Origin of the sequence: Fibrella rubiginis (genome assembly GCF_017353185.1) — a bacterium.
GTDB lineage: Bacteria > Bacteroidota > Bacteroidia > Cytophagales > Spirosomataceae > Fibrella > Fibrella rubiginis.
Genome location: NZ_JAFMYV010000006.1, coordinates 1 through 230,686, shown reverse-complemented (window position 1 = coordinate 230,686; position 230,686 = coordinate 1). Strand labels below are relative to the sequence as shown.

At 54.1% G+C, this 230,686-nt stretch carries 179 protein-coding genes; 100 read left to right on the top strand and 79 right to left on the bottom strand.

Going from position 1 to position 230,686, the window contains the following annotated elements; translation table 11 throughout:
• Positions 1 to 127 precede the first annotated feature (127 nt).
• Positions 128 to 559: a hypothetical protein gene (locus tag J2I47_RS13550; protein ID WP_207365123.1), complete on the bottom strand. Its 432-nt coding sequence runs from the start codon at positions 557 to 559 to the stop codon at positions 128 to 130.
• A 33-nt stretch (positions 560 to 592) separates the two neighbouring features.
• On the opposite strand from J2I47_RS13550, the gene J2I47_RS13545 reads away from it, so the two are divergent.
• From J2I47_RS13545 to dnaN, 33 genes are all read left to right on the top strand, one after another.
• Positions 593 to 1,564, top strand: a complete 972-nt coding sequence (locus J2I47_RS13545; RefSeq protein WP_207365122.1) for a YheT family hydrolase — start codon at positions 593 to 595, stop codon at positions 1,562 to 1,564.
• Between the two features lie 322 nt (positions 1,565 to 1,886).
• Positions 1,887 to 2,507, top strand: coding sequence for a 50S ribosomal protein L3 (rplC, locus tag J2I47_RS13540; RefSeq protein ID WP_207365121.1), 621 nt, complete (start codon positions 1,887 to 1,889; stop codon positions 2,505 to 2,507).
• Positions 2,508 to 2,513: 6 nt separating this feature from the next.
• Complete coding sequence (gene rplD, locus J2I47_RS13535) at positions 2,514 to 3,143, top strand: 50S ribosomal protein L4 (protein WP_207365120.1); 630 nt, start codon at positions 2,514 to 2,516, stop codon at positions 3,141 to 3,143.
• Positions 3,144 to 3,146: 3 nt separating this feature from the next.
• Entirely contained in the window at positions 3,147 to 3,434 is a 288-nt protein-coding gene (rplW, locus tag J2I47_RS13530; RefSeq protein WP_207365119.1) for a 50S ribosomal protein L23, read from the top strand.
• A 36-nt stretch (positions 3,435 to 3,470) separates the two neighbouring features.
• Positions 3,471 to 4,295 (top strand): 50S ribosomal protein L2, encoded by an 825-nt coding sequence (gene rplB / locus J2I47_RS13525; RefSeq protein WP_207365118.1) that lies wholly within the window; start codon positions 3,471 to 3,473, stop codon positions 4,293 to 4,295.
• A 7-nt stretch (positions 4,296 to 4,302) separates the two neighbouring features.
• A complete protein-coding gene (gene rpsS / locus J2I47_RS13520) occupies positions 4,303 to 4,581 on the top strand; it encodes a 30S ribosomal protein S19 (protein WP_207336204.1) in 279 nt (92 codons plus the stop codon).
• 75 nt (positions 4,582 to 4,656) lie between these two features.
• Entirely contained in the window at positions 4,657 to 5,049 is a 393-nt protein-coding gene (rplV, locus tag J2I47_RS13515) for a 50S ribosomal protein L22 (protein ID WP_207365117.1), read from the top strand.
• Positions 5,050 to 5,054: 5 nt separating this feature from the next.
• Positions 5,055 to 5,936, top strand: coding sequence for a 30S ribosomal protein S3 (gene rpsC / locus J2I47_RS13510; RefSeq protein ID WP_207365116.1), 882 nt, complete (start codon positions 5,055 to 5,057; stop codon positions 5,934 to 5,936).
• A gap of 92 nt (positions 5,937 to 6,028) precedes the next feature.
• Positions 6,029 to 6,457 (top strand): 50S ribosomal protein L16, encoded by a 429-nt coding sequence (gene rplP, locus J2I47_RS13505; RefSeq protein ID WP_207336207.1) that lies wholly within the window; start codon positions 6,029 to 6,031, stop codon positions 6,455 to 6,457.
• A 21-nt stretch (positions 6,458 to 6,478) separates the two neighbouring features.
• Positions 6,479 to 6,673 carry a 50S ribosomal protein L29 gene (gene rpmC / locus J2I47_RS13500; protein ID WP_207365115.1) on the top strand — a complete coding sequence of 65 codons (195 nt, stop codon included), beginning with the start codon at positions 6,479 to 6,481 and terminating at the stop codon, positions 6,671 to 6,673.
• Between the two features lie 98 nt (positions 6,674 to 6,771).
• Positions 6,772 to 7,026: a 30S ribosomal protein S17 gene (gene rpsQ / locus J2I47_RS26575; protein WP_310587670.1), complete on the top strand. Its 255-nt coding sequence runs from the start codon at positions 6,772 to 6,774 to the stop codon at positions 7,024 to 7,026.
• Between the two features lie 6 nt (positions 7,027 to 7,032).
• Positions 7,033 to 7,401 (top strand): 50S ribosomal protein L14, encoded by a 369-nt coding sequence (gene rplN / locus J2I47_RS13490; RefSeq protein WP_015334425.1) that lies wholly within the window; start codon positions 7,033 to 7,035, stop codon positions 7,399 to 7,401.
• A gap of 16 nt (positions 7,402 to 7,417) precedes the next feature.
• Positions 7,418 to 7,759: a 50S ribosomal protein L24 gene (gene rplX / locus J2I47_RS13485; protein ID WP_207365113.1), complete on the top strand. Its 342-nt coding sequence runs from the start codon at positions 7,418 to 7,420 to the stop codon at positions 7,757 to 7,759.
• Positions 7,760 to 7,799: 40 nt separating this feature from the next.
• Positions 7,800 to 8,360, top strand: a complete 561-nt coding sequence (rplE, locus tag J2I47_RS13480) for a 50S ribosomal protein L5 (protein ID WP_310587667.1) — start codon at positions 7,800 to 7,802, stop codon at positions 8,358 to 8,360.
• Positions 8,361 to 8,374: 14 nt separating this feature from the next.
• Positions 8,375 to 8,644 carry a 30S ribosomal protein S14 gene (gene rpsN, locus J2I47_RS13475; protein ID WP_207336211.1) on the top strand — a complete coding sequence of 90 codons (270 nt, stop codon included), beginning with the start codon at positions 8,375 to 8,377 and terminating at the stop codon, positions 8,642 to 8,644.
• A gap of 77 nt (positions 8,645 to 8,721) precedes the next feature.
• Positions 8,722 to 9,120 carry a 30S ribosomal protein S8 gene (rpsH, locus tag J2I47_RS13470; protein WP_207365112.1) on the top strand — a complete coding sequence of 133 codons (399 nt, stop codon included), beginning with the start codon at positions 8,722 to 8,724 and terminating at the stop codon, positions 9,118 to 9,120.
• 15 nt (positions 9,121 to 9,135) lie between these two features.
• A complete protein-coding gene (gene rplF, locus J2I47_RS13465; protein WP_207365111.1) occupies positions 9,136 to 9,693 on the top strand; it encodes a 50S ribosomal protein L6 in 558 nt (185 codons plus the stop codon).
• Positions 9,694 to 9,723: 30 nt separating this feature from the next.
• Entirely contained in the window at positions 9,724 to 10,074 is a 351-nt protein-coding gene (rplR, locus tag J2I47_RS13460; protein WP_207365110.1) for a 50S ribosomal protein L18, read from the top strand.
• A gap of 4 nt (positions 10,075 to 10,078) precedes the next feature.
• Complete coding sequence (gene rpsE, locus J2I47_RS13455; RefSeq protein ID WP_207336215.1) at positions 10,079 to 10,594, top strand: 30S ribosomal protein S5; 516 nt, start codon at positions 10,079 to 10,081, stop codon at positions 10,592 to 10,594.
• A gap of 12 nt (positions 10,595 to 10,606) precedes the next feature.
• A complete protein-coding gene (gene rpmD, locus J2I47_RS13450) occupies positions 10,607 to 10,786 on the top strand; it encodes a 50S ribosomal protein L30 (protein WP_207365109.1) in 180 nt (59 codons plus the stop codon).
• 12 nt (positions 10,787 to 10,798) lie between these two features.
• Complete coding sequence (gene rplO, locus J2I47_RS13445) at positions 10,799 to 11,281, top strand: 50S ribosomal protein L15 (RefSeq protein ID WP_207365108.1); 483 nt, start codon at positions 10,799 to 10,801, stop codon at positions 11,279 to 11,281.
• Positions 11,282 to 11,324: 43 nt separating this feature from the next.
• On the top strand, positions 11,325 to 12,641 hold the full coding sequence (gene secY, locus J2I47_RS13440; RefSeq protein ID WP_207365107.1) for a preprotein translocase subunit SecY: 1,317 nt from the start codon (positions 11,325 to 11,327) through the stop codon (positions 12,639 to 12,641).
• 14 nt (positions 12,642 to 12,655) lie between these two features.
• Complete coding sequence (map, locus tag J2I47_RS13435) at positions 12,656 to 13,483, top strand: type I methionyl aminopeptidase (protein ID WP_207365106.1); 828 nt, start codon at positions 12,656 to 12,658, stop codon at positions 13,481 to 13,483.
• Positions 13,484 to 13,490: 7 nt separating this feature from the next.
• Positions 13,491 to 13,709 (top strand): translation initiation factor IF-1, encoded by a 219-nt coding sequence (infA, locus tag J2I47_RS13430; protein ID WP_009284801.1) that lies wholly within the window; start codon positions 13,491 to 13,493, stop codon positions 13,707 to 13,709.
• Positions 13,710 to 13,805: 96 nt separating this feature from the next.
• Complete coding sequence (gene ykgO / locus J2I47_RS13425; RefSeq protein WP_009284800.1) at positions 13,806 to 13,922, top strand: type B 50S ribosomal protein L36; 117 nt, start codon at positions 13,806 to 13,808, stop codon at positions 13,920 to 13,922.
• Positions 13,923 to 13,928: 6 nt separating this feature from the next.
• Positions 13,929 to 14,306 carry a 30S ribosomal protein S13 gene (rpsM, locus tag J2I47_RS13420; RefSeq protein WP_207365105.1) on the top strand — a complete coding sequence of 126 codons (378 nt, stop codon included), beginning with the start codon at positions 13,929 to 13,931 and terminating at the stop codon, positions 14,304 to 14,306.
• A 108-nt stretch (positions 14,307 to 14,414) separates the two neighbouring features.
• Positions 14,415 to 14,810 carry a 30S ribosomal protein S11 gene (gene rpsK, locus J2I47_RS13415; RefSeq protein WP_207336221.1) on the top strand — a complete coding sequence of 132 codons (396 nt, stop codon included), beginning with the start codon at positions 14,415 to 14,417 and terminating at the stop codon, positions 14,808 to 14,810.
• Between the two features lie 129 nt (positions 14,811 to 14,939).
• Positions 14,940 to 15,545 carry a 30S ribosomal protein S4 gene (rpsD, locus tag J2I47_RS13410; RefSeq protein ID WP_207365104.1) on the top strand — a complete coding sequence of 202 codons (606 nt, stop codon included), beginning with the start codon at positions 14,940 to 14,942 and terminating at the stop codon, positions 15,543 to 15,545.
• Positions 15,546 to 15,658: 113 nt separating this feature from the next.
• Complete coding sequence (locus J2I47_RS13405; RefSeq protein WP_207336223.1) at positions 15,659 to 16,648, top strand: DNA-directed RNA polymerase subunit alpha; 990 nt, start codon at positions 15,659 to 15,661, stop codon at positions 16,646 to 16,648.
• An 89-nt stretch (positions 16,649 to 16,737) separates the two neighbouring features.
• The gene (gene rplQ, locus J2I47_RS13400; protein WP_207365103.1) at positions 16,738 to 17,556 is read left to right on the top strand and encodes a 50S ribosomal protein L17; all 819 of its coding nucleotides are present in this window, start codon (positions 16,738 to 16,740) and stop codon (positions 17,554 to 17,556) included.
• 94 nt (positions 17,557 to 17,650) lie between these two features.
• Positions 17,651 to 18,760, top strand: coding sequence for a glutamine-hydrolyzing carbamoyl-phosphate synthase small subunit (gene carA, locus J2I47_RS13395; protein ID WP_207365102.1), 1,110 nt, complete (start codon positions 17,651 to 17,653; stop codon positions 18,758 to 18,760).
• Between the two features lie 21 nt (positions 18,761 to 18,781).
• On the top strand, positions 18,782 to 20,443 hold the full coding sequence (gene gldG / locus J2I47_RS13390; protein WP_207365101.1) for a gliding motility-associated ABC transporter substrate-binding protein GldG: 1,662 nt from the start codon (positions 18,782 to 18,784) through the stop codon (positions 20,441 to 20,443).
• Positions 20,444 to 20,542: 99 nt separating this feature from the next.
• Positions 20,543 to 21,751 carry a DNA polymerase III subunit beta gene (gene dnaN, locus J2I47_RS13385; protein WP_207365100.1) on the top strand — a complete coding sequence of 403 codons (1,209 nt, stop codon included), beginning with the start codon at positions 20,543 to 20,545 and terminating at the stop codon, positions 21,749 to 21,751.
• A 71-nt stretch (positions 21,752 to 21,822) separates the two neighbouring features.
• Here dnaN and J2I47_RS13380 read toward each other — a convergent pair whose 3' ends face one another.
• Complete coding sequence (locus J2I47_RS13380) at positions 21,823 to 22,605, bottom strand: YdcF family protein (RefSeq protein WP_207365099.1); 783 nt, start codon at positions 22,603 to 22,605, stop codon at positions 21,823 to 21,825.
• Between the two features lie 69 nt (positions 22,606 to 22,674).
• Here J2I47_RS13380 and J2I47_RS13375 point away from each other — a divergent pair, with 69 nt between their 5' ends.
• The 3 genes from J2I47_RS13375 (at position 22,675) to J2I47_RS13365 (ending at position 26,360) form a co-directional block, all read left to right on the top strand.
• Entirely contained in the window at positions 22,675 to 24,150 is a 1,476-nt protein-coding gene (locus tag J2I47_RS13375) for a DUF4369 domain-containing protein (protein WP_207365098.1), read from the top strand.
• Between the two features lie 95 nt (positions 24,151 to 24,245).
• Positions 24,246 to 25,685, top strand: a complete 1,440-nt coding sequence (locus tag J2I47_RS13370; protein ID WP_207365097.1) for a redoxin domain-containing protein — start codon at positions 24,246 to 24,248, stop codon at positions 25,683 to 25,685.
• Between the two features lie 54 nt (positions 25,686 to 25,739).
• Entirely contained in the window at positions 25,740 to 26,360 is a 621-nt protein-coding gene (locus J2I47_RS13365; protein ID WP_207365096.1) for a response regulator, read from the top strand.
• A gap of 47 nt (positions 26,361 to 26,407) precedes the next feature.
• Here J2I47_RS13365 and J2I47_RS13360 read toward each other — a convergent pair whose 3' ends face one another.
• The 3 genes from J2I47_RS13360 to J2I47_RS13350 are packed head-to-tail and all read right to left on the bottom strand — an operon-like array spanning position 26,408 to position 28,401.
• Positions 26,408 to 27,685, bottom strand: coding sequence for an AGE family epimerase/isomerase (locus tag J2I47_RS13360; RefSeq protein ID WP_207365095.1), 1,278 nt, complete (start codon positions 27,683 to 27,685; stop codon positions 26,408 to 26,410).
• Positions 27,686 to 27,730: 45 nt separating this feature from the next.
• Complete coding sequence (locus J2I47_RS13355; protein WP_207365094.1) at positions 27,731 to 28,096, bottom strand: helix-turn-helix domain-containing protein; 366 nt, start codon at positions 28,094 to 28,096, stop codon at positions 27,731 to 27,733.
• Between the two features lie 2 nt (positions 28,097 to 28,098).
• The gene (locus tag J2I47_RS13350) at positions 28,099 to 28,401 is read right to left on the bottom strand and encodes a type II toxin-antitoxin system HigB family toxin (protein ID WP_207365250.1); all 303 of its coding nucleotides are present in this window, start codon (positions 28,399 to 28,401) and stop codon (positions 28,099 to 28,101) included.
• A gap of 187 nt (positions 28,402 to 28,588) precedes the next feature.
• On the opposite strand from J2I47_RS13350, the gene J2I47_RS13345 reads away from it, so the two are divergent.
• Positions 28,589 to 32,302 carry a CRTAC1 family protein gene (locus J2I47_RS13345; protein WP_229374590.1) on the top strand — a complete coding sequence of 1,238 codons (3,714 nt, stop codon included), beginning with the start codon at positions 28,589 to 28,591 and terminating at the stop codon, positions 32,300 to 32,302.
• On the opposite strand, the gene J2I47_RS13340 is transcribed toward J2I47_RS13345, so the two are convergent.
• The 3 genes from J2I47_RS13340 to J2I47_RS13330 all read right to left on the bottom strand — a co-directional run bounded on the left by J2I47_RS13340 (position 32,299) and on the right by J2I47_RS13330 (position 34,338).
• Positions 32,299 to 32,682 (bottom strand): hypothetical protein, encoded by a 384-nt coding sequence (locus J2I47_RS13340; protein ID WP_207365093.1) that lies wholly within the window; start codon positions 32,680 to 32,682, stop codon positions 32,299 to 32,301. The two genes, J2I47_RS13345 and J2I47_RS13340, sit on opposite strands and share 4 nt — an antisense overlap.
• Positions 32,683 to 32,733: 51 nt before the next feature.
• Positions 32,734 to 33,558 carry a PD-(D/E)XK nuclease-like domain-containing protein gene (locus J2I47_RS13335; protein WP_207365092.1) on the bottom strand — a complete coding sequence of 275 codons (825 nt, stop codon included), beginning with the start codon at positions 33,556 to 33,558 and terminating at the stop codon, positions 32,734 to 32,736.
• Positions 33,559 to 33,690: 132 nt separating this feature from the next.
• The gene (locus J2I47_RS13330) at positions 33,691 to 34,338 is read right to left on the bottom strand and encodes a hypothetical protein (protein ID WP_207365091.1); all 648 of its coding nucleotides are present in this window, start codon (positions 34,336 to 34,338) and stop codon (positions 33,691 to 33,693) included.
• A gap of 595 nt (positions 34,339 to 34,933) precedes the next feature.
• Here J2I47_RS13330 and J2I47_RS13325 point away from each other — a divergent pair.
• The 7 genes from J2I47_RS13325 to J2I47_RS13295 all read left to right on the top strand — a co-directional run bounded on the left by J2I47_RS13325 (position 34,934) and on the right by J2I47_RS13295 (position 47,790).
• Positions 34,934 to 38,122, top strand: coding sequence for a SusC/RagA family TonB-linked outer membrane protein (locus tag J2I47_RS13325; RefSeq protein WP_207365090.1), 3,189 nt, complete (start codon positions 34,934 to 34,936; stop codon positions 38,120 to 38,122).
• A 27-nt stretch (positions 38,123 to 38,149) separates the two neighbouring features.
• Positions 38,150 to 39,928, top strand: coding sequence for a RagB/SusD family nutrient uptake outer membrane protein (locus J2I47_RS13320; protein WP_207365089.1), 1,779 nt, complete (start codon positions 38,150 to 38,152; stop codon positions 39,926 to 39,928).
• A 158-nt stretch (positions 39,929 to 40,086) separates the two neighbouring features.
• Positions 40,087 to 40,557: a hypothetical protein gene (locus J2I47_RS13315; RefSeq protein ID WP_207365088.1), complete on the top strand. Its 471-nt coding sequence runs from the start codon at positions 40,087 to 40,089 to the stop codon at positions 40,555 to 40,557.
• A gap of 160 nt (positions 40,558 to 40,717) precedes the next feature.
• Positions 40,718 to 41,437 (top strand): 3-keto-disaccharide hydrolase, encoded by a 720-nt coding sequence (locus tag J2I47_RS13310; protein ID WP_207365087.1) that lies wholly within the window; start codon positions 40,718 to 40,720, stop codon positions 41,435 to 41,437.
• Positions 41,438 to 41,550: 113 nt separating this feature from the next.
• Complete coding sequence (locus tag J2I47_RS13305) at positions 41,551 to 42,441, top strand: hydroxypyruvate isomerase family protein (protein WP_207365086.1); 891 nt, start codon at positions 41,551 to 41,553, stop codon at positions 42,439 to 42,441.
• Positions 42,442 to 42,764: 323 nt separating this feature from the next.
• Positions 42,765 to 46,028 (top strand): SusC/RagA family TonB-linked outer membrane protein, encoded by a 3,264-nt coding sequence (locus J2I47_RS13300; protein ID WP_207365085.1) that lies wholly within the window; start codon positions 42,765 to 42,767, stop codon positions 46,026 to 46,028.
• A 16-nt stretch (positions 46,029 to 46,044) separates the two neighbouring features.
• The gene (locus tag J2I47_RS13295; protein ID WP_207365084.1) at positions 46,045 to 47,790 is read left to right on the top strand and encodes a RagB/SusD family nutrient uptake outer membrane protein; all 1,746 of its coding nucleotides are present in this window, start codon (positions 46,045 to 46,047) and stop codon (positions 47,788 to 47,790) included.
• 156 nt (positions 47,791 to 47,946) lie between these two features.
• Here the strand turns inward: J2I47_RS13295 and J2I47_RS13290 are convergent, their stop codons facing one another.
• On the bottom strand, positions 47,947 to 49,425 hold the full coding sequence (locus J2I47_RS13290) for an amidase (protein ID WP_229374588.1): 1,479 nt from the start codon (positions 49,423 to 49,425) through the stop codon (positions 47,947 to 47,949).
• 50 nt (positions 49,426 to 49,475) lie between these two features.
• Positions 49,476 to 52,742: a beta-galactosidase, LacZ type gene (gene lacZ, locus J2I47_RS13285; RefSeq protein WP_207365082.1), complete on the bottom strand. Its 3,267-nt coding sequence runs from the start codon at positions 52,740 to 52,742 to the stop codon at positions 49,476 to 49,478.
• Between the two features lie 285 nt (positions 52,743 to 53,027).
• Between lacZ and dnaG the strand changes: the two genes are divergently transcribed.
• Entirely contained in the window at positions 53,028 to 55,145 is a 2,118-nt protein-coding gene (gene dnaG, locus J2I47_RS13280; RefSeq protein WP_207365081.1) for a DNA primase, read from the top strand.
• A gap of 140 nt (positions 55,146 to 55,285) precedes the next feature.
• Here the strand turns inward: dnaG and J2I47_RS13275 are convergent, their stop codons facing one another.
• Entirely contained in the window at positions 55,286 to 56,470 is a 1,185-nt protein-coding gene (locus J2I47_RS13275; RefSeq protein ID WP_207365080.1) for a lipase family protein, read from the bottom strand.
• A gap of 243 nt (positions 56,471 to 56,713) precedes the next feature.
• Here J2I47_RS13275 and J2I47_RS13270 point away from each other — a divergent pair, with 243 nt between their 5' ends.
• Positions 56,714 to 57,877 (top strand): SMP-30/gluconolactonase/LRE family protein, encoded by a 1,164-nt coding sequence (locus J2I47_RS13270; protein WP_207365079.1) that lies wholly within the window; start codon positions 56,714 to 56,716, stop codon positions 57,875 to 57,877.
• Between the two features lie 92 nt (positions 57,878 to 57,969).
• On the opposite strand, the gene J2I47_RS13265 is transcribed toward J2I47_RS13270, so the two are convergent.
• Together J2I47_RS13265 and J2I47_RS13260 are read right to left on the bottom strand one after the other, a co-directional pair.
• Positions 57,970 to 58,566: a 3-keto-disaccharide hydrolase gene (locus J2I47_RS13265; protein WP_207365078.1), complete on the bottom strand. Its 597-nt coding sequence runs from the start codon at positions 58,564 to 58,566 to the stop codon at positions 57,970 to 57,972.
• Between the two features lie 146 nt (positions 58,567 to 58,712).
• Positions 58,713 to 59,852 (bottom strand): lactonase family protein, encoded by a 1,140-nt coding sequence (locus tag J2I47_RS13260; protein ID WP_207365077.1) that lies wholly within the window; start codon positions 59,850 to 59,852, stop codon positions 58,713 to 58,715.
• A gap of 94 nt (positions 59,853 to 59,946) precedes the next feature.
• On the opposite strand from J2I47_RS13260, the gene J2I47_RS13255 reads away from it, so the two are divergent.
• Entirely contained in the window at positions 59,947 to 60,702 is a 756-nt protein-coding gene (locus J2I47_RS13255; protein WP_207365076.1) for a hypothetical protein, read from the top strand.
• A gap of 114 nt (positions 60,703 to 60,816) precedes the next feature.
• Here the strand turns inward: J2I47_RS13255 and J2I47_RS13250 are convergent, their stop codons facing one another.
• On the bottom strand, positions 60,817 to 61,533 hold the full coding sequence (locus J2I47_RS13250) for a LexA family transcriptional regulator (RefSeq protein WP_207365075.1): 717 nt from the start codon (positions 61,531 to 61,533) through the stop codon (positions 60,817 to 60,819).
• Positions 61,534 to 61,709: 176 nt separating this feature from the next.
• Between J2I47_RS13250 and J2I47_RS13245 the strand changes: the two genes are divergently transcribed.
• Together J2I47_RS13245 and J2I47_RS13240 are read left to right on the top strand one after the other, a co-directional pair.
• The gene (locus J2I47_RS13245; protein WP_229374586.1) at positions 61,710 to 62,945 is read left to right on the top strand and encodes a DNA polymerase Y family protein; all 1,236 of its coding nucleotides are present in this window, start codon (positions 61,710 to 61,712) and stop codon (positions 62,943 to 62,945) included.
• A 218-nt stretch (positions 62,946 to 63,163) separates the two neighbouring features.
• Positions 63,164 to 63,757, top strand: a complete 594-nt coding sequence (locus J2I47_RS13240) for a cysteine hydrolase family protein (RefSeq protein WP_207365073.1) — start codon at positions 63,164 to 63,166, stop codon at positions 63,755 to 63,757.
• A 274-nt stretch (positions 63,758 to 64,031) separates the two neighbouring features.
• Here J2I47_RS13240 and J2I47_RS13235 read toward each other — a convergent pair whose 3' ends face one another.
• A complete protein-coding gene (locus tag J2I47_RS13235) occupies positions 64,032 to 65,363 on the bottom strand; it encodes an alpha-L-fucosidase (RefSeq protein ID WP_207365072.1) in 1,332 nt (443 codons plus the stop codon).
• Between the two features lie 109 nt (positions 65,364 to 65,472).
• Here J2I47_RS13235 and J2I47_RS13230 point away from each other — a divergent pair, with 109 nt between their 5' ends.
• The 5 genes from J2I47_RS13230 to J2I47_RS13210 all read left to right on the top strand — a co-directional run bounded on the left by J2I47_RS13230 (position 65,473) and on the right by J2I47_RS13210 (position 72,487).
• Complete coding sequence (locus J2I47_RS13230) at positions 65,473 to 66,084, top strand: HupE/UreJ family protein (RefSeq protein ID WP_207365071.1); 612 nt, start codon at positions 65,473 to 65,475, stop codon at positions 66,082 to 66,084.
• Positions 66,085 to 66,200: 116 nt separating this feature from the next.
• Complete coding sequence (locus J2I47_RS13225) at positions 66,201 to 67,553, top strand: M20/M25/M40 family metallo-hydrolase (RefSeq protein WP_207365070.1); 1,353 nt, start codon at positions 66,201 to 66,203, stop codon at positions 67,551 to 67,553.
• A gap of 312 nt (positions 67,554 to 67,865) precedes the next feature.
• Positions 67,866 to 70,316, top strand: a complete 2,451-nt coding sequence (locus J2I47_RS13220) for an ABC transporter permease (protein WP_207365069.1) — start codon at positions 67,866 to 67,868, stop codon at positions 70,314 to 70,316.
• Positions 70,317 to 70,497: 181 nt separating this feature from the next.
• Positions 70,498 to 70,860 carry a DUF2237 family protein gene (locus J2I47_RS13215; RefSeq protein WP_207365068.1) on the top strand — a complete coding sequence of 121 codons (363 nt, stop codon included), beginning with the start codon at positions 70,498 to 70,500 and terminating at the stop codon, positions 70,858 to 70,860.
• A gap of 79 nt (positions 70,861 to 70,939) precedes the next feature.
• On the top strand, positions 70,940 to 72,487 hold the full coding sequence (locus tag J2I47_RS13210; RefSeq protein WP_207365067.1) for a sensor histidine kinase: 1,548 nt from the start codon (positions 70,940 to 70,942) through the stop codon (positions 72,485 to 72,487).
• A gap of 98 nt (positions 72,488 to 72,585) precedes the next feature.
• On the opposite strand, the gene J2I47_RS13205 is transcribed toward J2I47_RS13210, so the two are convergent.
• From J2I47_RS13205 to J2I47_RS13195, 3 genes are all read right to left on the bottom strand, one after another.
• Entirely contained in the window at positions 72,586 to 73,179 is a 594-nt protein-coding gene (locus J2I47_RS13205) for a TetR/AcrR family transcriptional regulator (RefSeq protein ID WP_207365066.1), read from the bottom strand.
• Between the two features lie 165 nt (positions 73,180 to 73,344).
• The gene (locus J2I47_RS13200; protein WP_207365065.1) at positions 73,345 to 74,115 is read right to left on the bottom strand and encodes a class I SAM-dependent methyltransferase; all 771 of its coding nucleotides are present in this window, start codon (positions 74,113 to 74,115) and stop codon (positions 73,345 to 73,347) included.
• Between the two features lie 99 nt (positions 74,116 to 74,214).
• A complete protein-coding gene (locus tag J2I47_RS13195) occupies positions 74,215 to 74,685 on the bottom strand; it encodes a redoxin domain-containing protein (protein ID WP_207365064.1) in 471 nt (156 codons plus the stop codon).
• 103 nt (positions 74,686 to 74,788) lie between these two features.
• Here J2I47_RS13195 and J2I47_RS13190 point away from each other — a divergent pair, with 103 nt between their 5' ends.
• Complete coding sequence (locus J2I47_RS13190) at positions 74,789 to 75,709, top strand: ROK family protein (RefSeq protein WP_207365063.1); 921 nt, start codon at positions 74,789 to 74,791, stop codon at positions 75,707 to 75,709.
• Positions 75,710 to 75,721: 12 nt separating this feature from the next.
• The gene (locus J2I47_RS13185) at positions 75,722 to 76,210 is read left to right on the top strand and encodes a hypothetical protein (protein WP_207365062.1); all 489 of its coding nucleotides are present in this window, start codon (positions 75,722 to 75,724) and stop codon (positions 76,208 to 76,210) included.
• 165 nt (positions 76,211 to 76,375) lie between these two features.
• Here the strand turns inward: J2I47_RS13185 and uvrB are convergent, their stop codons facing one another.
• From uvrB to J2I47_RS13165, 4 genes are all read right to left on the bottom strand, one after another.
• Entirely contained in the window at positions 76,376 to 78,397 is a 2,022-nt protein-coding gene (gene uvrB / locus J2I47_RS13180) for an excinuclease ABC subunit UvrB (RefSeq protein WP_207365061.1), read from the bottom strand.
• Positions 78,398 to 78,790: 393 nt separating this feature from the next.
• Positions 78,791 to 79,789 (bottom strand): Hint domain-containing protein, encoded by a 999-nt coding sequence (locus J2I47_RS13175; RefSeq protein ID WP_207365060.1) that lies wholly within the window; start codon positions 79,787 to 79,789, stop codon positions 78,791 to 78,793.
• Between the two features lie 30 nt (positions 79,790 to 79,819).
• A complete protein-coding gene (locus tag J2I47_RS13170; protein WP_207365059.1) occupies positions 79,820 to 81,421 on the bottom strand; it encodes a flavin monoamine oxidase family protein in 1,602 nt (533 codons plus the stop codon).
• A gap of 125 nt (positions 81,422 to 81,546) precedes the next feature.
• Positions 81,547 to 82,737, bottom strand: coding sequence for a pyridoxal phosphate-dependent aminotransferase (locus J2I47_RS13165; RefSeq protein ID WP_207365058.1), 1,191 nt, complete (start codon positions 82,735 to 82,737; stop codon positions 81,547 to 81,549).
• Positions 82,738 to 82,996: 259 nt separating this feature from the next.
• Here J2I47_RS13165 and J2I47_RS13160 point away from each other — a divergent pair, with 259 nt between their 5' ends.
• Positions 82,997 to 84,475 (top strand): FG-GAP repeat domain-containing protein, encoded by a 1,479-nt coding sequence (locus tag J2I47_RS13160; RefSeq protein ID WP_229374584.1) that lies wholly within the window; start codon positions 82,997 to 82,999, stop codon positions 84,473 to 84,475.
• 191 nt (positions 84,476 to 84,666) lie between these two features.
• Here the strand turns inward: J2I47_RS13160 and J2I47_RS13155 are convergent, their stop codons facing one another.
• Complete coding sequence (locus tag J2I47_RS13155; RefSeq protein WP_207365056.1) at positions 84,667 to 85,935, bottom strand: aminotransferase class V-fold PLP-dependent enzyme; 1,269 nt, start codon at positions 85,933 to 85,935, stop codon at positions 84,667 to 84,669.
• Between the two features lie 74 nt (positions 85,936 to 86,009).
• Positions 86,010 to 88,403: an ABC transporter permease gene (locus J2I47_RS13150; protein ID WP_207365055.1), complete on the bottom strand. Its 2,394-nt coding sequence runs from the start codon at positions 88,401 to 88,403 to the stop codon at positions 86,010 to 86,012.
• A 445-nt stretch (positions 88,404 to 88,848) separates the two neighbouring features.
• On the opposite strand from J2I47_RS13150, the gene J2I47_RS13145 reads away from it, so the two are divergent.
• The 10 genes from J2I47_RS13145 (at position 88,849) to J2I47_RS13100 (ending at position 101,688) form a co-directional block, all read left to right on the top strand.
• The gene (locus tag J2I47_RS13145) at positions 88,849 to 89,178 is read left to right on the top strand and encodes a hypothetical protein (RefSeq protein WP_207365054.1); all 330 of its coding nucleotides are present in this window, start codon (positions 88,849 to 88,851) and stop codon (positions 89,176 to 89,178) included.
• 47 nt (positions 89,179 to 89,225) lie between these two features.
• A complete protein-coding gene (locus J2I47_RS13140; protein WP_207365053.1) occupies positions 89,226 to 91,250 on the top strand; it encodes a beta strand repeat-containing protein in 2,025 nt (674 codons plus the stop codon).
• 73 nt (positions 91,251 to 91,323) lie between these two features.
• The gene (locus J2I47_RS13135) at positions 91,324 to 93,657 is read left to right on the top strand and encodes a beta strand repeat-containing protein (protein ID WP_207365052.1); all 2,334 of its coding nucleotides are present in this window, start codon (positions 91,324 to 91,326) and stop codon (positions 93,655 to 93,657) included.
• An 88-nt stretch (positions 93,658 to 93,745) separates the two neighbouring features.
• Positions 93,746 to 96,220 carry a beta strand repeat-containing protein gene (locus tag J2I47_RS13130; protein WP_207365051.1) on the top strand — a complete coding sequence of 825 codons (2,475 nt, stop codon included), beginning with the start codon at positions 93,746 to 93,748 and terminating at the stop codon, positions 96,218 to 96,220.
• Positions 96,221 to 96,458: 238 nt separating this feature from the next.
• Positions 96,459 to 96,962, top strand: a complete 504-nt coding sequence (locus tag J2I47_RS13125) for a hypothetical protein (RefSeq protein WP_207365050.1) — start codon at positions 96,459 to 96,461, stop codon at positions 96,960 to 96,962.
• Positions 96,963 to 96,970: 8 nt separating this feature from the next.
• Entirely contained in the window at positions 96,971 to 97,546 is a 576-nt protein-coding gene (locus J2I47_RS13120; RefSeq protein WP_207365049.1) for a CsgE family curli-type amyloid fiber assembly protein, read from the top strand.
• Between the two features lie 32 nt (positions 97,547 to 97,578).
• On the top strand, positions 97,579 to 98,007 hold the full coding sequence (locus J2I47_RS13115; protein WP_207365048.1) for a curli production assembly/transport component CsgF: 429 nt from the start codon (positions 97,579 to 97,581) through the stop codon (positions 98,005 to 98,007).
• Between the two features lie 19 nt (positions 98,008 to 98,026).
• Entirely contained in the window at positions 98,027 to 99,502 is a 1,476-nt protein-coding gene (locus J2I47_RS13110; RefSeq protein WP_207365047.1) for a CsgG/HfaB family protein, read from the top strand.
• A 17-nt stretch (positions 99,503 to 99,519) separates the two neighbouring features.
• A complete protein-coding gene (locus tag J2I47_RS13105) occupies positions 99,520 to 101,025 on the top strand; it encodes a carboxypeptidase-like regulatory domain-containing protein (protein WP_207365046.1) in 1,506 nt (501 codons plus the stop codon).
• A 192-nt stretch (positions 101,026 to 101,217) separates the two neighbouring features.
• Complete coding sequence (locus J2I47_RS13100) at positions 101,218 to 101,688, top strand: VOC family protein (protein ID WP_207365045.1); 471 nt, start codon at positions 101,218 to 101,220, stop codon at positions 101,686 to 101,688.
• A 45-nt stretch (positions 101,689 to 101,733) separates the two neighbouring features.
• Here the strand turns inward: J2I47_RS13100 and J2I47_RS13095 are convergent, their stop codons facing one another.
• Positions 101,734 to 102,807: a PA14 domain-containing protein gene (locus J2I47_RS13095; protein WP_207365044.1), complete on the bottom strand. Its 1,074-nt coding sequence runs from the start codon at positions 102,805 to 102,807 to the stop codon at positions 101,734 to 101,736.
• A gap of 235 nt (positions 102,808 to 103,042) precedes the next feature.
• Between J2I47_RS13095 and J2I47_RS13090 the strand changes: the two genes are divergently transcribed.
• Positions 103,043 to 103,492, top strand: coding sequence for a hypothetical protein (locus J2I47_RS13090; protein WP_207365043.1), 450 nt, complete (start codon positions 103,043 to 103,045; stop codon positions 103,490 to 103,492).
• A 29-nt stretch (positions 103,493 to 103,521) separates the two neighbouring features.
• Here J2I47_RS13090 and J2I47_RS13085 read toward each other — a convergent pair whose 3' ends face one another.
• The 14 genes from J2I47_RS13085 to J2I47_RS13020 form a co-directional block, all read right to left on the bottom strand.
• Entirely contained in the window at positions 103,522 to 105,927 is a 2,406-nt protein-coding gene (locus J2I47_RS13085) for an ABC transporter permease (protein ID WP_207365042.1), read from the bottom strand.
• A gap of 21 nt (positions 105,928 to 105,948) precedes the next feature.
• On the bottom strand, positions 105,949 to 106,242 hold the full coding sequence (locus tag J2I47_RS13080) for a hypothetical protein (protein ID WP_207365041.1): 294 nt from the start codon (positions 106,240 to 106,242) through the stop codon (positions 105,949 to 105,951).
• Positions 106,243 to 106,255: 13 nt separating this feature from the next.
• On the bottom strand, positions 106,256 to 108,655 hold the full coding sequence (locus J2I47_RS13075; protein ID WP_207365040.1) for an ABC transporter permease: 2,400 nt from the start codon (positions 108,653 to 108,655) through the stop codon (positions 106,256 to 106,258).
• 351 nt (positions 108,656 to 109,006) lie between these two features.
• A complete protein-coding gene (locus tag J2I47_RS13070; RefSeq protein ID WP_207365039.1) occupies positions 109,007 to 111,631 on the bottom strand; it encodes an ABC transporter permease in 2,625 nt (874 codons plus the stop codon).
• Positions 111,628 to 111,963: a PadR family transcriptional regulator gene (locus tag J2I47_RS13065; RefSeq protein ID WP_207365038.1), complete on the bottom strand. Its 336-nt coding sequence runs from the start codon at positions 111,961 to 111,963 to the stop codon at positions 111,628 to 111,630. Before J2I47_RS13065 ends, J2I47_RS13070 begins: the two co-directional genes overlap by 4 nt.
• 138 nt (positions 111,964 to 112,101) lie before the next feature.
• A complete protein-coding gene (locus tag J2I47_RS13060; RefSeq protein WP_207365037.1) occupies positions 112,102 to 114,696 on the bottom strand; it encodes an ABC transporter permease in 2,595 nt (864 codons plus the stop codon).
• 12 nt (positions 114,697 to 114,708) lie between these two features.
• The gene (locus J2I47_RS13055; protein ID WP_207365036.1) at positions 114,709 to 115,047 is read right to left on the bottom strand and encodes a PadR family transcriptional regulator; all 339 of its coding nucleotides are present in this window, start codon (positions 115,045 to 115,047) and stop codon (positions 114,709 to 114,711) included.
• A 187-nt stretch (positions 115,048 to 115,234) separates the two neighbouring features.
• Complete coding sequence (locus tag J2I47_RS13050; protein WP_207365035.1) at positions 115,235 to 117,643, bottom strand: ABC transporter permease; 2,409 nt, start codon at positions 117,641 to 117,643, stop codon at positions 115,235 to 115,237.
• A gap of 80 nt (positions 117,644 to 117,723) precedes the next feature.
• Positions 117,724 to 120,990, bottom strand: coding sequence for an RICIN domain-containing protein (locus tag J2I47_RS13045; RefSeq protein ID WP_207365034.1), 3,267 nt, complete (start codon positions 120,988 to 120,990; stop codon positions 117,724 to 117,726).
• 874 nt (positions 120,991 to 121,864) lie between these two features.
• Positions 121,865 to 122,500, bottom strand: a complete 636-nt coding sequence (locus J2I47_RS13040) for a GIN domain-containing protein (RefSeq protein WP_207365033.1) — start codon at positions 122,498 to 122,500, stop codon at positions 121,865 to 121,867.
• 13 nt (positions 122,501 to 122,513) lie between these two features.
• Positions 122,514 to 124,898, bottom strand: coding sequence for an ABC transporter permease (locus tag J2I47_RS13035; RefSeq protein ID WP_207365032.1), 2,385 nt, complete (start codon positions 124,896 to 124,898; stop codon positions 122,514 to 122,516).
• Positions 124,899 to 125,173: 275 nt separating this feature from the next.
• Positions 125,174 to 126,082: a winged helix-turn-helix domain-containing protein gene (locus tag J2I47_RS13030; protein WP_207365031.1), complete on the bottom strand. Its 909-nt coding sequence runs from the start codon at positions 126,080 to 126,082 to the stop codon at positions 125,174 to 125,176.
• A 15-nt stretch (positions 126,083 to 126,097) separates the two neighbouring features.
• A complete protein-coding gene (locus J2I47_RS13025; RefSeq protein ID WP_207365030.1) occupies positions 126,098 to 126,526 on the bottom strand; it encodes a hypothetical protein in 429 nt (142 codons plus the stop codon).
• Positions 126,527 to 126,545: 19 nt separating this feature from the next.
• Entirely contained in the window at positions 126,546 to 126,956 is a 411-nt protein-coding gene (locus J2I47_RS13020; protein ID WP_207365029.1) for a hypothetical protein, read from the bottom strand.
• Positions 126,957 to 127,233: 277 nt separating this feature from the next.
• Here J2I47_RS13020 and J2I47_RS13015 point away from each other — a divergent pair, with 277 nt between their 5' ends.
• Positions 127,234 to 127,572, top strand: coding sequence for a PadR family transcriptional regulator (locus tag J2I47_RS13015; protein ID WP_207365028.1), 339 nt, complete (start codon positions 127,234 to 127,236; stop codon positions 127,570 to 127,572).
• A gap of 26 nt (positions 127,573 to 127,598) precedes the next feature.
• Positions 127,599 to 130,262: an ABC transporter permease gene (locus J2I47_RS13010; RefSeq protein WP_207365027.1), complete on the top strand. Its 2,664-nt coding sequence runs from the start codon at positions 127,599 to 127,601 to the stop codon at positions 130,260 to 130,262.
• Positions 130,263 to 130,318: 56 nt separating this feature from the next.
• On the opposite strand, the gene J2I47_RS13005 is transcribed toward J2I47_RS13010, so the two are convergent.
• Both J2I47_RS13005 and J2I47_RS13000 read right to left on the bottom strand, forming a co-directional pair.
• Positions 130,319 to 130,900 (bottom strand): ABC transporter permease, encoded by a 582-nt coding sequence (locus J2I47_RS13005; RefSeq protein WP_207365026.1) that lies wholly within the window; start codon positions 130,898 to 130,900, stop codon positions 130,319 to 130,321.
• 117 nt (positions 130,901 to 131,017) lie between these two features.
• A complete protein-coding gene (locus J2I47_RS13000) occupies positions 131,018 to 132,388 on the bottom strand; it encodes a hypothetical protein (RefSeq protein WP_207365025.1) in 1,371 nt (456 codons plus the stop codon).
• Between the two features lie 283 nt (positions 132,389 to 132,671).
• On the opposite strand from J2I47_RS13000, the gene J2I47_RS12995 reads away from it, so the two are divergent.
• A complete protein-coding gene (locus J2I47_RS12995; protein WP_229374581.1) occupies positions 132,672 to 134,252 on the top strand; it encodes a DUF4350 domain-containing protein in 1,581 nt (526 codons plus the stop codon).
• 69 nt (positions 134,253 to 134,321) lie between these two features.
• Here J2I47_RS12995 and J2I47_RS12990 read toward each other — a convergent pair whose 3' ends face one another.
• The 5 genes from J2I47_RS12990 to J2I47_RS12970 form a co-directional block, all read right to left on the bottom strand.
• Complete coding sequence (locus J2I47_RS12990) at positions 134,322 to 136,715, bottom strand: ABC transporter permease (protein WP_207365023.1); 2,394 nt, start codon at positions 136,713 to 136,715, stop codon at positions 134,322 to 134,324.
• 216 nt (positions 136,716 to 136,931) lie between these two features.
• Entirely contained in the window at positions 136,932 to 139,361 is a 2,430-nt protein-coding gene (locus J2I47_RS12985; RefSeq protein WP_207365022.1) for an ABC transporter permease, read from the bottom strand.
• A gap of 12 nt (positions 139,362 to 139,373) precedes the next feature.
• A complete protein-coding gene (locus tag J2I47_RS12980) occupies positions 139,374 to 139,778 on the bottom strand; it encodes a hypothetical protein (RefSeq protein ID WP_207365021.1) in 405 nt (134 codons plus the stop codon).
• 17 nt (positions 139,779 to 139,795) lie between these two features.
• Entirely contained in the window at positions 139,796 to 142,219 is a 2,424-nt protein-coding gene (locus J2I47_RS12975) for an ABC transporter permease (RefSeq protein ID WP_207365020.1), read from the bottom strand.
• Between the two features lie 186 nt (positions 142,220 to 142,405).
• Complete coding sequence (locus J2I47_RS12970) at positions 142,406 to 144,862, bottom strand: ABC transporter permease (protein WP_207365019.1); 2,457 nt, start codon at positions 144,860 to 144,862, stop codon at positions 142,406 to 142,408.
• Between the two features lie 51 nt (positions 144,863 to 144,913).
• Here J2I47_RS12970 and J2I47_RS12965 point away from each other — a divergent pair, with 51 nt between their 5' ends.
• Genes J2I47_RS12965 through J2I47_RS12955 form a run of 3 tightly spaced genes read left to right on the top strand, consistent with a single transcriptional unit; the run spans position 144,914 to position 146,010 of the window.
• On the top strand, positions 144,914 to 145,177 hold the full coding sequence (locus tag J2I47_RS12965) for a hypothetical protein (RefSeq protein ID WP_207365018.1): 264 nt from the start codon (positions 144,914 to 144,916) through the stop codon (positions 145,175 to 145,177).
• Between the two features lie 12 nt (positions 145,178 to 145,189).
• Entirely contained in the window at positions 145,190 to 145,510 is a 321-nt protein-coding gene (locus J2I47_RS12960; protein ID WP_207365017.1) for an ArsR/SmtB family transcription factor, read from the top strand.
• Positions 145,507 to 146,010, top strand: a complete 504-nt coding sequence (locus J2I47_RS12955) for an SRPBCC family protein (protein ID WP_207365016.1) — start codon at positions 145,507 to 145,509, stop codon at positions 146,008 to 146,010. The genes J2I47_RS12960 and J2I47_RS12955 overlap by 4 nt, the downstream gene beginning before the upstream one ends.
• A gap of 93 nt (positions 146,011 to 146,103) precedes the next feature.
• On the opposite strand, the gene J2I47_RS12950 is transcribed toward J2I47_RS12955, so the two are convergent.
• Positions 146,104 to 148,491, bottom strand: coding sequence for an ABC transporter permease (locus J2I47_RS12950; RefSeq protein ID WP_207365015.1), 2,388 nt, complete (start codon positions 148,489 to 148,491; stop codon positions 146,104 to 146,106).
• Positions 148,492 to 148,656: 165 nt separating this feature from the next.
• Positions 148,657 to 149,613 (bottom strand): sterol desaturase family protein, encoded by a 957-nt coding sequence (locus J2I47_RS12945; RefSeq protein WP_207365014.1) that lies wholly within the window; start codon positions 149,611 to 149,613, stop codon positions 148,657 to 148,659.
• Positions 149,614 to 149,685: 72 nt separating this feature from the next.
• Here J2I47_RS12945 and J2I47_RS12940 point away from each other — a divergent pair, with 72 nt between their 5' ends.
• The gene (locus J2I47_RS12940; RefSeq protein ID WP_207365013.1) at positions 149,686 to 150,255 is read left to right on the top strand and encodes a Crp/Fnr family transcriptional regulator; all 570 of its coding nucleotides are present in this window, start codon (positions 149,686 to 149,688) and stop codon (positions 150,253 to 150,255) included.
• 18 nt (positions 150,256 to 150,273) lie between these two features.
• On the opposite strand, the gene J2I47_RS12935 is transcribed toward J2I47_RS12940, so the two are convergent.
• The 9 genes from J2I47_RS12935 to J2I47_RS12895 form a co-directional block, all read right to left on the bottom strand.
• A complete protein-coding gene (locus tag J2I47_RS12935) occupies positions 150,274 to 152,700 on the bottom strand; it encodes an ABC transporter permease (RefSeq protein ID WP_207365012.1) in 2,427 nt (808 codons plus the stop codon).
• A 229-nt stretch (positions 152,701 to 152,929) separates the two neighbouring features.
• Positions 152,930 to 155,332 (bottom strand): ABC transporter permease, encoded by a 2,403-nt coding sequence (locus J2I47_RS12930; protein WP_207365011.1) that lies wholly within the window; start codon positions 155,330 to 155,332, stop codon positions 152,930 to 152,932.
• Positions 155,333 to 155,341: 9 nt separating this feature from the next.
• Complete coding sequence (locus J2I47_RS12925) at positions 155,342 to 155,980, bottom strand: GIN domain-containing protein (protein ID WP_207365010.1); 639 nt, start codon at positions 155,978 to 155,980, stop codon at positions 155,342 to 155,344.
• An 18-nt stretch (positions 155,981 to 155,998) separates the two neighbouring features.
• Complete coding sequence (locus J2I47_RS12920) at positions 155,999 to 158,410, bottom strand: ABC transporter permease (RefSeq protein ID WP_207365009.1); 2,412 nt, start codon at positions 158,408 to 158,410, stop codon at positions 155,999 to 156,001.
• 12 nt (positions 158,411 to 158,422) lie between these two features.
• Positions 158,423 to 160,894 carry an ABC transporter permease gene (locus tag J2I47_RS12915; RefSeq protein WP_207365008.1) on the bottom strand — a complete coding sequence of 824 codons (2,472 nt, stop codon included), beginning with the start codon at positions 160,892 to 160,894 and terminating at the stop codon, positions 158,423 to 158,425.
• 12 nt (positions 160,895 to 160,906) lie between these two features.
• A complete protein-coding gene (locus tag J2I47_RS12910; RefSeq protein WP_207365007.1) occupies positions 160,907 to 163,312 on the bottom strand; it encodes an ABC transporter permease in 2,406 nt (801 codons plus the stop codon).
• A gap of 11 nt (positions 163,313 to 163,323) precedes the next feature.
• A complete protein-coding gene (locus J2I47_RS12905) occupies positions 163,324 to 165,738 on the bottom strand; it encodes an ABC transporter permease (protein WP_207365006.1) in 2,415 nt (804 codons plus the stop codon).
• Positions 165,739 to 165,750: 12 nt separating this feature from the next.
• On the bottom strand, positions 165,751 to 168,177 hold the full coding sequence (locus tag J2I47_RS12900) for an ABC transporter permease (protein WP_207365005.1): 2,427 nt from the start codon (positions 168,175 to 168,177) through the stop codon (positions 165,751 to 165,753).
• Between the two features lie 57 nt (positions 168,178 to 168,234).
• Positions 168,235 to 168,546: a hypothetical protein gene (locus J2I47_RS12895; RefSeq protein ID WP_207365004.1), complete on the bottom strand. Its 312-nt coding sequence runs from the start codon at positions 168,544 to 168,546 to the stop codon at positions 168,235 to 168,237.
• Positions 168,547 to 169,079: 533 nt separating this feature from the next.
• Here J2I47_RS12895 and J2I47_RS12890 point away from each other — a divergent pair.
• Genes J2I47_RS12890 through J2I47_RS12880 form a run of 3 tightly spaced genes read left to right on the top strand, consistent with a single transcriptional unit; the run spans position 169,080 to position 170,946 of the window.
• Positions 169,080 to 169,448: a photoactive yellow protein gene (locus J2I47_RS12890; RefSeq protein ID WP_229374579.1), complete on the top strand. Its 369-nt coding sequence runs from the start codon at positions 169,080 to 169,082 to the stop codon at positions 169,446 to 169,448.
• Positions 169,445 to 169,861 (top strand): hypothetical protein, encoded by a 417-nt coding sequence (locus J2I47_RS12885; protein ID WP_207365003.1) that lies wholly within the window; start codon positions 169,445 to 169,447, stop codon positions 169,859 to 169,861. The genes J2I47_RS12890 and J2I47_RS12885 overlap by 4 nt, the downstream gene beginning before the upstream one ends.
• Positions 169,858 to 170,946 (top strand): phosphopantetheine-binding protein, encoded by a 1,089-nt coding sequence (locus J2I47_RS12880; RefSeq protein WP_207365002.1) that lies wholly within the window; start codon positions 169,858 to 169,860, stop codon positions 170,944 to 170,946. Before J2I47_RS12885 ends, J2I47_RS12880 begins: the two co-directional genes overlap by 4 nt.
• Positions 170,947 to 171,075: 129 nt before the next feature.
• On the opposite strand, the gene J2I47_RS12875 is transcribed toward J2I47_RS12880, so the two are convergent.
• The 4 genes from J2I47_RS12875 to J2I47_RS12860 form a co-directional block, all read right to left on the bottom strand.
• Positions 171,076 to 173,415, bottom strand: a complete 2,340-nt coding sequence (locus tag J2I47_RS12875; protein WP_207365001.1) for a PAS domain-containing sensor histidine kinase — start codon at positions 173,413 to 173,415, stop codon at positions 171,076 to 171,078.
• A 129-nt stretch (positions 173,416 to 173,544) separates the two neighbouring features.
• Positions 173,545 to 175,932, bottom strand: coding sequence for an ABC transporter permease (locus J2I47_RS12870; RefSeq protein ID WP_207365000.1), 2,388 nt, complete (start codon positions 175,930 to 175,932; stop codon positions 173,545 to 173,547).
• Between the two features lie 112 nt (positions 175,933 to 176,044).
• Positions 176,045 to 178,420: an ABC transporter permease gene (locus tag J2I47_RS12865; RefSeq protein ID WP_207364999.1), complete on the bottom strand. Its 2,376-nt coding sequence runs from the start codon at positions 178,418 to 178,420 to the stop codon at positions 176,045 to 176,047.
• Positions 178,421 to 178,538: 118 nt separating this feature from the next.
• Positions 178,539 to 179,216: an ABC transporter ATP-binding protein gene (locus tag J2I47_RS12860; protein WP_207364998.1), complete on the bottom strand. Its 678-nt coding sequence runs from the start codon at positions 179,214 to 179,216 to the stop codon at positions 178,539 to 178,541.
• 77 nt (positions 179,217 to 179,293) lie between these two features.
• Between J2I47_RS12860 and J2I47_RS12855 the strand changes: the two genes are divergently transcribed.
• Positions 179,294 to 179,695: a four helix bundle protein gene (locus J2I47_RS12855; protein ID WP_207364997.1), complete on the top strand. Its 402-nt coding sequence runs from the start codon at positions 179,294 to 179,296 to the stop codon at positions 179,693 to 179,695.
• A gap of 62 nt (positions 179,696 to 179,757) precedes the next feature.
• Here J2I47_RS12855 and J2I47_RS12850 read toward each other — a convergent pair whose 3' ends face one another.
• A complete protein-coding gene (locus tag J2I47_RS12850) occupies positions 179,758 to 181,005 on the bottom strand; it encodes an efflux RND transporter periplasmic adaptor subunit (protein WP_207364996.1) in 1,248 nt (415 codons plus the stop codon).
• Between the two features lie 257 nt (positions 181,006 to 181,262).
• Between J2I47_RS12850 and J2I47_RS12845 the strand changes: the two genes are divergently transcribed.
• Positions 181,263 to 182,636, top strand: coding sequence for a glycoside hydrolase family 140 protein (locus J2I47_RS12845; RefSeq protein WP_207364995.1), 1,374 nt, complete (start codon positions 181,263 to 181,265; stop codon positions 182,634 to 182,636).
• Between the two features lie 21 nt (positions 182,637 to 182,657).
• Here J2I47_RS12845 and J2I47_RS12840 read toward each other — a convergent pair whose 3' ends face one another.
• Together J2I47_RS12840 and J2I47_RS12835 are read right to left on the bottom strand one after the other, a co-directional pair.
• Positions 182,658 to 182,840: a hypothetical protein gene (locus J2I47_RS12840; RefSeq protein WP_207364994.1), complete on the bottom strand. Its 183-nt coding sequence runs from the start codon at positions 182,838 to 182,840 to the stop codon at positions 182,658 to 182,660.
• 225 nt (positions 182,841 to 183,065) lie between these two features.
• Entirely contained in the window at positions 183,066 to 186,134 is a 3,069-nt protein-coding gene (locus J2I47_RS12835) for a TonB-dependent receptor (protein WP_207364993.1), read from the bottom strand.
• A 302-nt stretch (positions 186,135 to 186,436) separates the two neighbouring features.
• Between J2I47_RS12835 and J2I47_RS12830 the strand changes: the two genes are divergently transcribed.
• Together J2I47_RS12830 and J2I47_RS12825 are read left to right on the top strand one after the other, a co-directional pair.
• Positions 186,437 to 187,078, top strand: a complete 642-nt coding sequence (locus tag J2I47_RS12830) for a response regulator (protein WP_207364992.1) — start codon at positions 186,437 to 186,439, stop codon at positions 187,076 to 187,078.
• Positions 187,079 to 187,110: 32 nt separating this feature from the next.
• Entirely contained in the window at positions 187,111 to 187,548 is a 438-nt protein-coding gene (locus J2I47_RS12825; protein ID WP_207364991.1) for a hypothetical protein, read from the top strand.
• A gap of 2 nt (positions 187,549 to 187,550) precedes the next feature.
• Here the strand turns inward: J2I47_RS12825 and J2I47_RS12820 are convergent, their stop codons facing one another.
• Positions 187,551 to 189,374 (bottom strand): tetratricopeptide repeat-containing sensor histidine kinase, encoded by a 1,824-nt coding sequence (locus tag J2I47_RS12820; RefSeq protein ID WP_229374577.1) that lies wholly within the window; start codon positions 189,372 to 189,374, stop codon positions 187,551 to 187,553.
• Positions 189,375 to 189,810: 436 nt separating this feature from the next.
• Here J2I47_RS12820 and J2I47_RS12815 point away from each other — a divergent pair, with 436 nt between their 5' ends.
• From J2I47_RS12815 to J2I47_RS12790, 6 genes are all read left to right on the top strand, one after another.
• The gene (locus tag J2I47_RS12815; protein ID WP_207364989.1) at positions 189,811 to 191,250 is read left to right on the top strand and encodes a Dyp-type peroxidase; all 1,440 of its coding nucleotides are present in this window, start codon (positions 189,811 to 189,813) and stop codon (positions 191,248 to 191,250) included.
• Between the two features lie 41 nt (positions 191,251 to 191,291).
• On the top strand, positions 191,292 to 192,671 hold the full coding sequence (locus tag J2I47_RS12810; protein ID WP_207364988.1) for a hypothetical protein: 1,380 nt from the start codon (positions 191,292 to 191,294) through the stop codon (positions 192,669 to 192,671).
• A gap of 295 nt (positions 192,672 to 192,966) precedes the next feature.
• The gene (locus tag J2I47_RS12805) at positions 192,967 to 195,993 is read left to right on the top strand and encodes a DEAD/DEAH box helicase (RefSeq protein ID WP_207364987.1); all 3,027 of its coding nucleotides are present in this window, start codon (positions 192,967 to 192,969) and stop codon (positions 195,991 to 195,993) included.
• A gap of 179 nt (positions 195,994 to 196,172) precedes the next feature.
• Positions 196,173 to 197,345 (top strand): acyltransferase family protein, encoded by a 1,173-nt coding sequence (locus J2I47_RS12800; protein WP_207364986.1) that lies wholly within the window; start codon positions 196,173 to 196,175, stop codon positions 197,343 to 197,345.
• A 139-nt stretch (positions 197,346 to 197,484) separates the two neighbouring features.
• Positions 197,485 to 197,655 (top strand): Sec-independent protein translocase subunit TatA/TatB, encoded by a 171-nt coding sequence (locus J2I47_RS12795; protein ID WP_207364985.1) that lies wholly within the window; start codon positions 197,485 to 197,487, stop codon positions 197,653 to 197,655.
• Between the two features lie 201 nt (positions 197,656 to 197,856).
• Complete coding sequence (locus J2I47_RS12790) at positions 197,857 to 200,148, top strand: S9 family peptidase (protein WP_207364984.1); 2,292 nt, start codon at positions 197,857 to 197,859, stop codon at positions 200,146 to 200,148.
• A 66-nt stretch (positions 200,149 to 200,214) separates the two neighbouring features.
• Here the strand turns inward: J2I47_RS12790 and J2I47_RS12785 are convergent, their stop codons facing one another.
• From J2I47_RS12785 to J2I47_RS12770, 4 genes are all read right to left on the bottom strand, one after another.
• Positions 200,215 to 200,460: a phosphopantetheine-binding protein gene (locus tag J2I47_RS12785; protein WP_207364983.1), complete on the bottom strand. Its 246-nt coding sequence runs from the start codon at positions 200,458 to 200,460 to the stop codon at positions 200,215 to 200,217.
• A 138-nt stretch (positions 200,461 to 200,598) separates the two neighbouring features.
• Positions 200,599 to 201,906, bottom strand: coding sequence for a TolC family protein (locus tag J2I47_RS12780; RefSeq protein ID WP_207364982.1), 1,308 nt, complete (start codon positions 201,904 to 201,906; stop codon positions 200,599 to 200,601).
• A gap of 114 nt (positions 201,907 to 202,020) precedes the next feature.
• Positions 202,021 to 203,628 (bottom strand): DHA2 family efflux MFS transporter permease subunit, encoded by a 1,608-nt coding sequence (locus J2I47_RS12775; RefSeq protein ID WP_207364981.1) that lies wholly within the window; start codon positions 203,626 to 203,628, stop codon positions 202,021 to 202,023.
• 3 nt (positions 203,629 to 203,631) lie between these two features.
• Complete coding sequence (locus J2I47_RS12770; protein WP_207364980.1) at positions 203,632 to 204,720, bottom strand: HlyD family secretion protein; 1,089 nt, start codon at positions 204,718 to 204,720, stop codon at positions 203,632 to 203,634.
• Between the two features lie 174 nt (positions 204,721 to 204,894).
• Between J2I47_RS12770 and J2I47_RS12765 the strand changes: the two genes are divergently transcribed.
• Entirely contained in the window at positions 204,895 to 205,374 is a 480-nt protein-coding gene (locus J2I47_RS12765; protein WP_207364979.1) for a MarR family winged helix-turn-helix transcriptional regulator, read from the top strand.
• Positions 205,375 to 205,376: 2 nt separating this feature from the next.
• Here the strand turns inward: J2I47_RS12765 and J2I47_RS12760 are convergent, their stop codons facing one another.
• The 3 genes from J2I47_RS12760 to hemA form a co-directional block, all read right to left on the bottom strand.
• The gene (locus J2I47_RS12760) at positions 205,377 to 206,246 is read right to left on the bottom strand and encodes a geranylgeranylglycerol-phosphate geranylgeranyltransferase (protein ID WP_207364978.1); all 870 of its coding nucleotides are present in this window, start codon (positions 206,244 to 206,246) and stop codon (positions 205,377 to 205,379) included.
• Positions 206,243 to 207,061 (bottom strand): hypothetical protein, encoded by an 819-nt coding sequence (locus J2I47_RS12755; protein WP_207364977.1) that lies wholly within the window; start codon positions 207,059 to 207,061, stop codon positions 206,243 to 206,245. Before J2I47_RS12755 ends, J2I47_RS12760 begins: the two co-directional genes overlap by 4 nt.
• A 68-nt stretch (positions 207,062 to 207,129) precedes the next feature.
• Positions 207,130 to 208,413 (bottom strand): glutamyl-tRNA reductase, encoded by a 1,284-nt coding sequence (gene hemA / locus J2I47_RS12750; RefSeq protein WP_207364976.1) that lies wholly within the window; start codon positions 208,411 to 208,413, stop codon positions 207,130 to 207,132.
• A gap of 264 nt (positions 208,414 to 208,677) precedes the next feature.
• Between hemA and J2I47_RS12745 the strand changes: the two genes are divergently transcribed.
• Positions 208,678 to 209,976, top strand: coding sequence for a sensor histidine kinase (locus J2I47_RS12745; RefSeq protein ID WP_207364975.1), 1,299 nt, complete (start codon positions 208,678 to 208,680; stop codon positions 209,974 to 209,976).
• Positions 209,977 to 210,082: 106 nt separating this feature from the next.
• On the opposite strand, the gene J2I47_RS12740 is transcribed toward J2I47_RS12745, so the two are convergent.
• Entirely contained in the window at positions 210,083 to 210,628 is a 546-nt protein-coding gene (locus J2I47_RS12740) for a hypothetical protein (protein ID WP_207364974.1), read from the bottom strand.
• A 43-nt stretch (positions 210,629 to 210,671) separates the two neighbouring features.
• On the opposite strand from J2I47_RS12740, the gene J2I47_RS12735 reads away from it, so the two are divergent.
• Entirely contained in the window at positions 210,672 to 211,724 is a 1,053-nt protein-coding gene (locus tag J2I47_RS12735; RefSeq protein WP_207364973.1) for a long-chain-fatty-acid--protein ligase, read from the top strand.
• Between the two features lie 138 nt (positions 211,725 to 211,862).
• Entirely contained in the window at positions 211,863 to 212,483 is a 621-nt protein-coding gene (locus J2I47_RS12730; RefSeq protein WP_229374573.1) for a DUF4142 domain-containing protein, read from the top strand.
• Between the two features lie 178 nt (positions 212,484 to 212,661).
• Here J2I47_RS12730 and J2I47_RS12725 read toward each other — a convergent pair whose 3' ends face one another.
• A complete protein-coding gene (locus J2I47_RS12725) occupies positions 212,662 to 213,603 on the bottom strand; it encodes a helix-turn-helix transcriptional regulator (protein ID WP_207364972.1) in 942 nt (313 codons plus the stop codon).
• Positions 213,604 to 213,747: 144 nt separating this feature from the next.
• Between J2I47_RS12725 and J2I47_RS12720 the strand changes: the two genes are divergently transcribed.
• The 4 genes from J2I47_RS12720 to J2I47_RS12705 all read left to right on the top strand — a co-directional run bounded on the left by J2I47_RS12720 (position 213,748) and on the right by J2I47_RS12705 (position 219,510).
• Entirely contained in the window at positions 213,748 to 214,899 is a 1,152-nt protein-coding gene (locus tag J2I47_RS12720) for a sigma-54-dependent transcriptional regulator (RefSeq protein ID WP_207364971.1), read from the top strand.
• Between the two features lie 107 nt (positions 214,900 to 215,006).
• Positions 215,007 to 215,981, top strand: a complete 975-nt coding sequence (locus tag J2I47_RS12715) for an NADPH:quinone oxidoreductase family protein (protein WP_207364970.1) — start codon at positions 215,007 to 215,009, stop codon at positions 215,979 to 215,981.
• A 93-nt stretch (positions 215,982 to 216,074) separates the two neighbouring features.
• The gene (locus J2I47_RS12710) at positions 216,075 to 219,287 is read left to right on the top strand and encodes a PQQ-dependent sugar dehydrogenase (RefSeq protein WP_207364969.1); all 3,213 of its coding nucleotides are present in this window, start codon (positions 216,075 to 216,077) and stop codon (positions 219,285 to 219,287) included.
• Between the two features lie 34 nt (positions 219,288 to 219,321).
• A complete protein-coding gene (locus J2I47_RS12705) occupies positions 219,322 to 219,510 on the top strand; it encodes a hypothetical protein (RefSeq protein ID WP_207364968.1) in 189 nt (62 codons plus the stop codon).
• Between the two features lies 1 nt (position 219,511).
• Here J2I47_RS12705 and prfB read toward each other — a convergent pair whose 3' ends face one another.
• Positions 219,512 to 220,585, bottom strand: coding sequence for a peptide chain release factor 2 (gene prfB / locus J2I47_RS12700; RefSeq protein WP_207364967.1), 1,074 nt, complete (start codon positions 220,583 to 220,585; stop codon positions 219,512 to 219,514).
• 261 nt (positions 220,586 to 220,846) lie between these two features.
• On the opposite strand from prfB, the gene lpdA reads away from it, so the two are divergent.
• From lpdA to J2I47_RS12685, 3 genes are all read left to right on the top strand, one after another.
• Entirely contained in the window at positions 220,847 to 222,244 is a 1,398-nt protein-coding gene (gene lpdA, locus J2I47_RS12695) for a dihydrolipoyl dehydrogenase (RefSeq protein ID WP_207364966.1), read from the top strand.
• A 245-nt stretch (positions 222,245 to 222,489) separates the two neighbouring features.
• On the top strand, positions 222,490 to 223,101 hold the full coding sequence (locus J2I47_RS12690; RefSeq protein ID WP_207364965.1) for a hypothetical protein: 612 nt from the start codon (positions 222,490 to 222,492) through the stop codon (positions 223,099 to 223,101).
• A gap of 45 nt (positions 223,102 to 223,146) precedes the next feature.
• The gene (locus tag J2I47_RS12685) at positions 223,147 to 224,313 is read left to right on the top strand and encodes a hypothetical protein (protein WP_207364964.1); all 1,167 of its coding nucleotides are present in this window, start codon (positions 223,147 to 223,149) and stop codon (positions 224,311 to 224,313) included.
• Positions 224,314 to 224,442: 129 nt separating this feature from the next.
• Here J2I47_RS12685 and J2I47_RS12680 read toward each other — a convergent pair whose 3' ends face one another.
• From J2I47_RS12680 to J2I47_RS12665, 4 genes are all read right to left on the bottom strand, one after another.
• The gene (locus J2I47_RS12680; RefSeq protein ID WP_207364963.1) at positions 224,443 to 226,236 is read right to left on the bottom strand and encodes a MutS-related protein; all 1,794 of its coding nucleotides are present in this window, start codon (positions 226,234 to 226,236) and stop codon (positions 224,443 to 224,445) included.
• A gap of 10 nt (positions 226,237 to 226,246) precedes the next feature.
• Positions 226,247 to 226,657: a Fur family transcriptional regulator gene (locus J2I47_RS12675; RefSeq protein WP_207364962.1), complete on the bottom strand. Its 411-nt coding sequence runs from the start codon at positions 226,655 to 226,657 to the stop codon at positions 226,247 to 226,249.
• An 86-nt stretch (positions 226,658 to 226,743) separates the two neighbouring features.
• The gene (locus tag J2I47_RS12670; protein WP_207364961.1) at positions 226,744 to 228,561 is read right to left on the bottom strand and encodes an ABC transporter ATP-binding protein; all 1,818 of its coding nucleotides are present in this window, start codon (positions 228,559 to 228,561) and stop codon (positions 226,744 to 226,746) included.
• 125 nt (positions 228,562 to 228,686) lie between these two features.
• A complete protein-coding gene (locus J2I47_RS12665; RefSeq protein WP_207364960.1) occupies positions 228,687 to 229,691 on the bottom strand; it encodes a gliding motility protein GldB-related protein in 1,005 nt (334 codons plus the stop codon).
• 39 nt (positions 229,692 to 229,730) lie between these two features.
• Between J2I47_RS12665 and J2I47_RS12660 the strand changes: the two genes are divergently transcribed.
• A complete protein-coding gene (locus tag J2I47_RS12660) occupies positions 229,731 to 230,588 on the top strand; it encodes a porin family protein (protein ID WP_207364959.1) in 858 nt (285 codons plus the stop codon).
• Positions 230,589 to 230,686: the final 98 nt, after the last annotated feature.

The window sequence follows — 230,686 nt, the reverse complement described above, 5'->3', positions numbered from 1 at the left end:
GTCATACATTTGTTGTTTGGCGACCACTAAGTTGACCTGACTACCAGTTCATTTCAATTCCACAACACGTTCTTAGGAATGTAGCGAAACTAATACTTGTCTTTTCATCTTACATTACAAATGTATCTTATAGCAACGCCGGAAGCTGGTAAACCAGCACTGTAAAAACCAGACCCCAAAACGCGCCACTAATCAGCATAGCCAAAATAATGCGGATAGGCGATACACGAAATGATACGGCAAGAGCGGTACCACCAAGGGGTGTGAGCAGCAGAGGGGTGAGTAAGGCAATGCCCGTAATGCCCGACCTGCGCCATACTTTCACGGCAAATCGGGTACGTTTTGAGAATAGCTTGGGTGGCGTTTTGCGGTAACGCTGCCGTAATCTGTCAAGAGCCGAGTGGGCGAAAACGACCAACAGCACGCTCACCATCATGCCCCCCAGGGTACAGATAGCTGTTTCAATCCAGGTTAATTGTAGGGCAAGGCCCGCCAACGGTCCGCCAATGAACTTGAGCATACTGGCTAGCATGACCGATATATATTTGGCGTATTCCATAGCGTTGTAACTCTCAAGTAATCGCATTAGTTGATGCCCACCGTTCAATCAGCGTATACCCGTCCACCCCGATACCAATATAATGGTCATATACAGACCATTGTACCAAGCCTTACCCGTCAGGTTCCGGGGGTTGTGTATGGTCGCGAACGCCTGACACTTTCCGATGGCGATTTTGTGGACCTTGATTGGCTCTGTCAACCACAACACGAGAAGCTCGTTGTACTCACCCATGGGTTAGAGGGCGATAGCCACCGCCAATATATAAAAGGAACGGCTAGTCTCTTTCATGCTAATGGGTTCGACGTCCTGGCTTGGAACTGCCGCTCGTGCAGTGGTGAAATGAACCGGGCTTTTCGTTTATATAACCATGGCGAGATTGGCGATATTGGTGAGGTAGTCGTTCATGCTCTTAATCAGAAAGCATATGCCGAGATTATGCTGGTAGGCTATAGCATGGGAGGAAACATCACGCTTAAATATGCCGGCGTTTATGGAAGAAACCTGCCGCAGGCCGTCAAAGGGGCCATTGCTATTTCGGCACCAGTTAATCTGGAAACCAGTGCCGGGCTACTCGACCGTCCCTCGAATCGCTTTTATCGTAACTGGTTCATGAAAAAACTGGCCGGGAAAATGATACGGAAAGCGGCTCAGTATCCCGGACGGATTGAGCTAAACAAGCTGAAGCAGATTCGGTGGTGGAAAGATTTCGACGATTATTTCTCGGCTCCCGTCAATGGCTATCGTGATGCTGATGATTTTTATCAACAAGCGTCGGCTATTCATTTTATGCCCGGCCTGACTATCCCTACATTGCTGCTTAACGCCCAAAACGACCCATTACTATCACCCGAATGCTTTCCGCACGAGTTAGCCAGGCAGTTGCCAAGCTTGTTTGTTGAAACACCTCTTCAGGGTGGCCACGTAGGTTTTATGGTCTCACGTGATGTACACACCTATGCCGAGCGCCGGGCGTTAGCCTTCGCTAAGGGGCAGTATGGCTAAAACTATTTTTAGGCGTACCAACCAATTATCTAGATAATTCCCTACTTTTGCAGTCCCAAATGCGTAGGCCAAAGGGACAACATAACAGCGGGTGAAGGTCTGAAAAGAAACCACATCTGATTTTTTTACGGTAGCCAGCCCTGTGTGGGGCGTGAGTTGCTTTGAGGAGGTCAGGTGCCATGCGCCCGGCCTTTTTTGTTGCCTGAAAAACAAGCCGTTGGATAAGCGGTCCGTTTTTTCTACTTTTGCGCTCCCATTTTGGGCGGTACGGCGTTCCGTACGAGTTTAATCAATCGTTCACCTGCTTTTTAACAAACAGAAAATGTCTGGTTTAATTGGTAAAAAGATCGGGATGACCAGTGTGTACAATGCGGACGGGCAGGCTCTGGCATGTACAGTTATCGAAACTGGTCCCTGTGTCGTTACCCAAGTCCGCACTAAGGACAAGGATGGCTACGAAGCTGTTCAATTGGGTTACGGCGAAAAGAAAGAAAAGCACGCGAACAAGCCGATGCTGGGCCACTTCAAAGCGGCCAACACTACTCCTAAACGCAAACTGGTTGAATTCAAAGAATTCGAGCAGAGCTTTAACCTCGGCGACACCTTGCAGGTAGCTGACGTTTTCGGCGAAGGTGACTTCGTTGATGTGGTTGGTACAGCCAAAGGTCGTGGTTTTCAAGGTGTTGTGAAACGCCACGGTTTTGGTGGTGTGGGTGGTCAAACCCACGGTCAGCACAACCGCGGTCGGCACCCTGGTTCTATTGGTGCATGTTCATTCCCTTCACGGGTGTTCAAAGGGCTTCGCATGGCGGGCCGGATGGGTGGCAACCGGGTAACGGTGCAGAACCTGCGTGTGCTGCGTGTATTGCCCGAGCAAAATCTGCTGGTGATCAGCGGGTCAATTCCCGGTGCTAAAAATTCATTCGTCATTATCGAAAAATAAGCCGCCATGGAAGCTATCGTTTATAACAGCAAAGGCGAAGACACCGGCAAGAAAGTCGATTTGTCGGAAGCCATTTTCGGTATTGAGCCGAACACCCACGCGATCTACCTGGACGTTAAACAGCACCTGGCCAACAAACGGCAGGGTACGCATAAGACGAAAGAGCGGGCCGAAAGCGCACACTCAACGCGTAAGTTGAAAAAGCAGAAAGGAACGGGCGGTGCTCGTGCCGGTAGCTTGAAATCGCCGGTTTTTGTTGGTGGTGGTACCATCTTCGGTCCTCGTCCCCGCGACTACTCGTTCAAACTGAACAAGAAAGTAAAAGCACTGGCCCGCCGGTCGGCCCTGTCTGCTAAAGCACAGGCCAATAACGTATCAGTACTGGAAAACTTCACGTTCGACGCTCCCCGCACGAAAGATTACGTTGCTTTCCTGAACGCTCTGCAGCTGAGTGACAAAAAGACGCTCCTGATTCTGCCTGACGTTGATACCAACGTGGTAAAGTCGAGCCGCAACATTCAAAAAACGCGTGTTATGACGGCCGCACAGGTAAACACCTATGACCTGGTTCACGCCGATCAGTTGCTTATCAGCGCCGATGCTCTCGACGTATTACAAACCATTTTAGCCAACTAAGTCATGGACGTGCTGAAAAGACCAATCGTGACCGAGAAGATGTCTGCCCAAAACAAATTGGGTAAGTATGCCTTCGCGGTAGATCCGAAAGCCAACAAGATCGAGATTGCCAAAGCCGTTGAGCAACTGTATGGTGTAAACGTGGTAAGCGTAAACACGATGAGGAAGCTGGGCCGGAAACGCTCGAAAAACATTAATGGACGGGTAGTAACGGGCCGTACCCCACTCGTCAAGAAAGCCATCGTGACCGTCGCTGAAGGCGAGGTGATCGACATTTACGGAGAACTATAGCCTCATCCCATAGGCTGACAAACCGAACCAGTAATCATGGGCGTAAGAAAACTAAGACCAGTAACTCCCAGCACGCGCTTCCGTGTGGCTCCCGATTTTAAGGAGCTTACTACGAACAAGCCCGAAAAAAGCCTGTTAGAGCCTCTGAAGAAATCAGGGGGTCGTAATAATACAGGTCGCCGGACGATGCGCTACATTGGCGGAGGCCACAAGCGCATGTATCGTATTATCGACTTTAAGCGCGATAAATTCGATATGCCAGCTACCGTTGTTTCGGTAGAATATGATCCCAACCGTTCGTCGCGCATCTCGCTGGTGCAATACGAAGACGGAGAGAAGCGCTACATCATTGCGCCGCAGGGCATTGCCGTAGGCCAGACTATCCAGTCGGGCGAAGGCGTAACACCCGATGTGGGTAATGCGCTGCCGCTGGCAAAAATGCCTATCGGTACTATTGTTCACTGCATTGAACTGCAGCCTGGTAAAGGAGCCTCTATGGCCCGTTCGGCAGGTACGTATGCGCAGTTGGTAGCTCGTGAAGAGCGTTATGCAGTATTGCGTTTGCCTTCAGGTGAGACCCGTCGTGTGTTGAATACCTGCTACGCAACGGTAGGAACGGTGGGTAACGCCGATCACATGAACGTAACGATTGGTAAAGCTGGTCGTAATCGTTGGCTGGGTCGTCGGCCCCGCACTCGTGCCGTAGCGATGAACCCCGTCGATCACCCGATGGGTGGTGGTGAAGGTCGGGCTTCGGGTGGTCACCCGCGCTCACGCAACGGTCAGTTTGCCAAAGGTCAGAAGACCCGCAAGCCCAAGAATGCGTCCAATAAGTTGATCATTAGCCGTCGTAAAAAGTAATCAGTAAATGGCACGTTCACTCAAAAAAGGCCCCTATATCGACTATCGCCTCGACAAGAAAGTTGAGGCGCTGAACGATTCGGGCAAAAAGTCGGTGGTTAAGACCTGGTCTCGCCGGTCTATGATCTCGCCTGATTTTGTTGGCCACACCTTTGCTGTGCACAACGGCAATAAGTTCATCCCGGTCTATGTGACGGAGAACATGGTTGGTCACAAACTGGGCGAATTTTCACCCACACGCAATTTCCGTGGTCACACGGCTAAGAAAGACAAAGGCAAACGGTAAAACAGCAGAGAGATTAGCGCTTAGCGCCAAGAGTTTTCTCTTCGTTCTAAGCGCTTCGCTCTAAGCCTATCAAACATGGAAGCAATAGCTAAGCTTAAAAATGTACCCTCGTCGCCGCGTAAGATGCGGTTGATCGCCGATCTGATCCGCGGTCAGCGCGTAAGCAAGGCGTTGGGTGTGCTGCGGTTCCAACCGCAGGCCGGTGCTGCCGTACTGCAAAAAGTCCTTCTTTCAGCAGTGGCCAACTGGCAACAGAAATATGAAGGGGAGCGGATTGAAGATGCCGACCTGTTCATTAAAACAATCTTCGTTGATGGTGGTACGATGCTGAAGCGTCTGCGTCCTGCTCCTCAAGGCCGTGGCCACCGGATTCGCAAACGGTCGAACCACATCACCATCGTGATTGACAGCATGGCCCCCGCACTGCCGGTAGTCGAGTCTGCTATCGAATCATCTGAAAACGCATAACTCGAATGGGACAGAAGATTAATCCAGTAGGTTTCCGGCTCGGCATCGTCAAAGGATGGGATTCGAGTTGGTACGGTGGCAAGGAGTTTTCGGACAAACTTGTTGAAGATCAGAAAATCCGTAAATACATCTCGGCGCGTATTCCTAAGGGAGCCATTGCACGGGTTGTGATTGAACGCACATTGAAGCGGATCACCCTTACGATTCACACGGCTCGTCCGGGTATTGTGATTGGTAAAGGCGGCGGCGAAGTAGACAAGATCAAAGAAGAATTAAAGAAGATCACGGGCAAAGACGTCCAGATCAACATCTTCGAGATCAAACGTCCTGAAATTGATGCCAAGCTCGTTGGCGAAGCCATTGCTCAGCAACTGGAAGCGCGGATTTCGTTCCGTCGCGCCATGAAGCAGGCTATCCAGTCGGCAATTCGGGTTGGTGCTCAGGGTATCAAAGTAAAAGTGTCTGGTCGGTTAGGTGGTGCAGAAATTGCCCGTTCAGAGCAGTATAAGGAAGGACGTGTGCCTCTCCACACCCTGCGTGCTGACATTGATTATGCACTTTCTGAAGCCCAAACGGTATACGGCAAGATCGGTATCAAAGTATGGGTGTTCAAAGGTGAACTCTACGGCAAGCGTGATCTCTCACCAGCAGCTTTGATGACACAGGCCTCGGCCGGTGACCGGGCCGGTGGCAGCAACGACCGTGGTGATCGTCGTGGTCGTGATCGTGGCGATGAGCGCGGTGGCGATCGGGGTGGTCGTGGTCGTAACGACCGGGGCGGCAACGATCGTGGCGGTGCAGCCGGTGGCAACAACCGCGGTGGCGGTGGTGCCGGTGGTAATCGTGGCGGTGGACCAAATCGCGGCGGTGGCGGCGGAAGACGATAAAAATGAGTTTTCAGTTTAGCGTTTACAGTTTGTCCGCTCATGGATGACCAACTGAAGACTGAAAACTGAAGACTGTAAACTTCTTACATAAGATGTTACAGCCAAGAAGAACCAAGTTTCGCAAAATGCACAAAGGTCGGATCCGGGGTCTAGCAACGCGCGGACACGAAATCGCCTTTGGCACATTCGGTATTAAATCGCTCGAGCCTGGCCGGATTACAGCCCGTCAGATCGAAGCGGCCCGTATTTCAGTAACGCGGGCAATGAAACGGGAAGGTCAGGTCTGGATTCGTATTTTCCCTGACAAACCGATCACCAAAAAGCCCGCCGAAGTACGGATGGGTAAAGGTAAAGGTGCCCCTGAGTATTGGGTGGCCGTTGTAAAGCCCGGCACGATCATGTTCGAGGCCACTGGCGTTCCGCTCGAAACCGCTCAGGAAGCGCTGCGCTTAGCCGCTCAGAAACTTCCCGTTCGCACGAAGTTTATCGTCCGTCGGGATTATCAGGAACAAGAGGCATAAGCCACAGGCTATCTAGTAGCGATGAAAAATCAGGAAATCAGAGCCTTGTCGGTTGAGCAGCTCCAGGAGCAGCTTAAAGCCGAAAAACAACAACTGCAGAAATTGACGTTTGCCCACGCCGTTTCACCCATCGAAAATCCGATGCGTATCCGGGAGAGTCGCAAACTCATTGCCCGGTTGAACACAGCGATTACGGCAAAGTCTAATCAGGCATAAGCCCTATTAACGCAATGGAATCACAACAAGAGCAAACTCAGCCACAGGTTTCAGAAACCCCGGCGGCTGTTGTGCCGAGTACGACTCAACCGAGTGGTATTCAGCGGAGTGCCCGGAAAGAGCGGGTTGGTAAGGTCACCAGCAATAAAATGATGAAGACCATTACCGTAGCTGTTGACCGGAAAGAGAAGCACACAAAGTATGGTAAGTTCATGACCAGCACTACTAAGTTCACGGCACACGACGAGAATAACGAGTGCGGTATCGGCGACACGGTTCGGATCATGGAGACCCGTCCGTTGAGCAAGAACAAGCGTTGGCGTTTAGTTGAAATCATCGAGAAAGCGAAGTAAGCAGCCATGGTACAGCAAGAATCAAGATTAGGTGTTGCGGACAACAGCGGTGCTAAAGAAGTACTGGTAATCCGTGTGCTGGGCGGTACGGGCAAGCGGTATGCTTCTCTCGGTGACAAGATTGTGGTAACGGTGAAAGCTGCTATCCCATCCAGCAACATGAAGAAAGGCACGGTGTCTAAAGCCGTTGTCGTTCGCACAAAGAAAGAAGTTCGTCGGAAAGACGGTTCATACATTCGCTTTGAAGACAATGCGGCTGTGTTATTGAACAATAACGACGAGCCACGTGGCACGCGCATCTTCGGGCCGGTAGCCCGCGAATTGCGCGAGAAGCAGTTCATGAAGATCGTTTCGTTAGCTCCCGAGGTTATCTAAACCCCAGGTTATTGACATGGAAAAGAAAAAGACAGTCGTTCCGCACAAATTTCACATCAAGACAGGTGATACTGTTGTTGTGATTGGGGGTAACCACAAGGGCCAGCGGGGCGTCATCAAGGAAGTTATTCGGGAAAAAGACCGGGCAAAGGTTGAAGGCGTGAACATGATCACGAAGCATATCAAGCCAACGGCTCAGAACCCCCAGGGTGAACTGAAGAAAGAAGAGGGTACCATCCACATTAGCAATCTAATGTTGGTTGATCCTGCTACCGGTGAGCCAACGCGCACCGGACGTCGGTTGAACGACAAAGGCAAGTTGCAACGCTTCTCAAAAAAGACGGGCAACCTGATTTAATCAGTTTTTGTGTCTCCAACACATTAAACACACGAAGACAATGGCCAGTATGCCACGATTGAAAGAGAAGTATGTAAACGAAGTTGCTGAGCAATTAAAGGAGAAGTTCGCCTATAAATCGGCGATGCAGGTTCCGCGGCTTAGCAAAATCGTGATCAATAAAGGTATCGGTGCAGCTGTTGCCGATAAAAAGTTGGTCGACGTTGGCGTTGAGGAATTGACAACAATTGCCGGTCAGCGGGCTGTAGCTACGATTGCCAAAAAAGCGGTATCAAACTTTAAACTGCGCGAGGGCATGCCCATCGGCGCTAAAGTGACCCTGCGTGGCGACCGGATGTATGAGTTTCTTGATCGCCTGACCTCAGTTGCACTGCCCCGGGTACGTGACTTCAAAGGCATCAGCGATAAGGGATTCGACGGACGTGGTAACTACACGTTCGGTGTAAAAGAGCAGATCATCTTCCCTGAGATCAGCATTGACAAGGTATCTCGCATTTCGGGGATGGACATCACATTTGTGACCACGGCCGAATCGGATGCTGAAAGCATTGAATTGCTGCGCGGTTTGGGTATGCCCTTTGCCGGTGCTAGCAAAAAATAAGCGAAACCAATCAAATGGCTAAAGAATCACTCAAAGCAAGACAGCGCAAGCGGGAGGCCATGGTGGCTAAATACGCAGCCAAGCGCACGGCACTCAAAGAAGCTGGTGACTACGCTGGCTTAGATAAACTGCCGAAAAATGCCTCACCAGTTCGGTTGCACAACCGTTGCAAGCTAACCGGTCGCCCTCGTGGATACATGCGCAAATTTGGTATTTCTCGGGTAACATTCCGTGAGATGGCCAGTGCAGGTAAGATTCCGGGTGTAACCAAGGCAAGCTGGTAAGGTTTTATTTCTCAAACAGTTTCCGTACTTTTGCAAGCCTTTTTCTAAAACAGGCCGGCAAGTAACTCCTTGCAGAAATGAATACAGATCCGATAGCAGACTTTTTGACCCGCGTCAGAAATGCCATCCGTGCTAAGCACCGGGTGGTGGAGATCCCTGCATCAAATATCAAAAAAGAGATTACCAAAGTGTTGTTCGACAAGGGCTTCATCCAGAACTACAAGTTCGACGAAACCGGTCCACAGGGAACAATCAAAATTGCACTGAAGTATAACCCCACTACAAAGCAGCCAGCTATCGTTGACCTGCAACGGGTGAGTCGTCCTGGCCTTCGTCAGTATAGCGGGGCTACTACGTTGCCGCGCATCCTGAATGGGTTAGGTGTGGCAATCGTGTCGACGTCGAAAGGCGTAATGACGGATAAGGAAGCACGGACACTTAATGTGGGTGGCGAAGTGCTGTGTTACGTCTACTAATTCAGAATCAACACTATGTCACGCGTAGGGAATAAGATAATTGAACTGCCTTCAGCGGTAACACTCTCTGTTGATGCAGAGAACGTAGTAACCGTCAAAGGCCCCAAAGGCAGCCTGTCTCAGGCAGTTGATCGGGACATCACTGTATCGCTCGACGGTACACAGGTGAAGGTGACCCGCCCAACAGAGCAAAAGCGGCACAAAGCCATGCACGGTCTATATCGGGCACTCATTAACAACATGGTTGTTGGCGTGAGCACAGGCTTCAAGCTTGATCTGGAGATCATCGGTGTGGGTTACAAAGCAACTGTAACCAATAACATTCTTGAGTTAAACCTGGGCTATTCGCACAACATCTTTCTGGCTATTCCGGCCGAAGTGAAAGCGACAGCTGTCACGGAGAAAGGACAAAACCCGAAGGTTTACCTGGAGAGTTCAGATAAGCAACTAGTTGGCGATGTGGCGGCTAAAATTCGTTCGCTTCGCAAAGTTGAGCCGTACAAAGGCAAAGGTATTCGTTTTGTGGGCGAGGTTGTACGTCGTAAGGCGGGCAAGTCAGCCAGTAAGAAGTAATTACTGCCCATTTGGTTGGTATCAAATAACATGGCAAAGAAGCAAGAAAGACGGCAGCGGATTAAGTTTGGGATTCGTGCAAAAGTATCCGGCACGACAACCCGTCCCCGCTTGTCAGTGTATCGCTCAAACAAAGCGATCTACGCTCAACTAATTGATGATGAAGCAGGCAAGACGCTGGCTTCGGCATCATCAGTAGAGTTGAAAAGTGAAGTGGAAGGCTTTACGGTTGAAACCGCAAAGAAAGTAGGTCAGCGTTTGGCCGAAAAAGCAGCTACTCAAAGTATTCAGTCGGTGGTTTTTGACCGCAACGGCTATTTGTATCACGGCAAGGTGAAAGCCCTAGCCGACGGTGCCCGCGAGGGTGGCCTCAATTTCTAAACGAATGGTATCGAACGTAAGACCTTCAAAAGTGAACGAGGCTGACCTGAAAGAGCGCGTTGTAGCTATCAACCGGGTTGCCAAGGTAGTAAAAGGTGGTCGTCGCTTCAGCTTTGCGGCCATCGTAGTAGTTGGCGACGGTAACGGAGTAGTTGGCTATGGCTTAGGCAAAGCCAACGAGGTTACTGACGCAATCACTAAGGGCGTAGAAGACGCCAAGAAGAACCTGTTTCAGATTCCGTTGCTGAAGCGCACAGTTCCCCATGAGATGGAAGGCCGTTTTGGCGGTGGTTTCGTGTTGGTGAAGCCTGCTGCTCCAGGTACGGGTGTTATTGCAGGTGGTGCTATGCGTGCTGTACTGGAAAGTGCTGGTATCCATGACGTATTGGCCAAATCAAAAGGCTCATCGAACCCGCACAACGTAGTGAAAGCTACGATTGATGCGCTGATTAAGATGCGTTTGCCTCATCAGGTAGCATTCCAGCGCCAGGTGTCGTTGAAGAAAGTGTTTAACGGTTAACCAAAAGCAGGCATGGCACAGGTACGAATCACACAGGTGCGTAGCACCATCAAACGCCCTAAAACACAGAAACTGGCTATTCAGTCATTGGGTTTGGGTAAGATCAACCGGAGCATTGTGTTGGAATATAATCCATCCATTGCAGGGGTAATCAACAAGGTGCAACACCTTGTCACAATCGAACATATTTAATTTCTAACTGACATGAATCTTAATAACATTAAGCCGGCAAAAGGGTCAGTTCAGCAGCGCAAGCGAGTCGGTCGCGGTCAGGGTTCCGGAATGGGTGGAACATCAACCCGTGGCCACAAAGGTGCTCAGTCACGCTCTGGCTACAGCCGCAAGCTGAATTTCGAAGGTGGTCAAATGCCTCTTCAGCGTCGCCTGCCGAAGTTCGGTTTCAAGAATCCTACGCGCGTTGAATACAAGCCAATCAATCTGGACACGCTTCAATTGTTGGCTACCAATGCAAACACTGCCGTTGTTGATCTCGCATTTCTGCAAGAGCATGGTTTCGCTGGCAAAAGAGACCTGATCAAGGTGTTGAGCCGTGGTGAAATCACATCAGCGATTGAGGTGTCGGCACATGCCTTCTCTGCTTCAGCCAAAGAAGCAATTGAACAAGCAGGTGGTAAAGTGACTATTATTAGTCAAATTGCTAAAGCTGCAACACCGGAAGCTGCCTAAATTTCTCATCGAATAAACCCACCGGTAGCAACTTACCCGTTGTATGAACCGATTCATCGAGACCATTAAGAATATTTTTTCAATAGAGGAGTTGAGGACTCGTATCCTCAACACTTTGTTGTTTATAACGGTCTTCCGTTTAGGAACACATATTGTGCTTCCTGGCGTAAATCCGGATCGTCTAAACCTACGCCCGCAAGGGTTATTAGGGTTGCTCGACGCGTTCGTGGGTGGAGCCTTCAGCAAGGCATCTATTTTCGCGCTAGGCATTATGCCTTATATCTCTGCGTCTATTGCTATTCAACTGCTCACACTGGCACTTCCTTATTTCCAGAAGATGCAGAAAGAAGGCGAATCAGGGCGTAAGAAATTGAATCAAATCACACGGGTGCTGACTATTCTCGTAACCGCCGTTCAGGCCGTGACGTATATTCAGACAACCATCCCGGTTGAAGCGATGATGATTGATCGCACGTTGTTTACCATAGCTTCTGTGTTCTTGTTAACAGCCGGTACAATCTTTTGTATGTGGTTGGGAGAGCGCATCACAGATAAGGGCATTGGAAATGGTATATCAATGATTATCATGATCGGTATCGTTTCGCGTTTTCCTGGTGCAATCATAGGGGAAGCGCAAACACGTGGTACATCGCAGATCTTCATTTTCTTTATCGAAATGGTGGCGTTGTACTTTGTTATCATGGGTGCTGTATTGCTGACGCAGGCTGTTCGCCGTATCCCAATTCAGTATGCTAAACAGGTAGTGGGCAACAAAGTAGTGGGCGGTCAGCGTCAATATTTGCCGCTCAAGTTAAACGCTGCTGGTGTTATGCCCATCATCTTCGCGCAAGCGTTGATGTTCATTCCCGGTTTCATGTTTGGTTTGGGTGCAGAGAAAAGTGAAACGGTCGCTAACATCGCTAACGTATTTGGTGATTATACATCGTGGCAGTATAACCTATTGTTTGCTTTCCTAATCATCGTGTTCACATTCTTCTACACGGCTATTTCGGTCAATCCGACCCAAATATCTGATGATATGAAGCGTAGTGGTGGCTTTATTCCGGGTGTTAAGCCTGGTATTGCTACTTCAGAATACATTGGGACGGTACTTGACCACATTACATTACCTGGTGCTGTTATGCTGGCTATGGTAGCTATCCTGCCTTCGTTTGCCAGCAAGCTTGGTATGACAACAGCCTTTGCTGCCTTCTTTGGTGGCACGTCGTTGTTGATTATGGTGGGTGTTGTGCTGGATACACTGCAACAAATCGAAAGCTATCTGTTGATGCGTCGTTACGAAGGACTGATGAAATCAGGTCGGGTAAAGGGTCGCACAACCGATGCAGTGACGGTTTAATCTGTTTTAGTAGGATGATCTATTTGCGGAGCGACGAGGAGGTTGAGATCATTCGGCAGAATGGACAGGTGCTTGGCAAAGCTCATGCTGAAGTAGCCAAGCTGATTCGACCAGGTATCACTACGAAGGAACTTGACGCTGTTGCTCAGATGTTCATAAAGGATAATGGTGGCATTCCCTCGTTTTTAGACTTCAATAATGGTACAGCCACTCGGTTTCCGGGTGCACTATGTATCTCTGTCAACGAAGTGGTGGTACATGGCTTCCCCAGCCATTATGAACTGAAAGACGGCGACATTATCTCGGTTGACTGTGGTGTTTATAAGAATGGCTACCATGCCGACAGTGCTTATACGTACCCGGTTGGCGAAGTAAGTTTGAGTGTTCGCAAGCTGTTGATGCGTACAAAAGAGTCACTGTATGTAGGTATTGCGAAGGCTATTGACGGCAATCGAATTGGTGATATTGGCTACGCAATTCAGTCGTATGCTGAGCATCATGGATACACGATAGTACGTGAGTTGGTAGGGCACGGTGTAGGAGCAAGTTTGCACGAAGAACCTCAGGTGCCAAACTATGGAAAGCGTGGTCAGGGCGTGAAGCTGAAAGATGGCATGGTACTAGCCATTGAGCCAATGATAAATTTTGGCAAGAAGGGTGTTGTACAGGAACGTGATGGTTGGACAATACGCACTGCCGACCGTAAACCGTCAGCCCACTTTGAGCATACTGTGGCAGTACATAAAGGGAAAGCTGATGTACTTACCACGTTTGATTACATTGAAGCGGTTACGGCCAACACGAATTTAGCTATCGAGTTGAACGCGACTGCTGCGGTTTAAGGCAACTATGGCAAAGCAGAATTCGATTGAACAGGATGGCGTTATTCTCGAAGCATTGTCAAACGCAATGTTTCGGGTCGAACTAGCCAACAAGCATGAGGTGATTGCACACATATCAGGTAAGATGCGGATGAACTACATCAAAATTTTGCCTGGTGACCGTGTAAAGTTGGAAATGTCGCCTTATGATTTGAGTAAGGCGCGGATTGTGTACCGGTACAAGTGATTTACGAATTGCGATTTACGAATTTCGATTTGCTCAATAAAGCCTGTCTGTGTTCGATAAATCGTATTTCGTAAATCGTAATTCGCAAATCAGACCATGAAAGTCAAAGCGTCGATTAAAAAGCGCAGTGAAGACTGCATCGTGATCCGTCGGAAGGGAAAGCTCTACGTGATCAACAAAAAGAATCCCCGTTACAAACAAAGACAAGGTTAAGCACACATGGCACGTATTGCAGGTGTTGACATCCCCGATAAGAAGCGCGGCGCTATTTCGCTGACGTACATCTATGGTATCGGTCGGAGCGCAGCGAAAACGATCCTGGCTAAGGCTGGCATCGACGAAAACAAGAAAGTGAGCGAGTGGAACGACGAGGAATCGACGGCCGTTCGTAACGCAATCAGCAACGAATTTAAGGTGGAAGGGGCGCTGAAATCTGAAGTGCAGCTCAACATTAAACGTCTGATGGACATTGGCTGCTATCGTGGTTTACGTCACCGTAAAGGGTTACCTGTTCGTGGTCAGAAAACCAAGAACAACTCACGTACCCGTAAAGGCAAGCGTAAGACGGTTGCAAACAAGAAGAAAGCAACGAAATAAGTCAATGGTCATTGGTTGTCATTAGATGGTTATTAATGGGGATTCGTTGATACAACGAAAAACCAGACATACTAACAGATGACGACCGAATGACGATTATCTAAGCAAATGGCACAAGCAAAACGTAAGGATAAAGCGAAAAAACGCATTGTCGTAGTTGAATCAGTTGGTCAGGTACACATTCGGGCTACGTTCAACAATATCATCATTTCGGTAACGAACATGAACGGTCAGGTGATCTCATGGGCGTCGGCTGGTAAGATGGGTTTCCGGGGGTCGAAAAAGAACACCCCTTATGCGGCACAAACCGCGGCGCAAAATTGCGCACAGGTAGCTCACGAACTGGGCATGCGTAAGGCAGAAGTCTTTGTAAAAGGACCAGGCGCCGGTCGTGAATCAGCTATCCGCACGATTCAAAACACCGGCATTGAGGTAACTACAATTCGGGACATTACCCCCCTGCCACACAATGGTTGCCGCCCACCAAAGCGTCGGCGCGTTTAAGTACAGTTGATTTGCAGGTATTTGGTTGTCGTAGTATCTATAACAGTCAGGTAGTTGCCGCAGCGATGAATACGAGCGGGCGACATTGGGTTGTGTCCGTTCCTTGTTTCACATTATTCATTTCACATAATGGCACGTTACACTGGCCCCAAGGCCAAAATTGCCCGTAAGTTTGGTGAGCCGATTCTCGGACCCAGCAAAGCCTTACAGAAAAAAAATTATGCGCCCGGTATGCACGGTCGTGGCCGGAAGCGCAAAACGTCGGAGTATGCCGAGCAACTTCAGGCGAAACAAAAAGTAAAATATATCTACGGTATTCTGGAGCGCCAGTTCCGGGGTCTGTTCCATCGCGCTGCTGTCAAGGAAGGTATCACGGGTGAAAACCTGTTGAAACTGTGTGAAGCCCGTTTGGACAACACAGTATACCGGTTAGGGATTGCTCCAACACGCCGGGCTGCCCGTCAGTTAGTTTCGCACAAACACGTCACAGTCGACGGTGAAGTGGTTAACATTGCCTCTTACTCATTGAAGCCTGGTCAGATCATCGCTGTACGTGAAAAGTCGAAGTCGCTGGAAGCGGTAACGACCAGTTTGTCAGCCCGTAACGCCAAGCGTTATAACTGGTTGGAGTGGGATCAGCAGCAATTGGCTGGTACGTTTATCAGCTATCCCGAGCGTGACCAGATTCCTGAGAACGTCAACGAACAGTTGATCGTTGAATTGTACTCGAAGTAATAGTCAGCAGTAAGCTGTTATAGTTAGCAGTACGCTGCTGGAGGGTGTTCCGTTCTGCTAACTATTAACGCCCACTGTACACTTATTTTTTAGGTTGTTAACCACGAAAACGTATGTCAATATTAGCTTTCCAAATGCCCGATAAAGTCGTCATGGAAAAATCCGACGATTTTCACGGTGTGTTTGAGTTTAAGCCTCTCGAAAAGGGATACGGCGTCACGATTGGCAATGCGTTACGGCGCATTTTGTTATCATCACTGGAAGGCTACGCCATCACCAGTGTTAAGTTTCCCGGCGTGTTGCACGAATTCTCTTCGATAGAAGGCGTGGTTGAAGATGTCACAGAGATTATTCTGAACCTGAAGATGGTTCGTTTCAAGAAGGTCTCTGATATGGTCGATAACAAGATTACGGTCAATATCAAAGGACAGTCGGTGCTGAAAGCAGGTGACATCACGAAAGCTACGGCTTCGTTTGATGTGCTGAATCCGGAACTGGTTATCTGTCATATTGACAATACGCGTGATCTGGAGATGGAGATTTTCGTGGAAAAAGGCCGGGGCTATGTTCCGTCTGATGAGCCACGGGCCAACGAGTTACCGTTTGGTCACATCCCCATGGATGCCGTTTACACACCCGTTAAGAACGTCAAGTTTGGCGTTGAGAATACACGGGTAGAACAGAAGACCGACTATGAGAAGTTGGTTCTAGACATTGAGACGGATGGGTCTATTCACCCGGAGGAAGCGCTGAAGGGTGCTGCTCATATCCTGATTCAACACTTCATGCTGTTCTCTGACCAAACCATGACCTTCGATACGGTGAAGCCGGAGGAAGACAACGTGGTAGACGAAGAGATGCTGCATATGCGCAAGCTGTTGAAGACGTCGTTGTCTGATCTGGACCTATCTGTGCGGGCGTACAACTGCCTGAAGTCAGCTGAGGTACGTACACTGGGTGATCTGGTTCGGCTAGAGATCTCGGATATGATGAAGTTCCGCAACTTCGGCAAAAAGTCGTTGACGGAACTTGAGCAATTAGTGGCTGACAAAGGCTTGACGTTCGGTATGGACGTAGCCAAATATCGTTTAGACGAAGACTAAAAGGTAGTTTAAGGTTTAATGTCTACAGTTTAGCGTTTGGCAACGAATCGCATCACACTTTAGACGCTATACCTTGAACTCATTTCACAATGAGACACGGTAAAAAAGATAATCACCTCGGCCGGACCCATTCGCACCGCGAAGCCATGCTATCAAACATGGCCGTCTCGCTGATTATGCACAAGCGGATTGAGACGACGGTAGCAAAAGCGAAAGAGCTGCGCAAATTCGTTGAGCCAATTCTGACGCGTGCCAAAGAAGACAACAACCAAAATCGGAAGATTGTCTTCAAAACCCTTAATCACAAAGAGGGTATGAAAGAACTGTTCGGTGAGGTGTCTGACAAAATTGCGACGCGTCCCGGTGGTTACACACGTATCATTAAACTGGGTACCCGCAAAGGTGACGGTGCTGATACTTGCCTGATCGAGCTAGTTGACTTCAACGAAGCGCTGTTAACGGCTGCTACTGAGCAGGCTACTGCTAAAACGCGCCGTAGCCGTCGGGGTGGTTCAGGCCGCAAGGCTGACGGTACCGCCGTTGCTCCTGCTGCTGAAGACGTACCGTCGGCGGAGGTAGTGACAGATGAGACGCCTGCCGTTGACGCGGCTCCTGTTGCTCAGACACCTGCAGCCGGTGGCGATGATCTGACTATTGTGGAAGGTATTGGCCCCAAGATTGCTGAGTTGATGAACAACGCTGGTATCACTACGTTTGCTCAACTAGCCGACGCGAGTGACGAAGTTGTACAGGCTGTTTTGACGGAAGCTGGTCCACGGTACAACGTTCATGACGTGTCGACCTGGAACGAACAGGCAGCGTTGTTGCGTGATGGTAAAATGGACGAATTCAAGGCGTTGACAGACCGGCTCAAAGGCGGTAAGGAACAATCGGAATCGGCTGAGTAGTGAACGAACCAATCGTTATACAGAAACTGGGTTAGCCGTTTATCGGTTAACCCTTTTTTTTAGTCCTTTCAACAACCCACAAACATACTTGCCCATGACACGGCCACAGCATTCTGACGCATTGCTGGTTTTGCAGGATGGTACCGTATTGCACGGTTACGCGCTCGGAAAAATTGGCACCGCCGGCGGTGAAATTTGCTTTAATACCGGTATGACCGGCTACCAGGAGATCTATACCGACCCGTCTTATTTTGGTCAGGTGATCATCAACACTACGTCTCATATCGGTAACTACGGTATTCAACTTGGGTTGGAGGAAGAGTCGGCAGGGGTGAAAATTCGGGGTATGGTGTGCAACTTCTTTTCGCAGACTTATTCGCGACACCTGGCCGACGAGTCGTTGCAGCAGTATTTTGAGCAGGCCAATATTGTGGGCATTCATGGTATCGACACCCGGCAGCTAGTACGGCACATCCGCGATAAGGGTGTGATGAATTGTATTATTTCATCAGCTATTCTGGACCCTGCTGTGCTGTTGGCCGAGCTGGCAAAAGTACCCGACATGAATGGCCTGGAGCTGTCATCGGAAGTTTGTACGCAGGAGACTTATGAATTAGGCAGTGTTGATGTGCCTGAGCGATTCAAGGTGGCGGTACTGGATTTAGGTGTGAAGAAAAGCATTGTGCAAAATCTAGCTAACCGGGGTGCGTATTGCAAAGTATTTCCGGCGAAAACATCATTTGCTGAACTACAAGCCTGGAATCCAGACGGCTACTTTATTTCCAACGGCCCCGGCGACCCAGCAGCTATGCCCTACGCTGTAGAGACCGTGAAGCAGGTGCTGGACACCAATAAACCTCTTTTTGGAATTTGCCTGGGTCATCAGATTTTGTCGCTGGCCAGCGGTATTTCGACTTACAAAATGCACAATGGCCATCGAGGCTTAAACCATCCGGTCAAGAACCTGATCACTGGTCTATGTGAGGTAACGTCGCAAAATCATGGTTTTGCCGTGAAAGCCGATGAGGTGCAGGACCATGCGAATGTAGCTGTGACGCACGTTAACCTGAATGACAAGACCATCGAAGGCATTCGCCGAACCGACAAGCCTGCTTTCTCGGTACAATATCATCCCGAAGCCTCGCCCGGACCGCACGACTCGCGTTATCTGTTCGATGATTTTGTGCAGTTAATGGCCGACTAACTAGCTGATTGATCACCTATTATGCGATTGCACGCGAACCGTATCTGGCCTGTTTTGATTGGCCTGATTTTACTGAATGTACTGTCGGCGTTTGTCTACACGCGCATCGACCTCACGGCCGACCGCCGGTATACCCTCTCTGACGGAACGCGGGCATTGCTGACTAGCTTACCTCAACAAGTACACATTGACGTGTTTTTGACAGGTGATCTGCCGCCTGGTTTTAAACGACTGGAGACGGCCATTCAGGAGAATCTGGAAGAAAGTGAGGCCATTGCGGGTGCCAGGTTAAGCTACCGGTTTGTGAACCCGTTATCGGGTTCAAAGACCGAGCAAGAACAAAGGCTCACTAAACTGGCTGAACTCGGGCTTCAACCCACTAATTTATTTGCCAATGAAGGCGGCACCCGTACCGAGCAATTGATTGTGCCGGGGGCGGTGGTCAGTTATGCGGGAAAGCAGGTAGGCGTCTTATTGCTGAAAGGTAATAAGGCTGCCACACCTGCCGAGCAATTGAATCAGTCGTATGAAGGGGTTGAATATCAGTTGTCATCTGCCATTAGGCGAATTACGCAGCCGGTGGGTAGTCGGCGGCGGGTGGGGCTGTTGTTCGGCCATACGCAGGTGCCGCCCGAACGCTTCTCGGACCTGCTGGCCACCATACAGGAAACGTACGATCTCTTCCTGGCCGATCTGAGCAAACCCGGCCCCCTCACCGACCTCGACGCCCTGTTGGTGCTTAAGCCTGACCGCCCCTTTTCGGAGCAAGAGGTGTACAAGATTGACCAGTATGTTGTGAATGGTGGCCACGCGTTGTTTTTTGTCGATGGGCAGCGAGTAGACAGCGTAAGCCGCGATGGCACGTTCGCACAGCCACTTGATCTGGGATTAAACGACCTGTTTTTTCGGTGGGGTGCTCGTGTGAATCAGAACGTAGTAAAAGATTTATCGTGTGCCGTTATCCCACTGAACGTGGGCAATATTGGCGACAAGCCTAACGTACAGTTAGTGCCGTGGCGGTTTTACCCGGTGCTGAATTCGTTTGGCAGTAGTCCCATTACCCGCAACATTGACGCGCTGTATAGCCGGTTCATCAGCACACTCGACACCGTGCAGGCGCTGGGTATTCGTAAAACGGTGCTGGTGCAAACGTCGCCATACACGAGTGTACTCAAGGTGCCCGCCCTGATTGCGTATAACGAGGCCCGGCAGCAACCCGATCCCAAGACTTATACAAGTGGCACACGATTGGTGAGCGCGCTGTTTGAAGGGGCCTTTTCGTCCGTTTTTGCCAACCAGATTCTGCCCGATTCGCTGGCGAAAACATTTCGGGCTACGGGCAAACCGGGGGGCATCTTAATCTGCGCTGATGGTGACCTGGTTGTTAATGATGTGGACTACAAGCGAAAAACGCCCCTACCGCTTGGCTATGACCGCTTCACTCGCAATCAGTTTGCTAACAAAGACTTCGTGCTTAATGCGCTCGACTACCTTACCGACCCAAATGGCGTGATTGCAGCGCGGGCACGGGTGGTGCCGTTGCGGCCGCTGGATGCCATTCGGGTGAAGGCAGAACGGGTCTATTGGCAGGGGCTTAATGTGCTGGGGCCACTAGTTTTGGTAGCGCTTGTTGGTCTCTGCTGGACGTTTGTTCGGCGCCGTACCTACGGACGAAATGCGTAGAAAATACATGCCGACAAATGATAGAAATGGCTTCGGAAAGGGCGCGTTTTTTTGCTACTTTTGTTTTATACTCTTTTTACTGGCTAAAGCCCTAATCGCATGAAATTCCTCGTTTCTTCGTCCGTGCTGCTCAAAAACCTGCTGACTATCAACGGGGTAGTAGCAGCTAACCCGATTGTTCCAATTCTGGAAAATTTCCTATTGCGTATCGACACCGGGGATGACAACACGGGTATGCTAACCGTAACGGCTTCGGACCTGCAAACGACCATGACCACCCAGATTCCAGTGGATGCGTCGGAGGGAGGAGCCATCGCCATTCCGGCAAAACTGCTGCTCGACACATTGCGGAGCTTGCCTGATCAACCTATTACGATCAATATTAATACGGAGACGTTCGGCACGGAGATTCTGACCGACAATGGTCGGTACAAGATTTCGGGCGAAAACCCAATTGACTTCCCCAAGATACCGTCGGTGAACAAAAACCTGTCTGTTGAACTGTCGTCAGATGGATTGCTGAGTGCAATCAACAACACTGTTTTCGCCACCAGCACCGACGATCTGCGCCCGGCCATGACGGGAGTTTACCTGCAGCTGAGTGCTGATACGGCGGGTGCAGGCACAGCAACATTCGTGGCCACGGATGGCCACCGCCTGATTCGGTATCGCCGCAACAATATCTCGACGGCAAACGCTCCCGCTGCTGAGCGGTCACTGATTATCCCGCGCAAAGCCCTGTCACTACTGAAAGCGGCCTTGCCCGAGGGCGTTCCCGTGCAGGTAGACCTGAGCCAGGCTAATGCCTCGTTCACGTTCGGGGCGGGTGGTGCTCCTTCAACGCAACTGATTTGCCGCCTGATCGACGAGCGGTTCCCGGATTACGAAAACGCGATTCCGGCCAATAATACCAACGTGATGACCATTGGCCGTGCTGATCTGCTGAATTCACTGAAGCGGATTATGATCTACGCCAATCGTACCACACACCAAATTCGGTTGTCGTTGAAAGCCAACCGCACCGGCGGACCGGATGGCTCTTCACCCACGCTGACTATATCAGCCGAAGATCTTGACTACGCCAATGAAGCTAACGAGAAGCTCATGTGCGACTATGACGGCGACGACATGGAGATCGGTTTCAACGCCAAACTGATGGCCGAAATGCTGAGCAACCTGAGTGCTAAAATGATCTCGCTCGAAATGTCGGCCCCCAACCGCGCTGGCCTGATTATCCCCGCCGATAAGGAGGAAGACGAAGAAATTCTAATGCTGGTAATGCCGGTAATGCTGAATACGTATGCGTAATTAGCTGCTAGCAAGTAAAGTGATAAAACGAGGCACCAGCGAAAGCTAGTGCCTCGTTTCGTTATGGCACCTCACACATACCCCGCTACTGTGTAAGCTAAATAGCCAAAAAGCTCGCGGATCAGGAGTAGCGATTCGGCGAGGGTTTGTTCGTGGGGAACAAACAGGTCAGAAAAGCCTGCGCTGCTGCGGGGTTGCTGGATAAAGGCTGCTGGAAAGGGGAGGGGGTGTAAGCCTGCTTTGCGAAAACAAGCCTCAGCCCGGCGCATATGAAACGCTGACGTAACCAATATACAGTTGTCTGTGTGAAACCGATTACGAAGTACCATAGCTGAAAATAGGGCGTTTTCGCGGGTGTTGCGCGACCGGGTTTCCCAAAGCAGGTCGGCCACGGGCACGCCCGCCAGGTGCAGAAAGGCCATTGCCTGCTGCCCTTCATGCATGGTTTCACTACCCAAAAAGAACAACGACGTGCTGCCTCCACTAATTAGAATCTTGCTCACCTGTCGAGTTTTGTAGAGATATAGCACCTGGCCAAGTCGGTCGGCCTGCCCGGCCAGCATAGGTCGGGCGGGGCTTACGGGCAAGCTGGCGTTGACCATGCCGCCCGTGAGTACCACGGCCACGCGGTTGGTTGCGTTGGGCGGAGGCAAGGCTGTGGTGGGGCTTATTTCCCATGCCCGAGCTAGTTCATCGACCAGAAAGCTGTTGCCTAACAGCCAGTAGAGGCATAACGCGCTTAAGATCAGCCGTCGGCGGTACCACTTGAAAGCCAAAGCACTAACCAAAGCCGCCAGCAGTAGTCCAGCGGGTGTTAGAAAATACCCTGCCGTTTTCGACAAAAAATAGAACATAAAACGTTATCTGGTGGGCAGATTTAGACACGTATCCGAAGTCTGTAACATCACACTTACCTTTGTAGAATGAACCTACGTAATCTTTGTTGGCTGGTACTTGGGCTAATGCCGGGGCTGGTCATGGCGCAAACGCCAGCAGCACAATCAACAGCAGGACACCGTATTGCGGGCCATATTCGGGGCCTTGCCGATACTACGGTGGTGCTGGCCCATTACCAATATGACGCAACCCATTACGTGCCGAAAGATACAGCCCGCGTTGATGCGGCGGGCCATTTCGTGTTTCAGGGTAAAAAGCCACTGCCTGGTGGGCTGTATCTGGTGGTGATGCCAAAAGGACGTTATTTTGACATGATGCTGACCGAGCAGCAATTTTCATTCGAGACGGACACCGCTGATCTTGACGGGCACATGAAGATGAACGGTTCGGTAGAAAATGTTGCTTTCTTCAATTACAAGCAGCAACTGAAGCGCACGTTCGATGAAATGCGTAAGCTTGATAAGCAGCCTAAGACAGACGCAACTGCGCAGCAGATGAAAGCGTTGCAAAAAGAAGCCGGGCAATACCGCGCTGATTTTTTGGCTAAAAATGACAAGCTCTTTACTACTAAAATCCTGCGTGCTTCGGCTGACCCGGAAATACCCACGCCGCCAAAAGCCGCCAATGGTCGACCAGATTCACTCTGGCAGTTTAATTACTACAAAAATCACTTCTGGGATGGCTTCGATTTTAGTGACGACCGGATGCTACGAACATCCATGATCCAGCCCAAAATAGATCGTTATTTGAAAGAACTGACTGTGCAACAGGTTGATTCGCTAACGAAGGAGGCCGACTTCCTGGTGAAAAAAGCCAGTGCCAACAAAGACGTGAAGTCGTATGTGATCTGGTACATCACGAGTCAGTACGAACGGCCTAAGGTGTTGGGTACCGACGGATTGTTTGTGCACATGATTGAAAAGTACTGGCTTACCAAAGAGTTGCCCGGCATTGATTCGGCTACGTTGAAGACTGTAGCTGAACGTGTGGCAGTGCTAAAGCCGTTGCAGGTAGGCAAATTGCTACCCCTGCCTGCCGTGGGCGATACGCTGGCACGTCCGATTAACCTCATGACGGCCACACAGGGCGCGCCCTATACCGTTTTCTTTTTCTACGCGCCTCACTGCGGTCACTGCCGCGAAGCTGCTCCAAAACTGAAAGCCTTCGCCGATTCACCAGATGGAAAGGGCGTGAAGTTTGTAGCCATTGCCATTGAAGATAACGTAGACGACTGGAAGAAATTCATCCGCGAGTTTAAGCTTACCGGCTGGACTAACGGCTACGACCATAAGCAACAAATCGACTTCCGGCGGCAGTATGATGTTTTCACCACACCAACCATTTACGTGCTTGATAAGAACCGGGCGATTATTGCCCGTGCTTTGCCCGTTGAGCAAGTGGCTGATTTCTTGAATTTTACGCGAAAGCAGGCCGCCGCTGCAACTGCGTCTAAGCCGGTTGGTACGGCCAAAGCTGCCGCACCGAAAGCGTCGGGGAGATAAGGCAGGTTCCGTTCAGCCGAGGAACCCTCGGCTGAACGGATTTGGCCCGTTTTTTGTCGCTGACCCGTTGAGGTTGCCCATATACCTCAACAACCATGAAACCTACTCTGCTTTTTTGGGTCCTGGTAACAGGCCTTGCCACGGCCGTTGCGGCCCAGCCAGCACCCGCTGACGAATACCGAATTGAAGGCCGAATCCGGGGTTTGCGCGACACTACGGCTGTACTGGCCCATTATTTTGGCTACAATCAATACATTCCCAAAGACACCGCCCGCATAGATAGCACAGGGCGGTTTGTCTTTTCTGGTAAAGACTTGCCAGGCGGACTGTACATGGTGATTGGGCCGAAAAACAAACGGGTGGAGCTAATTCTGTTTGGCGCTTCTGCCGCGACGAGCAAACCTGTAATACCCCGTTTTTCATTTGAAACGGATACGGTGGGGTTAGTGGCAAAGATGGTTGTAAACGGGTCGCCTGATAATGAAGCGTTTTACACCTATCAGCAACAAATGCTACGGTTAGGTGATGAGGCCAAAGGAATCGACTTGCAGATGCGGTTCCGCAACGACGGAATCAGCAGGATTAAGCTCAGACGCGAACTGGCCGAGCTTCAAGGCCAAGCCAGAGCGTTTCAACAGCAGTTCTTAACAAAAAATAGCACACCGGCTGTGAGCAAACTGCTGCGCATGATGGCCGACCCCGACGTGCCTGTGGCTCCCCAAAACGCCAATGGTAAGATCGACTCCACGTTTCAGTACCGCTATTACAAAACCCATTTTTGGGACAATATTGACTTTGCCGATGAGCGATTAGTCCGCACGCCCATCTTTCAGCGTAAGATTGACCGCTACCTGCAGGACCTGACCGCGCCCGTAGTTGATTCGCTTATCCGTAGTGCCGATTTGATCGTGAAAAAGGCCCGCGCCAACCGCGAGGTACTCTCCTACGCCATCTGGTACATTACCAGTCAATATGAGCGACCCCGCCTGATGGGCACCGACGGCGTATTTGTCCATATGGCCGAAACCTACTATCTAGCTGGCGTGATGCCTGCCGCTGCCCCCACCACCGTCGACAATATTCGGAAACGGATAGAAACGGTAAAGCCGCTGCTAGTTGGCAAGTCTTTCCCAACATTAGCAGTAAGTGACACGCTGAAACAACCAATTGATTTAAAGGCAATTAGAGCTGACTATACAGTGCTGTTTTTCTATGATCCAACCTGCACGCACTGCCGTGCTTCAATGCCGGCACTGACCCAGTTCTCGCAGGATTCTGCGGCCAAAGGCGTTCAGTTTTGTGCCATCGCCGTAGACAACAGCCCCGATACCTGGCAGAAATTTATCCGTGAATTTGGCATCCAAAGGTGGGTGAATGGCTATGATTTCACGTTCCGTAACGACTACCGGCGGCAGTATGACGTGATCAAAACACCAACTGTGTATGTGCTCGATAAAGACCAGACAATCATTGCCCGCGCCTTGCCTGCCGAGCAGGTTGCCCACTTTATTCAGTTTCAGCGGCGAAAAAAATAAGCTATTTTACTAAATACAAGACAAGTAGCGTCAACGATTTGTTACGTTTGCGGTATGCAAATAAAACTGCTAATTGTTGATGACAACCAGATGTTCGCCGAAGGCATCTGGACGTTGCTCGAAGATACCACCGACTACGAAGTGTTGGAGGTATTACATAGCGGGCAGGATGTACTGGAATTTCTGGATCACACCCCCGCCGATGTCCTATTGTTTGATATCGATCTGCCGGATTCGTCAGGGTTCGAAATAACCCGATTGGTACGAAGGCAACACCCTGGTACTCAAGTGTTAGCTATTTCGGCCCAGGATGATCGGTTGACTATTGAACAAATGTTACAGGCCGGTGCTCTTGGCTATTGCCTCAAGAGTGATGGTCGTGACGAGTTATTTTCGGCTATCCAGACTGTAGCCAGTGGGAAGCCTTACTTGCCTGCTGCCTATTTGGCCATGCGCCAGAAACAGAAAGCGCAGGCGGCGGCCAGCCCGTTGTCGGGTCGTGAAGTAGACGTGGTACGGCTTATCAGCGAAGGTATGACGATCAGTCAGATCTCCGAGAAGCTGGCCATTACCGAACGGGCCGTGGAAACTCTGCGCAAGAGCATTTACAAAAAAGTAGGCCCGCAGAGTAACATTGAACTGGCCCGCTTCGTCCAGAAATACCATCCTCTCTAGCAAACAAATCGTGGGCATACGGGTTGTCAGTCATTGGTCAATAACTACTAATGACTGGCAACCCGTATGCCTGTTGGCTGTAGTTTGGCGCACTGTTCGAGGTATTGCCATGTGCTGGCAAGGCCACGTATGAGCGCGTAGCAACCGTTGTCGGCAGTGGTCTTAAACGCGCTAACCAATTGATTTTGAGCCGATAGAGACATATGCCAGGCTTTGTGGCGGGGGTCGGAAAAATGGCCGAATGCATAATTAGCTACCCGGTGAAGCCAACGTGGACCGTCGGGGTGACGGGTGTGCAGGTAGCCGTTAGCCAGTGCTGCCAGTGCCAGCCCATGCACCGATGCAAGTCGATGGTTTGCGTCGGCAAACACTACAGGCAGGTCTTTCCAGTCTACCCATTGCACCAATCCCTGCGTTGACACGTCGGCCGATGCCGACATCGCTCTTGGTGCGTTACGAGCCGGATGATCTTCGGCAGGCCCTTGCCATGCCCACTGGCACTGACGTAGGCACTCGGTCATGGCCTGGAGTATCAATTTTCGGTTACCGAGCATAACCCCCACATCAATCAGCAAGTCGGTTGTTTCCATTGTCAGACCTGTGCTGACGCGTCGGCCTTCGGGCGTGTGACTGAACGCACCACCGGGCAGTACCCACTCGCGCAGAATGTCCTGGCGCTTGTCTAAGAACTCGTTTAGAATTTCGTCGAGCAACGGCTCCGCGGCTTCTTTCCAGTCGGGAAGGGTAAACAGCGGGCGGGCGTCGAGCAGGGCACGAAGCAGAGCCACCGGCCAACTTAAATGTCGTAAGGCAACTGGCTCTGTAGTGGCCGCGAGGGCCTTTTCGCGGGCAGTCTGGTAGTGCCGAAGAGCTATGTGCAGTGTCTGTTTCGCCAGCATTGCCCACTGGTCATCGGCTGTGGCCAGGTGCATCTGAGCATAGGCAGAGGCTACACGAGCACCCGTTAGTGGATCGTGGGTGGCGGAACCGTGGGTAGGCGCTATGGGCTGCCCCATCCGGTCGAGGCGGGTGTAACAGGCCATCTGATCGGTATGGGCAAATTGCGCCAGAAAATCGGCTCCATGCTGGGCGTGGTCGAGCCAGTCCGGGTCAGCTTCGACGGTGGTGTAGAGATAGGCAAACGCCCATACCTGTTCTGCCTGCCGGGCTACCTGCTTATCGGCCTCAATGGCCTGACCGGTAGCCGTGAGGTAATCAAAATATCCTCCGCCAATACCGTCGCAGGCATGACGCAGCCAGAACGGAATCAGATCATCGACCAGCGCCCGCTGGCAATCGGAGGCTATTTTGCTAAAGTCGAACAATAGAGGAAAGAAGAGTGGGAGTGGGTAGTGGCAGCAGGCAGTCGTTTACGCTTTTTTTAGAATAAACTCTGGACTGATGTCGAGGCGTTCGTAGAGTTTTTTGGCTAAATCAATCGTGATACGCCGCTTGCCGTTCATAAACTCTGAGAAGCGTGCGGCAGAAATATCCAAGAACGTAGCCATATCTTTTTGCTTCATCTGGCGTTCGGCCATTTTTACCTGAATCAGGCCTGGTAGCGTCTCCGGTACCCGAATTGGCATCAGTGGAATACTGTCTTCGAAAGTCTCTACAGCTAATGCTAGTTGCGCGAAATGAGCTTCGCGTTCTGTATTTCCTTCGAAACCATCCAGTATCAACTGATCAAGCTCCTGAAGGGCAGCCTTATGTTCAGCCCAGTTTTGTACGGTCATGACTATTTCGAGTCTATTGTGGTAACGTCTATTCGATCATATGCACTGTGTGTACCAATAAACTTGATGTATACAGTGCGGACAGAGAAAAAAACAAGAGCTACTAACCGATACTGATTGCCTTTAATGTTGAAAACGTACCGGTTATCACCAACGTAGTCAACAGAATTAAATGTCTGCTTTATATCAGCAAACGCTCGCCAGTTGGCTGCGCGAACAATTGTGTACCAGTCATTTAATGCTGATGCGACATCTGGATTGTTTTTGCCAAACTCATTGAGTGTGGTCTTGCTGATTACAACCATTCTTGTAACGTATTGATCACGGTAGGAATTTCCAAATATGAATTCTTTTTTCGAAATGTGAAACAACATCCTGTGGGTATCGAAAAGCTGAGTTGGTTTCAACGGATTCGTTTGGGTCTCTTAAACGTGGAATGCGTAAATTGTACCCTGTTATTTTTATAAAATGCAACCCGCCGTTTTCATGCGTATGAATACCCGTTTACTGAGTTTGTGCACTGTATTGAGCCTTTTTATTGGTCTTGATGCCTGCCAGCTTGGTCAAAAACCGCTCTTTTCACTTCTGCCTGCTGAAGACACTGGCATCACCTTCGCCAACCGCATCATCGACAATGACAGCATGAACATTGTTGATTTTGAATACATCTATAATGGCGGCGGTGTGGCTCTTGCCGACTTCGATAATGACGGTCGCACCGACGTATTCTTCACTGGGAATCAGGTGCCTAACCGGCTGTTTCTGAATCAGACCCAACCCAATACGCATGAACTCAAGTTCCGCGATATTACCCCTGCGGCGGGCGTTGGCGGTGGGGGCAAATGGTGTTCGGGCGTGGCAGCGGTAGATATTAACAACGACGGGCGGATGGACCTATACGTGGGTGCTACTGTGAGCAAAGATTCGGTGAAGCGCGAGAACATGCTGTTTGTGAATCAGGGCGTTCAGCATGGTGCCCCCGTGTTTCGTGAGATGGCCCGTGAATATGGCATCGCCGACAACGGCCATACTACCAACGCGGCTTTTTTCGACTACGACAACGACGGTGATTTGGATCTGTACGTGCTCACCAATACCATTGAGCAGGGTAGCCCCAACTCATATCACTACAAGCTAGCCGACGGTTCGTCGAAAACGACCGACCGCCTGTACCGCAATGACTTCGACGCAAAACTGGGCCACCCCGTCTTTACTAACGTGTCGAAGCAGGAAGGCATCCAGATGGAAGGTTTTGGATTGGGTATCAACATCACCGACCTGAACCGCGATGGCTGGCGCGACGTCTATGTGACCAACGATTACCTCTCCGACGACCTGCTTTGGGTGAATCAACACGCTGGTAGTCAACATACTGGATTTCGTGATGAAGCTGGTCAGTATTTTAAACACACCAGCAGTTCAGCGATGGGCAACGATGTGGCCGACATTAACAACGACGGGCTGATGGACATTGTGGCCGTGGACATGCTCCCACGCGACAACTTCCGCAAGAAGATGCTGGTGGGGCCAAACAATTACCAAACCTACCTCAACAACGAGCATTATGGCTTCAATTACCAGTATGTCCGCAACACATTGCAACTAAATCAGGGGCCTAGACCCGGTACGCGGGGCCTCACTACCGGGCAGCCGCTGATGATGCCTGGTCATGAGGTACCCGTGCAACAGGTGGAAAAAGGAGCGCCACTCTTCAGCGAGATTAGCTTGTTGACTGACGTGGCCGAAACGGACTGGAGCTGGGCACCGTCGCTGGTTGACTTCGACAACGACGGCTATCGTGACTTGTTGATTACCAATGGGTTTCCGAAGGACGTAACCGACCGCGATTTCGTATCATTTCGGGCGCAAAGTTCGTCGGTGGCGACGAAACGGTTTTTGCTGGACCAGATTCCGGTGGTGAAAATCCCAAACTACGCCTTCCGCAATAAGGGCGTTTCAGATGCCAGCAATATCCCCAACTTCGAAGACGTGACCGAAGCCTGGGGCATGAAAACGCCGAGCTTCTCGAATGGCGCTGCCTACGGTGATCTCGATAATGACGGTGACCTGGATTATGTGGTCAACAACATCAACGACTCGGCCTTTGTGTACCGCAACAACCTGATCGACAAGGTGGGGGCGGAGGTTCCAGCCAAGGCGGGCTACCTGCGGCTGACATTCGCCGGACCCGACCATAACCGCATGGGACTGGGCGCGTTTGTGGAAGTTCATTATAAAAACCGCGCCGGAGAGGTCAGGCAGCAGGTGTATGAGCATAGTCCCTATCGCGGTTATCTCTCTACTGTAGAGCCCATTGGCCATATTGGCCTGGGTGACGTCACTAAAATTGATGAACTGCGGGTGATATGGCCCGCGCACGATGGGCAGCCCGCCCGCCAGCAAACGTTACGCAACGTGAAGCCTAATCAGGTGCTGGCCCTTCGGCAAGCCGATGCCACCGAAACGCCCACCGAAAACCGCCCCGTGCGGCCGCTGCTGCGCGACGTGACCGATTCGCTGGGTCTCGCCATTACTCATACGGAGCCTGAATACATCGACTTCAACAACCAGAAATTGTTGCCTCACAAGCTTTCGCAGTTTGGTCCGGCGGTGTCGGTGGGCGATGTCAACGGCGACGGGCTGGATGATATGTTTGTGGGCGGCTCGCGGCAGCACGTGGGGCAACTGCTGTTGCAGACAGCGTCAGGCGCTTTCGTAGAGAAAAAGGGCCTGCCTGCTCAAACGCCGGAGCAAAAAGTGGAGGAAGATATGGGTACGCTTTTCTTCGACGCCGATGCCGACGGTGATCTGGATTTATACATTGCCAGTGGCAGCGTAGAAGGCAACAACACCCCCACGGCTTACCAGGATCGGCTTTACGTGAACGACGGCACCGGGCAATTTACGCTGGCGGTGGGGGCGCTACCCGCCAACACCACCAGCAAATCGTGCGTGAAAGCGGCGGATTTTGACAAAGATGGTGACCTGGATTTGTTTGTGGGTGGCCGCGTAGTGCCCGACCAGTACCCTAAAGCCACGTCGAGCCTGTTGCTGCGCAACGACGGGGGAAAACCGGGCCAACCTCACTTCACCGATGTTACGGCTCAGGTTGCCCCCGCTCTAAAAGACATCGGCCTCGTTTGCGACGCCCTCTGGACTGACCCCGACAACGACGGCGACCCCGATCTGCTTCTTGCTGGTGAATGGATGCCTGTCACACTCCTGGAAAACCAGCAGGGCAAACTCCAAAACAAACAAGCCGACAAACAGCTGGGCAACAAGTTGGGCTGGTGGAACTCCCTCACGGCAGGTGATTTCGACAATGATGGCGATATCGACTACGTGGCTGGTAACCTGGGCCTCAACGCCCGGATGCGGGCAAATGAAAAAGAGCCTGTGCGGCTCTACGCTGGCGATTTCGATAACAATGGCTTTTATGATGCCATCCCGACCGTATTCATTCCTGACGAAACGGGTAAGCGTCGCGAGTTCACGTTTCATGGCCGCGACGACCTGATCAAACAAATGATTCTGATGCGGGGACGTTTTCAACAGTACCGCGATTTCACCCAGGCGAGTATCGACAAGCTGCTCAAACCTGAAGAAATGAAGCAGGCTACTGTTCTGGAGGCCAACGAATTGCGGTCGATGTATATCGAAAACAAAGGCAACGGGGCTTTCGAGATGCGTCCGCTACCCATGCAGGCACAACTGGCTCCGCTATTTGGTATGTCGGCTACCGACGTTGATCATGACGGAAAGCTGGACCTGCTGGCGGTAGGTAATGACTACAGCGGTGAAGTGCTGATTGGCCGTTATGATGCGCTGAATGGCCTCTACCTGCGCGGCGATGGTAAAGGTGGTTTTGTGCCGCAACCTATGGCCCGTTCTGGCTTTTGTGTGCCGGGTAATGCCAAAGGATTTGTCAGCCTGCCCGATGCCAAGGGTAATCCACTGTATGTAGCCAGCCAGAACCGGGGTATGCTCTGTGCGTTTGGCGGGGCGGTTGCGGGCAAGCTATTTCGTCCAAAACCTTCTGATGTAGCCGTATTGCTGACCTTCGCCGACGGCCACAAACAAAAAAACGAACTGCCCTGGGGCAATTCGTTTTTGTCGCAGTCGAGCCGCGCGTTATGGGTTGGACCTCGGGTGACGCGAATCGACGTGATCGACGCCAGTGGCCGCAGCCGTACCGAGAAACGCTAGTCAATCCACATCACTTTGTCGTAGGCGATTTCGTAATCCAGTTCCTGCAAAGGCGTGGTGTTTATGAATCGTCCGGCGGCGTCGACCCGTATACCGTGCCAGAGGCCCGTAGCGTCGCGCAGGAGAAGCCGATAGCCAAATAACGGGTGGAAGGTGTCTGCTTCCTCACGGTGGTCCCAGCCGGTCTGTAGTTCGATGGCGAAGCCTACCCGGTCAATCACCTCAGCCATCTGGTCGAGCAGCGTACCCGTGATGCTGAGGTCTTCGATCCAGAGAACCCAGTTATCGGTACCCCAATCGAACTGAATTCGGGAAGGTCGCACCGACAATAGAGCGGCGGTGAGGCTGGCGGTATCGGTAAACTGAGTGCTTGTTTCCATGAGTGTTAGACCGTAAAGCGGCCCTCTATTTAGAACAAAATCAGACGCCAATTAGTCCATTAAACCGCTCGACTCCTGCCACTTTCTGAGCCAGAATCGGTACTTTTTTCGCCCATAATCCACAAACCCCGGAATGGATGTTGCATCAACAGCAAACAGGCGGTGGGGCCTTTGTTTCATCACGCCAATGAGCACAAACCGGAACCGTTTAGTATCGGCCCATTCGTTGTTGTCGGCGTAACGGAGACTATCGAGGTAGAACGCCACCTGCCGGTCGTAGTCGTAATCGTAGCAGCTTTGCAGAAACTGCGCCTGAGTACGGGCCGACGTGGTTTTAAAATCCAGAATTAGGGCGTTCTGGCGTTTCGGGCTGGTATAGACCAGATCGAGGCGGGCTTTGCAGGGTTGTTGCGTGGTAGGATCAGTGAAAAGAACCACCCGTTCGCGCTCGCTTTGCCCTGTTTGTGGTTGAATCTCGTCGAGGCCAGTGAACAGCCGTTCCTGCTGGCTGGCCCAGCGGTCGGCCTGACGCAGATAGCGGCGGCAAAACGAGTCGCGCTGTACCGTTTTCATCAGCCCGTCCAGTTTTACCTGTTCAGTGGCCGTAAGCCGTTCGTTGGCCAGGTCGGGCAGGAGTTGTTCCATCACGGTGGCTACCGACTCTGGTTCCAGCAAATGCTGGTGAAAAGCTTTGCCAAAGGTGCGGGTCCGGTCTGTGGCCCACCGCGCCGAAGGCATCGCACCTAGTTGCTCTTCTTTCAGCCGGGTCAGGTCGGAGTTCGACACGCGCGGCAACGAGCGATAATCAACGGGCAGCGCCCGCCTAAACGACAGCGCCGCCTGGGGCAACTGATCGAATGACAACGGAGATAGCATGCGGGATGAGTTTCATGGCTAAAGTCTAACACGGTCCGCCGCTGCGGTTGCTTCGCGCTCTGCTACAGCGCACGCGAAGCAACCGCAGCGGCGGACCGTGTTAGACTTTAGCCCTTGAACGTTAAACCAATTTTATTCTCCCGCCGTCAACAGGGCCGGAGCAGGTTCGTCAATCGCGTGAGCGAAGGGATTGTAATAGTTGAATGCCGTCTTGATGTTGGCAATGTCGGTGAGCGTTTCCTGGCGGAACACCTTGTAATCGTTCGCGTATTGCTTCAACTCAGCCGTTTTTTCGGCGTCGGCCATCTTATAGCTGAAGTTGGCGATGTAGTAGACACCTTTAGGCTGAATTTTGTTGTTCTCTTTCTTCTCAGCTACGGCTGTGATCACTACGTCGGCCAGGGTCAGGTCGTCATAATACAGTGGCTCGATGAGGCGGAAAATATTGTCGACCGAATAACCGTGGAACAGCACCGCCGAAACACAGTTTTTCTCATCAATGAAAAACAGCTCGGCCCAGTTCTTGGTGCCCATGTTCAGGATGTTGTCTGTGAAAATGCGCCAGGCAATAGGCTGAAATGTCAGCGTACGGCCCACTTTCTCGGTACCGTTGATGTTGAACACGCCCTCTTTGGCATCGAACCGATACTGCCGGGGGTGACCCTCCAGGTATTTATAGCGACTAACCACTTCACCAGTGCCCTCATGAAACTTTTGATACGGTTTCAGGACCTCTGCGTTTTGAATTGTCTCGATTGTGTTCTTGCTTTGCGTGTTCATTAGTATTTGTTGTTTACTGTTCGAGCAGGGGGTCCGGTTGAGACCCCTTTTGCCTTTTTAAGGGGGTTGTTTACTGAGTTAAAGATACGTTATAGTAGTCAAATTCAAAAATATAAAGCTCTGATTTTATATAGTGGATTCTGCCTCTGAAGAAGACAGAGTCAAGAGGAAAAGGTATAATATAAGTGGCTGACTATCAACGAATTAATATATATGAGTTGTGCGCCTAGTTCTCGCTTCGTAGAAAGGGAATCTGGTTGCCTCCATGTGTTTTAGCTAAAACATAATATCCACTGGAATATTCCCCGAATGCCCGTTATCAGCTCTATGCGCAGGTACACACCTATGTATAAATACGCAAATACAGTGTACGTCGTATAACTAAAACAGTGACTTATTTTACTCAAAACGATGTACATACATATTCTATACAATTGTATTTTTTTAACTAAAAACAGCTTTTATCACTAGCTTTTGTATAACTATTTCTTGCCTGGTTTAAAGTTGCTTGTAGTCGCCTGGCTAAATATCTATTTTGGTAGCAGGTAATCAATTCTGATTACTCTGTAAAAACAATCATATATCCCTCAAAACTATGTCAAATTTTTACTTAGCCAGGACAGGCTATCTCGGGCTGGTGCTGTGCCTCATGTTAGTGAGTGTGACAGTATTTGGTCAGGGCACCAATCGAACGGGACGTGTAACGTCACAGACCGATGGAACCGGGATACCGGGTGTGAATATTACGATCAAGGGTACTACCCGTGGTGTGACGAGCGATGCTGGCGGTAATTACCAAATCACAGCCCCCAACGATGCCGTATTGGTAATCTCTTATATTGGCTTCAAATCGCAGGAGGTAACCGTCGGCAACAAAACCGCCATCAACGTAACGCTGGCCGAAGATGTAGCCAGTCTGAGTGAAGTGGTTGTGACTGGTTACAGCAGTCAATCGAAACGTGAGATCACCGGGGCTGTAGCCACGGTCAATCCCCGTGATTTGCTATCTCTACCAGCCTCCGACGTGTCGCAGCAGTTGCAGGGACGTGTGGCTGGCGTAACGGTCATCAACGATGCTACACCGGGCGGTGGTGCCACGGTACGCATACGTGGTTTCGGAACAGTGGGTAATAATGACCCGCTATACATTGTTGATGGGGTACCCACGCAAAATATCAGCAACCTGAATCAGAACGATATCGAAACGTTTCAGGTGCTGAAAGATGCCACGGCGGCTTCCATCTACGGCTCACGGGCAGGTAATGGGGTAGTTATCATCACGACCAAACGCGGCAAGCCGGGTGCGGCCAGGATCAACATTGATGCTTATTATGGAATGCAGCAATGGGCCAAAAAAGGTGAAGTGTTAAGTTCGGCAGACCTTGGCAAGTACCTGTATCTGGCCGATATCAATGCGGGTAAGACGCCTTCACATGGCCAGTATACGTTTGGGCCGAACGGCGAGGTGACGATTCCGGCTTATGTATTTCCAAGCGCAGGCAAAGAGGGTACGGCCGCTGTTGACCCCAAACTATACTCACTGACCCCCGACAACATCTACGCCATTACGAAGTCGGCCAACACAAACTGGTTTGACGAAGTAACACAGACGGCGCCCATCCGGAATTATCAGGTTGGCGCATCGGGCGGTTCTGAAAACGGCCGTTTTGCCTTATCAGCAGGCTATTTCAGCCAGGATGGTACAGTCAAGTTTATTGGCTATGATCGCTATTCGGTGCGCGCTAACTCAGAGTTTACGGTGAAAAAGCGGTTCCGCATCGGTGAGAACCTGACCATTTCCTATGGTTCTCGCAAGGGTGGTTTTGGTAACAGCGAAGAGCAAAACGCCGTGTCAGGTTCTTATAAGCACCACCCGCTGCTGCCCGTCTATGACATCGCTGGCAACTTCGCCGGTAGCCGCGGCCTGAACCTGGGTAACAACTCGAACCCCTATGCTACGCTGTATCGTGACCAGGAAAACCGCTACAATAGCCTGCGGGTGTTGGGCAACACGTACCTGGAGGCCGACGTTGTGCCCGGCATAACGGTGAAGACTTCATTGGGTATCGACGCCAACTCAGACCGGGCTAAATACCTGGGCCGCGCAAACCCCGAATACATTGAAGGCAACTTCATTAACGGCCTGACCGACCAGAGCCGTTATGGGTACCAGTGGGTGTGGACTAACACGGTGAGCTACTCCAAAACATTCAATGCGCTTCACAAGGTAGATGCCTACGTGGGTACGGAAGCAATCCGGGCTTTCCAGGAGTTTTTTGAGGCCGGCCGTCAACGGTTCTTCAACGAGCAGAAAGACATTCAGAGCTACCTCGATTTGGGCAGCCGGTCAACGTCGACCAACGGTGGCCGGGTTGAGCGCGACTTCTCGCTGTTCTCTTATTTCGGGAAATTGAACTACGCCTACAATGACCGCTATTTGTTCCAGGCCATTCTGCGGCAGGACCGGTCGTCACGTTTCCAGGGGTCAGGACAAGCGGCTCTTTTCCCGGCCGTCAGCGCAGGCTGGCGTATCTCAGACGAAGCCTTCATGAAAGACGGGTTGTCGTTTGTGAATGACTTAAAAATCAGGGCTGGCTGGGGTCAGACGGGTAACCAGGAAATTGGTGATTACAATGCCTACACCACCTACCAGTCCGACACGTTCCACTCGGGTTATCCTGTCAACGGCAGTGCATCAGATGCCAATCAGGGATTTGATATCCGCAACTTTGGTAACCCCAATGCCAAGTGGGAAACGACCACGTCGACTAACTTCGGTATTGATGCAACGCTGCTGAAGAACCACCTCAATATCGAATTCGATTTGTGGACCCGGTTAACTACCAACATGCTGATTGCCAGCCCGTTTACGTTCTCGCACGGAGACGCTGGCGTGCCGGCGTTCAACGTGGGTGAGATGCGCAACCGGGGTGTCGATCTGGGTATCACCTACAAAAACACGACCGGCAAGATGCGCTACAGTACCAGCGTAAACTTCTCGACGTACCGGAACGAGGTGCTCAAACTAGACGAAAGCACGGGTACTACCATCTTTGGCGATAACTCACGGGTGCCGGGTGGTGCCGTAACGCGTACGAAAGTGGGGCAGTCGATTTCATCATTTTATGGCTACAAAGTGCTGGGCATTTTCCAGAGCGACGAAGAAGCCAAAGCGTGGGCACCGTATGTTGACGGCTACAACCGGGCGGGTAAGTTCAAAATCGCCGACATCAATGGCGACGGCAAAATCAACGACGACGACCGGACCTTTATTGGTAGCCCGCATCCCGACTTCACCTACGGTATTAACGTAAACGTAGGCTACGGACCATTCGACTTGACCCTGTTTGGCTCAGGTTCGCAGGGGAACAAGATTTTCAACTATACCCGCTATTTCACCGACTTCAACACGTTCCAGGGCAACCGTTCACGCCGGGCGTTGTACGAAGCATGGTCGCCCACCAACAAAGGCGGCACGGTACCCATTCCTGATGCCAATGACCAGGTTAGCAGCCGCCCTTCTACGTACTTCGTCGAAGACGGATCGTACTTCCGCTTGAAGAACGTTCAGCTTGGCTATACACTGCCTGCCGTTTTGGCAAACCGTGTTGGGTTGGGTAACGCGCAGGTTTATCTGCAGGGCCAGAACCTGTTAACCTTCACGGGATATACAGGCCTGAATCCCGAAATCAGCGGCACGGGGGGTAACCGTACGCTGGGCTTTGATGGTGGCTACATGCCTGTGTCGCGCACGATAACAGTTGGCCTGAACCTAAGTTTCTAATCACCACGATATCAAGACTTTACCATTATGATAAACAAACGCTTAACCATCACCGGCCTCAGCCTGATCGGCTTGCTGTCCATGCATTCGTGCAGTGATGAATTTCTGACAAACACACCCAAAGGCCAATATAGCCCTACGTCGCTCACTAACCTGAAGGGTATCGAGGGTATTCTGGTAGGTGCCTATGCCATGCTCGACGGTGAGGGTATCGACGGGCAGGCTCCCTGGGAAAATGAAGTGCAAAACTGGGTGTTCGGTGGGATCCCTTCCGACGATGCCTACAAAGGCACTGACGCTGGCGACCAGCCAGAGCAATCGTTTATTGAGCGCTACGATTTTCAGCCTACCAACGGCCACATCAAGAACAAGTGGCGGGGGTTGTATGAGGGTATTGCCCGCACCAACGACGTGATTGACAACCTGGCTGCCGCGGCCGACATTTCGGCTGACCGGAAAAAGACGATTGAAGCCGAAGCCCGTTTTCTGCGTGGATACTATCATTTCGAGGCCAAGAAAATCTTCCGCGACGTGCCCTATATTGATGATAAGGCCTATGATGTAAATGACCCGAACAGCACCAAGATCCCCAACGACAAAGACATCTGGCCAAATATCGAGGCTGATTTCAAAGCCGCTGCCGATGCCCTGCCCGATAAGCAAGGAGACGTGGGTCGACCAACTAAATGGGCAGCACTGGCGCATTTGGCCAAAGCCTATATGTATCAGGGTTTCAACGTAAGCACAGGCGCACCCAACGCTGCCAAACTCACGCAGGCAAAAGCCGTACTGGATCAGATCGTAACCAGCGGTCGGTACAGCCTTATGGATAAATATTCGGAGAATTTCGACGCGGGTGCGTTGCGCAACAACCGGGAGTCAATCTTTGAAGTGCAGTATGCGGTTTCCTCTTCTGACGACGGTGCTTCGTCGCGGGGGGTTGGCCTGGCTCACCCTTATGCCTCACCCTGGGGCTGCTGTGGGTTCTACCAGCCATCGCAGAACCTGGTGAATGCCCACCAGACCGATGCCAACGGCCTGCCCCTGCTCGACACGTTCAATAACGTAGACGTGAAAAGTGATCAGGGCGTGAAACTGGACGATCCATTTACGCCATCGACGGTGCCCCTCGATCCCCGCCTCGACTGGAACGTGGGTCGCCGGGGCATCCTGTACCGCGATTTCAAAATCCACAACAGCGACTTCATTCGTGACCAGACTTACGCCGGTCCCTATTCGCCCAAGAAGCACGTAGCCTCGAAAGCGTTTACGGGCGTAGGTGGCTGGGGTAACCTGACGGCCAACAACTACCGCCTCATCCGCTACGCGCACGTGCTGCTGTGGCTGGCCGAGTGCGAAGTGGAAGTAGGTAGCCTGGCACGTGCGCAGGAACTGGTGAACCTGGTGCGTGGTCGCGCTGCTAATCCCGCTGATTTCGTGAAAAAAGCTACGCAGGGTGCCAAACGCGACGATTATACCGTCACCGAAGCCCCGGCTGCCAACTACGTAATCAAAAAATACACGGCTCCCTGGACCGATAAGGCATTGGCTCGCAAGGCGGTTCGGCATGAGACCCGGATCGAGTTTGCCATGGAAGGTCACCGTTTCTTCGACCTGGTGCGTTGGGGCATTGCTTCTGAAACACTAAATGAATACGTGACGAAAGAAGCTACAAAACGGACCTATCTGAAAGATGCCAAATTTGTGAAGGGTAAGCATGAATATTACCCCATTCCACAAGACGCCATTGACTTTGCCTACCTGAATGGTAAACCAACCCTGGTGCAAAACCCGGCGTATAAGTAAAGGATAATGTTTAACGTCCATGGTTCAACGTTTAAGGTTGGCTGATGCGAGCGTACTCATGCGTCAGCCAACTTTGACTGTTGAACCATGGACGTTACTGTAAAACATCTGCCACGCTGATGGGGTTTATAACACATACATATAAACCACTCAACGCTATGGCAACCAAATCACCATTCGATCCCGATCAGGTTGATTCTGAATTTTATTCTAAAGACCCCAACCAACACGGCACTTCCGACTACGGCCACGAATCGGAAGGGGTGGGCAACAACGTATACCACGACAGCACATCGGGGATAGATATGGATGGCCAGAATATGGTTGACACTGCTCAAAGCAAGATTGTCACCAAAGATGCCAACAATCCTGACGCACCAGGTGGTGAGAGCGCGGGTACGTACCAGGAATGGGACGTTGACCCCGATCAGCTTAATCCCAAAATGGCCCGCCCCATGACCGAAAGTGAAGCCAAAAAATTGGAGTCGCTACCCGACAACCCGTCTGACGAAGCGCTCCTGCATCGGGGCGACGCAACGTATCTGGAGCAGGGTGACAATCCCAACACCCAATACGATCCCCACAATCAGGGATATAACAACAAGGAAGGTAAAGAAACAGACAAATAGGGGCGAGAGTCGTTCTCCGACTTACAACGTACTATTGTCTACTTTAGAAAAGCGGCTTGCCTGAGATGGCAAGCCGCTTTTTTTATGCTGTACCGTTATAACATACCAACCGTTGCCTTTACGTTATAATCGCGCAACGCAAACCGTTGCGCATCTTCGTATGAAACAACTCAAACTTTCTGTGCTGGCATTGCTGGCACTTGCACTCTGCAACCCACTTGCACAAGCCGCTACACCCGAAAAAGGCCTTGCAAAAAAACCATGGCAAACCCTTTTCGACGGTAAGACACTGACCGGGTGGCATACTTTTCAGAAGGCGGGTCAACCTGTTTCGGAGAAATGGGCCGTTGAGGATGGGGCTATCCATTTTACGGGTGGCCGCGGCGCTGGTGACCTGGTAACCGACAAAGAGTACGGCAACTTTGAATTGGAAATAGAGTGGAAAATTGCCGAAGGGGGCAACAGCGGTATCATCTACCATGTAAATGAAGACCCTAAGTACAAGGCCACTTACCAGACAGGACCCGAAATGCAGGTGCTCGATAATGAGCGCCATCCCGATGCCAAGCAGGGGCGCGATGGCAACCGCACCGCCGGGGCGCTCTACGACCTGCAAAAACCTATTACCCCAAATGCGGCCAAGCCCGCAGGCGAGTGGAACAAGGCCCGCCTGATTATCAATAACGGCAAGGCCGAACAATACCTGAACGGTAAAAAAATTGCCGAGTACCCTACCTCCGGCCCCGAGTGGGACGCTATGGTGGCCAACAGCAAATTCAAAGGCTGGGAAGGATTCGGTAAATTCAACACCGGAAAAATTGCCCTGCAAGACCACGGCGATCAGGTCTGGTACCGTAATATTCGCATACGCGAACTTTAAGGAGTGAATTGGTGAATGAGCGATTGAGTGAATAGGATGATGCATCTCAGCCATTCGGTCATATCGACGAATCGTTCACTCAATCGCTCAGTCACTTATTCACTCATTGAATTATGCAACGCCGAAACGCCATTCGAAACCTGACCGGTACTGCCCTGACACTGTCGGCGGTACCCTCGCTCGCCAGCCAACTCATGAACGAGTCTGAACCAAGCGCTGCCTACGGGACAGCCCTGACTGCGCTGAAAGGAAACATCAACCATTCGGTTTGCCGGTGGTGCTACTCGAAAATACCCCTCGATGAACTCTGCAAGTCGGCGAAAGAGATGGGTATCAAATCAATTGATCTGGTTGGGCCGGAAGAATGGCCTACGCTGAAGCAGCACGGACTCACCTCGGCCCTGCCATGGGGTGCGGGAAAAGGCATTACCGAAGGGTTTAACGACCCCAAGCTGCACGACGAGCTGGTGGCTAGTTATGAAGGGATCTTTCCAAAACTTAAAGCGGCGGGTATGACCACCGTGATCTGCTTTTCGGGCAATCGCCGGGGTATGAGCGACGCCGAAGGGATGGAAAACTGCGCCAAGGGATTGAAACGCCTGATGCCCAGCGCCGAAAAATACGGTGTTACGATGATCATGGAACTGCTCAACAGCAAGGTTGACCACAAAGACTATATGTGCGACCATACGCTGTGGGGTGTTGAGCTGTGCAAGAAGGTAGGTTCAGACAAATTCAAGATGCTCTACGACATCTACCATATGCAGATTATGGAGGGTGATATCATCCGCACCATTCGTAACTACCATCAGTACATTGGGCATTATCACACGGGCGGAAACCCAGGTCGGAACGAAATAGATCAGACACAGGAGATCTACTACCCGGCGGTGATGCAGGCTATTGTGGCTACGGGATTTAAAGGCTACGTGGCACAGGAATTTATTCCCAAACGGGACCCCCTCACCAGTCTCCGCGAAGCCGTGATGCTGTGCGATGTGTAGTTAGAAAGTATGTCCCATCAAAAAAGGCCCCCAGTTGATTGGGGGCCTTTTTTGATGGGACATACTTTCTGAATTTCACTCTAAAAACGTGTTGTTCCTGACTTACTCAACCACTTACTTGAGTAGTGGGTAACGTTTGTGGAAATACACTCAAGTAACCAAAAAACCATAGTTTGCACTTTTTGATGAAAAATTAACGTTTTTTAGGCTGGGAGTATAACTATTTCTTCTATATGTGTTATGGGCATTGTGGAACAATAGTGTAGTGATAGTTTTGGGGTTGGCAGTCAGCACAGGCTGCCTTAACCTACAACTCTCAAGCTATGTTAAACACGTATATATCCAGATTGATGGGCCTCTGTCTTTTGCTGGGTTTGCTGGTCATGAGTGGACTGGCAATGGCGCAGGGTACCACCCGAACAGGGCGGGTCACCAGCAAAGCCGACAAAGAAGGTCTCCCTGGCGTTAACGTTACCGTGAAAGGTACCACCCGGGGGGTAGTGACCAACGCAACTGGTGATTTTAGCATTAGTGTCCCCGATAATGCTGTTCTTGTCTTTTCATTTATCGGGTATACGCCCCAGGAAGTAACGGTAGGTAGTCAAAACACGATCAATATCTCACTGGATGAAGATGCCACTTCGCTCAACGAGGTAGTCGTAACGGGCTACTCGACTGATAGCCGCCGTGAAACGTCGGGGGCCGTGTCGACGGTGCAGCCGCAGCAATTGAAGGCCGTACCATCGGGCAACGTAGAGCAGCAATTGCAGGGTCGGGTATCGGGTCTGACGGTGATTACCAATGGCCAACCCGGCACCAGCAGCCAGATTCGGGTGCGGGGCTTCGGTGCCTTTGGTGGTAACCAGCCACTGTATGTGGTAGACGGCGTACCAACCCAAAATGTCGACTTTTTGGTGCCTGATGACATTGAAAACACGACGGTACTGAAAGACGCGGCTTCGGCTTCTATCTATGGGGCGCGGGCTGCCAACGGTGTAATTGTGTACACCACCAAAAAAGGACAGCGCCGGGCGCAGAAGCTGAGCGTATCTTACGACGGTCTGTTTGGTGCTACCGATCCTGGTAAAGGCCAGCCCATTCTGAATCCGCAGGAACAGGCCGACTGGACCTGGCAGTCGCGCAAAAACGACAAGTATCAGGCAGGTGAGGCCATCGGCCCCGACAGTTTCACTAACCTCGCTGGCGGTCAATATGGCACGGGACAAACGCCCGTATTGCCTGAATACCTGCTGGTAGGTAACCGGTCGGGCGTTACGGGTGGCGTGGATCTGGCGGCTGAACAGAAGAAGTACAACGTTAATCCTGCCAATGGTGCCATCTACTTAGTCATTCCGGCCAACAAAGAAGGTACAGACTGGTACAAGGCCATTACACGTACGGCCCCCCTCATGCGCCACACCCTTGGTTTCTCGGGTGGTTCAGACTACAGCCGGTTCTACATCAGCCTGGGTATGCAGCAGCAGGCCGGTATTGTAAAATACAATGACTTCAAGCGCTACTCGCTACGGGCCAACACGGAGTTTGATATTACCAAAAAGATACGTTTTGGCGAAAACATCCAGTTTACGTACCTGTCTACCCGCGGTCAGCAGGGTGGGGGTAACGGGTCGAACGTAGCGGCCGAGGAAAATGACGTGTTGCAGGCGTTTCGTATGCCACCGATCATTCCAGTATACAACTCATTTGGTGGCTACGCGGGCACAGCAGCGCCTGGCTTCAACAACCCCCGCAACCCGGTGGCCAACCGCGACGGGCAGCAGAACAACCTGAATGCCAATCTGGTGGGCTTTGGTAACGCTTACCTAGAATATGATGTGATTCCGGCCCTGACGTTGCGCAGCACCCTTGGTGGCTCATATCGGAACTACTATTATAACTTCTACAGCCGCGCGCAATACGAAAACTCAGAGAACGGTACCAACTTCACCTACGGCGAAGGATCGGGCTATAACCTGGCCTGGACGTTTACCAACACGGCACAGTATAGGCAGCAGTTTGGCATCCATAGCATCAATGCCTTGGTCGGTGTTGAAGCCTTAAATACTGGTTCGGGTCGGGGTCTCGACGGGTCAGGTCTAAATCCGTTCACAACGGATCCTAACTACGTGACAATCAGCTCGACTACGCCAGGTGCCACGCGGCAGGTGGGTAGCGGCTATGGCCTTGGGGTTAACTTCTTTTCGACGTTTGCGCAGGCTCGCTATGCCCTCAACGACAAGTATATTTTGTCGGGTACGATCCGTCGCGACGGTTCATCGCAGTTTGGCGCCAACAACAAGTATGGCGTTTTCCCTGCTTTCTCGGCAGCATGGCGCATTTCGTCCGAGGCCTTCATGAAGAGCCTGCCCTGGGTGTCGGACCTGAAAATCCGGGGTGGTTATGGTCTGATGGGTAACTCGAACAACGTAGATCCCAACAACCAGTATAACCTGTTCGCCTCTAACGCTGGTAATGGCTATGACATCAACGGAGCTAACACGGCTGCTACGGCTGGTTTCTACCGCAGCCGGATTGGTAACGCCGATGCTAAGTGGGAGACCAGTATCACGTCAAACATTGGTTTCGATGGTTCGTTCTTCAACAACAAACTGGAAGTGATCCTCGACGTATGGCGGAAGGATACCCGCGACCTGTTGTTCCAACTGGGTCTGCCGGGTGTAGTAGGTGTGCGGGCTAATGCTCCGTCGGTAAACATTGCCAAGATGCGCAACCAGGGTATCGACATCACAGTAATCACGCGGGGTAACCTGACGCCGAAAGTTGGGTATGAAGTAACAGCCATTGGTAGCTTCCTGAGCAACAAAATTGAGGCGCTAGCCCCTGGCACACCTTACTTCTATTCGGGTGGTACGCGTTTGAGCACCAACGTGGTACGTAACGAGCCAGGCCAGTCGATCTCATCGTTCTACGGTTACAAGGTGATTGGTCTTTTCAACAGTAAAGAAGAGGTGACCGCCGCACCGACGCAAAGTGGCGCAGGCCCAGGTCGTTTCCGGTATGCTGACACTGATGGTAATGGCAAGATCGATGACGCCGACCGGGTTTATCTGGGTAGCCCTGTACCGAAATTCACGGGTGGTGTAACGCTTACGGTGCGCTACGGCGGGTTCGACGTTAACACCTATCTGTATACGTCGCTGGGCAACAAGATTTTCAACAACTCGCGTTGGTTCACCGATTTCTATACGTCGTTTTCGGGTGCGGCCGTCAGCGCACGGGTGAAAGACTCGTGGTTGCCAACCCACACCAACACGACTATCCCCATTTTCGAGAGTGCGTCTAACTTCAGCACCAACACACAGTCGAACTCATACTACGTAGAAGACGGTTCGTTCCTGCGGATGCAGTACCTCTCGGCTGGCTACACGTTCCCCTCCCGGCTGTTGGGTAACACTGGTCTGAGCCGGTTGCGCCTCGGTGTGTCGGCTACCAACCTGTTTACCGTGACCAAATACACCGGCCTGGACCCGGCAGTAGGTGGTGCGGCTGACTCTAACTTCGGTATCGACATTGGTAACTATCCGGTAACACGGGGGTACAACTTCCAAATCAGCTTTGGTTTCTAAGACCTAACAAACAACCATGAAAACAACATACATCGGAAAGGGAACGGTAGCTACAGCACTGCTGGTGCTGACTACGTTTGCCTGTAATGATCAGTTTCTTAATATCCCGGCGACGGGGCAGCTGGCCAGTGCACAGTTGACGTCGCTGGCAGGTCTTGATGGCTTACTAATCAGTAGCTATTCGCAGCTGAATGCCCGTGGGTTTACCCAATCGGCCAGTTCCAACAACTGGGCACGGGGTAGTATTTCGGGCGGTGAGGCCAACAAAGGGTCTAATGCTGGTGATTTCAACGCGCTGACTCCTTTCCAGCGTTACGAACTACTACCCAGCAGCGGTCAGGTAAATGACAAGTGGAACGCTATGTATGAAGGCATTAGCCGGGCTAACGCTGTGTTGCGCGCCCTGCCATCGGCGTCGGCTGAAGTACTGGATACTGACAAAAAGCGGATTGCAGGTGAAGCTCGTTTTTTGCGGGGTCACTACTACTTTGAGTTGAAGCGGGCTTTCAACATGGTGCCCTACGTTGACGAAACGCTGGACTATGGCACTGGTATTGAAAAGGTAGCCAACGATAAGGATATCTGGACCAATATTGAGGCCGACTTCAAATATGCTTATGACAACCTGCCCGCTACACAGGGGGCTGTTGGTCGTGCCAATAAGTGGGCGGCGGCATCGTATCTGGCCAAAGCGTATATGTACGAAAAGAAATACGCCGAAGCGAAAGCCCTTTTCGATTTGATTATTGCCAATGGTGTTACGTCGGGAGGTAAGAAATACGGCCTGGTAGCTAAATACGCCAACGTGTTTAACGCTGAATTTGACAACAACGAAGAATCAGTCTTCGCTATGCAGGCAGCGGCTAATACAGGTAGTTCAGACAATGCCAACCCCGACCTGGTGCTGAATTTCCCCTACAACACCGGCTCGAATGGCCCGGCGGGTTGCTGCGGATTCTTTGCGCCCAGCTTCGAACTGGCTAACTCGTTCCGTACCAACGCCAACGGTCTGCCCCTGCTCGATGGATCGTATAATACGGGAGCGAACCAGTTGAAAACAGACCAGGGCCTTGCCTCGAAAGATCCCTTTACGCCTGATGCGAACCCGGTTGACCCCCGCCTTGACCATTCAATTGGTCGTCGGGGTATTCCGTACCTCGACTGGCAGCCACACCCCGGTTTCGATTGGATTCGCGATCAGGGTTTCGCCGGACCGTATTCACCCAAGAAGTTTGTCTTCTACAAATCGCAGGACAAAACTTTGACTGATGGTAGCTCATGGACGGATGGTTATTCGGCCATCAATTACAACATCATCCGCTTTGCCGACGTGTTACTGATGGCCGCTGAAGCCGAAATTGAAGTAGGTAGCCTGGCCACGGCCCAGAAATACATCAATCAGGTACGTGCCCGTGCGGCCAACGCCGACGGTTTCGTGAAAGGTGCCGATGGTAAACCTGCCGCCAACTACGTGATTGCCCAGTATACAGTGCCCTTCGCCGACAAGGTTGCCGCCCGCACGGCGGTACAGTTCGAGCGGAAGCTGGAGCTATCCGGTGAAGGTCATCGCTTCTATGACCTCGTACGCTGGGGTGTTGCCGCACCGGTACTGAACGCATTCCTTGCCTACGAGTCAGGAAAACTATCAGTAGGTTATGGCGGTGCCAAATTCACAGCGGGTAAAGATGAATACATGCCGATCCCGCAAACGCAGATCGATTATCAGGGCAATACAGTTCTGAAGCAGAATCCAGGTTATTGAGTAGTTTAGTTTTATTGTAAAAAGGCCCTTCAGCGTCTGCTGAGGGGCCTTTTTTGCTGGAAATTATAATTAGCGGAGACTAGCTATTTACGTTGATTTCGGTTGGCGTGTGGCTAGATGTTGGTGTGGGCCGCGCATCAGCCACCAGCTCATTAGTTACCCTTTATGTATCAAAAACTCTCCCTCCAACTGCGCGGCTAGTTGAAATAACAGGTTTTCGTTACCTAAGGCAGCGGTCAACATGGACCCCACGGGTAGACCGTCGGCAGAGACGTGGAGCGGAACCGACATAGACGGTTGGCCGGTCATGTTGGCAATGGGCGTAAACGGAATATAGCCGAATGACTTTTCGGCCAGTTGGTCAATCTGTTTGCTGCCTTTCAGAAAACGCAGTCCACCCAGGGCATCTACCAGCTTCATCGTCCGGGTTTCGGCGGCGGAGTTTTGCAATGCACCAATGCGAATGGGTGAGCGCGAGAGGGTAGGCGTGAGCAGCAGGTCGAAGCGTTCGTGGAGTTGTCCCATCTGCCGCGAGAGGGCATTCCAGCGGCGTTTCTGGTACGAATTGTCTACCGCCGTGTAAGCTTCCGAAATGCGTGCCAGCGCCCATGTATTCAATTCCATGTCGTCGCGACGGGCGGGACGTTTCAGGTAATCGCTCAGTTCGCGGATGGTAGCTCCGGTTTCGCTCAATACCATCGTCAGGAACACTTCGCTCAAAACTGTCTGGTCGTAGGGCAGCGCAATTTCGTCAACGCTATGACCCAGGCTTTCGAGCAGCTTGGCCGTTTTCTGCACCGCCAGTACGCATTCCGCGTGGGTTTGCTGCCCCGGAAACGGGTGTTGCGTAGTGACGGCAATGCGTAGTTTACTCGGTTCCCGGTCCACCTGACTCAGAAAGGTGTCGGCGTTTGGGCCAAGTGCGTAAGGATCGCCGGGGGCCATACCTGCCGACACATCAAGTAGGGCGGCACTGTCGCGCACCGTGCGCGACACCACGTGGCTACGCACGGCACCCTGCCACATTTCGCCAAAGCCCGGCCCCAGCGATGCTCTTCCCCGCGAGGGCATCAGCCCAAACAAGCCGCAGCACGACGCCGGAATACGGATGCTGCCACCCCCGTCAGAGGCCGAAGCGGCTGGTACGATGCCCGCTGCCACTGCCGCCGCCGATCCCCCGCTGCTGCCCCCCGGCGAATAGGCTGGGTTCCAGGGATTACGCGCCGGGCCGTACAACTCCGATTCGGTGTAGGGCGTGAGGCCGAATTCGGGGGTATTTGTTTTGCCAAAAAAGACCAGCCCGGCCTGTTTGTAGCGCGTCACGGCGTAACTGTCCGTAGCCGAAACGTATCCGGCATAGCCTCTACACCCCGATTTCATGGATGTACCGGCCCACTCCAGCTCAAGATCTTTCAACAAAAATGGTACTCCCCGAAACGGCGCGTTGGTGGGTAGCTGATCCAGCATCCGGCGACCCTGTTCGTAGAGGGGCGTTACGATGGCGTTCAGTTCGGGGTTCACGGCCTCGGCGCGGGCAATGGCAACATCAAGCAGTTCACCCGGCGTGGTGTCGCCCTTGCGTACCAGTTCGGCCAGTGCCAGGGCATCATGCTGGCGGTATTCAGAGAAGGTCATAGGGGTAGGGGAGGGAATGTACATTGTACATTATTCATTGTACATTAAATTTATCGTGGCAGCACCATCGTCACTACTTCCTTGCGGTCGGTGCGGGAGTCGGTGGGGCGGAGGCGGAACGAGTAGATGTACGATCTGTTGGCGGGCAGCAGGTATTCGGCGTGGGTGCGGGGCGTCCAGCTATCATCGCCGCCAAGGCCCATTTGCCCGTAGTCGATGTTGAGCAGCGTGGTGTTGCCGTGTTCTACCGTTTGGGCGTGCGGGTTTTTGGCCGCTACCAGTGCCGCGTCGGTGTAGTCGCGGGCGTTAATGTTTATCAGGGCCGAACCGCCGGCTGGTTCAGCCACTACCAGCAGGCCCATTGCATTACCCGCTTCGGTGAGGTGCGCCCAGCGAACATCGGTTTTGTTGCCGTTCTCCTGCGCCATGGTGTAGGGGAAATACTGGTCGGCCACTTTGCCGCTATACTGCCCCACAAAAGCCGCGTCTTTGCGATCCTGATAACTCTCGAACGGTCCACGGCCATACCACGTCAGGCTGCTCATGCTGGCGGGCAGGGTCAACTGCATGCCCACGCGGGCCATGGGCGGCAGGGTGGTGCTGTTTGGGGCGGTGCAGGTGGTCGACACGATCACGTCGCCGGTGCCGTAGACCATGTATTCTGTCTTCTGGCGCAGGGTGCCGCCTTTGGTCATGATGTCGTTGACGCACATAATCCGCACCCGTTGTGAACCTATTTTTTCGATCTGCATATCAACTGGTGATACTGTAGGGTGGTCAAGACCCGCCTTATGCCAGCGGGCGGCGTAGGATTTGTCACCGCCGCCTTCGTCATTGTCGGTGGGTACGCGCCAGAAACTGGGCTGTAGAATACCGCCCGCCGCCTGACTGCTCAGCAGGTTTTTTTCTTTGTATAACCACTGGGTAATGCCCCCCGCCGCTTTGCTGAACACAATGCCAAAATCGGCCCCACGCAGGGCTATGCCGTTGGGGGTGGGTACGTATTTCAGTTGCGGAATGCGGCCGATGTTCACCACCGGCGGCATGGGCGTGTCGGTATGGATAGGAAACTGTTCCGCGGCTACTTCATGCCCGGCGGGTGCCCAGGGCGTTTCCTGTTTTAGTTGGAGGCTCAGCACCAGGAAGTACTCACTGCCTGCCTCCCGCGCTGCCGGAATGGTGTAGGGAATGGTGACCTGCACCGCTTGACCGGGCCGGGCTGCCAGCGTAGGTACGGTGCCCTGCTGCACCATTTCGCCGTTGCGCATGAGCTTGCAAACCAGCTTCAGGTTGTCGAGCCCCTGGAAATCATACGTATTCCGGATGTTTACTTTCGTTTCGGTGGCCGACAGCGGCGCGGGCAGGGCAAATTTTACGTAGCTGTAGGCCCGCTTCACTTCGTTCAGTTCGGGTTGGGGGGTACGGTCCGGGTTAACGAGGCCATCGCAGGCGTTGGCCCCGTCGATGTAGTTGATGTGGTCGGTGTAGTACTTGCCTTTCTTGTCGCGCAACATCAATCCCTGATCTACCCAGTCCCAGATGAAGCCGCCCTGAAGCCGCGGGTACTTGTCGATGGCGTTCCAGTAGTCTTTCAGGTTGCCTACACTGTTGCCCATAGCGTGGGCGTACTCGCAGACGATCACGGGCCGGGTGGGGTCCTTTTCCATCAGCCGGATCATGTCATCGACAGACGGGTACATGGTCGAAATAATGTCGAAGCTGGAAAGTGTACTCTGGAGGTACGGCTTGCGGCCTTCGTAGTGGATAGGGCGCGTGGGGTCTACCTGCTTCATGATGCTGGCCATGTCGGTGAAGTTTTTGCCCATGCTGGTTTCGTTGCCCAGCGACCAGATAATGATCGACGGGTGATTTTTGTCGCGCTCGACCATGGCCCGGCCCCGCGCCACAAACGCATCGCGCCATTCGGGGCGTTCGGCCAGGTCATACCCTTTATACCACAGCTCGTGACTCTCGATATTGGCCTCGTCAATCACGTAGAGGCCATATTCGTCGCAGAGGTCATACCAGTCCGTTACGTTGGGGTAGTGGCTGGTGCGCACGGCGTTGATGTTATATTGCTTCATCAGCTTGATGTCCTTCACCATGCTTTCGCGGCTGATCACGCGGCCCGTGTTGGGGTCAAACTCGTGCCGGTTGACACCCTTGAACGTGACGGGTTGCCCATTCACCAGCAGCTGCCCACCGCGCATTTCCATTTCGCGGAAACCCACTTTCTGGCTCATGGCCTCCTGCACCACGCCGTCGATACCCATCAGTTGCAGGGTCAGCGTGTAGAGATTTGGTGTCTCCGCCGACCATAGTTGTACATTGTTAAGGTATTGGTTCACCCGAATCAGACTTTCCTGATCAGACCCCACGGCGTTGGCCGATGACAGGTTGGCCGTATAGACTACCTGCTGCTTAGGGTCATACAGTGTAGCTTTCACAATGTAGGCCGGCATAGTCGACCCCGTCAGGTTACGCACGTAGGTGGTCAGTTTCAGCGTGGCGTTGCGGTAGGTAGGGTCTTCCATGTCGGTAGCTACCTGCACGTCGCGGAGGTGTACGCGCGGCTTGTTGATCAGCATCACGTCGCGGAAAATGCCCGCCAGTCGCCAGAAATCCTGATCTTCCAGATAGCTCGCGTCCGACCAGTTGATGACTTCCACAGCCAGCACGTTTTCGCCGGGGCGCAGTGCGTCGGTCAGCCGAAACTCGGCGGGGGTCATGCTGTCTTCGTGGTAGCCGATGTAATTACCGTTCAGGAACACCCGGCAGGTAGACTGCACCCCGGCGAAATGAATAAACGTCTCCCGCTCCGACCAGTTGGCAGGCAGCGTAAACCGGGTGCGGTAAAGGCCTACGGCGTTGGTGTCGGCCTGAATCAGTGGCGGATTGGCCGGGAAGGGGTGCTTGATGTTGGTGAAAATGGGCCGGTCATAGCCGGGGTTGCGGCTTTCGCGGGCACCCACCACCTGCCAGTTCGACGGTACGGGTAAATTGTCCCAGTCGCTGTCGTTCAGGCCGGGGTCTGAAAAAGTAGCCGGCACCAGCTTGGGCGTTTTCAGCCACCTGAATTTCCAGCTGCCGTTGAGCAGCTTCATCATAGTCGACGCAGATCGGTCGGCGGTAAGGGCCTGCTGTTCAGTAGCGTAGGGCCATAGGGTGGCGTGGGGTGGTTCGGTATGCTGACTGCTGATTTTCGGGTTTTCCCAAAAGGCAGCGTTGTCGGTTTGGGCATGGGCTGGTAGTGTGCATGAGGCCAGAACCAGCAGTAAGAACGTAAACGTATAGTGATGAGGGTAGTGTGTAGGCATAGTGGAACGGGAGGGTAGTTGCAAAACAAACCGGAAGATAAGGAGAAGGGGGGAAAGGAGGAAAGGAGAAAAGGGAGGAAGGGTTGTAACACAGAGCTACACAGAGGGTCCACAGAGGTACACAGAGGTTCATTTATAGATTGGTGTAACAGAAAGCGAAAGCTCTGTGTGCCTCTGTGAACCCTCTGTGTAGCTCTGTGTTACAACCCTTCCTCCTTTCCTCCTTTCCTCCTTTCCTCCTTTCCTCCTTTCCTCCTTTCCTCCTTTCTCTGCCTATCTTTGTTTATGCGTATTCCAGAGGACACCGTTGAGCGAATTCGGCAGGCGGCCGATATTTTGGAGGTGGTGGGCGATTTTGTGTCCTTGAAGCGGCGGGGGTCGAATTACATTGCCTGCTGTCCGTTTCACAATGAGAAGACGCCCTCCTTCAACGTTAATCCCGCCCGGCAGATATACAAGTGCTTTGGCTGCGGCAAAGCAGGCGACCCGGTGCGGTTTGTGATGGACGTAGAAAACCTCGGCTACGGTGAGGCGTTGCGGTATCTGGCCAAAAAGTATAACATCGAAATCGCCGAGCAGGAGGTCACGCCCGAAGAGCAAAACCGCCAGACCGAGCGCGAAAGCCTCTATATCGCCCTCAACTACGCCAAAACGTTTTTCCAGGAAAACCTGCTCCAAACCGACGAAGGGCGCGGTATTGGTCTGAGCTATTTCCGTGAGCGGGGCTTTTCCGCCCCTACCCTCGCCGCCTTCGAACTGGGCTACAGCCCCGACCAATGGGACGCCCTGCTGACCGACGCCACCAAAAAAGGCTATAACCCCACCGTGCTGGGCAAGGCCGGTTTAACTATCGTTCGTGAAGAGTCAGGGAAAACGTTTGACCGGTTTCGGGGGCGGGTGATGTTCCCGATTCACAACGTGTCGGGGCGGGTAATTGCCTTTGGGGCGCGGATTCTGAAAACAGATCCTAAGGCGCCAAAGTACCTCAACTCACCAGAAACGGACGTTTACCACAAAAGTCAGGTACTCTACGGCATCTTCCAGGCCAAGCAAACCATTCGGCAGGAAGATGTTTGTTACCTCACTGAAGGTTATACCGATGTGATTTCGCTGCATCAGGCGGGTATCAAAAACGTGGTGGCTTCGTCGGGTACGTCGCTCACGATTGAGCAGATTCGGCTCATCAGCCGGTTTACGCCCAATGTCACGATCCTGTATGATGGCGACGCGGCGGGCGTGAAAGCAGCCCTGCGCGGACTGGATATGGTGCTGGAAGAAGGCCTGAACGTGAGCGTGGTGATGTTCCCCGACGGCGACGACCCCGACAGTTTTGTGCGGAAAGTGGGTGCTGAGGCCTTCAAGGCGTTTATCAAACAAAATGCCCACGACTTTATCACCTTCAAAACCGACAACCTGCTCAAAGACGCGGGCGACAACCCCTTTAAGCGTGCCGAGGTAATCAGCGAAATTGTGGGGAGCATTTCGCGCATTCCCGACCCCATCAAGCGGCAGGTCTTTTTCCAGACCACGGCCCGCCAACTGAAGGTAGATGAACAGACGCTGATTTCGGAAAGCAATCGCCTCATCCGCAAGCAGCGCGATCAGCAGGTAAAAGACCACGACCGGCAGCAGGAGCGCGACGCCCGCAATCGTCCGGCTACGGGGTCTGGTATGGATGCCATCACTAAGGCGGGCGGCCAGCCTGATGGCATTCGTCAGAGTCCTCCCGCTTTCTCCGACGGCCCGCCCGACGATTTTTTCAACGACCTCCTCGACGAAGCTGGTATTGCCCCCGCGCCGGGCGAAATCCAACGTCCAACGTCCAACGTTCAACGTCCAGCAGGTGGCGAAAACCGCCCCCCGTTGGCTTATCAGGAAGAGGAGTGCATTCGGCTGTTGATGAACTACGGTGCCCGCGAACTGGAGCCGGGCGTATCGCTATGCCACTATATTCTGAGCGAACTGAACGACATCGATTTCCAGCATGAACCCTACGGCCAACTCCTGACCCTGTTTCGCGACGCGTTCAGTCAGGGCCGGATCCTGATGGCCGACGACTTCATGCACCAGCGCGTCGACCTGCCCGTCGAGCAGGCCAATTCGTTTCAGTATGAGGCCATTAACCTCACGACACAACGCTACGAAATCAGCGAAAACTGGGAGGAAAAGCACAAGATCTTCGTGCCCTCCGAAGAAGACACGGGCGTGTTGGCCGAAGCGGCCTATGGTAATATCCTGCGTTTGAAAAAGCTGCTGGCTGAAACCCGCATGCACGACCTGCTCCAGCAAATCCGCATCACCACCGACCCCACCACGTCGGACCAACTCATGGCCGATTACATGCACTTCAAGCGCGTCGACGTGGAAATCGCCCGGCTGCTGGGCACGGTTATTTCGGGATGATCTGATTTACGAACGGTCCGCCGTCGCGGTACGAATTACGATGTACGATTTTTGCTTACTCCGGAGTAATCATGCGCTGGCGTAAGCAAAAATCGTACATCGTAATTCGTACCGCGACGGCGGACCGTTCGTAAATCAAATCATTCCCGCAGCGATTGAAACCACTCCAGTGACCGGCGGAGGGAGATTACATCGATGGGAACGTGGTAGCCGGTTTTGAAACTGACCAGGTTCAGCTTTTTTGAGCCTCTTTTGGTCAGACCAGCGTAGACCTGCTGCGTAGCCAGATACGGAATGATCTCGTCTTGCTGACTGTGAATCAGACGCGTAGGTACCTGCGTGCTCCAATCGACGAGGTCATTGTCGGCCAAGGCTTTACCGAAAGCCGACGTGCCGTCCTGGACCTCAGCCCGAAATGCATCGGTGCAAATCTTGTCGAAGCTGACGGTGATCTTGCGGGCATTGTCCAGCGAAAGACCAATCTGCTCCGCATAAGGCGATTTGAAATAATAGCTGATTGGTTTGTTGACGTTATAGGTACTGTTGTACGACAGCGTCTGCCAGGCATAGATATGATTAGCCACCCCACCGATGGTTGGTTTGTGGGTTACGTAATCGAAAAACGCCGACATGGCATAGGGTCCCGCCCCGCAACTCGACCCAGCGAGGCTAATCTTGTCGGCATACTTTTCTTCAATCAGTTTCTGCGCCGCCAAACTGGCATATCCCCCTTCCGAGTATCCCGTCAGGAAAGTCTGCGTGCTGGACTTGATGCCTTCTTTCGCCAGAAATTCTTTCGTCGCCAGCAGCATGTCTACCGTAGCCTGTGCCAGCGTTTGGCGGTGTTGGTAGCGGTGGGGTAGCTGCCGCCGGGCCTCGCCGTAGCCGATGTAGTCGGGGCAGGCCACAATGTAGCCGTAGGTGGCATAGAGCAATGGATAAGAGAAAGACGCAATCGCCAGATTACCGCTCGACAGGGCGTCGGCGTTGGAGAAAGCCGTGCCGTGCTGATAGCTCAGCAAGGGGTAGGGCTTCACGGCTGGTGTAAGCTGTTTGGGTACAAAAACCACGCCCGACGCCGTCACCTGCACACCGTCTTCGAGGGTTGTTTTGTAGACGATTCGGTGCACCGTTACTTCGTAATCGGCTGGTTTGTAGGTCAGTGAGTCATTTGACGTAACCAGCTTCTTTAAGGCCGCGTTCGTGTAGAAACCAACCTGCGTCGAACTGCTTAGAATAGGCTCCGGCTGAGGATCGTGGGGGGTACAGGACAGAACGAATGAACAGAAAAATAGTAGCAACAGAGAGGGTATTGGTGTATTCATGGAATGGCGTACTGTAGATGAACGAGTGAGCAAATGGTGGTTGCTGCGCAAACAGCAGCCGTAGTCTGGCAAAAATGCAGCCAAAGTCAATAGAGTAGTTTTACTAGTTATTGTTCGGTAAAGCGGATTTCTATTCTTGAGGCAAAATGGCGGCTAACGTCACAATGCAGTCCATGATAAGGCTTTTCAACAAACCTTACGCCCACCCGTTTAGGTCTGGGTAAACAAACCTGAACGTAGATCATGAACCGCTATCTTCTTACGCTTGGCCTGCTCGCCAGCGGACTGGCTGGCTGCCAGCAAACGAAAAAAGCTGACACGGCCACCAGCGACACCACCACGTCGATTGACTCTGCTTCGGCCCGCAACAACCCTGCTGATACGGGCGGTCCCGCGTCCGGGCAGGCTGTACCCACTGTGGGTTCGCCGGTATTACTGACAAAGTTACCCGCAAAATACAATACGCCCGACGGGCTGGCCCTGGCTCCCGATGGTACCGTTTATTTGTCGATGCCCAATCTGGCTAACAACACCTATCCGGGCGTGTTGCTCAAGATCGTGGGTGATTCTGTCCAGTTGGTGAGCAGTTTGCCCGCCCACCCCGACACGAAACACGCCTGCCCCATGGACCTGGCTTTTGGTCCTGATGGGAACCTCTATTACGCTGATAATCAATACGAAAACAGCAAAGATTTTAAGTCACGGCTGATGCGTATTGACATAAAAAATGGCAAGGTGGGGGCTGTTACTCCAGTAGTTACGGGCTTTGGCCTGTCGAATGCGGTGGTGTGGCGGGGCAACACAATCTACGTTACTGACAGTGAATGGAACCTGGGCACCAAACCCGGCGACGATAAGGGCAGCGCGGTATTTCACTTTACCCTTGATGAACTAAACAAAGGTGAGATCAAGCTGAAACCCAATACCATAGACCCGCACGTGCTGGCTACGTTCACGACCACCGTCAACGAAACGGGACTCGACAATGGTGCCGATGGGCTGGATTACGACGAAAAAGGGAATTTTTACACGGGTACCTTCGGCGATGGTACGCTCTACAAATTGACCCTGAAACCCGACGGGTCGCTGGCTAAGAAAGAGAAACTGACCGTAAACAAGGCCATCCCCTGCGTCGACGGCCTTATTATTGACCGGGCCACCAACACCATGTACCTCTGCAACTCGCGCGAAAATGCGATCATGACGGTGAACCTCATCAACGGAAATGTGGCCACACTGGCCCAGAACGGCGATACCGATGGACACGACGGCCGACTCGATCAACCTGCCGAGGTGCTACTGAAAGGCAAACGCCTCTACATTTCGGAATATGACAAGCCTGAAAAAGCCTTCGTCAACACCAAAGCCGACGAGGTGCATACGATGTCGTATATTGATTTGAAGTAGCTAAGAGCTAAGAGCTAAGAGCCAAGAAGCAAGAAAGGGGCTGACGCGAACATACATCTGCGTCAGCCCCTTTCTTGCTTCTTGGCTCTTAGCTATATTTCCTTCAGAACCAGCTTGCGCCAGCGGACTTTGATACCGCCGCCGTCGTGGATTTGCAGGGCGATAGAGCCGTTGGCCGCCCCAATTTTAGCGTCGTGCATATCCACCATCGGCTGTTTGTTCAGGAATGTCTGTACGTGGTCGCCTTCTACCCGGATGCGGAGCGTGTTCCACTCGCCGGGTTTCAGGATCGTTTCTTTTTCGGGCGGAATCTGCTCCAGCCAGCCCCGGCCATATGATTCGTAGATGCCGCCGGTATCGTGGTCTTTGGGGGCCACTTCTACCTGCCAGCCGCTGATTTTGGTGCCCTCGATGCTGGACCGGAAAAAAACGCCGCTGTTGCCGTTGGCCTCCTGCTTGAATTGCAGCGACAGGTCGAAGTTCTTATACGGTGCCTCGGTGGCGAGGTAGCCATACTGCTTGTCGGGGCCACTTTCGCAGATTAGCTCGCCCCCGTCGACGTACCATTTCTCGGTGCCGTAAATCTTCCAGCCGGTGAGGTCTTTGCCGTTGAAGAGCGTTACTTTTTTGGTTGGGGCGGCGCTGATCAACAGGCCGGTAAGGGCAATAAGCGGGAGTAATCGGAGCATATTAGTTGAGTTTGATTAGTAAAGAAAGGGTTTTTAGACAGGATTAGCAGGATGGCGGGATTCACAGGATTTTTTCAATTCCTGGCAGAAGCAAAAGGAAAATCCTGTGAATCCCGCCATCCTGCTAATCCTGTCTAAAAAACCGGTCACTGAGCGGAGATAACACAGACGGGGGCGGGGATTTTTAGTTCATGGCCGGTGGGAGAGAGCATACCCGTTTTGGCATCGCGCCGAAACGACACGAGGTTGTCGGTGGTTTGGTTGGCTACAATGACAAATTCGCCGCGCGGGTCCATCCAGAAGTTGCGGGGCGTTTTGCCGCCGGTGGGCGTGTGGCCCAGCAGGGTCAGCTTACCGTCTTTTTCTACCCGCAACACCGCCAGGGCATCATGTCCCCTGTTCGACTGGTACAGAAAATGCCCCGATGGGTCGAGGTGGATATCCGCAGAGGTGTTCTTGCTTCTGCCGGTGAAGTCAGCGGGCAGGGTCTGTACCCTGTCCTGAAGCAGGGTCAGGTTACCCGTTTTGGTGTCGCGGCTAAATACGGCTACTGATGAGGCCAACTCTTCTACCAGGTAAGCGAACTTGCCGTTGGCGCTGATAGCCATGTGCCGCGGCCCCGATTCGGCTTTAACCGTAACAAAAGGAGGGTTGACAGGCATTACGGGCATTTTGGCGGCAGCATCAATGGCATACTGATACACCCGGTCGTTGCCCAAATCGCACACGTAGACTGATTTACCATCGGGCGAGACGGTAGCCGAGTGGGCATGGGGCGCATCCTGACGGGGGTTGGCCGCGTTGCTGCCATGATACATCTCGGTCTTAATAGAGGAACCCAGCTGACCGTCGGAACTTACCGTAAATGCATTAAATGCACCGCCTCCGTAAGCTGCCGTAAAAGCTAGCTTGCCCGTTTTGTCGAGGCTGATATAGCAGGGGCCGCCACCCTGCGCGGGCTGTTGGTTCAGCAGGGTGAGGTTGCCCGTTTTAGCGTCGATAGCGTAGGCCGTCACCGCGTTGAGGCCTTTGCTAGCTTCGTTGCCCGCGTACAAAAATCGTTTGTTGGGGTGCAGGGCCAGAAACGACGGGTTCTGGTCATTCTTTGCCGACCCCGTTTGCCGGAGTTCGCCTGTTTGCCGGTCCAGTTCTACTACATAGATTCCATCGCTGCCCCGCATTGAGTACGTACCAACGTAGAGTCGATCTATGGATCGGCTGGATTGTGCTAAACCAACTGTTGTGCCGATGAGTAAAAGAGGAAGTAGGAATGCGGGTATATTCATGTAAGATGCGTTACTAAGACGCGGTTAATCTGTCTTTACCGGGTTGGTACTGCCGAAGGGTTTCGGCAATATCGTTGCACAAACCATCTTGTCTATGACCTATACTCAATTTATTCGTCCTGCTGCCATGCTGTCGCTGTTCGTTGCCGGCACTATGGCTGCTCAGGCGCAGGTGCCTGCTACTATGCCGAAGGCTCCTGCCCCATCGGCTATGCCCGCGCCGGCTGCCATGCCTGCTCCGGCACAGATGCCCGCCCCCGCCGCTATGCCCGCCCCGGCACCGGTATCTTCTGGCACTGCTGCCCCCGTCACAGACTCAGCCACGACCATGACTACCCCGACTGACTCGGCCGCCGCCACACTCGACAAAGCGGTAGCCGCAAGCGAGAAGGGAGACAAAAGTGCAGCTGCCAGTGCCCTGAAAGCGGGTGCCGACGCTGCCGAAGCGCAGGCTGCAACCAGCAAAGGCGATTTCAAGGGAAAACTCATGAATCAGGCGGCTAATTTGCGCAAACTGATTCCGGGCGTACAGAGCGGCATGGTGAAAGGCAATCTGATTACCAAGGCGGTTTCGCTGGTAAAAATGGCCCTCGGTGCCAACCAGATCAGCAACCTGCTGGGTGGTGGCGGTAGCCTGCTCGGTTCGGCGGGGGCACTTACGGGTGGGCTGAACCTGATGAAGGGTAGCCTGCCCGGCCTGGGTGGCGAAGCCTCTGGAATGGGTAGTTCGCTTATCAGCGGTGCGCTGTCGGGGGTAAGCAGCCTGAGTGGCGCCGGTGGTGCCGCCGCCGAACCCGCCGTCCGCAATCAACTTGGCGGGGTACTGAATTTCGCGAAGGGAATTTTGTAAAAAGGAGGAAGGGAAGAAAGCAGGAAAGGGAGGAATGGATTGCTGACGTAGGCGTATTATTCTCGCGTCAGCAATCCATTCCTCCCTTTCCCGCTTTCTTCCCTTCCTCCTTTTTTATTCCACTGGCGAATCGACGATGCTGACGATTTTCCACATGCCGCGCAGGTCTTTGTGGCCTACGGTTACGCTGCCACCCAGCGGATTGTCGGAGTGAAGCGTCAGGTATTTTTTGGTGAGCAGTTCGTTGTCGCGGATGCGCTTGATCACGAAAAAGTCGCGGTACATAACCGCAAAGATTCCGCCCGACTGGTATTCCCAGTTGCTTTGATCCACCTGTTCGGCCAGCACTTTAGCCCCGTTGCTAAGCTGAGGCGTCATGCTGTTGCCCGAAATTTCGATGACGACTACCGGCTTGTTGGAGCGAATAGACGCGTTGCGCACGCGGTAGGTTTCCATGTCCATCTTGCGGAAGCCTTCGGTGTAAGTTTCCACAAAACTCGCGTAGAACTTGATGGGCACAAAGGGTACTTCAATCAGGTTTTCTTCGGCTACTACAAACCGGCTGTTGCCTTCGCTGACACCTTCGCCCAGGACGGGCAAAATACCCCGGAGCAGGTAGTCGGCCCTGATCTGTGGGTAGCAGGCCAGCAAACTCATGATCGTATCGTAGGAGGGTTTTGCCCGTCCGCTCAGAATATTATAAAATTTAGACGGGTTCTCGCCTAAGTCTTTGGCAATCTGATAAATCGTCAGGCCCAAACCGTCAAATACCTGTTTCAGCCGGTCCTGAATCGTTTCCACTGCCTCGATGTTCATAGCGCACTCTTCCATTTTTATGTTACAGAATTTGGATAGTATATTATAAGTAAAATATATTGCACCGTCCTCTTGCAATTTTACAACAATTACTATCAAAAGGAAAGCATAATGTTAGAGTTTTTAGCCGCTTTTTGATGAATGCTAATCGATTGCGTACGCATACTGAGCCAACGGTGCTTTTTGTTGATATGAACAGCTTTTTCGCCAGTTGCGAACAGCAGGACAACCATTGGTTGCGGGGGCGGCCCGTGGCCGTTTGCGTGTATACGGGCAGGCAGGGCTGCGTGATTGCGCCGTCTATAGAAGCCAAAGGGCGGGGCGTGAAAACGGGTATGCGCCTCGACGAAGCCATGCAGCTATGTCCCGATCTGGTCCCCGTAGAAACCCACCCCAGCCGGTATCGCGACTACCACGTTAAACTTATCAACGTACTCAAACGCTTCGCCGACGAGGTGCTGCCCAAGAGCATCGACGAGGCCATCGTTGACCTCACCCGCTACCAGTTGGCCTACCCCAGCATGACCGACGTGGCCCGGCGCATTAAGCAGGCTATCCGCACCGACGTGGGCGACTACCTGCGCTGTTCCATCGGCATTGCGCCCAACGCGTTTCTGGCCAAACTCGCCTCTACCCTCCAAAAACCCGATGGCCTGACTATCATCTCGCCGGCCAACATCGACGACGTACTGGCTAAGCTGACCCTTACCGATCTGCCCGGCATTGCCCATGGCATGTCGGCACGGTTAGAGGCGGGGGGCATCAACACCCCTCTCGAACTGCGCTACGCCTCGCCAGACCGGCTTAAACTGGTTTGCAAAAGCATTGTGGGCTGGCACTGGCACCTGCGGCTCAACTTCGGCGGGGAGGTAGACATGGCCACGCAGGCCTACAAACAAATGCAGGCGATCCGGTCGGTGTCGGGCGCGCAACGGCAGTCGGTCGAAACGCTGCACACGATTTTGCGGACCCTCTGCCTGACGCTCGAACGGCGCATGGTGCGGCAGCAGCTTTTCTGTCAGCGGCTGCAGGGATGGGTGCGCTACTGGAACGGCAAACGCTACGAAGATGAACTCACGGTGAGTATTCCGATGCAGGACGGCATTGACCTGTACACTACGCTGTGCAGCCGCATGGACAATTACCAGCAGGCCCACCGCTGTACCCCGCTCCTGAACGCCGACGTGCGGCAAATTGGCGTGGGCGTCACCGACTTCATGCCCGCCGACATGGTGCAGTATGATTTGTTTGAAGACAACACCCGCAAAGACAAATTCCGGCAAACGCTCTACGCCATCAACGACCGATTTGGCCCCAACACCCTCGTACGCGCCACCCAAATTCGCCCCGAAACCCCTGTCAAAGAGCTAATTGGTTTTGGCTCCATCAAAGACCTGCACGACATCACCGACTGGGAGGCGGTGTAGTTGGCATATTGGTAACCGGCCCAGCGGGCATGAGTAGCCGGCAACGGCTGCGAATCGATACCGAGGGCCTTTTCTCTGACAAAGGCCCGCTGGTGTTGGCACTTTCCGAACAGAACAGGCCGGTTTCAGTTCAGGAAAGACGTAGTGCTGTTGTCATGCCGCGTGGCTGCCCAACCTGGCAGGACGTAGACGAGGTCAGCAGTTAGTTGTAGTCAACTATGAAAAATGAAGATTTAGACGGCAACGTACCCGACTCGGCCCCGGTGGCTCTGCTCATCATTGACATGATCAATGACCTGGAATTCCCCGGCGCAGAAAACCTGCTGGAACCGACGTTGACAGCGGCACAACACATCGCTACCCTGAAAGAACGGTCTGTTGAGGCGGGTATTCCGGTTATTTACGTCAATGATAATTTTGGCCGGTGGCGTTCGGATTTCGGCGACCTGCTCAACCATTGCCTTGCCAACAATGTGCGCGGCAGGCCCATTGCTAATCTGCTCAGGCCTAACCCAGCCGATTATGTAGTGATCAAACCCAAGCATTCGGCTTTCTACGCCACCACCCTCGAAACGCTGTTGCTGTATATGGGTGTGAAGCGGTTGATCCTGACTGGCATCAGTGCCGATTCGTGCATTCTCTTCTCGGCCAACGACGCCTTCGTCCGCGACCTGGAGCTGTTCATCCCCGCCGATTGCGTTGCCGCAGAGCAGGAAACCTATAAACAAGACGCCCTCACCTACATGCAGCGCGTGTTGAAAGCTGACATTACACCGTCTTCAGCGCTGGATTTAGCTAGTCTGATGGCGTAGGCTTCCCGGTTATACGGACGCCGGCTGGGTGGTGTTGCGGACCACGGGGTCATGGAAACGGGATTGCCAGCCAACGGTCAATCGCCCGCTGACTAGTGGGGGTTGGGTTCAGGAAATAACCAGTTGGCCCCTCTTCAATGTCGCCGAAGAAATAGGCCCGGTGGCGGGTGCAGATCGTGACGAAATAGATACCGTTAGCCCCGTAATCAGGCAGCCGGACAGAATCGATTCGGTTTGCCTCGAAAACGGGTCTGGTTGTCCATTTGGTTAATCGTCACTGAACGTCTATAGTGATCTTCTGCAAAAACGGGGCGCGGGTCTGGAGGATTACCGTCGTTTGCTTTCCCTGTTGCGTAAATGGCACCGGCTGCTGCGCTTCGGTGCGAATGGCTTTGATGCGCAGGGTTTCTGTTGGCAGGGTGATGGTGCTGAGCGCGGGATCATAGACAAACAGGTGAATGGTTTTACCCCGCTTCGTGCTCGTAAATTTCCCCTCCTGCACAAACGGGCCGCCCTCGGTGCCGTAGATGGCCGAGGCGTATTTTTTCACCCATTTGCCTGCTTCGCGCAGGGTCTTTTCTGCTTCGGGTTCAAACCGTCCGTCGGGGCGGGGGCCAACGTTGATGAGGTAATTGCCGCCGTCGCCAACGGTACGAAGCAGATCGATGACCAGTTCCTGAGCACCCATAAATTTGAACGTAGGTTTCCATGACCACTGCGACCGGTCGAGCGTGACCCAGGCCTGCCAGGGGTACGTTGCCTTGCCCAGCACCTCGGGTTGAACGGCTTCGAAATTGGTGGTGATGCGTTCGCGCTCCTCGAAATCACCGGCAAACAGATCGGCGCGCCAGGGACCTTTGGTTTTGTGGGGTGGGGGCGGGTATCGGCCCTTGTCGGTGCGGTTGTTGATCAGCAGGTTATCGTTCAGCTTACGCAGATAAACGTACATATGGCTTCCCACTTCGTGTGTCCAGGTACTGTCCCAGTCCCCGTCGAACTGGATAATCTGCGTATGATAATTCTCCACCAGTTCGCGCAACTGGTTGCGGGCATGTATCCAGTAGCGGTTCAGGTTGGGTGTGTCGGCCTGCTTCGGAAACAGGTTGCCGGGGCCACCGTGACCATAGGGCTGGTAGTCGGGGTGATACCAGTCGAGGGTAGAATAGTAGGTGCCAAAAAGCAACTGCCGCCGCTGGCAGGCATCGGCCAATTCCCGGAGTATGTCGCGCTTGAAAGGGGTATTTTCAATGTCATAATCAGAAAACCGCGAGTGCCACATCGAAAAGCCATCGTGGTGTTTGCTGGTGAAAACCACGTACCTGGCGCCGAAATCGGCGAAGAGGCTGACCCACGCATCGGCGTTGTATAACGTTGGGTTAAAGGATTGGTAATAAGCGTCGTAGGTGGCTTTGGGTGTGTCCTGCCCGCGCGACCAGCTAATCTCGCGTCCGCCGATTGAGTTTGGTCCCCAATGGATGCTGACCCCCACGCGCGCCTGCTGAAACCGCGCCAACGCGGCCCGATTGGTATGAACGCCGGGGTTAAGTTCGCCACCCCCGATAAGCTGGGCCGAAACTGGCTGGGCGAAACACAGGAGAAGTATCAAGCGGTAAAGTAACGAGTCACGTAGAGGCGAAGCTATCATGGCGTAGTGGGTGGGGTTGTGCCGTTCTTTTCTGTAAAGGAGCGAGCAGCAACGCACTACTTTTGCGGGCATGGATGACTTTCTGATCTACCTCGGGCTGGGCTTCGACCATATTACCGACCCCGGCGGCTATGACCATGTGCTGTTTGTGGTGGCCCTGTGTGCTGTGTACACTGCCCGGCAGTGGCGGCAGGTGCTGGTGCTGGTCACGGCCTTTACGCTGGGCCATTCCATCACCCTCGCCCTGGCTACCCTGCGCCTGGTTGCCTTTCGCACTGATGTGGTCGAACTCCTCATCCCGGTCACGATTCTGATTACGGCTGCGGTCAATTTCTTTTTTCAAGAAGACACCAGCCGGTTTGCCACGCCCCAACCCCGCCGGGCCGTGGGGCGGTATATGCTGGCGGGGGGCTTCGGGCTGATTCACGGACTGGGCTTCTCCAACTACCTTCGCAGTTTGCTGGGCCGCGAAGCCGACATCTGGCAGCCGTTGCTGGCGTTCAACCTGGGCCTGGAACTGGGACAGTTGCTCATCGTGGTCCTCATTCTGGGCGTGGCACAAATTGCCCTCCGGTTGCTTCACATTCGCCCCCGCGATTGGGTGCTGGTAGTATCGGGCATCGTGGCCGGCATGGCCCTATCGCTGATTATAAACAACCCGCTGATGAGCCGAAACGGGTAAAAAAGGGAGATATTGGGCATTGGATACTGGACATTGGATGCTGGATACGGATGTCAGCCATCCAATGTCCAGTATCCAGCATCCAACGTCCCGCATCCTGCTTCAACACCTCGCATATGCTTCACAAACAACTACGTTACCTCTTTTTGCTTTTACCAGTGGCTGCTTCGGGCCAAACTACTATGCAGCGCGACCCGCAGATTGCCGACCTCGTGGCGCAGGTATCGCCCGACAGTCTGCGGGCGCACGTGGAAGGGCTGGTTCGGTTTGGCACCCGCCATACGCTCAGCACCACGTCTGACTCCAAAAAGGGCATCGGCGCAGCCCGGCAGTGGATTTTGGGTAAATTTCAGCAATACGCCAAAGGGTCAGGCGGGCGGCTTACGGCCACGCTCGACACCTGGACCCTGGCTGCCGACGGCAAACGCATTGACAAACCCGCCGACATGGGCAACGTGATGGCGACCCTGAAAGGCACCAACCCCGCCGACGACCGGGTGTTTATTGTACAGGGGCACATGGACAGCCGCGTCACCAACGTCATGAACCGCGAAAGCGATGCCCCCGGTGCCAACGACGACGGGTCGGGTACGGCGGCGGTGATGGAACTGTGCCGCGTGATGAGCAAATCGAGTTTTCCGGCCACGGTCATTTTTGTGGCCCTCACGGGCGAAGAACAGGGCCTTTTGGGCGCCGACCACCTGAGCGAACGGGCCGTGCAGGAGAAATGGAACCTCGAAGCCGTGCTGAACAACGATATCATGGGCAGCAACAACAGCTCGGAAACGCGCATCATCGACAACACGCGGCTGCGGGTGTTCAGTGAAGGACTGCCCCTGAACCAAACCACCGATAAGGCCGTCAACATCCGGCAGTTCGGTCTGGAGAACGACGGCAAAGCCCGCACCCTGGCCCGCTACGTGAAAGAAACCGGCGAACGCTACGTGGATAACTTGGAGATCGTGACCGTGTACCGCAACGACCGTTACCTACGCGGCGGCGACCATACGCCCTACGTACAGCGTGGTTTTGCCGCCGTGCGTCTGACCGAGATGAACGAAAACTACGACCATCAGCATCAGGACATCCGCACGGAAAACGGCACCGAGTTTGGCGATCTGGTTAAATTTATGGACTTCGACTACCTGCGGAAAAACACGGCCGTGAACCTGGCCACGCTGGCTAACCTCGCCAAGGCCCCCGCCACACCACAGCAGGTGACGATTGAAGTGCGCAACCTCACCAACGGCACCGCCCTCTACTGGCAGGCCCCGAAAACCGGCACCGTAAAAGGCTACTACGTGCTCATGCGTGAAACCCACATGCCCTACTGGCAGAAGAAATTCTTCACCACCAAACTGGGCATGACGCTGCCTTATTCCAAAGACAACTACTTCTACGCCGTGCAGGCCGTCAGCAACGATGGTAACGAAAGCCTGCCTATCCTGCCCTCGCCCAATTTGCGTTGAAGTGGCGGACAAAGCCCGTCCGGTTTCGGACAGGTAAACGGGTGAAAAGTGCCCTCTTGCATATCAAGAGGGCCTTTCTTGTTACTGGCACATCTGTTGAGGTAGAGGTACTTAGCCTGAGATATGGCCTAAGGCGAATCCACTCAGAGTAATCTTTTTTGTCATCCCGACGAGAGGAGGGATCTACTTTCCTGATGCTTAGTCTATTTGTAGGAAAGTAGATCCCTCCTCTCGTCGGGATGACAAAAATAGCTACAGCCCGTAACCACACCCACCTGCACAGAGTAACATACACCACTAGACAACCCGTTTATGTTTCGCCACTACCTGACCATCAGCCTCCGCAACCTCCAGAAAAACCGCATCTTCACCGGTATCAATATCGTAGGCCTGGGGCTGGGCATTGCCACCTTTGGGCTGCTGTGGGAATATGTGGCCTTCGAGCGGAGCGTAAATCAGTTCCACGAAAAGCGGGTGGACATCTACCGGGTGCTGTTTCAAGGCCCCACCGGCGAAACTAGTGAATACACCCCGGCCGGCCTCGTGGCTGATGCCAAGCCTATCTTCGGCGAAGTGCAGGCGGCCTGCCGGATCTTCACGGGCGGGGCGCAGGGCATCGTAAGCAGTACCCGCCCCGACGGCACCGTGCAGGCCTTTCGGGAAGAGGCCGTGGCCTTTGTCGACGACAGCTTTTTTTCGCTTTTCAGCTTCCCCCTGCGTAGCGGATCGGCGGCGGCATTACGTCAGCCCAACGCCGTTTTTCTGTCCGAAGCTGCTGCCCGTAAATATTTCGGCACACAGCCTGCACTGGGTAAAACGCTGACGGTCAATGGCCAGTTTGGCACCATTCTTTATGCTGTTGGAGGCGTTTATGCCAACATGCCTGCCAACTCAGACCTGCAATTCGATATTCTGTTTTCGCTCAAAACGCTGGCTATTCCGGCTAATCTCAACGGCAACACCTGGGCCGACCTGACGTCCTATGGCAACAATTTTCTGACTTCCTACCTGCTGCTGTCCCCCACGGCCAACATTGGCGCATTGGACAAAAAGCTGACCCAGTTTTACCGCCAGAAAAAGCCCGACGAAGCCCAAACGTCTGTCCGGCTGCAACCGCTGACCAACCAGCATCTGGCTTCCTCCCTGGGCGACGCCATGGTCACTACGGGCAGCCTCAGCTTTGTGTATCTGCTGGGTGGCCTGGCCCTGCTGATTGTGCTTATCGCCTGGCTCAACTATGTGAATCTCAGCACCGCTACGGCTCTGCAACGGGCTAAAGAAGTAGGCCTTCGCAAAATAGTAGGGGCTACTAATAGCCAGTTGGCAGGGCAGCTTCTGGGCGAATCGCTATTATTAAACGCCCTGGGTTTGGCTCTGGGTTTGCTGCTGCTGACGTTGCTTCAGCCCGTGCTGAATGGGTTTGTGGAAAAAGACCTGTCGCTGAGTGCGTTGCTGGAGGGGGAGTCTGGTCAGGGTAGGTTCTGGGTCTGGGGGCTACTGGCCCTGTTGGCGGGTGCCCTGCTGTCTGGCGGCTATGTGGCCTTTGCCATGACCCGCACCCGCGCCGCCGAAGTGGTGCGGGCGGGGGTTGCCAAAACGGGCCGGTCGGCCTGGCTGCGGCAGGGGCTGGTGGTGGTGCAGTTTGGCATTGCCGTGGTGCTGGTGGTGGTCACGATGGTGATGTATCGGCAGCTTCATTTCCTGCAAAACAGGCCCCTGGGTATGCGTACGGCCCAATTGCTGACCATCGAAGGGCCGGCGGTAGGCAAAGATCAGCCCGATTTCAAGAACCGCCGGGCGGCCTTCAAGCAGCAGGTGGCGGCACTCTCGTACGTCGAAACCTGGTGCGACGCGGGCAACGTACCTGGTCGGTGGTACAACTTTAGCGGCAATGGTATCACCCGGCAGGTAGCCCGACCCGGCGACGAGCAGAAGAGCTACAACGTACTTTTCGTCGACGACCGCTATGTACCCACGTTCGGTATAAAGATGGCGGCGGGACAAAATTTCAACCCGACCATGACCGAAACGCCTTATGAGAAAGGCGGCTATGTGTTGCTCAATGAAAAGGCAGCCCTGGCTATGGGGTTTAACTCGGCCAAGGAAGCCGTGGGGCAGATTGTGAAATGGGGAGCCAACTATGAGGTGGCGGGCGTGGTGAGCAACTACCGGCATCAGTCGCCCAAACAGTCTGTCGACCCGATCGTGTTTTTCCCCAGGGCCAACAACGGGTACGTGACCGTGCGCCTTACCCCCGGACAGATGCCCCAAAAGCTGGCTGAACTGGAGCGTTTATACAAAGCCAGCTACCCCGGCAATCCCTTCGATTACTTCTTCGTCGACGAAAAATACAACGAGCAATACCGCACCGAGCATCAGTACGGCCAGCTTTTTGGTGTAGCAGCAGGACTGGCTATCTTCATTGCCTGTCTGGGTTTGTTTGGGCTGGCCACGTTTATGGCTCAGCAGCGCACTAAAGAAATTGGCGTACGAAAGGTGCTGGGGGCCAGCGTTGCAGGCATTGCCACCTTGCTGAGCAAAGATTTCCTGAAACTGGTATTTGTGGCGTTTGTCCTGGCTGCCCCGCTGGCATGGTGGGCCATGAACCGCTGGCTCCAGAACTTCGCCGACAAAACCCCCCTCGACTGGTGGATTTTTGCCGGGGCAGGTTTACTGGCTGTGCTTATTGCCCTGTTCACGGTATCGTTCCAAAGCATCCGCGCTGCCCTCGCCAACCCCATCAGGAGCCTGCGATCTGAGTAAATTAAGGGTTACTTTAGTAGACCGCTAATTAGTGCGGATTTTTTTGGACAGGATTTCTTTATTACTCTGGAGCAGATTAGCAGAGCATGAAAAATCCTGTTCATCCCGCGCGGCGTCCGCTGCCATCCTGCAAATCCTGTCCAAAAAAATCCGCGCTAATCAGTGGTTCCCTTTCTTCAACATGCCTAAAAACGTACTTGGCGGCGCACTGACCTGCTGCTGCACACAACCCATGACGGGGTTTTATCGGGATGGATTCTGCCGTACTGATGATCGGGACCAGGGGCGGCACGTGGTCTGCGCCATCATGACCGAGCCGTTTCTCACCTTCACCCGCTCGCGGGGGAATGACCTCTCTACGCCTCGCCCTGACTACCAGTTTCCCGGCTTGAAACCCGGTGACCGCTGGTGTTTGTGCGCCCTGCGCTGGAAAGAAGCTCACGACGCGGGCGTGGCCCCACCCGTACTGCTGGCCTGCACGCACGAACGGGCACTGCATTACATCGAACTGGACGACCTGCGCGGACTGGCTTTTGAGGAGTAACAACGGTTAACGGGTTTGTGGGGTCCTCGTATGCACAGATACGTTATCTTTACTTACCGTCGTAACTGAAAACTTCTGAATGTCCTTCTTGCCCGCCCCCGCCCCGCCGTTACATCCTATGTCTGTAGCCGACGTGTCCACCGAATTGCTCCGTGCCATCGTTGAACACACAGCTTCGGCTAACTCGCTCTGGCAACCTGTCTTCGATGAGCAGGGAGACCTCGTCGACTTCAGGTATGTGTTTATTAACCCTGCCGCAGCCAACTACCTCAACCGCCACAACGAAGACCTCGTTGGCGAATTAGTAAGCGACATTGTTACCCAGTTCAAGGAGTCGGGTCAGTTTGCCATTTTCGCCAACGTCTACGTCAGCAACACCCCGTTTCGGCGCGAGATGCTGCACCCGGTACTACATCGCTGGCTCGACATTTCGGCCTCGCGGGTGGGCAACTACCTGCTTATGTCATTCTACGACGTTCACGACATTCACATGGCCGCTGAACGCACAAAAGCCCAGACCGAACTGCTCCAAAATGTTGTCGATCACTCACCGTCGGGCATGATGTTGCTGGAGGCTGTCCGGGATTCAACAAACGAAATTATTGACTTTAAATACTTGGTTACGAATGAGTTGAATGCAAAAGTGACTGGGCACAGCGTAGATGAGATGACCGGGAAAGCCATCTCATCGCTTTTTCCAGGCTACCAGTCGCTTGATCTGTTTCCGGTGTTGGTAGACGTAACAAACACGGGCAAGACCTTTCAGAACACGTTCGTCTACAACAGCTATGGCGTTAATGGCACGTTTGATGGCTACTACATGAAACAGGGCGACGGGGTGCTGTTTACGTTTGTAAACGTGACACGGCTGGCCGAACAGCAGAAGCAGCTCGAAACCATGAACCGCGATCTGGCCCGCAGCAATGAGAGCCTGCAACAGTTTGCCTACGTGGCCAGCCACGATTTGCAAGAACCCCTCCGCAAAGTACAGTCATTCGGAAAAATGCTGGCCGATCAGTTTAATACACAACTGGGCCCTACAGGTATTGACCTGGTAAACCGGATGCAATCATCGGCTCAACGCATGTCGGCCCTGATTCACGACTTGCTCAACTACGCCCGGCTGTCTACCGAAAAAGAGCCTCTGAAGCTCGTCAAACTCGATTTAATTGTACAGGATGCCCTGGCCGATCTGGATTTGTGCATTCAGGAAACACGCCCCACCATTCAGATAGACCCCATGCCTGTGGTGATGGGGTCGGCTGTGCAGTTGCGACAACTGTTTCAGAACCTGCTCAGCAACGCGCTTAAATTCCAGCCTGTCGGCAACACACCCATGGTAGCCATACGCTGCCAGCCCGCCGACCCTGCTAACCTCCCCGCCGATTTACCCACCGACAAAACATACTGGCAGATCGACGTACAGGATAATGGCATTGGTTTCAGCCAGCAATATGCCGACCGTATTTTCGAGGTATTCCAGCGGCTGCACGGCAAGAATAAATATACCGGCACGGGCGTCGGCCTCGCCATTTGCCGGCGCGTAGCCGAAACCCACGGCGGCGACATTTCCGTAACGAGCGAACCAGGCAAAGGTTCTACCTTCTCGGTGTTCCTGCCAAAATAAAGGGTTTGACGTTTACTGTTTAAGGTTCAACGTTGCTTCGCGTTTTGATGTGTTGCGCGAAGCAACGTTGAACCTTAAACAGTAAACGTCAAACATCTTTACTTAAGCCCCCGCACGAAGCGACGCATGGTTTCGCGGTAAATCTGCTCTGAAGACTCCAATGACTGTTGGTGACGCAGCAACGCGCTCAACGTAATGAGCCCGTGGGAGGTGGCCCACCATTCAAAGTACAACCGACGGATGCTCTCGGCTGCCTTGGGGATGAAGGTAAAAATAATCCGGCAAATGATGTCAGTTACCGACTTGATCTCGATCGACTCTTCGATAGGAGCCACGCAGTTAGCCCCGTTCAGGTTATACATCACCTGATACATTTCGGGTTGCTGCACGGCAAACTGCCACTGGATCAGTGAGATTTCGTATAGCAGTTTCTCGGGGTCGCGATACAGTTTTACCAGACGTTCGTACTCCGTGCGCAGGTAACGGAATCCGTCGTTGCGGATCTCGTCGAGCAAGACGTCTTTGCTGTCGAAGTAATCGTATACTACCGGGGCGCTGTAGTCGATGGCATCGGCGATCTTGCGGATCGATACTGCCTGCCAGCCTTCTCGGCGGGCGATGTCTTTGGCAGTCTGGAGAATCCCCGCTCGCGTTTGTTCGCGGGTGCGCTGCTTACGCTCGACTACTTCCATGATTCCTAGGTCAAATTTTAGTTAACGGCGTTAATATGGCTGAAAGTTAATAGGTTATCTTATATTTCATGTACCACTTTTCGCATTTTCATAAAAAAATTATATCCATTCGTCATTGGTCAATAATGCGAACGATTAATTGCTAGATAGCTATAAATGAGCTTGTTATCCTTCTTTCTGGGCAATAATCCAAATACCTTCATCGCCAACTTTATATTCGTCACCCTCTACTGTGCCATAGCAGGCAAGGGTTTGCAAACCGGCTAACGCCATCATACTCAGCAGTTCGGCTATAGTGTAGATATAATAATGGGCCGTGCGTTGAGCTGTCTCAACGGTCTTGTCAACGTGTCGGTAATAGGTCAGCCGCTGTTCTACCATCGAGTTCAGGGGATCATATTGGTGTTCGGCCAGCACGCGCAGGGTGTCGCCTACGGGTAGCCAGGCAAACTCCTGAAAATCGGGCAAAAAACTCTCAGCCACCATGTTTGAATGCGCCAGCCAACGCCCACCCGGTTCGAGGTAGTCGGCCACACGTTGCAGAAACGCCTGCATCTGCGGGCGGGGAAAAAAGCAGAAACTGTTGCCCAAACAGTAGGCCGCCCGGAAACTGCCTGGTTCGCCCAGCGCAGTCGGGTCAAAAGACGTGAAATCACCTTCCAGCGCCACCAGAGGCACTTTTTTTTGTTTTGCCTCCTGCCGCAATTCCGCAATCGACTCTGCCGAAATGTCAACGCCGGTCACGTCGGTACCCATCCGGGCGAGGGGAATGGCATGACGGCCGTACCCGCAAAACACGTCGAGCACACGGTCTCCCGGCCCAAATTCCAGGGTCTCCACCAGCAGTTCCAGTTCATGCTGCGTCTGCTCGGCCGACTGCGCCGCCCGCCATGCCTCCTGCGGCAAGCCATGAAAAAAGTCTGTGTACCAGAGCATTGGGTTCTTTTTTAATGTACAATGGATCTGCCGGGTCAGCTTCGCACTTTAGCTTTCCGAATGCGAAGCTGACCTAGCAGATCCACCGTGCATTATTCATTATACATTTCCTTCCAGCACCGTTTTAATTGCGTCAAAGTCAGGCACTTTGCCTGCATTCTCGAGTACTTCAGCGTATTGTATAATGTCGTTTTGGTCGATGACAAAGGCGGCCCGTTTGCTCACGCCTTTCATGTTCATGACAAAGTTTTCGTAGAGTGCTCCGTAGGCTTCCGATACCTCTTTGTTGAAATCAGACAGCAGCGCAAACGGCAGGTTTTGTTCTGCCTTGAACCTGGCAAGCGTAAACGGCGAATCGACCGAAATAGCCAGAATATCGGCGTTGAGGGCGGCGTAGGTGTGCAGGTTGTCGCGCATTTCGCAAAGCTCGGCGGTGCATACGCTGGTAAACGCCATCGGAAAGAACAACAGCACTACGTTTTTCTGGGTATAGTCGCTCAGCGACACAGGTTTGTTTTCCGACGAAAACAGGGTGAATGCGGGGGCTTTTTGTCCTACTTCCAGGGCCATGATAAGCTGTTTTTTACGTGATTTTAGCCGTAATAGCCGCAAAGGTAGGCGCAAAGGGCACAAAGGCAGTAAGTTTGTCGCAGGCTATTAACTGACCATTTTTATGCAAACGTACTGGGGTATCGATCTGGGCGGTACCAAAATTGAAGGCGTTATCCTATCCTCTCCCTCGCCCGATGCCGTCGTGATTCGTCAGCGGATCGACACCGAAGCACATCTGGGCTATGAACATATCGTTGATCGGATCGTGTTGCTAATCGATCAGTTGAAAGCCGAGACCGGCTATAGCCCCGACAAAATTGGCTTTGCCACGCCCGGCACACTCGACCCCCGGTCGCAGACAATGAAAAACTGCAACACCATCTGCCTCAACGGGAAGCCTTTGAAGCAGGCGTTGCTGAGCCGGCTGGGTGTGGACGTAAACCTGGCCAACGATGCCAACTGTTTCGCTCTGGCCGAGGCCACGCTAGGCGCGGTACCTGCCGTGGCTCCCAATTTCCAGACCATGTTTGGCGTGATCATGGGCACTGGCGTAGGTGGCGGCCTGGTTGTACGCGGGCAGGACGGACGGGCGTTTGTGGTCAATGGTAAGCAGGGTATTGGCGGCGAGTGGGGCCATAACATCCTGGAAGAGAACGGCTATGACTGCTACTGCGGTAAAAAAGGTTGCAACGAGCAGGTCATTTCCGGACCCGCCCTACAGCGCTTCTATCTGGAGCAAAGTGGCCAGAAACGTACCCTGAAAGAGATTGTAGAACGCCACCGCGCAGGCATCGATCCCATTGCTACGCTGACGGTGGAACGGCTGCTAATGTACTTTGGCCGGGCCATTTCGGTGATCACCAACATTATCGACCCTGACGTAATTGTCCTCGGCGGCGGCGTAGGCAACATCGACGAACTATACACTGACGGCGTGGAGCAGCTTAAAAATTACATTTTCAACAACCGCGTCGTTGAAACGCCCATCATCCGCCCCAAACTCGGTGACAGCGCAGGCGTGTTCGGCGCGGCGATGTTGTAGGAGGAGTTAAGCATGTCTGATCTGATCAATTATCATCTTGTATATCCCGACCCACGAGAGTCGGAGGTAAACCCTACCGGTGGCTATGTAGAAGTGCATACGACGCATCATAACCATGAAGCCGCACGTAATATCGAAACGGCTAAATTATTGGCTAAGTTAGGCTACAAGGTGCGACTACTACAGATCGATACTACACCTCACCACAAGAATCCAGATGCTTATTTCTTGGACGAAGAGATTGAGGTGGAATTCAAGCATAATCTGACACCAACCCGGTCAGCTATAGAAGAAGCAATTCGTAAGGGTCGACACCAAGCCGATTACTTAGTCATCCACATTCTAAGTGAAGTATCAACTGCTGACCTGAAGTCAGTCATTATTGGACGAATGAAATTTGCTTATAATGTTCGTAAACTCTGGATTATCCGGGATCAGCAGCTCGTTACCTTAACACGTGAAGAAATTTATGACGGTACGATAGCCCTGAAAATACAATGAGGTGACGCTTAAACCGGCCGGTTGCGTCACCTCAAGGCGATGGGCGGGGATCTCTCCCCATCCACTACAAAGATACAACTGTTTGGGTGTACGCGTACACCCAAATAGTGTATTGAATCCTCGTGATCCTTGAAATACATATTTGGTCCAGATTATCTTCCACCCTTACACTACTTCCTTCTTCAACTTCTCTCTTAATTGAAACAGCTCGTCGCGGAGGCGGGCGGCTTCCATAAAGTCGAGATCTTTGGCGGCGCGTTCCATACGCAGTTGGGTGTCTTTGGCCAGCTTTTCCAGGTCGGTTTTGCCCATGTACTGCACCACCGGGTCGGCGGCGATGCGGATTTCTTCAGGTTCGACATAGAACTGCTTCACCTTCGAGTCAGCCACTTTGGTTTGCCCCATAATCGACTCCCGCGACCGCAAAATTGTGGTTGGGGTAATGCCGTTGGCCTCGTTGTACTCGATCTGAATGGCCCGGCGGCGGTTAGTTTCGTCAATCGCTTTGGCCATCGACCCCGTGATGCGGTCGGCATACATCAGCACCTTGCCGTTTGAATTCCGCGCCGCGCGGCCAATGGTTTGAATCAACGACCGGATGTCGCGGAGAAAGCCTTCCTTGTCGGCGTCCATAATAGCTACCAGGCTTACTTCGGGTAAATCGAGTCCCTCGCGGAGGAGGTTCACGCCCACCAGCACGTCGAAGTTACCGAGGCGGAGGTCGCGGAGGATTTCGACGCGATCCAGCGTTTTCACCTCCGAGTGGATATAGCGCGTTTTGATACCTACCCGCTCCAGGTACTTGCTCAGCTCTTCAGCCATGCGTTTGGTGAGCGTCGTGACCAACACCCGCTCGTTGCGCTTCACCCGCGTATCAATCTCTTCGAGCAAATCATCGATCTGATTCAGGCTGGGACGTACCGAAATCTCGGGGTCGAGCAGGCCCGTGGGGCGGATAAGCTGCTCCACCACAACACCTTCACTCTTACGCAGTTCGTATTCCGATGGGGTGGCGGAGACATAGATAGTCTGGGGAGTGAGGTCTTCAAACTCCTGAAACGTAAGCGGGCGGTTGTCCATCGCCGAGGGAAGCCGGAAGCCGTAATCCACCAAGGCCACCTTACGCGACCGGTCGCCACCCCACATAGCCCGAATCTGCGGAATAGTCACGTGGCTTTCGTCGACTACCATCAGGAAATCATCGGGGAAATAGTCGAGCAGGCAGAACGGGCGTTGGCCGGGTTGTCGCCGGTCGAAGTAGCGCGAGTAGTTTTCAATACCGGAGCAATAGCCCAGTTCGCGCATCATTTCCATATCGAACTCGGTGCGCTCTTTGATCCGTTCGGCCTCCTGTTCGCGGTATTCCTTTTCGAAGAAGTTCACCTGCGCCACCAGGTCATCCTGAATTTCATGAATGGCGTTGTTGAGCGTGTCGCGGCCCGTAACAAAGAGATTGGCCGGGAAAATAGACACCAGCTTTTCGTCAGAGAGCTTTTTGCCCGTTTCGGGGTCAATGCGCTGGATGCTTTCGATCTCGTCGCCGAAGAAAATAACGCGGTACGCAAAGTCAGCGTAGGCCAGAAACAGATCGACGGTATCGCCTTTGACGCGGAAATTACCCCGGGCAAATTCGCCTTCAGTACGGCTGTAGAGAATACTGACGAGCTTGTGCAGAAACGCGTTGCGCCCCATCCGTTCGCCTACGCCGATACGGATTACGCTGGCCCGAAACTCATCGGGGTTGCCCATACCGTAGATGCACGAAACGGAGGCAATCACGATCACGTCGCGCCGCCCGGTCATGAGTTGTGAGGTGGCTGCCAGCCGCAGTTTTTCAATTTCGGCGTTGATAGCCAGGTCCTTCTCGATGTAGGTATTAGTAGTAGCAATAAACGCCTCGGGCTGGTAGTAGTCGTAATACGAGATGAAATATTCGACCGCATTTTCGGGGAAAAACTGCTTGAATTCGCCGTAAAGCTGTGCCGCCAGGGTTTTGTTGTGGCTCAAAATCAGCGTGGGTCGGTTGACCTGCTGGATGACGTTGGCGATGGAAAATGTTTTTCCGCTGCCCGTGACGCCAAGCAATACCTGTGCAGGTTCATTGTTTTTCAGCCCTTTCACCATCTCGGCAATGGCTTTGGGCTGGTCGCCGGTGGGTTGAAAATCAGACGTGAGTTTAAAGTCCATTCGTATCGTTGTGAATCTACCAATTTACGACAAAACGAACAGATAGGCAAGACGGCTTCAGAAGTTAGGCGGTGGACGTTACGCGCTAATCTGCTACCGATTCCTGAAGCGGGTTAATGTGCTATAAACCCGCTTCAGTAGTGGGTCCTTTTCAATCATCTCTAGCTCAATTTCGTCGAGTAATGGCCTCAAATCCAGGAGCTCATGTCGTTTGTCTTGGGTCATAGGCTAGATGGTACAACCCAAGCTGCTCATTCCCGGAGTATTTTACCATGCACGCTACGATGATAACGACGTGGGTAAAAACAGCGAAGGTAGCAAAGGCCTAAAAACCCATGCTACCTCGCTATCTGGCACTACATTAACCATAAAAGTAGGTTAACTACCTGTCTGTCAATGTTTTTCTAGTACTACCATACCGTCAATCAAATAGCTGCCCTGCTGTGTGGTAAGGCTGTAGACGGTAGCAGGCCGCCCGCCGGTTGTGCCCGTACCAATGACGCGGTGAGGTTGTAACCGGCCATTTTCGTAGCGGTATAGCGTCTCGCCCACAGCCACGTCGCCCAGTTCTTTGCGACCGGTAGCCGTCAGAACGGGGTGATTCTGAGTGGCTTCCAGCAGCGTGGGTGATGTAACGCGGTTCAAAACATCGGCCGATAATTCGTTGACGGGTACGGTCCAGACGCCTACCAGCGCAAATTGTCCTTCGTGTTTCTGGATGCCCATCACGCGGCCAGGCACCACTGCTTTCCCCAAACCATCATAAGCCAAAATCTGATCGCCTACGGCTACCTGGGCAATGGCCTTGACGCTGCCGTCGGCCATACTAACGGGTGCCAGCGGGCCGAAACAGAAGTTGTATTCCTCCTTTTTCTTGCCGCCTTCCTCTGTTTTGGCGCTGCCACCAGCCAACAGCGTGGCCATTTCACGGCTGAGCGCAAATGTTATGGCCGACATCAGGCCCGGCTCTTTTTCACCCACGTATTTCAGGTCGTCGAGGTAAGCGTCCCATGCTTTGCGGTCGGCCTGTGTACCGGGTACAACAAACGATTTCGACTCGCCCGTTTTGCCGTTTTGGTACAAGGCCAGTAGCCCCAGGTCTTTGGTGTCGGCGGCGCTGTATATTTTGTACAAATACACCTTCCGCGTAATGCCATCGCTGTAGGTGAATACGTAGGGCGGGCGATCTTCGTAGCGTTCCAGGATGAAACCACCCGTTTTGAAGTAGGTGTCTTTGTCGGCGTTGGCAATCCTGATGGCTTTCAGGGCCGTGGCCTGTTCGGCGGTCATGTTGCCGGGCTTCGCTTCCTGCGCCACAGCCTGTTGCGCAAAAAAGTTAACAAGCAGGGCTGCGCCCAGCAGGAAGAAATAAGGAAGACGGTTGTATTTCATGGGATATTGAGTTTTCAATGTAAACAGATGTTACCCTACCCGCTTGTGGATCGCTTCCACGGCGCGGCGGGCGGAGGTGAGTGCCCCAGCCATCCAGGCGGTGAGGTAGGTGGTATGTTCCCCGGCGAAATAAATCGGTCCGTCGGGTTCGAGCAGGGCGGGGTACTGTTTGCGGCGGGTGGCGTCGTCATACATAGCCCAGCCACCTTCTGAGTGCGGAATGCGGTGCCACGCCAGCGAAAACGCGTTCTCGAATTCGGTGGCATACTGCGGGTGAATCTGTTTGCCCTGCGCGAGTGCCAGCTGCTGCCGCTCGGCCACCGGAAGTGCCCCCACGGCCTCAGCACGGCCATAAAAGTTGTAGTAGCCGATCAACACGCCGGTTGGTTTCATGAAGCCATAGGACGGGTACCAGATCTGGTTGATGTCCATGTTGGTACGCGAAATACCACCGTAAATGCCGTCGTCTTCCTCCCAAAACCGCCGCTTGAATTGCAGCCCGATCTTACCGGTTTTGATATAGGGTACAAAGTCTGCCGCCCGCTTCACCGTTCCCGAAATGTCGGATTCGATGTTTTTGAGTACCGGCAACGGTAGCGTACACACGCAGAATTCGGCTTCCATTTCGGCGGGTTTGCCCCCTTTCTGGTACACCACCCGTACGCCTTTCTCGGTTTTGCGAAGCTCCGTCACGCGGGCGTTGAACTGAATCTTACCCGCCAGCCTCGCTTCAAATGCCTTCGGAATGGCGTCCATACCACCCACCGGCTGCATCAGCGTGGTTTGCTGTTCGTAGATATAATCGCCAACGTTGTAGAAGACGGGCTGCATAAACCCTGACCGCAACAAATCAGTAAGCCCGTAGGGGTCAACGACTTCGCCGGGGGTTGGTCCTGCGCCGGGCTGAGTTTTGTAGCCGCGCCGGTTGGTCCCTTTGTAGAGGTGCGCCGTGTTGAGGTCGCCTTCGTTTTTCAGGAAATCGACCAGCTTTTCAACGTCTTCTTTGGTCAGGTTCTGGTCCAGCTGTCCCTGATCCAGTGCCTTGGCCAGCAACTCGGTGGTGTAGCCGCGCATGTCGTTGTGGTACTCTTTAATCCGCATCCGCCGGTTCGCCAGCGGACTTACCGCCGCCGGTTGTGTTGCACCGCCACCAGCCGCCGCCGTCAGGCCCGAAGCTGGTTGGTGGTTATACAGGTACGCCGCTTCGTTACTCCCGTTAAAAATTTCCAGCGGCACACCCAGTTCGCGGCAATACTGTAACGTAAGCTGATGGTGGTGCGGAATGCGCGCGGCCCCGGCGTTGAAGTAATTACCCGGCGCAAACTGGCTGGTCTGCGGCGTCCCCCCAAGCTCGGTCTCCGACGTGCCGCCCCGAATGGTCCATACGCGGCCCCCGGAGCGGTTTCTGGCTTCGAGCAGGGTGCAGTCATAGCCGAGCTTGCCCAATTCGTAGGCGGTAGCCATGCCGGCCAGCCCCGCCCCCAGAATCACCACCCGCCTGCCGTTGCCGTGGGTATCTGTACCATTAGCGGGCAAGCTAAACGCCGCCGCCGGGGCCGCCCGCAGCAACCCCCAGGCGCTCAAACCGGCATACCCAGCCGAGGTTCTGTTTATAAAATCGCGTCGAGTCATGAAGTAATTAGCGAATGAGTGAATGAGCGAATGAGTGAATAGGTTTGGAGCGCTTCGCGCATGTAAAAGCATATGTGCGAAGCGCTCCAAACCTATTCACTCATTCGCTCATTCACTCATTATAACTAGCCTACTACCTTCTTAAATGCGTCCATGAAAATTTTCATCTCGTCCATCGTGCCGATGCTGACGCGGCAGTAGGGTTGCCGGTCAATTTCGCGGGTTTGGATGCCCACACCCTGACCATACATCTGGTTTTCAAAAGCCTGTGTTTTCATCTTGATCGGAAACAGGATGAAGTTGGCGTAGGACGGAATGGGTTCGTAGCCGATGGCCTTCAATTCTTTCATGGTGTAGTCGCGGGCTTTGGCGTTTTCGGTGCGGCAATACGTCTGCCACGCCTGATCCTGATAGGAGGCAATGCCACCCATGAGCGTGGTGATGCCCACCGCAAACTCGCCGTTGGTGAACGGCTTGATCTGCGTGATCGACTTGGGTTGGGCCATGACATAGCCCAGCCGCAGGCCCGCAAAACCGTGAATCTTCGAGAACGTCCGGGCCAGCATCACGTCGAGGCCTTCGGCTACGAGCTTGCCCAGCATGGGCCGGTCGGCAGGCTCGAGGAAGTCGATATAGGCCTCATCAATGAATACGGGCACTTTTGGGGCAACGTCGCGGCAAAACTGGGCCAGTTCGGCGGGGGAAACGATGGTGCCCGTGGGGTTGTTGGGGTTCACGATATAGACCATGCTCAGGCCCGGCGTGCTGAGGGCTTTGGCTTTCAGCGCGGCCAGGTCGTAGCCCAGGCCGGTGGTAGCCGGTACGGTCAGGATTTGGCCGTTTTGTTTGGTAGCCCGTTCCAGCAGGTCGTCGTAGGTCGGGCGGCTGGTGAGGATTGCGCCTTTCTGCGAAAAGTTTACTGCCGCCGCCATCAGCACATCCGACGAGCCGGGGGTGATCAGGATGTTTTTGGGCGAAACTCCTTCGGCATCGGCGATCATCTTTTTCAACTGTGCAAACTCCATCCAGGCGTAGCGATTGCCCAGCGCGGTAGCTTTATTGATGGCTTCTTTAGCACTGGTTGAAATGCCGTATGGGTTTTCGTTGGCAAACAGCCGGGCCTTCAGGGCAGGCATGGTGTCGGGCGGGGTGTTGGTCAGCGCCACAAACTCGTTAAACAGCCGCTGCTCAGTGGCAACGGATTCAGGAATGAATGCCGCTTTGGCTTTCTGCCAGCGACTCAGGCCGGTTGCCAGACCGGCCGTTAACAAACCGGTTGATTGCAACCAGTTTCGACGATTGAAAACGTGTGCCATGATTTGTGAAATAGAACTATATCAATACAATGTTTTGTGCTAGTAACAAAAAGCCACTGTATTGCTGCTATTTTTTAAAGGTAAGCAAAATAATAATTTGAACATCAGCAATTAGACAGAACAATACAGTCGTAGTTAGTTGCTTTGAATCAGTAATTCTACCAAAAATTTGTCCTACTTTAATGCCATGTGTATGCCAAAGGTTGGGACAGTATTGAGCTTGCTAAGCTTATTGATTGGGTGGATCATTGTAACGTCGTTGAGTTGTTCACAGCCGCCCCAAACAGGTGAAGAACTGGCGAATGTGTACTGTGCCAGTTGCCATCAGTTTCCCGACCCTGGGCTGCTCGACAAAAAGACCTGGCAAACGGGTGTGCTGCCCCGTATGGCCCTGCGCCTGGGTTTTATTACCGACACCCTGAATCTGGGCAAACATCAGGCACAACTGGAAGAGCAGGCACGGGGTGTACAACTGGGTTATCTGCCCGCACAACCCGTTTTGTCGGTTGCCGACTGGAAAAAAATTGTAGCGTATTACGCCGAAACCGCGCCCGACAGCCTGCCCCATACCCCCGCGCCGGTGGTGGGGGCGTTACCCCTGTTTACCCCCCGTAGCCCAACCGACTCGCTGCTTTCGCTGACTACCTTTCTGCATATTGATCCGGCCACCCAAACCCTCAGCGTAGGCACCAGCCGGGGCGATCTGTTCAAGTTCGACAGTCACCTGAACCGCCGCGATTCCCTGCATTTTAGCAGTGCCATTTCCGATGTGAAGTCGTGGCAGGGTAACGGAAAGATGGGTTATTTGCTGATGGGTATTATGACGCCCAACGACAAAAAAGCGGGCAGCCTCCAAGAGTTTGGCAGAAGCAACCCGCTGATTGACAGCCTGTACCGGCCCGTTCAGGTTAGTGTGGGCGACCTAAATCACGACGGCCAAACTGACCTGGTCGTTTGCGAATATGGCCATAACGTGGGTCAGCTGAGTGCCTTTTTTCGGGCAGGAAATGGCTATCGCAAAACAGTAATTGACCCTGCGCCCGGTGCCCGCCAGGCCATTATTCGCGATCTGAATGCCGATGGTTGGGCTGACATGCTGGTGCTGTTTGCGCAGGGTGATGAGCAGGTGACCCTGTTTACGAATCAGCACGATGGCACCTTCCAAAAAAAGACGCTGCTCCGTTTCCCGCCTGTCTACGGCTCATCGTATCTAGAACTGGCCGATATAAACGGCGACGGGCAGCCTGACCTGATCTGCACCAACGGCGACAACGCCGATTATTCGCAGATCGTAAAGCCGTATCACGGCATCCGGGTGTATTTGAACGATGGTAAGTTTGGGTTCAAACAGGCCTACTTCTACCCCATGCCGGGGGCCGGGCAGGTGCTTGCCCGCGATTTCGACAACGATGGTGATCTGGATTTGGCGGCCATTTCGGCCTTTCCCGATTTCAGTAAAAATAAGCCGCAGGTATTCGTTTACCTCGAAAATAAGGGCAAGCTCACTTTCACGCCGCGCTCCTTTGCGAGTGCCGATGCGGGCCGATGGCTGGTGATGACCGCCGGCGATCTGGACCACGACGGCGACGAGGATATTGCTCTGGGGGCTTACGTCCGTACCCTGTCGCCCACCCCCGCCGCCTGGAATACCCGCTGGCAAACTACTAAAGCGGGGCTGTTAGTGCTTAATAATCAGTATAAAGATTCTGGTGTGGTAGCGCAGATGAAGGGTCGTTGATCTGGCAGCGTGGGGGTTGGCGATTAATGGCTTCGCTATGTAAGGCTTTGCGCTACGTGCCCTTCGACAGGCTCAGGGTGACAGGCAAATAAGACAGGTTCTTGAGTTGAGTCAAGGTCGTTGTCACCCTGAGCCTGTCGAAGGGCACGTAGCGCGAAGCCGACCCATGCGAAGCCATTAATCGCCAACCCTTACGCCGCAATCTCCTTAAGCGCACGCACGAAAATGTCCAGTTCGGCGGTAGTTGTGTAAACGTGAGGCGTAACGCGGATGCCGTGTACGTTGGCTGAGTCGATGGCGACGGTGAATACGCTGTATTTATCGAACAGAATTTTGGCTAGTTCGGCGGGCGTTTTCCCCACGATGCCCACATTGGTGATGGCACAGGACCGGGCCGCGTCGGCGGGGGTGTTGAGGGTGATTTTGGGGTGGTTTCGGACCTGATCGGTCCAGTAGCGTTGCAGGTAACGGAGGCGTGCTTCTTTGCGGGCAATGCCAATACGCTCGTGGAACTTGATAGCGTCCTGAATGGCCAGGTCAGTAGCTACGGGGTGTGTGCCGGTATGGTTCAGTTTCCGTATATCACTGTCAGCCAGGCTGCTATCGGCAAATAAAGGCCATAACTCCGCCACCTTTTCGGGCCGTACGTACAGGATGCCCGCGCCCAGGGGTGTGCCCAGCCATTTATGCAGGCTGCTGGCGTAGTAGTCGCAACCGCCGAGGTCAGCCAGCGTGAAATCCAGCTGCCCAAAGGCATGCGCCCCGTCGACCAAAACCGCCACACCATGCCGGTGGGCCATCTCCACAATAGAACGAACTGGTAAAATCTGACCCGTAATGTTCACCAATTGGCATACCATCAGCAGCCGCGTTTTGGGTGTAATGGCGTTTTCGTAAAGGCCCACAATCTCGGCATCGGACTGCGGGTGGTTGGGTAGGGAGATAACCCGATTTACGATCCCCTGCCGCCGTGCTTGTAGCCGGAACATATCAAGCATGGCTCCGTAGTCCTGCTGCGCCATCACGGCTTCGTCGCCCGCTTTCCAGGGAAAACCACCGATGACGGTATCCAGTGATTCGGTAGTATTGCGGGTAATAATCAGGTCATTGGGCGAACAACCCAGTAGCCCGGCCAGCTGCGTTTGCGCCAACCGCTTATCGTCGAACTGCCGCGTCCGCATGTAGTAAGACGACACCGCGTTTACGTCCCGAATGTGTTGCACGTAGGCATCGAGCACGGGTTGCGCCGCCAGCGAATAGTAGCCATTTTCGAGTTGAATAAAGGTCTTCGTGACCGGGTAAACCGCCCGGATACTGGCCCAGAAGTCTTCCTGTTTCGCCAGGTCGTTGGGCAGCACATGCGTCACCCGTGCCAGCGCTTCATCCAGGTTGCCCACCGCGGACAGTGCCGTAGTGCCAACGAGCGTTTTTAGAAATTGTCGTTTGGAAAGAGCGGCCATAAGCAGATGACGGTTTGACGAATAAAGCCACTGAGGCCTTCATAATCAACCAACCTGTTTACGTTTGGCAATCACTACTCACTGCGCAATGCCTTCACCGGGTTGCCTACGGCCGCGCGGATACTTTGCACACTGACCGTTAGCAGCGCGATTAATAGCGCACCCGCCCCGGCCCCGGCGAAAGCCCACCACGGAATAGTGATTTTGTAGGCGAAATTAGCTAACCACTTCGTCATTGCCCAGTAGGCTAATGGGCTTGCAATCAGTACTGACAAAACGACCAGTAGTATCAGTTCGCGGCTGAGTAAGCTCACGATTCCGGCCACGCTGGCACCCAGCACCTTCCGAATACCAATCTCTTTTGTGCGCGCTTCCACCGTAAATGTCATTAGACCCAATAAGCCTAAACAAGCCACCAGCAGCGTTAGCACGGTGAATCCGTTGACGAGCGTGGCGAGTTGCTGCTCTTTTTCGTAGAGTTTGTTATAGGCGTCGTCCAGGAAATAATAGTCGAACGGGGCGGGAGACGCACCGGACTGAGAGGCTTGTTCGTAAAGGAGTTTAAGCTGCCCCAATGCCACCGGTACGTCCTGGCCGGGACTGAGTTTTACCAGCAGATAGCCCCCATCAGCCACCACGGCCCGGCTGGTATCGCTCACCACATTCAACATCACCGGCGACTGTTGTTGTTGCAGACCAAACAGGTTAAAATCAGCCGTGATCCCCTCTATACCATCTTTAGCAAACCCAAAGGGGTCGGGATGAGGCACTACTTTCACGGTTTCGCCAGCCTCTTTAACTGCCCATTGGTTGAAGACGTGTAATTCTTTGGTGATAGGCTTTTCTTTCCAACCTACTGGTGGCAATAGCCAATTGATGCCAAGAGTGCTGAAAAATGACTTGTCTACGGTTAAGGCATTCAGCATGACTTGTTTTTTAACGCGGCTACCGGTTACAAAGTAAGTCATAATGAATGGGGTAAATAAACGCGTATTGGTGGCCGCCACTCGCCCCGCCCCGGCCCATTGACGCACAGCATCCCGGAAACTGGTGTACTGTGAGACCATCTCCGGATCTACCGTCACGGCAACTACCTGCGACCGGTCGAGGCCGATATTTTTAGTGCGCATGAAGCGCATCTGTGCGTAAAAAATCAGGCTGCATATAAGCAACCCTACCGACGCCACAAACTGCCCTGTAGTCAGCACCCGACGCATCCCAACGCCCCGCCGCCCCGCCGTAGCTGTGCTTTTGAGAGTGTCCTGCGGGCGAAACCCTGACAGCAGTAAGGCGGGATAACTACCCGCCAGTAATGAGCAGGTCAACCAAAGGACTACTATCAGCATAACGTACCCACGTTCGCCCGCAATGTGTCCACCCATATAGATACCCAACTGTTGATTTACCCAAGGAAACACCATTGCCAACAACCCCAGCCCTAGCATAAATGCCAGCGTCGTTACCAACAGTGACTCGGTATAAAACTGCTTTATTAACTCGCGTCGCTGTCCGCCAATGGCCTTCCGAACCCCCACCTCACGGGTACGTTGCGCGGCGCGAGCAGTGGTTAGGCTCACGTAATTAGTAATCGCCAAGACCAGGATTAAGAGGGCAATACCCAAAAAAATGTACAGGTTCTGTCGCGTTTTCTCGCCCGCCGTTTTACCATAGAGATGCAGCGAGGGCAGCGACTCAAGCAGAAAATTAGCTTTACCCAGGTTGACTTTCAGACCGCTGTTGACCTGTTTGAGCGTTGATGCAATCTTTTTCACGTCAGCACCAGGCCGCAACACTAAGTACGTTTCTAAGAAACCCGAACGCTCCCAGTTATCTCTGTTCCGCGACCCCAATGCGGGAAGTGACGTTATTGAGACAAGCGCGTTAATGTGCAACAATGTGTTGCTGGGCAGGGTATTAAACACGCCGCTGACCGTTAGAGAAAACTTTTTGTCATAGGTGATGACCTTGCCCAACGGATTCTGACTGCCAAATAATTTCTCAGCCAGGGGCTTCGTGAGTACAATTTGGCCTGGTCTAGTCAGAGCCGTATGGGCGTCGCCAAGAGCTAGTGGGAACCCCATTACAGTCAGAAACGAGGGGTCGGCAAAGCCAATATTATTTACCTTCTGACGATGATCGGTATCCGTTTGCACCCAAACGGGCATATCTCCCTGACTTAACCGTACGAATTGCTCTACCTCCGGCAACTGACGCTTTGCTTCCCTGCCAAATGATTCATGCAAATGAGGCCACGATACTTCCTGCCCGTCAAATTTTGACACAGAGAGTACTCGGTAAGTACGTTGGGCGAAAGGGTGGAACTGGTCATAGTGAAATTCGTGCCAGACATACAGGCCTATGTATGTGCTGACGGCCAGCCCTATAGCCAACCCACCAATATTAAGAGTTGAGTAGAGGCCATTACGCAAAAGCTGACGCAAGGCGAGGGTAAGGTAGGAGCGTAGCATAAAGTCGAGAAAACCGGGTTCGGAGAAACGGTGGTCAACAGCCGTGCCAACAGAATATATCGTTGTTTCTGGCTTAGAAAAGGCTTTTTTGGCCACTGCTCTGTCCGAAATTGGACGCTCACTGTCCGCCGGTAAATGTTCGTCTGTTGTTATATATGATTGATAGTCGGACACATACCGCACAGTATATTAACAGTGAGTGTAAGAAGCGCCGGTGGTAGCTGAGAATCTTACCTTTTCCATATAATCATTAGCCTGCCTGCGTTTAATGGATGGTTATTCTGGGAATTGTACTATTTCCTATGGGTATTATGGAGAATGACGCTTAATAAATGGGCCTGTCTAAACGGTTGGTTCCCGCTTAGGGGATCGCGTACATTTAGGCAGTTGTTAGTGAAAGGCCATTGCTGGCAAAACCTGCATCATTACGTCATCACTTTCTCTTATGCACACACAGCCCATCCTCGCCGCCACATTTGGGGCTATGCTATTTAGCACAGGCACCTTGCTGGCTCAGTCAGCAAGTGTCCCGGATTCTACGCAGCCGCCCGCCCGGTCAACAGTCGTGATCCGTCAGTCGGGAACGGGTAATTCGGCCACGGTGACGCAAACCAGCAGCGACGGCAAAACCACCGTAGTTACGTCAACCAACGGCGGCAACACCACGGTGGTGCGGCACGATGGCAGTTCGTCGGTGCACATCGAACAGTCGGGTACAACGGAGCCACCCCGCCCCCGGCCTAAGTCAGAACCGGACAAGCGTAAGCCCGACTGACCTGTTTATTGCTTTCCCTGATATACCCAACCCATCTTTCCTGATTCATGAAAAAGCTTATCCTTACCGGAGCAGCCTTGCTGGCCTTTGTTGCCGCTTCGTTCGCTCAAAACACGGCTACTCTTAACCAGAGCGGCAGTTACCAGACAGGCATCCAGAACCAGACAGGTAGCCTGCAAAACTCGACCATCAACCAGAACCAGGGGTCAGGCATCAACATTGGAAACTGGGCGGGTACCTACCAGACCGGTAATGCTGCCAACACGGCCACGGTAAACCAGAACGGGGCCAGCAGCAACGGGTCGCAGGGCAACCGGGCGAAACTCACGCAGGGAGGGGGCATTGGCAACGCAGGCACCATCACGCAGAACGGCGGCGCGCTGGGCATGAGCGGGTCGGTAGCTGGTCCTTATCCAGCCAGCATGAACGCTGCGTCGGGCAGTGGCAACTTCGGTACTATTTTTCAGCAGGGGAATAACAACAGCGGAGTGTTGCTGAACCAGAGCAACCTCAGCAAAGACAACATCGGCGAAATCTGGCAGAACGGCAACGCTAACCTCAACACGACTATCAGCCAGAGCAACAACTCATTCGCCAATAAAGCGGAGGTTTTGCAGGGTTTCACCGCACCCGGCACAGCGGGGGCAACCACCAGCACAGGCAGTAGGGCCACGGTAGAACAAAACGGGGCCAATGCTACCTACAGTAGCCATAATAATGATAGTGAAGTGAAGCAGACCGGTATTGGCGAGGTAGCCACCACGCAGCAAAATGCCAGCGCGGGTAGTTCAAGCGAATACAACAGGACAAAAATTATGCAGGCCGGGCAGGCACAGGTAGCTACCACCGAGCAAAATGGCGGCGTTGCCGGCAGTTCCAATTATAACGAGGCCACCGTAGACCAGATGGATGCGGGTAACACGGCTACTGTGCAACAGAACAATAACAGTAACCACAATAAGGCAACGGTAAATCAGAGTGGTTCAATAATCGGCAGTGGCAATACCGCCATTGTGCAGCAGAACGGGGGCAGTACAATGGCCGAAGAAAGCCATGACAATACCGCTACCATGACCCAGACCGGCTCGTCGAACGTGGCTACGATTCAGCAGATTGCGGGCAACGGTAAAAAATCGTACCTAAACATTGGAACGACCACTCAGACGGGTAATAACCACCTGGCTCTGACCGAGCAGAATGCAGGTAGCTTGGGCGACAGCTATAACAACGAAGCCACCATCATACAAGTTGGCACTACGGGTGGCCACAACGCTACGGTAAAACAGTCGGACTACAGTTCGGGTAATAAAGCCAGCATAGACCAGAGCGGCGCTATGCAAAGAGCAGATGTGTATCAGAAAGGCGGAGTAATGGGTAGTAGCGTCAATAATATCGCCTCAATTACACAGTCGGGTAGCAGTAACATGGCTGTTGTGCTTGAGCAGAACTTTAGTCAGTTTAATAAGGCTACCGTGACGCAGTCGGGAAGTGGCAACCAAAGTATCTTAAATCAGGCCGACGATGCAACCTACGGTACAGAGATTGTGACCCAGAGCGGTACTAACGGGTTTGCCTTCGTTGATCAGGCTCACAGTCAGGCCTATGCCAAAGCTGAGGTTAAGCAAAGCGGCACCAATAACCGGGCGGTTACTATACAACATAAAGGTGGTGACTTGGATGGTAACAGCGTTGGCAACCAGGCTACCATTGACCAGTTAACCACAGGTAGCGACAATATTGCCAGTTTGGTGCAGGGTGATTTGAGTGGTGTCTTTACCTCTTCACCTTCTAAAGATAACACGGCCACAATTACCCAGCGCGGCAGTGGTAATAACGCAAGAACGTGGCAGGCGGGTAATACCAATACCCTTACCGTTAGTCAGACCGGCGACGCCAACATTGTACAGGGTGTTGCAGGTGGCGTGTATGGCAACGATCAGACTGCTAAGCAGTTTGGCAATAACAATACGCTGACCATAAGCCAGACGAGCGCCATTGGCGGGCCGGGTCACGTTGCCAATGTACAGCAGGTGGGTATAGGTAATTCGGCAAACATTGTGCAGAGTAACTAGCTCTTTTTTGATATTCTTTGTTGTAAGTGTCTAACAAACAGACAATTACCTATAATCCATCCACTCAGTTATCATGAAAAAAGTTATCCTTACCGGGGGACTGCTGCTGGCTTTTGCGGCTGCTTCGTTCGCCCAAAACACGGCCATCCTCAACCAGAACGGTTCTTACCAGACGGGTGTGCAGCAGCAGACTGGGGCCAACCAATCCTCCACAATCAATCAGAACCAGGGCAGTGGTACCAATAGCGGTAACTGGGCAGGTACGTTCCAAACGGGGACGGTGGTGAATACAGCTACCGTCAATCAGAACGGGGCCAGTGGTAACGGATCGCAGGGCAACCGGGGTGCCATTGACCAGAAAGGAGCAAACAACACCGCCGCCATTAATCAGAATGGTGGGCCTTTGGGGAACAGTGGGTTGTATACGGCCCCGCCTCCAGCCTCTGGTCCTGCTGCGGCAGCGGGTGGTAACTATGCGGGTATTGCTCAGGATGGCAACGCGAACACCGGCGTGATCATCAACCAGAACAACGGTAGTTTCAGAAACGGAGGCGAAATCTGGCAGTACGGCAATAACAACAGCAATACCACACTGAGCCAGAGCAATAATTCAACGGATAACTCGGCCGAGATATTCCAGGGTTACACGGCTCCAACCGTAAAAGGAACCGCCAGCAGCAACAACAAAGCCACCGTAGAACAGAACGGCGACGGGACAGTCAACGGCGTCAGTAGTTTCAACAATGCGCGGGTGCAGCAACTTGGCACGGGCCACACAGCTACCAGCCAGCAGAATGCGGCCGGGGGCGACAGTTACAATAACCGCAACACCGTTGATCAGTCGGGGGTAGGTCAGACAGCGAGTACCCAGCAAAACGGTACGGCCAACGGCGATTCGTACGACAACACGGTTCGTATCACCCAGGCTGATTATAATAACACAGCTACAGTGGAACAAAACGGACGTAGCCATGACAACAGGGCCAGAATAGACCAAAAAGGCTCTACCGCCAGCAACGGTAACACGGCCACGGTAAAACAGAATGGCGGCGTTGATGGCGAGAGCCGGTTCAACCGCGCTGCTGTTGATCAGGATGGCGAGTTAAATACGGCGCTTATTAATCAGAGCGATGGAACGGGGGGGGGCTACGCCAACGTCAGCCGAAGCAACATTGCCACCATTGACCAGCGGGGTAACAGCCATACGGCTAAAATCTACCAGCAGCCAGGTATGGACGGTAATTCGGCCAACAATGAGGCGTCTATTACCCAACGGGCTGTTGACAATACGGCGGTGATTACCCAGAGCAACAGGTCGAGAGGTAACCTGGCCGACGTAACGCAGCGCGGTTCTACCACAAACTACGGTAATAATGCTACCGTTAACCAAAACGATATTAGTGAGGGGCAAACGGCTACGGTGCGTCAAAATGGAGAGAACCTGACCAGCAACGTCAACCAGAACGGCGATAACACAGACAACACTGCCAGTGCAGTCAATACCGCCGAGACGAGGCAAACGGGCAAAAACCACGAAGCCAACATTTCGCAGTCGGCAGGAACCAACGGAGTAAGTCTGCTAAATACGGCGGTCATTGAGCAGGCTGGCAATGCACTTCAGCACAACGCTACTATTGAACAGGATAATGCCAGCGGGTTCAACGTAGCCAGTGTTAAACAAGTCGGTAGTGGTCATGATGCCTACGTTGGTCAGTTGGGTGTTGCGTTTGGCTATGCAGTCGGGAGCGTATTGAACGTCGCTATTGTTGATCAGTCGGGCACTCGGCAAACAGCTACCGTTTATCAGGCTGACAATGCCATTGGTAACAAAGTAACGGTTACGCAGTCGGGGGCTACTAACGCGACAGAGGTATACCAGGCCGTGCTTGCGTCGGCCAACGAAGCGCTTATCGAGCAAAGTGGCACAAACGGATACGCTTATGTTGAGCAGGCATTTGGTTCAGATGAGGCGTATGCGAAGATTCAACAGACGGGCAACCTCAATAGTGGCAGGATCTATCAATACCAGGGCACAGGCAATAATGCCCGCATTGATCAGTTAACTACCGGCGTAAATAATCTGGCTGTTATTTACCAGGGCGATGACGCTGGTGCGCCCGACGCCTCAGACAACAACACGACGACAGTTACGCAACGCGGCAGGCAGAATACGGCCCAGTTTGATATCGTTGGCGATAACAACACCGCCGCCACGTCGCAGACTGGCAGAGGGAATGTTGTTCGGGGCATTAGCGGTGTGTCGCCGTTTGCCTCCTATGCCGGGCAGTATGGCGATAGTAACACACTGACCATTACACAAACCAGTGCTGCCGCCGGGCCGGGTAACACCGCCAACGTATACCAGGCTGGCAATGGCAACGGGTCGGTTATTACTCAAAGTAACTGACTTACCGCTTAGTAACAAATACAGGCGGTTGTTAATCAACGGATGATATTGCTTCAATGAACGACTTAAACAAACTTCTAAACCCGAAATGAAAAAAGTTATCCTCACCGGGGGACTGCTGCTGGCTTTTGCGGCCGCTTCGTTCGCCCAAAACACGGCCACCCTCAACCAGAACGGTTCTTATCAGACGGGTGTGCAGCAGCAGACTGGGGCCAACCAGGTCTCGACCATCAGTCAGAACCAGGGCACAGGCACCAACACCGGCAACTGGGCAGGCACCTTCCAGACGGGCACAGTCAGTAACACCGCCACGGCCAACCAGAACGGGGCAAGTGGTAACGGATCGCAAGGCAACCGGGCGGGCATTAGCCAGGGGGGAGGTGGCGGTAACGTGGGTACCATCAACCAAAATGGTGGCGCACTGGGCATGAGCGGTATGGCTACTCCGCCACCACCAGCTAACTCAGGCGGCCCCGTGGGCGACGGCAACCGGGCGGGTGTTGCCCAGACAGGCAATACCAACACGGGGGTGATCAACCAGAACAACAGCAGTTTCCGCAACAGCTCGGAGGTCTGGCAAAACGGCAGCACCAACAATGGAACCGTCGACCAGAGCAATAACTCGGTACGCAACCAGGCCACCATTTTTCAGGGCTACACAGGCCCGTCGGCCCTCAGTACGCCCGGCAGCAACACCGCCACGGTAAGCCAGAATGGTGATAACACGTCGGTGGGTCAGAGTGCCGACAACACGGCGCGCGTGCAGCAGATTGGTATGGGCCATGTGGCTACCAGCGAACAGAACGCCGCCAGTGGTAAAAACAGCTATGGCAACCGCAACACCGTCGACCAGTCGGGGATGAATCAGACGTCGAGCACCCAGCAGAACGCCACAGCCAATGGCGATTCGCACGATAACGTATCGACCACTACGCAGACCGACTTCAGCAATAACGCCACAGTAGAGCAGAATGGCCGTAGCAACAATAACACTGCAACGGTTGACCAGAAAAACTCTACGGCGGGAAACGGCAACATCGCTACTATCAAACAAAATGGCGGTGCGGCTGGCCTGAGCGAGTTCAACCAGGCTACCACGAAACAGAACGGTGAGGCCAATACGGCTCAGATTCTTCAAAACGAAGGATCCGGCAGCACTAACAGAAGCAATGGTAACGTTGCCACCACTGATCAGACAGGTAGCGGTCACAGTGCCAAAATCTATGAAAGCGCCGGTTCGCTGGGCAACTCATCAGGCAACACGGCTACCATTACGCAGACCACGGTTGACAATACGGCGGTGATCACCCAGAGTAACAAATCCCTAAGCAACACAGCCAGCGTTACGCAGAAAGGAGCCACAGTGGGCAACGGTAACGACGCGCGCATCAACCAAAACGACGGTAGCAACAACCAGACGGCCACCGCCAAACAGGATGGTACCAACCTGGCCAGCCTTATCAACCAGAACGGCAACACCACCTTCAACACCAATAGCAGCTACAACACGGCCACGACAGACCAGACCGGAGCGGGCCACAGCGCAGGTATTAACCAGGAAGCGGGCGGCGCGGGCACCGGTACCAGCGACCACAACACGGCCCTGATTACGCAAAGCGGTACGGCTACCCCTCACAATGCTCTCATTGAGCAGAGTAACCTGAGCAGCCGTAACCAGGCTACCATTACACAGGTAGGCAGCGGGCAGAATGGTAACATCTACCAGGATGGCGTTTTCTTTAATGCACCCGGTACGGGTAGTGCCGATAACCAGGCCACCCTCAACCAGTCGGGTACGAGCCAGCTAGCCAACATTTACCAGGCCAACGGGGCTACGTTTGGCATAGCAACGGTGACACAATCGGGATTGACCAACATCGCCAACGTATTTCAGGCTGGTAATGCCAATGGTAATACGGCTACCATGACGCAAACTGGTACAAGTGGTAGTGGCTACATTGAGCAAAGTTTTACTGCGTCCAATAACATTGCTACCATGACCCAGTCGGGGGCTACCAACACTGGCCGTATTCTCCAGAACAGTATAGCAAGCGGTAACACGGCCACCGTAACGCAAAGTGGTACGAGTGGTTTTGCTCAGATCTATCAGCGCACCAGCACATTCAACTCAGTGGGTGAAATCAAACAGAGCGGTGCTACCAATACGGCCTATATCTATGAATATCGGGGTACAGGCGACAACGTGCTGATTGACCAGTTGACCACCGGCAGCAATAACCGCGCTGAAGTTTACCATGGCGATGGTACCCCGCCTGCGTCTTCTGACCGCAACACCACAACTGTGACGCAACGGGGCGATTTGAACATCACGCGGTTTGATGGGCTGGGTAGCGATAACGTAAATACGTTCACGCAGACTGGTAAGAGCAACCTCATCAGGGGCATAACCGGTGTATCACCCTTCGGTGCGTATGCCGGCCAGTATGGCAACAGCAACGTGATGACTATCACCCAGACCAGTGACCCCGCAGGGCCAGGTCAAACCGCGAGCGTGAACCAGGTTGGTAACTTCAACACCTCGGTGATTACGCAGAGCAACTAGGTTATTGAAACCTCGTTATGTACCAAAACCCGGCCAGATCAACTGGCCGGGTTTTTCATTGATAGAAGACAGATTAAAAATAGGCGTCTACGCAGCTCTTTACTAATCGGTAATGAGGCCCATATCGAGGCCTTGAGGCGCATAATGGCCTCATCTGTAAACTACCGACCGGTAACTAATTGGCTTATAAAAGGGTGTCGGTTTGCCGTTTGTGTCATCATTTCGGTAGATTTATCAAATGAAAAAACTATCCTTTCCTCTTCTCTTTCTCGGGCTGGCTCACTGCGCCACGGCGCAAACCAACGCCCAGTCCGAGGCGTTTTGGACCGGGACGTTAACCACCGTCACTACTGGTCAGCAAGCCGCACTGACAAACAGCCCGTTGGTACCCACAAGCACCGATCAGGTCATCTTATTGCAGCAGGGCAACAACAACCAGGTCAACTATGTCAATACGGGTGTTCAGCTGGGCAATCGGGTTGGGCTGACCCAGCAGGGCGACGGCAATCGGCTCAGCCTATCGGCCAACGGGTCGCAGAATAACTACCTGCTGGAACAACTGGGCAGTGGCAACGAACTGCAACTGAACGCCGTGCGCGGCAATGATGCCCAGCTACAGGTGCGTCAGACGGGCAACAACAACAGCCTGATCAGTACAGGTATGCCATTTGGTGGTTTGGCGCTGCCCATCAAAATTGAGCAGTCGGGTGGGGCGCGTGCCATCATCACCAGTACTTACTAGACCACGGTATGAGGGTTATAGGTTTGCTCATCTGTTTGCTGGCCTTGGTGGCTCCTGCCTTTGCGCAGGACCCCGACGTGCCGGGCCTTGGTGAACTGGATGGTATGCTGCGCGAAGAAGCCATGACCGAACAGAGCACCGAAAGCCTGCTGCTGGACAATACCCGTTCTAAAACCGGCCGCGATTTCTACGATGCCTTCTACCGTGCTTATCAGGACCTGGCACCGACCAGCGACGGCTCACCCCTGGGGCAACCCTTGGTTTCGGGCGCGCTGGCACCGGGGGCTACGGGTGCCACACCGGGCGATACCGCGCAGGTGCAGTTGCAGAAACCACTGGAATTTGAACTGAATCTGTTTCTGATTGCCGTCGACGAACTACCCGCTAATTCGGGTATCGGCAGTATTATCTCGATCACCGTTAATGACGAATTGCTGTTTCAGCAGATTGTGCAGAATCGCATCGACACCATCGAAGAACTGGCTGTATATGCTGCCCAGGTAGTGCGGGAGTACGTAGACAATTACGCCGAAACACAACGCCAGCTCGACAGCGACGACCAACGCGGGTCGGGGGTATATTAACTGATTACGCTTTCTCTCTTAACCAATTGATTATGAAACGAATACTACTCTTCACGTTTGGGCTGATTGGTATGGCGGCCCTCTCGGCGCGGGGGCAGGCACTGGTCTACCGCCCCAATAACCCGGCTTTTGGCGGCAACACCTTCAACTACCAGTGGATGCTGTCTTCGGCGCAGGCGCAGGACAAAAGTAAGGACCCGTCTCAACGCACTAGTACCAATGGCCTTGGCAGCCGTACCACATCGTCATTAGACGATTTCTCATCGAGTTTGCAACGCCAGTTGCTCAGCCGCATTACCTCCAACCTGCTCAACAAGCAATTCGGTGAAACCACCCTTAAAGAAGGAACCTACCAGTTCGGCGATTTCCAGGTCAATATTACCAACGCTGCCGATGGAGTGCTGATCCGTATCGTGGATGGCAAGGGTGGCGAAACTACCGTAACCGTTCCTTATTACTGAGTCGCTTTACCACCAATTTATGAACCGTTTGTATCAAGTCATGGCCCGATGGGGGGCCATTGGGCTGCCGCTGCTCCTGTCGGGCTGCGCCGCCTATTTCCACCAGCCCACCGGCCCTCGCTCGGCCCGGCTGGGTGAAGAAACCGCCGTAACGACCAACCTACGCAGTTTGCCGCCCGCCCGCGATAAGATCGTGGCTGCCGTTTATAAATTCCGCGACCAGACCGGTCAGTACAAACAGTCGGAGAATGGCACCAGTTTTTCGACGGCTATTTCGCAGGGCACCACCAACATTTTGCTTAAAGCCCTGGAAGAGAGCAACTGGTTTACGCCCATTGAGCGCGAAAACGTAGCCAACCTGCTCAACGAGCGCAAAATCGTGCGTTCCAGCGTAGCGCAGTATAAGGAAGGCGAAAACCTGCCCCCATTGCTGTTTGCGGGCATTATTCTGGAAGGCGGTATTGTTTCCTACGATGCCAACATCATCACGGGTGGTGCCGGGCTGCGGTATTTCTCGTCGGGCGGGTCAACCCAGTACCGGCAGGACCGCGTCACGGTTTACCTGCGGGCCGTAGCTACCCGGTCGGGTAAAATTCTGAAGACGATCTACACGTCTAAAACCATCCTGTCGCAGTCGGTGGATGCCAGCGTATTCCGGTTTGTAAGCTTCAAGCGCTTGCTGGAAGCTGAAACGGGTTTTACCACGACTGAACCCGGTCAGATGGCGGTGACAGAGGCTATTGAAAAAGCCGTATATGCCCTGGTGGTTGAAGGTATTCAGGATGGGCTGTGGTCTGTCTCGGAAAAAGCAGCCGCGCAGGCAAAACCCCTGCTGGATAGCTATGAGCGCGAAAAAACGGAGATGAGCCAGACCGATGTCTACGGCTCCCGCATCAGCACCACTGCCCCCGCCCGGTTTAGCCTGCAACCGTACATCGACGGTACCCGACTCTATACCGACTACACCCAACGCGCTACGCGGGTGGGATACGGTTTGAGTCTGGAAGCCTACCTGACACCCGTAGTGGGCCTGCAGGTCAATGCCGCCACGGGCGCACTCACCAGCGGCGACGTGAACCGGTCGTTTAGCAGCCTGGGGGCCAGCGTGCTGTTTCGGGCGTTGCCTAACCAACCTGTATCGCCCCTGTTTACGGTGGGCGGGGGTATGCTGGTGCAACGGTCGGCAGGTACGTTCTATAGCTTGCGGGGGCAGCGTTATGGCGAAGCTACCGGTGGGGCGGGCGTGCAGTATAACCCCAACCGCTACATTGGCATACGCACCATGCTGGAAGCTCACTTGCCCTTTTCCGACAATATCGACGGGCTGGTGGCGGGATTGCACAACGACTATTACCTGCGGGGTACCCTGGGCTTAACGGTTAATCTGGGTCGTTTTGGGCGCGTGAAACCAGGCAAAGCTACGCCCATATCAGTAGCTCCTGCACCGCCCGCACCACAGGCTACGCCGCCCCCTGCCACACCCAAAAAACCTTAACCTGACCTTCCTCACTCATGTATAAACTTAGTTTGATTGCTCTGGTAGCCCTCCTGGTAGGGCTATGGAGCTGCACCGAAGAAACCCTGGTAGACCCGCTGGTCTACACCAGCGTTCGGGGGCAGGTGTTGATTAGCGCTACGCGCAAACCCGTTAAAGGCGTATTGGTGCGCATCAGCCCCGGTAGCCGTATTACCGAAACAGACTCTACCGGTAATTTTAAATTCGACAGTCTGACGGCGGGTAAATATTCCATCACCGCCACGCTGGCTCCTTACCGCACCGAGGTCGTCACCGTCGATGCCAGTACGGGGTCGGTGTCGCAGATTGCGATTTTGCTCGTAACCGACAATAGCCAGAACCGGCCACCCACCATTCCTACGGTGGTCAAGCCTGTCTCGACAACCAGCGGTTTGCCTACTACCCTGACCTTGAAATGGGCCGCTACTGACCCCGGCCGCGATACGTTGCGGTACGATGTGCAGCTGTTCCGCGAAGGCAGTACGGCGGCCACCCAGTCGTTTACCAATATCCTGGCCGACTCGGTGGTGGTTAGGAATCTGGATTACAACGTTACCTACGTCTGGCAGGTCACCGCCCGCGATGGTGTCAATACGGTAAACAGTCCGCTGTTCTCGTTTCGCACGGCCGCATTTCCTGATCTGCCCTACGTATTTGCCCGCCGGGTGAACGGTCAGCTTCAGATTTTTGCAGCCGCCAACGGCACCGACGCTCCACTACAACTGACCACCGCCGGCAACAACTGGCGCCCCATTGGTTCACCTGACCGGAAGCTGATCGCCTACATTTCGAACGTCGATACAGAACTGAACCTCTACATCATGAACCCCGACGGCAGCAACCAACGCCGTGTAACGTCGGTGCCGCTGTCGGGTCTGTCGGCGCTGGACCTCTCGTTCACCTGGTCGCCCGACGGTACACAACTGGTGTATCCTGCCGGCGATAAGCTGTATGCTGTTCGTACTGACGGCACAGGGTTACGGCTGGTGGCAAGCGCACCGGGGCGGCAGTTTGCCGGTTGTACCTGGTCGGGACAAACCAACCGGATTGTAGCCCGGACTACGTCAGGCTATTACAACAACGAACTGGCCCTGATTCCGGTCAACGGTACCGACCCGCAGACGCTACTCAAACGCGAAAACAACCGCGTGGGTAACCCGGTGTTCTCGCTCGATGGCAAGCAACTGGTATTTACCATTGACCAGGGCGACCTCCGCAACGAGCAGGGTCGGCAGGCCGATGCTCGTATTTACCGCCTGGATTTAAGCAACAACGCCTTAACAGAGGTAACGGCCACGTCGACGGGGGGTAACAACAACGTAACGACCAAGCCCGCCGGCACCAACGATCTTGATCCCCGCTACGACCCCACGGGCAGCAAGCTGATCTTCACCAATACCGACAACACGGGTACGGGTGTGCGGAGCATTGTGGTGCTGGACCTGGACGGCCGCAACCGTACCACGCTGATTACCAACGGCGAAATGCCCTACTGGCGGTAGGGACTGGCCGCTTAACGTCCGGGGTATACAGGCTAAAATCAGCTGATTTTGGCCTGTATACCCCGGACGTTGGCCGTTTGAACACTGGACACAAACCTTGTCTCTTTCACCCCCTGCTTTTGTCCTTTACTCACCCTTTGCGCCAATGCTGTCTGTGATAGATTTACAGTGTAGCAATCAACTGTAAACAACATGCAAAAGATCACCACATTTCTCACGTTCAACGATCAGGCCGAAGAGGCGGCCACGTTCTACACGTCCATTTTTGCCGATTCAAAAATTAACCGCATCAACCGTATTGGCGCGAATAGCAGTTCGTCGGAAGGAAGAGTGCTATCGGCCACTTTTCAATTGCGTGGGCAGGAATTCTTTGCGCTGAACGGTGGTCCTAGCTTCACGTTTAGCGATGGCATCTCACTGTTTGTTGACTGCGACAACCAGCAGGAGGTAGATGAACTTTGGGAGAGATTGTCAGAGGGCGGCAAAAAAGGACAATGCGGCTGGCTCAAAGACAAATTTGGCGTGTCGTGGCAGATTGTTCCGTCTGCCCTGGGACGGCTTTTGCAGGGTGACGATCCAACCAAGTCGAAGCGTGTAATGGAGGCTATGATGCAGATGACCAAGATTGATATTCAAACACTGGAAGCCGCCCGCAACGGCTAGTTGAGATCACGTTGATAAAAGGGGCTATCGGCTCGATCAACCAGCTTATTTTTGAAATAACAGCAATACGTGTCGCTTCTGCGAACGGGTGGTCTCATCTGGTTCTGCTGATGGGATGCTCCCACGGCCTACGGCGGTTATGCGGCGTTCGGCCACACCTTTCCGGCACAAATAGGAGCGGACGACCCTGGCCCTGTATTCCGACAGGGTCAGGTTTAGCCGGGGATCGCCTACATTGTCGGTATAGCCTTCGGCGGTGAGTCGGAGAGTAGTGTCGCGGGTCATCAGGTGCGCTACGTTGTCGAGCACCTCAAGCGCCGAAGGCATGAGTTGGTAATCACTCTGGGCAAAGAAAATCTGACGCTTTTGAGACAGGTCTGTAGCTACCGCCTCTGGTAGAGGGGTACCTTGTGCCGGGGGCGGAGCGGGCGTCGTTGTAGCCACAGACTTAGGTCTTGGCTGGGCTACTGCTGTTTTTGGTGCCAGCAGAGGCATTTTTTGGGCAATAATCGGCGAAACGGGCAGTGCTGGTTTTGGCTTCGGCGTGGGTGGCGGTACTGGTTTGGGTGCAGGCGGAGGTGATGATTTAGGTAGTGGGCCATTGTACAGAAACTGGGCGGACACTTTCTGCTGTGGTGCGTTTTCAAACGCCGGCTTCTTGCCCGACTCGTTCACCAGGTTCCAGTTTAGCTGGGCATAGCCACCATTACCGGCGTTGTAATACTCGATTTTGAGATCGTAGAATTGGCCCGCTTTGAGGGCTACCGCCTGTCCGTAAACTTTCTGCTTCCGGTAGCGCCATTCGTCCATGGCCAGTTTGCCATCTACCCAGATGCGCATACCGTCGTCCACTACCGCCGTGAATTTGTATGGGCCGCTCACGGGGGCATAGAGCTTGCCCGTCCAGCGCACGGAAAATGATTTAGGATTTACGCCAGCAGCGGGCAGGGTGTAGCCGTCCCATGAAAAGTCAACCAGTTTATCGGTTCGTACCAGCACCTTCCGGTTGAAGGCCGGGCCGTTGTAATATTCGCCCTGCAAACCGTTTCCGCCCGCCGCCTGACCCCAGACCGGCACAGACAGAAAAAATCCGCCCAGCAACAGGCACCAGCGCAACATACGTGTAGGTGGTTGAGTCAAAAAAAGTCCGCTCGGGTATTGTCATTAATCAAGAGGATTCAGTTGAGTCGATATTCCACAAACTACCACCGGGGTATTTACTAAACGGCTCATAAATTTAGCGCGTCGAAGCTGGCTTACAGGCAGTTATGCTGTAATTGGTGCAGGGTCAGAGTGAGGTAGGAGCATGTCCTGTGTTTAGCTATCTTTGTTTATGTCAAGTTTATAAACGCATATGTATTTCCCTCCGGTAACAACCCCCTCCATTGTGCATGACGATCAGGTTGTTTGGGCTCCCGCTATCCATCAGCGGGTTATTGCCCAACTTACCACCGGACTGGGAATTTTGTACTATAAAGAGCACAGCATTAGTCTTGAACCCCTGCCTGAAACAATGCTCGATGAGGGGAAAGCCAGTCCGGTACCAGACCTCTCCCTTTGCAACAATACAACCGACGAAACGCCAATTATCATTGAAGTTTGTCATTCGAAAGGGCAGAAGGAAGACCTGCAAAAAGTAATACAACTAATTGATGCTGAGCTGTATGGAATTATGGAAGGCTTTGTTTATAACTACAAAACCAATGAGTGGCTTCGTTATTGCAAAGGGGATGGTGGCGTGGCTACAACCAGTTCATTCTCAGCGTTGTTAGATCTGGATTTGGCGCAGTTTTTAAACCTGTAAGGTTAGAAGGGAACCTTACAGGTTTATGGTCACTCGCTCCGCAGACTCTTTACCGGGTTCATTAGCGCGGCGCGAATGCTTTGGAACGAGACGGTGAGGGCGGCTACTATAACGGTGGCCAGTAGCGCCAGCGCGAAGACGCCGGGGCCAAGGTTGATCTTGTATTCAAACGTTTGAAGCCAGCCCCGCATTACCCACCAGGCCACCGGCACGGCCAGCACAAACGCGATAGCAATAAGCCGCGAAAACTCCCGCCCAAACAGCCACAGAATACTGCCCATACTGGCTCCCAGCACCTTCCGTACGCCAATTTCCTTGGTCTTCTGCGACACCATGAACAGTACCAGACCATACAAACCCATACAGCCAATCAGCAGGGCCACGGCCGCAAAGAAGTTGACGAGCTTGCCCATCGTTTGCTCTTCCTGGTATCTTTCTTCAATCTCATCGTCCACAAACCGGCTATCAAAATAGCTGTCGGGGTATACGCGGTTGTAAAGGGCTCCCAGCTGACTGATTACCTGCTGGAAATTGCCCGTTTGTACCTGGATGTTGGCGGCATAATAGTTGGCGGCCCGCGTGGTAATGAACAACGGCTTGATCTCCTGCTTCAGCGATAACTGATTGTAGTCTTTCATCACACCCACAATTTCGTAGTTGCGACGGCTGCTATCCTGATGAATGAATTTGCCCAGCACGTCGGCGGGTGATTTAGCGCCAATTTTCCGGACAAAAGTCTCATTGACAAGGGCTTCGCGCGCGGTGTCGGAGGGCTGCATGTTACGGCCGGCCACCAGCTTAAGGCCGTAGAGGTCGACGTAATCCGCATCGAAACGGGCCTGCTGCACCTGCCATTTCTCTTCTTCAGCGCGCGTGTCGTACTGAATTTGGGTGTTGCTTTCCCAGCCCGACTGGGGCGCACCACTCATCGAATAACTAAACTTCTGCACATTGGGCAGGGCCTGCGCCAGTTGTTTAAACGTCCGCATTTTGGTCAGGTCCTGCTGTGGAACAAACGGCAACCGAACCGTCAGGATAGCGTGCCGGATGAAACCAAGGTCTTTGTTGCGCACATACGCCAACTGACTGCTCACGACCACCAGCCCGATCACCAGCACCTGCGAAATGGCAAACTGGGCTACGACCAGCCCTCGCCGTACCGCAAAACCCCCTGCCTGCCGAGAGGTGATTTTGCCCGCCAGCGCTACCACAGGCTTGAAACCCGCCAGCACCAGCGCCGGGTATAGCCCCGCCAGCAGCACCACACCCAGCAGAATCAGGCCCAGCCAGGCTATAAGCGCGGGTTCAAAGTAGAAGGTAAACCTGAATGCGCCGTGCAAATAGGTTTGTGTCAGTTGCAACCCGTAGCTGAAAATGAGCAGTCCTGCCGCCGTAGCCAGTAATACAATCACCGTAGTTTCGCCCAAAAACTGACTAAATAACTGCCCCCGCGTGCTGCCCAGCACTTTCCGCACGCCTACCTCACGCGACCGGTTCAGCGCCTGCGCTGTAGCCAGGTTCACAAAGTTGATGCAGGCCGTACCAATCAGCAGCAAGCCAATGGCGAACAACGACGCCAGTAGCCCCCGGCTTACCCCACCATGTTCGGTCGAGAAGTGAACGTCGGCCAGGGGTTGCATGGACCAGCGTGTAACGGCGGCCCCTTCAGCGTTCTTGTGTTTTTTCACGAACGTCAACATCTGCTGCGCCCAGTTGGCAGCGGTAAAGCGGTTATTGAGCAGGACAAAGCAGAGGGTGCTGCTGTTGATATTGTTGAAATCGTCGAGCATCTTCTGGCCGTGCATACCCTCCCAGGATGCCCAGGAAGGCATAATAGTGTAGCCAAAGTCCGTGTTGTCGCGGTAGTCGGCAAAGACACCGACCACCCGAACGGGGTAGCGGGCGTCGAGTTTGAGGGTCTTGCCCACGGCGTTTGTCGTGCCAAAATACCGCTTGGCCAGCTTGGCTTCCAGCACCACCGTGCCCGGCTGATTCAGGTCGGCAGGGCCACCCGACAGCCAGGTGTAGTCGAACAGGTTGAAGTAGGCGGGTTCGACAAAAGCACCTTTCGTATGACTGTCTTTAAACTTCCTGTCGACCTGCCCGCCTGCCGCCACGGCCACCATGGGGTCTTCCCACTCGTCGAGCATGGCTACCTGTTCTATGTCGGGGTAATCGGTGCGGAGGGTCTTGCCAAAAACCATTGGTACGCCGGGGGTATGGAATGCGCCGTCGGGCAGATTAAACAGCGTCGTAATCCGGTAAATGCGGTCAAACCTGGCGTGGTGCCGGTCGGTCTGAAAATGGTAGCGCACCAGGGCAAATAGTAGTAGCGCACAGCCAACACCCAGCCCCAGGCCCGTGATATTGATAAGGGCATATGCCTGGTTTTTGCGCAGGTTACGCAGGGCGATGGTTATGTAGTTTCGAAGCATAACGTATAGTATGGTAAAAATTTAGGCCAGCTGGCGCAGGTGGCGTTGAATGGTAAGGTCTTCCTTGCGCACGAAGGTGATGGGCACAAAATCGTCGGTGGGTTCGCCAATGTAGTAGAGCGACCAGTCCTGGTCATAGCCCGATAACATTTCGCGGATGCACGCTACGCGGTCAAAAGTTGCGGTCCGGCAGTCGGCCCAGTAAAACAGCTCGACGCGGTAGTGCAGGGCCTGCTTTTGCCCGTTGATACTCACCTCAATCTCAATTTCCTGCTTACCAGGAATGTTGGGGATAGGAATAGCGATGTAGGACATAGTTGTTTAGGGTTTACTCGCTCCGCAAACTCTTTACCGGGTCAGCCACGGCGGCTTTGACGCTCTGGAAGCTCACCGTGAGCAGGGCAATACCCACTGCCAGTGCGCCCGCCCCGGCAAAGATGCCCCAGCTGATGGTGATCTTGTAGGCAAATGCCTGTAGCCAGGTATTCATGCCCCACCACGCCAGCGGCGAAGCGACCAAAATAGCCACCACCACCAGCTTCAGAAAATCGCCACTGAGCAGCGCCACAATGCTACCCACCGACGCTCCCAGCACCTTGCGCACGCCGATTTCTTTCGTGCGGATTTCGGCGGTAAAGGCCGCCAGTCCAAACAGACCCAGGCACGAAATCAGGATAGCCAGCACTGAGAAATAGAGAATAACGCGCCCTGTGCGCTGCTCAGAACGGTATTGCGCGTCGAGGTCCTGATCCACAAAGCCGTAGGAGAGTGGATTGGCCGGGTCAGCTTTTTTGTAGACGTTTGAGAGCGCAGCCAGGGTGCGTGGCAGGTGGGTGGGCCGGGTTTTCACCAGCAGGTTGAAATAGGGGTTGGTGGGCTGAAACCGAAAAATAAACGGCTCGATAGCCACCCGCAGAGGCCGGAAATGAAAGTCACGCAGCACACCCACGATCTTACCGGTTATTCCCCAAAACTTTACCTGCTTGCCCAGTGCCGAGGTGGCTGTGTAGCCCATCCGTTTGGCCGCCGTTTCGTTGATCATATAGGCCCCCAACACCCGCGAGGTGTCGGCGGGGATTTGCGCCGAGAAGTTCCGCCCCGCCGCCAGCGACATGCCCGTAGTGGCCATGAATCCCTGGTCTACATTCAGGTTTGTGATCAGAAATTCGTCTTTGGGTGCCTGCCCTTCCCATTCAACGTTACCCGAATTGGCAATGTCGACCAGGTTGCCGGTGGCTACGGCAACCTGCGCTACGCCGGGCAACTGCCGAACCTGATCGCGGAAAGCCAGTGCATTGAATTTGAGGTCGCCTTTGAGCCGGACGTAGAGCAGCTGTGATTTATCGAAACCGAGCCGGGCGTTCTGGATAAACGATAACTGTCTGTAAATGACCAGCGTGCCAATGATTAAGGCCGTTGCCAGGGCAAACTGCCCCACCACCAGCCCCTGCCGAAAGCCACGCCCCGAGTGCCCCACCATGGCTCCTTTCAACACCCGGACCGGCTTAAATGACGACAATACAAATGCCGGATAAACTCCCGCCAACAGGCTCACCAGTAACAGGATACCCAGCAGGATGCCCCAGAAAATGGGCAGCTGGTAGGGAATGGTCAGGGTCTTGGCGGCGATGTCGTTGAAGAGGGGCAAAAAGACTTCGGCCAGCAACGGCGAGAGCCCCACGGCCACAGCCGTCACCAGCGCGGCTTCGCCCAGAAACTGCCCTACCAATGCCCCCCGTTGCGCACCCACCACTTTGCGTACGCCCACTTCTTTGGCCCGCTGTGAGGCGCGCGCCGTGGCCAAATTGATGAAGTTGACGATGGCAATGAGCAGCACAATCAAACCCACGGCGATGAACATGCGCACATAACCAATGCTGCTGCGCTTGCCCCAGTCGCTCTCAAACGAAAAGGTAGAACGCAGGTAAATGTCGGCCAGGGGTTGCAGGAAAAGTTGTTTGTCGTTGCCATTATCATACCGTTTCAGCACGTTCCTGATTTTGTCGGCGAAGGCCGCTGGATTGATGGGTGCGCCTGTTGCCTCTGCCCGCAGCTGTACGTAGGTATGGTAGCTGTTGCTGTTCCACTTTTTGCTCCATTCGTCGTTTTGCTCCAGCCATTTGTAGGGCAACAGTACGTCGAACTGTATGTGTGACCGGCTGGGTGAATTTTGAACAATGCCCACCAGGGTCAGATTATCCTTTCCGTTGAAGGTGATTACCTGACCCACCAACGACTGTTTTTGCCAGGTTGAGCCGAAAAAGCGCTCAGCCATGGCTTCACTGAAGATAACTTCATCAGGGTTCCGGAAAACCGTTTTGGCGTTGCCCAGCCGCATCGGGAAGCTAAACAGGCTAAAGAACGTGGGGTCGACAATCAGCATCTGCTCGGCCTCCAGTGATTGCTTCCCCTGGGTCAACACCCCGCCCCAGCGCCCCACGCGGGTGGTCTGCACCACTTCGGGAAAATCTCTGGCCAGCGCAGGCGCCAGTGGACCCGGCGTCACGGCCACGTCGAAGAGGCCGTCGGCCTGTTTCTGTTTTTCCCAGAGCCGATAAATGTGCGGGTAGTTGGCGTGGAAACGATCATAGCTCCACTCGTCGTGTACGTAGAGCGCAATGAGCAGGCAACAGGCCATGCCCAGGGCCAGTCCACCCATGTTAAGCAGGCTGTAGAGCGGCGAGCGACGCAGGTTCCGCAGGGCTATTTTGATGTAATTGTGGAGCATGGTCAGATGAGCAGTAAGAGACAAGATTTAAGAGGCTAGAGACAAAACGTTTCCAGGGGAATCTTGTCTCTTACTGCTCATCTCTTGTTTCTCATGATCAGGCTCAACAGCCGTGCCAGCACAAAAAAGGCCGTTTCCTGGCGAGAAACGGCCTTAAACCGACCAAATGATGTCCGAAAATGGACAGGATTTCGTCCGAAATGGTACGACTTATCGGGCTGAAAATCAGAACCGGATTACGAAGCCTGGCCCGGCTGTGCTGAAATTGGAATAAGGCAAAACAGCCCGTATTAGGGCTGTTTCGGGACGCGGTAGTAAACCTATGAGGTTGAAAAAAGCCTGACAGGTTTATTATTCACTCCGCAGGCTCTTGACGGGGTTTGTCAGGGCAGCGCGGATGCTCTGGAAACTAATCGTGAGCAGGGCCGTAACCACCGCCAGCAGACCCGCCAGCACAAAGACCCACCACGGCATGGCCACGTGGTAAGCAAAGGTTTGCAGCCATCGGTTCATGGCATACCAGGCCAGCGGCGAGGCGATCACGATAGCCACCAGCACCAGTTTCAGGAAGTCTTTGCTGAGTAGCGCCACAATGTTCTGCACACTGGCACCCAGTACTTTGCGTACTCCAATTTCGCGGTGGCGGCGTTCGGCAGAGAACGTAGCCAGACCGAAGAGACCCAGGCAGGAGATCAGCACGGCAATGCCCGCAAAGACGTTGAACAACTGCCCCGCCTTTTGTTCGGTCTTGTAAAGCTGAGCAAAGCTGTCGTCCAGAAACGTGTACTTGAAAGGCTTGTCGGGATAGCTGGCTTTCCAGATTCGCTCGGCGTCGGCCAGTACACGCTCCGTTGCACCGGGGTTGACTTTAGTGAAGATGTAGGCGTGCCAGCCGGGGGCATCAAACAGCACCATGGGGTCGATCTTTTCGTGCAGACTCTTGAAGTTGAAGTCCTGCGTTACCCCGATGATCTGGCCCCGGCGGCTCTGAAACTCAAACCATTGCCCCACCACGGGTGCTTTCAACCCCAGCGATTTCACGGCGGCTTCGTTCAAAATCACGTTGGCCGTGTCGAGGCGCATGTCGCGCCGAAACCAGCGGCCTGCTGTCAGCTTCAGGTCGAATACCGAACGAAATTCCGGCTCGACCGAAAACTGAGACACGGCGGGTGTGAAGTCGTCGGGTTTGGCGGCCCATTTCAGGCTACCACTGTGGCTACTCATGTTGTTGACAATAGGCTGATTGGCCGACGTCACAGCTGCCACGCCACTCAACTCGCGCAGTTGCCGCTTCATTACATCAATGGCGCGGGTACCAGACATCATTTTGCTGAAGGGAAGCTGCAGGCAAAATACATGGTCGCGCTGGTAGCCGGGGTCCTTGCTTTGCACGAAGCGCAGCTGTTGAAAAATGATCATCGTGCTGATTATCAGTATTATAGACGCTGCAAATTGCGTGACCACCAGCCCCTGCCTGAACTTGGCGTTACTCAAACTCAGCACGTTGCCTCCCTTCAATACCTTCACCGGCAGCAGCGATGACAGTAACGCCGCCGGATAAACCCCCGACAATACCACCGTTGCCACCACACTACCCAACAGCAGCAGCCAAAGCGTACCATTGCCCAGGTCAAGGGAAAACTGGTTCTCGGTAAAGTCGTTGAACAGGGGCAGGCTTAGCCAAATCAGCAACAGCGCCACGCCCAGTGCCAGCACCGTGAGCAAGGTCGACTCAATCAGAAACTGGCCAAACAAGGCCCCCCGCCCCGCGCCAATAATCTTTTTGACGCCCACTTCTTTAGCCCGCTGACTGGCCAGGGCCGTTGATAAATTCACGTAGTTGATGCTGGCAATGATAAGGATAACCAGGCCTACCAACCCCAGCATCCAGACTGTGTTGCGGCTACCCTTGGGCAACTCATCGTTCTGAAACGAGGTCTCGAAATGGATGAATTTGAGGGGTAATAGACTGGCTGTGAGGGTAGAGTCTTTCTTGTAGGCCCGGTAGAACTGGGTAAGCTGTTGCCCTATTTTGGCCGTCGACGTGCCCGGTTTGAGCTGCAGAAATAACTGGTAGTTGAAGTTGTTCCAGTCCAGGTCATTTTTGCGGTCAGCGGCCGATTTGAATGAAGCGGCAATGGGCACCAGCACATCGTAGCGGAAGCTGGAATTAGGCCGGTTATTGCGCACTACGGCCTGCACCGTAAGCAGGGTAGTATCCATCAGCACGGTCTTGCCCACGGCGGTTTGCGGATCGCCAAACCAGGTGCGGGCCTTGTTTTCGGTCAGGATAACGCTCCCCGGCTCGTCGAGGGCGTGGGTGGCGCTGCCCGCCAGAAACTCGTAGTCGAAACAGGCAAACCAGGTTGAGTCGATAAAGGCACTATTCTCTTCGGAGAAAATGTCATCGTGCACCCGAAAATTGATCGGTTGCCACGGTTTCTTGAACCGGGTGATGCGTTCTACATCCGGAATCTGGCGTTGGGCCAGATCACCCAGTACCAGCGGCGAACTGGACCAGATCCAGGGTTCTCCCGATACTTTCAGCGTATTGGTGACGCGGTAGGTGGTATTGGCCTTGCGGTGGTAGCTGTCGAAGCTCAGTTCGTTTTGCACCCAAAGCAAAATCAGCACCGACGCTGCCAGGCCCAGTGCCAGCCCGCAGAGGTTAATGAGGCTATACAATTTTTGGCGAACCAGATTCCGCCAGGCGATTTTGAGGTAGTTGCTGAGCATGTCGGGATGAAGAAAAAACGGTGACGAATAATCAGTAGGCAGGCGTTTGACGGCCCAGGGCCGCGCAAAGCCCAGGAGGTCGCGCCAGTAGCGCCACTGCGCCCGGCGCAAACCCACCCGCCCAACCTGATAGGCAAATTCTTCGTGGAGGTCGCCCTGAATGGCTTCCAGCCGGTGCGGGGCCACCAGCCATTCCAACAGTCGGTCGGCCAGGCGCGGGGGCTTGGGTAGGGGCGTCATACAATGGCGAGGTTTGGGCTGGTCGGCACGTCGCTCCAGAGTTGGGTGCGCAAGTTTTTGATGTCCTGCAAAGTCTGGTAGCCGTAGGCCGTTACGGTAAAAAGCAGTTTGCGCCGCCCGCCGCGTTCGGGCGTGGGGTCGCCGAGGCGCGAGGCTACCATGCCCTTTTCCTGCAAACGGTGCAGGGCTGCGTGTACCTGGTTGAGCCGCACGGCGCGGTCGGTTTCTTCGTTGATTTTGTGGGTGAGGCCCAGGCCGTAGCCTTCGCCGTCGAGGGCCGCCACAAGCAGCAGCACGATCTCTTCAAACTCCCCCAGGTACGTCCGTTTCATGGCTGGTGTATTACTTCCATTTTTGCTGAGCAAATAAGCGACCAAAAACGCAAAACAGGCGTTTCTGAGCTAGAAACGCCTGTTTTGCGTCAGAATCCATCATGCCAGTTGTCCGTTTCTGGACACCAACCGGACAGTTCACTCACTCCGCAAGCTCTTCACGGGGTTCATCAGGGCCGCACGTATGCTCTGGTAGCTCACTGTCAGCAGGGTAAGCCCCAACGCCCCAAGACCCGACACGACGAAAATCCACCAGGTGATTTCGGTGCGGTATTGGTATTGTTGGAGCCAGTTATTAAGGAAATAATAGGCAATTGGTGTGGCAATACAGAAGGCAATACCAACCAGCACTACGAAGTCTTTGGAAAGCAGACTCCACAAATTCACTACACTAGCCCCTAATACTTTACGAACACCGATCTCCTTCGTGCGCGCTTCTGCCATGAAGGATGCCAGTCCGAATAAACCCAGGCAGGAAATAAAAACGGCAAGGATGGCGAAGATGCTCGCGAGGTTGCCGATGCGCTCCTCGCCGGAAAACTTGGTGGCGAACTCCTGATCAGCAAATTTGTAGTCGAAAGGAACAGTGGGATTATACTTTTGAAACACGGCCCTGATCGTAGCCAAGGCTTCGCCAGCGCCCTGTTCGGGGTTTATTTTAATCGTTATCGTATTCATCGTCCGCTCATTGTTCATCATAAAAACCATTGGTTTGACTGGCTCAAACGGTGATTGCATAACCAGATCATGAACGACGCCAATGACGGTGAACTCTTTGTCGTGCCAGCGAATGATTTCACCCACAGGATGCTGAATACCAATCAACTTAACGGCGGCTTCGTTGAAGACAAATGCGAGCGAATCGGTCGTGAGTTTCCTGGAGAAGCCACGCCCCTCTTTGATTGTCCAGCCAATGGTTTTTCCGAAATCCTCTGATACGGAAACGGTGCCAAACATGGCCTGCCGATTGGAGTCTTTGCCCCGCCAGTCTAGGTTATTGGCCGATGACCAGACATCCGTCGTTGGGTTTGACGATTCGGCCATATTGACTACCGCTCCGGTTTGAAGCAAATCCAACCGGAGCGCATCATAGCGGCCCAGCGAACTTGTGTTGATGGCAATTAACCCATTCCGATTATAACCGATAGGGCGGTTTTTGGCATGCTGAATCTGCCGAAAAACGATGATCGTGCCGATAATCAGCGTGACCGAGACGGTAAACTGTAGGACCACTAGCAGCTGACGCGGCAAAGCCACCAGGCGGCCAACCCGAACGACACCTTTCAGCACCTTGACCGGACGGAAAGACGATAAGTAAAATGCCGGGTAACTACCGGCAATCAGCGCAGTGAATAGACTAAATCCGAATGCGGCCAACCAGAAAAGTGGCTCGGTCCATAGCATAGCCATCTGCTTGTTGGCCAGCTGGTTGAACCAGGACAAAGAAAGCCAAACCAACCCCATCGAGAGGATGAAGGCGACAGCAACAACCAGCACCGACTCACTTAGAAACTGACTAATTAATTGACCCCGTACCGAACCAACCACTTTGCGGATACCGACTTCTTTAGCTCGTTTTTGGGAGCGGGCCGTGCTGAGGTTCATAAAATTAATGCAGGCCAGCAACAGCACGAAAATACCAATGATGCTGAACAACCAGACAAATTGAACACGCCCACCGCCCGCTACGCCATTTTTGAAATCGGCATATAAGTGCCATTGGCGCATCGGCCACAGGAAAAGCGTCGGTTTTACCGGGTCTTTACTTCCTTCATAAAGTACATGGCTGATTTTTGCCGAAACCTGCTCGAAACGACTGGCTGGATTGAGCTGGACATAGATTGGAAACGAACTGCTTTTCCAGTTTGTCATGATGCCGGGCGATGAGGTCGCTAATAGCGCGAATGGAGCGATGAAGGCTGTCCCATTAAACTGTGAATTGCGCGGGAGATCTTCATAAACGCCGGTCACTTTTGCCATCCGCCGGTCGCCAGTATCAACGATTTTATTTATTGGATCCTCAGCACCAAACAGCACGTTCGACGTTGATTGGGCGAGGAGTACAGCGGTTGGGTCCGTTAGTTTCCGGCTGCCTTTCAGCATGGTCAATGTCAATAACTCAGGAAATGCCGCTTCGCTGAAGCGGCCATTTTTTGTGAGTTTCTTTTCATTGTAAGCCAGGGTTATGTCCATAGGAACGGCCACGGCCACGTACTTAAAATCACTGGCATAACTTCTGCGTAACTTGGTAGAGAGCGGAAACGGAAGCGATTCGAACGTTTGAGTCCCATTTTCAAGTGGTTGATTTTCCAGTACCTGCGCAATGCGGTCATACTGCGGATGGGATTTGTTGAACGACAATTCATCCCAAACCCACAGGCCAATCAGCATGGCGACGGCCATACCCACCGCCAGCCCGCCAATGTTGATGGCCGAGTAGACTTTATGGCGAATCAGATTGCGCCAGGCGATTTTTACATAATTGCGTAACATATCAGGGCTGAGTAAAAACGGGGTTGTGTATTCCGGTACGTGTCTCGATTTGGCCAGTGGTCGCAGCAGCCGAAGCACGCTAAGGGTATAGTGCCAGTTGGCCTTTCGCGGCCCGTGGGTACGGACCCAGTGAGCGTACAGTTCGAGCAAATCGCCCTCGACTTCTTCGCGGGTGTCGGGGTGACCCAGCCAGTGGAGCAGGCGTGTGGCCCAGCGCGGCGGTTGCGAGTGTTGGTTCATGGCGTGGACGAATCAATACCCCATGAGTTGGAGCGTTTGCGGGGGTAGGGCTTCCCAGAGTTGGGTACGTACCTGCTGCACGTCTACCAGGGCTTTGCGGCCGGTGGCGGTGAGAGTGAAAAACCGTTTCCGGCGCCCGCCTCGTTCGGCTGTAGCCCCGCCCATCTGAGAGGCTAAATAGCCTTTCTCTTCCAGCCGCTGCAGGGTAGTGTGTACCGTGCTAAACCCCACCGCCCGGCCCGTTTTCTGCTCGATTTCCTGCGTCACGGTTACGCCGTATGCCGCCTCGTCCAGCACGGCTACGGTGAGTAGTACGATCTCTTCAAACTCACCCAAAAACGCTCGCTTCATAACACCTTGATTTTATACGATAATGCCGATCAAATGCGGTGCCAACGTAAAAAAACGCCCCTACGTGGTTGTAAGGGCGTTTTGCAATAAATCAACCTGTCCGATTCTGGACAATGGCCGGACAGAGTTTACAAACCTTATAGAGTTAGTCAAGCCCGTTTTAAAACCTGTAAGGGTTATACTGCCTTCACTCGCTGCGCAACGCCTTAATCGGGTTTGTCAGGGCCGCTTTAGCTACCTGTAGGGCTACGACCATACTCGTTAACAAGGTGAGCGATATACCCACCAGCGCAAAGGGCGAGGCCGTTAGCTGCGCATGGTAGGCGTAGGTGGCCAGCCAGCCCGACAGCAGCCAGTAGGCCAGGGGCCACGCCAGTGCATTGGCCAGCAGGATCACCCAGACATATTCGCGCAAAAACAGACTAACCAGGTTCGGCACCGAGGCTCCGAGCACTTTCCGAACGCCCAGTTCTTTCGTGCGCCGCGCCACGCTCAGCGATACCAGCCCCACCACACCCAGCAGCATAATAAATAGGGCTAGCCCGGTGGCGAGGTAAGCGGCTTGTTCCAACTGGAGTTCCGACTGGTACAACCTTTGAAGCGTCTGATCCATAAAGGCATAGTCGAAAGGGGCGTCGGGGAAGCGGGCGCGCCAGGTGCGTTCCAGCGCGGCAATGGTAGCGCGGGGATTGCCGGGGGACAGGCGAAACGAAAAAAACCGGTAGATGGGTAGGTTTTGTGTATGGCCTACAGCCACCGGACCGATGGCTTCGTGGAGGGTACCAACGTGAAAATCGGCCACTACGCCCAGAATCCGGAACAGACGCGGGCTACCGTAGACGCGTACGGACTGGTCGACGGCGGCGGCGGGCGTGGGGTAACCCAGCAGGCGGACGGCGGTTTGGTTGAGTACTATACCGCCTGAATCCTGAGGCATTCCGGCCGGGTTAAAGTAGCGGCCAGTCAGCATCTTGATTCCGTATGTAGCGGCAAAAGATTCATCTGTAGTCATGGATTTCATGCCAACGGCCCCCGTCGAATCCTGCCCGGGGCGGTATACGTTGACGCTGTTGCCCACGTTGCCGTTCGGAATTTCAAACGACAAACTGGCTGATTCCACCCCCGGCAGCCGGGCCAGCTCGGCGCGGACGGCCTGCATTCGGGTTACACCCGCCGATGACCAGTCGCGGGGGAGTGACGAGATGGTGAGAACCGATTCTTTGGTGAAACCCAGGTCGCTGGTGAAGAAAAACGCAATCTGCCGCGACACGATCACCGCCCCCACAAACACCACAATGGCAACGGCAAACTGCCCCGTAATAAGCACCTGCCGAAACAGACTTCCCTCGCGCACCGAGCGCAGTTTTCCTTTCAGCGAATCGACCGACGAATAGGCCGACAGGTATAAGGCGGGGTAGCCCCCCGCCAGCATACCCACAAGCAGGATCAGTCCCAGAAGCCCCGCAAAAAACAGCCACGGCAGTCCCCACAACGGCGGAATAGCCTTGCCTACCACGTCGATAAACAAGGGACGAAACAGGCCGTACAATACCAGCGACAGCCCCGTAGCGATGGCCGTAAGCACTAGGGCTTCGAGCAAAAATTGCACCGTAAGCTGCCAGCGCAGGCTGCCCAGGGCTTTTCTGACCCCGATTTCGCGCAGCCGCGTCGACGAACTGCCCAGCGACAGGTTTACGAAATTGACCACGGCCATGAGCAGAATAAACCCGGCCACCGCCAGCAGCGTCACGATCAGTTGCGCCACCAGCCCATTGTTGCTTTGGCGGTAGTAGTCGGTGAGGGGCGTAAGGTAGGCGGTGAGGTTTTTTTGCGTTTCGGGCGGGGTATTGGTCCTGATGAGTTGGGCCAGTGGTCCCTGCAATTGCCCCGGCAACACGCCCGGCTGCAACTCTACGTAGGTGACGATGTAGGGGTTGGCCCACACCGTGAAATCGGCCCCGAAACTGGCCAGGCTCCCCGCCGACATAAACACCTCGTTGACCTCGGTCAGCAGGTGCGAGACGGAGTTGTTGGGCAGTGCGTTCAACACGCCTGTGACAAGGTATTCGCGCTTACCGGCCTGCGGTGTCTCTACGGTCAGCGACTGGTTGAGCACGTCGGTTTTGCCAAAATATTTCAGGGCTTTATCGGCCGTAATCACGATGGCGTTGGGCGCGATCAGGGCCGTGCGCGGGTCGCCGTGGAGGAGGTCAAACCCAAACATAGTCAGCAGGGTAGAGTCGCCGATCTGGATCGACTCGCGGAAGTGATTGGTACCCCGCGAGATGGTCGCGTTGACCCCGTGAAACCGGTAATAGTTAGCCACCAGCGCAGGGTAGTTGGCCCGCAGGGCCGCGCCCATGGGGGCCAGCGTGGTTAAGGGCATACCCTGGTTGGCGTCGGTCCAGCGGCTTTGCACGAGGTATTGCCGGGGGGCGTGGCGCAGGTCGGTATTAACCTGGTATTCGGTCCAGACGTAGGCCCCGATCAGGGCGGCAAAAGTGATACCCACGGCCAGCCCAACGATGTTGATCAGCGAATAAAAACGGTGAAACAGCAAATTCCGCCAGGCAAGTTTGAGGTAGTTCGTGAGCATAAAACCGGTACGTAGTTGAGTGATGGCTCAAGGTACGTACCGGTCTGGTAAGCAGCGTGTTAAACGATGTTAAGGTTACTTTAGTGCTGAATCAACAGGCGGAGCGTGGTGGGTGCCTGCCCGGTGAGCGTCACCTGCATCAGGTACAGCCCATCGGCTAGTTGGCCGGTGCGGAACCGGTAAGGGGCGGCGGGTGCTGCCTCCAGGTACATCTGCTGAATACTGACGCCCAACAGGTTATGTACCGTCAGGCCTACAGGTTGCCCCTGCGCACGGCTTAGGTCGATCAGGACGTGATCATTGGCGGGGTTGGGATACAGCGAGAACGACGTACCTACGCCCGGCTCGGCGGAAGCTACACGTGCCCCTACCGAGCAGGCTGTTTCGACGAGGCTCCACTGCTGATTGGTGCCCATCCCCAGCGTCTGTTGGACGATACCAGCCCCGTCGGCGGTGCTTGCTCCCTGTACTGTCATTGCTTTGCCGGAGTTGCGGTTGCTGAGGGTGAAGAAGCCATCCGCGTTGCGGTTCGCCGTCCACTGCTGATGCCCCCCGCCCCAGTACGTCCACTGCTCCAGCGGGGCATTGTCAGCCGTTGACGCGTTGGCCACCTGAACGGCTTTCAGGTTGTGCCCCGCCGCAATCCGATAGTACGCTCCGTCAAGCGCGAACCGCCACTTCTGCCAGAGCTGTCCCGTATTGGTGCGCTGCTGAAGTGCCGTGCCATCCGTACCCGCCCCAGCCGGAACGGTCAGGGCCAACCCACTACTCCGCGACTGGATGCGATAGCACTTGGTAATGTCGATTGCGGTGGCCGACGTGGGTGGGGCGGTTGTGGTGGCACCGGGGATGGTGATGCTAGTCTCGATCCCTCCTGACCAGGCTTTGTCGGTGATGGCGTTAGGTACGCGGGTATAGACCCGAAAGAAGTAGCGTTGCCCCGGCGTGAGGTTCGTAATAACCATTGACGAATCCAGCCCCTGATAGAGAGCTTTACCTCCGTCGTAGGCAGCTCCGTTGCCCGTAAAGCTGCTGTTGGTAACGTAGCTGGCACTGGCTGGGCGGTCGGTGAAGCTGCCGCCTGCTCTGCCCACCACCAATACGTCGTACCGTTGGCTTCTGATAACTACGCCTTTAGTCCAGTTCAACCGTACACTTCCATTGGCAAGCGTGGTGGTGGTTAGTCCGCTCACATTTACGTTGGCCAGGCTACAATCTGAGACGGGGCTTACTACTGATGAATCCTTTGCTGATAAGCCTGACGCATCGGTCACTTTGAGCGTGACGTAGTAGTAATATGGTTCCCCGTTACAACCCGCTGGCTCCAGCGTGACGTTAGGCCGAAAATTCCCTACCCCCGTGATGGGTAGCTGCGGAAAATCCCGGTTAGCGGTCCGTAACGTGACCTGCCAGGTTGACGTATAGCTGCTGGCTGCCGTGACGGCTGCATCTAACGGAATAACCTGTGCCTGGTCGAGGGGATAGGTACTGTTTGTATAGGGGGTATTAATTTTGACTATTGGAGGTACAGTCAGTTTAACCTCAAAATAGGCACCACCCGCAAGACCCCTACCGTCTCTGACAGTTAGTCGAATGCCATAAGCTGTTACAGGTGTAGTTCCCTTCGTAGGGGTTAATGCTCTAAGGGTCAATACAGGGTTAGCCTCCCTGGATAATACGCTGAAATCGTAGGTGTTGACCCACTCGTAAAACAACAAATCGCCATCGGGGTCATACGTTCCAGTGGTGTTAAACGTGGCACTTAGCGGGGATGTGCCTGTGAGTGACGTAGCTGTCGCGACAACCACTGGGGGGCGGTTGGGTGTGAGCGTGGTGTTAACAGGCATACCCGTCCCCCAGACGGAACCTTTCCGGCTAAACACCCGAAAAAAGTAGTTTTGCCCCGCCGGGAGGTCTGTGATGACCACCGAGGTAGACATTCCCTGATAAAGAATTTTTCCTCCGTCGAGGGCTGCCCCGTTGCCGGTAAAGCTTGGATCGGCCACGTTGGTGTTACTGCTCGGCAGGGCTTCGACATAGGCTCCTACTTTGCCCACCACCAGTACGTCGTCATACGGGGCATCCGGTTTTATCCAGTTTAGTCTGACGCTACTAGTTGAGACTGTCGTGGCCGTTAATCCGCTGACCGCTAGGCGGGTAGGTCCGTCGCATTTAGGGTAAATTTTGACAGAATCCATTGCCGAAAGCCCACCCTTATCGGTCACTTTGAGGGTCAGCAGGTAATAGTAACTCTCGCCATTACAGCCTACCGGCAGTACCGTGGTACCCACGCCCGATGCGACTGACCAGATCGTGCGGTTATCGCGGCGGAGGATCGTTTTGTATTCACGGGCGAGGTTATCGGGCAGTTCGTCGGTCAGATCGGCTGTTACGCTCAGGTTGGTTTCTTTGTCGAGCGCATACGTGAACGTGGGGAGCGGGCTGGTAATCTTGACTGTTGGGGCATTGTTGTTCAGCCATACCTGAAGGGTTTGGCTGTTGCTTAGGCCCTTGTTGTCGGTCACGGTAAGCCGCACGGTGTAGTTCAGAATTAGCCCCACACCCTGCGCGCCTACCCGTTGAGAGAACGTTTTAACAGGGTTTGGCTGCGTACTGCTCGTTCCGTCGCCAAAGTCCCACAGGTAGGTGATGGGGTCGCCGTCAGGATCGGAGGAACCACTGCCGGTGAAGGTCACGCTCAACGGCGATGTGCCTGTCAGCGATGTGCTGGTGGCCACCACCACGGGCGGGCGGTTGGGGGTGCCAGCACCGCTACAGGCATACTCCTCGATGCTCCACTGCTGCTGTTGGGCCGCACTCAGGGTCTGCTGCCCCACGCGGGCTTCGGCACCGGAAATAGCCGTCAGTACCGTCATGGCTTTGCCCGAGTTGCGGTTAATGAGGGTAAAGTAGCCTTCGGCGTTGCGCTGAAGGGTCCACTGCTGATGACTACCGCCCCAGTAGGTCCAGTTCTCCAGTAGCGCGTTCTCTGCCGTTGACGCGTTGACCACCTGCACACCCTTTGTGGTTGTCTGTGACTGGAGGTTGTAATACGCACCGTCAGGTACGAACTGCCAGCGTTGGCCGGTTTGTGCGCCCTCGGCGTAGGTGGCGAGTGGCGCCCCGTCGTTGCCGCCCAGCAGGCTCAGTACCTTGCCGTTCGCCCGCGCAACCAGCCGGTAGCACTTGGTAGGGTCAACCGCCGTGACCGCCGTAGGCGTTGTCGTTTGCCTGAGTGGCGTTGGTCGGGCGTGGCCGATGGTGGTCGTGAGGAGTACCAGCCAGACAAGGCAGGTCGGTACCAAGCGGCTCCTATATGCGGAGAGCGTCGCAATGCAAGTAAACATGAGGCTATAAATGATATGTTAAAGCATCCTATTTGGATTTACCCTTTTTTCACGCGTCACGTAAACGGTGCGGTGTCCCCGCTGTTTATATATTGGTCGGTGATTTATACATTAATCGGCAATTGCTGAACCCGCCAATGGGCACGGTAACAAGGCAATTTTCAGGTATGTGTTCGTGGTTTTAAGGCTCAATTGGTACATATGCTGCTAATAAACAAGCCGTTAAGAATTGTTAAGGTTGGTTAATAAACAGCCAAACAGCCGACGCAAGCGGGTTAATCGATGGTTTAAAAGAGACGTTTTGCCCAGCGCATAGCTATCAGCCTGAAACGTTATTTTTCACCAGTCTTTGCATATGACTACCGAACGGAACACCAAAAAGGCTTTTTTGCTAACGTCTGGACTGTCTTAGGCGACGCCGGTAACGGCTTTCTGGACGACCGGGGACTGAAACTAAGCGCAGCCCTGGCCTATTACACCATTTTTTCCTTTTTGGAATTGCCCACTTTTATATCAATAAAATGGGCCTCTACGCCGAATTGAAAGATTTTCATCTCAATTCTCATGGTGATTCATCAATAGACGATTACCGAATTATGTTGCAGGAATTTGAGCCCATGAAGCGATCAATATCGGGTTCATTGCTGCTGTCAAAAGACCAGTTGAAACGACTAATAGACGCTGTACAATAAGAACTTTCCTGCCAATAAGAAAGCCCGGATACCAGGGTGGCTAATCGGGCTTTTAATCTAAGAGTTATTATCTGTCAATGCGACTTATGAAAATATCATAAGTCATCCCATCCCCTAGTCTATGGCTCTACAGGCTAGGGGGCGGGAGTAACCTTGCGCTAGCCCATTCGCTCGTTCGCCATTCACTCGTTCACCTTGTACACCTGATTGATGACGCTGGCGTGGCTGGCGTTGACGGCGTTGGCCGACCGGGCGTTGATGCGCACGGTGGCGTTGGCTTTAGTCACTACATTGGCCTGTTGCACAGGTAACTTGTCGGCGTTGATGGTGCCGTTGGCGGTGCTGACCAGGTTAAATGTGTCGACGGCACCGAGCAGGGTTACGCTGCCATTGGCCTCGTTTGTGAGGTTGAATTGAGCGCCCTGTAATCCCCGCACCAGCACGTCGCTGTTCGAGCGGGAGGTAAGTTGCGTCAGCCCCGGCGCGTTGATCGTGATGTTGATCGTAGCTTTATTTACCCACTTACCGGCAGGCTCTTTAAACGATAGCGTCAGCGTGCCGTTGGCATTGACATACTGGATCAGCGACAGCAAATTATCATCTATGCCGATTTGCACCGACGGGTTGGTCGCCCCAGTATTGACCGTAACCAACGCCGGGAACTGGTTGATGATGACGCGCTCGATGGGCTTCACCGGGATGGCTTCGTCTACAAGACGACCACTGCCGCGCAGTTCGTTGGCGGCGGTGTAGGGAACGTCCTGGGCGTAGAGGCTCAGTGGCAGCACGAGGGCAAGGGTTGTTAACAGCGTTTTCATATGCAGTAAGGGGTTATTCGCTTCGTAATGAGTTGACAGGGTCGAGCAGGGCAGCTTTGATGCTTTGGAAACTGACCGTGATCAGGGTAATGAGCAATGCGCCCAGCCCGGATACGGCAAAGATCCACCACGACAGGTCGGTGTGGTATTGGTACTGCTGAAGCCAGTTGTTAAGGAAATACCAGGCAATGGGCGTGGCAATGCCAAACGCAATAATGACCAGAAAAACGAAGTCTTTAGACAGCAAGCCCCACAAATTCAGTACGCTGGCTCCCAGCACTTTCCGCACCCCGATTTCTTTTGTGCGCTGTTCGGCTACGAACGAGGCCAGCCCGAAAAGGCCCAGGCAGGAGATGAAAATGGCCAGGACGGCAAACACCGTGGCAAGGTTACCGATACGGGCTTCATCACCAAATTTTCGGGCGTATTCCTGGTCTACAAACTCGTAGCTGAACGGCGAGGCTGGTGCATATTTTTTGAAGACAGCCTCAATGGCTGGTAGGGCCTGACTAGGCACTGCGGTGGGGGCCAGCCGAAGCGTAAACCGGCTGGCATCGGTATAGTCAATCATAAACATGGTCCGGAAAGCGGGTTCATAGGGCGAGTCCATCACCATGTCCCGGATTACGCCAATGATCTTGTAGGGCTTGCCATCCTGTTTGATTATTTCGCCGACAGGGTTTTTCAAACCCATAAATTTCGCGGCAGCCTCATTGATGACTACGCCTGAGGAGTCGGTCGACAGGCTGCGGGAGAAATCACGACCCGCCCTGAACTGCCAGCCTACTGTCTGGCCGAAGTCATGCGAAACAAGCACTTGCCCGAAATTACCCTGCACTCCGGGCGCTTTTCCCGGCCACTCGAACCCATTATTGACCATCCAGACTGCGGTGGTGGGGCTGGATGATTGCGCTACGTTTGCCAGCACACCGGTGCCCAGCAGGTCTGTGCGGAGCGCGTCGTAATGCCCCGTCAGTTCAGCCGTGTTGATAGGCACCGACAACAGCCCATTCTGATTGTAGCCAAGCGGGCGGTTTTTGGCGAACTGGATTTGACGAAACACGATGATTGTGCCAATAATGAGCGTAACCGAAACGGTAAACTGAATCACCACCAGTACTTTACGGGGAATGCTGGCTAACCGACCTACCCGAAACGTGCCTTTGAGCACGTTGATGGCCTGGAACGAAGACAGGTAGAATGCGGGGTAACTGCCGGCAATCAGGCCCGTGAGCAGGCTGAAACCAAGACCCAGCAGCCAAAAGGAAGGTGTAGTCCAGAGCATCGACAAACGCTTGTCGGCCAGTACGTTAAAGGCGGGCAGCAACACCTGCACCAACAGCAGTGCGAACAAAAAAGCGATACTGACCACCAGGAGCGATTCGCTAAAAAACTGGCCGATCAACTGACCACGCTCTGAACCAACGGCCTTGCGAATGCCCACTTCTTTGGCGCGTTTCTCGGACCGGGCCGTGCTAAGGTTCATGAAATTGATGCAGGCCAGCAACAAAACAAACACGCTGATGAGGCCAAACAGCCAGACATACTGGATACGACCGCCGGTGAGCACCCCGTTTTTCCATTCGCTATACAGATGCCATTTTGCCATCGGGTGGAGAAACACGGCAGGCTTGAACACGGCTTCCTCCTTGTGAGAGTTGTTAAGTTTAACATCCTTGATTTTTGCTGAAACCTTATCCATGTCGGCATGGTCGGCGATTTGGGCATAGGCCACATACATGTTGGCGCGCCAAGGATTCGTGGTTTTCTCCGGCCACGATTCATTATTGAAATACAGATCCCAGGGAGCAATGAATGCCAGTTCGCTGAAGGTCGAATTGTGGGGCAGGTCGGCGTATACCCCCGTCACTTTCACGTCGAAACGGTTGTCAATTTTCATGAGCTTGCCAATCGGATCTGATTCGCCGAAGTAGGCTTTAGCTCCCGACTCCGAGAGTAGTATGGCGTGCAGGTCGGTCAGGCTGGCGCGGGTGCCTCGCCGCATCGTCAGCGTGAGTAGTTCCGGGGCCTGGGCTTCCATGTAGGCACCAACCTTCGAGAGCTTTTTATCTCCCGCCGACAGAATATGCCCATTAGGCCACGTAGCCATCACGACATACTTGAAGTCGCTGCCATAGGTGGTTCGCAGTTCAGGCCCCAGCGGAAACGGGACCGCCCCCTGCGTTTTTACATCACCGTTGAAGGTCTGGTGCTGCATTACCTGCGCAACGCGGTCGTAGTTGGTATGGACTTTATTGAACGACAATTCGTCCCAAATCCAGAGGCCAATGAGCATCGCTACAGCCATCCCGACGGCCAGCCCGCCAATGTTGATGGCCGAATACACCTTGTTCTTGACCAGGTTGCGAAGGGCGATTTTGATGTAGTTCGTAAACATGGGCAAGGTGATTGATGGTACGTGTTGAGTAGTAGGCGGCATGCTTCACCGCTGTATGTTCAACCAGTATACCAAAAAGCCAATAAACTGTATATCAATAGATTAACTAAAACCATTAAGCAAAAAACTGTCCGTAAATGGACGTCTGACGTTCATTCGCGGACAGTTTTTTGTTTGGAGCAATGCCTGGCTTGTGGGAAGCGGAACGCCGCCCGCACCGACCAGGAAGAAAGGCAGCCCACCAGCGCGAAGCTACGGTGGGCGGCCATCTGCCATCAGCTTACTTCCAGACGGTAGCCTACGCCATGCACGGCGGCGATCCTGACGGTGGGGTCGTTGTGGAGCAGCTTGCGAAGCCTCGACACAAACACGTCGACGCTGCGGCCTACAGTGATGCCCTCGTCTTCCCAAACCTGCTTCAGAATCTGGTCGCGCTCCAGCACCTCGTTGGCATGGCTGGCCAGCACCCGCAGGAGCTTGGCTTCGCGGTAGGTCAGGCTATGCTGATGCGTGCCCGAAACAAGCGTCTGCCCCGCCACGTCGAGGCACGACTGCCCAAAATGAATCAGGTTAGGGTTATCGGCCCTTTTTTCGGGTAGCGGCTGGGAAAGCTCTATTCGTGCCTGTTGCCGCCAGGCAATTGCCAGCAGGCCCACCAGCACCCCCGCCAGCGCCAGCAGTGGCCAGCCATTGGTTGGTTGAGAAACGGGAGTGGCCGTGGCGAACGTGACCTGCAATACGTAGCAGCCGGCCTGCATTGACCGGCCATTGCACGGCACCGACTTATTGTCGGCCATATCAATGGCGCTGTAGCCTAGCTCCAGAGCACCTGTGGCGCAGTTCAGCACGGCCACGTCATACAGGTCTGTGATCTGATGCACCCGAAACGAGGCCTGCAACAGCCCCGGCAGGCGGTCATAGTCGAAGGCATGGTCGAGCCGGAGGCGGTAGGTCTGGGGGGTAGGTTGCTCAACGGCCGCAATGGTCGACGTTGAATCGCCCGCCGCCCGGAGCAGGTGGTGGGCCGTGCGGCGCAGAGCCAGGTTGACTTTTTCCGACGAATGCTCCCCGGCGGCAACCGGAGTTGTGCTGGTAAGCTGCACAAAAAGCAGCCCCAACGCCCCCGTCAGCAAGCCGACGAGCAGCAGCCGAAACGTGGCGTTGAGGCGAGTGGGGCGTTGCATGGGTGGTGCGGCCCGTTAACAGCCGTCTTTTTTGGGTTTTGCCACCAGCCAGTTGATGGCCTTGATCTTCAGCACGGCGTTGGGTACTACTTGCTCTTCGCTGACTGGTACAGCGGCCAGCACCAGTTCATCGCCAAACTGCACGGACGGCCACAGGTCGCTCAGTTGCACCGAATAAACGGGTTTCGCCTCGCCAGCCCATTGCTTCACCACCACGTTGGCGCGGCGGACCATTAGCCGGAAGGCCATAGGCTTGTTGTACCGGGGCAAGTCGGGATCACCCTGAATAATGGCCAGCACCCCCTGCGACCCAAACTCGACCGAGGCATCGGCGAGGGGCTGCCCGTTTAGGGTGACGGGGCTGCAATACAGCGTGGGTTGCAGGTGTGCGCTACCGAATTTGGTGAGCACCACTAAAGCGGAGAGGAGCAGGTACGTCTTCATGCTGATTTGGTTTGCTTTTTTACTGTACTACGATTTCGTTATGGGGCAGGGCATATTGGTTGTCTACGGTCAGCAGCACAATGCGGTCGCCTTTTTTACAGGTAGTGAGCACGTCCTGCACCGGTATCTCTTTGTAGGTTTGGCCCGAAAACAGGTGTAGGGTACCGGTATCTTTATCGCGGATGGCAACCTTGAAATCGACCTTGTCAACGGCCTTAGCCTGGGTGGGAGAGAGTTCCACCGTTTGTACGGTCAGTAGCCCCGTAGCCCCGCCCGACAGCCGACATTGTCCTTTCGGCGTATAGGAATCGACCACCATCTTATTGCCCACGAAGGCGGCTGCGCAATTTGCAAATGGCTGTTGAGCAAGGGCGAACGTACACAGGCAAACCCCGGCGGCAAGCAGTAATAGAGAGCCTCTTTTTTTCATAGCGTTAGCTGTTCTGGTTGGTAACGAAGCAAAGCTATGCGCCACGCCGAATGTGATTGGTTAAAGCCAGGTAAAACAATGTAAAGGAAATGTAAAAGTACGTAAGTTACTGATTGTGAGTAGGTACTTATATGCCTCGCTCCCGGACAGTCATTGTCCGAAATCGTACATATATCGGAAGTAAAAAGGCTCTGAACGTGCTCAGAGGGCTTTTTTTGACGTTGGCATCAGGTTTGTTTAGCAAAATTGTAACTAATCATACTTGCCTGCCGGAATCATGCGAAGAGCCTTTTTAGGAGAGTTTGAAGAAATCATACTGCTGGTGGTGGCGGCCTGCACCACCGAGGCCTACGGCGTCAACGTTTGGGAAGACGTACAGCAGCAAACGGGCCGCGCCATTACCATGAGCGCCGTACACACCACCCTCTACCGGCTGGAAGAAAAAGGCTACCTGTCGTCGGTGCTGGGCGGGGCTACGGCTGAGCGGGGCGGGCGGCGAAAGCGCTTTTTTACGCTGACAGGCCTGGGTGTCAGGGCGTTGCAGGATATACAGGCGGTGCGTGCCCGGCTTTGGCAGGCTATTCCGCAAGACAAATTTCAGCTTATTGTTGGCTAGCGTAAACCCCATAAACGTCAGGTTCTATGTTTCAGGCTAATCAGCCACCCCAATGGGCCGATCGGCTGCTGGAGTGGTGTTGCGCACCCCACCTGCTCGAAGACGTGCAGGGCGATCTGCACGAGGTGTATCAGAAGCGGCTGGCCGAAGCAGGCCCCGCCAAAGCCCGGCGCGACTATGTAGTGGCTGTGCTGCATCACCTCACGCCCTTTTTTATCAGGCGAAAAAAAACCGTTCTCCGCCCCGGCGAGTACCCATCTCCCTCCCCACTCAACCCCGACATGCTACGCAACTACATCACCATCGCGCTCCGGACGCTGGCCCATAACAAAGCCTATTCGGTCATCAATATCGTTGGCCTGAGCATTGGGCTGGCGGCGGCCATGCTCATCATTCTCTACACCAAAGATGAAGTGAGCTATGACCGGTTTCATGCCAACGCCCCCCGCCTGTATCGCATCACCAGCCGCGAACTGTCGCCGGCGGGTAAGGTAGAAAACAGGCAGGGTAACACCGGCCTGTTGCAGGGACCTACGTTTGCGGCTGGCGTGCCTGAAATACAGTCGTTTGTGCGGTATAAAGAAGACCGCCACGATATGAAACAGGGTACTGACGTGGTCAGTCAGTCCGTGTTTGTGGCTGACACCAGTTTCTTTTCCGTCTTCACGTTTCCGCTCTTGAGTGGTGATCCTAAAACGGCCCTGCAACAGCCCCGTTCGGTGGTGATCTCGGAAGACATGGCCGCGAAACAATTTGGTACTACCGATGCGCTGGGCAAGACGATTTTTTTCAAAAGATCTTTCGATAACGGCGACACCTTCGAGCCTTATACCGTGACGGGGGTGGTCCGGCAAATGCCCCAGAACTCATCCATCCGGTTCGACGTACTCATGCCCATGGTGGTGACGCCACAGGAGATGACTAATTCCGAAAACTGGTTCAATATCTTCGAAAATACTTTCGTGCTGCTTACGCCAAAAGCTGATATTCAGGCTGTTGAGGCTAAGATGAACCGAATTTACCGGGCCGATGCAGCCGCGTCGATTAAGATGATGGCCGAGAAGTTCGGGTTTAAAAACAAGGTCGAATACGCCCTTCAGCCCTTTACCGCTATGCACCTGAGTCAGGATCTGCGCGCCGATAATGGCCTGGTTGGGGGTAGCAACCCCCTGTTTTCGTACATCCTGACGGGTATTGCCTTGTTTATTTTGCTGATTGCCTGCATCAATTTCGTGAACCTGACCGTGGCCCGATCGCTGAAACGGGCTAAAGAAATTGGCGTTCGGAAGGTAGTCGGTAGTGGTCGGGCGCAACTGATGTTCCAGTTCTTGGGCGAGTCGTTTTTGCTATGTTTCGGCGCGTTTGTGCTGGCGCTGATACTGGTGCAACTGGTACTGCCCACGTTCAATCAGCTAGCCAACAAATCGCTGGCGCTGGCCTACCTCTTAGACGGGAGGCTGGTGCTGGGCTATATCGGGCTGTTTCTGCTCACGGGCTTTTTGGCGGGCTTCTATCCAGCCCTGGTGCTGTCGCGCTACAGCCCCGTTCAGACGCTATACAAGCGGATTAGTCTGTCGGGCAAAAACTACCTGCAACAGTCGCTGGTGGTGTTGCAGTTTGCCCTGGCGTCGTTTCTGGTTATTGCCACACTGACTATTTATTCCCAGTTCAATTACCTGACCAACAAAGATTTAGGGTATGATGACAAAGACCTGGTGAGCATAGACAAATCGGGCTTGACCCGGAGCGAAGCCAAACTGCTGCACGACGAGTTGCTGAAAAACCCGAACATCGTGGGCGTAGCGCCCAAAAATGGCGGGCAGTGGGGCACCGTGGCGAAGATCAACGAGGGCAAGGAAATTAATTTTACCTACGAAACCATCGACCCGGCTTACCTACCGCTGCTAAAGATTCCTGTTCGACAGGGACGCAACTTTTCGGCCGATTTCCCTGCCGATTCCACCCATTCGGTGCTGGTAAACGAACGGTTTGTGAAAGAGGCGGGCTGGAAAGACCCCATTGGGCAGCCCGTCGATTTCTGGTATAACAAGGGCGAAGTATATACGGTAGTGGGCGTGGTGAAAGACCACCATTTCAACGGGCTGAGCCAGGAGATTGGCCCGCAGCTGTTTACCACCAAACCAGGCAACCAGTTTGGCAAAGCGTTTATCAAGATCAGGCCCAATACCGCCTCGGCCAGCCTGCAATACATCGAACGCACGTTTAAACGCCTGTTTCCAATCAACCCGTATGCGTTTTCGTTTGTCGACGAAGACAATCTGAAACGTTACGAGTCGGAAGCCAAGTGGAAACAGATCATGCTGTTTGGGGCTATCCTGACCATTTTCATTTCCTGCATTGGCCTCTTCGGGCTGGCTACGCTCTCGGCCGAACGGCGCACCAAGGAAATTGGCATCCGCAAAGTGCTCGGCGCGTCTGTTACGAGTATCATTCAACTCCTCTCGTCCGATTTTCTGAAACTGGTCCTTCTCTCGTTTGTGGTGGCTTTCCCGGCGGCCTGGTACGCCATGCGGCAGTGGCTCCAAAACTACCCGTATCGGATCGATATCAGTGCCTGGACATTTGTCATTGCGGCCCTGCTGGCCCTGCTGATTGCCTTTGTTACAGTCAGCTTTCAGTCTATCCGAACAGCCCTGACGAACCCAGTGAGGAGTTTACGGAGTGAATGAGTGGCAGTGGGCAGTGGCAGCAGGCAGCGGCCTACGCTAGAACTGCTTACTACTACTCATTCACTTCGCAAGCTCTTGACTGGGTTCGTCAGGGCAGCTCTGATGCTTTGGAAACTTACCATCAGCAGGGCAATACCCACGGCCAATGCACCAGCCAGGGCAAATACCCACCAGTCGATGGTGATTCTGTAGGCAAAATTTTCCAGCCAGCGATGCATGGCGTACCAGGCAATGGGACTGGCAAGGATGATAACAAGGCCCACCAACTGAAGAAAATCTCGGGAGAGCAGGGCCACGATGCTGCTGACGCTGGCCCCCAGTACTTTGCGCACGCCGATTTCCTTCGTGCGCTGTTCGGCGGTGAACGTAGCCAGCCCGAATAGACCCAAACAGGCTACGAAAACGGTCAGCCCGGCGAAGAAGCCCAGGATCTGACCCGTTCGGCGTTCGGCTATATAGGTCTGCTGGTAGCGTTCGTCCAGGAACGAGTAGACAAACGGGCTGCCGGGCATAAGAGCCGTCCAGCGCTGTTGCAGTGTGGTAAGCAGGCCCGCCATGTCGGTGGGTTTGGCTTTCACGATGATCGTGCCGGGGCTGTTGGCCAGGACCATCACCAGAGGCGAGATGCGCTCGTGCAAGGACCGGAAATGGAAATCCTGCACCAGTACGTACCATAAAACAAGAAGGCCGTTTCTGATTCAGAAACGGCCTTACCCATGCTATCCCTTGTCCAGTTTCGGACAGAAACCGTCCGCTTATCGTCGTCCGCGTCCGCCGCCGAAACCGCCGCCACCACCGAAGGAACGGCCACCCCCAAAGTTGCCGGTCGATGGAGCGCGGAAAGTGCCGCCGTTGAACGAGCGGTTGCTGGGTGCAGCCATGCGGCCACCGCTGCTAAACCCGCCGTTGCCGCGGCTATAGACGCCCGCGCCGCCCATGTTCCAGTTGCCCCGGCCAGGCACAGCCATGGGACCATAGGTGCGGTGGGCAGCCCCCATGAAACCGCCGTAATTACCACCGCCCCAAAGCCGACGGTCGCTGTAAGTGCGGCCGTAGTAGTTGCCAAAGCGGTTATACAGGCTGGGGTAGCCGTAGTAGCCCCCGCCGAAGAACCAGTTTGAGAACCCAAAACCCGGCAAGCCAACCACTACCATGTTGCCACTGGGGCCATAATAGAAACCGGTATTGAGCCAGTAGGCCGAGGGGTACCAGAACGGCGAGCCATACCAGCCGGGGTACCCAAACCAGAACGAATAGGGGTTCTGATAATAGTAGGACGAGTTTACGGGCCAGGCCGGGTTGGGCGGGCCGACGTTTCGGTTGATACCCCCCGTTTTGTAGCCGTTTGCATGCGCGTAGTCCTGCGCTGCCTGCTGCAACTCCTGCCGGGCCTGGGGGTCCTGATTCAACTCCTGCTGGTAAGCCGCCAGTTCCTGCTTGTTCTGCGCGTCGAGACTATCGTGCAGGGCAGTCAGATTGCGCGTCACAGCGGCGGGGTCGGCGGTATAGTCGCGGCCCAGTTGCGCGGTTTTGTCCAGTTGCTGCGTCAGCGTGGTTAGCACGTCGGGCGTGTTAATGAGCTGGCGGAATGCCGTTTGGGTTGGTCCGTCGAGTGGGGCAATCAGGTTGTCGAATGCCTGGTTAGCCTGCTGATTGAGGTTGTCGGCCTGCACGAGGTCATCATGATGATGGCGGTATAACTTCCAGGCGGGCGTTTGCAGGTCGGCGGGCAGGGCTTTGGTCAGGCCGTCGACGGTGGTGCGGTCGGTGCCGTCGGGTAGGGTAGCCAGCGTATGCATCAGGTCAGGAAAACGAGCCATGTCGTAGAACCAACCCTGTTTAGTTTGCCCGAAAGGCTCAATCAGGGCCAGAAAGGCCTGCTGGCTACTGGCCTGCTGTTTGGCTAACTGACCTAGCACGTCGGGGTGCTGACTGGCGAGTAATACAGACTGGCGAATATCGTCGCGGAAGGGGGCAATGACCGAAGCAAAGGTCTGGGTAGTGTCGGCGGTAGCCGATGGACGATTGGTATCGGGCATCTGCGCAAAGGCAGCCTGCCCCGGTGCGAACAGTCCCAGCCCCAACAAAATGGCCGTAGCCAGGGGGATTTTTTTGAACGTGTTCATCGGTAATCTAGCTTGTTACGTCGGTTGAGCACAGGCTGCAACATGGAGCAGTTGCACTCATCAGAATAACAAAAAAACGCCTTCAGGCTGTATTCAGGGCCGATTAATCGTTGGTTAAAACGCCTTGTTCTAGCCGTTTGCTACATGGCTTAAACTCTCTGAGCAAAATGGGCAGGATGAAATAACAGAACCGTAACAGTGGGCGTGCCACCTTACCGGAGCTATAAAAATATCTTTACAGCCAATCAACTTCACTAGGTTCATTTCATACGCTATGTTCAACATGTCTCTTTCTGCCACTCGTCACGCTGCGTATCTGCTGGCGGGCGCACTGCTGCTGGGCTGTCAGCCGGCGGGCCAGCTTAATCCGGTCGCAACAACCGCCTCGTCGGCTCGTGCTGCCGCCGTAACCCTCTCAGAAGGGTTTGAGGTGGGAGCTACCAGTCCCAAAACAGCTTATGACGTAGCGCCCGCGGGCTCAGCAAGTGGCGACAACGTGACGCTCCAGGCCAACACCTGGAATCTCTTCGACGCCCTGATTGCCAACAGCAGCACCGACCTTAGGGCAGGTGCATGGTCGGCCCGGGTGCGGAACACGGGCAAGGTGACCATGGGCTTCGACCTCACCACGGGTATTGGCACGGTAAGCATAAAGCACGCCACCTACGGCACCGACGCAGCCAGCCAATGGGGCTTGTGGTACTCCACCAACAGTGGCAGCAGCTGGACGCAGGCCGGTGTGAACGTAACAACCACCGCCACGCTCCAGACGCAAACGTTCACGCTCAATATAGCCGGTACGGCTCGGCTGGAAATCCGGAAAGTATCGGGTGGTACCAACCGCATCAACCTCGACGACATCCTAGTTAACGACAACGGAGGAAGTACACCGCCCCCACCAACGGGCAAAGCCTTCCTGTTTGATGCCAGCAAGCGCGAAAATGCAGGTAGCGCCGACTGGCAGATCGACGCCGACGGCACAGAAAATGTACCGCTCTATACGGGCGGCACCACCGTGGAAACCATGGCCCAGCGCTTTCCTACGCCTTCGTATACAGGCATTACGGCCAGCACGCCCGAGACCTATTGGCGGGGGGGCAGTTCGGCCTGGGCGGTGGAATTGGTGAAGCGGGGTAACACTGTAGAGACCCTGACCAGCGGGGCTACCATCACCTACGGCAACACGGCTAACCCGCAGGATCTGAGCAACTACGCCGTATTTGTGGTTATCGAACCCAACCGGTTGTTTACTGCTTCGGAGAAGACGGCGATCATGAATTTTGTGGCTAATGGCGGGGGCCTGATGATGGTTGCCGACCACACCGCCGCCACCACTGCCGGTACAGATGCCAATGGCTACAACCCCTCTGACCGCGACGGCGATGGCTACGATTCGCCCCGTGTCTGGAACGACCTGATGACCAACAATGGCATTAACAATAACAAGCCGTTTGGTTTCAACGTCGATTACGTCGACATCAGCGAAAAGCCCACGACAAACGTTTACACGGGCAGCAACGCCAATGCTCAGAAAGTACTGAATGGTGTGGCGGGTACAGCCTCGAAACTGGCTTTCTATAACGGCAGCACGGCCACGCTTTATCCCACCAGCAATACAAGTGTGCAGGGCCTCTTTTGGCGGATGAGCGGCACGGTGGGCAGCACCAGCAACGTGATGGCCCTGCTGGCCACCTACGGTACGGGGCGGGTAGTTTTCATCGGCGACAGCTCACCCTGCGATGATGGCACCGGCGACCCCAACGACAGCCTGTTCAATGGCTGGTCGGGTGATTCGCCATCGGGCTTTACGTCGCACCCGGCCTTACACATCAATGCCTCGTTGTGGTTGGCTAAAGTGCAGTAGATTAACTAGATAGCTTAGTACGGCGCGGGGCGGCCTCCAGATCTGGAGGCCGCCCCGCGCCGTACTAAGCTATTCGCTTCGCAGGCTCTTGACGGGGTTCATCAGGGCGGCTCTGATGCTTTGGAAACTTACCGTCAGCAGGGCAATACCTACGGCCAGCAGGCCTGCCACGGCAAAGAACCACCACTCGATGTCGATCTTGTAGGCGAAGTCATTGAGCCACCTATTCATGGCCCACCACGCCACGGGCGAGGCAAGGATAACAGACACAATAACCAGTTTGAGGAAGTCACGGCTGAGTAGCGAGACGATGCTGGCTACGCTGGCACCCAGTACTTTGCGCACGCCAATCTCCTTCGTCCGCTGCTGCACGACATAGGCCGACAGTCCCAGCAGACCCAGACACGTTAGTACCAGGGCAATGCCCGCAAAGAGGTCCATCACCGTGCCGAGTTGCTGTTCCGACTGGTAGAGTTTGGTGTAATCGTCGTCCAGGAAACGGTACTCAAATGGCAGGTAGGGCGCCAGTTGCTTCCATTTGGTTTCAACAAAAGCGATGGTCTGCGGCAGGTTGCGACCACTGACCTTCACCAGCAGTTGCCGACCGTAGTCTTCGGGAAACAACACCAGTGGTTTGATGGCCGCGTGCAGGGATTCAAAATGGAAATCGCGCACCACGCCCTTTACCACACCCGGCCGCGAGTTGTCGAGAAACATGCGTTGCCCAATGGCCTGCTGGGGTGTCCAGCCCAGTTTTTTGGCCGCGCTTTCGTTCAGAACAAAATGGTATTGTCTGGGCGTCTTTTCATCGGCCAGGCGTATGTCTTTTACATCCTGCTCGCTAATGCTTTCGCCCGCAACCAGTTGTAAACCAGTTGTTTTGATGTAATCTTCGTCGACCGGATTGGCCGTTACGCCCATCTGCGCTTTTTCAGACATCGTGGCCGACCGCATGTTATAGCCGCCTACAATGCTTACGGGCGTACTCACGCAACGCGAAGCACTCAGCACATCGGGGTTTGTTTTCAGTTCCTGTTTAATGGCCGACAGGTTGCTCACCATCCGCTGGCTGATGGGCAAAACGAGTACGTGTTCACGGTCATAGCCGAGCTTTTTTTGCTGAATGAAGGCCAGCTGTTTTTGAATAATGAACGTACCCACCAGCAGGGCAATGGAAATAGAAAATTGAAAAACGATCAACGACTGTTGCATCGTTCGGCCCGCTCCTGAGTGCTTGAACAGGCCTTTCAACACCTGAATGGGTTGAAAACTGGTGAGCACCAGCGCCGGGTAGCTCCCCGCCAGCAGGCTCATGGCAACCGTTATGAGCAGGGCAAACAACAGGAAGTAGGGCGAAAACAGCGTCCGGGCCGTTAGCGACACCTGGGTCAGGTTGCTGAACGCAGGCAGCGCCACGAGCACCACCACCAGGCTGAGCAACAGGGCAACCAGACACACCATACCCGACTCGCCAATGTATTGCCAGAAGAGCTGCGCTTTGCGGGCACCGGCCACTTTCCGGATACCCACTTCCCGCGCCCGTTCCAGCGATCGCGCCGTGCTGAGGTTGATGTAGGTACAGCCCACGATCAGGAGAATTAGCAGCGCCACCGCCGACAGGATGTAGAGGTAGGTGATAGTGGTGTTGAGTACGAACGCGTCGTAGTTGGAATGAAGGTGAATACGCGAAAACGGCTCCGGGTGGAAGGTGATAAACGCCCCAGACCCCGCCATTTCTTTTTTCATGAACGGCGTAATTTTGGGTGCCAGCGTGGCCAGCGAACCCTCGTTTTTCAGGAGCAGATAGGTGGTGTAGTTGGCATTGAAATACGTCTGTTCCTGATTGGCTTTGAGTGAGGAAAACGACGCCAGAAAATCGAACTTGATCTGCGAGTTGGTGGGGTAGTCGGCCACAAGGCCCGTGATCTGGTAGGCGGTGCTATCGCTGCCGATGAGCAGGATTTTGCCGACCGGGTTGTCAGTGCCAAAGTATTTTTTAGCCGTCGTTTCGGTCAGGATAACCTTGTTGGGGCCGTCGAGAGCCTTGCGGGGGTTGCCCAGCTTGAATTGCGCCGCAAAGAGGTCGAAAAAGGTGGAGTCGGCAAACATGAAATTCGGTTCGCGCACGAGCTTGTCTTCATAGCGAACGGTGACGGCACTGCTCGTCATCCGCACTGCCGACTGTACTTCGGGAAACGTGTGCACAAAGACGGGTGCCACGTAGGTGCTGGTGAAATTGCCCTGACTGGACTCCTGGCTGCCATCAAACCGGTATTCCATGATGAGCCGGACAATGCGATTGCCTTTCTGCTGGAACGTGTCGAAACTTAGCTCATGCTGAATGTATAGTCCAATGAGCAGGCACGAACTCAGCCCCACGGTAAGGCCAAAGACGTTGATGACCGTATTGGCCTTGTTGCGGACCAGATTTCGCCAGGCAATTTTGAGGTAGTTCGTAAACATGAGAAAGGTAGCAGGAACGGATCGATCAGTGGCGCACGGTATACCAGCGTAGCTGGACAATGGCCGTGCCAGGACAAAAAAGGCCCGCTGATGTGTCAGAAACGAGCTTTGGGGCAACGCACCTGTCCGAAAGTGGACAACCAATTGTCCGGCGATGAATCAGCCTATTGGAATCAGGCTTGCCTGTTGACGGATACTACCGTGCAGGTTGACTGCCTACTCACTCCGCAATGATTTCACCGGGTTCATCAGCGCGGCGCGGGTGGCCTGATAGCTGACCGTCAATAGGGCAATCAGGATGGCGGCTATGCCCACGGCCACAAATACCCACGCGCTGATCGTGATTCTGGACGAGTAATTAGCTAACCACTGTTGCATACCATACCACGCCAGCGGCAGGGCAATGCACAGAGCAATCAGGACCAGTCTGACAAAATCGCGCGAGAGTAGCAGCACGATACCGGTAATGCTGGCCCCCAGCACTTTGCGCACCCCGATTTCCTTCGTGCGCTGCTCCATCATCAGCAGGGCAATGGCAAACAGGCCGATGCACGACAACAGGATGGCAACACCCGACGCCAGACTAAGCACCTGCGAAAGATGTTCTTCATTCTGATACCAAGCATCGACGTTTTCGTCCAGAAACGTGCCGATAAATTCGACCTGGGGTGCGGCTCTGGTCCATGCTTTCTTGACCTTCTCCATCGACCCCGCCAGGCTCTGCGGCGTCACCCGGACAAAGATGTAGTGAATAGGTTCGCTGCCCGACAGGTGCATTATAATCGGTTTGGCTTCGTCGGCAACCGAATAGAGATGAAAATCAGGTACGACGCCGATTACCTGCGATTTGGTGCCGGTCGTGTCGTCATCGTCGCCAAGGAGTATACCAACTGGGTTTTTCTCGCCCATCATTCTGGCCAGCGACTGTGTAATCAGTACCCGGTCGACGGAGTCGGAAGCATAGGCCCGGTCGAAGTCCCGGCCAGCCAGTGGTTTGATATGCAGCGTTTTAAGGTAGTCGAAATCAACGAGCAGGATGTCAGCCGATACCTGCCTGCCTTTGTAACTGAAACCCCACGTGCTGCGCGACGAAACATGATCCCGGCCTCTGCCTAAATTCACGCTCGTTCCTGTAATAGACACGATAGCCGGGTCACTGGCGAACGTATTGCGTAGCCGTTGCAGCACCTGTCGGCCATTGGCCTGCGCACCCACCGGAATACTGATCACCTGCTCTTTATCGAAACCAACGGGGCTTTGGCGTAAATGATTGACCTGCTGGTAGGCAATGACGGTACAGCAAGCCAGCAGGCAGGCTAGTGTAAACTGTGTGACAATGAGGGCGTTGCGCAGGGTGCCGGGTCGTTTAGTGGTGATCTGGCCTTTCAGCACCGAGACCGTATTGAACCCGGCCATCTGCGCGGCGGGATAGCCGCCCGCCACCAGCGTAACCACCACAATCAGTACCAGATTCAGCCCAATGAAGCCGGGCTGAAAGGCGTTGGTCAGGTTGAGCCTCGACCCGAATGCCGCGTTGAAAGCGGGCATCAATCCATAGGCTAGCCCGGAACCAGCCAGAAACCCGATGACGCAAATCAGGGCCGATTCGCCCCAAATCTGGATGAACAACCCGCGCCTGAGCGCCCCCAGCGATTTGCGTACGCCCACCTCCCGCGCCCGTGTGAATGACCGGGCAATGCTCAGGTTGATGAAGTTGATGCAGGCAATGAGCAGAATGAAAACGGCCATGCCCAGAATGACATAGATAGCCACAACGGGCGTGCCTCTATTATCGGAAATTTCCCGGTTGAAATGCACGTCCGACAGTTGTTGCAGGCGCACGGCAAACAGGTCACCGCGTTCATCGGGCCGGGCCTTCTTTTTGATCAATTCGTTGATGGTGCCGGGGTAATATTTTTTAGCGAATGTTTTCAGGCGTTCCTCAAATGTACCCTGCGCGACGTGGAGGGGTAATTTTACGAAAACAGCGTGCGAACCGTCGCTCCAGTTGCCTTTGCTGCGCTGGTAATTGGGCGCGTTTTCAATCCGGACGAGTGCATCATACTGGATGGATGAGTTATCGGGTGCGTTGCTGATGATGCCCGTTACCATGTAGTCTTTCAGGTCGCCGTCAGTGCCAATACGCAGCCGTTTTCCCACCGGGTTGGCGGTGCCAAACAGGTCATGCGCCATGTTTTGACTGATGACCACGCTGCTCAGCTCACGCAGGGCCGATGCCCGATTGCCCGACAGCAGCGGAAACGAAAACACACGCAGGAAATCGGGGTCAGTGTAGTTGATTAGCTTATCGAGGTATTTGCCGTTGGCTTCGACCAGACTTTTACGCCCTGTCATCACGCGGGTAACGGCTTCCAGTTCGGGGTAATCTGCTTTGAGGGCGGGGGCAAATGGCAGGGGCATAGCACCCCGTTTGGTGGCTTTTTCGGGGTTGTTGGTAAAGCTATACGTCTGAAAAATGCGGTCGCCATCCTCGTGAAACGAGTCGTACGTCAGGTGCAGGTAGGCTGTCAGGAACAGAAACGTGCAGATACAGAAGGCCGTAGCCAGCCCCACCACATTGATGATTGCATAACCCCGGTTTTTCCAGAGATTGCGAAGGGCGATGTTAACGTAACTGCGAAACATGGTGCGAAGAGGTTAGCTTCTGGGGGGCAGCGCAGAGAGAGTGGTGCCGGGGTCGGGAGACGTAAGGTCCAGCGTGGGTCGTTTCGAGGCCTGGTAGCTGACAATCAATAGCGTACCCGCCAGCGCCAGTATACCCACCAACAGCACTACCAGGTCGGCTACTTCCTGGAAAGGCACCACCAGGCCCTGACTGGCGAAAACACGGAATTTAAGCAGGTCTTTTTCTATCCAGTTCATATCAGCCACGTTGAATGTTTGCTGATAATGAATGGGTTGAGGTCTGTTTGTCCGGTCAATCTGAATTGTAAGCGTGTTGTCATTCTGAACAATCCGGGTGCGCTGGGCGGGTTGGTCTGCCGGGCGGGCCATAGCTGCTACACCGAGGGTCAGCAGCAGAAAAATGAGTAGCTTTTTCATGATATTATGCGTTGAGGTTATTCGCTTCGTAAACTCTTGACGGGATTTACCAGGGCGGCTTTGATACTCTGGACGCTCACCGTGAGCAGGGCAATGCCTACGGCCAGCGCCCCGGCCAGGGCGAAGACCCACCACTCGATGTCGACCCGGTAGGCGAAGTCGGCCAGCCAGCGGCGCATGGCATACCAGGCCAGCGGCGAGGCGATAATCAGGGCGATGACAACCAGCCGAAGAAAATCTTTGCTCAGCAGCGCGGCGATACTGACTACGCTGGCCCCCAGTACTTTACGCACGCCAATTTCTTTCGTGCGCTGTTGAGCGGCAAACGCCGCTAAGCCGAAAATGCCCAGACAGGCAATGAAAATGGCCAGCAGCGATGCCGCCACAAACAGTCGGCTCAACTGCCGTTCACGCTGAAACTGACTGTTATACACCTCGCTGGCAAAATGATACTCGAATGGGTTGCCCGGAAACGTTTGTTTATAGAGCTTCTCCAGCGTCGCGATCCTGGCAGACATATCGCGGGTGTCGAGCTGAATGGTGAAATACGCATAGCCCACCGACGGCAGATAAATGACAGGTGCAATGGCCTCCCGCATCGACAGATGGTGGTAGTCTTTTACCACCGCCACAATGTCGTAGGATTTGCCGTAAAAAAGCAGCTTTTTCCCGGCCACGGGTTGTTTGGGGTCGTAGCCCAACTGCCGGGCGGCGCGTTCGTTCACCGCTACGCGGGGGGCGTTGTTCCAGCTGGCGTTGGCTTCGGCTTCCGTAAAGGGCCGTCCCTGCACCAGGCCGATCCCGTAGGTGTCGAAAAAGCGGTGATCGGCGATGAACATCTGGTAATTTTTTTTGTCATCGCCGGGGGCGGGGTTTAGCCTGGTAATGCCCGCCGTGCCAAAGTTGTACCCGGCCCCCGGCACGTTGTTGGACCCCGCCACTTTCTGCACAAAGGGCAGCCGGGCCAGTTCCTGCTTGAACGCGCTGTTTTTGTCGCCCTGGGCGTCGGTGGCTACGGTTGGCCCCACCAGCACCAGCAACTGATCCAGGTTGAGGCCCAACCGGCCCGTCTGCATAAACGAGATCTGCCGGTACATGACCAGCGTGACAATGATAAACACAACCGAGATGCCAAACTGAAACACCACCAGCATCTGCCGCAGGGGTAACCCGCCGGTGGCCTGAGCCGGGCGGGCCGTCAGCGCAGCCAGGGGTTGGGCCGAACTGAGCGTGTAGGCTACGTAGGTCCCCGCCATAGCAGCCGTACCGAGCACCACCCCCAGCAGCCCAGCCCAGAAACCCGACTGGCTAAAGATGCTCAGCGACAGTTCTTTCTGCACGAAACCGTTAAAAACAGGCTGTAAACTAACGGCCAGCAGTAGCCCCAGCCCCACGCTGACGACGCTGAACAACACGGTTTCGGTCAGAAACTGGCTCATCAACTGACTTCGTCGGCCACCAATCAGCCGCCGGATGCCCACCTCCCTGGTTTTAGTCATCGCCTGCGCCGTGGCCAGGTTGACGTAATTGACCCAGGCAATAAGCAACACCAGCAGCGAGATACCTGCCAGCGCCACCACCAGCACCAGACTCCCAAACGTCTGGAAGGGGTACGTAAACGACGGCGCCAGGTGCAACTCCCGGAACGGTTGCAGATGCACCGTCTGGGTTTTATTGACCGGGTTTAGCTGCCTCCCCAAACTGGTTAATTGCCGTTCAAACGCCGCTGCGTTCGTTTTAGGGTTAAGATTCAGGTAAAGGTTGGTGAAACTGTTCTCCAGTTTGGTGGGGTCGGCCCAGTCATTACCGCTACGGTTGGCGGCAGCATTCAGCGTCGAGAGGGCCAGCACAGCCTGCGCCTGTAGGTCAGAGGTGACAGGCATGTCGGCAAAGACACCCGTGACGGTGTAGAGCGTGTTGCCAAACTGGTTGCTGACGGTGATGGTCTTGCCCACGGCCTCTGCCAGGCCGAACAGTTTGCGGGCCAGGGTTTGCGACAGGGCCATCGTCTGGGGCTGATCGAGCGTGTTGGTGCCCGATTGGAACGGAAAGGTGAAGGCCCGGAAAAAATCGGCGTCGGAAAACAGCAGTTGCTGTTCGCGGACTACCTGCGGCTTTGGCCCGGTGGTGGTCAGTACCCCCGCCGCAATGTAGTCGGCCACGCGCACCACCTGATCAATGCCGCCGACCTGCTCTTTTAGCAACGGTCCCACGCCCCCCGGAAATGAATAGTCGGGGTCTTTGGTTGGTTCGCTGATGATGACCCGGTAGAGGGTATCGTAGTGTGTATGAAACCGGTTGGCGGTCCATTCCGAGGCGATGAATTCAAAAATGAGCAGAAACGCCGCGATGCCCAGTGCCAGCCCGCCGATGTTGATAGCTGAATAAACCGTGTTGCGGCGCAGGTTCCGCAGGGTGATGGTAAAGTAGTTGCGTAGCATATGTAGGAGGGGCGTTCAGAAAGTCGGTGTATATCAACAACATGTCAATGGATGTGCCACGGTGCGCAAAACCCGTTTCTGACACAGAAACGGGTTTTTACCTAACTGACCTGTCCGAAAGTGGACAACCAGTTGTCCGGCGGTTGGTGATGATAGGGGCCTGTTCGCCGGTGCGGCAACGCTTCCTTATTCGCTTCGTAATGACTTCACCGGGTTTACCAGGGCGGCTTTGATGCTCTGGACGCTCACCGTGAGCAGGGCAATGCCTACGGCCAGCACACCCGCCAGAGCGAAGACCCACCACTCAATGTCGACCCGGTAGGCGAAGTCGGCCAGCCAGCGGTGCATGGCCCACCAGGCAACGGGCGAGGCAATGACAATAGCGATTAGAACCAGTTTCAGGAAGTCCTGCGAGAGCAGGGCTACCACACTGGTTACGCTGGCCCCCAGCACTTTACGAACACCAATCTCTTTGGTACGTTGCTCGGCGGTATACGCAGCCAGACCAAACAACCCCAGGCAGGCAATGAGGACGGCCAGGACTGAAAAAACCAGCGTGAGCGTACCCACACGCTGTTCGGTGCGGTACATCTGGTCGAAGTTATCGTCGAGGAAGGCATAGCTGAAAGCCTGCCCCGGTGCCAGCCGCTTCCAGTTGGCCTCGATCTGGCTTACCAATGCCGCCACGTTGCTGCTCCCGTTGAGCCGGAACGAGATCGACCCGGTGCTGCCCTGAAGTATCAGGGCCAGTGCCCCCACTTCCTGCCGCAGCGATTCGTAATTAAAATTCTTGACTACCCCGATTACCGTGTAGGATTTGGTGAGCTTGTTTACCACGTCGGCATAGACTGCAATGCGTTTGCCGATGATGGCCTTGCCGCCAAAGAGCTTCGCCGCCGTTTCGTTCAGGATAATGCCAGAGGAGTCGGCCCCGAATGACCGCGAAAAGTCGCGGCCCTGCACCAATTGCATCCCCATCGTCTTTACATAGTCGTAATCGACGCTCCAGTTCTGCATACTCACGGCCTTCTGTGGCTCAATTTGTCCCTCCGGGAAAAACGACGTATTGCTCCGGTTAGATGGGGTGGGTAAATAGCCCGACACCGTTCCGTTGACCACGCCGGGTAGCTGCAACACCACCTGCCGGAACGTTTCGGTTTGCTTGCCAAGGCCGTCGGTTCCGTTCACCACCAGCATCTGCTCGCGGTTGAACCCCAGGTTTTTGGTCTGAATGTAGCGCATCTGCCGGTAGACCACGATGGTGCCGATGATGAGCAGCACCGACATCATAAACTGGAACACCACCAGCCCGCTTCGTAGCCGCGCACTGCTCAGCAACGCCCCGCCCGAACGGGCTATTATCTTGCCCTTCAGCACGGCAATGGGCCGGTATGACGACAGGAAAATGGCCGGATAGACCCCTGCCAGCAACCCCACCACCAGCGGTACTACTGGCAACATCACTAACCAGAAAGGTGTAATTAGTCGCCTGAATGTCAGTTGTTTGGCGGCAATGTCGTTGAATAGGGGCAGTGCCGCAGCCACCAGTCCAACGGCCAGGAGCATAGCCATTGCCGTAGTCAGTACCGATTCGGTCATGAACTGATTCAGAAGCTGCCCCTGTCCCGACCCCAGCACCTTGCGGACGCCCACCTCCTTGGCCCGGTTGGCCGACCGGGCCGTGGCCAGGTTCATGAAGTTGATGCCCGCAATGAGCAGAATAAACAGGGCTACGGCCGAGAAAATATAGACGTAGCGAATGTCGCCAACGGGAGCCAGCTGAATGGTCTGTTTTGAATGCAGATGAATGTCGGTCAGGGGCATCATAGTAAACGCAAACCGGTTGTTGGCCTGCCGGAACTGCGCCATGGTTGACCCCAGAAACGACAGTATCTGCGGCCCTACGTACTTTTCAGCCACAGCGTCGAGGTTCCGGGCGAACGCGTCGGCATCAACACCGGGCCTAAGCACCACGTAAGTATGGTGGTTGTTGCTCACCCATTGGCCCCACTGATAGTCGTCGCTGCTCATGGCCAGCAGAAAATCTGCCCGGAAGTGGCTGTTGGTGGGCATGTCGCGCATCAGAGCCGTTACCTTGTAAGGCATCTTGTTGAAGAGCAGAGTCTGACCTATCGGGTTTTGACTGCCGAAGTGCCGGGTAGCCGCCGCCTCGCTGATGACCACCGAGTTGGGCTGCGCCAGCGCCCGCTTTGGGTCCGCTCCGGCGTACCGGCCGGCCAGGAGTGGCAGCGTAAAGACATCGAATACGGTGGAGTCGGCAAAGGTGATGTTGTCTTCCCGAATTACGCTCGTGGTACCCGCCTGACTTACAGACCACGTGCCTTGCTGATGCAGCCGCGTGAACTGTTCTACCTGCGGGTAATCCTGTTTGAGCGTTGGCCCCAGTGGGTCGGGCGTAACGGCCATGTTCATCACCTCGCCGCCAAACTTAATGTCGGAGTGGAGGCGGTAGATGCGGTCAGCCTTGGCGTTGAAGCGGTCGTAGCTTAGCTCATCGACTACGTATAGCGTAATGAGCAGGCAGCAGGCCAGGCCAAGGGCTAACCCAATCACATTGATGGCGGTGTAACCGCCCTGCTTGCGCAGGGTGCGCCAGGCGATTTTGACATAGTTCGTGAACATGACCTGTATCGTTTACCAGTTTGCTTGTTGGTAGTATGTTATACAAGGTACATGCCAAACTATGAAAGGCCCGTTTTTAAGCTGGAAATGGCCCTCGTCAAAACGCTCGTTGTCCAATTCCGGACAACGAACCGTCCGGAATGGTACGGCAACAAAGAAGGTGCGGCAGGTAACACCCGGTCTGTTGATGCGCCCAAATACCCTTACTCCTTAGACAATCAATTGCCTGCTTTGCTATTGATATCAAAAACCAAAAAAGAGTTGCGCAACCAAGTGATTGCGCGTATATTTGCAATCATTCGGTTGCGCAACTAATTCGATTGACTCATGAGACGAGATGTATTCCAGGCTATTGCTGACCCCACCCGGCGAGCTATTTTAAGCCTCATTGCCCTACAGGCGCTGACGCCAACTGCCCTGGCTGAGCACTTCGCCACGAGCCGACAGGCGGTGTCGAAACACATTCAGGTACTAACCGAATGTGGCCTGATTAAACAGAAGCAACAGGGCAGGGAGATTTATTACCAGTGTGATCCCACTCACATGAAGGAAATCGACACCTGGCTCGATACGTTCAGAGGGCTGTGGGAAGACCGGTTTGCTCAGCTTGACCGTGTATTATCAACCAAAAAACAGGATAACAAATGAAGAGCGATTTGATGATGGATTTTTCAGTAGATCGGGCGAATCACTCGATCACCGTTAAGCGGGAATTTGCCGCCGAACTGCCCCTGGTATGGGATGCATACACCAACAGCGACATGCTCGATCAGTGGTGGGCACCGAAACCTTGGCAAGCCCGAACCAAGTCGATGAATTTCAGCGAAGGGGGCCACTGGCACTACGCCATGGTGGGGCCACAGGGCGAAGAACACTGGGGCAAAATGAGTTACCTGACCATTGAGCCTCAACGGCGGTTTACGGCGCAGGATGCCTTTACCGATGCCAGCGGCACCGTTAACCCCCAAATGCCTGTCTCGACAATGGACATTACGTTCGTCCAGAAAGATGGCAAAACACTGGTAACCAACCGGGTAACCTATGCCGATCTGGCTCAGCTGGAGGCGAGCCTCAAGATGGGAATGAAGGAAGGATTGACCATGGCTATGGAAGGTCTGGACGAACTGCTGGCAACCAAAACGAAGTAGCTTTCCAGCGTTGGCTACAACCAGGGCAGCAACAGGGGTTGAGCCGGCCAGAAAGCCGGCTCAACCCCTGTTGCTTTGTTCATCTACCAGAACCTACTCTGATCGCAGACTGACTACGGGATTGACCGCGGCAGCCCGGTAGGTTCGCCAACCGATGGTCAGCCCACCCAGTAGCAGCATCGTGCCGAAGCAAAGACCCAACGTGCCGATACCCAGCGTGATATGGTAGGCGAAGTTCATCAGGAAAAAACTGCCCGCCAGGTAGCCCAGTGGCAACGCAATGGCGCCCGCCAGCAGTAGCAGCCGCAAAAAGCTCCACGACAGCAGCCAGACAACCTGCCCCACGCTGGCCCCCATCACTTTCCGAACGCCCACTTCTTTGGTCCGCACCGCGGTGGTGTAGGTAACCATGCCCAGCAGGCCCAGACAGGCAATTGATACGGCCAGCCCAATAAGCAGACCCATGAAATTGATGTCGTCGGTGTGGCTGTGGCGATTGCGCAGAAACTCGTCATACCACATCCCGGCAAAGGGTTCGTAGGGATTCAGGCGTTTCCAGATACGGGCAATGTCGGCGCAAACGGCCTTGGGGTTGCCACCCGTAATGGCCACGTTGAGGTACCGAAAGGCGCTGGGCTGATAGTGGAGCATCATAGGCCTGATTTTCATGGCCATCGACGCGAAATGGAAGTCTTTCAACACCCCCGCCACCCGCACATTGGTGCTGTCATTGAGCCAAAGGAGTTGCCCAACGGCAGCAGCGGGGTCGCCCAGGTTGAAGGTCCGCATGGCTTCTTCATTGATCAGGACAAACCGCCCGGCCGAGTCGGATGTTGAAACGGGCAGATTCTGTCCCGCCAGCAGATTCAGCCCTATAGTGGGCACCAGATTGGCATTGGCCGAAAAAATGTCTACCCCCGCCGAATCGCCCCCGGTTCGTTGCCGCCGGACCAACTGCCAGTTATCACCGTGCGAACCGAAGAGAGCTGAGGTAGGGGCTACACGGGCCACTCCGGCCAGTCGGCTTATCTCGTCGGTTAACTGGCTCGGCGGCAGGCCGTTGAGGGCAATCGTCAGTACACCTTTACGCTCAAAACCATAGCTGGTGGTACTCATAAAGTGCTGTTGCCGCGCCATGGCCAGCAGCACGATCATAGCCAGCAGCGAGATAGAAAACTGAATCACAATCAGCGATTTACGGAGGCTGATGCCCCGAAACACCCGCAGGCCGGTTTGGCTTCGTAACACCTGCGCAGGTTCAAACCCCGACAGCACCCGTGCGGGCAGCAGCCCCGCCAGCAGGCCCGCCACCACGCTAAACAGCACAAACACCAGCCACACCCTGCCGTCACGTTCCCACTGTACACCGCCGATGAGCCATTGCTGCACAAAGGGCATAGCCTTCACAAACTGAAGCATAACATAGGCCAGGCCCAGCCCGCCAACCGACAGGATAACGGACTCGGCCATGAACTGCCCCATCAGCTGCCAGCGCAGCGCTCCTGCCACTTTGCGGATGCCCACCTCACGGGCGCGGCTCAGCGACCGGGCAAGGGTGAGGTTAACGTAGTTGAATACCGCCAGCAACAGGGTGAGCAGCCCAATACCAAACTCTGTTGCCAGCTTTCCGGCCGTGGGTTCATAGGTCGAGTTCTCCAGGCCTTCGCGTGGCGGCGACAGTTGCGTGAGGGCCTGACTGCGCAGGGTATAGCCTTTTTCATTGGCAAAGCGCAATCCCTTCGTGGCTCGGCTGGCCAGTTCGGGCAACACTTTGTTAAGCGTTTCGGCCCGTGTACCGGGCTTCAGCAGCACATAAGTATAGGTGCGTGTGTAGGGGTTGCCATAATCGCTCCAGTTGCCTAGTGTTCGTTGCCAGTCTGGGCTGGAGAGGGTGGCCGTCGACACGACCATGTCGAAATCGAGGTGGGATTTGGTGGGGTTTGGGGCAAAGACACCCGTTATGGTCAGCGCGCCAAACGCCGAATGTTGCATGAGTTTCCCGACGGGGTTGGCCGTGCCGAAGAACCGCCGGGCTGTTTCCTGCGTGAGCACAACGGTCTGTGGTGCTATCGCTGCCTGGCCCATCGTTAGCCTAAAACCGAAGACCTGAAAAAATCCCGGATCGACCAGGCTGAAAACGACGGGTAGCTGTTTGCGATTGGCTGTCACTTCGCCGTAGCTGCGGATAACGCGGGTAACGGCCTCTACAAACGGGTAGTTTTGTTTCAGGGTGTTGGCTACGGGCGGGGGTGTAGTGGCATAGCTCCGTAGGTCATTGGTGTTGGTTGTCGCGTCAGTAATGATGCGGTACGTTCGGGCGCGGTTTGGGTGAAACGAGTCGTAGTCGAACGCACCTTTGATGTCGATCATAGCCAGCAGACACACCAGCATTCCCGACGCCAGCCCGAAGATGTTGATAAACGAAAACAGCTTGTGTTTCCACAGGTTTCGCCAGGCGATTTTCAGGTAGTTTGTGAGCATAGGGCAGCGGGGTAGATCAGACCGGTCAGGCACATCGTTTCAATGCCCGTGCCACAGTACAAAAAGTCCGTCTCTGAACTTGAAACGATCTTTTTGTGAACAGATCCTGTCCGGAAATGGACAGGACTATCCGATGCTGTACGCTGCTCCTGGGTGTATAGACAGTCAGGATGTGGTCAGCGCAACGTTCTGCGGCTGAGTGGTGCGGGCGCGGATTTCTTCGGCGGTTTGGCCGGGACCATCATGTCGCCAGCCGGGGGGCATCCAGAGGTAGCGCAGCTTGTCAGACAGGCGGTGGGCCGTTTTCATCTGCTGCCATAACCAGCGAATACCGGCCCACTGAATGGCAAACGGATTGTTGGTCTGCAACTGGGTGGTAAGGCCGTAGGTAGGTTCTTCTTCCTCCCGTTGATAGCTGCCAAACAGATAATCCCAGATGATAAACACCTGTCCGTAGTTACGATCCAGGTATTTGGCGTCGGTGCCGTGGTGGACGCGGTGGTTAGACGGCGTACAGAGCACATATTCCAGCCACCCCATGCGCTTGACCAGCCGGGTATGGTTGAAAATGCCAAACAGGCTCGCCACCACGTTCACGACCAGAATCATGAATGGCGACATACCCAGGATGGGCATCAGGTAATACAGCGGCATGGTCAGGGTGCCATTCAGAAAAAAGCCCCGTGCGGCTACCGTAACATTGTACTCCTGCGAGGAATGGTGCACGGAATGAAACGCCCAAAACAGGCCCGTACGGTGCGAAATCCGGTGGTCGACATAATAGATCAGGTCATGGATTAGGAAAGCCGCCACCCAGCCCCATACGCTGGAAGGCAGGGTAAACAGCCGGTACTGCGTGTAGAGCAGGTAATAGAGGCCAAACGGCAGCAGAATGCCAATGACCACGTCGTAGGTCATGTTCATAGATGATACAGCCACGTTGGTCCAACCGTCGCGGTGGCTCCATCGGTAGGCACCTGGCTTCTGACGCATTCGCCAGGCGGTCATGCCAAATTCAAGGATGATCATGCCCACGTACAGGGGCAGCACCAACCGGAAGAAGATGCTACCGTCGTGGGCCATGTCGGCCAGAAAAGTCAATAGCTCGTGAGGTGTCTTCATAGTGGCTATTCTTGATCGAGTACAAGAATAGCCCGGAATGGGTTAATTTTCCTTCAACTTTTTGAAGAACGAATGCCCCAGGACCTGCTCGCTTATTTTTCCCGGCTTGTACCGTTAACTGACGAGGCTCAGGCAGCGATAAGCGATGCGTTTGTGCAGCAGACCCACCGCCGGGGCGACTACCTGCTACAGGCCGGTGATGTAGCCAACCACCTGTATTTCATCCGGAGGGGTGTACTCCGGGTCTACACCACCGTAGAGGCCACCGACTGCACGCTCTTTCTGGGACTGGACGGCGAGATGGTGGTGGCGCTCAGCAGCTTCATTCAGCGCACCCCCAGTGCCGACTCCATTCGTTGCCTGGAAGACACCGAACTCTACGCCGTGCACTATGACCGCCTTCAGGGACTATATGACCAGTTTGCGGCTATTGACCGGGTTGGGCGCCTGCTTATTGAGCGATACGCCATCCAACTCCGCGACCACAGTTTTTCGCTGCGTTTTCACAGCACAGAGCAGCGCTACGACACCCTGCAACGCACCCGCCCTGAACTGTTTCAGCGCGTTTCGCTCACCCATATCGCCTCCTTTCTGGGCATGACCGCGCAGGCGATCAGCATGGTTCGGGCCAAACGACGGTAACAAAAGTTTGTCGTGGTGCTATTCACTCCGCAGGCTCTTCACGGGGTTCATCAGGGCGGCTTTGATGCTCTGAAAGCTCACCGTGAGCAGGGCAATACTCACCGCCGACAGACCCGCCAGGGCAAACACCCACCACTCGATAGTAACCCGGTAGGCGAAGTCCTCTAGCCAGCGGTTCATGGCGTACCAGGCTAGGGGAGAGGCAATGACAATGGCGATCAGGACCAGCTTGAGAAAGTCTTTGCTCAATAGGGCTACGACACTTGCTACGCTGGCCCCCAGCACTTTGCGCACACCAATTTCTTTTGTCCGGGCCTCGGCGGTGAACGTAGCCAGGCCAAACAGACCCAGACAGGCCACGAAAATGGTCAGCCCGGCAAAAAAGCCCAGAATCTGCCCCGTGCGGCGTTCGGCCACGTAGGTTTCCTGGTAGCGTTCGTTTAGAAACGAATAGGCAAACGGTCGGTCGGGCATCAGGGCCGCCCATTGTTGTTGCATCGTGGCCAGCAGACCGGCTATGTCGGTGGTTCGGGCTTTCACAATCAGCGTACCGGGGCTTTTGTCGAACACCATCACCAGCGGCGAAATGCGCTCACGCAACGACCGGAAATGAAAGTCGCGCACCACGCCGATGACCCGATAGGTTCGTGTGCCGCCCCGGTTGTCGTTTCGCGAGATGGTGTGCCCCAGCGGATTACGGCCCAGACCCAGTGCCCGCGCTGCAGTCTGATTTAGAATGACCCCCGACGAATCGGTAGCGAAAGCTGGCGAAAAGTTGCGTCCCGCCACCATCCGCATCCCCATCGCGGGCAGGTACTGATCGTCGATGTCGTAGCGGAGGGTCAGGACAACCTGCGTGGGTTTGTCGTCGGGGTACACCGTAAAATTGTTGTTGTTGGATGGTCCGGCGGGCAGATACCCCGACGCGCTGACGTGGGCAATGCGGGAATCCTGACGCAACTGATCGCGGAAAAAAGCTTCCTGCTGACCCAGGTAGCCCGTTTCGGGCAACACAATGACCTGCTCTTTGTCGTAGCCCAGCTTTTTGTCCTGAATAAACCGCAACTGCCGATACACCACCGTGGCCCCGACCATGAGGATGACGGAGACCAGAAACTGGAACACCACCAGCCCACCCCGCAGGCCAACGCCCCGTTTGGTGCCCACCAGGCTGCCCGCACCTTTCAACACCGACACGGGCTTAAACGAGGCCAGCACCACCGACGGATATAACCCCGCCAGCAAACTGACCAACCCCCCAAAGCCGATTAATACCGGCAGGAGCCAGGGCGTTGCCAGAAAATCGAGCGACAGCGTTTTGCCCGCCAACCGCCCGAAAAAAGGCAGCGTAGCCCACACCAGCCCCACCGCCAGCAGTAGCGACACCACCGTCAGCAGGACCGACTCGCCCATAAATTGCCTCACCAGCCCCCATTTCGACGACCCCATTACCTTCCGAACGCCTACTTCCCGCGCCCGTTTGGTGGCCGTGGCGGTGCTGAGGTTCATGAAATTGATGCAGGCAATCAGCAGCATAAACAGGGCGATGGCCCCAAACAGGTACACGTAGCGGATGTCGCCAACGGGCGAGAGATCACCCGTAAAATCGCCGTGGAGATGGATGTCGGTAAGGGGTTGCAGGTGCAGGCTGAGGTTGTTGCCTTTTTGCCGAAACTGGCTGATTGTCATGCCCATAGCCTGTTGTAGCTGCGGGCTGATGTACTTCTCAACCACCTGCGGCAGTTTGGCCTCCAGTTGCCGGTAATCGTAGCCGTCGGGCAGCACCAGGTAGGTAAAATACTCCGACTGCATCCAGTCAGACTTGGCCGCTTCGGGTAGCGACGCCATCGAGGCAAACACGTCGAAGTGAAAGTGAGCGTTGGATGGCACCCGGTCGATGAGGCCGGTGACGGTGTAGGGTTTGTTGTCTGTTTTCAGCGTAATGACCTTACCTATCGGGTCGGCACTGCCGAAATAAGTTTGGGCAAAAGCCTGGGTTACGATGACCGTGTTGGGCTGCGTGAGGGCTGTTTTGGCATCACCTTTCAACAGGGGCAGGGTGAAAACGCGGAAGAAATTGGCATCGACAAAAGCCACGTCGTTGTTGCGAAACGTCTTTTGGCCGTAGGTGATGTCGGGCGTTCCCATGCGCCGGAGCCGGGTAGCCTCCTGCACGTCGGGGTAATCGGCGCGGAGGGTGGCGGCCACGGGCGGCATCACGTGGGCCTCGCTCATCGAGTTACCCTGGATCTTACCCTCAAACCACACCCGCACTATCCGGTCGGCCTTTTCATTAAAGCGGTCATAGCTCAGCTCGTCCAGTACAAACAGACCGATGAGCAAACAGGTAGCCAGCCCGATAGCCAGCCCCGCTATGTTGATGGCCGAGAAGGCTTTATTACGGACCAAGTTCCGCCAGGCGATTTTAAAATAGTTCTTGAGCATGACCGGTTGAGTTTGACACCATTGCTGGTTGGTAGTAGGTTATACAAGGTACATGCCAAAAGCAAAAACCCAGTTTCTAGTTCAGAAACTGGGTTTTTGCTTTTGGCACTGTCCAGTTTCGGACAATCACGCGTCCGTTTGTGAAACAGCAATACGATTGGTTTGGGTGTCTGTTCTAGGGCTTGCCTGCGTTGAGCGGAGTCTTCAGCAACCGCCTCACTCAACGCGTTTATTCACTGCGCAATGATTTCACGGGGTTCATCAGGGCGGCTTTGATGCTTTGGAAGGAAACTGTTAACAACGTGATGGCTAGTGCGCCCGCGCCCGACACGGCAAAAATCCACCACGACAGTTCGGTGCGGTAGTCGTACTTCTGGAGCCAGCTATTCAGAAAGTAGTAGGCAATGGGCGTGGCGATTCCAACCGCAATCCCGACCAGCACCACAAAGTCTTGGGAGAGCAATCCCCACAGGTTCAGTACACTGGCCCCCAGCACTTTGCGCACGCCGATTTCTTTGGTGCGGGCCTCGGCCATGAATGAAGCCAGCCCGAATACGCCCAGACAGGAAATGAAAATGGCGAGGATAGTGAAGACCAGGGCCAGGGTACCAATACGTTCCTCTGCTGCGAATTTGGCGGCATATTCCTGGTCAGCAAATTTGTAGTCGAAGGGAGCCGTCGGGATCAGTTTTTTGAAGACAGCTTCAATTTTGGGTAACGCTTCGCTGGCACTGATGGCCGGATTGAGCCGGATGTTAATCCAACTGTAATTATCTTCTAAAAAGAAGACAGTCGGGATGGTTGGTGTGTAGGGCGACAGAGCAACCATGTCTTTTACAACACCCAAAACGGTGTATGTTTTTGGCGGGCGATGCCCCGGACTCCACGTAACCCGCCTACCGACGGGTGTTTTTAGCCCAAGCAGTTTGGCAAATGATTCGTTTATTATAAACCCCGATGAATCAGTTGCCAGGGCTTTACTGAAGTCCCGGCCCTCCACAAATTGCCAGCCCACCGTTTGGCCGTATTCGGGGCTAACGGGCAGGGTGCCGCACCCATTCGGACAGTCGAAAGCAGTACCTTTTTGTGAAAAACCGCCGTTCCACATCGTAATGCCAGTCGGCGAACTCCTCGATTCAGCTACCTCGACAACCATGCCCGTATTTTTCAACTCACTTCGGAGTAGCTCTTGCTTGCCGTTGAAATCAGCCGTTTTCTTCTCGACCATCAACAGGCCTGCTTTGTCATATCCGATTGGCCGGTTTTTAGCGTGTTGAATCTGCCGGTAAACAAGAAGGGTACCAATGACCAACGTTACCGAAACAGTGAACTGCAACACAATCAAAAGCTTTCGGGGAACGGCCGCAAAACGCCCCGGTATGACGACTCCTTTGAGAACCTTGACTGGTTGAAACGAAGAGAGATAAAGCGCCGGGTAACTGCCCGCTGCAAACCCTGTTGCCAGCACAAACAGAAGGCACGTGAGCCAGAAGAGAGAGGTCGTCCAGGGAATAGTGAGTTGTTTGTCGGCAATGTCATTAAACCACGGCAACGAACCACCGACCAGCAACAAGGACAACACAAAAGCCAGTAAAACAACCAAAAAGGATTCACTGAAAAATTGACTCACCAATTGCCCGCGCAACGAACCGACGGCTTTACGAATACCTACTTCTTTTGCCCGCTTCACCGACCGGGCCGTGCTCAGATTCATAAAATTGATGCACGCTAACAGCAATACGAATGCGCCAATCAGACCAATTAGCCAGACCAGTTGTACCGGCCCATTGTCATCTACATAATAACTACCGTACAGATGCCAGCGACTCATCGGCAGCAGGGCTATTTGCGGTTGCCGGGCTAGCTGTTCCTGCCCGTCTGCCAGGTTTTTGATCTGGTTGATCTCACTATTTTTGATGATGGCGGAAATCTGATCGAAGTTCGTATTCGGCTGAACCTGAGCATATATGGAAAGAAACCAGTTATTCCACTGCTGCTCTTTAACCCAGGGATTTGCCGACGTCCACAAGTTGAACGGAGCAAAGAATTTTATCGGGTGAAACTCCGAGTTCTGGGGTAAGTCCAGATAAACGCCCGTCACGTTAGCTACCATATCCGCGTTGATGTTGACGGGTTTGCCCATTGGGTCTTCGTTGCCAAACAAGGCCGTGGCTGCCGATGCAGAAAGCAAAATCGAGTGTGGGTCTGCCAGTCCGGCCCATGTTCCTTTGAGCATCGTCAAGGTGAGCATTTCAGGCGCGCCCGCTTCAATAAACTGACCTTTCTGAGTCAGCTTCATCTCGCCGGTAGTGAGGATGTACTCATACGGGTCGTTGGCAATCAGAATGTGTTTAAAGAAGCGTTGATAGTTGTTTTTCAATTCAGCCGCCAGTGGGTAAGGCAGTGATGTGTTTGAATAGCGTCTTCCATCTTTCGAGATACCAAGCTCCCTAACCTGCGCAATCCGGTCGTAATTCCGGTGATGTTTGTTAAACGACAACTCGTCCCAAACCCACAACCCGATGAGCATAGCCACGGCCATACCCACGGCCAACCCGCCGATATTAATGGCTGAATACACCTTGTTACGGACCAGATTCCGCCAGGCAATTTTGAGGTAGTTTCTGAACATGACGAAAACTTATTTAGTACGTTTGGTGACATTGATTACCTGCCCCTGCCCTGAGTTGACTTCATTGACGACTTGTGCGTTGATGCGAAGCGTGGCGTTGGCCCTTGACACCACATTGGCCGTTTGCGTTAGCAGTTCGTCGGCCCGCAGGTTGCCGTTGGCGGCGCTCACCACGTTGATGGTGTTGACTTTGCCGCGCAGCGTTACGTTGCCATTGGCTTCATTGACCAGGTCGAACCGATCCCCGCTCAAGCCCCGCACCAGCACGTCGTTGTTAGAGCCGTGTTTGAATCCGGTAAGCCGACGCGTTCGGATGGTGACACGGATGGTTGACTTGCTGATCCAGAACGATTTGCCTGATGGTTCAGCAAACGATAGTTTCAGAATGCCGTCTTGCTGGTCGATCCGCAGGAATGGGCGGAGGTTGTCGTCAAGGCTGATGTCTACGGATGATTCACTGCCGCCCACCTCGACGGCTATGTTGGCGGGAAACTGTTCCGTCTGGATTTCGGTGAAAGGCGCAACTGGTTTGGTTTCCTGCACCAGTTGTCCGCTACCGCGTAATTCCTGCGAGGGACTGTATTTAGTGTCCTGGGCTTGGATAGCGAATGATACAAGCCAGGCAAAGGTGAATAGGATGGTTTTCATAGACGAAAAAGTTATGGGTTATTCACTCCGCAGGCTCTTGACGGGATTCATCAGGGCGGCTTTTATGGCCTGGAAGCTGACGGTCAGCAATGCCACTCCCACCGCCAGCAGACCCGCCAGGACGAATACCCACCAGCCGATGGCGATGCGGTAGGCGAAGCTTTCCAGCCAGCGGTTCATCGCGTACCAAGCAACAGGACTAGCCAGCACGATGGCGATGAACACCAGTTTTAAGAAGTCTTTGGAAAGCAAACCAACGACGCTGGCGACGCTGGCTCCCAGTACTTTACGAACACCAATTTCTTTCCTCCGCTGCACCGTAGCGTAGGCAATCAGGCCGTATAGACCCAGGCAGGCAATCAATGAGGCTAACAGCGAGAAGTAGTTAACGACAGTGGCAAAACGTGTTTCGGACTGGTATTGCGCGTCAAATGCGCTGTCTACAAAGCCGTAATCGAAGAGCGCGTCGGGGAAATGGCTCGCCCATTTCGCTTTCAGAAAAGCAACACTCTGGCTGATCTGCCGGGGATCGACTCTGATTGAGATTCGGGAGAAATAACCAGCGTTGGGCGAAATCGCCAGGGGTTCAATCGCGTGCTGCAATGAATTATAGTGAAAATCGCGTACCACGCCCACCACGGTTCCGGGTCGCCCGTCTAAGGTGAACGGCTTTCCAAGCGCAGCGTAGGCATTGGGCCAACCGCATTGCTTTACGGCCTGTTCGTTCAGCAGAATACGCTGCCTGTCGCTACCGGTGGTGTTCCCGACGTCCTGACCCGCCAGCAGCCTCACGCCATACACGCTCAAATACGCAGTATCTATCTGAAGGCGGGCGGCCCTGATCGTAATTGGCTTGCCCTGGGCATCGGTGGTTTGGGCATCCTCCACGTCTAACCCATTCACGATCATCGAGTTTGAGGTAGCAACCCCGTTTACCAGTGGACTGCCCGTGATGTCATGTCTGAAGGCTGCGTATCCGTTGATCACATCGGCGCTACCGTTGACGCGCACAAACAGCAGGGCATCTTTCGCGTAGCCGAGGTCTTTGTGTTGCACAAACGCCATCTGCGCGTGAATGACAAGGACGCTGATGATGAGCAGCAAACTGACCACAAACTGCACCACAACCAATGATTGCCTCGACCAATTACCCGCCGTGCTGACCTTGAACGTGCCGCTCAGTACGCGAATCGGCTTAAAAGAAGCCAACACCAACGCGGGATATAACCCGGAAAGTAGGCCCAACGCCACGGCAACGACCAATAAAAACAACAGCAGAAGCGGCGATGAAAACACGGATAAAGGCTTGTTGGTCAGCGCCGTAAAGGTGGGTTGGAGTAAAAAGGCCAGCCCGCCAGCAAGCACCAGCCCGACCAACGTTAGCAGCACCGACTCGGTCAGGTATTGCGTCATCAGTTCCGGCAACGTTGCGCCCATTACTTTTTTTACGCCTACTTCCCTGGCCCGGTCTGCCGCACGGGCCGTTGCCAGATTGGTGTAGTTGATACCGGCCAGCAGCAGGATAAACAGCCCGATGGTCGCGAAAATATAGACCTGCTTCACGTCGCCGGTTGGTGCCAGTTCATTGTCGGCCCCAGATCGTAGGTGGATGTCGGCCAGTGGCTGCGTGATGAACCGCTGCGCAACCCGCTCCGCGTTGGCTGACCTGTTCGATACGTCGGGCTGGAACCGGGCTACTTTGGCAGAAAACGCTTCAGCATCAACGCCCTCTCTGAGCAGGAAATACGTGTAAAACTTGGTTTCGGTCCAGCCCTCGGCGGCGATTAGCTCAGGGTGGGCGGCTTCTGCGGTGGCTATGGAGCCGAGCATGGTAAACGTAAAATGCGCGTTGCGGGGCGGATCGGGGCAAACGCCCGTTACGGTGTACTGGGCACCCCGGCCCGTACTGTCGTACATGCTGATCGTCAGCACTTTCCCCATCGGATCAGTATCGCCAAAATAAAGTCGTGCCGTTGATTCGGTCAGGACAATTGTGTATGGTCGTTGCAGCGCTGTCTGAGGGTCTCCTTTGCTCAGCCGGTAGCTGAAGACGGAGAAAAACGACGGTTCCGTCAGAAGAATAGTGGGCTGCAGCCGTTGCGTGCGCCCCATGTGCACAATTTCCTCGGCGTGTTTTCTGAGTCGAACGGTATGCTCGATCTCCGCAAACTTGGCTTTAAACACCTGGGCGGTTATAGCCCCCGTCTGTGCCGAAGGCAAGCCGCTGGTTTCGGCTGTTTCGAGCCTGAGCAACCGTACAACACGACCATAATGCTGGTTAAAACGGTCGTAGCTTAGTTCATCATTGACCCATAGCGCTATGAAAGCGAAACTAACCAACCCAGCCGCCAGGCCAATTATGTTGATAAGCGTAAAGCCTGGCTGTTTCCGCAGATTTCGCCAGGCGATCTTAAAATAGTTTGAGAGCATACCGTTGGTTGTTTATTCGCTTCGCAGACTCTTCACCGGATTCATCAGGGCAGCTTTGAGGCTCTGAAACGAGATCGTCAGGAGTGCGATACCCACCGCCAGGATGCCCGCCAGGGCAAATACCCACCATTCCACAGTAACGCGGTAGGCAAAATCGGATAGCCAGCGGTTCATCACGTACCCAGCCAGCGGCGAAGCCAGCACCACGGCAACCAGCACCAGTTTCAGGAAATCTTTGCTCAACAGCAACACGACGTTGCCGGCAGTGGCACCGAGTACCTTGCGGATACCGATTTCCTTCACGCGCTGCTCGACATTGAACGACGCCAGACCGAACAGGCCGAGGCATGAAATCAAGATGGCGATGAACGTGAAATAGCCTATGAGTGTCGAGAGGCGGTTTTCGGCTTCGTAGTTCTTTTGGAATTCGGTGTCCAGGAAGCCATACTCGAACGGCTCGGCGGGGTTCAGCTTCGCCCAGGCGGCGGTGAGGGCTTCGAGGGCCGAGGTCGGTTCGCCCGCTTTCAGATTCACCACCGCATAGTTGTAGTTGCCCTTCGGATTAAACAGAAACGCAAACGGCGTGATAGGCAGGTGCAGGTCTTCAAAGTGAAAATTCTTTACCACGCCAACGATGGTAAGTCGCGCCCCGTTTGGCCCCCAGTCCGTTAAGGCTTGCCGGCCAATGGCAGCCTGAGCCGATGGATACCCCAGTGCTTTTGCCGCCTGCTCGTTGATGATAATGCCATTGGTCGTATCGCTGATGAAGGCCATCGAGAAGAGCCGCCCCGCCACGGGTTTGATCGCCATCGTTTGCAGGAAGTCTGCATCGACGCGGTTGATCTTCATGATTTTAGCCGTTGTTTTTGCTTGCCCTTCTCCGTAAACAGAGGCGTCTTCGGGATTGAAAATGCCGGGGTAATAGGCTGAAGCCCCTACCGAGCGTACCTGCGCTGAACCGAGCAACGCCTGTTTCAGGGCCAGAAAGCTGGCTTTGGCCTGTGCGCTACGGAGTGGAATGACGACCTGCTGCGCTGAAGCAAAACCCAGATCCGCCGAGCGTAGGTACCTCATCTGCTGCCCGATCACCACCGAAGCAATCATCAGCGCGACCGACAGCGTGAACTGAAACACGACCAGCCCTTTCCGCAACGACACCGCCGCCAACGACCCGCCCCGCTGCCCCGGACCGCCCTTTAGCACCGCGATGGGCCGAAACGACGACAGGTAGAACGCCGGGTAACTGCCCGCCACCAGTCCCGTGAGCACACTAACGCCGAAGAACGTACCCAGCAAGCCCAGCCGCTGCCCCCATGAGAACGACAACGTCTTGCCCGACACTTGCTCGAACACCGGAGCGAGCACCACTACCAGCCCTACGGCCAGCACAAACGCCAACCCGCTAAACAGCAGGGCCTCGCTCAGAAACTGCCGCACCAACGCCGTGTGTTCGGCTCCCAGCACTTTTCGGACGCCCACTTCCGCCGCCCGCTTGCCCGACTGTGCCGTGCTGAGGTTCATGAAGTTGATGCAGGCAATCAGCAGGGTGAAAAGCGCGATGCTCCCCAGTATGTACAGGTACGTCAGGCTGCCGTTGGGCGTTACGTTGTGCGTCAGGTCGGTGTGAAGGTGGATGTCACGCACGGCCGTCAGAAACTGCCGTTTGTCGCGCCCGGCGGCGGCGAGTTCTTTGCGCATGTACTTCTCCACAAAGGCAGGCAGCTTGGCTTCCAGCTTGCGGGCGTCGGTGCCGGGCTTCAGCTTCAGGTACGTAAAAAACATGTTGTTGCCAACCAGACCCGTGGTGCCATTGATGTACTGCGACAGCCCACCCCCGGCATACGACAGAAAAAACTGCCCGTCGATGTGGCTGGGTCGGCCCGACGCTTCGGTGTTGCCGGTTCGGAACACGCCCGTTACAGTGTACTCGCCAATGCCGTTGGTATTGCTCTCGACATGGACGGTCTGGTTCAAGGCTGGCTTACCACCGAATAGCTTCCGTGCGATCGTCTCCGACAGTACCACCGAGTTGGGGTTCGTCAGGGCCTGCTGACCGTTTCCTTCCACAAAATCGTAGCGAAAAAACGAGAAGAACGTTGGGTCGGCGAGGTAGCCTTTTTGCTCATAAAAGACGGCTGTCTTGCCGGGTAAGTTGGCCCGGAGCAACGTTTTGTCGTCGCCGAAGAGATTAATGATCCGCGTTGTGCTGGCTATTTCGGGGTATTCCTGTTGCAGGGCGTCGGCCAGGCGGTAGGGTGTGGCGGCGGTTTTGGTTTCGTCGCCACGCTGCACAAACACCGTTCCGACCTGGTAAAGCTGCGCTACGTCGGGGTGGTGGGTGTCGTAGCTCAGTTCGTCGTAGATGTAGAGGCAGATGAGCATACAGCACGACAGCCCCGCGGCCAGCCCGATGATGTTGATGGCCGAAAAGACCTTGTTCTTTGCCAGCGTTCGCAGGCTGATTTTTAGATGAGTTGAGAACATACCGTTGGTTGTTTATTCGCTTCGCAAACTCTTCACGGGGTTCACCGTTGCGGCCTTGATGCTTTGGTAGGTAATTGTCAGGAGGGCAATGCCAGTGGCCCCGGCTCCGGCGATGGCGAAGAGCCACCACGATACGTCGGTGCGGTACGTATACGTCGAAAGCCAATGACTCATCAACCCATAGGCGACGAATGTGGCAATGGCGATAGCGACGAAGACCAGCTTCAGGAAATCTTTGGACAGCAAACCAACAATGCTGGCGACGCTCGCGCCCAACACCTTGCGAACGCCAATTTCTTTGGTCCGTTGCTCGGCCATAAAGGACGCCAGCCCAAACAGACCGAGGCAGGAGATGACGATAGCCAGCCCGGCAAAGAGGCCAGCCAACTGCCCAATCCGCTCTTCACTCCGAAACTTTGCGCCGTACTCCTCATCAACATACGTGTAGTTGAACGGAGCTTCGGGCAGGTGTTCTTTTAGCACCGCCCGGATCGACTCTATAGATGCCTCGGCGGGTCGTTGCGGGTTGAGTCGCATGGTTAAAAATTTGCCGGGCTGTTGGGATATAAAGAAAACCGAAGGCTTCGCTGGTTCGTAGGGCGAGTCCATGACCATATCGCGGATTACCCCGATGATGTGAAAACGGACGTTGAAGGTATTTCCCTGCCAGGTTAGTGTTTGCCCAATCGGATTCTGTAGGCCGATGAAATTGGCCGCTGATTCGTTCAGGACGATGCCCAATGAATCAGAAGCCAACTGCCGAGAGAAATCGCGGCCTTGCTTAAATTGCCAGCCAACCGTTTTGCCAAACTCGTGGGTAATACTGACCGTACCAAAATTGGTCTGGAGACTTGGCTCTTTCCCCGGCCAATCGAAGCCGCCGTTGGTTGAGCGGAGTTCAGTCAGTGGACTCGCTGACTCACCAACGTCGAGCACCGCTCCCGTTTTTAGTAATTCCGTTCGGACAGTCTCGCGATGGAGTGCATAGTCAGGTACGTTCAACAGCAAAGAGAGTAAGCCATCGCGGCTGTAGCCGATTGGTCGGTCTCTGGCGAATTGAATTTGCCGGTACACCACCAACGTACCGATAATCAGCGTGATTGATACCGTAAACTGCATGACGACCAACGCCCGGCGTACTGTAGCCAGGCTCGTTGCCGACCCGAGCGGAAGCGAGCCCCCACCTTTAAGGGCAGCGATGGGCCGAAAGGCCGACAGATGAAAAGCTGGGTAGCCACCGGCCAACAGGGCCGTGACCAATACAACCCCCATGCCGATAATCCAGAATAGAGGCGATGCCCAGGGAACGAATAGGTGCTTATCGGCCACTCGGTTCAGCAGCGGAATAGCCAGCATGACGATCAACAGGGCGGCGGCATAGGCCAGCAAGACAACGAGCAAGGATTCGCCCAGAAACTGAGCCATCAACTCGAACCGACCGGAGCCAACCGCTTTTCGAATGCCAACTTCCTTCGCCCGGTTAATGGACCGAGCGGTGCTGAGGTTCATGAAGTTAATGCAAGCCAGCAGCAGCACAAACCCGCCGATGAGGCCGAACAGCCACACAAACTGAATGCGGCCACCTGTGTTTACCCCGTTCTGCCAATCAGAATGCAAATGCCAACGGGACATGGGATGCAGAAACAGCTCGGCTTTCTGGGCCGGGTCAGTATGACCGCTCTTGGCTAGTAGGTGCCTGATTTTGGCCGATGCCACTTCGGGGCTAACCTGCGGAGCCAGCTCGACAAAAATCTCAAACGATGTTTGCGTCCAGTCATCCTTTGAGTCATTCACCCAGGGTGTCGAGGCGGCGTATAGGCTCCAGGGGGCAATGAATTGTACGTCGGCCAGGGTGTTGCCGGCGGGAATGTCTTCGTACACCCCTGTCACGTTCACCGTCATGGTGTTGTCTATAGTCAGGGTCTTGTGCAACGGGTCTGCATCGCCGAATAAGGCGTTGGCGACTGACGCTGACAGAAGAATGGAGGCAGGCTCGTTGAGGCCGTCGCGGCTTCCTCTTAGCATTGTCAACGACAGCATGTGTGGAGCACCCGGCGTCATGAACTTCCCGCTTTTGCTGAATGCCTGCTTGTTGACGGTTAGTGTATGTCCAGTGGTCCACCACGCTAGTACGACATGGCTGAAATTGTCGCCGTAGTCTTTTTGCAAGCTCGTTGCCAGCGGAATTGGCATGTTCTGTTTTGTGTCAGTTTCGCCGTTGACGGTCCGGTTGCGCATCACCTGCGCAATGCGTTTGTACTGCCGGTGGTACGTATTCACCAACAACTCATCATTAATCCACAGAACAATCAGCGTTGATACCGCCATGCCCAGTGCCAAGCCCACTACATTGATGAGCGTGTGCCCTTTCTGTTTGGCTAGTCCCCGTAGGGCAATTTTGACGAAGTTCCGTAGCATAGTTTTATTATTTACTCACTCCGCAAACTCTTCACGGGGTTCATCAGGGCGGCTTTTATGGCCTGGAAACTCACCGTCAGCAGCGTAATAGCCAATGCCCCTACCACAGCCACCACGAAAATCCACCACGACAGGTCCGCGCGGTACGTGTACTGTTGCAGCCAGCCGTTCATGAAGTAATACGTGAAAGGAATAGCGATCAGGCAGGCGACGACAACCAGCACGACAAAGTCTTTCGAGAGCATCTGCCACAGGTTGGCTACGGAGGCACCCAACACCTTACGGATACCGATCTCTTTGGTCCGTTGCTCCGCCGTGAACGAGGCCAGCCCAAACAGACCAAGGCAGGAGATCAGAATCGCCAGCGAAGCAAAGAAGCCAGCCAAAGTGCCAATGCGCTCTTCGGCGGCAAACTTGGCGGCGTAATCCTGATCGACAAACGTGTACTCGAACGGAACGGAGGGAATGAGCCTTTTAAAGACGGCTTCGATCCTGGGTAGCGCGTCGCTTGTGGCTACCGCCGGATTGAGCCTGATGTTGACCCAGCTTACGGAACCGTTGTGTCCTTTGATGAAGAAGACCGTTGGGGCAATCGACCCATACGGCGATTCCATTACCATGTCGTTGATGACGCCCAGGATGCGGTAATGCAGCGGGGGTTTGTCGTTCTGCCACCAGTTCCAGGTGACCAGTTCACCCACCGGGTTGGCGAGGCCCATGTACCGGGCGGCGGCCTCGTTGATGACCAGGCCCAGCGAGTCGCTGGCGTACTGGCGGGAGAAATCACGACCGGCCACAAACTGCCAGCCGACGGTTTTGCCGTGTTCGTAGGTGACCGCCAGGGTGCCAAAGCTCTCGTTGTCGTTGGGGTTTTTGCCCCGCCACTCCAGGTTGTTGGACGAATACACTTCCGTAACCGGCCCCATCGACTGCGACATCTCGACTACCGCGCCCGTATTTTTCAGTTCGGTTCGCAGGACGTCGTATTTGCTCCGGAACTCATCGGATTTCATGGGCATGGTCAGCAGCCCCTCGCGCGTGTAGCCAACCGGACGTTGCTTGGCGAACTGGATTTGCCGATACACGATGATCGTGCTGATGATCAGGACCACCGAGACCGTGAACTGAACAACCACCAGTACTTTACGGGGAAGCGTGGTTAAATGCCCGACCCGAAAGGTGCCCTTCAGTACGTTTATTGGCCGGAATGACGATAAGTACAGCGCCGGGTAGCTGCCCGCCAGCAAACCAGTCACGAAAACAAAAACGGCGCAGATGGCCCAGAACCAGCCCATGCTCCAGGGCATAGTCAATTGTTTTCCCGCCAGTTGGTTAAACCAGTTCAGCGAGACAGTAACCAGCATCAGGGCCAGCACCAGTGCCAGCGCGACCACCAGAAACGACTCACTGAAAAACTGGCTAATCAGTTGCCCGCGCACCGAACCAACTGCTTTACGAATACCCACTTCCTTGGCTCGCTTTGCAGAGCGGGCGGTGCTGAGGTTCATGAAGTTGATGCAGGCCAGCAGCAACACGAAGGCGCCAATGATACCAACCAGCCAGACCATCCGCAGCGGGGCTTCGTTGAGTTGACCCCGTTCATATGGATACAGGTGCCACCGGCTCATGGGGTAAAGCTCGATCTCTGGCTTGCGCGACGCCTCCTCCGGGAGGTGGGCAATGTTGGTGAGTTCAGCGTTCTTTATCCGTTCGGACACCTGCTCGAACGTCGATCCCGCCGGAATCTCGGCGTAGATTTTAATGAAATGATTCCGCCAGTCGTCGGTGGCCCGCTGCCCGATCCAGGGATTCTCCTGCAGGTAGAATGCCCAGGAGGTCAGGAATTTAGTACGCTGAAACTCGGTATTCAGCGGCAGGTCTTCGTAGACGCCCCCTACCGTTAAGGGCGTCTGGTTATTGAGTGTGATGACACGGCCTATCGGATTCGCGTCGCCGAAGAATGACCGCGCCGTTTGAGCCGAGAGCAGAATTGCGTTGGGGTTGGTCAGGCCATTCTGGTTGCCGTAAAGCATCTTCAGGCTGAGCATCTGGGGGGCTTCAGGGTCCATTGCCTGCCCGCTGACGGATAGTTTAGTGTCGCCCACCGACAGAATCCTGTCCTGCACGAAAGTGGCCCGGACCAGGTGCCTGAAACTACCGGCATACTTGGTTCGCAGTTCGGTGCCCAGCGGGTACACCATCGTCTGCCCCACGCCGACCTGCCCCTCGTGCACCTGCCTTTTAACTACCTGGGCAATGCGGTCATAATGAGCATGGTAGCTGTTGAAAGAGAGCTCATCCCAGATCCACAGCCCATTCAGCATCGCTACAGCCATCCCGACGGCCAGCCCGCCAATGTTGATGGCCGAGTAGCCCTTGTGGCTGACCAGGTTCCGCCAGGCGATTTTAACATAGTTACGTAGCATAACGTTGGTTATTTATTCACTCCTTAACGACTTCACGGGGTTCATCAACGCTGCCCGCACGCTCTGGAAAGCGATGGTGACGAAGGCAATGACAACGGCCAGTCCACCGGTGAGGGCGAATACCCACCACGGCATGCTGATCTTGTAGGCGAAGTCACCGAGCCAGTTGCGCATGGCCCACCAGGCCAGCGGTGTTGCCAGCACAATGGCCACGCCCACCAGCCGCAAAAAGTCTTTGCTGAGCAGCGCCACCAGGCTACCGACACTGGCCCCCAGCACTTTCCGAACGCCGATCTCCTTGGTGCGCTGCTCGATGCTGATGAGCGCCACGGCAAACAGCCCCATGCAGGACAGCAGGATGGCAATACCCGCCGCCGTGGTGAAAATGGTCGACAGCCGCTGCTCTTTTCGGTACCAGCGTTCGGTGTTTTCGCTCACAAACGAGCCGTTGAATTCCTGCTTGGGCGCAATGGTTTTCCAGGCTGCTTTCACCGTTTCCATGGCTTCTGTCAGATTTTGGGGAGCCACCCGCACCAGCAGGTAGCCCAGTGCCATGTTTTTGTCGAGGTGCAATACCAGCGGCTCGGCCTTGCGGTGCAGCGAATACAGGTTGAAATCGGCCACAACGCCTACCACCTGAAACTTACCCTTGGCCGAATCGGGCTGAATGAACTTGCCAATAGGGTTGGCATCACCCATTTGTTTGGCAAACCGCTGCGACACTAGCACCGCCATTGACGAGTCGGTGGAGAAAGCGGGGTTGAAATCGCGCCCCGCCAACAGCTTGATCTGCATGGTCTTGAGGTAGTCGAAATCCACGCGGAGCCAGTCGCAGAGCAGTTCGCGCTTGTTATACATGAACCCATACATATAGCGCGAGTTGTTGCCATCAAGCCCATTGCCGATGTTTACGCCCGTGCCCGATACCGACACCACGCCGGGTTTGCCGGCCAGTTGGTTGCGGAGTTGGCGCAGGGCGGTTTGGCTGTCGAGGTCGCTGCCAATAGGAATGCTGATGACCTGATCCTGATTCAGCCCAAGCGGTTTTTTGTGTAAGTAACCTAACTGTTGCACCATTACCAGCGTACAGGCCGTGAGCAGACAGGCAATGGTAAACTGCGTCACAATCAGTGCATTGCGCAGCAGGCCGGGCCTGTTAAGCTGCAATTTTCCTTTCAGTACCTCCACGGCGTTGAACCGTGCCACCACCCATGATGGGTAGCCGCCCACCACCAGCGTGACCACCAGCAAGCCCCCGCCAATAGCCAGCAGAGCCGTGGGCGTGAGAAAACTCGCCAGCGACAGATGCGTCCGCAGCAACTTGTTAAATTCAGGCATGAGTCCGTAGGCAAGAACCAGCCCCAGCACCAGCGACACCAGGCACAGCAGTCCGGTTTCGCCCCAAACCTGCCCCATCAACTGCCCCTGTCCGGCCCCCAGCGACTTTCGTACGCCCACCTCCCGCGACCGCGTCACCGACTGCGCAATGGTGAGGTTGATGAAGTTGATGCAGGCAATGGCCAGAATAAACAGCCCGATCAGCAGCAGGGCGTAGACGTAGGTCTTGCTGATGCCCTGCCCACCGCCTCCAAGATCAGTGTTGAAATGCACGTCGGTGAGGGGTTCCAGCAGCAGGCTGATTTGCTGACCACGGCTGTTTTTGGCGTAGCCGTTGGTCTGTCGTTCTTTCATGGATGGCCCCATGTATTTCTGCATAAAGGCTTCCAGCTTTTTTTCAAAAGCTTGACGGTCAGCCGATTGGGCAAGCATGATATACATGCCGCTGTCACTGTGGCTCCAGTCGGCTTTGTAGGTCTGGTACTCAGCTGCGTTTTCGGTGCGGATAAACGCATCGTACTGCTCAGTCGAATTGTCGGGAAAGTCGGAGAGGATGCCCGTGACCACAAAATTTTTCCAGCTGCCGCTCTGGTTCAGCAGCAGGGTTTTACCCATAGGGTCTTCCTTGCCGAAAACGTCTTTCGCCATGTTCTGGCTGATGACCACATTACCCAGGTCGTTCAGGGCCGTTTTGGCCTCGCCTTTCACCATCGGAAACGTGAACATGGTCAGGAAATCCGGGTCGCAGCTGCGCACCATCTTGCTGAAGGTTTTGTCGCCGTAGCGCACCCCGCCGCTGCTCCATCGGATGCGCGTAACACCTTCTACTTCAGGAAACTCGGCTTTCAGGGCGGGTAGCAGGGGGTGGGGCATACTGCCGTTCTGCTTCTCGGAACCGTCGCGGTCGGTGGCCAGGAAATAGGGCTGAAAGATGCGGCCCGCTTTGGTATGAAAGCGGTCGAACGAGAGGTGGAAGGAGGCCGTCAGAAACAGCAGCAGACAGGCCGCCGACGCCACGGCCAGCCCCACCACGTTGATGAGCGTGTGGGTGCGGTGCTTCCAGAGCGTACGGAGGGCGATTTTTAGGTATGATTGAAGCATGGGTATCACGGACTTCAGTCCGTATGAAAAGGCTACGGACTGAAGTCCGTGATACGATTATTTGACAGTCACTACGTTTTTCTCTCCTGCTTTAATGATGAAAGGCAGATGCATTTGTTGCACCCCGTTTTGCCAGTAGGTGTAGTAATACTTGCCGGGGGGGAGGGGCATGGCTACCGGAAACAGCGTGTTGACGTTGCTGCTGCTTTTCTGTTCGTAGGTCATGTTGGTGCCCTTGCCGTTTATCATCAGCTTCATGTTGCCCTGACAGTTGGGGCATTCAAATCGGACGGTATCGTTTGCCGGAACGGTTTGGGCAGTAGCCAGCATGGCGTTGGCACAGCAGAGGAGGGTAAACAGGGCTTTCATAACATGTACTATTCGGGTATCCCTATCCCCGGTCAACAGCCGTGCCTAAACGAAAAAAAGCCATTTCTGACTTAGAAATGGCTTTTTTGATTAGTAATGTTGTCCGCTACCGGACAGTTTTTCGTACACATCCGGACGGGAGGGCCGCATCTACAGGGGTGCGTTTCCATCGTGTGTAGCTGCTTGTCCCATCGGGACACCACAGCGTAGCGTCGGTAGAAAAATACCCCTGAATCGTTCCCACGTGCCGTAGGTACGTACGCCACAGGTAACGTACCTGCTATTGAAAAGAGCAGCATTATTTGCCTATCAACGGGGTTTGAGTACTTGTACTTATAGAGGTTGTTTAGCTGCTTTCAAATAGTTTATGCTCGCTGATTTGGTAGTATACTTGCGGCTGTTAATGAATATGGTTTTACAGTATATTGAATGCGTTTGACCATTTTTGGGCTACCTAATCACTTCACAACTGCTAATCAACCAATCTGTAAGGAAAATTACCTGATAATTCACTTACTGAAAAGATTTACCTAATGATCCACTTCTCCGATCCACGTTTACTTGACTGGCTTGAGCACCAAACCAACCAACAACTCGACGAAACTCCGTTTGGGGTTGTCCGCATGAGCCTTGATGGTGTAGTAGTAGCCTACTGCAAGTCAGAATCGCACATTACCGGCATCACGCCCGACTATGCGGTGGGTAAATATTATTTCACCCAGATTGCCCCCTGCGCCAACAACTTTTTGGTGGCGGCCAAATACGCCCAACCTCAACTCGACGAAGAGCTTGACTATGTACTGACCTACGTGAGTGCACCAACCAAGGTGCGGCTGCGGCTGTTGAAGTCGCCCGAAAGTAAATACCAGTATTTTTTGGTTGACCGTCACTGGACCAAATGACACCTGAACAGGCTACCCATTTTAAGGCTCAACTCATCCCTTTGTTTGCCCAGCTACCAATTGGTGTAGCCGACACAGACATTGAAGGCAATATTGTTCAGGTAAACCCTCATGCGCTACAGTTAATTATGCCAATGGCTATACAACAGGGGATTTCGGGCATGAACCTGCTCGACGTACTCGATGCGTATTGGCCAGAACTTCGTGCGCTGATCAGCACCCGCAATCAGTTCTCTGGCCGCTTGTTGGATCAACAGCCCGTACAACTTCCCATGATAGGTCATCCCGACGGCGAAACCCGCCAGTTTGTGTTCACTATTGAGAAAATAGACGAGGGTCATCTTCTGTTTTTCTTTAACGACCTGACCACCTATTTGCGCAAACTCAACGCACCACGCACTACCCAACCATGATCTGGACTACCGATACGGTTCGTCGCCTGGTGCTCGACACGCTATCGGGGTTAACGGGACAACCACCGGGTGGGGTGGCTACCGGGGCCGATCTGTACCGCGATATGGGCGTAGATTCCATCACCCGAATGGAGTTGGCCGCTCACCTCAATGAGTTTTTCGGCCTGTTCGACACCGCCGCCGATAACTACCTGCTGGCCGATACGTTACTCGACAATTGGGTAGCCAAAATCATACGCGCCCGGCAGGAGTCCGACGGGTTTATCACGTTCCGCACCTCTGGTACGGGTGGTAGTGCACGCGCCATCCGGCACCGCCTGACCGACCTGCTGGCCGAAGCCCGTTTTTGGGCCAACTACCTCCCCCAGCCCAACCGGGTGGTGAGCCTGGTGGCTGGTCAGCATATTTATGGGTTTCTGTTCACCGTTTTGTTGCCCCAGCTTTGGCAGCGACCAGTTCTGCCGTTTGCCCAGTCGGGTGGGGCAGCACCTGGTGCGGGTTCACTGGTGGTAGGCACGCCGTTCACCTGGGAGTATCTGCTGCGGTCGGTGGGGGCGGCGCGGTTGCAACAGAGCAGTGGTGTCACCTCAACGGCGCCTATGGCACCGGGGCTGGCCCGGCAACTGCTCGACGCGGGGGTTAGGCTGACGGAAGTGTACGGGTCGTCGGAGACGGCAGGCATTGCTTTCCGGCACGGACCGGATGACCTCTTTACGTTGCTGCCTTACCAGACGTTGGTGGATGGTGAACCGCCGACGCTGTACCGCACCGATACCGACAAACGCTATACCTTACCCGACCGGGTCGAGGGCCTGGGCCGGCAGTTACGTGTGCTGGGCCGCCATGACGAGGCCGTTTCCATTGCGGGCGTAAACGTCTATCCTGACCATATCAGGCAGCTAATAGTAGCCTGTCCACTTGTAGCTGAGTGTGATGTCTACGCCAAAGGTGAGGCAGGCATGGTGCAACTATACGGCGCCGTGCGGCTGCGCCACAACAACGCCGCCAACCAGGAAGCCTGCCGCCAGTGGATTCGCGACCACCTCACCGCCCCCGAAATCCCCCGCCATTTGTATTTGTATTAGTGAGCCAGGAAGCAAGAGGTGAGAAGCGAGAAATAAGAAATAAGAGATAAGAGGTAAGAGTGGCTGACGCATGAATACGCTGGCGTCAGCCACTCTTACCTCTTGTCTCTTATCTCTCATTTCTCGCTTCTAAACTGGTAAATACACCCGGAAGGTGGCTCCCTGGTCGGGTTGGCTGATTACGGAAATGGCCCCGCCGTGGTTCTCGACCACTTTTCGGCAAATAGCCAGACCAATGCCTGAACCTGAATATTGCCCTTTGCCATGCAGCCGCTGGAATACGCCGAAGATCCGGTCAGTGTATTTCATGTCGAAGCCAATGCCATCATCCGACACGCTGATTTCATGGTACAGGCGCGGTTTACCGGTAGCATCAGGGCCAATGAGCAGTTTGGGAAACAACGGATTGAAAGCAATTGCTTCACTCGACACTTGCCGGTAACTCAGCCGAACGACGGGGGGGTAGCCAGTACGGTAAAACTTGAGGGCATTGGCAATCAGGTTTTGAAATAGTTGCGTCAGTTGGGTAGGATCACCCGAAAGCGTGGGCAGTGGATCAACAACGATCTCACCACCGGTTTCGCGGATCAGGAGGTCGAGGTCTTCAGCGATATCGGCTATCAACCTGTCCAGAGAAATGGGCCTCGAAGTATCCTGACGGGTAGACAGTCGCGAAAATTCGAGCAGGTCCCGAATCAGCATCGACATGCGCCGGGCCGACAGTTCCATGCGCTGAATCAAGTCAGTGCCGGCTTCGTTCAGCTGATCAGCATACTGGGTGCGCAGTAGCGCGCCAAACGACTGCACTTTGCGCAGGGGTTCCTGCAGGTCGTGGCTGGCAATGAACGCAAACTGCTGCAAATTTTCGTTCGACCGCTGAAGCGCCTGGTTCAGTGTTTCGAGTTGCTGCTGCTGATTATGACGCTCAGTCACGTCGGTGACGCAGAGCAAAACATCGTCGCCCCGTTTAACCAGGATGTTTTCAAACCATCCGGCTGCACCGTCCTGATAATAAGGCATTGTAAAGCGTTGATATTCACCGGTTTTGGCAACATGGAGCATTCGTAAATACGGCTCTGTGCCTTTCAGGCCGGGAAATAGGTCCAGCACCCGTTTGTCTATCAGCTGGTCAGGCGTACGGCCACTCAGTGAGGCAAATGCCTGATTAACCAAGCGGTAAACCATGGCAGTGATGTTGCCCGACGCGTCGTGCTGAGGATGCAACAAAGCTAACCCTACAGGCGAATTCGTTACGATAGTGCTCACCAGGTCGGCCTGCTCTTTTTGTACCTGCTGGCTGTCGTGCTGCTCAGTTACGTTCAGGCAGGTCATCAACACTTCATCGCCAATGGGTATTAGTTGTGAGTCGAACCAGCCACCTGGTTTGGCAGCGTAATCGGAAAAAATCATGCCCATGCCTTTCCCCGATGTGAACACGTCGTGCAGGGCCGTCACCAGTGCACTACCCCGAAAACGTGGAAACTGCTCCAGCAACCGTTTGCCCACCAATGACTCGCCGTAATGCCCGATAAGGAAGGTATTCACGCGGTTGGTGAGCCGAAAGCGGAAATCAATAATTGCCCGTTCGGCTGTGGTGTCGCGCACAGCTTCCCAAAGCACCATACCCGCCGGTGCATTGTCCAGCACGATTTGAAGCAGATCCGTCTGGCGGGCGTAGATAACTTCAGCTTCCTTGAGGGCCGTAATGTCAAGAAACGACACCGCCAGCCCGTCGTTCAGTTTACGAGCCGTGATGCGGTACCAGCCGTCTACTCCGTCGGCCCGGTACTCGCAATCAAACGTCTGTGACTGCCCCGACTCGATTACTTCGGCATACCGGTCGAAAAGGCCATTGGTCATGCTTTCGGGAAACACGTCGGAATTGAACCGGTCAACGATCTGTTCGGGCGAAAGCCCTACCAAACGCTCAACCTGCTGATTGACGTGCAAAAAGAGCAGGTCTATGATGCGGCCATCAACGCTGCGGACGGCCTCAGACGCAATCATACCGGCGGGCGTTTCGTTCAGCACACTTTGTATCAGCGTTGCTTTCCGTTGCGTCGCTTCGGCCCGTTTCGTTTCGGTGATGTCGGTGTAATCCAGTGCAATACCGTTGGCTAATGGGCGGGCCGATAGCCGTAGCCAGCGGCCTGTAGTTGGGTAGCGTACGTCGCGTTGAGCGGATTGGCCCGACCCATACACTTGAATCAGCTCGTCGAGCCAGCCCGTTTCAATGGCCCAGGGATATAGTGTGGTGAGGGTACTGCCGGTGGCAACGGTTCCTGAGTCATCCAGCCAGGCTACGGCTGCCCGATTAGCCAGCACCAGGCGAAAATCGGTGGGGAGACCACCTGCGGAGGAGATGGCCTCAAAGTAGGTCATTGCCTGCGATGAGCTATCCAGCAAACTGGCTAACAGTGCAGTATTAGACTGATGGACAAGGCTTGCAGATTGGTTAGGAATAGCCATAGACAGGAGCGATCTGAGGCCAAATATACTTAATCGCTTCTACCCATATTAAACGCTTTTAATGTACTGGCTTAATAGAGCTAGTAGTTAATATGCCTTACTGTTGTAACTACCTGATTTGTAATAGGTTTATTCGCTGCGAAGACTTTCGACGGGATTAACCAGGGCGGCGCGGAGCGCCTGAAACAGAACAGAGGCCAGCGCAATACCAATAGCCAGGACTGCCGCCACCACAATATACCACCACTGAATCGTGGTATGATAAGCAAAGTAACTAAGCATTTTCTGGCCCATCCACCAGCCAATAGGCGCGGCAATCAGGATGGCAAGGCCTACCAGCTTCAGAAAATCGGACGACAGCAGGGTTGTTATACTGGCCACACTGGCACCCAGCACTTTACGCACGCCAATTTCTTTGGTGCGCTGCCGGGCCACGAGCGTAATCAACCCAAAGATGCCCGCACAGGCAATCAGGATGGCGATGATGGTAACGAAGCTCACCATCTGCCAGATGTTGTCGATGGGCTTATAGGCCCTGGCTACCTCGTCGGTCAGGTAGGTGTAGGTAAGGGCACGGCGGGCCGGTATCTTCTTTAACAGACCCTCCAGTTCCCCAATCAGGGCGGGGGCCTTGGCCTCGTCGGTGAGGCGTACGGACAGAAAACTACTGAGTTGTTCGCGGCCCGGATACCACTGCAACATCGGCTCTACCCTGTCGCTCAGGTCGCGGTAGTGGTAGTCTTTCGTAACGCCGATGATAGTATAAACTGTCTGATCGCTTTGCTGCCGGAGTTTCTTGCCCACGGCCGTTGTCCAACCTAGCGCTTTCATCAGCGATTCGTTGACCACTACCGCGTGGTTGGCCGAGTCGGCGGTGGTGGCATCGGCGAAATTCCGGCCTTCCAGCATCGGGATTCTGAATGTTTCGGTGTAGTTGACCGCCCCCGACACATGCCGCACGCGAATTTTGCGGGATTCGTCGCCGTCGGGGTAGTACTGGTTAAAATTGTTCCAATAGTACACCGGCGTCAGCTCCGAACTAGTGAACGACACCACGTTGGGGTTCTGCCGAAGTGCGTTGAAAATGGCTTTTCCCTGCGTCTGAGCCCCTTTTGGGTTTCGGTAGGCCAGGTCGGTTTTAAACACCAACACGTTCGACTGGTCATAGCCGAGGTCGGCGCGTTTCATGTACTGGAGCTGTTCGCGCATGCCGATGGTGCCCAGTATAAGCAGCACCGCGAGCGTGAACTGCAACACAATCAGCGCGTTCTGCCGCAGCCGCCCCTGCTTCGGACTGGCCGATAGCTTACCCTTTACGGCGTCGGTGGTTTTTAGGCTCATTAGGTACAGCGCCGGGTAGGTACCTGCCACTACCGCCACGGTCAGGGCAATGCCCAGCACGGTCAGAATGGTGGGGTAGTCGGCGGCCCAGCCTAGCGCCAGCTGCATGTTGCCGTCGCGAAGGGCGTTGAACCGGGGGATGAGGTAATACAGCGCAAACGGCACCGACAGGATCAGGGCAAGCCCCACAACAACCCCCGATTCGATCCAGAATTGCCTCAGCACCAGTTGTTTGGTGGCGCCCACCACCTGCCGCATGGCTACTTCTTTGGCGCGGGGTAGCGCCGAGGCTGTGTTGAGGTTGATGAGGTTGATGCTCAGGATCAGCAGCAGGAAAACGGCGATGGCAATAGCTCCGGCGATGAGGTTCTTAAACGTGGGGTTTTCGGTGTGGATGAAGTCTTTAAACAGCCCCAGGTGGATGGTGCGGTTTTGGGCTTCGGCGGCAAAATGAGCTTTCACCAACTGTGGAAATTTGGCCTCCAGCCGGGTTTTGTCCGCATCGGGCTTCAATAGCAAAAAAATGGTAGCGAACGTGTTGTACCAGTTGGCGTTTTCACGAAAACCGGCATCTGCCAGTAGGTTAGCGGCGGGCAGCATCACCTCAAATTGCAGCGATGAATTACCCGGAATTGGGGCCAGCACCCCCGTAACGGTGTATTGCAGGGTATCATCAAGCGTGACGCGCTTACCCACCGGGTTACCCTCGCCGAAGAGCTTCTGCGCCGTTTTTGTGCTCAGCACCACCGAGTACCGGTTTTGCAAAGCCGTAGCGGCATTACCGTATTTGAGTGGCAACTGAAAAACCCGGAAAAACGTCGAATCGACATAGTCGGTGGCTTCCTGCACGTCCTTGCCGCCGTAGCTGATCCAGGGACGGTTCCAGTTTTGTACGTGCGTTCCCGCCTCGATTTCCGGGTAGTCGCGTAGCATCTGGTCGAGCAGGGGGTAGACCGTTTGGTTGTAGGTTTCCCCCCCGTTATTGTCCTGCGTTTGCACGGCATAAATCCGGTTAATATTGGGGTGGAACGAATCCCAGGATAGTCCCTTCTGGGCAAACAGAATCAGGACCACCACACAGGCCAGCCCCACGGCCAGTCCCAGCACATTGATGGTCGTCAGCAACCGATTCCGCCACAATTGGCGCAGGGCGATTTTGAGGTAGTTCGTGAGCATGGAGGGAAAGTTTTAATGTACAGTGAATAATGTACAACGTCCAATGCGCTGATTATTAGCATTTTGCAATAACCAAAAGCAGGCGCGGAGCCATTGTATATTGTTCATTCTTCTACTCACTCCGCAACGACTTCACCGGGTCCGTCAATGCCGCTTTGATGCTCTGGAAGGATACCGTGAGCAGGGCAATGCCTACTGCCAGCGCACCCGCCAGCGCAAAGACCCACCACTCAATCGTGACCTTGTAGGCAAACTCCTGTAGCCATTTGCTCATAGCCCACCAGGCCAGGGGCGAGGCAATAACAATGGCCACCAGCACCAATGTCAGAAAGTCTTTCGACAGTAACCCCACGATGCTGGGAATGCTGGCTCCCAACACTTTACGTACCCCAATTTCTTTTGTCCGCTGCTCGGCAGTATAAGCCGCCAAACCAAACAGACCCAGACACGAGATCAGGATAGCCACGCCTGCGAAGAACTGGAACAGTTGCCCCGTGCGTTGTTCGGCCTTGTAGAGACGGTCATACGATTCGTCCAGGAAGGTGTATTCAAAGGGGTACTGCGGGTTTTTCTGCTTCCAGAGACGTTCGGCGGCGGCCAGGGCCTGCTTCGTGTTTTGCCCCGTGGTGCGCACATAAAGAGTGCCGTTCCACTCGGGCCGAAAAAACAAGATGGTAGGCGTTACCTTCTCGCGGGCCGACTGAAAGACAAAATCTTTGACCACGCCAATAATCTGACCGTCCCAGTCGTGGAGCTTGAACCGCTTGCCCACCGGGTCTGTAATGCCCATGTCGCGGACGGCCGTTTCGTTGATGATGAAAGCGAGCGAGTCGGCTTTGCCTTCGCGGAAGTTGCGGCCCGCCACCAGCTTCATGCCCATGTCGGTGACAAAGTTGTGGCTCACGCTTATCTGATTCATCATAAACGACCGGCCGGGCGTTTTGCCATCCCATTCGGTGTCGCTTGTAGAGCCCATGCCGCTGGTTAGCTCTACCATAGCCGTGGCTACGTGCCGAATGCTGCTTTCATTGGCCAGCACCTTCCGGAACGATTCTGTTTTGTCGTTGGTCTGGATCGTGAAAATGTGCTCTTTATTGAAACCAAGGTCACGTTTCTGCAGAAAAGCCAGTTGGTTGCCAATAACTATGGTGCTGAAAATGAGGGCCGTTGCCAGGGCAAACTGCGTGACAACCAACACCCGCCGCAAGCCCGCGTGGGCACCCGCCGCCCCCCGCCCACGTAACGAGCGAATAGGATCAAACCGGGCAATGAGCAGGGCTGGATAAACCCCTGCCAGCAACAGCGTAATGAGCAACGCCCCAACCAGAAACAGCCATACCTGCGGGTCCAGGATTGAGAAGCCCAGGGTCTTGCCTGTCAATTCACGGTAATAAGGAATCAATAGTTGAATTAGCCCCACCGCCAGGGTCAGTGAGAGCAATAATGTAAGCAGCGATTCGACCAGCAGCTGCCGCATCAGGTGGCCCGATTCGGCCCCGACAACTTTGCGCACGCCCACCTCGCGGGCACGGCGCGTGGCGCGGGCGGTAGTCAGGTTCACATAGTTGATGCAGCCAATGCTCAGTAGTAACAAGGCAATAAGTCCCATCATCCGCACCTGTTGCATCCCGGTGTCGTGGCCGTCGGGTTCGTACAAATGCTGTGTGGTAAGGGTCTGTAGCCTGTAGTTACTCAACTGGCCAGGCTCAGATTGACCGCGTGCTGCCCGCTGAATATCGTCGAGCGTTTTACCCACACGCGCAGGATCGACGCCGGGGGCCACCTTAACATAAGTAGCAAATGAAAAATTACCCCAGTCATCGTCCATGCGTTTCCAGGGGCCATTCCCTGTGAACAGGCGCTTACGCAGGCTCATGGGGAATATAATTTTGCGCCTGTACGACGAGTTGTCGGGCATATTGGCCAACACGGCACCCACGGTAAACACGCGGTTGCTGTCGACTACAGTAACGGTCTTGCCTATGGCGTTGGCGGTACCGAAATATTTCTGAGCGATCTCTTCGGTCAGCACCACCGAGTTGGGCGTAGGAAAAGGTTGTGTGGCACTGCCATACAGTACCCGGAACCCTCCAAACACGTCCAGGAAATTCTCGTCAGCGTAGCCCAGGTCTTCGTTTCTCTCGGCATAAGTCTGATCACCCACCCGCAAAGTATTGAAATCATATAGCCCTGCCGTCCGGATGGCTTTTTCTACACCGGGCACCCGGCCGCTTGCGGCAGCCACGCCAATGGGGGCGGGGGCGGTTCGCCAGTATTGCTCGTCGGCACCAGTGCCGTGGCGTGAGTTAACGCGGTAAATCCGGTCGGCGGCAGGGTGGAACCGGTCGAAGGTCAGTTCATCTTTTACCCACCAGAGCAACAGCACCGAAACGGCCAGCACCACAGCCAGTCCGCCTACGTTAAGCGCTGAATACCAGCCACCTGCCTTCAGGTTGCGCCAAGCCAGTTTGAGGGTGTTGGTGAGCATGGAGAGAAAGGAGGAAAGGAGAAGGGAAGAAAAGAGGAATGGCAGGAGAGGCGGAAGGAGAACTGCGCTGCACACTCTTTCCTCCGTTCCTCCCTTCTCCCTTCCTCCCCTTTTTACTTTATACCCGGATGTTCTCCGTCACCACTTTTCCGTCGAAGAGGTTGACGGTGCGGTGAGCGAAACCGGCGTCGTAGGGTGAGTGGGTCACCATGATGATCGTGGTGCCTTCGTCGTTTAGTTCGCCCAGCAGCTTCATCACTTCCTCGCCGTTTTTCGAATCGAGGTTACCCGTCGGTTCATCGGCCAGAATCAGCTTGGGTTTGGCCACCACGGCGCGGGCAATGGCGGTGCGCTGCTGCTGCCCACCGCTCAGCTGCTGCGGAAAGTGGTTGCGCCGGTGCATGATGTTCATGCGGTTCAAGGCTTCCTCTACCCGGGCTTTACGCTCGTCGGCGGGGGTTTTCAGGTATAGCAATGGTAGCTCAACGTTCTCATAAACAGTGAGTTCGTCGATGAGGTTGAAGCTCTGAAACACAAAGCCGATGCTGCCTTTGCGCAGTTGTGCCCGTTGCCGCTCGGTCATCTTCGACACCTCCGTGCCGTAGAAGTTGTACTCACCCTCAGAGGGGTTGTCGAGCAGGCCGATAATGTTGAGCAGCGTCGATTTGCCACAGCCCGACGGCCCCATAATGGCCACAAATTCACCGTCTTTGACATCCATGTTGATGCCGTTCAGGGCGGTGGTTTCTACCTCTTCCGTAGCGAAGAGTTTCTGTAAGTTGACAGTTTGGATCATAATGAAGGGGAGGAAAGGAGGAGAGAAGCATTGTCAATATTTTGCCACCTAGTACTCACCATAACTACCTTATTCTCATGGCTAAAATTGAAAAGTTTGACGATTTATTCGTTTGGCAGGAAGGACTCGCTCAGGCCGTGAAATTGTATAAGCTTTTAGGGAATTGCACCGATTATGGACTTCGAGACCAAATGAGGCGCTGCTCGGTATCGGTGCCATCAAATATTGCCGAAGGCTATGAACGACAGACTAACCGAGAGTTTATTCGCTATCTGCGCATTGCCAAAGGGTCGAATGGTGAACTGCGTACTCAAATCCATTTGGCTATTGCTATTGATGTCATAGATGCAGACACTGGTCAGGGGTTGCTTGACAAAAGCCGTTTAATTTCAGCCATGTTACAAAATTTGTTGAAAGTAAGAATTGAGAAATTTGATCAGGACCAAGAACAAAAGCGAACCAACCGTAAGCAGAAGTGATGAATCAGAATGCAAGCGCGAAGCACTTCCTTTCTTCCGTTCCTCCTTCTCTCCATTCCTCCTTAAAACTCCAAAACTTCATTGTCGCCGAAGTTTTCATAACTCGACGTAATTACCTGTTCACCAGGCTGTAAGCCTTCCAGCACTTCGTAGAATTCGGGGTTTTTGCGGCCCAGTGTGATGGCACGTTTGGTGGCGCGTTTGCCGGAGTTGTCCAGCACATAGACCCAGTTGCCGCCAGTGTCGGAGAAGAAGCCGCCTACGGGCAGGAGGGTGGCCTTGGCTGCCTTACCCAACTCCAGCCGGATGGGCGACGACTGCCCCCGCTTGATACCCTGCGGTACACCTTTCGGAAAGATCATGTCGACGTCGAAACGGCCATTGCGCACCTCTGGGTATACCCGGCTGATGCTCAGCGTATATTCCTGACCATTAAACTCAAAGGAGCCGCTAAGCCCCGGAAATACCCGGCTGATGTAGTGCTCATCAACACCCACGCGCATTTTAAAGCCGTTGAGGTCGTCAATCTGACCAATATTCTGTCCGCGGTTGATGTTAGAGCCTACTTCCACGTCGATGCTGGACAGTTGCCCCGAAACGGGCGCTTTAACCACCAGGTTTTCCAGTGTCTGCTGCCAGAGGGCAACGTTGCGTTGTGTGCGGGCCAGGGTACCTTCCAGCTGCTGAATCTGCAATTTTGAGTTGTCTTCCTGGTATTTCTGCGATTCGGCTTCGATCTCGCGCTGTTTCACCAGCCGCTCGTAGGTGCGCTTGTCTTTGAGGTAATCCTCTTCCGACACCACCTTGTCCTTAATCAGCCTGGCCTTGCGGTCATAGCCGTCTTTAGCTTGTTCAATTTGCGCGTCGAGTTCAGCCAGTGCCTTCCGCAGTGCGAAGCGCTCTACCCGAAGGCGTTGACGGGTATTTTGCAGGTCGTTAACCAGGCGGTTTGCTTCGGTCTCCGACTGCAGAAAGCTGAGTTTAAGGCCTTGATTCTCAAGTTTTAGTAGTACCTGTCCTTTTGTTACCTGTGTACCCCCTTCCACCAGCTTCTGAGTCACGTAGCCACCTTCGATAGCATCGAGGCGAATAGTTTTCAGCGGCTGCACCACGCCCGTCACAGCAATAAACTCTTCAAATGCACCAATTTTGACGGGCGAAACGGTGATTTTCTCCCGCTCGACGTTCAGTTTCGAGCGTTTGTCGGCAAAGAAAAATGTGTAGGCCAGTAGCCCCGCCAGCAGCAAACCACCCCCCGAAAGAATGAGGCGTTGCTGTGTCCAGAAGCGTTTGGGTAAGACGCGATCCATGTTGTTCAGGCAAAAAAAAGTGTACTAGCAAACCAGGCACGTGCCAGCAATTCCGGCTGTTGCCATGGTTCAACAAGTGTACGGTAGCCAATTGACGTGCCAAAATGCCGAACAGCTTGTTTTTCAGCTAAATAAGCCATTTCTAACCTCCTCGCCTGTCCGCTTTCGGACAAGGCCCGTCCAGATGTGGACGAACGATAAATAGGGAAATTAACTCACTCCGTCGCTTTACGTCAGTTGACTCAAATTCCCCTACTATGCGTCTGCTGTTGCTACTGTTACTTTTTGCTCCCGTTGCTCTGGCCCAGTCATTGACTACCAAACCTGTTTTTCCGCTGAAAGTAAGCGATAACGGACGGTATTTCGTCGATCAGTCCGGCAAACCGTTTCTGTACCATGCCGACACCGGGTGGCAGGTTTTTTCGCGCCTTACCACCGCCGAAACCCGTGAGTACTTCATCACGCGGAAGCAGCAGGGATTCAACACCATCCAGGTGCAGTTATCCATGAACCCCGACTCGGTGAACCGCGCAGGCCACAGAGCGTTGATTAACTACGACTTCACCAGACCCGACGAGAACTACTTCGCGCAGGTAGAACGCGGTATTCAACTGGCCGACTCACTGGGGCTGCTGCTCAATATCACGCCGTTCTGGATTGGCTGCTGCGGCGAAGCCTACGGCATTGGAGGAAAACATGAAGTGTATAAAGCCAACGGACCGGCTAAGGCCCGGCAGATGGGGATGTACCTGGGAGAGCGATTTGGCAAATACAAAAACCTGACCTGGAATCTGGGCGGCGACAACGACCCCAAGTCTATCCGGGCCGAAATCGTGGCACTCGCCGAAGGCCTACATGCTGCTTTGCCGGGGCAGTTGAAAACCTACCATGCCTCGCCACCCCACAGCAGTACCGACCTGTTTCAATACGCTCCCTGGCTGGGATTTAGCATGATCTACACGTACTGGCGCGAAAAGCCCAACGAGTGGACCGATCCGCAGCACCAAAAACACGTCTACGAGGCGGCATTGGAGGAATACAACAAAAGCGACCGGATGCCCTTTATCCTGGGCGAATCGCAGTATGAAGGCGACGGCAGCCGCTACGCCAACGACATCGGTACCCCGCAGCAGGTCCGCCGGCAAGCTTACTGGACTATGCTCTGCGGTGGGGCGGGCCACGCCTACGGCCACGAGGGCTGGGATTTTCCGAAGCTTGGTACCGCGAAAGGTAGGGCTTATGACTGGCGTACGATTCTGCAATACCCCGGTGGCGCGCAGCATATGGGCCACGTGCGGCGGCTATTTGAAGCCCTGCCCTGGTGGACGCTCCAACCCGACCAACGGCATACGGTGCTGGTGAGTGGCTACGGCGAGTTCATGAAAGACAACTACGTAGCGGCGGCCATGTCGGAAGACAAAACGCTGCTGGTGGCTTACCTGCCCCGCGCCACCAACGCCGTGGGTGTTGACCTGAGTCAGTTCAAAAAAACGCAGCTATCGATCCGTTGGTATGACCCCCGAACCGGCCAATACAGCCAACCTACGTCGTTGCCAAACCAGGGCCTGAAGAAATTTTCGCCACCACTGCCCATGCAGGATGACTGGGTGCTGGTGGTAAAAGGAGAATGAGGTAAAACGCCTGCGTACTGGTTACCAACCCCGCTTTTTGGCTTGGCCCGGTGGTAGCCCGCCGTAGCGGCCGTGCTTGTACCAACCTTTGTGCTTTCCGTTGTCGTGCGGGTAGTTGGGCCGCTGATTATACACAACGGGCCGGGTGCAACCGCTGCCAAGCAGCAAGAGCGGCATGAGTAACAGGAGGACTGAGCGTTTCATGAGCGAGCGTTTTATGTGGATGCATGACAAGTTTTTCTGGACAGGATTAGCAGGATGGCAGCGGACGCCGCGCTGGATAAACAGGATTTTCCTTTTTACTTCAGCGTATTTATGAGAGCAAAAAGGGAAATCCTGTTTATCCCGCGCGGCGTCCGCTGCCATCCTGCCAATCCTGTCCAAAAAAACCTGCTATACACTCGTTTTTACGATAACGCTCCACATCGCTTAAAACGCGTACCTGACGCCAAACTGAAACTGACGGGGCGCACCGGCGTTGCGCTGCACAATGCCACTACCGCGCGGGCCAACCTGGATCTGGTTGCTCTGCGTAGCATTGTTTGAATAACCGCTTAAATTATTGGTATTCAGTACGTTGAATACGTCGGCGCGAAACTCAAGGCGTTGCCCGCGGTCGCCCGCGAACGGAATGTTATACTGCGCACTCAGGTCCAGCACTTTCGACCAGGGCAGGCGGTCGGAGTTGCGGCTCTCGCCGGGTTGGCGGTCCGAGTTGCCCACGTAAGCATCGCCAAAGGCTGACCCATCGCCGTTCAGATCATTAGTGGTGAGGCGCTGGCCCTGGGCGTTCAGCAACTGGCGACCCAGCGCATCCACGATCCGGTAGAGCGACGCGTTGGGAATGCGGTTGATGGGCTGACCACTCTGAATCAGCGCCGCTGCGGTGATGACCAATGATTTACCGGCGTAGTAACTGGCAATGCCGTTGATAATGTGCGTACGGTCGTTGATGCTCGGGCCCCATTCGGCGGCGAAATTGTTGGCATCCATCGCCCTGAAGTTCACATCTTCGGTGTCGTTGTACAACCGCGAGAGGGTATAGATCAACCGGTAGGCCAGCGGACTGGTGCCCCGGTCTTTTTGGGCGTTCACACTTAGGGCTGTATACCGCGACCGGCCCGCCGTTTCGGTCATGACCACGCTTTGCGCAGCACCAGCCAAAAGCACGTCGCCCAGCAGGCCCACCCCACCCGCAATGGGCAGCGGGCGGCTGAGGTTGGCCACATCGCCAGACCGGGCTGTGCCGCTTTGCGCGCTGAGGGTGTAGTCATACGGAGCCGGGGCGTTCAGGTTGCGCGTGCGGAAGAGGTTATACGACTCATTATAGACCAGATCAGCGTAGATCAGCACGTTGTCGCTCACCTGATACTGGTAACCCAGCGTGCTCTGAATCGTGTACGGGTTCTGGTAGCCACTGGGGTTCAGGATGCGCCGCTCGCCACTGGGCAGGTTGCGCTGCCCCGCAAAACTCGCCGCCGACGGGCCCTGCAAATACCGAACGGGTACCCCTGCATTGTTGGTGCCGCCCACGCTCAGGTTGCCGTCGAAGGTGACACGGTCAAGATTAGTGCTGGCGGGCAAAATGCCTTTGTCAACGAAATACTGAAGCTCCCGGCGGAAGTCGGGGCTGGTGTTGTTCTGTTGCAGGGCGTCGCTGTAGATCGTGTAGAGGATTTTGTCGTAAAAAATTCCCACACCTCCGCGCACCGCCGACCGGCCTCCGGTTTTGTAGTTGAAGCTAAAGCGCGGGGCCACGTTGTTGTAGTCCCCATTCGCCGCGCCTCCCTGACTGAGGTTGTCATAATCGTAACGCAAACCGAGCGACAGGTTCAGCCGGGCATTTACGGCCCATTGATCCTCTATGTAACCGGTATAGATGCTTTGCGTGGTGCCGAACGAGGCGGGTCGCAACTCCACCGAATAGCCCAGTACCTGCGCGTCAGACGGGATGTCATTGATGCCCAGGTTAACACCCAAATTTTTCTCACGAAGCGTAGCTAACTGGTTGGTAGTCAACTGAACCGTGTAGCTGCCGTTGGGGTTGCCACCACCGAAGAGCCGATGCCGCGCCGAGATCAGTTCAACCCCCGCCCGGACGGTGTGGTTGCCCCGATAGAGCGAAATTTTCTGCTGGAACTGCACCGTGTTTTCGTGCGAATCGAAGAGATAGCCAGGATGGCCGAGGTAGGCAATTCCCTGGCCGGTGGGGTCCAGTACGCTTACGTTGGGGCTGTTGGGGTTTTCGGCGCGGGCGTAGTTCCAGCGGAAACTGCTGTACTGCAGGTTGGTTTCCGACGCAAACCGGGCTGTGGCGTAGGTATTCCGCGAGGCAATCAGCAGCGAGTTACGGTCCTGGTAGTTTGCCGCCGACGGAAAGGCGTTACCCCCGCTCAGGCCACCGGCCTGCCGACCAATGGCCACCTGCCCTACGTTTACCCGCAACGACGATTTGAAGCGGTCGGTCCAGAACTGATCCAGCTTGCCCGACAGGTAGGTAAACTGGTTGGTGCCGCGCACGGTCTGGTTCACACCCAATTGCGGCGACAGCAGCAGATTGTCCTTCACGTCGGTGGTGTGTTCGGCGTTCAGGTAATAGAACGTTTTGTTTTTCACGATGGCCCCACCGATACCGAAACCACCCTGGTAGCGCTGGAATCCATCTTTTACCTGGTTGCCCGACAAGTCGCGTAGGGGGTAGCTGGTTTGCGCGTCGAGGGCGGCACCGGGGCGGCTGAGCAGGAATACTTCGCCGGTGGTGTTGTTGCTGCCCGACTTGCTGGTGATGTTGATGACGCCGTTGCCGGTATTGCCAAACTCCACTGAGTAGTTATTGGTCAGCACCGACACGTTGCGCGTGAACCCAATCGGAATGGCGAATTTCTGCCCGCCCAAAAAGCGTTCGTTGTTATCCATGCCATCAATCAGGTAGTTGTTAAACAAACCGTTAGCCCCGTTGATGCTTACATTGGGCGCTTCCGGGTAAAAGCCCGTGGCCTGACTCACGTTGGGCAGCCGGTAGAGCACCCGCGTAATGTCGCGGCCTTCCACGGGCAGTTCCTCTACCTGCCTGATGGTCAGCTGCGACGACACCTCGGCATTGACCGTATTGATCTGCGATGTGCTCCGGCCCCGTACCTGCACTTCGGTCAGGTTGATTTCGCGCTTGGTGGGCAGAAACAGGGCCACACTCCGCTGGGCATTGGCCCGGAGCACGATGTTGTCGGCACTGCTTTCCAGGTAGTTGGCGTCTTCACGGGTGAAGACGCGGTAGGTGCCGTTGAGCGAAACCGCCCCAAACCGCACCTGCCCGTTGGCGTCGGTCTGGGCTTCGCGGGTGAGACCGATAGACGGGTTTTCGAGGTAGACCGTGATGCCGACAATGGCCTGCTGACGGGTCAGTTCACGCACCGATACGTCGATGTCGGTGGTTTGGGCAAACGCCCGGATACAACATAAGGCCCAAAAGAGGCCACATAACAAGGATACTTTTTTCATAACAGGTAGATGAATGAGCTGTACATAGGCTCAGCTCATCTACGTAGAGGGCTGACGATTGGTTTTGTGCGGAAGATAAACGGGGAAAATACCAGCCTACAAACGGGAGATTACCCGGCTGATGCTGCCTGTCGGTGGGCAACCTTTGTTAGGCGGTGGCACATCCTGTAATTCAAGGATGTAAAATCATACAAATGGGGGATTGTAGACCGCCGCGATGGTGCAGACTTTTGTAACAATCTAGTTGGTAATCAGGATGAAAAGATCAGTTTGCATCTGATTAACCATTGATTGCCAGAACTATGCGTATCCTCGTTGTTGAAGACCACCGAATTCTCCTGGAAAGCATCGCCATGCTCCTTGCCAGCATCAATGGCTTGGAAGTGGTCTCGAAGCACACCAACGGTCGGCAGGCGTTGGCGGCACTTGAGCATGACCCTGCCGTTGAGTTGATCGTATCGGACGTACAGATGCCTGTGATGGGTGGTATTGAGTTGACCCTGCAGCTGCGGCAGCGATTTCCGGGCGTGAAAATCTGTCTGCTGACCGTTGCCGACCAGCCCGAAGCCATCAAAGAGGCCATCCGGGCCGGGGCCGATGGCTACGTATTGAAGAGCGCCGAACGGGATGAACTCGAAATGGCTCTTAGTATGATTGCTCAGGGAAATAAATACTACAGCGAACAGGTGCTGATGCTATTGGCACGAGACCCTACCATTGAGTTTACGCCGGATATTGACAAACCACAGAAAATAACCCTCACCAAACGCGAACTGGACGTGCTGCGGCTCATTGTGCAGGAACATTCCGGTACGGTAATCGCCGATATGCTGTTCATCAGTCCCACCACCGTTGAAACGCACCGCAAACACCTGATGCAGAAGCTGGGTGTGCAGACGACTATTGGTTTGGTGAAATATGCCCTTAAATACCAACTTGTTTAATTCAATCTATTCACACTTAACATTTGTCAAAAATGGATTTCAAAGATGACGTCACTACCAACGGATCGGTAGTGGAAACTGTGCCTCGGCAGGCACAAAGCAGCGTAACGGCTGGCGATGCGGCAGATGTACCACCAGTGCGCAAGTACGTTCACCTGGAAGGAAGGGCGATAGTCAACCCAGCTATAATCCGGGAAAACAATGAAGACGTTGCTGTTCTGCAAGTGGCGTTTGTCGATGGCAACTTTGTACCGCTGGCTGATACAAGCACATTATCCGTTTATGCAGGTGATAAGGGACTTCGCCTTATGTGCCATCACCTGCACATGATCGCTTCACTAAGCAAACAAGGGTATATCGACAATGTGAATACACTGAAAATTATTAACCCGCTGCTGGAAGACTGGGATGATTTGGAAGCATCGAAAAATACAGCGGACATGACACCTACAGGGCCACCTAAAACTTAACTTCAGGCTGTCTGTGCATTCCCATTGGTACTGACCGTTTCGATGGGAATGTTAATGCAGATTCGTGTGCCCAACTCGTTGGGCAGCAGTACGCCGAACGTGCCACCCAGCGAATCGAGCCGGGCCTGAATATTTTGAAGACCTACGCCCCGTTTGCCGGTTTGCTGCCCCATGCCAATGCCGTTATCGGTGACGGTTATATCGACCCCGTTGTTGTTTCTGACCAACTCAATACGTACCGCCGTTGCTTTGGCGTGTTTAATAGCGTTGTTGATCAACTCCAGCACAATACTGTAGATGTTGAATTCGATCTCGACGGGCAATCGCTCCGTGAGGCCGGTGAGCGCAAGCGTAAACTGCGTTGATAAACTTTGGTTAAGCTTGTCGAGAAAGGCTGTCAACGTGGGGGCAAGGCCGTCGCGGTCGAGTTCGGCGGGCAGAATGTTGTGCGAAATGTTACGGACTTCGGCGTAGGCGTTTTGAATGAGTTGTTTTACGCTTCGGTAAAGCGATTGCTCGGGTTCGGATAGATTGTTTGGATTGAGCGACTGAATGCTCATGTTTACCGCACTGAGCAGGCTACTGAGGTTATCGTGCAGTTCGAGGGCAACCCGCTTACGTTCAATGGTTTGTCCCTTGAATAGTGCCTGCTTGATCTCCTCGTTTTTTTGGATCAGCGACTGATTCGCGTTCAACAGTTCGGCTGTGCGCTCGGCCACGCGGATCTCCAGGTTTTTGTTGCTGCTGGCCAGTTCTTCGCGGGCTTTTTCGAGCAGGCCGCGCTGCTGGTCAATCTCATCTTTTTTGGCCTGTAAGCGTCGGTTATTCCACAGCAACAGGCCTGCTATAATCAGGATAACGGCTACGGTGGCAAACAAGTCATTACGTGTTTGCTTCAATTGCTGGTTGTTCACGCGTTGCGATAGTAGCTCGACCTGCTGCTTTTGCAACTCGCTAGTTTTTCGAACATTATCATATTCAGCCTGCAGGGTTTCGATTCGGTGCTGGTTTTTTTCTTTTAATATACTGTCTCTAAGCAGCACAAAACGTTCGTAGGCCTGCAGGGCTTTGGTTGTCTTTCCAGCCTGCCGGTATGTTTTATACAATGTCTCATCGGCCTCTGCCACGATACTGCTGTTCTTGACCCGCAACGCCTTTTTCCTGGCCATGTTGGCGTAGACAAGCGCCTGCTTCCAGTTCTGTTGCTTCAGGTACAATTGGGCCATGTTCATAAGTACGTTACATTCCAGGTCAACACCCTGAGCGCGGCAGAGCGGCAAGGCTTTGCGGTAGTAGATCCAGGCGTTTACCAGGTCGCCCATGTCGTTGTATAGCTGCCCAATGGCATTCAATCCCTGCGCCTCGTACCAGGGCTTGTTTTCCTTTTTGGCAAGCGTATACATCATCGTATTCGTTGTCAGCGCCTGCTTCAAGTTGCCCTGCTCCCGGTAGGTGGCTCCCAGCGTGTTCAGGATTGTGGCGTGGACATAGGCATCGTAGGCGGCGGGGTGTTCGTTTAAGACCCTGATACCCTGCTGGCAGCGGTCATGCGCCCGTTTATAGTCCTTTAATTTATAATAAGCATGCGCCAACCCACCACACGAAGCTGCCATGCGGGTGTAGTCCTGTAGTTTTTCGGCCAGCGGTAGGGCCTTGAAGCAAAACCGGATGCACTGGTAGTAATCACCCTTTAGCTGATAGAGATACCCTGCATACTGATAGGCGGAGATGAGGTCTTTCGGCAGATTTGCCCGTTGACACAGGCTGATCATCAGTTGATTATAGTGCGCCGCTGAGTCGCCGTCGACGTCTGTATAGGCGCGCATGAGTGCTTTGGTAGCTAGGCAGCGCAGCGTATCTGTAGGGTATCCTGCGGGTTGAGTGTCCAGCTGTTTCAACGCCCGTTTGAGGCTGTCGATTGGATTATTTTGAGCGAGGCAGGGTAATGCCAGTAAACAGAAAACTAATAGTAGTTTATTCATGACTGGCTGACTATTAGACGATTAAATAAACTTACATAGTCAGGTTGTAATTACCCAATTAAATACCCTTCCGAAAAGTAATTATCCGTAATATCCCCTAATTATAGGATGGAAAATCGTGCTAATCAGGGATTTATCCTGTTATATTCCCCTGCCGACCTTTGGTATGCTCAAAAAGCAAGATGACGGATCTTTTCCATGGCTTCCGATTCTATCCACACCGGCAAAATGCAACACCATTCACCACTACAATCATGAATACAGAAACTGCACCCATCCGATGATCAACCAATTCGACCCCACCAGCCGGCCCATGTTAGAAGGCGTTCAGGGTAACATTCTGAAAGCCCACGGGCGGCACCATACGGCCAATGTGTTCATCCGCTGTAATCCAGACGATGAATCGGCAACGAATACCAGAGCGTGGCTTAAAAGCCTGGTAACGAATGAAGTTGTAAAATCGGCCTACACACACCTGCGCAATAATGCCCTCTTCAAATCAAGCGGCGGCGAAATCGACACAGGTCTGTTTGCCTGCGTCCACATCAGCGCGGCAGGTTACGAGTATCTGTTTCCTGATGATGCCCGAATCGGGCGGTTCGAAGCCACGTTCAGAAACGGGATGGCTGGGGCTGACCTCCGCGACCCGGATCCGGCGTTGTGGGAGGTGGGCTTCCGGGGCGAACAGCATGTCATGATCCTGCTGGCCCATGCCAACCCGGCCGAACTGGAAAAGGCAGTTGTGGACGTCCAACAGGCGGTTTGTGCGTTTGGCTTTATCACCACCCTTGAGCGGGGCAATGCGTTGCTCAACCATGCCGGGGCGGGTATCGAACACTTCGGGTACGTAGATGGGGTGTCGCAGCCCCTGTTTTTCGAGGACGAATGGGACACCTACAAACAACAGAACCACATCCGGTCGGCAAGGGACGTTCTGTTCGATCCCCGCGCCGACAAAGGTTTGGTGCTGACCGCAGACCCCTTCGGCAACGGCGACGCCAACGCCAGAGGCAGCTACTTTGTGTTTCGCAAGCTGGAACAAAATGTAAAAGGATTCAAGCAGGCGGAAGCCAACGTTGCCAGCCAGTTGCGCCTGGAAGGCGATGACCGCGAACGGGCCGGGGCCATGATTGTAGGCCGGTTTGAAGATGGTACGCCCGCTCAGATGAGCGATGAAGAAGGTCTGATCAACAGTGCGATGCTCAACAACTTCGATTACAAAACAGCCGATGGAGCGTCGAAATGTCCTTTCCATGCGCACATCCGCAAAGTGAACCCGCGTTCCGGTTTGCTGAACGGTGGTATGGCGGAAGCCAAAAAACACATTATGGCCCGGCGGGGGATCCCGTTTGGCTCCCGCACCGACGGCCCCAACGACGGTCAGATTTATAACAAGCCCGAAGGCGGCGTAGGGCTGCTGTTCATGAGCTATCAGGCCAGTATCAGGAATCAGTTTGAGGTTATCCAGCACAATTGGGCTAACAGCGAACAAACCCCCGACAATGATGATCCCACCGGAAGCGGACCTACTGTTGGTATTGACCCGGTTATTGGTCAGGGCGATGGCACTCGTACCGGGCAGTTTGCTACGGTTTGGGGTGACCGGCAGTCGCTGACGGATGCGTTATTCCCCCAGTTCGTGACAATGAAAGGAGGCGAATACTTCTTCGCGCCAAGCATGGCGTTTTTGAATAACATTAATGATATCCAACAAGCCTGAGTCTATGAAAACGATCCACACCATTCACACCACTTACAATTATGAAAACCTTACTAACGCTCCTGCTGATTGGAGCAGCGCTGACCCTCCGGGCCCAGGTTATCACCTATGACTATGCAGCGCGAACGTACGTCACACTCGATAAGGCGACGAATAAGTACGTACCTGTACTAGATTCCAGCGAAGTATTTTTGCCATATGGTACCAACAGCAGCTACATCCTCATCAATATCAATCCGTTTGCGCAAAGGATTCTCATAAACAGTAAGTTATACAGTATCTCTACGCCCATACCCGCTCAGTTACTGGCGGTTTTCAGCATCAAACTGGAAGCGGCTAAGGAACTAACCAATACGGATGAGCAAATAAAAGAAATGGTAGATGTAGAGAAGAATGCAGGCACTGTCCGAGTATTGAAACTCGAAATGGATACATTGGTCAGTGAATGCAGAGACTACTACAAAAAAGCCAGAAAGATTGATGATGCGCTTTTTGTCAAGGAACGCTTGATAGGCACCATGGGTGATAAACGCTTCTACGACGCAGTTAGCATGACAGCGGCACTAGTTAACCGAAAGATCAATCTGGCAATGATGGATACGCTGGAAGCTAATTTCGAGGCTTTTGATAAAGCTTACGACAGGGTTGCTGTCCGATACCTGAAAGCCATCAAAACAGCACACGATGCAAACGAAAAAGATAAAGAAGCCCGAATCAGTACTGCGCTAAACCAGGTCGATAGGTCATATCGGGAACTGGAAAAAAAGTACAAAAACACGCTGGCTGACATCGGTCAACTATTTGCCAATGCCATTGACTCGACTAGCTATGTAGTGAAATCGTTGCCTGTGAAATTGATGGGTAAGGCGGGCGATGCCGACGAAGTGGAGTACGAAGTCAACATAGACGATCAACAGTTTGTCGATCCCTTCCCCGTTAAAGGAGGCTGGAAACTTGACTATAGTGTGGGGCCAGTGGCCAATTTCGTTGCCGACGAACAGTTCTTTTTCGAGGTAAGCGGTGATAAAAATACCCTGCGTCAACGTGATAAAGGCGGTTTATTCAATACTATTACACCAACCGTTTCCTCAATGATGCATGTATTTAAACGCAAGCACACAGGATTTGCTATTGGTGGTCTATTTGGGATCAACGCTGGCTTTAAGGAGTTTACCGACATCAAGCTGGGCTTTCTGGCGGGGGCGTCAGCTATTATAGGACGCTCACAGAAAGTGTTTGTATCGACAGGGGTTAGCTATCTACCGATCAATCGCCTGAAAGAGGGGCAATTCGTGACAGGCACCTCATACCCCGGCGTTAAAATTGACGATGTGACTGACCGCGCTTTACGACCTTCTTGGTTTCTGGCCATCTCGTTGGGTATCACCAAGCGTAGTGTTATCAAACCAACCGTTCCCTGAGCAGCAATCTACCTTGTACCAATAAGCTCGTAAGCCTGTTTGAGAGCCATCGACAGTTAACTGGCCAAAGTGGTGCTTCTTAAACAGGCTTCTTTCCATTAGATAAGTAACAGTGTATCAAACGCACCGACGTATATAGCCAACGTTAGCCAGACAGAAGTAAAAACAGGCTCATATGCGGCAGTTAAGGCGTGGATGAATTTATCAGCATACGACTGACGGAAAACACTAAATAATCTTGATTTGCGCCGTTAGCGGGCAATCGTATATTTGGGGTCGTCTCGTACAGTTGTATATGAAAGTTTCCCCTTCCGAACCCTTTCAGGTCATCTATTCACTTTTGCAACATGAATATGTCGGCTATCTGGTCGAAGCGTTTGTGGTGCAGCTCAACGCCAAGGGAGAACTGACGTTGCAGGTGCAAAGCCTGTCGCCGCAGAACGTAGCTGAGTTTTCGGCGGGCCTCGATGAGCGTGACTTTGAACTTGTCCGCCTGACCGATCAAATCTCTCAGGACGCGCTGCTGCGCCGTTTCAACAACCGCAAACAGTCGGCAGTCGATTTTTTTCTGAAGGTGTTCGATCCTCAGAAGGGTGATAAGGTAACGCAGGAGGCTATCTGCGATCATGTGCAGCACACCAAAGCGCAGATTCTGCCCCTGCTGGCCGACAAACCGCTTTTTGCCATGAGCAACGACGGCAACGCCGTGGGCGATCCGATTACCTACATGCCCGAACCGGCCCGCGTGTATTTTCACTTTGTCCGCACCGACGAATCAACAACTTACTTCCCCATTATTCGTTACCCGGTTGCTACTGATAACGGAACACCGCAAACCGAACGGGTTGATTTTCAGCACCGTAACGCATTGATTCTGTGCGACGAACCGGCCTGGTTGCTGGTTCAGAATAAGCTTTATCACTTTGCCAAACTGAACCGGAACGTGGTGAGCCGGGTCGAAGGTGAAGGCACAGACGTAGACGGTAAAAAGCTGCGGCCCTTTTTGAATAAAAGCAATATTGTGGTGCCCAAAAAGATGGAGGCCCAGTATTATGAGCGGTTTATGGTGCCCCTCATTGCTCAGTACGACGTGTTTGCCAAAGGATTTGAGATCAGGACCGAGTCGCTGACGCCCGCGCCCGTGCTTACGCTGTCGGAGCGGGTAGACAGCCACAAAGTGCCTGCCTCGTTGTTTGGCGAGCCGGTAGATCTTGCCGACGAAACGGCCCACAACCAGGTGGTGCTCGACTTATCGTTTCAGTACGGCGATCATACGTTTCGGTTCGATAGTTTCTCGCAAGCGGCCAATGTGAGTTTGGAGGTGGTAGGAGATGACTATATTTTTCACAAAATAAAACGGGACCTGCGCGTTGAACGTCAGCGCCTTACGTTTCTGCGCGAACACGGCCTCGACCTGCGCAACGGGCGAACGGCGTTGCCCAAATCGCAGGCGTTTTCGTGGCTGGCCGAGCAGGTGCAACCCCTCACCGATGCCGGTTTCCAACTGCGCCAAAACGCCGAAGATACCCGCCGCTATTTCCTCGGCTACTCCGATTTGTCCATCTCCATCCGCGAAGGGCGCGACTGGTTCGACATTTACGCCAACGTGCGTTTTGGTGAGTTTGAGATCCCTTTTATTAAGCTGCGGTCGCTGATTTTGAACAACAAGCACGAGTTCACCCTGCCCAACGGTGAAATTGCGGTGATTCCCGACGCCTGGTTTGCCAAATATGCCGAACTGGTGGGATTCATTGAAACGTCGGTTGATAACGATGGCACAGATAAACTGGTGTTGCAGAAACATCACCTCGCCCTGGTGCAGGATCTGGACAAAGAATCGCTGGCCGACACCATCATCAGTCGCCGGCTGGAAGGGCTGCGCGAATTTGAACGGATCGACGAGTTTCCGTTACCGTCAGGTTTCAGGGGTACGCTGCGTCCTTACCAGAAAGCGGGCTACGACTGGATGAATTTCCTGCGGCAGTACCATTTTGGCGGGTGCCTGGCCGATGACATGGGTCTGGGCAAAACCGTGACGACGCTGGCCATGCTGCAGGGCCGTAAAGAAGCCAATGCCGACGGTGTGTCCCGCCCCAGCCTGCTGGTGATGCCAACGTCGCTGATCTACAACTGGGAACTGGAAGCCAGCCGGTTCACGCCTGACCTGCGCGTGCTGGTCTACACAGGTACATACCGCGACAAAAACACCGCCAATTTCGACGACTATGACCTGGTGCTGACCTCCTACGGCATTGTCCGCATCGACATTGACCTGCTGCAGCACTACCCGTTCGATTACGTGATTCTGGATGAGTCGCAGGCGATTAAAAACCCGAACTCCTACATCACGCGGGCCATCATGCAGGTGCAGTCGGCGCACCGGCTTATCCTGACGGGTACGCCCCTCGAAAACAGCACGATGGACCTCTGGACGCAGATTACGTTCATCAATCCGGGGTTGTTGGGCAGTCAGTCGTTCTTCCGGAATACATACCAGATACCCATCGAGAAGCGCAACGACGAGCAGAAAATGCACAAGCTCTACGGCCTTATCAAGCCGTTTATGCTTCGCCGGAACAAAGCGCAGGTGGCCACCGATTTGCCTGCCAAAGTGGAAACGGTGCTCTTCTGCGAAATGACCCCCGAGCAGGAGAAAACCTACGAAGAGGCCAAGTCATATTACCGCAACCTGATTCTGGAGCGCATTGAAGAAGAGGGCCTGGCCAAATCGCAGATGGTGGTGTTGCAGGGCCTGACCAAACTCCGGCAGATTGCCAACCACCCGCGCCTGGTCGACCAGGAATACGAAGGCGACTCAGGTAAGCTCGACGATGTGCGTATGCGGCTGGAAACGGCCATTATGGAAGGACATAAAATTTTGATATTCAGCCAGTTTATCAAGCACCTGGCTGTGATTAAACAGTACCTCACCGCCCGCAATATCCGCTACGCCTACCTCGACGGCTCGAGCACGGACCGGCCCGAACAGGTGGCCCGTTTTCAGACCGACGAGTCGGTGCAACTGTTCCTGATCTCGCTCAAAGCTGGTGGCCTGGGCCATAATCTCACCGCCGCCGACTATGTCTTTCTCCTCGACCCCTGGTGGAACCCCGCCATTGAAGCGCAGGCCATAGACCGGGCGCACCGCATTGGTCAGCAGAAGACCGTGTTTACGTATAAGTTCATTACCAAAAACAGCGTAGAAGAGAAGATTCTGGCTCTGCAGCGCAGCAAGCAACGGCTTGCCAGTGAGCTGGTCACCACCGAGGAAAGCTTTATGAAATCGCTGACCAAGGAAGATGTACTGGTGCTTTTGGATTAGTAGCAGTGGGCAGGGCTGTCGCATGAGTAGGCTACGCGCTATAGGCCCTTCGACAGGCTCAGGGTGACAATGACCTTGAATCAACTAGAGATGATTACTCAAATTTCCTGTCACCCTGAGCCTGTCGAAGGGCCTATAGCGCGTAGCCTACTCATGCGACAGCCCTGCCCACTGCTACTATGACTCCTTCCCGCTTTCTCTCCCTCGACGTATTTCGGGGCCTGGTGATGGTACTGCTCATGACCGAGGCCACACTGGATTTGCCCCGGCTGGCTGGCTATTTTCCCGGCAGCCCGTTCTGGCAATTGGTTGGCTATCAGACCTCGCACGAACTATGGGTGGGCTGTCGGTTATGGGATATGATTCAGCCGTCGTTTATGCTGATGGTGGGCGTGGCGGTGCCGTTTTCCATTGCTGCCCGGCTGGCCAAAGGCGCTACCCATGCTCAGCTCTGGCAACATACCTGGCGGCGGGCGGCCATCCTGATTGGCCTGGGTATTCTGCTGCGGTCGATGGGGCGTGATCAAACGTATTTCACGTTTGAAGATGTGATTTCGCAGATCGGGCTAGGCTACCCCGTACTATTCTGGCTGGCGTTCCGGTCGGCGCGGGTGCAGTGGGTGGCGCTGACCCTAATCCTGGTGGGCTACTGGGCGCTGTTTGCTTTCTGGCCCCTGCCCGATGCCGTCACCACTACAAAGCTAGGCCTGGTGGAAAACAAGCTCTACGAGCCGCTTACGGGCTTTTTTGCTCATTGGAATATCCATACTAACCCTGCTAATTACTTCGATCAATGGTTTCTGAACCTGTTTCCGCGTGAGCAGCCGTTCATCAAAAATGGGGGCGGTTATGTCACGCTGAGCTTTATTCCGTCGCTGGGAACCATGCTGTTGGGGCTGCGGGCCGGGCAGTTGCTACGGCTGGACCGGCCCATCCGGCAGAAAATACAAACGTTGCTCCTGTGGGGCGTGGGAGCAGTTCTGCTTGGGCTCACGGCGCATTACGCGGGGCTTTGTCCCATCGTGAAACGCATCTGGACCCCCGCCTGGACCCTCTTCAGCGGCGGGCTGGTGTTTTTGTTGCTGACCTTGTGCATTACCGCTGTCGAGTTGTGGCACTGGCAGCGGGGTACGTTCTGGTTTGTGGTAGTTGGGGCCAACTCAATGGCGGCGTATCTGCTCCACTGGACTATCCACAGCTGGATCGTAGCCAACGTGCGTACCAACATCGGCTATTGGCTGAAGCCCCTGCCCGAAAGCATCCGGTTTGGTATCATCGGTCTGATTGCCTTTGCGCTGGCGTGGTACCTGATGGTGTGGCTATACCGCAAAAAGCTGTTTGTCCGGATTTGACGAGGCTGGGTTATAATACACCAGCCAATCTTTCACTGTATTATAACCCGAAAAAGCCCTTTCGTTGCAACGAAAGGGCTTTTTAAAGCATTATAGGGAGGATAAACCAATCAACTATCAACGTAAAACCCAACAGGCCATGTTCGGACTAGGAACTTCTGAAATTGTACTCATTGTGGGCGTTTTGCTGCTCTTCTTCGGTGCCAAACAACTACCCGATCTCGCCCGTGGACTAGGCAAAGGCATCCGCGAATTTAAGGACGCCACCAGCGACATTAAGGATACGATTGACAAGTCGATCAACGACTGATGCTGGTGTGCTGCGCGACGGCTACTTCGTTGGCGCCATGCGTTGTATCTGTGCAACTGGTGGCAGGCGTGCTGGCTACACCAACCAAACGGGCAGCTGCGCTGTTTGTGTTAACCGCATTCTGAGTACCAGCAGCCAGTATAGCCAGCGCATCTATGGCTGAAGCCTCCGCTGCATGATTTCACTCTTTATCTTGCGGGTATGAAATCAAGTATACAAATAGGATTGCTTTGGGGGCTGATGGGTGCGCAGCTGGTGCTGGCTCAGGCTACACCCGTTAACTCTGTTACTGGCCGGGTGTCTGATCCTAAGACCACGCGGGTACAAGTCACCGATCTAACCCGAATTAAGCAGGTCGGTGGCATTCAATTGGCACCTGACGGCAGCAGCCGGGCACTCTACACGCTCACTACCATCGAACCCCAAACTGATGCCCCTGATGAGTTTGATTACCGTACCCAGATCTACCTCAGTGGCCTGAAACCCAACAGTGCCGTGGCGCTGACACGGGGTACCGAAAGTGCCCGTCAGCCGGTCTGGCAACCCAGCTCCAACGATGCCAGCCAGCAGATTGCTTTTGTGCGCAACGTAAAAAACAAGCCCCAGGTATTCGTCATGCCGCTGGGTGGGGGCGAGGCTTACGCGCTCACCAATGTGCCCTACGGAGTCAGTAACCCTGTTTTTTCGCCCGATGGCAAGCGGCTGCTGTTTACCTGCAGCGTCACCTTCGCCGAACTCCAAAACGATACTCTGCTGAATCCCGGTAAGCGCGGACCGCTGTGGTCGGTAGAGAAACCGGGTATGTCGACCTCGGCCGTCATGGGTAACGCCGGCGTGAAACCCAACCCCGACGGGTCATTGGCCGAGGTGCGGGCGTACCTGGCCAAAGACGAAACCGACAAAAAAGCCAAGGTGATTACCCGGACGAATTTCCAGGGCGAAGCGACCACCGAGCCAATGCTGTCGTTCCAGCACGTGTACGTGATCGACGTGCGTGAGGGTGCCACGCCCCGGCCCGTTACGCGGGGGTTTGCCTCTTATCTGGCCCCCGCCTGGATGCCCAACGGCCAAACTATTCTGGCCGTTACCGACCGCGACCCCACCCAACACCCCGACCGCGAATACGACAGCGCCATTGTAGCCCTCGCCGCCGACGGATCGGGCGCTGCTACGCCGGTGCTGAGTGAAGCGGGCAAATCGTTCGGTAACCCTACGCCCTCGCCCTCGGGTATGCTGCTGGCGTATCTGGTGGGGGCATCGCGCGACGTGGGTTTTGCTCAATTAGGTCTGGCTAACCTCAACGGAACCAATGCTGCCAACGCCAGGCAGATGGCCTTCGACCGCGCCGCCGGGAGCCTAAGCTGGGCGCCCATGAACGCAACAGCGGTGAGCCGGGCACGAGGCCAGAAAAACGCCGCCCCCGCTGAAACGCTCTATTTTATTGCCCCCACCAACGGCGATGTGCCGCTGTACCGACTCAACCCTGCATCCGGCACTATCGACAAGCTGACCACCCCGGAGCGGGGTATTACGGCGTTTGCTGCTGATCAGAGCCGGCTGGTTTACGCTACCACGGCGGTGGCTGACCCGTCGGCGCTGGAAATGGCGTCGGTGTCGGGGCAGAACCCGCAGGTGCTGGAACAGCCCAACGCAGGCTGGCTAACCGGAAAAGCTCTCAGTTACCCCGAAAAGAGGGTTTACACGAATTCAAAAGGGCAGGCCATCGATTACTGGATTATGAAACCTGCCGGGTTGCAGGCCGGACGAACCTACCCGCTGGTGCTGAACATGCACGGTGGTCCCACGGCCATGTGGGGTCCGGGTGAGGCGTCGATGTGGCACGAATTACAATATCTGTGTGCCCAGGGCTACGGTGTGGTTTATGCCAATCCGCGTGGGTCGGGTGGGTATGGGCAGGCGTTCCAGCGGGCCAACGTCCGCGACTGGGGTACCGGCCCCGCCGAAGATGTGCTGGCTGCTGCCACGGTCGCCGCCCGCGAAACCTGGGTCGATACCACCCGACAGGTGATTACGGGCGGGTCGTATGCGGGTTATCTGACGGCCTGGATTGTGGCGCACGACAACCGGTTTAAAGCCGCCTTTGCCCAGCGGGGTGTCTATGACCTCACCACCTTCATGGGCGAAGGCAACGCCTGGAACCTGGTTCCCAACTACTTTGGCTTGCCCTGGGAGGCGGGCGCTAAAGCCATTCTGGACGCCAATTCGCCCTACAGTTTCGTGCAGAACATCAAAACACCCCTGCTCATCAAGCATGGCGAAAATGACCTCCGCACGGGTATCATCCAGTCGGAGATGCTTTACAAGAGCCTGAAAATCCTGAACCGCCCCGTCGAGTATGTCCGTATGCCGGGGGCCACCCACGAGCTAAGCCGGTCGGGCAACGTACGGCAGCGGATAGACCGACTGCTGCGCATATGGGAATTTTTCGAGCGCTTCGTGGGTGAACCCGCACCCGGCGCGCGAGTGAAGTAGAAAACACAAAAAAGGCCCCTGACAACTGTGTCAGGGGCCTTTTTGATGATCAGCTAACTAGTTTGCTTAAGCAGCTACTTCGGTGTGGCTCTCCTGAGCGAGGTAGTCCAGAACGCCCTGGAACGTGGTTAGTCTTGGGTAATCTTCGTCGGGAATCCGGATGCCGAAGGTCTGTTCCAGCTGCATAACAAGATCAACCGTGTCGAGGCTGTCGAGTCCAAGATCGCGGGTGAAGTGAACGTCGCCGGTAAGCTGAGAAGCATTGATGCCGAAAGAGGCAAGAATGTTGATAACGCGGGCTTTTGTGGTCATTGATGAAGGGTATATGGAATGTTGTATAAGGATGAATGGCTTTTCACAACTAACTGCCAACCAACTGATTTTGTTGTTTATACAAATAGGCCGCCAATCGGAATTTTGTAAATTTTAAGGATTGCGTCATCTGCCGCATTAAAGCGTTTCGCCCAGCAGCCGCTTTATTTCCAGTTGGTTTAGCAGCAACTGGTACTGGTAGAATACCTGGCCAAGTTGCGCCTCTTCAATGCCCGTTTCGGCACTTTCCAACTCTACTGTAGTAATCACCCCGTTGCGCAACCGGGTTTGGGCCAGTTCGAGTGCTTTGCGGGCCTGAAGCACCTGCGTATCCAGGTTTTGCAGCCGTGTCTGATTCGCCACAATGTCGGCATTAAGCTGCGCGAGTTGCTGACGAAGCTGGGCCGAAGCGTTTTCGACAGCATATTGACTGGCACTGAGGGTATATTTAGCTGCCTGATTCTGTAGGCGATACCGTTTGCCGGCATAGATAGGTGCTGTAACAGACACCCCCGCTGCCACGTTGAAACGCAACTGATTCACGTCGGGCACGTAGCCGTTGCGATAACCGGTGTTTCCCGAAAAACCAATGCTGGGTCGCCCCGATAGTTCGTCGATGCGGATGTCGGTCTGGGCCACACGAACGCGGTCCTGTGCCGCCAGTACATCTTTGTTGGTAGCCAGCGCGGTTTGTAATTGACCGTCGATGTTAAACGGCTGAACGGTTTCGCCAAACTGCTGGGCCGCAGCGCCAACGTCTGGGTTGGGCTGGCCGGTAAGATAGGTGAGCAGAGCCAACTGCCGGTCAAGCTGGTTTTGAAGGTCAATTTTACGATTCTGGGCCGTTTTTAACCGTACTTGTTGCGATAGCACATCGTACTGAAGGGCGTCGCCGTTTTGCAGCCTCGTTCCTAAAATACGTACGTTGGCCGCCGCCGTGCGAATAACCGAATCCTGCACGACCAGGCTTGTACGGATATAGCCGATGCCATAATAGGCCGCCGCTACCTGATAGGTCAGGTTATGGCGGGTTAACTCCTGCTGCCTGCGCTGCACCTGCAGGTTATCGCCCGCCCGCTGAATATTGGCGCTGGTCCGGCCAAAGTCATAGATCGACTGCGACACCGATATGTTGGCGTTGATGTTGTGGTTGGGCTGAAACTGCAACTCTACTTCGCGCCCGGCTACGGGAAGGGTAGCTTTGGCAACGGGGTTGAGGTATAGATAAGAACCGTTGGCCGCTACCTGGGGGCGCAGGGCCGTGCGGGCAATGTCGGCCTGTAAACCCGCTGCCTGAATTTGCTGCTCCTGCTGCTTCAGTACGGGGTAGTTGGCCGTAGCCTGCTGCAACAACGCCCGCAGATCGTCGGGCATCGTAGTTGGCGATTGCGCTAGTGTAAAGCCCGGCAAGACCGATAGAAGGAGTAGTTTGTGATGTGTTTTCATGTCATTTATGATTTGGGATTGTGGATTTGGGATTTCGGATTAGTTGTTTACGCAAAAGCAAACTGAGGCGTAAGCAATTAATCCGAAATCCCAAATCCACAATCCCAAATCCTTTTAGTGTGCTGCGTCGGCGGCGGCTTTGGCGGTGGCCGCGTCCATTTTTACGCTTCTAAGCAGAAACAGAAGGGGGAACGAGACCACGAAAAACAGCCCCGCCAGGCGGAACGTATCCAGATAGGCCAACAGCAATGATTGTTTCTGCACGGCCAGTTCCAGGGTCCGATAGGCACCCCCCACGGCGTCGAGGGCGTTCATGCCTTTAGCCGTCAGCGTTTGGGTCATGCCGTTGATACGGTCGGTAGCCAGCGGGTTGTCGGGCGTGATGTTCGATACCAGCCCTACCCGGTGGTAGGCCACCCGTTGCGCCACGTAGGTGTTGGTGATGGCCACGCCAAATGCCCCGCCCAGTTGCCGCATCATGTTGGTGAACGAAATGCCCGCCGGTAGTTCCTGCGGCTTCAACCCCGACACCGACGAGTTAATCAGCGGCACGTTGACAAAGGCAAGCCCTACCCCACGAATCAGCAAAGCCTGTATATAGTAGCCGTCGGTAGTGTCGGCCGTGTAGGTCGACATCAGGAAACAGAACGCGGCAAAGAAAACGTAACCAGCCATGACTACATAGCGAGGAGAGACGCCTTTGCTCAGAATTCGTCCTACCAACGGAAAACAGATGGCCGCAATAGCGCCACCGGGAATAAGCAACTGCCCCGTTTTGGTGGCCGTAAACCCAGCCACCCGCTGTACCATCAGCGGGTAGAGTAAGACCGACGTAAACAGCCCATAACCGACAATAAACATCAGTACCGAACCAATGGCGAGGTTCCGGTTCTTCAGTACCCGCAGGTCCAGTACCGGCGATTTGGTGCCGCGCAACTGCCACCAGATAAACAGGGGCAGGGCCAGAATAACCGCCCCGGTAAGGTAACGAATCACCTCATCGTCGAACCAGTCGTCGCTTTCGCCGCGCTCCAGCACATATTGGAGGCTACCCACACTGACGGCCAGGAGCAGAATACCCGTCCAGTCGATGCTGATGGCTTTCCGGTCGATGTCATATTCATCGGCTTTTTTATCGATGAAACTCAGACTCAGAAACGTGGCTGCAATACCCACCGGAATATTGATGTAGAACATCCAGCTCCAGTGGAAATTGTCGATGATGTAGCCACCCAGCGTAGGTCCAAACGTGGGGCCAAGCACAATACCAAGGCCAAACAGCGCCGAGGCAACAGCCCGCTGTTTGGGTGGAAACGCGTCGAACATGAGGCCCTGCGAGGTAGACAGCAATGCCCCACCGCCTACGCCTTGAAGAAACCGAAAGAAGACGAGTGTCCAGAGGTCAGGGGCTACGCCACAACCATACGAGGCCAGCGTAAACAGGATGATCGAGGCGATGTAATAGTTCTTCCGACCAAAATAGCGCTGCAGAAAGCCCGTCATCGGAATCACAATCACGTTGGCGATGCCGTAGGAAGTAACCACCCAGGCGGCATCCTCGATGGTGGCACCCAGGCTACCGGCAATGTCGGTCAGGCCCACGTTCACAATCGAGGTATCGATCAACTCCATGATGGCTGCCGTAACAGCCGTCAGTACGATGATCCACCGCCGAATGCCCACCGGATAGGCTGGTGCGGGTGCTGGAAGGGAGGTTGTCATACGCTATTTCGCTACGCGCACGGCGGCGTCTACGCTGAGGCCTGCACGGAGTTGTTCTTTATACTTTTCTGGGTTCAGAATCTCGATTTTCACCGGAACCCGCTGCGTGATCTTCACAAAGTTGCCCGACGAATTATCGGGGGGGAGCAGGGCAAAACGGGCACCAGTGGCTTCAGACAGCGAAGCAACGCGGCCTTTTACATTGAGGTCGGGGTAGGCATCGAGCTTCACGTCTACTTCCTGACCCACGCGCATTTTTTCCAGTTGGGTTTCCTTGAAATTAGCCACCACCCAAAACGTACTGTCGTTCACGATAGTCATCAGATTCTGCCCTGGCTGTACGTATTGGCCCATAACCACGCTCTTCTTGCCAATTTTGCCCGAAATGGGGGCCGTCAGTCTGGCGTAGCCAAGGCGTAGTTTGGCAGCTTCAACGGCAGCGGCTTTCACTTTCAACATGGCCTGCATTTTCTGGATTGCCGCCTGCGCCTTCTGGATGCCCGCCTGCGCCACGCCCTGCTGGGACCGCGCCAGGCCTACCTGCTCCTGATTGGCCGTATATGTCCGCGCCTGAATGTCGACGGTGCTTTTTGAGTCGTCAAGCTGCTTGCGGGTGAGCGACTGATCGTTAAACAGGTTCTGGTCACGTTGCAAATCGGCCTGGGCTTTGGCCCGACGGGCGGCCTGTACCTCGGCGTTCGATTGCGCCACTTTCAGGTTCTGCACTACCTGTCGTGAGTTGGCCATAGCGTTTGCCAAATCAGCCTGCGCCGTTTTTATATCAGCCAGCGTCGACTGGTAATCAGCTTCGGCCTGTTGCAGGGCTACCGTGTACTCGAGAGGATCGATAGTAAGCAGCGGTTGCCCACGCTTCACCACGGCGTAGTCGTCGACGTTTACCGCCTGCACATACCCCGCCACGCGGGCCAGTACGGGTGCCGACGTGCCTTCAATCTGGGCATTATCGGTCGATTCGAACTGTTGGCCACGACGATAGGCCGTGAAGCCCCAGTAAAGACCAGCCAAAAGAGCAACCAACCCAATTACGCGGGGAAGGTACGTTTTAACAGGAGATGCATTGTCTGTTGCCATAGTTGGTTGTATTGCTTTAGAAAAAAGATCGTTGCCGGAACACGATTCACTACTTGCTCGTTGATGATAGACAAAGGTAAACTGGGTTGACTATAAAAGTCAAGCAAGTTGACTATATTTGCTCCTTTATTTTGAAATGACCTATTTCATGAGATTATAGTGTCGTCTTCCATCATGGCTACAGACAATAAAACCTTCGATTTTGCTTATTTCCGGCAGGTGCGTAGCCGGTCGTTGGGTCGCATAGCCTGGCGATTCAAGCGGTATATGGACGGGTTTATGGAACCTCGCTTACATGAGCGGGGCTTCACTGATTTTAAACTCAGCTACCTGCGATTGGTTACCAATATTGAGGAAAATGGCATCACCAATAATGAGCTGGCCCGTAAGGCCGACGTAACCAAGCAAATGATGAGCAAGGTGGTGAGCTTGCTGGAAGAACAGGGTTACATCTACACCGAGAAGGATATGCAAGATTGCCGGGCCAGCCGAATTTTTCTGAATGAGCGCGGTTTTGAGTTGCTTCATGCCGTGCATGACTGCATGAAAGAAGGCCACGACCATTTTGCGTCTATTATTGGGCAGGAACGTCTTGACGTCCTCATCGACAACCTGAAGGACCTTGTAGACGGGCTGGATGATATTGGCGACTAGCCTCAGGCCCAGACCATACTGATCACGCCCATGAGCATGATAAGCTTACAGAGATTGCTAAGGTAAGCAAAGTCGCGGCGCGTGTCGGCCTGCACCAGCCGATAAACCAGCCAAGCCACCGGGATCAGCAACAGCATGAAAATCCAGCCCAGATTTGGGTTATGGAGTGAATCAGCGATGAGGAAGAGCGTAGTAATGAACGTTGCGATCAGCACGTACAGAAACTGTTTAGTGCGGCGCAATCCCCAAATGATTGGCAGAGTGCGGCAGCCGTAACGGGCGTCGCCCCGCACGTCTTCCATGTCTTTGATCACCTCGCGCACCAGCGTCACCACAAACGCAAAGGCCGCGTAGATTAACAGCAGATCTGTGTTTTGGCGGTAGTAGACAGCCATAACCAACAGCGACAGGGCCGTCAGGAACGATACGGTAAAGTTGCCCACAAACGGCTGCCGTTTCAGGTTGGCCGAATAGAACCAGAGCAGCGATACCGACAGCACGTCGATGGCGAACACCCACCGGCTCAGCAGCAACCCCAGCGCACAGCCCAGTATGTTCAGTGCCTGATGCGCCGTCATGGCCCAGCGCCGTTTCAGATACCGCCCGATAACAACCCGTTCGGGCTTGTTGACAATGTCGATTTTGACGTCGAAATAATCGTTGATGATATAGCCGGCGGCGGCAATGCAAACCGTGCTTAGGGTTAACAAAAGCAGGTTTGACTCTACCAGCAGCCGGGGCCAGTCTTGCCGGGGCCCGATGAGCGCTATCCGTGCCAGATACTGCGTACCCACCACAATCAGCAGGTTCTGCACCCGCACCAGGCGCAGAAATCCTTTGATGTATTCAGACGTGGGTATAGGGCGAGTCATCGGACAAACTTACGACTACCGGCGTTGAAAATGGGTACATAACCCAGTGAGCGGGCGTTGGCTTCGGTAACGCCGGGCGGCAATGTATGCCGGGTGTAACGAACTCCTTCATCGGGATGAATCCAGCATTGTTGTGGGGGGGTGTCGTCAACGGCCGCAAAGCCCAGCTTCCGGTAGCTGTTCCCGTCTGACCAGTCCCGGTCGGCATAAGTCATCATGTCGTCGGCGGGGTGGTTGACCAAGTAGGTTTTCAGTAGTTTATCTACCCCTCCCACTACGGTACAGCCCAGCCGGTTAGCCATGCGGAGCAACTCGGCCGAGCGGCGGGGCGGCTGTTGGCGGGTCATCTGGCGGGGTTGGGCAAACGTAGCCACGGCCAGCAGTACCTCTCCGGCTGGCAGGTCGGCGCGGTAGGTGTCGGGCAATCCAGCCGGGGGCAAAACACGATAGTAGCGTTCGGGCAAAAACAGACCATAGCGTATTTTGCCGGGCAGTGGTACCTGCAAATGATTCGTTTCCAGAAAAGCCGTGGCCGTGGCTTTGTCAATGCGCCGCGCCTGCGTTAGTCGCCCCGGCACCCGCACCGATTGCCCCTGCAGGGCCTGCAACCGGGAAGCCACCACAGCTGGTTTCTGGCCTATTACGTCATCCCAGAGATGAATGAGTCGCTCACCACGTGCGGCGTATTCGTTCGTCAGGTTTTGGCAGAAAAACGTCATGTCTTTTTCTTCAGCCAGCCGCGCATACGTAGCTAGATCAATCTGATGAAGCCAGATCGAAGTACCGGTCAGTAGCGTGATGGGGAAGGGCGACATGATAGAGTGAGCATAAAAAAGCCCCAAACCAGCGCGGCAGGGGCTTTGTGCTACATCACAAGTTGCGTTTAGTGATGATCATCGGCGGTATCAACCGGCTGGTTGTCAAGATTGAACAAATCGTTCAGCACGTCGATCAGCGTTTCGGCCTCGCCACGTTTGCAGGCGGCTTTCAATTGCAGTACGGGTAATTTCAGCACCTTCTGCATAATGCCCCGCGTGATCTTCTCAACCCGCTCCGACTCATCGGGGCTTAAGCTTTTCAGGTGGCGCGCAATCTCTTCCTTCCGAATCTGCTCCAGCGCGTTCTTCAGCTTGTTGATCGTGGGCGACACCATCATCTCTTTCGACCAGTCACCGAATTCGGCAACCGACTGATCGACAAGACTTTCCACCTTCGGAATCGACGCAATACGGCGGTTCAGGGCTTCATCGGCGCGGTTGCGGATGTGGTCAATGTTGTAGACCAGCACACCCGGAATCTGCTCAACGGCGGCATCTACACTACGCGGCACCGACAGGTCAATGAAGTATTTGAAGGTCAGCACCTGCATGTTGCCAAGCAGGGCGGGGGTGAAAAGCGGTTCGCTACGTTGCACCGCCGAAATAACGACGTCGGCATGGCCAATTTCGGTGCTTAGCTGATCGAAATCGGCAAAGCGCACGTGCAGTTCACGGGCCAGATCTTCAGCCTTAGACAGCGTACGGTTGCAAAGCGTGATGTTCTTGATGCCCCGGTTTACCAGGTTACGGCAAACGTCGGCCCCGATTTCGCCCAGGCCTACTACCAGCACGCTTGGGTTGGTGCGCTCACCCACCAGCTCGTCGATCAGGTCAACGGCGGCGTAAGAGACCGAGGCGGCTCCGTCGCGAAAAGATGTCTCCTGAGCAACGCGCTTGTTGGTGAAAAAGATAGTGTGCATCAGGCGGTGCAGAAACGGCCCGGCCAGGTCCAGATCAGCCGACCACTGGTAGGCATGCTTCACCTGATTCGGAATCTGCATATCGCCAATCACCTGCGAATGAAGCCCCACACATACGGCAAACAAGTGGCGGACGGCCTCATCATGGCTTGCCATTTGCTGAAAATAGGGGAGATAAGCGTCGGTATCGGTTAGTCCTTTTTCAATCAGCAACAGTTTGATAACTGTGTCGTTATGATCTTCCGGGGCTGTGTAGTATACTTCGGTGCGGTTGCAGGTAGAAACTACCAGCAACTCAGCCAGGCCGAGTATATCGCGTAAACGAAGCATCAGCCGTTTGGCTTCATCTTCGTTGAGTGCAATTCGCTCACGAACAGCCAGCGGGGCTGTTTTGTGCGACAGACTTATCGATTTAAAAACGTCGAACATAGCTAATACGCTCAGTCAACTGCCAAACGTGAAAACAAAATTACGCCACAAACGGGGTAGAGTAAACTAGCTTGGATGAATGGATTCTATTTAGAACGAGTATAAATAACTGTTCGTTTCTTCGATAAATCCAACTAACTTCCCTGCTTAAAAAACACCCTAAGGTACGTTCGGGTTCGTCAGTTCGTTAGGAAAGAGAGTAAACGTAGATGCTGTTGATTAAACGTTGATGGCTCAGGTCATTAGGCGATGTTTTCCATGTTTATGCTGAAGTCATTCGATATTTACAATCAAAATAACGTTCTCAAAATCATCGTTGCCATCAACCTGCTGTTGGTGGGAACGGGATCATTGCTGTTTACCAACCGGATTATCAATAAGCTCGAAGCGCGGGAAGAGCAATACATGCAATTATATGCCAAGGCCTTGGCATATGCTATACAAACGGCTGGCACTAAAGAGAATATAAACTTTATTATTGCCGATATCATCCAGGCGAATCAGAACAATGCTATTCCGGCTATCTACGTCAATGAACACCTGGAGCCTGTTCAAAGCCGCAGCCTGGATTTGCCCAAAGGGCTTTCTGATACAGACCCACGCACGTTTCTCGATAAGGACGTCCGCGTATTCCTTTTGGCACAACGCGACAAGATGCGCCAGAATCATAACCCTATCCCGGTCGATTTAAAAGACGGTAATTTCGGGTTAATCTATTACGACAACTCGCTGCTGTTGAAGCAGTTAAATTATTTTCCTTTTGCCCTGCTTGCTATTCTTACGGCGTTGGGCGTACTGGCATACCTGTCGTTTAGCTCATCGCGGCGGGCCGAACAAAACCGGGTCTGGGTGGGGCTTGCCAAAGAAACAGCCCACCAACTGGGCACTCCACTGTCGTCACTGATGGCCTGGGTCGATTATATGCGTACCGACCCCGATCATTATGAGCCTGAAGTAACGGATGAGATTGAAAAAGATGTAAATCGCCTGGAGACCATCACGGCCCGCTTCTCCAGCATTGGTTCAGTGCCCACGCTTAAAGATGAGAACCTCGACGAGGTGGTGACGCACTTCACGGATTATCTGGCCCGCCGTATCTCGACCAAGGTGAAGATGACCGTAGAAAGCAACCTGCCCGCTACACTGATGGTGCGTATAAACCGGTTGCTGTTTGAGTGGGTGATTGAAAATATCTGCAAAAACGCCGTCGACGCTATGGCCGGCGTAGGTGAGCTACGGATACGGCTGCTGCCCCTACCGCACGACGAAGTGGGCATCGACATTACCGACACGGGTAAGGGTATGAGCAAGGCGAGTATGACAAAAGTGTTTGCGCCGGGCTACAGCACCAAAAAGCGGGGATGGGGGCTTGGCCTTACGCTGGCCAAACGCATCGTAGAGGATTACCATAACGGGCGGCTGTTCGTGAAAACGTCGGAAATAGGTAAGGGCACCACGTTCCGTATTGTGCTCCACCGCGAACCCGGCCCACTCCCCGAACTGGAAGAACCCCGCCGCAAACGCCCATCGCTATTGAAACTGCGAGGGCCGAAAGTGAAGTGATTTACGATGTACGATTGACGAATTACGATTTGTTGCTGACGCCGCCTTAGTTTGCTTTGGCGTCAGCAACAAATCGTAATTCGTCAATCGTACATCGTAAATCACTTCAACGCCCGTTGACCGGCACCGAAAGCGTATCGGTTTCGATGACGTTGCTGGCATGCAGCGCACGGTCACGGATACGAATCTGGAATTTCACCGGTATCATTTTGAAATTGCGCTGATAAGGAAATATCTGGCTGAAGTCAAGAACCCCTTCAATTGAGCCTTTCTGCCCTTCGCGGGTGAGTCGCGGGAAATACAATTTTGACAGGACAGCAAGAGGCAATTCTTCATACTTGTTGGGGCCTGTGTACTGAAACGTTTTAATCTCGTAGTTGCCCCAGGTCTCTTTACCAAACACTACCCGTTGCCGGGCGGTATCCTGCGTGTTCTCGCCCAGATCACCCGTGCCGTCCTGGAAATTGATTGTGACAATAACGGAGTCCCGCCGGGGACGGCCCACGCCTGTGCCCGCTTCGAGGGTTTGCTTTGAAACCGACAGGAACCGAATCTCCGGCGTGTCGCTGTAATTGGGTTCCACAAAACAGGCGGTAATCGCCGTACCCAGTACTACCAGCAGTACCAATCCCTGAATTAGTTGTTTACGCATCCTGTTAGTGAATCAATATCGCTTCTTCTGACCCAAATTTACTGTGCTTTTGCCCCTATCCAACCGGCGTTCCGAGCTTCGACAGCGCGTGCTAACCGTTACTGACGCCACGTTTATCGGGTTGGCGTTAGACCTGTTCCGGTATCAGGCCCAACATAACGCTACTTACGCTGAATACCTGCATTTTCTGCGCCGGGACCCCGAATCGGTACACTCACTGGAGCAGATTCCGTTTATGCCGATTCGGTTTTTTAAATCGCATCAGCTACTGATTCCAGAAGCCACACCCAGTTTGGTACCTACGGTTTTCGCCAGTAGCGGCACCACCGGCCCCGCCACCAGTCGCCATTTCGTGACCGATCTGGCCCTTTACGATGCCGTATGTACCCGTACGTTCGAGGCAGTTTACGGGCCGCTGAGTGGGTACCATGTGCTGGGATTGCTGCCGTCGTATCTTGAACGAAATAACTCGTCGCTGGTGTATATGGTTCAGCGATTTATGGAACAGTCCGGCTCGGCTTTGTCCGGGTTCTACCTGGCTGATTTCGACGCTCTTACCAGCCACCTGCGTCAGCTCACCGAGCAACCCGACGGGCGGAATATCCTGCTCATTGGCGTCACGTTTGGCCTGCTCGACTGGGTAGAACAAACCCCCGATCTGGCCTTTCTGGCCCACAACAAGCAGCTTGTGGTGATGGAAACAGGAGGCATGAAAGGCCGTCGCCGCGAAATGCTCCGCGATGAGGTTCACGCTGAACTAACGCAGCACCTGCACCGCCCGGCCATCCACTCCGAATATGGCATGACCGAACTGCTCTCGCAGGCCTACTCCACGGGCGAGGGCATCTTCGCGCCAAGTGCCACCCTCCGCGTACTCCTTCGCGACCTGAACGACCCTTTCCATATCTACCCGCCCACCGGAACCCCCGCCCGCCAAACGGGTGGCGTGAATGTGATTGACCTGGCCAATCTGGATTCGTGCGCGTTCATTGAAACGCAGGATTTAGGCCAGTATGTAGGTACAGAAGGCCACTTTCGCATCATTGGCCGGTTTGATAATTCCGACGTGCGGGGGTGCAATCTGCTAATACTTTAAGTAGAGAACTGGACGGAAAGCAAGCTTATTTATGAATTGTCTTTTAATTCTATAGGATAATAGATTTTATACGGGATAAGGCAAACAGTTGTTACCGGAAGCAGTTGTTGAGTTGGTACAAACACGATCAACAACATTATGAAAAAAGTACTGGTGAGCCTCAGCCTCATGGCTACGCTGTTAACAATGGGTACGGTTCAGGCCCAGAGCCGCATGGATAACAACATGGTTGGCAAAATGACTAAAGTCGATTTTGAGCGCAAGAATAAAGAAGGTGCTGCCACGGTGTCGGCCATTATGCCTGACAGCAAGAAGCTGTCGGCGGCAGATGCGGCCATGATGAAAGAAGTGGCCATGGGCGGCATGATGCAGCTGGAAACAAGTAAGGTGGCGGTGCAGAAATCAACTGACCCGGCGGTACGGGAGTTTGCCCAGGGCGAAGTAGATGAGCAAATGGGCCTGTCTGACAAGCTGAAAGCTATTGCGTCGGCTAAGGGCATCACGCTCCCCGCCACACCGGATGCTGAAACGCAGCAGATGGTAGCGAAAATGCAGGGCATGTCGGGTGCTGAACTCGACCGGCACTACGTCAAAGAACATGGTGTAAAAGGCCACGAAAAGCTCGATAAAGTGATGTCGAAGGTGAAGATGAAAGGTACCGACGATAACCTGACGGCCGTAGCCAAGGCAGCACACCCACTGGTGAAAACCCACCTCAAGGTAGCCCGCGAAATGGAAGCCAAGATGAAGGTACAGTAGTGAGTTTAATGTCCAAGAACTAATGTTCAAGGTTGCCTCGCTTTTTAGATTACTATAGGCGGAGCAACCTTGGACATTGATTGTCAGGCTGTTCACCCAGTTCCATCGGCATACCTGCTACGCGATTGTCAGGACGTAGTAACAACCCTAGATCAGCAGGGTCAGCATCCTGTTAAGTTTACTGCCAATGTGCTATTGCCTCCTGGGCTAAGTGTTGCATGTAGTTTCGCAACGCATCTGGTGATTCGATTTGTACGGTCTGGCCATACATGAGCAGCCACCGGCAAAACCCCTCGGTAGACTGCGTCAGGAAGTGCATATATACCCTATCGTTCCGGGTTTCTTCTTTAATGAAACCAAAGCCATACCGTTCTCTTCGGGCGTAGCGGGCCATTTTCGGGTCCAGGCTGATGCACACTTCGGTCAGTTTGGCGGTGTTGCGCAACCGTTCCAGATAGGTGGCCAACGACAGGCGGTTGTGGGTCTGAAACGTACTGCCTGCGTAGGCAAGATCCTGAATGCGATCGGTACGAAAGTCGCGGTAGTCATGCCGAAGCTGGCAATAGGCAATCAGGTGCCAACTGCCGCCATAATGCACCAGCCCGATGGGGTCTACCTCGCGCTTAGTCTCAGCATCGGAATCCGGGACCTGATAGGTTAGCTGAAGCCTTTTCCGCCCTACAATGGCTGCCTGTAACGTATTGAGCAACTGATCGGTAGGTGCTGTGTCGGCAGCCGGGCGGATAACGGTAAGCTGACTGTCGAGTTCGTCGAGGTGTTCTTTCTCTGACCCTTTCAATACTGATTTTATCTTGTACAGGGCCGAGTCGAACCCCGTCTGTACCGAGGCGTCGGCATATTGTGCCACCAGTTTAGCCCCAAAAACCAGGGCGCTGGCTTCGGCGTTGGTGAACATGACCGGGGGCAGGTGGTAGTTTTCCAGAAAATAGCCCACGCCTGCCTCAGCCCCGATGGGCACGCCCGCTTCTTCCAGCGACCGCACGTCGCGATAAACTGTGCGGAGGCTGATACCAAAACGGTCGGCAAGCTCCTGTGCCCGCACCACGCGCTTCGTTTGTAGGTGTATCAGGATAGCAGTTAGGCGGTCCAGACGATTCATATAGGCTCAAAAATATTAGATCATAGTTGTTTCCTGCGCCGTAAAGGCCGTATTTTCGGCGTTGAGGTCAGTTTGCTTAATGACATAACACGACCCGACTACCCAAGAACGTCCCATTAGTCGATCCAGTTATACCGCTTAATTATGGCCAAACTCATCATCATTGATGACGAAAAGAGCATCCGGGCTGCCCTGCGCGACATTTTAGAATACGAAGGTTACGAAGTCGACGAGGCGAAAGACGGCGAAGAGGGATTGGATATGCTCATGAAGACTCGTTATGACGTGGCTTTATGTGATATCAAAATGCCCAAGATGGATGGCTTAGAGATGCTGAAAAAGGTTAGCGAAGCTGAACGAGGCACTCAGGTTATCATGATTTCGGCTTTCGGCAACGTCGAAAATGCCGTGGAGGCCACCAAGCACGGTGCCTTTGATTTCATCACCAAACCACCCGATCTGAACCGTTTACTGATCACCGTTCGCAACGCCATCGAGCGCTCGAAGCTGGTGCAGGAAACGAAGTCGCTGAAGCGGCGCATCTACAAAATCAACGAAATCGTTGGCGAATCGGACCCTATCCGCAAAGTAAAGGAGACCATCAACCGGGTGGCTGCTACCGAGGCGCGGGTGCTGGTAACGGGGCCAAACGGGTCGGGTAAGGAGATGGTAGCCAAGGGCATCCACGAAAAAGGCAACCGGTCTGGTATGTCGTTGGTAGAGGTTAACTGCGCGGCTATTCCAGGCGAACTCATTGAAAGTGAGTTGTTTGGTCACGAAAAGGGAGCCTTCACCGGTGCTGCCACCCGCCGCATCGGCAAGTTTGAGCAGGCCGACGGAGGAACGCTGTTTCTGGACGAGATTGGCGACATGAGCCTGTCGGCACAGGCCAAAGTGCTGCGGGCGTTGCAGGAAAGCAAGATCACCCGGGTGGGGGGCGACAAAGAGATTAAGGTCAACGTGCGGGTTATTGCGGCAACGAACAAAGACCTGCGCCGCGAAATTGCCGACGGTAATTTCCGCGAAGACTTATTCCACCGCCTCAGCGTCATTGTGATCCACGTACCCGCCCTGTCTGACCGGCAGGAGGACATCCCATTGCTGGCCGAAAAATTCCTTCACGACATCAGTGGTGAGTATAATGCTCCCGCCAAGGCCATTGAACCCGATGCGATGAATTACCTGAAAACGATGCCCTGGACGGGTAATGTCCGTGAGCTTCGCAACGTAATCGAACGCCTCGTGATCATGTGCGGCGACGTCATCACGCTCGACGATGTGAAGATGTACGCGTAGGTGAGTTCTAGGTTTAACGTTTAATGTCTAAAGTTGTACTGCCAGATGCAATCTTCATGTTCCGGCAGCGCAACTTTAGACATTAAACGTTAAACCTAGAACTCATTTTGAAATCTGTCCTCTGCCGCCAGTTTGGCCCACCCGAAACGCTTGTTGTTGATGACATTGCCTGGCCCACGGCAGCACCGGGCAAGGTGGTCATCGACGTGAAAGCCTGTGGAGTCAACTTTCCCGATACGCTCATCATCGAGGGGAAATATCAATTCAAGCCTGACTTCCCGTTTGCACCGGGTGGTGAGGTTGCGGGCCTTGTGCGTGAAGTAGGGGAGGGCGTAGCTCATCTCAAACCTGGCGATAAGGTGTTTGCGCTAACTGGTTGGGGCGGTTTTGCCGAGAGCGTGCTGGCCGATGCCTACAAGACCTTCCCCATGCCGGAGGGCATGGATTATAACACGGCGGCGGCGCTGATGTACACCTACGGCACGTCGTACCACGCCCTGAAACAGCGGGCCAGCCTGCAACCCGGCGAAACACTGCTGGTGTTGGGTGCCGCGGGTGGCGTGGGCTTGGCTGCCGTAACACTGGGTAAGCTGATGGGTGCCCGCGTAATTGCCGCCGCCAGCACCGACGAAAAACTGGCCCTCTGCCGAGAATGCGGTGCCGACGAAACCATCAACTATAACGGGCAGTCTCTTCGCGACGGGTTACAGGCACTAGTGGGTAAAAAAGGCGTCGATGTAGTGTATGATCCCGTGGGTGGCGATTTAGCCGAGCCTGCCCTACGCAGCATGGCCTGGGGGGGGCGGTATCTGGTGGTTGGTTTTGCCGCGGGGCCAATTCCAGCCTTGCCCTTTAATTTGCCTCTGTTGAAAGGCTGCTCGATAGTGGGTGTATTCTGGGGCGCTTTCGCTGAGAAACAGCCCAACGACAGCGCAAATAACATTCGCGAACTGCTTCATTTCTGGCAGCAGGGTAAACTCGTTCCACACATCCACGCCACTTATCCCCTCGAACAGGCCGCCGACGCGCTCAACGATATGCTGGGCCGCAAAGTCATGGGTAAGGTGCTGGTTGTAGTATAAAACGAACCAAAGTATAGTAGGTAAGGCACCCTAAAGGGCTTGTCGTAGTTGACTTATTGATCAAGTTTTGTCAACAACCTCATCCTATTCGCAATGCCTCACTTTGTTCGTTCGCTTGTTCCTTCTGCCATCATTGGCCTTCTACTGTTGGTGTTGATCAGCTGGCATAGCCGTGATCCAGAAAAAGTGCTTGTTTTCGCCCAGAACACCGACAATCAACCGGTGGCATCTGCCGCGGCGAGGGTGTTGAAGGGGTTGGCTGAGAAAGCAGGGGTTGACGTTGATACCACAACCAACGGCGCATATCTCTCCGAAGATTCGCTAAAACGGTACAAAGCTATTGTGCTGCTGAATACCTCACAAGATGTGTTAAACACGGCACAACAAATTGACATTGAGCGGTTTGTGCAGTCGGGGGGAGGGTTGGCTCTGGTGTATGGAGGCGGGTTTACCACGTATCAGTGGGGCTGGTACCACGATATGCTGGGTCAACAGGCAGCTTCGGCGGCCACAGCCCCCACCTCGTTTAGCCGGACGTACGACGGTGGCCGTATATTCGGTATGAACACCGCGGCGAGTGCTGGCCTCGACAATGAGGCGGTAGCTAAATCGGTGCTGGAGGGGCTGGCTTTCGTGAAAAGTGGCCCCGCGCTTAACTACCGCAACGCCCGCTCGGTTCGGATGCCCGAAGAGAACCGGTTCACGTCGACTGTGCTGGAATCCTACATGGACGAGCCGATTGAGATGGAAATCATGGCCGACAACCGGGTGCTGTTTGTAGAACGGAAGGGCGCCATTAAACTGTACGACCCGGTAGCCAAGGCCACTAAGACAATCAACAAGCTGCCTGTACACATCACGGGCAACTACGAAGACGGCCTGCTGGGCATGGAGCTAGACCCGAAATTTGAGCAGAATCACTTCGTCTATCTGTACTATTCGCCCGTTGGCAGCAAGCCCGTGCAGAACCTTTCGCGGTTTTTGTTTACCGGCGACAGTCTGCAACTGAGTTCAGAAAAAGTGGTCATGCAGGTGCCTGTGCAGCGCGAAACATGCTGCCATTCAGCAGGCAACGTGTATTTTGGGCCAGACGGGAACCTCTACCTGTCTACCGGCGACAACACCAGTTCCAAAGAATCGGATGGGTTTTCGCCTCTGGATGAGCGCCCTGGCCGTGCGCCGTTCGACTCGCAAAAATCATCGGGTAACACGCACGATATGCGGGGTAAAATCCTGCGTATTCACGTCGAGGCTGATGGCTCATATACAATTCCCGACGGTAATCTCTTTCCTAAGGATGGGTCGCAGGGCAAGCCTGAAATTTATGTGATGGGTGCCCGGAACCCATACCGTATCTGGGTTGATAAGCGCGGATTTTTGTATTGGGGCGACGTTGGGCCAGATGGTGGGGTATCGACCGAGCGTGGTCCCAAAAGCCAGGATGAGTGGAATCAGGCCCGGAAACCGGGTAACTATGGTTGGCCATACTTTGTCGGAAACAACAAGCCTTACGCCCATTTCGACTTCGCCACCAATAAGGTTGGTCCACTGTTTGTACCTGAACGCCCCGTCAACGAATCGCCTAACAACACGGGATCGAAAATCCTGCCTCCGGCACAAAATGCCATGATCTGGTACCCCTACGACAAGTCGGCGGAGTTTCCGATGCTGGGCACCGGGTCGCGGTCGGCCATGGCTGGACCGTTCTATTACGCTGCTGATTACAGGAAATCGGGCGTGAAGTTTCCGGATTATTATAATGGCCGCATGTTTATCTACGAATGGGCGCGCAGCTGGATTAAGGTGCTGACGTTCTCGGATGCGGGCGACCTGCGGCAGATTGAGTCGTTTTTGCCCACATCGTTTATCTCCAAACCCATCGACATGAAGTTTGGCCGCGACGGGGCCATGTATGTGCTGGCTTATGGAGCCAACTACTTTGCCCGGAATCCCGATTCGCAGTTGATCCGCATCGAATACACCGAAGGCAACCGGCGACCCATTGCCAAAGTGACCGCTTCGAAAACGGTGGGTGCTGCCCCGCTCACCGCTATGCTTTCAGCAAAAGAGTCATTTGATTATGATCGGGGCGACCAGATTACGTACAGTTGGACGTCGGGCAATGGTCAAACATCAGCCGCAGTGGCCCCGACGTTTACATACACCAAACCCGGCGTCTATCATCCCAAATTAACCGTTACAGACGCCGCCGGGCAGCAGGCCACGACCGAACTGACCATTAAAGTGGGTAATGAAATGCCAAAGGTGAACGTAGTATTGAAAGGAAACCGAAGCTTCTATTTCGACAACACGCCCCTGAATTATGCCGTCACGGTGCAGGATAAGGAAGATGGTACACTGGCCAAAGGCATCCGTCCGGCGCAAGTTCGGTTTGCCATCGATTACCTGCCTGAGGGGAAGGATCTTGCTTTGCTGGCTTCAAATAGCCAAAACGCGGGTGATGTATCGACCAAAAATCTGGCGGGGAAAGCCCTGTTCACCAATAGTGATTGCAAAGCCTGCCACGCCATGAATGTGCAGTCGGTAGGACCAACGCTGATGGCCGTGTCGAAACGCTACAAAGCTGCCGATGACGCCACCGTTGCCATGCTGGCTAAGAAAGTAGTGACGGGAGGTAACGGCAACTGGGGCCAGAACGTGATGTCGGCACACCCACAACATACCGAACAGGAAACCGCCGAAATGGTCCGGTACATCCTGTCGCTCAGCGCTGATGCGCCCAAAAGCCTGCCTTTACAAGGGTCGTATGCCCTCACCCAACACCCCGCCGACAAGACAACAGGCAGCTATGTGCTCACCGCCAGCTACACCGACAGGGGCAATCCTGTTACAGGACAACTTACTGGCCGTCAGCTGATTGTATTGCGCAACGCACGTGTCGAGGCAGAGGCCTATGACCGTTCGGGGGGGGCAGACCGGAAGCATCAGGACGGTAGCAGCCAAAGTTGGGTGGGTGATTTGAAAGACGGGTCATTCATCGCTTTCAATGGTATTGACCTCAGCGGCATTGGTGGTCTGGACCTCAGTGTGGCTACGGTTGCCTCGCGTGGCGGGCAGGTCGAGATTCGGACGGGTTCACCAACGGGACCGTTGCTTGGTACGGCCACGGTAGCGGCCCTGACCACGTCGGCCAGTGGATCACGTGGAAGTCTCCCCTGGCAGACTGTCACGGCGGCCATTACCCCCACCAGCGGTCAGCGCGATTTATACCTCGTTTTCCGAAACGATCAGGTCAAAGCCAAAAACCTGCTGACCATCGACTGGATACAGTTTAAAAAAGGTTGAGTGCAGCGTATCATTGTCTTCTTAAAACAATCCTATGGATATCGAAGAGCGCATTGACCGCATTGAACTCCGGCTAGTTGAACTGGAACTGAAGATGGACCATCTCCTTGACCTGCACGAAAAACTATTGGCGTTGGGCTTAACGCTCAACCCGCAGGAGTTGGAAGAGGTCAAAATCAAAGTAGCCCAGTTATCGCTGGATTTGGGGTCGCGGCAAAATTGATTTACTGCTCGAGCAAATAAGCCTTGATAAACCCGTCGATATCACCGTCGAGTACAGCTTCGGTGTTGGATGTCTGGTAGCCGGTGCGGTGGTCTTTCACGCGGCGGTCGTCCAGCACGTAGGAACGAATTTGTGATCCCCACTCAATCTTCTGCTTGCTGGCTTCGATCTCAGCGCGGGCAGCGTTGCGTTTCTCGACTTCGATCTGGTATAGCTTCGATTTCAACAGACGGATGGCCACTTCCTTGTTCATAAGCTGACTGCGCTCCTGCTGGCACTCGATGATGAGCCCTGAGGGCTTGTGCCGCAGCCGAACAGCCGTTTCTACCTTGTTCACGTTCTGACCGCCGGCCCCACCCGACCGGAAGGTATCCCAGGTAATGTCGGCGGGGTTTACGTCAATCTCAATCGTATCATCAACCAGCGGGTACGCATATACTGAGGCAAAGGAAGTGTGCCGCCTAGCGTTGGAATCAAAGGGCGAAATACGCACCAGCCGGTGTACGCCGTTCTCTGACTTCAGGAAACCGTAAGCCAGTGGTCCGTCGATTTCAATAGTAGCCGACTTGATGCCCGCCGTATCACCGTCCTGGTAATCAACCTGTTTTACGCCGTAGCCGTGCTTTTCAGCCCAGCGCATATACATCCGGTAGAGCATGTCGGCCCAGTCCTGACTTTCGGTACCGCCCGCGCCTGAGTTGATTTCCAGCACGGCTGATAGTTGGTCTTCTTCATTACCAAGCATTTTTTTCAACTCCAGCTCATCAAGCGTGACCTGTAGTTTCTGGCCTTCCTCATCCACTTCGGCTTCTGATACATCGCCGGCGGTGTAGAATTCGTACAGGGTTTCGAGGTCGCCAAATTCGCCCATGAGCTTTTCATAGCCGTTGATCCAGCCTTTCAGACCACGTACCTGCTTCATCACACCCTCAGCACGGGCGGCATCGGTCCAGAACTCGGGTTGAAACGTCTGCTGCTCCAGTTCGGCAAGCTGTTGTTTTTTATTGTCGTAATCTAAGTACCCACGCAGGGCCTCAACGCGCTCCCGCAGGTCTTGTAATTGTTCAGTTGTCATATAGGGATGGATGCTGACAGCACGCAGATAAGATGACTGGCAGGGGTAAGCATGGTGCTACCTTCATGCGCTATGGCTGAAAAGCAGTTATAAAATCATACCTGATCCTGCCAATTATCGCATCTGCGTGCTGTCTGACTCACAAAGATACAACAAAGACAAGGGTGGGTTGGGTTTGGCGGGCGGGGGTTCAGGTCAACTTTTCGGCCTACCTTTGCGTTTCTCCAGTAAGCGTTACTCATCAATTATTAACCAGTAAAAATGGCTTCACAGTACGATTTAATCGTGGTTGGAAGCGGACCCGGCGGCTATGTAGCGGCAATTCGGGCTTCGCAATTGGGTCTGAAAACGGCCGTTGTTGAACGGGAAAGCCTGGGTGGCATCTGCCTCAACTGGGGCTGTATTCCCACCAAAGCCCTGCTGAAAAGCGCGCAGGTATTTGAATACATCAAGCACTCAAAAGACTATGGCATCACCGTCGGCGACTCATCGGCTGATTTTGGTGCGGTCATCAAACGGAGCCGCGGCGTGGCCGATGCTATGAGCAAAGGCGTTCAGTTTTTGATGAAGAAAAACAAGATCGACGTGCTCAGCGGCAACGGCGCAGTAAAGCCCGGTAAGAAAGTAACCGTGACTGGCACTGATGGCAAAGCCACTGATTATGAAGCAAAGAATATCATTATTGCTACGGGTGGCCGTGCCCGGCAACTGCCCACAGTACCCTTCGACGGCGAGAAAGTGATTGAATACCGCAAGGCCATGACCCTGGAAAAACGGCCTGACTCAATGCTCATCATTGGTTCAGGCGCTATCGGGGTAGAGTTTGCCTACGTCTACGCCAGTATGGGTACGAAGGTGACAATCATCGAGTTCATGCCCACTATTGTGCCGGTTGAGGATGAAGATGTTTCGAAAGAATTGCTCCGCCAATACAAGAAAATGGGCGTTCAGATCTTCACTAGCTCTGAGGTATCGAAGGTAGATACGAGTGGTAAAGGCTGCAAGGTGGCTGTGAAAACGCCTGAAGGCGAGAAGACATTCGAAGCTGACATCGTGTTGTCAGCGGCGGGCGTGGTAGCTAATATCGAGAACATCGGTCTGGAAGAGACGGGTATCAAAACCGAGCGCGGTAAGATTGTCACCGACGATTTTTACAAAACCAACGTCGACGGTTATTATGCCATCGGCGACGTAACGAAAGGACAATCGCTGGCACACGTAGCTTCGGCTGAGGCCATCATTTGCGTAGAGAAGATCGCCGGCCTGCCGCATGTGGAGCCGCTGAATTATAACAACATTCCCGGTTGTACGTATTGCACACCCGAGATTGCGTCGGTGGGGTATACCGAGAAAGCAGCCCGCGAGGCTGGCTATGAACTGAAAGTAGGTAAGTTTCCTTTCTCGGCCTCGGGTAAGGCGAAGGCAGCGGGGGCGCCAGAGGGTTTTGTGAAAGTTATTTTCGATGCCAAGTATGGTGAATTTTTGGGCGCCCACTTTATCGGTGCCAACGTGACCGAAATGATTGCTGAGGTAGTGGCCGCACGCAGGCTGGAAACTACTGGTCATGAAATCCTAAATACGGTTCATCCGCACCCCACTATGTCTGAGGCCATCAAAGACGCTACGGAAGCTGCGTATGATGAGGCTATACACCTATAACCGGTACGGCTGATTCAGCCACAGGCTGCAGGTTAAAGAAGGCCCGGCTCCTCTAAAGGAACCGGGCCTTCTTTATGGTTACCATTTATAGCCTGTTGTCAGTCAGCAGGTTATGATAAGTAGGCGTTTATGGGGTAGTGTAACTGCTTATTTATTTAGCGCGTGTATACAGGCTTTAAGTAATTTAGCGGTTTAGTTATTTTTGCAATAATGACAGAACTCGTATTTTAACCTAAGAACAATTCATGATTACCACCAATGAAAAGCGACCGTTGCGTTCCTTGAAGAGGAGTACTCTACTGATTGGCTGTCTCTTGCTACTTCTACTAGGGGGGGTATACTGGCAGCGGAAAATAGCCACAGAACCGGCCCCCGTGCTTGCAAAAGCTTCTAAAGTAGAGAAACCTGCTTTGGAAAACAGGAAGGCGGCGTTAAATAATCCGTTGACAGTCAAGGTCAACGCGGATTCGGCACAAAGTTTGCCTACAGACTTGTCAGTCAACAAGATACCTGTGATAAAACGGATGACCAAGCTGAGTAAAGTGAGGTATGAAGCAGCGCGCACCTACGTACCGGTTTTGTCGGAAACATCGACCTCTGTTGAACGCGAACCCGCCCCTGTTGCCCAGCCCGCTGCCGTTGCTCCGGTGGTTAGTGAAACACGGCCCAGAGTAACAGAATCCGCACCAATTTCACAGCCGGCCGAGTTGAAGCCTGTTGTGCAGCCCATACCCGTTGCTGCCGCTGTTACGTCGCCTGTGTCGACCTCCGTTCCAATGCCCATTACGGCTAGTGCAGCCCCTCTACCAAAGCGTAAAGCAAAGAATGACGAAGACGTCGAGATCGACCCTGAGTGATCATTTGCGACTTTCCTATCCTCATAAACAGCATTCCATCATCCAATGCAACACTCTCTACTTCGCCAATTTATTTGGTTGTTACTAGGTTGCCTCACCGTTATTGCCACGGTTGCGCAGGCACAGGAAATTCCCGCTCCCATTGTCTACGATGGCTATCGTGGTGGATTCGATATTGGTTCGCAGGGCGTTAAGGTGTCAATTATTGGCTTTTACCACCGCGACGGAAAACTAAAATACCGGCTGGTGTATGACCGGCAAGAGACAGTTGGCCTGGTGAAAGGCATGGAACTGAACAACGGTAAACTCCGGCCCGCCGACATGCAGGATGCAGTGGCAACCGTACAGGAGATGCTCAAAGATGCCAGCGAGACGTATGGCATGACGAACCGCGATTTCGTCATCTACACCTCATCGGGAGTAAACCTGGCTAGTAACGTAGCTGACCTTGACGTGCTGACGCAAAAAATCCTGAACATGCCCACCGTAACGAGTATGCCTACCAAGGTAGAAGCTACCTACAGCGTACGGGCCGGTTTGGCGCGTGAAGATTTCGACAAGGCTATCCTGGTCGACGTAGGGGGTGGCAACTTGAAAGGCGGTATTCTGCAACCATACGTTAGTGCTTCCGGGGCAACTCGGTATACGTTTAAATCATACAGCATTGAGTATGGCGCCCGCCGCGTTGCTGAGCGGATCATGATGCGGAAAACAGACCCTGCCGAGTATCAGAACGAACTGCGCGTGATGGTTGAAGATTCAATCTCGCCCCTGATTCGGATGTCGTTGAATGACAACCCGGAGATAAAAACCATCGGCCGGTCTATTGTTTACCTCACCGGCGGGGCTGCTTATCAGTTCATTACCTGGAAATATCCCGAAAAAGTACGCGAGGAGATCGTCGAGTTTACCATGAATGACTTCTACCAGTTTATTGATATGCTCAGTTCACCAACGGGCTGGATCGACTGGCAGGGTAAGACATTCGCCAAAATCGACGACCCTAAGTTGCGTGAGCAGGTGGAAAAGGACCACGCCAAGGCTACAAAGCGCGTATATAACCGCGAGGGCTGTCTGGCAGGTACATTGCTGGCGCAGCAGGTGTTTCGTGAAATTGGCAACCTCAACACCAAGACGTTTTATTTCACCCGCGACGCCTACTGGATCAATGCCTTAGTGTTTGATACCTACAAAGGCGAATTTAAGAAGTAAGGGGTAAGGGTTACCGTTTAAAGTCTAACGTCCAACGTCTAAGGTTGGCTGACGCAAGAATACAAATGCGTCAGCCAACCTTAGACGTTGGACGTTAGACTTTAAACGGTAACCCTTACCCCTTACTTCTTAAACTTCTATTCCCATCGCCTGCATGAGTTGGCTGGCGTTGAAACTTTTGCAGACACCGGGGCGGAGGTGGTAGTCGAAGGTGACCTGCCCGGCGTCGATATCGGAGCGAAAATGATAGTTAGCCACAAAGTCGTCGGCGTTGGCCATGCTGCCTAGCTCTACATCGTGCGTAGATACAAAGCCTGATGCCGCAGTGCGGTGTAGCTGGCGGATTAGCGCCTCGGCGCCTTTGTGTCGGTCGGCAGAGTTGGTCCCTTTCAGAATTTCATCCAGGAAATAGAGTACGGGCAGTTGGCCGGGGTCATTATTCGGCTTTGCCAGGCGAATAAGCGTACGCAACCGTTTCAGTTCGGCGTAGAACGATGACGTGTTTTCTTCCAGCGAGTCCTGCGTACGCATGCTGGTGTACACCTGCAGCGGCGAACACGCAAACCGCACCGCCGACGTAACGGCCCCTGCCTGCGCCAGCACCACATTCAGCCCCAGTGTGCGCAGAAACGTGCTTTTACCCGACATGTTTGAGCCGGTAATCAGCACCGTCTTCCCCGACCCAATCAAGGATAATGTATTGGCAATAGCGCGGGTAGGCGACAACAGTGGGTGAGCAATGGCAGTCCCTTCTACGTGAATACCATTGTCTTCTACCAGTTCTGGCTTAGCGTAGCCGGGGTGGGCATAAGCAAAACCGGCAAGGCTGTTGATGGCTTCTATCTCTGCCTCCACTGACAACCAATCGGCCAAAAATGGCCCGTATCGGACCTTCCAGCGGTTCAGCGCCTGCAAATAATGCAGATCCCACAAAACGGGCAGACCCACAAACAGCGCGAAATAAATGTTCTTTCGGAAGTTGAGATTCTCCACCAGTCGAGCCAAATGAGCAATGGCCCCGGATGCTGTTCCCGCATCGGTAGTAAGCCGCCGACGCAGGTCCTGTAGCATCCGGGTGTCGCCGGGCATCTGTTCGGCATGGCGAAGCAGATCGGTATAGGCCAGCAGGGTCTGAGTGACGTTGTAAGTTTGTTCGCCGACGAGCAGCGCCAGTTTACTAATCTGCCCTAACACCAGACCATGCACCGCCAGGCAGCCAATAACGGCCAGTCCTGGTAAGTATCCTGACAACCAGGCTACTATCACGCCCAGTGTAATCAACGGAAACAGAAACCGCACCGGGTCGACCCAGGCAGGCAGAGGGGTGGGCGTGTTGGTCCATTCGCGCAGTCCTTCTGTTGGTTCAGCCACGCGCTCGTTTAACCGGGCCAGTGCTTCTGCCTGTTGTCGCCAATCGAGGTGTGGCTTCAGCGCAGCGGCAGCCTCCTGACGGAGCATCACGGTGGCTGGTAGGGCAGGGTGCAACAGGTAGTGTGCCAGTCGGGCTGAACCGTCGTGGGTGTGGGTGCGGTTGAGCAGTTTAAACAGCGAATGCTTACCGAAGACGTCCAGATCCTGGGCGTAGGCATGGTCGGGCGGGGCAAAGGCGAGGCCTGTTTCAGGGCGGAGGTAGGTACGGTCGAGGCGGGCCTGTTCATCCTCGTTGATGAATACTAACTGCCGGTTGAGGTCGCGCTCACGCCTGATACGCTGATGCCACTTTAGCAATACCGCAAAGCCAATTAGTCCGGCCGAACCAAGGCCCACCGCCAGGCCATACTGCCCGATTTTATAGAGAAAAAAAACGCCAGCCAACACGCCAAAAAACCAGGCTAATCGAAGGATGGCCAGTTGGTTATATTGTTGTTGGGCTTTATCGGCCAGTTGTTGAAAATGGGCTTGTCGGCTAGGGAAGGTGGTCATTCGGGGTGGGCTAAACGCATTCTGGACAAGTACCCTGAATCAGCAGGTTAGTTTCGACCCGGCTGTAGCCAGTTGGCAATGAGATTGCCGGAATCTGTACGTGATCCAGGCAGGTAGTCTGCCCGCATTGCTGACACTTGAAATGCACATGGTCGTGGTGATGATCATCCTTGGCACAGGTATGGCGGCATAGTGCGTATTTCGGGTCGCCGGTATCATCGAGCACCTTGTGCACAATGCCCTTATCGACAAAGGTGCGTAGGGTGCGGTAGATCGTAACGCGGTCGTGATCGGGGCCAAGGCGCTCTTCGATGGTGCCGTGCGCTAGAGCATGGTCAGTCTGAATAAACAGATCCAGCAGTTCCTCGCGGTTATTCGTATGCCGGAGGTTATGTTCTTTCAGCGTCTGTGTGGCGGTCATAGGAAAGGAGTGTACAATGAACAATGTATTCTGTACAATGCTCCTGTAACTGGCTAACTATAAGAACATTGTGCATTATACACTGTTCATTGTACATTATTTGCGGTTTCAAACTGCAATTTAACCAGGTTCGCGTAGAGACCGGCTTCGCGGGCGGCGAGTTCATCGTGGGTGCCCTGCTCGGCAATTTGACCGTCGCGGAGAACATAGATCTGGTCGACCTGCCGGATCGTAGCGAGGCGGTGGGCAATAATGATCGTGGTGCGGTTCTGCATCAACTCATCCAGCGCGTCCTGCACAAGGCGCTCCGATTCGGCATCAAGCGATGACGTAGCTTCGTCCAGAATCAGAATGGCGGGATCTTTCAGAATGGCGCGGGCAATGGCGATTCGTTGTCGCTGACCACCCGATAGTTTCACGCCGCGCTCCCCCACAACAGTGCCCAACGCTTCGGGGAACGAATTGATGAACTCCAGGGCGTTGGCCCGGCGGGCGGCTTCGATAATCTCTTCGGGTGTAGCGTCGGGTTTGCCGTAACGGATATTCTCTTCGATGGTGCCACCAAAGAGCATGACCTCCTGCGGAACAATGGCTATGTGCTGCCGCAGGTTAGTGATGTCGTAGCTCGAAATAGCCCGCTCGTCAACCGTAATCTGTCCTTCGGCCAGTGGGTAATACCGCATCAGCAACTGCACGATAGTCGATTTGCCCGCGCCGCTTTGCCCTACCAGCGCAATTTTTTGTCCTGATTTTACCTGCAGCGAAACGCCCTTCAGCACCTCAATATCGGGGCGCGTAGGGTACGAGAAATGTACGTCGTCGAAAACAATATCCCCCTCGATGGGTGCTGCGAGAGCCGTAGGGATGTTATCGAGTTGTACTTCGGGGGTTTCTTCCAGAATGTCGAGGATTCGTTCTGAGGCGCCAAGGGTACGCTGAATCTGCGCGTACATATCGCCCATGCCCGCCACCGAACCGCCGATGAAGGCCATCAGAAACAGGAAAGTGATGAGGTCGGCAAGGTTCATCTCATGTTGCAAAACAAGGTTGCCGCCGTACCACAATACGCCTACGATAGAGCCGAACAGGGAGGTGATGGCAAACGACACAAATACGCCCCGGTAAGTAGCGGCTTTCAAGGCAATATCCACCATCCGGCGCAGGGCGTTGGCATACCGGTTGCTTTCGTAGCGTTCATTGGTGAAGGCCTTTACCACGTTAATAGCCTGCAACGTTTCTTCTACCACTACACTTGCGTTGGCAAGTTCATCCTGTGCCTGCTTGGAGAGTTTACGAATGAACCGCCCAAAAAACATGGCCGACACGATCAGTAGCGGAAACGTGGCCAGCATAAATAAGGTCAGCTTCCAGGAGAGGTACAAGATGGCCACCGTGCCAAAAATGAGCGTGGCAATTTGCCGGAAAAATTCAGCCAGCGTAATCGACAGCACATCCTGCAGCTGCGTCACGTCCGAAGACAGTCGGCTGGTGAGTTCACCTACGCGCCGCTGCTCGAAAAACGTAATGGGCAGGGCCACCATCTTGTCATACACGGCCCGCCGGATGTCGGCCATAGAGCGTTCGCTGACTTGCGCGAAATAGTAGATCCGGAAGAACGAAAATACAGCCTGTGCCCCCAGTACTGCCACAAAAAACAAAATGATCTGGTTGAGGCTGTACGGCGATTTACTGTCCAGAACGTTGGTTACTTCCCTGATAATCAGGCTAAAGCTTAACGTTGTGATCGTTGATAAACCCAAAAACACAAACCCGATGGCGTAGTAGACCCAATAGGGCTTTACAAACCCAAACAGCCGCGAGGCCCGGCGCATTGCCTGCCCACTTAGTTTCTTTTTATCTTCTTCGGGTGTTTCTTCCCCGAAACTTCGTCCTCTTTTTGCCATTGCTATACGTGCGTAAAAGACACACTGTAGTTATTTATGTGAATAGACACAAGAAGTAAGAGCTAAGAAATAAGACATTCTGTACTTGCTAGCTGATCTCACCTCTTGCTTTTTGCCTCTTAAAATTATTCTTCCTTCTGCCCTTTATAACCAGACTGTTGAAACATTATCTGTGCGTTCTTGACCTGCATAATATCGGGCAACGACGCTTTCTGACGAGTCTGGTAGTACGACACAATTCGCCAGCCAAGCCACTGCCCAATCCGGCCCGGACAGGCCGTACCAATCTCTGCCACGAAGGGACGTTCCTCCATGTATCGCTGTTTTATGTCGCCGCTGGTATTATAAAGTAATTGGTTGTCGATGAAATGCGCCCAAACCTGGTCCTGCGAATTAAACGTTTGTGTCAGTTGGCGGTCTGAATAACCGATGATCAGGCTGTCGGGCGTTTCGGGTAGGATGGTGCGGGTAAACAACAGGCCTTTGCCACTGTGAACCATGTCAGCCAACAGGGTTTGGTCGGCAGGGTCAGTGGCGTTGAAGCGGTCTGAGATCATGCGCACAATGGTGGGTATGATATAGTTCTGCTGATACCGCCGCAGCACATATTGCGGAAATTCCGGGCCAATGGGCCGATATTTGGCTTTAGGCCCAGCGAAATAGTCGACTGCTATAACAATCAGGCTGTCTGTTACCAGCAAATCCGGTCCCAGAAAGCCTGTAGCAATCGTAGCTACGCGGGGTCGTTTGAAGCCGAGAAAGTCTTTTTGAATGTTGTCAAAAGCTTCGGTGAGGCCAGTTTGCAGGGTCGAAGCGTCGCCGAATTGGGCTTTGGTTTGCCCGTAAAGTAATCGTAATTCGGGGTTATTGACCCGTCTGGTCAATTCCGCGACCAAAGCTGTATCAGAAGCGGGGTCATTCGCGTTAAAGTACAAATTCGCCACGCCCGGATGGCTGGTCAAAAACTGCCGCACCTGGGCCGGTGACTGCGCTGCGAAAAGTGGCTCTTCCAGCCGCTCAATAGAGACCGGCTCCGTTTTAGTACAAGAGGTAAACAGTACGCAAACTACAAGGCTTAAGCCAATTACCAATCCGTTGGTCAACTGGCCCAAGCGTTCCTTAACTCCCATACGGACGGCTTTTTTGCTATCTTGAAAACGTACAAAATTATGAAAAAAGTTGCAGCAACGGGTTGGCTGGCTATCGTGGTGATAGTCTGTCTGCTTGTCGGCATGAGTCAAACGGGGCTTGCACAAGCTCGTCGGTCGGCTATTTATTACCCCAAAGGCAGCGCCAAAGCGGCCAAACAAACCCTGCGCGATTACAAGGCCGAACGAGATAGTCGGCAGCAAAGCCAAAGCGACTATTCCGACGACCGACTGCCCGACTACTCCCGCCCGTCGCATCTGATTGAGATGAGCTTCCGGGTGGCTCCCGGCATTGGGTTCAACTCCGCCGACGGCACGGGGGCCTACAGTCAGTTTCAGACCAACGGTATTGGTGTGCGCATGAGCGTTGGCCCCTCGCTCGATTATTTTTTCTTCAAAGACCGTTACGCATTCAGTTCGGGTTTGTGGTACACCATCAAGCGATCGTCGTTTGTGGTGCCGGGGTCATTTGGGCAGGATCGCTTTAAACCGGGTGCACCTGCGGGCGAATCGGTGTACAATCTGCAGTACGTTCAGATACCGCTGACGGTGAAAATGTATGCCAACAACATCGGCCCCGACCTGCGCGGCTACATTCAGTGTGGCGGCCTGCTCGACATAAAGCTGGCCGAAAAAGCCCTTGACCCCACCACCAATGCTCTTTATAAGTTTGCCAATGCGGGTGGCAGCTATCAACGGCAATATGGTTTCATGGATTTTGGCGTGCTGCTCGGAGCAGGTGTGCAGTACAAAATCAACAGTGTTAATGCCGTCAATGTGGGGTTGAGCTATCAGCGTGGCCTCGTCAACGTCATGCGTGCCAACGAGCTAGAATCGCGCAACAATACCGTGGCGCTGGAATTAGGGTTTAAATTTTAAAGGTATTCATAAGTCCGATAGTTGATAGTCGTAAGTCGGCTGACGCGTCATGCTTCGCGCTTGGTGCCCTTCGACAGGCTCAGGGTGACAACGAACTT

Bases quoted from the DNA above. Each gene is read 5' to 3' on its own strand.
- J2I47_RS12995 (WP_229374581.1), top strand. From the start codon at position 132,672: ATGTCTCTTTCTGCCACTCGTCACGCTGCGTATCTGCTGGCGGGCGCA.
- J2I47_RS12820 (WP_229374577.1), bottom strand. From the start codon at position 189,374: ATGCGCGCCTATACAGACGTCGACGGCGACTCAGCGGCGCACTATAAT.
- J2I47_RS13260 (WP_207365077.1), bottom strand. From the start codon at position 59,852: ATGAATATACCCGCATTCCTACTTCCTCTTTTACTCATCGGCACAACA.
- dnaN (WP_207365100.1), top strand. From the start codon at position 20,543: ATGAAATTCCTCGTTTCTTCGTCCGTGCTGCTCAAAAACCTGCTGACT.
- J2I47_RS13225 (WP_207365070.1), top strand. From the start codon at position 66,201: ATGCTTCACAAACAACTACGTTACCTCTTTTTGCTTTTACCAGTGGCT.
- J2I47_RS13205 (WP_207365066.1), bottom strand. From the start codon at position 73,179: ATGGAAGTAGTCGAGCGTAAGCAGCGCACCCGCGAACAAACGCGAGCG.
- J2I47_RS12740 (WP_207364974.1), bottom strand. From the start codon at position 210,628: ATGCGTAAACAACTAATTCAGGGATTGGTACTGCTGGTAGTACTGGGT.
- J2I47_RS12845 (WP_207364995.1), top strand. From the start codon at position 181,263: ATGCGTCTGCTGTTGCTACTGTTACTTTTTGCTCCCGTTGCTCTGGCC.
- J2I47_RS12770 (WP_207364980.1), bottom strand. From the start codon at position 204,720: ATGGCAACAGACAATGCATCTCCTGTTAAAACGTACCTTCCCCGCGTA.
- J2I47_RS13130 (WP_207365051.1), top strand. From the start codon at position 93,746: ATGAAAAAAGTTATCCTCACCGGGGGACTGCTGCTGGCTTTTGCGGCC.
- J2I47_RS13050 (WP_207365035.1), bottom strand. From the start codon at position 117,643: ATGCTCACGAACTACCTCAAACTTGCCTGGCGGAATTTGCTGTTTCAC.
- J2I47_RS12660 (WP_207364959.1), top strand. From the start codon at position 229,731: ATGAAAAAAGTTGCAGCAACGGGTTGGCTGGCTATCGTGGTGATAGTC.
- J2I47_RS12810 (WP_207364988.1), top strand. From the start codon at position 191,292: ATGAAAACCTTACTAACGCTCCTGCTGATTGGAGCAGCGCTGACCCTC.
- J2I47_RS13090 (WP_207365043.1), top strand. From the start codon at position 103,043: ATGTATTTCCCTCCGGTAACAACCCCCTCCATTGTGCATGACGATCAG.
- J2I47_RS13165 (WP_207365058.1), bottom strand. From the start codon at position 82,737: ATGGCACACGTTTTCAATCGTCGAAACTGGTTGCAATCAACCGGTTTG.
- J2I47_RS13210 (WP_207365067.1), top strand. From the start codon at position 70,940: ATGTCCTTCTTGCCCGCCCCCGCCCCGCCGTTACATCCTATGTCTGTA.
- dnaG (WP_207365081.1), top strand. From the start codon at position 53,028: ATGCGTATTCCAGAGGACACCGTTGAGCGAATTCGGCAGGCGGCCGAT.
- J2I47_RS13110 (WP_207365047.1), top strand. From the start codon at position 98,027: ATGAACCGTTTGTATCAAGTCATGGCCCGATGGGGGGCCATTGGGCTG.
- rplD (WP_207365120.1), top strand. From the start codon at position 2,514: ATGGAAGCTATCGTTTATAACAGCAAAGGCGAAGACACCGGCAAGAAA.
- J2I47_RS13315 (WP_207365088.1), top strand. From the start codon at position 40,087: ATGGCAACCAAATCACCATTCGATCCCGATCAGGTTGATTCTGAATTT.
- J2I47_RS12785 (WP_207364983.1), bottom strand. From the start codon at position 200,460: ATGACCACAAAAGCCCGCGTTATCAACATTCTTGCCTCTTTCGGCATC.
- rplP (WP_207336207.1), top strand. From the start codon at position 6,029: ATGTTACAGCCAAGAAGAACCAAGTTTCGCAAAATGCACAAAGGTCGG.
- J2I47_RS12975 (WP_207365020.1), bottom strand. From the start codon at position 142,219: ATGCTACGCAACTACTTTACCATCACCCTGCGGAACCTGCGCCGCAAC.
- J2I47_RS12925 (WP_207365010.1), bottom strand. From the start codon at position 155,980: ATGAAAACCATCCTATTCACCTTTGCCTGGCTTGTATCATTCGCTATC.
- J2I47_RS12895 (WP_207365004.1), bottom strand. From the start codon at position 168,546: ATGAAAGCCCTGTTTACCCTCCTCTGCTGTGCCAACGCCATGCTGGCT.
- J2I47_RS13115 (WP_207365048.1), top strand. From the start codon at position 97,579: ATGAAACGAATACTACTCTTCACGTTTGGGCTGATTGGTATGGCGGCC.
- J2I47_RS12905 (WP_207365006.1), bottom strand. From the start codon at position 165,738: ATGCTACGTAACTATGTTAAAATCGCCTGGCGGAACCTGGTCAGCCAC.
- J2I47_RS13325 (WP_207365090.1), top strand. From the start codon at position 34,934: ATGTCAAATTTTTACTTAGCCAGGACAGGCTATCTCGGGCTGGTGCTG.
- J2I47_RS12900 (WP_207365005.1), bottom strand. From the start codon at position 168,177: ATGCTTCAATCATACCTAAAAATCGCCCTCCGTACGCTCTGGAAGCAC.
- J2I47_RS13345 (WP_229374590.1), top strand. From the start codon at position 28,589: ATGAATACCCGTTTACTGAGTTTGTGCACTGTATTGAGCCTTTTTATT.
- J2I47_RS13340 (WP_207365093.1), bottom strand. From the start codon at position 32,682: ATGGAAACAAGCACTCAGTTTACCGATACCGCCAGCCTCACCGCCGCT.
- J2I47_RS13185 (WP_207365062.1), top strand. From the start codon at position 75,722: ATGTCTGATCTGATCAATTATCATCTTGTATATCCCGACCCACGAGAG.
- J2I47_RS13310 (WP_207365087.1), top strand. From the start codon at position 40,718: ATGAAACAACTCAAACTTTCTGTGCTGGCATTGCTGGCACTTGCACTC.
- hemA (WP_207364976.1), bottom strand. From the start codon at position 208,413: ATGTTCGACGTTTTTAAATCGATAAGTCTGTCGCACAAAACAGCCCCG.
- rplQ (WP_207365103.1), top strand. From the start codon at position 16,738: ATGAGACACGGTAAAAAAGATAATCACCTCGGCCGGACCCATTCGCAC.
- J2I47_RS13365 (WP_207365096.1), top strand. From the start codon at position 25,740: ATGCAAATAAAACTGCTAATTGTTGATGACAACCAGATGTTCGCCGAA.
- J2I47_RS12730 (WP_229374573.1), top strand. From the start codon at position 211,863: ATGAAAAAAGTACTGGTGAGCCTCAGCCTCATGGCTACGCTGTTAACA.
- J2I47_RS12780 (WP_207364982.1), bottom strand. From the start codon at position 201,906: ATGAAAACACATCACAAACTACTCCTTCTATCGGTCTTGCCGGGCTTT.
- J2I47_RS13290 (WP_229374588.1), bottom strand. From the start codon at position 49,425: ATGACCTTCTCTGAATACCGCCAGCATGATGCCCTGGCACTGGCCGAA.
- J2I47_RS13155 (WP_207365056.1), bottom strand. From the start codon at position 85,935: ATGGCCGCTCTTTCCAAACGACAATTTCTAAAAACGCTCGTTGGCACT.
- J2I47_RS13065 (WP_207365038.1), bottom strand. From the start codon at position 111,963: ATGAAACGGACGTACCTGGGGGAGTTTGAAGAGATCGTGCTGCTGCTT.
- J2I47_RS12945 (WP_207365014.1), bottom strand. From the start codon at position 149,613: ATGAAGACACCTCACGAGCTATTGACTTTTCTGGCCGACATGGCCCAC.
- J2I47_RS12980 (WP_207365021.1), bottom strand. From the start codon at position 139,778: ATGAAAAAGCTACTCATTTTTCTGCTGCTGACCCTCGGTGTAGCAGCT.
- secY (WP_207365107.1), top strand. From the start codon at position 11,325: ATGAACCGATTCATCGAGACCATTAAGAATATTTTTTCAATAGAGGAG.
- J2I47_RS13095 (WP_207365044.1), bottom strand. From the start codon at position 102,807: ATGTTGCGCTGGTGCCTGTTGCTGGGCGGATTTTTTCTGTCTGTGCCG.
- J2I47_RS13120 (WP_207365049.1), top strand. From the start codon at position 96,971: ATGAGGGTTATAGGTTTGCTCATCTGTTTGCTGGCCTTGGTGGCTCCT.
- J2I47_RS13240 (WP_207365073.1), top strand. From the start codon at position 63,164: ATGAAAAATGAAGATTTAGACGGCAACGTACCCGACTCGGCCCCGGTG.
- J2I47_RS12765 (WP_207364979.1), top strand. From the start codon at position 204,895: ATGGCTACAGACAATAAAACCTTCGATTTTGCTTATTTCCGGCAGGTG.
- J2I47_RS12775 (WP_207364981.1), bottom strand. From the start codon at position 203,628: ATGACAACCTCCCTTCCAGCACCCGCACCAGCCTATCCGGTGGGCATT.
- J2I47_RS13355 (WP_207365094.1), bottom strand. From the start codon at position 28,096: ATGACCGTACAAAACTGGGCTGAACATAAGGCTGCCCTTCAGGAGCTT.
- J2I47_RS12960 (WP_207365017.1), top strand. From the start codon at position 145,190: ATGAGACGAGATGTATTCCAGGCTATTGCTGACCCCACCCGGCGAGCT.
- J2I47_RS12970 (WP_207365019.1), bottom strand. From the start codon at position 144,862: ATGTTCACGAACTATGTCAAAATCGCCTGGCGCACCCTGCGCAAGCAG.
- uvrB (WP_207365061.1), bottom strand. From the start codon at position 78,397: ATGGACTTTAAACTCACGTCTGATTTTCAACCCACCGGCGACCAGCCC.
- J2I47_RS13060 (WP_207365037.1), bottom strand. From the start codon at position 114,696: ATGAACCAACACTCGCAACCGCCGCGCTGGGCCACACGCCTGCTCCAC.
- J2I47_RS13250 (WP_207365075.1), bottom strand. From the start codon at position 61,533: ATGGAAGAGTGCGCTATGAACATCGAGGCAGTGGAAACGATTCAGGAC.
- J2I47_RS13040 (WP_207365033.1), bottom strand. From the start codon at position 122,500: ATGAAAACGCTGTTAACAACCCTTGCCCTCGTGCTGCCACTGAGCCTC.
- J2I47_RS13305 (WP_207365086.1), top strand. From the start codon at position 41,551: ATGCAACGCCGAAACGCCATTCGAAACCTGACCGGTACTGCCCTGACA.
- J2I47_RS13230 (WP_207365071.1), top strand. From the start codon at position 65,473: ATGGATGACTTTCTGATCTACCTCGGGCTGGGCTTCGACCATATTACC.
- J2I47_RS12805 (WP_207364987.1), top strand. From the start codon at position 192,967: ATGAAAGTTTCCCCTTCCGAACCCTTTCAGGTCATCTATTCACTTTTG.
- J2I47_RS12840 (WP_207364994.1), bottom strand. From the start codon at position 182,840: ATGAAACGCTCAGTCCTCCTGTTACTCATGCCGCTCTTGCTGCTTGGC.
- J2I47_RS13330 (WP_207365091.1), bottom strand. From the start codon at position 34,338: ATGAACACGCAAAGCAAGAACACAATCGAGACAATTCAAAACGCAGAG.
- J2I47_RS12885 (WP_207365003.1), top strand. From the start codon at position 169,445: ATGACACCTGAACAGGCTACCCATTTTAAGGCTCAACTCATCCCTTTG.
- J2I47_RS12890 (WP_229374579.1), top strand. From the start codon at position 169,080: ATGATCCACTTCTCCGATCCACGTTTACTTGACTGGCTTGAGCACCAA.
- J2I47_RS12850 (WP_207364996.1), bottom strand. From the start codon at position 181,005: ATGGATCGCGTCTTACCCAAACGCTTCTGGACACAGCAACGCCTCATT.
- J2I47_RS12710 (WP_207364969.1), top strand. From the start codon at position 216,075: ATGCCTCACTTTGTTCGTTCGCTTGTTCCTTCTGCCATCATTGGCCTT.
- J2I47_RS13010 (WP_207365027.1), top strand. From the start codon at position 127,599: ATGTTTCAGGCTAATCAGCCACCCCAATGGGCCGATCGGCTGCTGGAG.
- J2I47_RS13135 (WP_207365052.1), top strand. From the start codon at position 91,324: ATGAAAAAAGTTATCCTTACCGGGGGACTGCTGCTGGCTTTTGCGGCT.
- J2I47_RS12800 (WP_207364986.1), top strand. From the start codon at position 196,173: ATGACTCCTTCCCGCTTTCTCTCCCTCGACGTATTTCGGGGCCTGGTG.
- J2I47_RS13300 (WP_207365085.1), top strand. From the start codon at position 42,765: ATGTTAAACACGTATATATCCAGATTGATGGGCCTCTGTCTTTTGCTG.
- J2I47_RS12705 (WP_207364968.1), top strand. From the start codon at position 219,322: ATGGATATCGAAGAGCGCATTGACCGCATTGAACTCCGGCTAGTTGAA.
- prfB (WP_207364967.1), bottom strand. From the start codon at position 220,585: ATGACAACTGAACAATTACAAGACCTGCGGGAGCGCGTTGAGGCCCTG.
- J2I47_RS13545 (WP_207365122.1), top strand. From the start codon at position 593: ATGCCCACCGTTCAATCAGCGTATACCCGTCCACCCCGATACCAATAT.
- J2I47_RS13320 (WP_207365089.1), top strand. From the start codon at position 38,150: ATGATAAACAAACGCTTAACCATCACCGGCCTCAGCCTGATCGGCTTG.
- J2I47_RS12915 (WP_207365008.1), bottom strand. From the start codon at position 160,894: ATGTTCTCAACTCATCTAAAAATCAGCCTGCGAACGCTGGCAAAGAAC.
- J2I47_RS12725 (WP_207364972.1), bottom strand. From the start codon at position 213,603: ATGAATCGTCTGGACCGCCTAACTGCTATCCTGATACACCTACAAACG.
- J2I47_RS12665 (WP_207364960.1), bottom strand. From the start codon at position 229,691: ATGGGAGTTAAGGAACGCTTGGGCCAGTTGACCAACGGATTGGTAATT.
- rplR (WP_207365110.1), top strand. From the start codon at position 9,724: ATGGCAAAGAAGCAAGAAAGACGGCAGCGGATTAAGTTTGGGATTCGT.
- J2I47_RS13195 (WP_207365064.1), bottom strand. From the start codon at position 74,685: ATGGCCCTGGAAGTAGGACAAAAAGCCCCCGCATTCACCCTGTTTTCG.
- J2I47_RS13200 (WP_207365065.1), bottom strand. From the start codon at position 74,115: ATGCTCTGGTACACAGACTTTTTTCATGGCTTGCCGCAGGAGGCATGG.
- J2I47_RS13145 (WP_207365054.1), top strand. From the start codon at position 88,849: ATGCACACACAGCCCATCCTCGCCGCCACATTTGGGGCTATGCTATTT.
- J2I47_RS12880 (WP_207365002.1), top strand. From the start codon at position 169,858: ATGATCTGGACTACCGATACGGTTCGTCGCCTGGTGCTCGACACGCTA.
- J2I47_RS12790 (WP_207364984.1), top strand. From the start codon at position 197,857: ATGAAATCAAGTATACAAATAGGATTGCTTTGGGGGCTGATGGGTGCG.
- J2I47_RS12690 (WP_207364965.1), top strand. From the start codon at position 222,490: ATGATTACCACCAATGAAAAGCGACCGTTGCGTTCCTTGAAGAGGAGT.
- J2I47_RS12860 (WP_207364998.1), bottom strand. From the start codon at position 179,216: ATGATCCAAACTGTCAACTTACAGAAACTCTTCGCTACGGAAGAGGTA.
- J2I47_RS13175 (WP_207365060.1), bottom strand. From the start codon at position 79,789: ATGAAATACAACCGTCTTCCTTATTTCTTCCTGCTGGGCGCAGCCCTG.
- J2I47_RS13030 (WP_207365031.1), bottom strand. From the start codon at position 126,082: ATGCAACGCCCCACTCGCCTCAACGCCACGTTTCGGCTGCTGCTCGTC.
- J2I47_RS13220 (WP_207365069.1), top strand. From the start codon at position 67,866: ATGTTTCGCCACTACCTGACCATCAGCCTCCGCAACCTCCAGAAAAAC.
- rpsK (WP_207336221.1), top strand. From the start codon at position 14,415: ATGGCACAAGCAAAACGTAAGGATAAAGCGAAAAAACGCATTGTCGTA.
- rpsS (WP_207336204.1), top strand. From the start codon at position 4,303: ATGGCACGTTCACTCAAAAAAGGCCCCTATATCGACTATCGCCTCGAC.
- J2I47_RS13550 (WP_207365123.1), bottom strand. From the start codon at position 559: ATGGAATACGCCAAATATATATCGGTCATGCTAGCCAGTATGCTCAAG.
- J2I47_RS13140 (WP_207365053.1), top strand. From the start codon at position 89,226: ATGAAAAAGCTTATCCTTACCGGAGCAGCCTTGCTGGCCTTTGTTGCC.
- J2I47_RS13105 (WP_207365046.1), top strand. From the start codon at position 99,520: ATGTATAAACTTAGTTTGATTGCTCTGGTAGCCCTCCTGGTAGGGCTA.
- rpsN (WP_207336211.1), top strand. From the start codon at position 8,375: ATGGCTAAAGAATCACTCAAAGCAAGACAGCGCAAGCGGGAGGCCATG.
- J2I47_RS13035 (WP_207365032.1), bottom strand. From the start codon at position 124,898: ATGTTTACGAACTACATCAAAATCGCCCTTCGCAACCTGGTCAAGAAC.
- J2I47_RS12865 (WP_207364999.1), bottom strand. From the start codon at position 178,420: ATGCTCACCAACACCCTCAAACTGGCTTGGCGCAACCTGAAGGCAGGT.
- J2I47_RS13045 (WP_207365034.1), bottom strand. From the start codon at position 120,990: ATGTTTACTTGCATTGCGACGCTCTCCGCATATAGGAGCCGCTTGGTA.
- J2I47_RS12760 (WP_207364978.1), bottom strand. From the start codon at position 206,246: ATGACTCGCCCTATACCCACGTCTGAATACATCAAAGGATTTCTGCGC.
- J2I47_RS13350 (WP_207365250.1), bottom strand. From the start codon at position 28,401: ATGGTTGTAATCAGCAAGACCACACTCAATGAGTTTGGCAAAAACAAT.
- J2I47_RS12875 (WP_207365001.1), bottom strand. From the start codon at position 173,415: ATGGCTATTCCTAACCAATCTGCAAGCCTTGTCCATCAGTCTAATACT.
- rplV (WP_207365117.1), top strand. From the start codon at position 4,657: ATGGAAGCAATAGCTAAGCTTAAAAATGTACCCTCGTCGCCGCGTAAG.
- J2I47_RS12940 (WP_207365013.1), top strand. From the start codon at position 149,686: ATGCCCCAGGACCTGCTCGCTTATTTTTCCCGGCTTGTACCGTTAACT.
- J2I47_RS13150 (WP_207365055.1), bottom strand. From the start codon at position 88,403: ATGCTACGCTCCTACCTTACCCTCGCCTTGCGTCAGCTTTTGCGTAAT.
- rplN (WP_015334425.1), top strand. From the start codon at position 7,033: ATGGTACAGCAAGAATCAAGATTAGGTGTTGCGGACAACAGCGGTGCT.
- J2I47_RS13000 (WP_207365025.1), bottom strand. From the start codon at position 132,388: ATGAACACGTTCAAAAAAATCCCCCTGGCTACGGCCATTTTGTTGGGG.
- J2I47_RS12855 (WP_207364997.1), top strand. From the start codon at position 179,294: ATGGCTAAAATTGAAAAGTTTGACGATTTATTCGTTTGGCAGGAAGGA.
- J2I47_RS13380 (WP_207365099.1), bottom strand. From the start codon at position 22,605: ATGTTCTATTTTTTGTCGAAAACGGCAGGGTATTTTCTAACACCCGCT.
- lpdA (WP_207364966.1), top strand. From the start codon at position 220,847: ATGGCTTCACAGTACGATTTAATCGTGGTTGGAAGCGGACCCGGCGGC.
- J2I47_RS13255 (WP_207365076.1), top strand. From the start codon at position 59,947: ATGACCTATACTCAATTTATTCGTCCTGCTGCCATGCTGTCGCTGTTC.
- J2I47_RS12685 (WP_207364964.1), top strand. From the start codon at position 223,147: ATGCAACACTCTCTACTTCGCCAATTTATTTGGTTGTTACTAGGTTGC.
- J2I47_RS13100 (WP_207365045.1), top strand. From the start codon at position 101,218: ATGCAAAAGATCACCACATTTCTCACGTTCAACGATCAGGCCGAAGAG.
- J2I47_RS13275 (WP_207365080.1), bottom strand. From the start codon at position 56,470: ATGAATACACCAATACCCTCTCTGTTGCTACTATTTTTCTGTTCATTC.
- J2I47_RS12830 (WP_207364992.1), top strand. From the start codon at position 186,437: ATGCGTATCCTCGTTGTTGAAGACCACCGAATTCTCCTGGAAAGCATC.
- J2I47_RS13070 (WP_207365039.1), bottom strand. From the start codon at position 111,631: ATGACGCCCCTACCCAAGCCCCCGCGCCTGGCCGACCGACTGTTGGAA.
- J2I47_RS13125 (WP_207365050.1), top strand. From the start codon at position 96,459: ATGAAAAAACTATCCTTTCCTCTTCTCTTTCTCGGGCTGGCTCACTGC.
- J2I47_RS13015 (WP_207365028.1), top strand. From the start codon at position 127,234: ATGCGAAGAGCCTTTTTAGGAGAGTTTGAAGAAATCATACTGCTGGTG.
- J2I47_RS12930 (WP_207365011.1), bottom strand. From the start codon at position 155,332: ATGTTCAGAAACTACCTCAAAATTGCCTGGCGGAATCTGGTCCGTAAC.
- J2I47_RS12985 (WP_207365022.1), bottom strand. From the start codon at position 139,361: ATGTTTCGCAGTTACGTTAACATCGCCCTTCGCAATCTCTGGAAAAAC.
- rplE (WP_310587667.1), top strand. From the start codon at position 7,800: ATGGCCAGTATGCCACGATTGAAAGAGAAGTATGTAAACGAAGTTGCT.
- rpsE (WP_207336215.1), top strand. From the start codon at position 10,079: ATGGTATCGAACGTAAGACCTTCAAAAGTGAACGAGGCTGACCTGAAA.
- rpsM (WP_207365105.1), top strand. From the start codon at position 13,929: ATGGCACGTATTGCAGGTGTTGACATCCCCGATAAGAAGCGCGGCGCT.
- J2I47_RS13215 (WP_207365068.1), top strand. From the start codon at position 70,498: ATGCCTAAAAACGTACTTGGCGGCGCACTGACCTGCTGCTGCACACAA.
- J2I47_RS12745 (WP_207364975.1), top strand. From the start codon at position 208,678: ATGCTGAAGTCATTCGATATTTACAATCAAAATAACGTTCTCAAAATC.
- rplX (WP_207365113.1), top strand. From the start codon at position 7,418: ATGGAAAAGAAAAAGACAGTCGTTCCGCACAAATTTCACATCAAGACA.
- J2I47_RS13170 (WP_207365059.1), bottom strand. From the start codon at position 81,421: ATGACTCGACGCGATTTTATAAACAGAACCTCGGCTGGGTATGCCGGT.
- J2I47_RS12680 (WP_207364963.1), bottom strand. From the start codon at position 226,236: ATGACCACCTTCCCTAGCCGACAAGCCCATTTTCAACAACTGGCCGAT.
- J2I47_RS13020 (WP_207365029.1), bottom strand. From the start codon at position 126,956: ATGAAAAAAAGAGGCTCTCTATTACTGCTTGCCGCCGGGGTTTGCCTG.
- rpsH (WP_207365112.1), top strand. From the start codon at position 8,722: ATGAATACAGATCCGATAGCAGACTTTTTGACCCGCGTCAGAAATGCC.
- J2I47_RS12870 (WP_207365000.1), bottom strand. From the start codon at position 175,932: ATGCTCACGAACTACCTCAAAATCGCCCTGCGCCAATTGTGGCGGAAT.
- rpsC (WP_207365116.1), top strand. From the start codon at position 5,055: ATGGGACAGAAGATTAATCCAGTAGGTTTCCGGCTCGGCATCGTCAAA.
- J2I47_RS13375 (WP_207365098.1), top strand. From the start codon at position 22,675: ATGAACCTACGTAATCTTTGTTGGCTGGTACTTGGGCTAATGCCGGGG.
- rpmD (WP_207365109.1), top strand. From the start codon at position 10,607: ATGGCACAGGTACGAATCACACAGGTGCGTAGCACCATCAAACGCCCT.
- J2I47_RS13270 (WP_207365079.1), top strand. From the start codon at position 56,714: ATGAACCGCTATCTTCTTACGCTTGGCCTGCTCGCCAGCGGACTGGCT.
- J2I47_RS12720 (WP_207364971.1), top strand. From the start codon at position 213,748: ATGGCCAAACTCATCATCATTGATGACGAAAAGAGCATCCGGGCTGCC.
- J2I47_RS12990 (WP_207365023.1), bottom strand. From the start codon at position 136,715: ATGTTTACGAACTACCTCAAAATTGCCTGGCGAAATCTGGTCCGCAAC.
- J2I47_RS13085 (WP_207365042.1), bottom strand. From the start codon at position 105,927: ATGCTTCGAAACTACATAACCATCGCCCTGCGTAACCTGCGCAAAAAC.
- J2I47_RS13265 (WP_207365078.1), bottom strand. From the start codon at position 58,566: ATGCTCCGATTACTCCCGCTTATTGCCCTTACCGGCCTGTTGATCAGC.
- J2I47_RS12955 (WP_207365016.1), top strand. From the start codon at position 145,507: ATGAAGAGCGATTTGATGATGGATTTTTCAGTAGATCGGGCGAATCAC.
- J2I47_RS13025 (WP_207365030.1), bottom strand. From the start codon at position 126,526: ATGAAGACGTACCTGCTCCTCTCCGCTTTAGTGGTGCTCACCAAATTC.
- rplC (WP_207365121.1), top strand. From the start codon at position 1,887: ATGTCTGGTTTAATTGGTAAAAAGATCGGGATGACCAGTGTGTACAAT.
- J2I47_RS13295 (WP_207365084.1), top strand. From the start codon at position 46,045: ATGAAAACAACATACATCGGAAAGGGAACGGTAGCTACAGCACTGCTG.
- rplO (WP_207365108.1), top strand. From the start codon at position 10,799: ATGAATCTTAATAACATTAAGCCGGCAAAAGGGTCAGTTCAGCAGCGC.
- J2I47_RS13055 (WP_207365036.1), bottom strand. From the start codon at position 115,047: ATGAAGCGAGCGTTTTTGGGTGAGTTTGAAGAGATCGTACTACTCACC.
- J2I47_RS12950 (WP_207365015.1), bottom strand. From the start codon at position 148,491: ATGCTCACAAACTACCTGAAAATCGCCTGGCGAAACCTGTGGAAACAC.
- map (WP_207365106.1), top strand. From the start codon at position 12,656: ATGATCTATTTGCGGAGCGACGAGGAGGTTGAGATCATTCGGCAGAAT.
- J2I47_RS12835 (WP_207364993.1), bottom strand. From the start codon at position 186,134: ATGAAAAAAGTATCCTTGTTATGTGGCCTCTTTTGGGCCTTATGTTGT.
- J2I47_RS12825 (WP_207364991.1), top strand. From the start codon at position 187,111: ATGGATTTCAAAGATGACGTCACTACCAACGGATCGGTAGTGGAAACT.
- J2I47_RS12935 (WP_207365012.1), bottom strand. From the start codon at position 152,700: ATGCTCAAGAACTATTTTAAAATCGCCTGGCGGAACTTGGTCCGTAAT.
- J2I47_RS13075 (WP_207365040.1), bottom strand. From the start codon at position 108,655: ATGCTCCACAATTACATCAAAATAGCCCTGCGGAACCTGCGTCGCTCG.
- J2I47_RS12795 (WP_207364985.1), top strand. From the start codon at position 197,485: ATGTTCGGACTAGGAACTTCTGAAATTGTACTCATTGTGGGCGTTTTG.
- J2I47_RS13405 (WP_207336223.1), top strand. From the start codon at position 15,659: ATGTCAATATTAGCTTTCCAAATGCCCGATAAAGTCGTCATGGAAAAA.
- J2I47_RS12910 (WP_207365007.1), bottom strand. From the start codon at position 163,312: ATGCTACGGAACTTCGTCAAAATTGCCCTACGGGGACTAGCCAAACAG.
- lacZ (WP_207365082.1), bottom strand. From the start codon at position 52,742: ATGCCTACACACTACCCTCATCACTATACGTTTACGTTCTTACTGCTG.
- J2I47_RS12670 (WP_207364961.1), bottom strand. From the start codon at position 228,561: ATGGCAAAAAGAGGACGAAGTTTCGGGGAAGAAACACCCGAAGAAGAT.
- rpmC (WP_207365115.1), top strand. From the start codon at position 6,479: ATGAAAAATCAGGAAATCAGAGCCTTGTCGGTTGAGCAGCTCCAGGAG.
- J2I47_RS12815 (WP_207364989.1), top strand. From the start codon at position 189,811: ATGATCAACCAATTCGACCCCACCAGCCGGCCCATGTTAGAAGGCGTT.
- rplB (WP_207365118.1), top strand. From the start codon at position 3,471: ATGGGCGTAAGAAAACTAAGACCAGTAACTCCCAGCACGCGCTTCCGT.
- J2I47_RS12920 (WP_207365009.1), bottom strand. From the start codon at position 158,410: ATGCTCTCAAACTATTTTAAGATCGCCTGGCGAAATCTGCGGAAACAG.
- ykgO (WP_009284800.1), top strand. From the start codon at position 13,806: ATGAAAGTCAAAGCGTCGATTAAAAAGCGCAGTGAAGACTGCATCGTG.
- J2I47_RS12675 (WP_207364962.1), bottom strand. From the start codon at position 226,657: ATGACCGCCACACAGACGCTGAAAGAACATAACCTCCGGCATACGAAT.
- J2I47_RS12965 (WP_207365018.1), top strand. From the start codon at position 144,914: ATGCCAAACTATGAAAGGCCCGTTTTTAAGCTGGAAATGGCCCTCGTC.
- J2I47_RS13370 (WP_207365097.1), top strand. From the start codon at position 24,246: ATGAAACCTACTCTGCTTTTTTGGGTCCTGGTAACAGGCCTTGCCACG.
- J2I47_RS12755 (WP_207364977.1), bottom strand. From the start codon at position 207,061: ATGTCGCCCTTCCCCATCACGCTACTGACCGGTACTTCGATCTGGCTT.
- J2I47_RS13335 (WP_207365092.1), bottom strand. From the start codon at position 33,558: ATGCTATCTCCGTTGTCATTCGATCAGTTGCCCCAGGCGGCGCTGTCG.
- J2I47_RS13190 (WP_207365063.1), top strand. From the start codon at position 74,789: ATGCAAACGTACTGGGGTATCGATCTGGGCGGTACCAAAATTGAAGGC.
- rplF (WP_207365111.1), top strand. From the start codon at position 9,136: ATGTCACGCGTAGGGAATAAGATAATTGAACTGCCTTCAGCGGTAACA.
- infA (WP_009284801.1), top strand. From the start codon at position 13,491: ATGGCAAAGCAGAATTCGATTGAACAGGATGGCGTTATTCTCGAAGCA.
- gldG (WP_207365101.1), top strand. From the start codon at position 18,782: ATGCGATTGCACGCGAACCGTATCTGGCCTGTTTTGATTGGCCTGATT.
- J2I47_RS13245 (WP_229374586.1), top strand. From the start codon at position 61,710: ATGAACAGCTTTTTCGCCAGTTGCGAACAGCAGGACAACCATTGGTTG.
- rplW (WP_207365119.1), top strand. From the start codon at position 3,147: ATGGACGTGCTGAAAAGACCAATCGTGACCGAGAAGATGTCTGCCCAA.
- J2I47_RS13080 (WP_207365041.1), bottom strand. From the start codon at position 106,242: ATGTCCTACATCGCTATTCCTATCCCCAACATTCCTGGTAAGCAGGAA.
- carA (WP_207365102.1), top strand. From the start codon at position 17,651: ATGACACGGCCACAGCATTCTGACGCATTGCTGGTTTTGCAGGATGGT.
- rpsD (WP_207365104.1), top strand. From the start codon at position 14,940: ATGGCACGTTACACTGGCCCCAAGGCCAAAATTGCCCGTAAGTTTGGT.